Source organism: Sphingomonas sp. FG14 (genome assembly GCF_057809675.1).
The window spans coordinates 170,068-400,753 of record NZ_JBMDKK010000003.1 but is presented as its reverse complement, the minus strand read 5'-3'; the positions used below and the strand labels follow the sequence as shown (position 1 = coordinate 400,753).

General features: G+C 64.8%; 198 protein-coding genes (2 of these 198 running past the window's edge). 94 read left to right on the top strand and 104 right to left on the bottom strand.

All coding sequences use genetic code 11. The features are described from left to right. The 4 genes in view from ACODTA_RS14125 to ACODTA_RS14110 are tightly spaced (at most 34 nt apart) and all read right to left on the bottom strand, a layout consistent with a single transcriptional unit that may run on beyond the window. A protein-coding gene (locus ACODTA_RS14125; RefSeq protein ID WP_489066550.1) for a CoA transferase crosses the window boundary here: on the bottom strand, positions 1–87 show its start. It extends 1,134 nt beyond the left edge of the window; 87 of the gene's 1,221 nt are visible here — the first part of the coding sequence; the start codon lies at positions 85–87; its stop codon lies off the left edge, out of view. Then, positions 87–1,091, bottom strand: a complete 1,005-nt coding sequence (locus tag ACODTA_RS14120) for an NADP-dependent oxidoreductase (RefSeq protein WP_489066549.1) — start codon at positions 1,089–1,091, stop codon at positions 87–89. The genes ACODTA_RS14125 and ACODTA_RS14120 overlap by 1 nt, the downstream gene beginning before the upstream one ends. A gap of 34 nt (positions 1,092–1,125) precedes the next feature. Further along, positions 1,126–2,247 (bottom strand): acyl-CoA dehydrogenase family protein, encoded by a 1,122-nt coding sequence (locus ACODTA_RS14115; RefSeq protein ID WP_489066548.1) that lies wholly within the window; start codon positions 2,245–2,247, stop codon positions 1,126–1,128. Between the two features lie 11 nt (positions 2,248–2,258). After that, positions 2,259–3,440, bottom strand: a complete 1,182-nt coding sequence (locus ACODTA_RS14110) for an acyl-CoA dehydrogenase family protein (protein ID WP_489066547.1) — start codon at positions 3,438–3,440, stop codon at positions 2,259–2,261. A gap of 275 nt (positions 3,441–3,715) precedes the next feature. Here ACODTA_RS14110 and ACODTA_RS14105 point away from each other — a divergent pair, with 275 nt between their 5' ends. The 3 genes from ACODTA_RS14105 to ACODTA_RS14095 all read left to right on the top strand — a co-directional run bounded on the left by ACODTA_RS14105 (position 3,716) and on the right by ACODTA_RS14095 (position 5,981). Beyond that, positions 3,716–4,435 (top strand): TetR/AcrR family transcriptional regulator, encoded by a 720-nt coding sequence (locus ACODTA_RS14105; RefSeq protein WP_489066546.1) that lies wholly within the window; start codon positions 3,716–3,718, stop codon positions 4,433–4,435. Between the two features lie 106 nt (positions 4,436–4,541). Continuing rightward, positions 4,542–5,342, top strand: a complete 801-nt coding sequence (locus tag ACODTA_RS14100) for an enoyl-CoA hydratase/isomerase family protein (protein ID WP_489066545.1) — start codon at positions 4,542–4,544, stop codon at positions 5,340–5,342. 3 nt (positions 5,343–5,345) lie between these two features. Continuing rightward, positions 5,346–5,981: a flavin reductase family protein gene (locus ACODTA_RS14095; protein WP_489066544.1), complete on the top strand. Its 636-nt coding sequence runs from the start codon at positions 5,346–5,348 to the stop codon at positions 5,979–5,981. Between the two features lie 148 nt (positions 5,982–6,129). Here the strand turns inward: ACODTA_RS14095 and ACODTA_RS14090 are convergent, their stop codons facing one another. The 8 genes from ACODTA_RS14090 to ACODTA_RS14055 are packed head-to-tail and all read right to left on the bottom strand — an operon-like array spanning position 6,130 to position 17,263. Next, a complete protein-coding gene (locus tag ACODTA_RS14090; RefSeq protein ID WP_489066543.1) occupies positions 6,130–7,173 on the bottom strand; it encodes an SMP-30/gluconolactonase/LRE family protein in 1,044 nt (347 codons plus the stop codon). After that, positions 7,170–9,230, bottom strand: coding sequence for a 3-hydroxyacyl-CoA dehydrogenase NAD-binding domain-containing protein (locus ACODTA_RS14085; RefSeq protein WP_489066542.1), 2,061 nt, complete (start codon positions 9,228–9,230; stop codon positions 7,170–7,172). The genes ACODTA_RS14090 and ACODTA_RS14085 overlap by 4 nt, the downstream gene beginning before the upstream one ends. After that, entirely contained in the window at positions 9,227–11,326 is a 2,100-nt protein-coding gene (locus ACODTA_RS14080) for a PQQ-dependent dehydrogenase, methanol/ethanol family (RefSeq protein ID WP_489066541.1), read from the bottom strand. Before ACODTA_RS14080 ends, ACODTA_RS14085 begins: the two co-directional genes overlap by 4 nt. Continuing rightward, positions 11,323–12,870, bottom strand: a complete 1,548-nt coding sequence (locus tag ACODTA_RS14075) for an AMP-binding protein (RefSeq protein ID WP_489066540.1) — start codon at positions 12,868–12,870, stop codon at positions 11,323–11,325. Before ACODTA_RS14075 ends, ACODTA_RS14080 begins: the two co-directional genes overlap by 4 nt. Continuing rightward, positions 12,870–14,216: an MFS transporter gene (locus ACODTA_RS14070; RefSeq protein WP_489066539.1), complete on the bottom strand. Its 1,347-nt coding sequence runs from the start codon at positions 14,214–14,216 to the stop codon at positions 12,870–12,872. Before ACODTA_RS14070 ends, ACODTA_RS14075 begins: the two co-directional genes overlap by 1 nt. 23 nt (positions 14,217–14,239) lie before the next feature. After that, positions 14,240–15,466 carry an acyl-CoA dehydrogenase family protein gene (locus tag ACODTA_RS14065; RefSeq protein WP_489066538.1) on the bottom strand — a complete coding sequence of 409 codons (1,227 nt, stop codon included), beginning with the start codon at positions 15,464–15,466 and terminating at the stop codon, positions 14,240–14,242. A gap of 20 nt (positions 15,467–15,486) precedes the next feature. Beyond that, positions 15,487–16,221, bottom strand: coding sequence for an SDR family NAD(P)-dependent oxidoreductase (locus ACODTA_RS14060; protein WP_489066537.1), 735 nt, complete (start codon positions 16,219–16,221; stop codon positions 15,487–15,489). A gap of 19 nt (positions 16,222–16,240) precedes the next feature. Further along, a complete protein-coding gene (locus ACODTA_RS14055; protein WP_489066536.1) occupies positions 16,241–17,263 on the bottom strand; it encodes a phosphotransferase family protein in 1,023 nt (340 codons plus the stop codon). Between the two features lie 126 nt (positions 17,264–17,389). Here ACODTA_RS14055 and ACODTA_RS14050 point away from each other — a divergent pair, with 126 nt between their 5' ends. From ACODTA_RS14050 to npdG (ACODTA_RS14040), 3 genes are read left to right on the top strand one after another with little or no spacing between them, the layout of a single operon-like run. Continuing rightward, positions 17,390–18,016, top strand: coding sequence for a helix-turn-helix domain-containing protein (locus ACODTA_RS14050; protein ID WP_489066535.1), 627 nt, complete (start codon positions 17,390–17,392; stop codon positions 18,014–18,016). Position 18,017: 1 nt separating this feature from the next. After that, complete coding sequence (gene cofH, locus ACODTA_RS14045) at positions 18,018–20,420, top strand: 5-amino-6-(D-ribitylamino)uracil--L-tyrosine 4-hydroxyphenyl transferase CofH (RefSeq protein WP_489066534.1); 2,403 nt, start codon at positions 18,018–18,020, stop codon at positions 20,418–20,420. Continuing rightward, positions 20,410–21,081 (top strand): NADPH-dependent F420 reductase, encoded by a 672-nt coding sequence (gene npdG / locus ACODTA_RS14040; RefSeq protein WP_489066533.1) that lies wholly within the window; start codon positions 20,410–20,412, stop codon positions 21,079–21,081. The genes cofH (ACODTA_RS14045) and npdG (ACODTA_RS14040) overlap by 11 nt, the downstream gene beginning before the upstream one ends. Positions 21,082–21,396: 315 nt before the next feature. On the opposite strand, the gene ACODTA_RS14035 is transcribed toward npdG (ACODTA_RS14040), so the two are convergent. Next, positions 21,397–22,302, bottom strand: coding sequence for an LLM class F420-dependent oxidoreductase (locus tag ACODTA_RS14035; RefSeq protein WP_489066532.1), 906 nt, complete (start codon positions 22,300–22,302; stop codon positions 21,397–21,399). Positions 22,303–22,469: 167 nt separating this feature from the next. Here ACODTA_RS14035 and ACODTA_RS14030 point away from each other — a divergent pair, with 167 nt between their 5' ends. Continuing rightward, positions 22,470–23,642, top strand: coding sequence for an acetyl-CoA C-acetyltransferase (locus ACODTA_RS14030; RefSeq protein WP_489066531.1), 1,173 nt, complete (start codon positions 22,470–22,472; stop codon positions 23,640–23,642). A gap of 113 nt (positions 23,643–23,755) precedes the next feature. Here the strand turns inward: ACODTA_RS14030 and ACODTA_RS14025 are convergent, their stop codons facing one another. After that, complete coding sequence (locus ACODTA_RS14025) at positions 23,756–25,084, bottom strand: MFS transporter (protein WP_489066530.1); 1,329 nt, start codon at positions 25,082–25,084, stop codon at positions 23,756–23,758. Between the two features lie 210 nt (positions 25,085–25,294). Here ACODTA_RS14025 and cyoA point away from each other — a divergent pair, with 210 nt between their 5' ends. The 7 genes from cyoA (at position 25,295) to ACODTA_RS13990 (ending at position 32,018) form a co-directional block, all read left to right on the top strand. Further along, positions 25,295–26,425, top strand: coding sequence for a ubiquinol oxidase subunit II (cyoA, locus tag ACODTA_RS14020; RefSeq protein ID WP_489066529.1), 1,131 nt, complete (start codon positions 25,295–25,297; stop codon positions 26,423–26,425). Positions 26,426–26,441: 16 nt separating this feature from the next. Continuing rightward, positions 26,442–28,451, top strand: a complete 2,010-nt coding sequence (gene cyoB / locus ACODTA_RS14015) for a cytochrome o ubiquinol oxidase subunit I (RefSeq protein ID WP_489066528.1) — start codon at positions 26,442–26,444, stop codon at positions 28,449–28,451. 4 nt (positions 28,452–28,455) lie between these two features. Then, entirely contained in the window at positions 28,456–29,085 is a 630-nt protein-coding gene (gene cyoC / locus ACODTA_RS14010) for a cytochrome o ubiquinol oxidase subunit III (RefSeq protein ID WP_489066527.1), read from the top strand. After that, a complete protein-coding gene (gene cyoD, locus ACODTA_RS14005; protein WP_489066526.1) occupies positions 29,082–29,435 on the top strand; it encodes a cytochrome o ubiquinol oxidase subunit IV in 354 nt (117 codons plus the stop codon). The genes cyoC and cyoD overlap by 4 nt, the downstream gene beginning before the upstream one ends. Beyond that, on the top strand, positions 29,432–30,175 hold the full coding sequence (locus ACODTA_RS14000) for an SURF1 family protein (protein ID WP_489066525.1): 744 nt from the start codon (positions 29,432–29,434) through the stop codon (positions 30,173–30,175). Before cyoD ends, ACODTA_RS14000 begins: the two co-directional genes overlap by 4 nt. Before the next feature lie 65 nt (positions 30,176–30,240). After that, entirely contained in the window at positions 30,241–31,488 is a 1,248-nt protein-coding gene (locus ACODTA_RS13995) for an ATP-binding protein (RefSeq protein WP_489066781.1), read from the top strand. Beyond that, positions 31,485–32,018, top strand: coding sequence for a response regulator transcription factor (locus ACODTA_RS13990; protein WP_489066524.1), 534 nt, complete (start codon positions 31,485–31,487; stop codon positions 32,016–32,018). Before ACODTA_RS13995 ends, ACODTA_RS13990 begins: the two co-directional genes overlap by 4 nt. A gap of 12 nt (positions 32,019–32,030) precedes the next feature. Here ACODTA_RS13990 and ACODTA_RS13985 read toward each other — a convergent pair whose 3' ends face one another. The 4 genes from ACODTA_RS13985 to ACODTA_RS13970 are packed head-to-tail and all read right to left on the bottom strand — an operon-like array spanning position 32,031 to position 35,201. Next, positions 32,031–32,291 (bottom strand): hypothetical protein, encoded by a 261-nt coding sequence (locus ACODTA_RS13985; protein ID WP_489066780.1) that lies wholly within the window; start codon positions 32,289–32,291, stop codon positions 32,031–32,033. 7 nt (positions 32,292–32,298) lie between these two features. Then, a complete protein-coding gene (locus ACODTA_RS13980; RefSeq protein ID WP_489066523.1) occupies positions 32,299–33,414 on the bottom strand; it encodes a DNA alkylation repair protein in 1,116 nt (371 codons plus the stop codon). 53 nt (positions 33,415–33,467) lie between these two features. Further along, positions 33,468–34,352 carry a PhzF family phenazine biosynthesis protein gene (locus ACODTA_RS13975; RefSeq protein WP_489066522.1) on the bottom strand — a complete coding sequence of 295 codons (885 nt, stop codon included), beginning with the start codon at positions 34,350–34,352 and terminating at the stop codon, positions 33,468–33,470. A gap of 30 nt (positions 34,353–34,382) precedes the next feature. Continuing rightward, the gene (locus ACODTA_RS13970; RefSeq protein ID WP_489066521.1) at positions 34,383–35,201 is read right to left on the bottom strand and encodes a dienelactone hydrolase family protein; all 819 of its coding nucleotides are present in this window, start codon (positions 35,199–35,201) and stop codon (positions 34,383–34,385) included. Positions 35,202–35,291: 90 nt separating this feature from the next. On the opposite strand from ACODTA_RS13970, the gene ACODTA_RS13965 reads away from it, so the two are divergent. Both ACODTA_RS13965 and ACODTA_RS13960 read left to right on the top strand, forming a co-directional pair. Then, positions 35,292–36,263 carry a GlxA family transcriptional regulator gene (locus ACODTA_RS13965; protein WP_489066520.1) on the top strand — a complete coding sequence of 324 codons (972 nt, stop codon included), beginning with the start codon at positions 35,292–35,294 and terminating at the stop codon, positions 36,261–36,263. Continuing rightward, positions 36,260–37,114, top strand: coding sequence for an NAD(P)-dependent oxidoreductase (locus ACODTA_RS13960; protein ID WP_489066519.1), 855 nt, complete (start codon positions 36,260–36,262; stop codon positions 37,112–37,114). The genes ACODTA_RS13965 and ACODTA_RS13960 overlap by 4 nt, the downstream gene beginning before the upstream one ends. A gap of 21 nt (positions 37,115–37,135) precedes the next feature. On the opposite strand, the gene ACODTA_RS13955 is transcribed toward ACODTA_RS13960, so the two are convergent. From ACODTA_RS13955 to ACODTA_RS13920, 8 genes are all read right to left on the bottom strand, one after another. Then, the gene (locus ACODTA_RS13955; protein ID WP_489066518.1) at positions 37,136–38,923 is read right to left on the bottom strand and encodes a CocE/NonD family hydrolase; all 1,788 of its coding nucleotides are present in this window, start codon (positions 38,921–38,923) and stop codon (positions 37,136–37,138) included. Between the two features lie 121 nt (positions 38,924–39,044). Further along, positions 39,045–41,027, bottom strand: coding sequence for a CocE/NonD family hydrolase (locus tag ACODTA_RS13950; RefSeq protein ID WP_489066517.1), 1,983 nt, complete (start codon positions 41,025–41,027; stop codon positions 39,045–39,047). A gap of 54 nt (positions 41,028–41,081) precedes the next feature. Further along, complete coding sequence (locus tag ACODTA_RS13945; protein ID WP_489066516.1) at positions 41,082–42,545, bottom strand: N-acyl-D-amino-acid deacylase family protein; 1,464 nt, start codon at positions 42,543–42,545, stop codon at positions 41,082–41,084. Positions 42,546–42,668: 123 nt separating this feature from the next. Continuing rightward, entirely contained in the window at positions 42,669–44,633 is a 1,965-nt protein-coding gene (locus ACODTA_RS13940) for a S9 family peptidase (protein WP_489066515.1), read from the bottom strand. 122 nt (positions 44,634–44,755) lie between these two features. Next, positions 44,756–45,754, bottom strand: a complete 999-nt coding sequence (locus ACODTA_RS13935) for an alpha/beta hydrolase fold domain-containing protein (RefSeq protein ID WP_489066514.1) — start codon at positions 45,752–45,754, stop codon at positions 44,756–44,758. An 84-nt stretch (positions 45,755–45,838) separates the two neighbouring features. Further along, positions 45,839–47,992, bottom strand: coding sequence for a TonB-dependent siderophore receptor (locus tag ACODTA_RS13930; protein ID WP_489066513.1), 2,154 nt, complete (start codon positions 47,990–47,992; stop codon positions 45,839–45,841). A gap of 207 nt (positions 47,993–48,199) precedes the next feature. Beyond that, a complete protein-coding gene (locus ACODTA_RS13925; protein WP_489066512.1) occupies positions 48,200–49,294 on the bottom strand; it encodes a response regulator transcription factor in 1,095 nt (364 codons plus the stop codon). Positions 49,295–49,608: 314 nt separating this feature from the next. Then, positions 49,609–50,832 (bottom strand): alpha/beta hydrolase, encoded by a 1,224-nt coding sequence (locus tag ACODTA_RS13920; RefSeq protein ID WP_489066511.1) that lies wholly within the window; start codon positions 50,830–50,832, stop codon positions 49,609–49,611. 388 nt (positions 50,833–51,220) lie between these two features. Between ACODTA_RS13920 and ACODTA_RS13915 the strand changes: the two genes are divergently transcribed. The 3 genes from ACODTA_RS13915 to ACODTA_RS13905 all read left to right on the top strand — a co-directional run bounded on the left by ACODTA_RS13915 (position 51,221) and on the right by ACODTA_RS13905 (position 54,809). After that, entirely contained in the window at positions 51,221–52,279 is a 1,059-nt protein-coding gene (locus ACODTA_RS13915) for an N-acetyltransferase DgcN family protein (protein ID WP_489066509.1), read from the top strand. Beyond that, positions 52,276–53,259, top strand: a complete 984-nt coding sequence (gene dgcA / locus ACODTA_RS13910) for an N-acetyl-D-Glu racemase DgcA (RefSeq protein ID WP_489066507.1) — start codon at positions 52,276–52,278, stop codon at positions 53,257–53,259. The genes ACODTA_RS13915 and dgcA overlap by 4 nt, the downstream gene beginning before the upstream one ends. A 92-nt stretch (positions 53,260–53,351) precedes the next feature. Next, positions 53,352–54,809, top strand: a complete 1,458-nt coding sequence (locus ACODTA_RS13905) for a serine hydrolase domain-containing protein (protein WP_489066506.1) — start codon at positions 53,352–53,354, stop codon at positions 54,807–54,809. A 27-nt stretch (positions 54,810–54,836) separates the two neighbouring features. Here ACODTA_RS13905 and ACODTA_RS13900 read toward each other — a convergent pair whose 3' ends face one another. The 11 genes from ACODTA_RS13900 to ACODTA_RS13850 all read right to left on the bottom strand — a co-directional run bounded on the left by ACODTA_RS13900 (position 54,837) and on the right by ACODTA_RS13850 (position 68,413). Beyond that, on the bottom strand, positions 54,837–55,598 hold the full coding sequence (locus ACODTA_RS13900) for an AraC family transcriptional regulator (protein WP_489066505.1): 762 nt from the start codon (positions 55,596–55,598) through the stop codon (positions 54,837–54,839). A gap of 160 nt (positions 55,599–55,758) precedes the next feature. After that, the gene (locus ACODTA_RS13895; RefSeq protein ID WP_489066504.1) at positions 55,759–57,930 is read right to left on the bottom strand and encodes a xanthine dehydrogenase family protein molybdopterin-binding subunit; all 2,172 of its coding nucleotides are present in this window, start codon (positions 57,928–57,930) and stop codon (positions 55,759–55,761) included. Further along, positions 57,927–58,406 carry a (2Fe-2S)-binding protein gene (locus ACODTA_RS13890; protein ID WP_489066503.1) on the bottom strand — a complete coding sequence of 160 codons (480 nt, stop codon included), beginning with the start codon at positions 58,404–58,406 and terminating at the stop codon, positions 57,927–57,929. Before ACODTA_RS13890 ends, ACODTA_RS13895 begins: the two co-directional genes overlap by 4 nt. Positions 58,407–58,499: 93 nt before the next feature. After that, the gene (locus tag ACODTA_RS13885; protein WP_489066502.1) at positions 58,500–59,144 is read right to left on the bottom strand and encodes a nuclear transport factor 2 family protein; all 645 of its coding nucleotides are present in this window, start codon (positions 59,142–59,144) and stop codon (positions 58,500–58,502) included. A 2-nt stretch (positions 59,145–59,146) separates the two neighbouring features. Further along, a complete protein-coding gene (locus tag ACODTA_RS13880) occupies positions 59,147–60,253 on the bottom strand; it encodes a CaiB/BaiF CoA transferase family protein (RefSeq protein ID WP_489066501.1) in 1,107 nt (368 codons plus the stop codon). Next, positions 60,253–61,881: an acyl-CoA dehydrogenase family protein gene (locus tag ACODTA_RS13875; RefSeq protein WP_489066778.1), complete on the bottom strand. Its 1,629-nt coding sequence runs from the start codon at positions 61,879–61,881 to the stop codon at positions 60,253–60,255. The genes ACODTA_RS13880 and ACODTA_RS13875 overlap by 1 nt, the downstream gene beginning before the upstream one ends. Positions 61,882–61,943: 62 nt before the next feature. Then, on the bottom strand, positions 61,944–62,834 hold the full coding sequence (locus ACODTA_RS13870) for an enoyl-CoA hydratase (RefSeq protein WP_489066500.1): 891 nt from the start codon (positions 62,832–62,834) through the stop codon (positions 61,944–61,946). 94 nt (positions 62,835–62,928) lie between these two features. Continuing rightward, positions 62,929–63,711: an SDR family NAD(P)-dependent oxidoreductase gene (locus ACODTA_RS13865; protein ID WP_489066499.1), complete on the bottom strand. Its 783-nt coding sequence runs from the start codon at positions 63,709–63,711 to the stop codon at positions 62,929–62,931. 15 nt (positions 63,712–63,726) lie between these two features. Beyond that, on the bottom strand, positions 63,727–64,968 hold the full coding sequence (locus tag ACODTA_RS13860) for a CaiB/BaiF CoA transferase family protein (RefSeq protein ID WP_489066497.1): 1,242 nt from the start codon (positions 64,966–64,968) through the stop codon (positions 63,727–63,729). 176 nt (positions 64,969–65,144) lie between these two features. Further along, positions 65,145–65,447, bottom strand: coding sequence for a hypothetical protein (locus tag ACODTA_RS13855; RefSeq protein WP_489066496.1), 303 nt, complete (start codon positions 65,445–65,447; stop codon positions 65,145–65,147). A gap of 74 nt (positions 65,448–65,521) precedes the next feature. Beyond that, positions 65,522–68,413: a M16 family metallopeptidase gene (locus tag ACODTA_RS13850; protein WP_489066495.1), complete on the bottom strand. Its 2,892-nt coding sequence runs from the start codon at positions 68,411–68,413 to the stop codon at positions 65,522–65,524. A gap of 177 nt (positions 68,414–68,590) precedes the next feature. Between ACODTA_RS13850 and ACODTA_RS13845 the strand changes: the two genes are divergently transcribed. Further along, positions 68,591–70,246, top strand: coding sequence for a M28 family metallopeptidase (locus ACODTA_RS13845; RefSeq protein ID WP_489066494.1), 1,656 nt, complete (start codon positions 68,591–68,593; stop codon positions 70,244–70,246). A 189-nt stretch (positions 70,247–70,435) separates the two neighbouring features. Further along, the gene (clpB, locus tag ACODTA_RS13840; RefSeq protein ID WP_489066493.1) at positions 70,436–73,021 is read left to right on the top strand and encodes an ATP-dependent chaperone ClpB; all 2,586 of its coding nucleotides are present in this window, start codon (positions 70,436–70,438) and stop codon (positions 73,019–73,021) included. Here the strand turns inward: clpB and ACODTA_RS13835 are convergent, their stop codons facing one another. Together ACODTA_RS13835 and ACODTA_RS13830 are read right to left on the bottom strand one after the other, a co-directional pair. Further along, positions 73,022–74,506, bottom strand: a complete 1,485-nt coding sequence (locus ACODTA_RS13835) for a 2OG-Fe(II) oxygenase family protein (protein WP_489066492.1) — start codon at positions 74,504–74,506, stop codon at positions 73,022–73,024. It lies immediately after the preceding gene. A gap of 83 nt (positions 74,507–74,589) precedes the next feature. Then, positions 74,590–77,646: a TonB-dependent receptor plug domain-containing protein gene (locus tag ACODTA_RS13830; protein ID WP_489066491.1), complete on the bottom strand. Its 3,057-nt coding sequence runs from the start codon at positions 77,644–77,646 to the stop codon at positions 74,590–74,592. 364 nt (positions 77,647–78,010) lie between these two features. Between ACODTA_RS13830 and ACODTA_RS13825 the strand changes: the two genes are divergently transcribed. Next, positions 78,011–78,559 carry a hypothetical protein gene (locus tag ACODTA_RS13825; RefSeq protein ID WP_489066490.1) on the top strand — a complete coding sequence of 183 codons (549 nt, stop codon included), beginning with the start codon at positions 78,011–78,013 and terminating at the stop codon, positions 78,557–78,559. Between the two features lie 46 nt (positions 78,560–78,605). Continuing rightward, a complete protein-coding gene (locus ACODTA_RS13820) occupies positions 78,606–79,703 on the top strand; it encodes a membrane dipeptidase (RefSeq protein WP_489066489.1) in 1,098 nt (365 codons plus the stop codon). A 109-nt stretch (positions 79,704–79,812) separates the two neighbouring features. Here ACODTA_RS13820 and ACODTA_RS13815 read toward each other — a convergent pair whose 3' ends face one another. From ACODTA_RS13815 to xseA, 4 genes are all read right to left on the bottom strand, one after another. Then, complete coding sequence (locus ACODTA_RS13815; RefSeq protein WP_489066487.1) at positions 79,813–82,695, bottom strand: TonB-dependent receptor plug domain-containing protein; 2,883 nt, start codon at positions 82,693–82,695, stop codon at positions 79,813–79,815. Between the two features lie 349 nt (positions 82,696–83,044). After that, positions 83,045–83,968 (bottom strand): M23 family metallopeptidase, encoded by a 924-nt coding sequence (locus ACODTA_RS13810; protein WP_489066486.1) that lies wholly within the window; start codon positions 83,966–83,968, stop codon positions 83,045–83,047. After that, complete coding sequence (locus ACODTA_RS13805) at positions 83,965–84,165, bottom strand: DUF2093 domain-containing protein (protein ID WP_489066485.1); 201 nt, start codon at positions 84,163–84,165, stop codon at positions 83,965–83,967. The genes ACODTA_RS13810 and ACODTA_RS13805 overlap by 4 nt, the downstream gene beginning before the upstream one ends. 16 nt (positions 84,166–84,181) lie before the next feature. Next, complete coding sequence (gene xseA, locus ACODTA_RS13800) at positions 84,182–85,558, bottom strand: exodeoxyribonuclease VII large subunit (protein WP_489066484.1); 1,377 nt, start codon at positions 85,556–85,558, stop codon at positions 84,182–84,184. On the opposite strand from xseA, the gene purD reads away from it, so the two are divergent. After that, positions 85,557–86,840, top strand: coding sequence for a phosphoribosylamine--glycine ligase (purD, locus tag ACODTA_RS13795; protein WP_489066483.1), 1,284 nt, complete (start codon positions 85,557–85,559; stop codon positions 86,838–86,840). The genes xseA and purD overlap by 2 nt on opposite strands. 101 nt (positions 86,841–86,941) lie before the next feature. Beyond that, entirely contained in the window at positions 86,942–87,892 is a 951-nt protein-coding gene (locus ACODTA_RS13790; RefSeq protein WP_489066482.1) for a hypothetical protein, read from the top strand. A gap of 158 nt (positions 87,893–88,050) precedes the next feature. Here the strand turns inward: ACODTA_RS13790 and ACODTA_RS13785 are convergent, their stop codons facing one another. Then, entirely contained in the window at positions 88,051–89,364 is a 1,314-nt protein-coding gene (locus tag ACODTA_RS13785) for a hemolysin family protein (RefSeq protein ID WP_489066481.1), read from the bottom strand. Between the two features lie 171 nt (positions 89,365–89,535). Here ACODTA_RS13785 and ACODTA_RS13780 point away from each other — a divergent pair, with 171 nt between their 5' ends. Then, on the top strand, positions 89,536–90,207 hold the full coding sequence (locus ACODTA_RS13780; RefSeq protein WP_489066480.1) for a YiaD family glycine zipper/OmpA-like lipoprotein: 672 nt from the start codon (positions 89,536–89,538) through the stop codon (positions 90,205–90,207). Positions 90,208–90,325: 118 nt separating this feature from the next. Here ACODTA_RS13780 and ACODTA_RS13775 read toward each other — a convergent pair whose 3' ends face one another. The 11 genes from ACODTA_RS13775 to ACODTA_RS13725 form a co-directional block, all read right to left on the bottom strand. Next, positions 90,326–92,437, bottom strand: a complete 2,112-nt coding sequence (locus ACODTA_RS13775) for a prolyl oligopeptidase family serine peptidase (protein WP_489066479.1) — start codon at positions 92,435–92,437, stop codon at positions 90,326–90,328. 61 nt (positions 92,438–92,498) lie between these two features. Further along, complete coding sequence (locus ACODTA_RS13770; RefSeq protein WP_489066478.1) at positions 92,499–93,026, bottom strand: SRPBCC family protein; 528 nt, start codon at positions 93,024–93,026, stop codon at positions 92,499–92,501. Further along, on the bottom strand, positions 93,019–93,465 hold the full coding sequence (locus ACODTA_RS13765; protein WP_489066477.1) for an SRPBCC family protein: 447 nt from the start codon (positions 93,463–93,465) through the stop codon (positions 93,019–93,021). Before ACODTA_RS13765 ends, ACODTA_RS13770 begins: the two co-directional genes overlap by 8 nt. Continuing rightward, entirely contained in the window at positions 93,462–93,794 is a 333-nt protein-coding gene (locus ACODTA_RS13760) for an ArsR/SmtB family transcription factor (RefSeq protein ID WP_489066476.1), read from the bottom strand. The genes ACODTA_RS13765 and ACODTA_RS13760 overlap by 4 nt, the downstream gene beginning before the upstream one ends. A gap of 49 nt (positions 93,795–93,843) precedes the next feature. Continuing rightward, positions 93,844–94,152 (bottom strand): YciI-like protein, encoded by a 309-nt coding sequence (locus ACODTA_RS13755; RefSeq protein WP_489066475.1) that lies wholly within the window; start codon positions 94,150–94,152, stop codon positions 93,844–93,846. After that, on the bottom strand, positions 94,152–95,477 hold the full coding sequence (locus ACODTA_RS13750; RefSeq protein WP_489066474.1) for a dihydrolipoamide acetyltransferase family protein: 1,326 nt from the start codon (positions 95,475–95,477) through the stop codon (positions 94,152–94,154). Before ACODTA_RS13750 ends, ACODTA_RS13755 begins: the two co-directional genes overlap by 1 nt. A gap of 5 nt (positions 95,478–95,482) precedes the next feature. Then, a complete protein-coding gene (locus tag ACODTA_RS13745; RefSeq protein WP_489066776.1) occupies positions 95,483–96,487 on the bottom strand; it encodes an alpha-ketoacid dehydrogenase subunit beta in 1,005 nt (334 codons plus the stop codon). Positions 96,488–96,534: 47 nt separating this feature from the next. Next, positions 96,535–97,809, bottom strand: a complete 1,275-nt coding sequence (locus ACODTA_RS13740) for a 3-methyl-2-oxobutanoate dehydrogenase (2-methylpropanoyl-transferring) subunit alpha (RefSeq protein WP_489066473.1) — start codon at positions 97,807–97,809, stop codon at positions 96,535–96,537. A 102-nt stretch (positions 97,810–97,911) separates the two neighbouring features. Next, on the bottom strand, positions 97,912–99,117 hold the full coding sequence (locus tag ACODTA_RS13735; protein WP_489066472.1) for a CaiB/BaiF CoA transferase family protein: 1,206 nt from the start codon (positions 99,115–99,117) through the stop codon (positions 97,912–97,914). 143 nt (positions 99,118–99,260) lie between these two features. After that, positions 99,261–100,436: an acyl-CoA dehydrogenase gene (locus ACODTA_RS13730; protein ID WP_489066471.1), complete on the bottom strand. Its 1,176-nt coding sequence runs from the start codon at positions 100,434–100,436 to the stop codon at positions 99,261–99,263. A 200-nt stretch (positions 100,437–100,636) separates the two neighbouring features. Further along, positions 100,637–101,638, bottom strand: a complete 1,002-nt coding sequence (locus ACODTA_RS13725) for a fumarylacetoacetate hydrolase family protein (protein ID WP_489066470.1) — start codon at positions 101,636–101,638, stop codon at positions 100,637–100,639. A 175-nt stretch (positions 101,639–101,813) separates the two neighbouring features. Between ACODTA_RS13725 and ACODTA_RS13720 the strand changes: the two genes are divergently transcribed. The 3 genes from ACODTA_RS13720 (at position 101,814) to ACODTA_RS13710 (ending at position 106,235) form a co-directional block, all read left to right on the top strand. Then, positions 101,814–102,968: an acyl-CoA dehydrogenase family protein gene (locus tag ACODTA_RS13720; RefSeq protein ID WP_489066469.1), complete on the top strand. Its 1,155-nt coding sequence runs from the start codon at positions 101,814–101,816 to the stop codon at positions 102,966–102,968. A gap of 92 nt (positions 102,969–103,060) precedes the next feature. Further along, on the top strand, positions 103,061–103,657 hold the full coding sequence (locus tag ACODTA_RS13715; RefSeq protein ID WP_489066467.1) for a biliverdin-producing heme oxygenase: 597 nt from the start codon (positions 103,061–103,063) through the stop codon (positions 103,655–103,657). Next, positions 103,641–106,235 carry an HWE histidine kinase domain-containing protein gene (locus ACODTA_RS13710; protein ID WP_489066774.1) on the top strand — a complete coding sequence of 865 codons (2,595 nt, stop codon included), beginning with the start codon at positions 103,641–103,643 and terminating at the stop codon, positions 106,233–106,235. The genes ACODTA_RS13715 and ACODTA_RS13710 overlap by 17 nt, the downstream gene beginning before the upstream one ends. Here the strand turns inward: ACODTA_RS13710 and ACODTA_RS13705 are convergent. Further along, positions 106,208–107,248 (bottom strand): rod shape-determining protein, encoded by a 1,041-nt coding sequence (locus tag ACODTA_RS13705; RefSeq protein WP_489066466.1) that lies wholly within the window; start codon positions 107,246–107,248, stop codon positions 106,208–106,210. The two genes, ACODTA_RS13710 and ACODTA_RS13705, sit on opposite strands and share 28 nt — an antisense overlap. 241 nt (positions 107,249–107,489) lie before the next feature. On the opposite strand from ACODTA_RS13705, the gene ACODTA_RS13700 reads away from it, so the two are divergent. Further along, complete coding sequence (locus tag ACODTA_RS13700; RefSeq protein WP_489066465.1) at positions 107,490–107,921, top strand: ester cyclase; 432 nt, start codon at positions 107,490–107,492, stop codon at positions 107,919–107,921. After that, positions 107,918–108,502 carry a TetR/AcrR family transcriptional regulator gene (locus tag ACODTA_RS13695; RefSeq protein WP_489066464.1) on the top strand — a complete coding sequence of 195 codons (585 nt, stop codon included), beginning with the start codon at positions 107,918–107,920 and terminating at the stop codon, positions 108,500–108,502. The genes ACODTA_RS13700 and ACODTA_RS13695 overlap by 4 nt, the downstream gene beginning before the upstream one ends. Here the strand turns inward: ACODTA_RS13695 and ACODTA_RS13690 are convergent. Then, positions 108,499–109,164 carry a nitroreductase gene (locus ACODTA_RS13690; RefSeq protein WP_489066463.1) on the bottom strand — a complete coding sequence of 222 codons (666 nt, stop codon included), beginning with the start codon at positions 109,162–109,164 and terminating at the stop codon, positions 108,499–108,501. The two genes, ACODTA_RS13695 and ACODTA_RS13690, sit on opposite strands and share 4 nt — an antisense overlap. 102 nt (positions 109,165–109,266) lie before the next feature. Between ACODTA_RS13690 and ACODTA_RS13685 the strand changes: the two genes are divergently transcribed. The 3 genes from ACODTA_RS13685 to ACODTA_RS13675 all read left to right on the top strand — a co-directional run bounded on the left by ACODTA_RS13685 (position 109,267) and on the right by ACODTA_RS13675 (position 111,744). Beyond that, a complete protein-coding gene (locus ACODTA_RS13685) occupies positions 109,267–110,436 on the top strand; it encodes an acetyl-CoA C-acetyltransferase (RefSeq protein WP_489066462.1) in 1,170 nt (389 codons plus the stop codon). 82 nt (positions 110,437–110,518) lie between these two features. Next, positions 110,519–111,304 (top strand): SDR family NAD(P)-dependent oxidoreductase, encoded by a 786-nt coding sequence (locus ACODTA_RS13680; protein WP_489066461.1) that lies wholly within the window; start codon positions 110,519–110,521, stop codon positions 111,302–111,304. Then, positions 111,304–111,744, top strand: coding sequence for an acyl-CoA thioesterase (locus tag ACODTA_RS13675; protein ID WP_489066460.1), 441 nt, complete (start codon positions 111,304–111,306; stop codon positions 111,742–111,744). The genes ACODTA_RS13680 and ACODTA_RS13675 overlap by 1 nt, the downstream gene beginning before the upstream one ends. A gap of 67 nt (positions 111,745–111,811) precedes the next feature. Here ACODTA_RS13675 and ACODTA_RS13670 read toward each other — a convergent pair whose 3' ends face one another. Together ACODTA_RS13670 and ACODTA_RS13665 are read right to left on the bottom strand one after the other, a co-directional pair. Beyond that, positions 111,812–112,600: a crotonase/enoyl-CoA hydratase family protein gene (locus tag ACODTA_RS13670; RefSeq protein ID WP_489066459.1), complete on the bottom strand. Its 789-nt coding sequence runs from the start codon at positions 112,598–112,600 to the stop codon at positions 111,812–111,814. Between the two features lie 22 nt (positions 112,601–112,622). Then, positions 112,623–114,179 carry an acyl-CoA synthetase gene (locus ACODTA_RS13665; protein ID WP_489066458.1) on the bottom strand — a complete coding sequence of 519 codons (1,557 nt, stop codon included), beginning with the start codon at positions 114,177–114,179 and terminating at the stop codon, positions 112,623–112,625. Positions 114,180–114,318: 139 nt separating this feature from the next. Between ACODTA_RS13665 and ACODTA_RS13660 the strand changes: the two genes are divergently transcribed. Both ACODTA_RS13660 and ACODTA_RS13655 read left to right on the top strand, forming a co-directional pair. Then, on the top strand, positions 114,319–114,744 hold the full coding sequence (locus ACODTA_RS13660) for a PaaI family thioesterase (protein ID WP_489066457.1): 426 nt from the start codon (positions 114,319–114,321) through the stop codon (positions 114,742–114,744). Continuing rightward, on the top strand, positions 114,741–115,127 hold the full coding sequence (locus ACODTA_RS13655) for a PaaI family thioesterase (RefSeq protein WP_489066456.1): 387 nt from the start codon (positions 114,741–114,743) through the stop codon (positions 115,125–115,127). The genes ACODTA_RS13660 and ACODTA_RS13655 overlap by 4 nt, the downstream gene beginning before the upstream one ends. Positions 115,128–115,167: 40 nt before the next feature. Here ACODTA_RS13655 and ACODTA_RS13650 read toward each other — a convergent pair whose 3' ends face one another. The 4 genes from ACODTA_RS13650 to ACODTA_RS13635 all read right to left on the bottom strand — a co-directional run bounded on the left by ACODTA_RS13650 (position 115,168) and on the right by ACODTA_RS13635 (position 119,493). Beyond that, positions 115,168–115,956 (bottom strand): SDR family oxidoreductase, encoded by a 789-nt coding sequence (locus ACODTA_RS13650; protein WP_489066455.1) that lies wholly within the window; start codon positions 115,954–115,956, stop codon positions 115,168–115,170. A 16-nt stretch (positions 115,957–115,972) separates the two neighbouring features. Further along, positions 115,973–117,115 (bottom strand): acyl-CoA dehydrogenase family protein, encoded by a 1,143-nt coding sequence (locus tag ACODTA_RS13645; RefSeq protein WP_489066454.1) that lies wholly within the window; start codon positions 117,113–117,115, stop codon positions 115,973–115,975. A 13-nt stretch (positions 117,116–117,128) separates the two neighbouring features. Beyond that, on the bottom strand, positions 117,129–118,265 hold the full coding sequence (locus tag ACODTA_RS13640; RefSeq protein ID WP_489066453.1) for an acyl-CoA dehydrogenase family protein: 1,137 nt from the start codon (positions 118,263–118,265) through the stop codon (positions 117,129–117,131). Positions 118,266–118,335: 70 nt separating this feature from the next. Further along, entirely contained in the window at positions 118,336–119,493 is a 1,158-nt protein-coding gene (locus ACODTA_RS13635) for an acyl-CoA dehydrogenase family protein (RefSeq protein ID WP_489066452.1), read from the bottom strand. 165 nt (positions 119,494–119,658) lie between these two features. Here ACODTA_RS13635 and ACODTA_RS13630 point away from each other — a divergent pair, with 165 nt between their 5' ends. From ACODTA_RS13630 to ACODTA_RS13595, 8 genes are all read left to right on the top strand, one after another. Then, entirely contained in the window at positions 119,659–121,113 is a 1,455-nt protein-coding gene (locus ACODTA_RS13630) for an MFS transporter (RefSeq protein WP_489066451.1), read from the top strand. Between the two features lie 79 nt (positions 121,114–121,192). Continuing rightward, entirely contained in the window at positions 121,193–122,473 is a 1,281-nt protein-coding gene (locus tag ACODTA_RS13625; protein ID WP_489066450.1) for an acyl-CoA dehydrogenase family protein, read from the top strand. Further along, complete coding sequence (locus tag ACODTA_RS13620) at positions 122,473–123,558, top strand: Zn-dependent alcohol dehydrogenase (RefSeq protein WP_489066449.1); 1,086 nt, start codon at positions 122,473–122,475, stop codon at positions 123,556–123,558. Before ACODTA_RS13625 ends, ACODTA_RS13620 begins: the two co-directional genes overlap by 1 nt. Further along, positions 123,555–124,625, top strand: coding sequence for a phosphotransferase family protein (locus ACODTA_RS13615; RefSeq protein WP_489066448.1), 1,071 nt, complete (start codon positions 123,555–123,557; stop codon positions 124,623–124,625). Before ACODTA_RS13620 ends, ACODTA_RS13615 begins: the two co-directional genes overlap by 4 nt. A 10-nt stretch (positions 124,626–124,635) precedes the next feature. Beyond that, the gene (locus ACODTA_RS13610; RefSeq protein ID WP_489066447.1) at positions 124,636–125,439 is read left to right on the top strand and encodes an SDR family NAD(P)-dependent oxidoreductase; all 804 of its coding nucleotides are present in this window, start codon (positions 124,636–124,638) and stop codon (positions 125,437–125,439) included. Positions 125,440–125,451: 12 nt separating this feature from the next. After that, positions 125,452–126,399, top strand: a complete 948-nt coding sequence (locus tag ACODTA_RS13605; RefSeq protein ID WP_489066446.1) for an aldo/keto reductase family protein — start codon at positions 125,452–125,454, stop codon at positions 126,397–126,399. Beyond that, the gene (locus tag ACODTA_RS13600) at positions 126,396–127,616 is read left to right on the top strand and encodes a serine hydrolase domain-containing protein (protein ID WP_489066445.1); all 1,221 of its coding nucleotides are present in this window, start codon (positions 126,396–126,398) and stop codon (positions 127,614–127,616) included. The genes ACODTA_RS13605 and ACODTA_RS13600 overlap by 4 nt, the downstream gene beginning before the upstream one ends. A gap of 56 nt (positions 127,617–127,672) precedes the next feature. Further along, positions 127,673–129,694 (top strand): 3-hydroxyacyl-CoA dehydrogenase NAD-binding domain-containing protein, encoded by a 2,022-nt coding sequence (locus tag ACODTA_RS13595; protein WP_489066444.1) that lies wholly within the window; start codon positions 127,673–127,675, stop codon positions 129,692–129,694. Between the two features lie 137 nt (positions 129,695–129,831). Here the strand turns inward: ACODTA_RS13595 and ACODTA_RS13590 are convergent, their stop codons facing one another. Further along, on the bottom strand, positions 129,832–130,443 hold the full coding sequence (locus ACODTA_RS13590) for a TetR/AcrR family transcriptional regulator (protein WP_489066443.1): 612 nt from the start codon (positions 130,441–130,443) through the stop codon (positions 129,832–129,834). A gap of 295 nt (positions 130,444–130,738) precedes the next feature. Here ACODTA_RS13590 and ACODTA_RS13585 point away from each other — a divergent pair, with 295 nt between their 5' ends. From ACODTA_RS13585 to argE, 6 genes are all read left to right on the top strand, one after another. Then, complete coding sequence (locus tag ACODTA_RS13585) at positions 130,739–131,104, top strand: hypothetical protein (protein WP_489066442.1); 366 nt, start codon at positions 130,739–130,741, stop codon at positions 131,102–131,104. 11 nt (positions 131,105–131,115) lie between these two features. Continuing rightward, the gene (locus ACODTA_RS13580) at positions 131,116–132,423 is read left to right on the top strand and encodes an efflux RND transporter periplasmic adaptor subunit (protein ID WP_489066441.1); all 1,308 of its coding nucleotides are present in this window, start codon (positions 131,116–131,118) and stop codon (positions 132,421–132,423) included. Positions 132,424–132,569: 146 nt separating this feature from the next. After that, positions 132,570–135,737 carry an efflux RND transporter permease subunit gene (locus ACODTA_RS13575; RefSeq protein ID WP_489066440.1) on the top strand — a complete coding sequence of 1,056 codons (3,168 nt, stop codon included), beginning with the start codon at positions 132,570–132,572 and terminating at the stop codon, positions 135,735–135,737. Between the two features lie 14 nt (positions 135,738–135,751). Continuing rightward, positions 135,752–137,176: an efflux transporter outer membrane subunit gene (locus ACODTA_RS13570; RefSeq protein WP_489066439.1), complete on the top strand. Its 1,425-nt coding sequence runs from the start codon at positions 135,752–135,754 to the stop codon at positions 137,174–137,176. Between the two features lie 152 nt (positions 137,177–137,328). Continuing rightward, positions 137,329–138,858 (top strand): S10 family peptidase, encoded by a 1,530-nt coding sequence (locus ACODTA_RS13565; protein ID WP_489066438.1) that lies wholly within the window; start codon positions 137,329–137,331, stop codon positions 138,856–138,858. Beyond that, positions 138,855–140,003 carry an acetylornithine deacetylase gene (gene argE / locus ACODTA_RS13560; protein ID WP_489066437.1) on the top strand — a complete coding sequence of 383 codons (1,149 nt, stop codon included), beginning with the start codon at positions 138,855–138,857 and terminating at the stop codon, positions 140,001–140,003. The genes ACODTA_RS13565 and argE overlap by 4 nt, the downstream gene beginning before the upstream one ends. Before the next feature lie 11 nt (positions 140,004–140,014). On the opposite strand, the gene ACODTA_RS13555 is transcribed toward argE, so the two are convergent. After that, complete coding sequence (locus ACODTA_RS13555) at positions 140,015–141,583, bottom strand: S10 family peptidase (RefSeq protein WP_489066436.1); 1,569 nt, start codon at positions 141,581–141,583, stop codon at positions 140,015–140,017. A 188-nt stretch (positions 141,584–141,771) separates the two neighbouring features. Between ACODTA_RS13555 and ACODTA_RS13550 the strand changes: the two genes are divergently transcribed. Then, positions 141,772–144,690: a TonB-dependent receptor gene (locus ACODTA_RS13550; protein WP_489066435.1), complete on the top strand. Its 2,919-nt coding sequence runs from the start codon at positions 141,772–141,774 to the stop codon at positions 144,688–144,690. A 42-nt stretch (positions 144,691–144,732) separates the two neighbouring features. On the opposite strand, the gene ACODTA_RS13545 is transcribed toward ACODTA_RS13550, so the two are convergent. Continuing rightward, positions 144,733–145,233 carry a MarR family transcriptional regulator gene (locus tag ACODTA_RS13545; RefSeq protein WP_489066434.1) on the bottom strand — a complete coding sequence of 167 codons (501 nt, stop codon included), beginning with the start codon at positions 145,231–145,233 and terminating at the stop codon, positions 144,733–144,735. A gap of 147 nt (positions 145,234–145,380) precedes the next feature. Between ACODTA_RS13545 and ACODTA_RS13540 the strand changes: the two genes are divergently transcribed. After that, on the top strand, positions 145,381–146,547 hold the full coding sequence (locus ACODTA_RS13540) for a Rieske 2Fe-2S domain-containing protein (protein ID WP_489066433.1): 1,167 nt from the start codon (positions 145,381–145,383) through the stop codon (positions 146,545–146,547). Positions 146,548–146,554: 7 nt separating this feature from the next. Here the strand turns inward: ACODTA_RS13540 and ACODTA_RS13535 are convergent, their stop codons facing one another. Both ACODTA_RS13535 and ACODTA_RS13530 read right to left on the bottom strand, forming a co-directional pair. After that, positions 146,555–147,145 carry a hypothetical protein gene (locus tag ACODTA_RS13535; RefSeq protein WP_489066432.1) on the bottom strand — a complete coding sequence of 197 codons (591 nt, stop codon included), beginning with the start codon at positions 147,143–147,145 and terminating at the stop codon, positions 146,555–146,557. A gap of 7 nt (positions 147,146–147,152) precedes the next feature. After that, positions 147,153–147,542 (bottom strand): hypothetical protein, encoded by a 390-nt coding sequence (locus ACODTA_RS13530; protein WP_489066431.1) that lies wholly within the window; start codon positions 147,540–147,542, stop codon positions 147,153–147,155. Positions 147,543–147,560: 18 nt separating this feature from the next. Here ACODTA_RS13530 and lnt point away from each other — a divergent pair, with 18 nt between their 5' ends. From lnt to trmB, 4 genes are all read left to right on the top strand, one after another. Next, positions 147,561–149,096 (top strand): apolipoprotein N-acyltransferase, encoded by a 1,536-nt coding sequence (lnt, locus tag ACODTA_RS13525; protein ID WP_489066430.1) that lies wholly within the window; start codon positions 147,561–147,563, stop codon positions 149,094–149,096. Positions 149,097–149,144: 48 nt separating this feature from the next. Further along, positions 149,145–150,353, top strand: a complete 1,209-nt coding sequence (gene metK / locus ACODTA_RS13520) for a methionine adenosyltransferase (RefSeq protein ID WP_489066429.1) — start codon at positions 149,145–149,147, stop codon at positions 150,351–150,353. 83 nt (positions 150,354–150,436) lie between these two features. Continuing rightward, entirely contained in the window at positions 150,437–150,943 is a 507-nt protein-coding gene (locus tag ACODTA_RS13515) for a hypothetical protein (protein WP_489066428.1), read from the top strand. 58 nt (positions 150,944–151,001) lie between these two features. Then, positions 151,002–151,682, top strand: coding sequence for a tRNA (guanine(46)-N(7))-methyltransferase TrmB (trmB, locus tag ACODTA_RS13510; protein WP_489066427.1), 681 nt, complete (start codon positions 151,002–151,004; stop codon positions 151,680–151,682). A 74-nt stretch (positions 151,683–151,756) separates the two neighbouring features. Here the strand turns inward: trmB and ACODTA_RS13505 are convergent, their stop codons facing one another. The 3 genes from ACODTA_RS13505 to ACODTA_RS13495 form a co-directional block, all read right to left on the bottom strand. Beyond that, positions 151,757–153,241, bottom strand: a complete 1,485-nt coding sequence (locus tag ACODTA_RS13505) for an amidohydrolase family protein (RefSeq protein ID WP_489066426.1) — start codon at positions 153,239–153,241, stop codon at positions 151,757–151,759. A gap of 116 nt (positions 153,242–153,357) precedes the next feature. Beyond that, entirely contained in the window at positions 153,358–155,703 is a 2,346-nt protein-coding gene (locus ACODTA_RS13500; protein WP_489066425.1) for a penicillin acylase family protein, read from the bottom strand. Between the two features lie 75 nt (positions 155,704–155,778). Continuing rightward, on the bottom strand, positions 155,779–156,408 hold the full coding sequence (locus tag ACODTA_RS13495) for a TetR/AcrR family transcriptional regulator (protein ID WP_489066424.1): 630 nt from the start codon (positions 156,406–156,408) through the stop codon (positions 155,779–155,781). 183 nt (positions 156,409–156,591) lie between these two features. Here ACODTA_RS13495 and ACODTA_RS13490 point away from each other — a divergent pair, with 183 nt between their 5' ends. Both ACODTA_RS13490 and ACODTA_RS13485 read left to right on the top strand, forming a co-directional pair. Next, entirely contained in the window at positions 156,592–157,959 is a 1,368-nt protein-coding gene (locus tag ACODTA_RS13490; protein ID WP_489066423.1) for an MFS transporter, read from the top strand. Between the two features lie 2 nt (positions 157,960–157,961). Then, the gene (locus tag ACODTA_RS13485; RefSeq protein ID WP_489066422.1) at positions 157,962–158,411 is read left to right on the top strand and encodes an acyl-CoA thioesterase; all 450 of its coding nucleotides are present in this window, start codon (positions 157,962–157,964) and stop codon (positions 158,409–158,411) included. 17 nt (positions 158,412–158,428) lie between these two features. Here the strand turns inward: ACODTA_RS13485 and ACODTA_RS13480 are convergent, their stop codons facing one another. The 13 genes from ACODTA_RS13480 to ACODTA_RS13420 all read right to left on the bottom strand — a co-directional run bounded on the left by ACODTA_RS13480 (position 158,429) and on the right by ACODTA_RS13420 (position 172,934). After that, on the bottom strand, positions 158,429–158,875 hold the full coding sequence (locus ACODTA_RS13480) for a MaoC family dehydratase (protein WP_489066421.1): 447 nt from the start codon (positions 158,873–158,875) through the stop codon (positions 158,429–158,431). Next, a complete protein-coding gene (locus tag ACODTA_RS13475) occupies positions 158,875–160,050 on the bottom strand; it encodes an acetyl-CoA C-acyltransferase (RefSeq protein ID WP_489066420.1) in 1,176 nt (391 codons plus the stop codon). The genes ACODTA_RS13480 and ACODTA_RS13475 overlap by 1 nt, the downstream gene beginning before the upstream one ends. A gap of 19 nt (positions 160,051–160,069) precedes the next feature. Beyond that, positions 160,070–162,319 carry a TonB-dependent receptor gene (locus ACODTA_RS13470; RefSeq protein ID WP_489066419.1) on the bottom strand — a complete coding sequence of 750 codons (2,250 nt, stop codon included), beginning with the start codon at positions 162,317–162,319 and terminating at the stop codon, positions 160,070–160,072. Positions 162,320–162,352: 33 nt separating this feature from the next. Continuing rightward, the gene (locus ACODTA_RS13465; RefSeq protein WP_489066418.1) at positions 162,353–163,129 is read right to left on the bottom strand and encodes an enoyl-CoA hydratase/isomerase family protein; all 777 of its coding nucleotides are present in this window, start codon (positions 163,127–163,129) and stop codon (positions 162,353–162,355) included. Between the two features lie 4 nt (positions 163,130–163,133). Continuing rightward, positions 163,134–164,225, bottom strand: a complete 1,092-nt coding sequence (locus ACODTA_RS13460; RefSeq protein ID WP_489066417.1) for an LLM class flavin-dependent oxidoreductase — start codon at positions 164,223–164,225, stop codon at positions 163,134–163,136. Between the two features lie 133 nt (positions 164,226–164,358). Next, the gene (locus tag ACODTA_RS13455) at positions 164,359–165,306 is read right to left on the bottom strand and encodes an acyl-CoA dehydrogenase family protein (RefSeq protein WP_489066416.1); all 948 of its coding nucleotides are present in this window, start codon (positions 165,304–165,306) and stop codon (positions 164,359–164,361) included. 8 nt (positions 165,307–165,314) lie between these two features. Further along, a complete protein-coding gene (locus ACODTA_RS13450; protein WP_489066415.1) occupies positions 165,315–166,460 on the bottom strand; it encodes an acyl-CoA dehydrogenase family protein in 1,146 nt (381 codons plus the stop codon). After that, complete coding sequence (locus ACODTA_RS13445; protein WP_489066414.1) at positions 166,460–167,380, bottom strand: SDR family NAD(P)-dependent oxidoreductase; 921 nt, start codon at positions 167,378–167,380, stop codon at positions 166,460–166,462. Before ACODTA_RS13445 ends, ACODTA_RS13450 begins: the two co-directional genes overlap by 1 nt. Beyond that, a complete protein-coding gene (locus ACODTA_RS13440; protein WP_489066413.1) occupies positions 167,377–168,924 on the bottom strand; it encodes an AMP-binding protein in 1,548 nt (515 codons plus the stop codon). The genes ACODTA_RS13445 and ACODTA_RS13440 overlap by 4 nt, the downstream gene beginning before the upstream one ends. Beyond that, complete coding sequence (locus tag ACODTA_RS13435; RefSeq protein WP_489066412.1) at positions 168,921–169,433, bottom strand: VOC family protein; 513 nt, start codon at positions 169,431–169,433, stop codon at positions 168,921–168,923. The genes ACODTA_RS13440 and ACODTA_RS13435 overlap by 4 nt, the downstream gene beginning before the upstream one ends. Further along, complete coding sequence (locus tag ACODTA_RS13430) at positions 169,430–170,428, bottom strand: LLM class flavin-dependent oxidoreductase (RefSeq protein ID WP_489066411.1); 999 nt, start codon at positions 170,426–170,428, stop codon at positions 169,430–169,432. The genes ACODTA_RS13435 and ACODTA_RS13430 overlap by 4 nt, the downstream gene beginning before the upstream one ends. Beyond that, positions 170,425–171,408 carry an enoyl-CoA hydratase/isomerase family protein gene (locus tag ACODTA_RS13425; RefSeq protein ID WP_489066410.1) on the bottom strand — a complete coding sequence of 328 codons (984 nt, stop codon included), beginning with the start codon at positions 171,406–171,408 and terminating at the stop codon, positions 170,425–170,427. The genes ACODTA_RS13430 and ACODTA_RS13425 overlap by 4 nt, the downstream gene beginning before the upstream one ends. A 20-nt stretch (positions 171,409–171,428) precedes the next feature. Then, positions 171,429–172,934 carry a class I adenylate-forming enzyme family protein gene (locus tag ACODTA_RS13420; RefSeq protein WP_489066409.1) on the bottom strand — a complete coding sequence of 502 codons (1,506 nt, stop codon included), beginning with the start codon at positions 172,932–172,934 and terminating at the stop codon, positions 171,429–171,431. Between the two features lie 216 nt (positions 172,935–173,150). Between ACODTA_RS13420 and npdG (ACODTA_RS13415) the strand changes: the two genes are divergently transcribed. From npdG (ACODTA_RS13415) to cofH (ACODTA_RS13405), 3 genes are read left to right on the top strand one after another with little or no spacing between them, the layout of a single operon-like run. Further along, positions 173,151–173,807 (top strand): NADPH-dependent F420 reductase, encoded by a 657-nt coding sequence (gene npdG / locus ACODTA_RS13415; RefSeq protein ID WP_489066408.1) that lies wholly within the window; start codon positions 173,151–173,153, stop codon positions 173,805–173,807. Further along, on the top strand, positions 173,800–174,453 hold the full coding sequence (gene cofC / locus ACODTA_RS13410; RefSeq protein ID WP_489066407.1) for a 2-phospho-L-lactate guanylyltransferase: 654 nt from the start codon (positions 173,800–173,802) through the stop codon (positions 174,451–174,453). Before npdG (ACODTA_RS13415) ends, cofC begins: the two co-directional genes overlap by 8 nt. Beyond that, positions 174,450–176,804 (top strand): 5-amino-6-(D-ribitylamino)uracil--L-tyrosine 4-hydroxyphenyl transferase CofH, encoded by a 2,355-nt coding sequence (cofH, locus tag ACODTA_RS13405; RefSeq protein ID WP_489066406.1) that lies wholly within the window; start codon positions 174,450–174,452, stop codon positions 176,802–176,804. Before cofC ends, cofH (ACODTA_RS13405) begins: the two co-directional genes overlap by 4 nt. Positions 176,805–176,851: 47 nt before the next feature. Here cofH (ACODTA_RS13405) and ACODTA_RS13400 read toward each other — a convergent pair whose 3' ends face one another. After that, entirely contained in the window at positions 176,852–177,838 is a 987-nt protein-coding gene (locus tag ACODTA_RS13400) for an LLM class flavin-dependent oxidoreductase (RefSeq protein WP_489066405.1), read from the bottom strand. 95 nt (positions 177,839–177,933) lie between these two features. Beyond that, a complete protein-coding gene (locus tag ACODTA_RS13395) occupies positions 177,934–179,106 on the bottom strand; it encodes an MBL fold metallo-hydrolase (RefSeq protein ID WP_489066404.1) in 1,173 nt (390 codons plus the stop codon). Positions 179,107–179,272: 166 nt separating this feature from the next. Between ACODTA_RS13395 and ACODTA_RS13390 the strand changes: the two genes are divergently transcribed. After that, the gene (locus ACODTA_RS13390) at positions 179,273–179,632 is read left to right on the top strand and encodes an ArsR/SmtB family transcription factor (RefSeq protein ID WP_489066403.1); all 360 of its coding nucleotides are present in this window, start codon (positions 179,273–179,275) and stop codon (positions 179,630–179,632) included. A gap of 64 nt (positions 179,633–179,696) precedes the next feature. On the opposite strand, the gene ACODTA_RS13385 is transcribed toward ACODTA_RS13390, so the two are convergent. From ACODTA_RS13385 to ACODTA_RS13375, 3 genes are all read right to left on the bottom strand, one after another. Next, entirely contained in the window at positions 179,697–180,620 is a 924-nt protein-coding gene (locus ACODTA_RS13385; RefSeq protein ID WP_489066402.1) for a DMT family transporter, read from the bottom strand. A gap of 93 nt (positions 180,621–180,713) precedes the next feature. Beyond that, complete coding sequence (locus ACODTA_RS13380; protein ID WP_489066401.1) at positions 180,714–182,231, bottom strand: fumarate hydratase; 1,518 nt, start codon at positions 182,229–182,231, stop codon at positions 180,714–180,716. 67 nt (positions 182,232–182,298) lie between these two features. Then, positions 182,299–182,949, bottom strand: a complete 651-nt coding sequence (locus ACODTA_RS13375; RefSeq protein WP_489066400.1) for a glutathione S-transferase family protein — start codon at positions 182,947–182,949, stop codon at positions 182,299–182,301. 171 nt (positions 182,950–183,120) lie between these two features. On the opposite strand from ACODTA_RS13375, the gene ACODTA_RS13370 reads away from it, so the two are divergent. From ACODTA_RS13370 to ACODTA_RS13355, 4 genes are all read left to right on the top strand, one after another. Next, positions 183,121–183,360, top strand: coding sequence for a hypothetical protein (locus tag ACODTA_RS13370; RefSeq protein WP_489066399.1), 240 nt, complete (start codon positions 183,121–183,123; stop codon positions 183,358–183,360). A 101-nt stretch (positions 183,361–183,461) separates the two neighbouring features. Continuing rightward, positions 183,462–184,637, top strand: coding sequence for an alpha/beta fold hydrolase (locus ACODTA_RS13365; protein WP_489066398.1), 1,176 nt, complete (start codon positions 183,462–183,464; stop codon positions 184,635–184,637). Between the two features lie 451 nt (positions 184,638–185,088). Further along, positions 185,089–187,023 carry a ribonucleoside-diphosphate reductase subunit alpha gene (locus ACODTA_RS13360; protein ID WP_489066397.1) on the top strand — a complete coding sequence of 645 codons (1,935 nt, stop codon included), beginning with the start codon at positions 185,089–185,091 and terminating at the stop codon, positions 187,021–187,023. A gap of 167 nt (positions 187,024–187,190) precedes the next feature. Then, a complete protein-coding gene (locus ACODTA_RS13355) occupies positions 187,191–188,240 on the top strand; it encodes a ribonucleotide-diphosphate reductase subunit beta (protein WP_489066396.1) in 1,050 nt (349 codons plus the stop codon). Positions 188,241–188,367: 127 nt separating this feature from the next. Here ACODTA_RS13355 and ACODTA_RS13350 read toward each other — a convergent pair whose 3' ends face one another. Next, positions 188,368–188,694: a DUF1905 domain-containing protein gene (locus tag ACODTA_RS13350; protein WP_489066395.1), complete on the bottom strand. Its 327-nt coding sequence runs from the start codon at positions 188,692–188,694 to the stop codon at positions 188,368–188,370. A gap of 130 nt (positions 188,695–188,824) precedes the next feature. On the opposite strand from ACODTA_RS13350, the gene ACODTA_RS13345 reads away from it, so the two are divergent. From ACODTA_RS13345 to ACODTA_RS13330, 4 genes are all read left to right on the top strand, one after another. Beyond that, a complete protein-coding gene (locus tag ACODTA_RS13345) occupies positions 188,825–189,244 on the top strand; it encodes a globin domain-containing protein (RefSeq protein ID WP_489066394.1) in 420 nt (139 codons plus the stop codon). Positions 189,245–189,531: 287 nt separating this feature from the next. Then, positions 189,532–189,789 (top strand): YjhX family toxin, encoded by a 258-nt coding sequence (locus ACODTA_RS13340; protein ID WP_489066393.1) that lies wholly within the window; start codon positions 189,532–189,534, stop codon positions 189,787–189,789. A gap of 63 nt (positions 189,790–189,852) precedes the next feature. Continuing rightward, positions 189,853–190,359: a nuclear transport factor 2 family protein gene (locus ACODTA_RS13335; RefSeq protein WP_489066392.1), complete on the top strand. Its 507-nt coding sequence runs from the start codon at positions 189,853–189,855 to the stop codon at positions 190,357–190,359. A gap of 108 nt (positions 190,360–190,467) precedes the next feature. Then, a complete protein-coding gene (locus ACODTA_RS13330; protein WP_222989421.1) occupies positions 190,468–190,755 on the top strand; it encodes a hypothetical protein in 288 nt (95 codons plus the stop codon). A 260-nt stretch (positions 190,756–191,015) separates the two neighbouring features. Here ACODTA_RS13330 and ACODTA_RS13325 read toward each other — a convergent pair whose 3' ends face one another. After that, entirely contained in the window at positions 191,016–191,486 is a 471-nt protein-coding gene (locus tag ACODTA_RS13325) for a hypothetical protein (protein ID WP_489066391.1), read from the bottom strand. Between the two features lie 113 nt (positions 191,487–191,599). Between ACODTA_RS13325 and pip the strand changes: the two genes are divergently transcribed. After that, positions 191,600–192,544 (top strand): prolyl aminopeptidase, encoded by a 945-nt coding sequence (gene pip / locus ACODTA_RS13320; protein WP_489066772.1) that lies wholly within the window; start codon positions 191,600–191,602, stop codon positions 192,542–192,544. A 60-nt stretch (positions 192,545–192,604) separates the two neighbouring features. Here the strand turns inward: pip and uvrB are convergent, their stop codons facing one another. Further along, positions 192,605–194,791 (bottom strand): excinuclease ABC subunit UvrB, encoded by a 2,187-nt coding sequence (gene uvrB, locus ACODTA_RS13315; RefSeq protein WP_489066390.1) that lies wholly within the window; start codon positions 194,789–194,791, stop codon positions 192,605–192,607. An 81-nt stretch (positions 194,792–194,872) separates the two neighbouring features. Between uvrB and ACODTA_RS13310 the strand changes: the two genes are divergently transcribed. The 4 genes from ACODTA_RS13310 to ACODTA_RS13295 all read left to right on the top strand — a co-directional run bounded on the left by ACODTA_RS13310 (position 194,873) and on the right by ACODTA_RS13295 (position 197,741). Continuing rightward, positions 194,873–195,436 (top strand): DUF3617 domain-containing protein, encoded by a 564-nt coding sequence (locus ACODTA_RS13310; protein ID WP_489066389.1) that lies wholly within the window; start codon positions 194,873–194,875, stop codon positions 195,434–195,436. A 22-nt stretch (positions 195,437–195,458) separates the two neighbouring features. Next, complete coding sequence (locus ACODTA_RS13305; RefSeq protein WP_489066388.1) at positions 195,459–195,854, top strand: VOC family protein; 396 nt, start codon at positions 195,459–195,461, stop codon at positions 195,852–195,854. Then, the gene (locus tag ACODTA_RS13300) at positions 195,851–196,291 is read left to right on the top strand and encodes a DUF3617 domain-containing protein (protein ID WP_489066387.1); all 441 of its coding nucleotides are present in this window, start codon (positions 195,851–195,853) and stop codon (positions 196,289–196,291) included. Before ACODTA_RS13305 ends, ACODTA_RS13300 begins: the two co-directional genes overlap by 4 nt. A 118-nt stretch (positions 196,292–196,409) precedes the next feature. After that, positions 196,410–197,741: an amidohydrolase gene (locus tag ACODTA_RS13295; RefSeq protein WP_489066386.1), complete on the top strand. Its 1,332-nt coding sequence runs from the start codon at positions 196,410–196,412 to the stop codon at positions 197,739–197,741. A 183-nt stretch (positions 197,742–197,924) separates the two neighbouring features. Here the strand turns inward: ACODTA_RS13295 and ACODTA_RS13290 are convergent, their stop codons facing one another. Further along, a complete protein-coding gene (locus tag ACODTA_RS13290) occupies positions 197,925–199,115 on the bottom strand; it encodes a PQQ-dependent sugar dehydrogenase (protein WP_489066385.1) in 1,191 nt (396 codons plus the stop codon). 44 nt (positions 199,116–199,159) lie between these two features. Then, on the bottom strand, positions 199,160–199,450 hold the full coding sequence (locus tag ACODTA_RS13285; RefSeq protein ID WP_489066384.1) for a ribbon-helix-helix domain-containing protein: 291 nt from the start codon (positions 199,448–199,450) through the stop codon (positions 199,160–199,162). Between the two features lie 124 nt (positions 199,451–199,574). On the opposite strand from ACODTA_RS13285, the gene ACODTA_RS13280 reads away from it, so the two are divergent. Then, positions 199,575–200,099, top strand: coding sequence for a hypothetical protein (locus tag ACODTA_RS13280; protein WP_489066383.1), 525 nt, complete (start codon positions 199,575–199,577; stop codon positions 200,097–200,099). Between the two features lie 803 nt (positions 200,100–200,902). Here ACODTA_RS13280 and phbB read toward each other — a convergent pair. The 4 genes from phbB to ACODTA_RS13260 all read right to left on the bottom strand — a co-directional run bounded on the left by phbB (position 200,903) and on the right by ACODTA_RS13260 (position 207,000). After that, a complete protein-coding gene (phbB, locus tag ACODTA_RS13275) occupies positions 200,903–201,625 on the bottom strand; it encodes an acetoacetyl-CoA reductase (protein ID WP_222990883.1) in 723 nt (240 codons plus the stop codon). A gap of 33 nt (positions 201,626–201,658) precedes the next feature. Next, on the bottom strand, positions 201,659–202,657 hold the full coding sequence (gene hemH / locus ACODTA_RS13270) for a ferrochelatase (protein WP_489066382.1): 999 nt from the start codon (positions 202,655–202,657) through the stop codon (positions 201,659–201,661). 157 nt (positions 202,658–202,814) lie between these two features. Next, a complete protein-coding gene (locus tag ACODTA_RS13265; protein ID WP_489066381.1) occupies positions 202,815–205,043 on the bottom strand; it encodes a xanthine dehydrogenase family protein molybdopterin-binding subunit in 2,229 nt (742 codons plus the stop codon). A 259-nt stretch (positions 205,044–205,302) separates the two neighbouring features. After that, a complete protein-coding gene (locus ACODTA_RS13260) occupies positions 205,303–207,000 on the bottom strand; it encodes a class I adenylate-forming enzyme family protein (protein WP_489066380.1) in 1,698 nt (565 codons plus the stop codon). Positions 207,001–207,068: 68 nt separating this feature from the next. Between ACODTA_RS13260 and lgt the strand changes: the two genes are divergently transcribed. The 8 genes from lgt to ACODTA_RS13220 all read left to right on the top strand — a co-directional run bounded on the left by lgt (position 207,069) and on the right by ACODTA_RS13220 (position 214,697). Continuing rightward, positions 207,069–207,953: a prolipoprotein diacylglyceryl transferase gene (gene lgt, locus ACODTA_RS13255; RefSeq protein WP_489066379.1), complete on the top strand. Its 885-nt coding sequence runs from the start codon at positions 207,069–207,071 to the stop codon at positions 207,951–207,953. Continuing rightward, positions 207,950–208,996, top strand: a complete 1,047-nt coding sequence (locus tag ACODTA_RS13250; protein WP_489066378.1) for a class I SAM-dependent methyltransferase — start codon at positions 207,950–207,952, stop codon at positions 208,994–208,996. Before lgt ends, ACODTA_RS13250 begins: the two co-directional genes overlap by 4 nt. 116 nt (positions 208,997–209,112) lie before the next feature. Then, complete coding sequence (gene pgeF, locus ACODTA_RS13245) at positions 209,113–209,877, top strand: peptidoglycan editing factor PgeF (protein WP_489066377.1); 765 nt, start codon at positions 209,113–209,115, stop codon at positions 209,875–209,877. A 61-nt stretch (positions 209,878–209,938) separates the two neighbouring features. After that, positions 209,939–211,249 (top strand): cystathionine gamma-synthase family protein, encoded by a 1,311-nt coding sequence (locus tag ACODTA_RS13240; RefSeq protein WP_489066376.1) that lies wholly within the window; start codon positions 209,939–209,941, stop codon positions 211,247–211,249. Positions 211,250–211,370: 121 nt separating this feature from the next. After that, entirely contained in the window at positions 211,371–211,679 is a 309-nt protein-coding gene (locus tag ACODTA_RS13235; protein ID WP_489066375.1) for a hypothetical protein, read from the top strand. Between the two features lie 103 nt (positions 211,680–211,782). Next, positions 211,783–212,982, top strand: coding sequence for an ADP-forming succinate--CoA ligase subunit beta (gene sucC / locus ACODTA_RS13230; RefSeq protein ID WP_489066374.1), 1,200 nt, complete (start codon positions 211,783–211,785; stop codon positions 212,980–212,982). Between the two features lie 39 nt (positions 212,983–213,021). Continuing rightward, entirely contained in the window at positions 213,022–213,771 is a 750-nt protein-coding gene (locus tag ACODTA_RS13225; protein WP_489066373.1) for an electron transfer flavoprotein subunit beta/FixA family protein, read from the top strand. Beyond that, a complete protein-coding gene (locus ACODTA_RS13220; protein WP_489066372.1) occupies positions 213,768–214,697 on the top strand; it encodes an electron transfer flavoprotein subunit alpha/FixB family protein in 930 nt (309 codons plus the stop codon). Before ACODTA_RS13225 ends, ACODTA_RS13220 begins: the two co-directional genes overlap by 4 nt. A gap of 127 nt (positions 214,698–214,824) precedes the next feature. Here ACODTA_RS13220 and ACODTA_RS13215 read toward each other — a convergent pair whose 3' ends face one another. Continuing rightward, the gene (locus ACODTA_RS13215; protein WP_489066371.1) at positions 214,825–215,829 is read right to left on the bottom strand and encodes a histone deacetylase family protein; all 1,005 of its coding nucleotides are present in this window, start codon (positions 215,827–215,829) and stop codon (positions 214,825–214,827) included. Positions 215,830–216,018: 189 nt separating this feature from the next. Between ACODTA_RS13215 and ACODTA_RS13210 the strand changes: the two genes are divergently transcribed. Continuing rightward, on the top strand, positions 216,019–216,720 hold the full coding sequence (locus tag ACODTA_RS13210) for an esterase/lipase family protein (protein WP_489066370.1): 702 nt from the start codon (positions 216,019–216,021) through the stop codon (positions 216,718–216,720). Between the two features lie 55 nt (positions 216,721–216,775). Here the strand turns inward: ACODTA_RS13210 and ACODTA_RS13205 are convergent, their stop codons facing one another. From ACODTA_RS13205 to ACODTA_RS13195, 3 genes are read right to left on the bottom strand one after another with little or no spacing between them, the layout of a single operon-like run. Then, the gene (locus tag ACODTA_RS13205; RefSeq protein ID WP_489066369.1) at positions 216,776–217,072 is read right to left on the bottom strand and encodes a putative quinol monooxygenase; all 297 of its coding nucleotides are present in this window, start codon (positions 217,070–217,072) and stop codon (positions 216,776–216,778) included. Beyond that, on the bottom strand, positions 217,069–217,479 hold the full coding sequence (locus tag ACODTA_RS13200) for an acyl-CoA thioesterase (RefSeq protein ID WP_489066368.1): 411 nt from the start codon (positions 217,477–217,479) through the stop codon (positions 217,069–217,071). The genes ACODTA_RS13205 and ACODTA_RS13200 overlap by 4 nt, the downstream gene beginning before the upstream one ends. An 11-nt stretch (positions 217,480–217,490) precedes the next feature. Further along, entirely contained in the window at positions 217,491–219,548 is a 2,058-nt protein-coding gene (locus tag ACODTA_RS13195) for a S9 family peptidase (RefSeq protein WP_489066770.1), read from the bottom strand. A 155-nt stretch (positions 219,549–219,703) separates the two neighbouring features. Between ACODTA_RS13195 and ACODTA_RS13190 the strand changes: the two genes are divergently transcribed. Further along, positions 219,704–221,497 (top strand): aminopeptidase P family protein, encoded by a 1,794-nt coding sequence (locus tag ACODTA_RS13190; RefSeq protein WP_489066367.1) that lies wholly within the window; start codon positions 219,704–219,706, stop codon positions 221,495–221,497. Between the two features lie 167 nt (positions 221,498–221,664). Here ACODTA_RS13190 and ACODTA_RS13185 read toward each other — a convergent pair whose 3' ends face one another. Continuing rightward, a complete protein-coding gene (locus ACODTA_RS13185; RefSeq protein WP_489066366.1) occupies positions 221,665–222,525 on the bottom strand; it encodes a metal-dependent hydrolase in 861 nt (286 codons plus the stop codon). Between the two features lie 42 nt (positions 222,526–222,567). On the opposite strand from ACODTA_RS13185, the gene ACODTA_RS13180 reads away from it, so the two are divergent. From ACODTA_RS13180 to ACODTA_RS13160, 5 genes are all read left to right on the top strand, one after another. Beyond that, on the top strand, positions 222,568–223,152 hold the full coding sequence (locus ACODTA_RS13180) for a TetR/AcrR family transcriptional regulator (protein WP_489066365.1): 585 nt from the start codon (positions 222,568–222,570) through the stop codon (positions 223,150–223,152). Between the two features lie 127 nt (positions 223,153–223,279). Beyond that, complete coding sequence (gene obgE, locus ACODTA_RS13175) at positions 223,280–224,323, top strand: GTPase ObgE (protein ID WP_489066364.1); 1,044 nt, start codon at positions 223,280–223,282, stop codon at positions 224,321–224,323. Beyond that, positions 224,308–225,456, top strand: a complete 1,149-nt coding sequence (proB, locus tag ACODTA_RS13170) for a glutamate 5-kinase (RefSeq protein WP_489066363.1) — start codon at positions 224,308–224,310, stop codon at positions 225,454–225,456. The genes obgE and proB overlap by 16 nt, the downstream gene beginning before the upstream one ends. Further along, the gene (locus ACODTA_RS13165; protein ID WP_489066362.1) at positions 225,453–226,364 is read left to right on the top strand and encodes an NAD-dependent epimerase/dehydratase family protein; all 912 of its coding nucleotides are present in this window, start codon (positions 225,453–225,455) and stop codon (positions 226,362–226,364) included. The genes proB and ACODTA_RS13165 overlap by 4 nt, the downstream gene beginning before the upstream one ends. A gap of 156 nt (positions 226,365–226,520) precedes the next feature. After that, a complete protein-coding gene (locus tag ACODTA_RS13160; RefSeq protein WP_489066361.1) occupies positions 226,521–227,582 on the top strand; it encodes an endonuclease/exonuclease/phosphatase family protein in 1,062 nt (353 codons plus the stop codon). Here ACODTA_RS13160 and ACODTA_RS13155 read toward each other — a convergent pair. Continuing rightward, positions 227,579–228,124, bottom strand: a complete 546-nt coding sequence (locus tag ACODTA_RS13155) for a Pycsar system effector family protein (RefSeq protein ID WP_489066360.1) — start codon at positions 228,122–228,124, stop codon at positions 227,579–227,581. The two genes, ACODTA_RS13160 and ACODTA_RS13155, sit on opposite strands and share 4 nt — an antisense overlap. Positions 228,125–228,229: 105 nt before the next feature. Between ACODTA_RS13155 and ACODTA_RS13150 the strand changes: the two genes are divergently transcribed. The 3 genes from ACODTA_RS13150 to ACODTA_RS13140 all read left to right on the top strand — a co-directional run. Beyond that, positions 228,230–228,472, top strand: a complete 243-nt coding sequence (locus tag ACODTA_RS13150) for an acyl carrier protein (RefSeq protein ID WP_489066359.1) — start codon at positions 228,230–228,232, stop codon at positions 228,470–228,472. Positions 228,473–228,584: 112 nt separating this feature from the next. Next, complete coding sequence (gene spt, locus ACODTA_RS13145; protein WP_489066358.1) at positions 228,585–229,787, top strand: serine palmitoyltransferase; 1,203 nt, start codon at positions 228,585–228,587, stop codon at positions 229,785–229,787. Between the two features lie 54 nt (positions 229,788–229,841). After that, on the top strand, positions 229,842–230,686 hold the start of the coding sequence (locus tag ACODTA_RS13140) for an ATP-binding protein (protein ID WP_489066357.1). The gene runs 1,153 nt beyond the window's last position; 845 of the gene's 1,998 nt are visible here — the first part of the coding sequence; it begins with the start codon at positions 229,842–229,844; its stop codon lies off the right edge, out of view.

Sequence of the window (230,686 nt, the reverse complement as noted above, 5' to 3'; positions counted from 1 at the left end):
CATCTGCGCCAGATGCAGCCCGCAGGACGGACCGGCGATGAATGCCGCGCCCTCGACCACGCGCAAGCCATGCAGAAGATCGTACATCAGCCGAGTCTTACCAGCGTGCGCCCGAGATTCGCGCCCGAAAAAAGACCGAAAAAGCCGTCCAGCGCACGATCCACGCCTTCATAGACGGTTTCGGCCTGAGCGAGACTGCCCGCCTGATACCATGACGTCACGTCGCGCAGCAGCGCCGGTTCCAGATGATGATAGTCGAGCGCTATGAAGCCCTGCAGCCTCAGGCTCTTGACCACCGCCTGCATCAGGTTGCGCGGCGCGGCATTGGGCTCGGTCGCGTTATATTGCGAGATCATGCCGCACAGCGCGAAACGCGCTTTCGGATTGGCGATGGCAAGCGCGGCCTGGAGATGCTCGCCGCCGACATTCTCGAAATAGACGTCGACGCCCTCGGGCGCCGCGCGCGCGAGCGCCTTGGTCAGGCTGGGTTCGGCCTTGTAGTCGATGACCTCATCGACGCCGAGAACATCCTTGAGATAGGCGATCTTCTCCGCACCGCCCGCCGCGCCGATCACCTTGTGCCCGCGCAGCTTGGCGAACTGGCACACATTGGATCCGACGCCGCCCGATGCGGCGGACACGAATACCACGTCGCCTGGCTTCAGCGCCGCGACCTCGAACAGCCCGGCATAGGCGGTCAGCCCGGTCATGCCAGCGAAACCCAGATAAGCGCTTTGCGGGAGTATGCTGCAATCGCGCGACTTGAGCGCGCTCGCGGGCGCGTTGAATGCCTCACGCCAGCCCATCCGCGAAAAGACGATATCGCCCGGTGCGAAGGCGGGATCGTTCGACGCCACCACCTCGCCGATCGCCGGCCCCTCCATCGCGGCACCGAGCACGAAGGGCGGGATATAGGATCTGGCGTCGCTCATCCGCCCGCGCATCGCGGGATCGACGGCCATCCAGCGATTTCGGACCTGAACCTCGCCCGGCCCCGGATCGGGCAGATCGACCGAAGCCATTTCGAAATCGCCGGGCACGGGCGTGCCGACCGGACGGCTGACCAGCCGGACTTCGCGCGATATCGTCATCGAGTGGTTCCTGCCTTGATCATGCGCATCGCGGTCAATGGCCGGTAAGCACGGCGAAACGCTCGCGATGATAGGCGGCGCTGCCATAGCTCATGTCGGCCACGCGGGCGCGCTTGTAATAATAGCCCGCGTCATGCTCGTCGGTCATGCCGATCCCGCCATGGAGCTGGATCATTTCCGAGGAAACGAGGCGCAGCGTCTCCCCGGCGAGCACCTTGGCGATCGATGCCAGTTCCGCGACATCGGGTCCGTCACGATCGAGCGCGGCGAGCGCCGCCGCCACCGCCGAACGCGTCAGTTCGATCTCGCCGTAAAGCGCGGCAACGCGGTGCTGGAGTGCCTGGAAGGTGCCGATGATCTCGCCGAACTGGACGCGCGTGCGCAGATAGTCGAGCGTCGTCTCGAACGCCTCGCTGGCGGCGCCCAGCATTTCGGCCGCAGCACCGATCCGCGCGCGATCGAGGACGGCATCGAGCAAGAACGCGCCCTCTCCCACGGTTCCCAGCACAGCCGCCGCACTCACGGCCACACCCACGAATTCGATCGCGGCCGATCCGCGCGGTTCGATCTCGCTCAGCCCGATCCGCGAAACGCCCGCCATATCGGCTTCAACCAGGAACAGGGTGATGCCCTCAGCCGTCCGGGCGGACACGATCAGCAGATCCGCCGCCATGCCATGCAGCACCGGCTGCTTGCGCCCCGTCAACCGCCAGCCCGTGCCGTCCGCATCGGCATGCAATGCCGTGTGATGCGGATCATGGCGCGCGCCCTCGTCGACCGCGAGCGTCGCGATCGACGATCCGTCCGCGATCCGCGGCAGCCAATGCGCCTGCTGTTCGGGCGTTCCGCCGAGCCGTAGCGCACTGGCCCCGGCAAGCGCGGAACTGAGCAGCGGCGACGACACCAGGGTCCGGCCAAGTTGCTCCAGGACAAGGCCGAGGCTGGCATAGCCGAAATCCGCACCGCCAAATTCTTCGGGTATGATCACGCTCGCCCAGCCCATCTCGGCGATCTCGGCGTAGAGCGCGGGATCGAATCCTGTCGTCGCCGCGCCATTGGCGCGCAACCGGCGCAGCGCGCCGACTGGAGCGCGCTGTCGTACCCAGGATTCCGCTGCATCGCGGAGCATGATCTGTTCTTCAGTGAGCTGGTGCATGACGGGACCGTTCAGCGCGACGGAAGGCCAAGCACGCGCTTGGCCGTGATGTTGTTCTGGATCTCGAAGCTGCCGCCGTAGATCGAGAAGGCTCGGCTATGCAGCCAGGCGCGGGTCGCCTCCAGTTCCTCGGCCGAGAAGCCGTCTCCGTCCCAGCCCAGGCCCTGATTGCCGAGAATGTCGACGACGAGTTCGGCACGTTCCTGCGAGATCGCGGCGCCCAGATTCTTGAGCACCGACACCGCCGCGCTCACGCCGTTCTCGGCCTTGGCGGCGGCGGCCGAGCGATTGACATAATGGGTGTAGGCGCGGTTGCGGATCGCGTTGCCGACGATGCGCTGGCGCAGCACCGGATCGGCGATCCGGCCATGATCGTCGACACCCAGATAGCGTTTGGCAAATTCGGCGAGGCTCGGCGCATCGACGCGCCCGGTCGCCAGGCTGTCGCGCTCGAACTGCAGCAGGCGCTTGGCGATCCCCCAGCCCTGGTTGACGCCACCGATCATATTCTCTTTCGGCACCGCGACGTCGGTGAAGAAGACTTCGCAGAAATGGGTCGATCCGCTGATCAGTTCGATCGGCCGCGCATCGACGCCCGGCGAGCGCATGTCGATCAGCAGGAAGCTGATCCCACCCTGTTTGCGGCTGGTATCGGTGCGGACCAGCGCAAAGCACCAATCGGCATGATTGGCGCCCGACGTCCAGATCTTCTGCCCGTTGACCAGCCAGTGATCCCCCTTGTCCTCGCACCGCGTCTGCAACGACGCGAGATCGGATCCAGCGCCGGGTTCGGAAAAACCCTGGCACCAGCGCACTTCGCCGCGCGCGATCGGCGACACGAAGCGCTGCTTCTGGTCCTCATTGCCAAATTCCAGCAATGTCGGCCCGAGCATCATCTGGCCATAGGTGCGATTGGGCTGGAAGGCACCGACCCGTGCCATTTCCTCGGCAAGAATTCGCGCCTCGCCCTCGGAAAGGCCGCCGCCGCCATATTGGACCGGCCAGGTCGGCGCACCCCAGCCTCGATCGACGATATTGCGCAGCCAGAGGCCGAAATCGGGGTCCGCATCGGCATAGGCCGCGTCGGTCAGATAGGGTTGCGGGCTTTTGAACGCGAGCGAGCGTGGAAAATTCGCGTCGAGCCAGGCCGCAACATCAGCGCGGAACGACTCGCCCCCTCCCTGCCCATTCACGTCCACGCTCTCCACGTCCTTTCCAACGGCCTGCCATGCGCCAACCCTGCCCGCATGGCGGCTTCACCGCTTGCCGGATCGTCCCAAATCACTGGACCCGACCCAACCAAAACTGCATTGCCGTATACTTTTGTGGCACACTTCCCACGACAGGGCAAGGCCGTGTTGGCACCGATGACGGCGCAAACTTGCGTGACCGAGCAAGATTTCTATAGTGGCCGCCACTGGCCGGCGACGGCCGCACGCCCCGGAATCCCGCAGGACAACAAAGCGCAATGACGATCGAACTGGACCGGGGACTCGTTTATTCCAGCGCGGCGATCCACGAACGCCGGCGCCGCATTCTCGAGGAAACGCGCAAGATGATCGCCGAGCGCGGCCTCTCCGGCTTCAGCATGGACGAGATCTGCAAGCGCTCGGGCGTCGCCAAGCGCACGCTCTACAATGCGTTCCAGACCAAGGAACGCATGGTCGCGATCGCGATTCATGAATATTTCGAACGCTTCATCTCGCGCCTGCCCTATACCGGTCCGCAGGGCACGATGAAGCGCAACATCGAGCGAATGGTGTTCGTGATCGAGCGCAACCGCCAGATCCGCAATTATATCAGCGCGATCATGTCGCTCTATTTCGCGCCCAATGCCGATCCCGACATCTGGACGACGATGCATTCGATGGCGGTGAAGCCGAACTTGCAATGGATCCAGGCCCTGAAGGCGCGCCGCCAGCTTCAGCCCTGGATCGATGTCGACACGCTGGCCGACGATATCGTGCGCTGCGAATATGCGATCGTGAACGACTGGTGCCAGGGGCGGATCGAGGATGACGGCGTGACGCTCCACCTGGTTTCGAGCGTGCTGACAGTGATGGCGGGTGCGACGCGCGGCACCGCGCGGCGAGAGATCGAACAGGCGCTTCAGGATTATCAGCAATCGGGCCTGCCCGTTTTCGCGCAACCGGCCGCGCGTATCGAGGAAGCCGCCACGCAGGCCTGATCCTGCCAAATTCGGCCAACACCTGGAACGGGCTAGAATTTTAACCGGTAATGCAATATTGGAGCATGACTGCGACAATAGCGACCGGAGAGCGAGGCGTGGCGCGATGACGAAATCACCAGCATCGGACAATATGGCCGCACCGAAACTCGTGGCCGAACGCCGCGATGGCGACGTGGTTCTCGTCACCCTCGCCCGGCCCGAGGCGAAGAACGCGGTGTCGTTCGAGATGTGGCGCGCCTTTGCCGAACTGCTCGACTCGCTCGACCATGACACACCGGCGCGCGCGCTGGTAATCCACGGCGCGGACGGTTTCTTCTCGGTCGGCGGCGACCTGAGGATCCCGCCCGCGCAAGGCGCCGGCGCATTGGCGCTCGCGACGCGGCTCGAATGGGGGCAGCGGGTGATCGCCCGGCTACGTCGCCTGCCGATTCCGGTGATCGCCGCGGTCGAGGGCGGCGCCTATGGCGTGGGCTGGGGGCTGGTCCTGGCCTGCGACATGATCTTCGCATCGTCGAGCGCCAAGTTCGGTGCGCCTTTCGTCGATTTCGGGCTGGTGCCCGATGGCGGATCGGCATGGTTCCTTGCTCGCCAGCTCGGCCGGCACCGCGCGGCCGATCTGCTGTTCTCAGGTCGTTCGATCGATGCGGAGGAAGCGCAGGCGCTTGGGCTCGTCACCCGGCTGCACGATCCGGGCACCGTCACCGATGCGGCACTGGCCTTCGCCGCGACGATCGGCAAGGGCAATCGCCACGCCGTCGAACTCACCAAGAGACTGCTTCAAACGGCGGATGGCAGCGACCTGGATGCGGCGCATGCGCTTGAACTCGCCTATTGCGCGATCCTCCAGGACGGCGAGGAACTGGCGCGAGCACGCGAAGCCTTTGCCGCGCGCCGGAAAAGCTGAGGCATGGAACTCGACATGCGCAGCCTGCCGCTCGCGGCACGCTACAAGATCCTCAATTCGACGGTGACGCCGCGCCCGATCGCCTGGATCACGTCATTGTCCGAAAGCGGCGTGCTCAATGCGGCGCCGTACAGCTTCTTCAACGCGGTCGGCGACGATCCGCCGATGCTGGTGCACGGTCTGCTCAAGCACCATGTCCATAAGGGACTCAAGAACACGGCGTCGAACATCGTCGCTACGCACGAATATGTCGTGAACCTGGTGTGCGAGGACGATGCCGAACGCATGGTGTTGACCAGCGTCGATGCGCCCGACGAGGTGAGCGAGATCGACTATGCCGGCCTCGAGACCTTGCCGTCGACGGTGGTGAAGCCGCCGCGCATCGCAAGCAGCCCGGTCAGTTTCGAATGCCGGCTGGTGCAGGTGATCGACTTTCCCCGGCAATCGGTGGTGCTCGGCGAAATCCTCGTCACGCACATCAAGGACGAATTCGTGCTCGATCCCGCCAAACTCTATCTCGATACGCCTGCGATGAAGCTGATTGGGCGCACGCATGGCAGCGGCTGGTATGTTCGCAATTCGGACCGGATGCAGATCGATCGGCTGGATTATGATCCGGACTGGATGGCGAAGAGCTGAGGGCCGTCCCATCTTTCCCGTTTGCTTCGAGCGAAGGTTCGAGCTTGTCGAGAACCGTAGTCGAGAAGGGTTCAGTGCCGAGCTTCTCGACGGGCGCGTCTCGACTTCGCTCGACGCTGCTCGAAGCGAACGGAAAAGCGAGTGGGCATCACGCCCGCCAATGCGGCAATGCCAGACCCGGCGCCTCGACCTTCAACTTCCACAGCCGGCCGTTGCGCATCGACGCAATGTACAGCTCGCGCAGGTCAGCCCCGCCAAAGGCGAGCCCCGTCGGCATCTGGATCTTCGTCGATCCGGCATCGACGATGACGTCGATCACCTGCCCCCGGGGCGTGATCGCGACGATGCGGTTGGCGAAGGGGATCGTCGCCCAGAGATTGCCTGCGGCGTCGAAGGCGATGCCATCGGGATGGCCGAGCCGGACACGTTCGGCGGGCGGCATCGCAACGATCGTGCTTGCCTGGAGATTGTCGGGCGCTTCACCCAGTCGCGGGCCCCAAATGGCGGGATCGCCATAGCCCCCGTCACGCCGGCGCGAGAGGCGCACGATATTGCCGGCCGCAGTCTGTGCGACGTAGAGATGGCTGAAATCGGCGTCGAAACAACAGCCATTGGCGCCGCGAATGCCCTGATGGACCATCTCCACCTGGCCCGACGGATCGACGCGATAGACGAAGCCGGCGGGATTGGTCGTGCCAATATTGGTGGGGTCCGCCCAAGTGGAATGGGTGCAATAGACCGACCCATCCTCGCCGATCGCCGGGCCGTTTGAGGCCACCAAAGGACGACCGTCGATCTCGGCGGCGATCGTCTCGATCGCGCCGCTCTCCAGATCCAGCCGCTGGAGCGTGCCGGGCAAATTCTTGAGCAATCCGAAATTGGCGATGATCATCCGCCCCTGGCGGTCGAGCGCGATGCCGTTGGCTGCCGGCGCGACGCCGATCGGACGGCGCGCGCCACCCGGCCCGATCTCGATCACCGCGGCGGCGGACGAGGAGACATAGGCGCGCCCGTCCCGCGCAAGCGCAACGCTTTCGGGGCGCTCGATCCCGTCGGCCACCAGTTCCAGTGCGTCCAGCGACATTGGCCTTGGTGGCGCGCCATGCGCGAAGCCACCGCGCGCGCAACCGGCAAGCGATGCCATCGCGACCAGTGAACCGAGCATCGTCCGGCGCGGGATCGACACCGTCATGACGTCGAGAATCCCCTGCCCTCCGCCACCAGCCGCTCGAGCAGCGGCGCAGGGCGGAATTCCTCGCCATGTTCGGTATGGAGCGCGCGGAGCCGGTCGAGAATTTTCGGCAGCCCCTCCAGCTCTGCCCAGAACATCGGCCCGCCGCGATAGACCGGCCAGCCATAGCCGGTGATCCAGACGGCATCGATGTCGGACGCGCGCGCCGCGATCCCTTCGTCGAGGATCTTCGCGCCTTCGTTGACCATCGAATAGAGGCAGCGTTCGACGATTTCGCTGTCGGCAACCGGGCGTCGGGCGATGCCCTGCCGCGCCGCGAAATCGAGGATCAGCTTTTCCGCGACCGGAGACGGCGTGCCTTTGCGTTTCTCGTCATAATCATAATAGCCGGCGTTGGTCTTCTGGCCGCGGCGGCCCATTTCGTTGAGGATCTCGCGTACGGTCGAAGATGATGAGGTCTCGGGATTCCAGCCCACATCCATGCCCGCCATATCGCGCATCTGGAACGGCCCCATCGGAAAACCGAAATCGTGGAGCACGCGATCGACATCCCAAGGGAGCGCCCCTTCCAGGATCAGCTTCTCGGCCTCGCGCTGGCGCTGGGCGAGCATGCGATTGCCGACGAAACCGAAGCAATTGCCGACGACCACGCCAACCTTGCCGATCTTCCTGGCGACCTGCATCGCCGTCGCGATCACATCGGGCGCGGTATCGCGGCCACGCACGATCTCGAGCAGACGCATGACGTTCGCCGGCGAAAAGAAATGCAGGCCGACGACATCGGCCGGCCGCGCGGTCGCCGCCGCGATCGCGTCGATATCGAGATAGGATGTGTTCGTGGCCAAGATCGCGCCCGGCTTCGCGACCGCATCGAGCCGCGCGAACAGCGCGGTCTTGATGTCCATCTGTTCGAACACCGCCTCGATGATCAGGTCGCAATCGGCGAGATCCGCGAGATCGAGCGAGGGCGTCAACAAAGCCATGCGATGCTCGATATCCTCGGGCTTCAGCTTCCCCTTGCTGGCGCTGACATCATAGTTGCGGCGGATCACCCCCAGTCCACGATCGAGCGCGTCCTGCGCGGTCTCGACGATCCTCACCGGCAGGCCGGCATTGAGGAAGTTCATGGCGATGCCGCCGCCCATCGTGCCCGCGCCGATCACACCGACCCTGGCGACCGGCCGCACCGGCGTATCCGCATCGATGCCCGGCACCTTGGCGGCCTGTCGCTCGGCGAAGAAGACGTGACGCTGCGCGGCGGATTGCGATCCGGCAAGCAGCCCTTCGAACAACCGGCGCTCCTCGCGCTTGCCCGCGTCGAAATCCATGGCGACAGCCGCCTCGATACAGCGGATGATCGCCTCCGGCGCTTCGAAACCGCGGAACTTGCTCGCATTGGCCTTGCGGAAGGTCGCGAAGACCTCCGGATCGGCCGCCAGCGGCAGATCGCGAATCCGCCGCAGCGGCCGCGCTTCGGCAATCACGGTTCGCGCCAATGCGATCGCGCCGGCGCGCAACGCGCCTTCGTCTGCGAGCGCATCGATCAGGCCGGTTGCATGCGCCTCGCGCGCGGAGACCTGACGGCCACTGGTGATGATCTCCAGCGCCGCTTCGACGCCGACGATACGCGGCAGCCGCTGCGTGCCGCCCGCGCCCGGCAACAGGCCGAGTTTCACTTCGGGCAGGCCGACCTTCGCCGACGGCACCGCGATACGGTAATGCGCGACCAGCGCGAGTTCGAGCCCGCCGCCTAATGCCGTACCGTGGAGCGCGGCGACCACGGGTTTCGGCGCCGATTCGACGACCGCCTGCAACTCGACCAGCGTCGGGCTGATGGGCGGCTTACCGAATTCGGTGATATCGGCGCCCGCGAAGAAGGTGCGGCCTTCGCAGATCAGCACGATCGCGGTCACGTCCGGATCGGCGACCGCGCGCTCGACCCCGTCGCGGATACCGGTGCGCACCCTGGCCGAGAGCGCATTGACCGGCGGGGAATCGATGGTGACGACCGCAATGCCATCTTCGATTTCATAGTCGGTCACGTCGTTCAGTTTCATCGGATTCCCTCTGATGCTCCGGTGGGGACCGCCTGCGAGGCCGCCTTGCCGCTGAGCGCGGCACGCGCCTCGCTGCGGATGAAGTGGCGCATGGCATCCAGCTCGTCCGGCGAGAATTCGGCGAATCTGGGCATGCCGTTGGGGACCAGCGCACCTTCGCTGACGACCGCCGCGAAGCTGCCGGCATCGAGCGGCACCGGCGAATCGCGCAGATCGGGCGCAGCGCCGCCGGCCTTGAGCCCCGCGCCGTGGCACAGGCCGCAATGCGCGCCGACCAGCACCCGGCCGCGCTCGACCTTTGCGGGATCGAGCTTGAAAGCGGGATCGGCCTGGAACGGCAGGCGCGTCATGTCAGCGGCGGGCAGCTTGGCCTTGCCGCCCAGCGCGAAGGTCAGCACGCGGCGCTTCTGCTGGCGATAGTCCCAGCCGAGCCCCGGCCCCATTTCGGTGCTGGCCCGCCAGCTTGCGATGACGCTCACATATTGGACGCCATCGACTTCATAGCTGATCGGATGGGCGAGGATGCCGTTCTGCGCATCGAACGACCAAACCCTGCTGCCGGTCCTCGCATCATAAGCGACGAACTCGCCCTTCACATTGCCCTGGAAGACGAGATTGCCCGCGGTCGCCATCGTCCCGCCATTCTTGAAGCCGGGAAGCGGGATCGACCAGGCCGGCTTCTGCCTCACCGGATCCCAGGCGAGCAGGCTATTGGTGTTGCCGGGCTCGACCTTGCTGCCCGGCGGCGGCGCGCCGACGCCGTTGTTGATCACCTGGCCCGGCGCGAATTTCCACTGGGTGAGATCGCCGGGGGGATCGGCATAGATGCGCCCCTGTTCGATCGCGTTGATATAGACGAGGCCGGTATTGGGGCTGAACGCCATCGCCTCGACGCTGTGCGCACCCACGGGCGAGGGAAAGACGGTGAAGGGCTTGCCACCCGGATAGCGCGCGGCCGGATTCTCGACCGGACGACCGGTCTTGAGATCGATACGGTCTGCCCAGGTGACATTCTTCACGAATTTCTCGGCGGAGAGCAGCTTTCCGCTCTCGCGATCGATCACATAGAAAAAGCCGTTCTTGGGCGCGTGCAGGATCACCGGCCGCGTCTTGCCGTCGATCGGCAGGTCCGCCAGCGTGATGTCCATCGCGGCGTTGTAATCCCAGGTCTCGCCGGGATTGATCTGGTAATGCCAGACATATTTGCCGGTATCGGCGTCGAGCGCGACGATCGAGCAGACGAACAGATTGTCGCCGCCGCCGGGGCTGCGAATCTTCTGGTTCCACGGCGTGCCGTTGCCGGTGCCGATATAAATGCGGTTAAACTTGGGATCGAAGGTGATCGCGTTCCAGGCGGTGCCGCCGCCGCCATATTTCCACCATTCGCCCGTCCAGGTCTTGGCGGCCATCGCCTGGGTCTCGTCCTCGAAGCCTTTCGCCGGATCGCCGGGCACGGTGTAGAAGCGCCAGAGCTGCTTGCCGGTCTTGGCGTCGTACGCGGTCACATAACCTCGCACTGGCGCGAAATCGCCACCACCATGGCCGATGATCACCTTGCCGTTGAAGAAAGTCGGCGGGCCGGAGATGTAGCGGCCGTCATTCGCCTCGATCGTCATCGCCGACCAGAGCGGCTTGCCGCTCTTGGCATCGAGCGCGATCAGCCTGCCGTCGACGGTGCCCGTGTAGATCCGGCCCTCGCCATAGGCGATGCCGCGAATGCCCCAGGCCGAACGCAGTTTCTCGCCAGCCTTTTGCGGCGCTTCGGGATCGTAACGCCACAATTCCGTGCCGCTTTTCGCGTCAAGCGCATGGACGATGCTATGGCCGGCCGCGAAATAATAGACGCCGTCGACCGCGATCGGCGCGGTCTGCGCGCTCGGCATCACGTCGATATCGTGAAACCAGGCAAGGCCGAGCTGGCCGATATTGCCGGTATCGATCTGCGTCAGCGGGCTGAAATGGCGTTCAGTGTGATCGCCGCCATAGCCGGGCCAGTTCTTGCCATCGCCGCCATCGTCGGCGGAATATCCGCTGCATGCCGCGATCAGCATCAGGGCGCATAGAGCGGCCAGCCTGCGCAAAACCATCGCGGTCATCCTCCTATCATCCGGTCGCTCGGCCAGAAGCGCTGCTTGAGCGCGCGCTTGTTGACCTTGCCCATCGCGTTGCGGCCGATATCGTCGACGAATTCGTAGGAGCGCGGGCATTTATAGCCGGCGATCCGTTCGCGGCAGAAGGCGTTGAGCGCCTGCGCCGTCGGCGGGGACGCCGGGTCGGCGGGAATGACGAGCGCCTTGGCCTCCTCGCCCATTTCCGCATTGGGCGCGCCGATCACCGCGACGTCGGCGACGCCGGGATGCTGGAGCAGCACATGCTCGGCCTCGGCCGGATAGATATTCACTCCGCCCGACACGATCATGTCGGAGATGCGATCGGTGATGAAGACATAGCCCTCGTCATCGACATAGCCCATCTCGCCGAGCGTGAAGACTCCAGGCGCCACATGCGCCGCCGCCGTCTTCTCCGCGTCGTTATGATAGACGATGCCGCGCCCGGTGATGTCGCGGAAGAAGAGCTGGCCGACTTCGCCGGTGCCCAGCTCGCTGCCGTCCTCGCCCAGGATCACCGCCTCGAAGGGCGGAACCGCCTTGCCGACCGAACCCGGCTTCCGCAGCCATTCGGGCGAGGTGATCATCGTCGTCGTGCCGGATTCGGTGCCGCCATAAGCCTCGACCAGCACGGGGCCGAACCAGTCGATCATGCGCTGCTTCACATCACGCGGACAGGCCGCGCCGGTGTGCGCCAGGCGCTTCATCGACGAGAGGTCGTAGCGCGCGCGGATATCGTCGGGCAGCGACAGCAGCCGCTGGAAATGCGTCGGCACCATCACGCAACCGGCGATCCGCTCGCGTTCGATCGTGGCGAGCACAGTCTGGGGGTCGAAATGCTCCACCGTCACCAGCGGCGTGCCACCGATCACCGCGCGGACCGACGTCAGCGGGCCGGTGTGATAGAGCGGCCCGACCGCCATCGACGGCCCTTCGGGAAGCGATGCGGACCGTTCGCGCATGATCCGCGCATAATCGGCGACAGTCGTGGCCGGCGGAAAATAGCTGGGTGGCGTATCGGTGCCCTTGGGCTTGCCCGTGGTGCCCGACGTGTAATGGAGATGCGGTGCCGGCTGCATGTCGCTCGGCGGCTCGACATCCGACGCAGCGGCAAGCCAGTCATCCCAGCCGATCACGCCTTCGCGTGGCGGACAGCGCCACGCGATCACCGTCGAAATTCCCGCCTCGCGCGCAGCCTCGATCGCCTTGTCGATCGTTTCGGGGCCGCAAAACAACGCGCCGGCCTGAGAGTCCGACAGGATATAGGCAAGCTCGGCCGCAGTCAGATGGAAGCTTGCCGGCACGGTCGAAATCCCGGCGAGCAGGCCGGCGAGATAGGCGATCACGGGTTCGGCCGCATTGGGCGCGAAGACGGCGACGCGGCGGGCGCGATCGAAGGGCAATGCCAGCATCGCATTCACCGCGCGGTTCATCACCGCGTCCAGTTCCGCCCAGCTATGGCGTATGCGTTCATCGGCAAGTGCGAGCGTGTCGCGGCGCCCGGGCGCCATATCGGCGATCAGCAACGACATTAGTGACGGCCCTCCGCACGCTCGATTGCCGGTTTCAGATAGAGCAGCGCCATCCGCATCGTGATGAATGCGATCGCATAGCAGCCGACGACGACGATCATCATCGACGTGCCGATCCGCGCATCCGACGCGAAGACGAAGGTGGTCAGCGCGCCGACCAGCGCCGGCCCCGCGCCCAGCCCCAGCATGGTGAAGCAGAACAGGAAGCCCGCGATCAACTTGCCGCGCACCCGATTGGGCGCAAGCAGCGAAACCACCGACGATGCGTAGACCATGAACGGCACCGTCGCGAACTGCACGACGCAATAACAGGCGAGGAAGACATAGGGGCTGCCGGTAACGAACAGCATCAGCGCGGCCGGCGCGATGATGAGGAGCAACCAGGAATAGACGCGCAGATGCGCGTCCTGCATGCCGCGCTTCGCGAAGAAGTGATCGACCACCGCGCCGGTGACGAGCAGCGATGCGCCGCCGATCAGGTTCAATATGCTGACGGGAAGGCCATATTGCAGTGGCGTCCAGCCGAATGCACGCGTCAGATAGGTCGGCACCCAGTTGGTCAGCGTGTAGCCGCAGATGGCGAGCGACGAGAAGCTAAGCAGCATCAGCGCCATCAGCGCACGGTGAGTGCGGAGGAATTCGCCGAGCAGCGCCCAGTCGGACTGGGCCTGCATCTGCGCGGCGGTCGCGGGATTGCGGCGGGCGGGTTCGCGGAAGGTGAAAAGCAGCAGCGCGAGCACAAAGCCCGGCAGCCCGACCATTGCAAAGACGATCTGCCAGGGTTCGGCATAGCCGAGCAAAGGCAGGTTGGTGCCGTGCAACGTGGCGGCATAGGCGATGGCGATGCCGCCCAGCGCGAACGCCGCCGCGGACCCCGCCTTGCCACCACATTGGAAGGTCGAGGTGGCGAGCGTCAGCCGTTCGCGCGGGAATTCGTCGGCAAGCAGCGAATAGGCGGCGGGAAGCAATGCCGCTTCACCGATACCGACGCAGATCCGCGCGATCAGCAGATGCGCGAAGCTGTCCGCCAGGCCCGAGGCGACCGTCGCGGTGGCCCAGAGCAGCACGCCGCCCAGGACGATCCAGCGCCGCGTGAAGCGATCGACCGCCCAGCCGAGCGGCAGGCCGAACACCGAATAGGCGATGGCAAAGGCGGTTCCGGTGAGCAGCCCGATCTGGAAGTCGCTGACGCCCAGATCCGCCTTGATCGGGATCACCAGCATGCTGATGATCAGCCGGTCGAGCCAGGAAAAGACGTAGAGGGTGAACAGCACCGCGACCATCCACCAGCTGCGGAAGGGCACGGCGATGTTCGGGGCCGTCGCGGTCGGTTGCTCGGTCGCCATCAACTCTCTCCTCCCCCGCCCGATCAGCGTAGCGGCCGGCTCGAATATTCCGCGACCTTCATCTTGCCGAGCTGCGCCATGTGCACTTCCTCGGGTCCGTCGGTCAGGCGCACGAAACGATTGACCAGGAAAAGCTGGGCGATCGGCGTGTCGCCGCTGACCCCCATCGCGCCATGCGCCTGCAGCGCGCGGTCGCCCACGGTCTGCGCCATGGTCGGCGCGACGATCTTGATCGCGGCGATCAGATCCTTGGCGACCTTGTTGCCATGGCGGTCCATCGCGTCGGCAGCCTTCAGGGTCAGCAGCCGCGCCTGTTCGATTTCGCAGAAGGAGCGCGCGATATCCTGGCGGATGCTGCTCTGTTCGGAGAGCTTGCGGCCAAAGGCGACGCGACTCTCGACGCGGTGCGCCATATATTCGAGCATGCGCTGCGCCTGTCCGATCGAGCGCATGCAATGATGGATGCGGCCGGGCCCAAGCCGCCCTTGCGCGATCTCGAAGCCGCGGCCTTCGCCGAGCAGCAGATTCTCCCTGGGCACGCGGACGTCGTTGAAGCGCAGCTCCGCATGGCCGCCCGGCGAATGGACGGTGCCGAACACGCTCAGCGGCCGAACGACTTCGATGCCCGGCGTGTCGCGCGGAATCAGGATCTGCGAGAAGCGCTGGTGACGCGGCGCATCGTCCGAGGTCTTGCCCAGGAGGATCAGGATCTTGCAGCGCGGATCGAGCGCGCCGGAGATCCACCATTTGCGGCCGTTGATCACATAATCGTCGCCATCGGCGCGAATCGTGGTCTCGATATTTGTCGCGTCGGACGACGCCACCTGCGGCTCGGTCATAACATAGGCCGAGCGGATCTCACCGGCGAGCAGCGGCTTCAGCCAGCGCTCCTGCTGTTCGGGCGTGCCGTATTTCGCGAGCACTTCCATATTGCCGGTGTCGGGTGCGTTGCAGTTGAAGAATTCGGACGCCCAACTCACCCGGCCCATCGCCTCGGCAAGCGGCGCATATTCCAGATTGGTGAGGCCGGGGCTCCATGCGCCATATTCGTGCGGCAGGAACAGGTTCCACAGCCCTGCCTCGCGCGCCTTCTGCTTGATCGCTTCGGTGCCGGGCCAGACCTTCCACAGATTGTCCTGATCGTGGATGAAGGCGCTGCGCTCCGCCTCGATCGGATAGACATGCGCGTCCATGAAGGTTTCGACCTGAGCGAGCAGCGCCTTCACCTTGTCCGAATATTCGAAATTCATCGCGGGTCTCCGATTGGGCGCTAGAGCGTGAGGCCGCCATCGACGAGGATCGTCTGGCCGGTGACATAGGCGGCGAGCGGCGAGGCGAGGAACAGCGCGACACCCGCCATATCCTCCGAGGTTCCGAACCGGCCGAGCGGCATCTTGGCGAGCGCCTTTTCGCGGCGTTCGGGATGATCCATCGTCACCTTGGTGAGCTTGGTCTCGACCAGCGACGGTGCGAGCCCATTGACGCGGATGCCCTCAGGCGCCCAGGCCTGCGCGAGCGTGCGGGTGAGGTTGACCGCCCCCGCCTTCGACGCCGCATAGGCCGGATTGCCGAGCGTCGCACGGAAACCGGCGACCGAATTGACCACGACGATGCTCCCCTGCGCCGCAGCCAGCGCCGGTTTGAAGCGTTCGGAACAATGCATGACGCTGTCGAGATTGATCGCCATCACCTTGTCCCAGCCGGCGCGCTCGAATTCCTGGCGGCGATAAAGCACCGCGCCTTGCGAAAGGACGAGGATGTCGAGCCCGTCGAACGGCGCGGGCGCCGACGCGATCGCGTCGGGATCGGAGACGTCAACGCAATCATAGCCAAGGCCGGTCAGGTCCGATCCCTCGTCGGCTGAATAGTCGGCCGCACTCGCCCGTGTGCCCCAGACATGGACTTGCGCGCCGCGCGTACGGAATGCCTGGGCGATGCCGTTGCCGATGCCGCTCGACCCGCCGACGACCAGGACCGACTTTCCGGTGAAATCGAGTTCGTTCATTCTGCCCTTACCCCCAATGTCATGCGATGCGGCGCAATGCGCGTTCGAACAGGCGGACGGCGCGATCGTGGAGCTTGTCGCCGATCTCCTTCGGCGCCTTGCCAACGGCGGCGCGCGCATGGGTTCCTTCGAGGAGGATGCCGAGCTTGTAGCAGGCGAGCACCGCGTACCAGTCGATCGCCGAGAGATCGCGCGACGACCGCGCGGCATAGGCATCGACCAGTTCCTGTGCCGTCGGGAAGCCGATCCACGGCTTGACGCTGACCATCGGCACCGTCTCGACCGGATCGAGCCAGGTCGCGAGCAGCCAGCCCAGGTCGATCAGCGGATCGCCGATCGTCGCCAGTTCCCAGTCGACGATCGCGGCGAGTTCGCCCGAGTCCTCACGATACATCACGTTGGCGAGGTGATAATCGCCATGCATGATCCCCGGCGTGAACCGCTCCGGCCGATGCGCGTCGAGCCAGGCGCCTACACGATCGACGCCGGGCAGGCCGGCAGCACCAGACCAGCCGGCGAACTCGCCATAGCTTTCGAGCTGCGCCTTCCAGCGCGAGACCTGGCGCTCGAGATAATTGTCGGGCTTGCCGAAATCGGAGAGGCCGAGCGCGACATGATCGAGCGCGCCCAATGCCGCGACCCCCTCGACCAAAGCGATGCCCATGCGATGCTGCACTTCGGCCGATCCGGCATGGAGGTCCGGCAAGCCCGCCACCGGATTGAAGCCCTTGATCGGCTCCATCAGATAGAATGCCGCGCCCAGCACGCTTTCGTCGCCACAGGATGCGATCAGCCGGGGATGCGGCACCGCGGTGTCCGCGATCGCGGCGAGCAGGCGCGCCTCGCGCCGCATCGTCTCGTTGGAATTGCTGCGCAGATGCTGCGGCGGACGGCGCAACACATAGGGCCGGCCAGCGCGCTCGAAACGGATCAGGATGTTCTGGGTGCCGCCGGCCAGCGCCTCGACATTTTCGATGGCGCCGACACCGAGTCGTTCGGCGTCCATCCAGTCGGTCAGCGCGGAAACGTCGATCTGGTCCACCCTTTCCTCATCCTCTCGCCTGATCTAATTCATTTGGATAATGCGCTTGACGCGGAGGCTTGGCAATGAAATTCTGCACTCATGGTTAGATTGTCACCAAAACAGCCTGGGGCGGCGGCCGAACATATGAAGCGCGTGGCGCGCCGGCTGTTCGCCGAACGCGGCGTCGATGGCGTAACGGTGCGCGACATCGCCATGGCGGCGGGGCAGCGCAATCATGGCGCGGTCAGCTATCATTTCGGATCGAAGGAAACCTTGGTCCGCGAGATCATCCGCGACGGCGCGATCCTGATCGACGAGCGGCGCAACGCCACGCTCGACGCACTCGAAGCGAAGGGCGGACCATCGAGCATCTCCGAGGTCGTCGACGTGCTGCTCTACACCGCGACGGCGATGGACGAGTCGGCGGCGGGCGAGGACAGCTATATCCGCTTCGTCACCATGCTGGGCATGACCCACCGTGATCTGTTCCTGAGCGCGCTCGAAGGGCGATGGAATTCAGGCTATCTGCGCTGCCTCGATCATCTTCGCCGGCTGATGCCCGATATACCGCCGGCGATGAAGAATCAGCGCTTCGTGTTCATGGGCGCCTATCTGAGCAGCATCCTGTCGCTACGCGAGGCGGCGCTGACCGACACGAGCCGCGCGCATCCGATCTGGCAATCGGACACGACATTGCGGCATTTCGCGCGCACGCTGACAGCCTTGATCGAAACCCCCGACGGTCCGCCGTCGGATGCAGCGGGGTCATAGCATGCGGAAGGAGCCGACCGCAGCCGCCGACCTGAGCTTGCGCGAACGCCTGCTCGCTGCCGATCTCGCCGCGCTGATGGGTGAAGCGCGCGATCTGCGCGATGCCGGCCATGGCCGGCTGCAGAGCTGGTCGCCCAAGGTCTTCATCCCGCTGACCCAGCTCTGCCGCGACCTTTGCCATTATTGCACCTTCTCCCGCCCGCCCGAACGCGGCGCCAGGGCCTATCTGACGCGCGCCGAAGTCCTCGAAATCGCGCGCGCCGGCCAGCGTGCGGGATGCACCGAGGCGCTCTTCACATTGGGTGAAAAGCCCGAACTGCGCCACCGGCTGGCGCGCGAGGAACTCGATCGGCTGGGGCACGAAACCACGCTGTCCTACCTCGCCGAAATGTGTGCGGCGGTGATCGCGGAAACCGGACTGCTGCCGCACATCAATGCCGGCACTATGGACCGCGACGAGATGGCGATGCTGCGTCGCGTATCGGTGAGCCAGGGGCTGATGCTCGAATCGACCGCCGAACGGCTCTGCGCACCCGGCGGACCGCACTACCGATCGCCGGACAAGCTGCCCGCTGCGCGGCTGGAGACGATCCGGCTCGCGGGCGAGCTTGCCATTCCCTTCACCAGCGGCATCCTGATCGGCATCGGTGAGACGCGCGACGAACGGCTCGACGCCTTGTTCGCGCTCGCCGGGCTGCACCGGGACCATGGCCATATCCAGGAAATCATCGTCCAGAATTTCCGTGCGAAGGATCGGACGCCGATGGCGCACGCGCCCGAGCCCGATCTGGACGAATTGCTCTGGACGATCGCCGCCGCGCGGCTGATCTTCGGCCCGGCGATGAACCTTCAGGCGCCGCCCAATCTGAGCGCCGCCGATTTCCCGGCGCTGATGGCGGCGGGAATCAACGACTGGGGCGGCATTTCGCCGGTCACGCCCGATCATGTGAATCCCGAGGCACCCTGGCCCGAAGTCGAACGGCTGCGGCAGCGCACCGCGCAACATGGCCGCATGCTCGTTCGGCGACTGCCGGTGTATCCGGCCTATGCGCTGGACAATGCGCGCTGGCAGGACCCAGCGCTCGCCCCGCTGGTTCGTCGCGCGAGCGATGCCACGGGCTTTGCGCGGGACGACGACTGGGCGCCCGGCACCACGATCACCCCACGCATCGCGCCGGCATCGTCCGACCTTACCGTTGCCCCCGCCATTGCCGATGCGATCGATCGTGCGATGGCCGGCAAGCGACTGGACGAGAGCGAGATCGTCGCGCTGTTCGAGGCGCGCGACACCGATGTCGAGCATGTCTGCGCCGCCGCCGACCAGTTGCGGCGCGAGACCTGTGGCGACACCGTCACCTATGTTGTCAACCGCAACATCAATTATACCAATATCTGCAATTACCGCTGCGGCTTCTGCGCCTTCTCCAAGGGCAGCACGCACGAGGCACTGCGCGGCCGCCCCTATGACCTCGATCATGGCGAAGTCATCCGCCGTGCGGTGGAAGCCCAGGCACGCGGCGCGACCGAGCTTTGCCTGCAAGGCGGCATTCACCCGCATTATACTGGAGAAACCTATCTCGCGCTCTGCCGGGTGCTCAAATCAGCAACGCCTGAGTTGCATATCCATGCCTTCTCCCCGCTCGAAGTGGCACAGGGCGCCGCGACGCTCGGCCTGTCGGCGGAGGATTTCCTCCGTCGCCTCAAGGCAGCGGGGCTCAACACGCTGCCCGGCACGGCGGCCGAGATCCTCGACGACGAGGTCCGCGCGATCCTCTGCCCGGACAAGCTCGATACCGCCGGCTGGCTGCATGTGATCGAGGCGGCGCATCGCGTCGGTTTCCGCACCACCGCCACAATCATGTTCGGCCATGTCGATACGCCGCGTCACTGGGCACGGCACCTGCTCGCGATCCGCGACCTCCAGGCGCGCACCGGCGGTTTCACCGAATTCGTCCCCCTGCCCTTCGTCCATATGGAAGCGCCATTGGCGCTGAAGGGAGGAACACGGACCGGCCCGACCTTCCGCGAAGTGCGGCTGATGCACGCCGTCGCCCGGCTGGTGCTGCACGGCCAGATCGCCAACATCCAGGCAAGCTGGGTCAAGCTGGGTCCGGCGGGCGTGCGCATGGTGCTCGACGGCGGCGTCAACGACCTTGGCGGCACGCTGATGAACGAAAGCATCTCGCGCGCGGCCGGCACGCAACATGGCCAGGAAATGCCGCCCGAAGCGATGGAGGCGCTGATCCGTTCGGCGGGTCGCACGCCACGCCAGCGCACGACGCTCTACGGCCCGATCGACGACGCACAGCACAAGCGCGGACTGGGTGCCCCCGAACTCGCACCGGTCGTACAAACGCCACCGGCCAAGCGCAGACACAGAGAGGAACTGATCGATGCAGGATGAACGCCCCATAATCGCCGTGCTTGGCGGAACCGGCAAGGAAGGCAGCGGCCTGGCGCTGCGCTGGGCTCACGCCGGCTATCCGGTGGTGATCGGCAGCCGCTCCGCCGACAAGGCGATCGAGGCCGCCACCGAAATGAACGAGACGTTGGGCCGCGATGCCGTGCGCGGCTCGGGCAATGGAGACGCGGCGGCGGTGGCGCAGATCGTCGTGCTCGCCGTGCCCTATGCCGGGCAGCGTGCCACCGTCGAGGAAGTGCGCACGCATCTGGCCGGCAAGATCCTGATCGACGTGACCGTGCCGCTGGTGCCGCCCAAGGTCAACCGCGTGCAATTGCCCAATGGCGGCTCGGCGGTCGAGGCGATCCAGACCATGCTCGGCGAGGACGTGAAGGTGATCTCCGCCTTCCAGAACATCTCCGCGCACCACCTGAAGAAACTCGATGCGGAGATCGATTGCGACGTGATCGTCTGCGGCGACGATCGCGAGGCGACGGATCTGGTTGTCGGCCTCGCCCAGGCGATCGGGCTCGGCGCTTGGAATGGCGGCGTGCTCGCCAATTCGGTGGTGAGCGAGGGGCTGACCTCAGTGCTGATCGCCCTGAACCAGCGCTACAAGGTGCCGGGTGCCGGCATCCGGATCACGGGGATTCCGCGGGATTGATCAGGCTCGGGCCTGGTCCCTTCGGGATCAGGCCCACTCACCCTTTGTCATTCCCGCGCAGGCGGGAATCCATACCCTCGATCGTGAAAAACAAAGCAACGACTGTGTTTATGGATCCCCGCCTACGCGGGGATGACGGGTGCGAGAATGCAAACCAACACCCTCACCGTTTGTCCCGAGCGAAGTCGAGGGACGTTGGTCGCGGCGCAACGCGTCTCGACTTCGGCCTATAGGCCGAAGTTCATCCTGAGCGCCCGCCCCGGCGGGCAGTCGAAGGTCTCGACACGAACGGGCTTTTTGTCAGCCCGGCAAGCCTCAATCCCCCGCAGCGTAGAGCATCTCGCCCAGTCGCTCCAACGCCTCGAGATGCTCCGCCGCACTCGCACCCGGCAGGCTGAAATTGAGCGAACGGACACCGAAGTCGCGGCGGATGCGGATCTCATCAAGGATCTGCTGCTTGTCGAGCCCGGTGACGTTGAGCGTCATCTCCATCACGATATCGTCCGGATTGCGCCCGGCCTCGATCGCGGCGGCGTTGACCGTATCGACCGCCGCCTGCCCCTCTGCATCGGGCTTGAAGATCGGTAGCCAGCCATCCGCGAGCCGACCGACGCGACGCAACACCACATCGGGCGGGATCGGCGCGATCGTGCGGCCCATGCCGAAGAACAAGGGGATCGGCCGCTGGATCGGCCGGGGCGCCAGACTGACGTCAGCGAACTTGTGCCATTCGCCGTCATAGCTGACTTCGTTTTCGCTCCAGAGGCGACGCAGCACGTCCACCTGTTCCTCGAAACGCTTGCCGCGCGTCTTGAAGTCCATGCCCATCGCATCGAATTCGAGCGGATTATAGCCGACCGCGACGCCCAGGGTGAGCCGGCCGCCCGAAAGAATATCGACCTCCGCCGCCTGTTTGGCCACCAGCACCGTCTGGCGCTGCGGCAGGCCGAGAACACCGGTCACGAAATGGATGCGCGTCGTGATCGCCGACAGATAGGCCATCAGCGTGAAGACCTCGCGGATCGTGCTCTTGTCGGTATAGGGGGTCTGCGCGATGCCGCCATGGCGCTCGGCAACGATGCCGACGACATGGTCGAGCAGCCGGATGCGATCGAAACCGATCTCCTCCGAACGCGTCACGAAACGGATCAACGGTTCGAGTTCGGGCCCGAACCCGGGGAAGCGATACAGGTTCGTCCCGAACAGCATATCCGAAATCATGACATCCTCCGACGTATATGGTTTCGCGTCGTTTGATCGGAAAACCGGTCCCCACTTTTCCGAACGACGCGTCTAATTCATTTGGATAATGCGCTTGACGCGGTCGCTTGGCAATGAGATTTTGACCTATAGGGCAAAATTGGTGCCGTTGGACGAGGAGCCGCATTGTGGGTGAAGCCTATATCGCATCGATCGCACGCAGCGCAGGGGGCAAGCGCAACGGGCGGCTGGCCGGCATGCATCCCGCCGATCTTGCAGGCGCGATCGTCAAGGCGGCGATCGAGCGCGCGGGCGCCGATCCGGCGCTGATCGAGGACGTGATCATGGGTTGCGCCTGCCCCGGCGGACAGCAGGGCGCGAATATCGGGCGCAGTGCGGTGCTCGCCGCAGGGCTTCCGGAATCGATCCCCGGCACGACGGTCGACCGGCAATGCGGATCCTCGCAACAGGCGGTCCATTTCGCTGCCGCGACGGTGCAGGCCGGGCTGATGGACGTGGTCGTCGCCGCCGGCGTCGAAAGCATGACGCGGGTGCCGATGGGCCTGCCCTGGACGCTGCCGGCGCAACACGGCTTCGGCACCTATCGCAGCCCCGGCATCGATGCGCGCTATGGCGAGACGCCGTTCAGCCAGTTCAAGGGCGCGGAGATGATGGCGGAGAAATACGGCTTCGACCGCAATGCGCTCGATACCTATGCGCTCGAAAGCCATCGTCGCGCGGCGGCCGCGACCGAGGCGGGGCATTTCGGACGCGAGATCGTGCCGCTCGACGTTACCCCGGCCGATGGTCAAACCGTCCGCCACGATCGCGACGAAGGCATCCGCGCGGACGCCACGCTGGAAGGGATCGCCTCGGTCAAGCTCCTGCAGGAAGGCGGCCGTATCAGCGCCGCCAATGCCAGCCAGATCTGCGACGGCGCGGCCGCGCTGGTAATCGCCAGCGAAGCCGGACTGAAGGCGCTGGGCGCGGCGCCGCTGGCGCGGATCCATCACATGTCGGTACTCGGCCATGATCCGGTGATCATGCTGGAGGCACCGATCCCCGCGACCGAGCGCGCGCTCGGCCGCGCTGGCCTGTCGATCGGCGACATCGACCTGTATGAAGTCAACGAGGCTTTCGCGCCGGTTCCGCTTGCCTGGGCACAGGCCCTCGGCGCCGATCCGGCCCGGATGAACGTCCATGGCGGCGCGATCGCGCTCGGCCATCCGCTGGGCGGCAGCGGCGCGAAGCTGATGGCGACCTTGGTCGCGGCGCTCCACACCCATGGCGGGCGCTATGGCTTGCAGACGATGTGTGAAGCTGGCGGCATGGCGAATGTGACGATCATCGAGCGGGTTTAACCCCTGTCGCTCCAGCGAAAGCTGGAGCCCATCGGATCTTCGTGCCACGGTGTCGTCGGACGCATCGCATGGGCTCCAGCTTTCGCTGGAGCGACAGTGGAAAGGTCCGGAATTCAACCGCCGATGTTCCGGCCTAGCTCGCGGTTGAACGACAGAGCGACCAAGGTCCCGATCGCACCCGACAGCAGATAGGCGCCGGCCGCGAGCAGTCCGAACGCGCTCGACAGCCAGAGCGCCACCAGCGGTGCGAAGCCCGCGCCGAACAGCCAGGCGAGATCGGAGGTGAGCGCCGAGCCGGTGTAGCGGTGCTGCTGGCCGAAACTGGCCGACAGCGCCCCCGAGGACTGGCCGAACGACAGGCCGAGCAGCACGAAGCCGAGGAACATGAACGCCGCCTCGCCGAACTCGCCGGCGTCGAGCAATTGCGGCGCGAAGCCGCTGAATGCCGCGATCGCCGCCGCGGTCACGCCGAGCACGGCACGTCGCCCGAACCGGTCGGCCAGATAGCCGGAGGCGATGATCGCGACGATGCCGAGCGCAGCCGCCACCGCTTCTATCACCAGGAAGCGTACCGGCGTTTCCTCGGTGAAGAGGAACACCCAGGAGAGCGGGAACACCGTCACCATATGGAACATCGCGAAGCTGGCCAGCGGCGCGAAGGCGCCCGCTGCGATCACGCGCCATTCTGAGCGCACGGTTTCCGTGATCCGTGCGGGCTGCAATTCGCGATTCTCGAACAGCAGGGCGTATTCGGGCGTCACCACGATCCGCAGGCGCGCGAACAGCGCGACCACGTTGATCGCGAACGCGACGAAGAAAGGATAGCGCCAGCCCCAGGCCAGGAAATCCTCGGCCGGCAGCGATGAGATCAGGAACATGAACAGCAGGCTGGCGACGATCAGGCCGAGCGGTGCGCCAAGCTGGGGCACCATCGCATACCAACCGCGCTTGCCCTCCGGCGCGTTGAGCGCGAGCAAGGAGGCGAGCCCGTCCCATGACCCACCGAGCGCGACGCCCTGCCCCATGCGGAACAGCGCCAGCAACAGCGCGGAGCCGATACCGATGCTTTCATAGCCCGGCAGGAACGCGATCGCCGCGGTCGATCCGCCAAGAAGGAACAGCGCGATGGTGAGCTTGGCGCCCCGGCCATAAGCGCGGTCGATCGCGGTGAAGATCGCGGTGCCCACAGGCCGCGCCATGAAAGCGAGCGCGAAGATCGCGAAGGACCATAATGTGCCCTGGAGCGGATCCATGTGCGGAAAGACCAGCTTCGGGAACACCAGCACCGACGCGATCGCATAGACGAAGAAATCGAAGAATTCCGACGTCCGGCCGATGATCACGCCGATCGCGATCTCGCCGGGCGCGATCTTGTGGCCATCGGCGTTCAGCGCGCGGGCGTCGCGCTCGGCCTGGGTCACGGGAACTGTTTCGGCAGTCATCGGATCATCGTCCACATCTTCGCCGCACGCGGCATGAGTCGTCGCAAGGCATGGCGCCCCGTCATGAAACGCCCCTGCGCCAATCGGGGCAATCCGGGGATTGGACAAAATGTCCTATGTGCGGTGCAGCATGACACGCTTAACCGCACTGCCATGTCCGCTCACCTCGCCCGATTCAGGCCCGGCATGCGCCTGCTCCCGCTTCTGGCCATGCTGCCGCTGCTTGGCGGCTGCGACATGGTCGTGCTCGATCCGGCCGGCGACGTCGCGCGGCAGCAGGGCAATCTGATCGTCATCTCGACGGTGCTGATGCTGCTGATCATCGTACCCGTGATGGCGCTGACGGTGTTCTTCGCCTGGCACTATCGCGCCGCGAACAGCGACGCGACCTACAAGCCGGACTGGGACCATTCGACGCAACTCGAGCTGGTGATCTGGGCGGCGCCGCTGCTGATCATCATCTGTCTGGGCGCGCTCACCTGGGTCGCGACGCACCTGCTCGACCCCTATCGCCCGCTTGCCCGCACCGCCGCCGGCGTTCCGGTCGCCGCCGAAGTGAAGCCGCTCGAGGTCAACGTCGTCGCGCTCGACTGGAAATGGCTGTTCATCTACCCCGAACAGGGCATCGCCACCGTCAACGAGCTGGCCGTGCCCGTCGATCGCCCGATCATGTTCCGCATCTCCGCCTCGTCGGTGATGAACAGCTTCTACATTCCGGCTCTGGCGGGGCAGATCTACGCGATGCCCGGCATGGAGACGCGCCTGCACGGCGTGTTCAACCATGAAGGCGATTTCACCGGCTTTTCCGCCAATTATTCGGGCGCCGGCTTCTCCAACATGCGCTTCGCGGTGAAGAGCCTGTCCGCCGACGGGTTCGCGCGCTGGGCGGACGGCGCCAGGGGCACCGGCCAGTCGCTCGATCGGACCGCCTATCTGAAGCTCGAACGCCCGAGCGAGAAGGAACCGGTCCAGCGCTTCGACTCGGTCGATCCCGCGCTGTTCGACGCGGTCGTCAATCTCTGCGTCGAACCCGGCAAGATGTGCATGCACGACATGATGTCGATCGACGCCAAGGGCGGCCTGGGCATGGCCGGCGTGTATAATGTCCGAGACCTCGCTTACGACAAGTTCGCGGCGCGCGGCAGCACGGCAGCGACGCTCAAGCCCCGCTATGTCGCCGCGGCCTGCGCGGTGCCGATGGCGCCGAGCAAGGCCTCTCTCGACCGCCCCGTCGATCTGGCGCCGCTGACCGGAGCCGGCCTCTCGCGGCCGAGCAGGTCGCTCGCGCCCGAACGCACCGCCCGCAACGAGACGCCGATCCCCGGCCGTCCCCTGATCTGATCGTATCGAGATCGCCATGACCCCGCCTCCCCCGCCCGCAACCGACCCCATCTGGGGCCGCCTGTCGCTCGACGCGATTCCGCTGCACGAACCGATCCTGATCGCCACCTTCGGCGCGGTGGTGCTCGGCGGCCTCGCGCTGCTCGCGCTGATCACGAAATATCGCCTGTGGGGCTGGCTGTGGCGGGAATGGTTCACCACCGTCGACCACAAGAAGATCGGGATCATGTACATGATCCTGGGCCTGATCATGTTCCTGCGCGGATTCGCCGATGCGATCATGATGCGGCTGCAGCAAGCGATGGCCTTCGGCGGATCCGAAGGCTATCTGAACGCGCATCATTACGACCAGATCTTCACCGCCCACGGCGTGATCATGATCTTCTTCGTGGCGATGCCCTTCATCACCGGACTGATGAACTATATCGTCCCGCTGCAGATCGGCGCGCGCGACGTATCCTTCCCGTTCCTCAACAATTTCAGCTTCTGGATGACGACGGCGGGCGCGGTGCTCACCATGGTCTCGCTGTTCGTCGGCGAGTTCGCGCAGACCGGATGGCTCGCCTATCCGCCGCTGTCCGGCATCGCCTACAGCCCCAATGTCGGCGTCGACTATTATATCTGGGCGCTCCAGATAGCCGGCGTGGGTACGACATTATCGGGCATCAACCTGATCGTGACGATCCTGAAGCTGCGCGCGCCGGGCATGGGGCTGATGAAGATGCCCGTCTTCACCTGGACAAGCCTCTGCGCCAATATCCTGATCGTCGCCTCCTTCCCGGTCTTGACCGCCGTGCTCGCGCTGCTCGGGCTCGATCGCTATGCCGGCACCAACTTCTTCACCAATGACTTCGGCGGATCGCCGATGATGTACGTGAACCTGATCTGGATCTGGGGCCATCCGGAGGTCTACATCCTGATCCTGCCGCTGTTCGGCGTGTTCTCCGAAGTCACCTCCACCTTCTCCGGCAAGCGGCTCTTCGGCTACACCTCGATGGTCTATGCGACGGTGTGCATCACCATCCTGAGCTATCTCGTCTGGCTGCACCACTTCTTCACCATGGGATCGGGCGCCAGCGTCAACAGCTTCTTCGGCATCACCACCATGGTGATCTCGATCCCGACCGGGGCCAAGCTCTTCAACTGGCTTTTCACCATGTATCGCGGGCGCATCCGCTTCGACCTGCCGATGATGTGGACGATCGCCTTCATGCTCACTTTCGTGGTGGGCGGGATGACGGGCGTGCTGCTCGCGGTGCCACCCGCCGACTTCGTGCTGCACAATTCGCTATTCCTGATTGCGCATTTCCACAATGTGATCATCGGCGGCGTGCTGTTCGGCCTGTTCGCCGCGATCAATTACTGGTGGCCCAAGGCCTTCGGCTTCAAGCTCGACGTCTTCTGGGGCAAGATCAGCTTCTGGTGCTGGGTCGTCGGCTTCTGGCTCGCCTTCATGCCGCTCTATATCCTGGGCCTGATGGGCGTCACGCGGCGGATGCGCGTGTTCGACGATCCGTCGCTGCAGATCTGGTTCGTCATCGCCGGGATCGGTGCCGCGGTCATCGCGGTCGGCATCCTCGCCATGCTGATCCAGTTCGCGGTGAGCATCTGGAGGCGCGAGCAGCTTCGCGACACCAGCGGCGATCCGTGGAACGGCCGCACGCTCGAATGGGCGACCAGTTCGCCGCCACCCGACTATAATTTCGCCTTCACGCCGGTGATCCACGATCTCGACGCGTGGCACGACATGAAGCGCCGGGGCGCCGAACGGCCGCTCGCCGGATTCCGCGACATCCACATGCCCAGCAACACCGGCGCGGGCATCATCCTGGCGGGCATCAGCACCGTGCTCGGCTTCGCGCTGATCTGGCATATCTGGTGGCTGGTCGGGCTGAGCCTGATCTCGCTGATCGGCGGCGCGATCGTCCACAGCTTCAACTACAAGCGCGACTTCCACATCCCCGCCGCGACCGTGGCATCGGTGGAGGACGCACGCACCCGCCAGCTTGCCGCAGCCGGAGCCTGATCCGATGAGCACTGCCACACTGACCCAGGACGACGCACCGGTCCGCTTCTACGAACTGGACGAGCATCCGCATCCCGAAGGCCACAGCACCATGCTGGGCTTCTGGATCTATCTGATGAGCGATTGCCTCATCTTCGCGATCCTCTTCGCCTGCTACGCCGTGCTCGGCGGCAATTTCGCGGCGGGGCCCGGCCCCAAGGACCTGTTCGACCTGGAACTGATCGCGCTCAACACCGCGATGCTGCTCTTCTCGTCGATCACCTATGGCTTCGCGATGCTGTCGATGCAGCGGAACAGGCTCCGCCAGACGCAGGTCTGGCTGGGCGTGACCGGCCTGTTCGGCCTGGCCTTCCTCTCGATCGAACTCTACGAGTTCCAGCACCTGATCCATGTCGGCGCGACGCCGCAGCGCAGCGCCTTCCTCTCGGCCTTCTTCACCCTGGTCGGCACGCATGGTCTGCACGTCACCTTCGGCCTGGTCTGGCTGGTAACGCTGATCGTCCAGCTCGGCCGCCACGGCCTGATCGCGGCCAATCGCCGCCGCGTCGCATGCCTCAGCATGTTCTGGCACTTTCTCGACGTCGTCTGGATCGGCGTCTTCACCCTGGTCAATCTGATGGGAATGCTGCGATGAGCCACGATCATCCCGCCGCGGAGATCCCGCACGCATCGATGCGCGACTATGCGATCGGCTTCGTCCTGTCGGTCGTCCTGACCGCCATCCCCTTCTGGCTGGTGATGGAGAAACCCTTCGCCGCCGGCGTCACCGCCGCGATCATCATGGCTTTCGCGGTCGTGCAGATCGTCGTCCACATGATCTACTTCCTGCACATGACGCCCAGGGCGGAAGGCGGCTGGTCGATGACCGCACTGGTCTTCACCATCATCGTCGTCGCGATCATGCTGGCGGGGTCGCTCTGGGTGATGCACCATCTGAACACCAACATGATGCCGATGCCGCACGACGTAAGACAGATACCGTGACCAGCCAGGCACGCAGGCGCTCCAACCGCGCCCGTGCCATATTCGCGGGCGCGGCGCTGCTGTGCGCCGCCGCCTTCGTCGCGCTGGGCATCTGGCAGGTGGAGCGGCGCGCATGGAAGCACTCATTGATCGCGGCAGTCGAAGGCCGCATCCATGCCGCACCCGTTCCGGCCCCCGGCCCCTCCGCCTGGCCCGGCATATCGGCGGATGGCGACGCCTATCGCCATATCCGGGTGACCGGCCGTTTCCGCCACGATCGCGAAACACTGGTGCAGGCGGTGACCGATCTGGGGAGCGGCTATTGGGTGCTGACCCCGCTGGAGACACCGGATTTCACGCTGCTCGTCAATCGTGGCTTCGTGCCCCCCCATCGCAAGGATCGAACCACGCGCGCGGACGGCAATCCGTCCAGAGCGATCACCGTCTCGGGCCTGCTGCGCGTCTCCGAGCCCGGCGGCGGTTTCCTGCGCGCGAACGATCCTGACAATCACCGCTGGTATTCACGCGACGTCTCCGCCATCGCGGCCGCGCAGGGGCTCGGGCCGACAGCGCCCTATTTCATCGATGCGGACAGCACGGCCAATCCGGGCGGTTTTCCCGTCGGCGGGCTGACGGTGCTGCGTTTTGCCGACAATCACATGCAATATGCGCTGACCTGGTTCGCGCTCGCGCTCCTCTCGATCGCCGCCGCATGCTATGTGCTGCGTTCACCCGCCCCGCACAGGCCATTGCCCGCGTGACAGAGACCAGGATCAGCGCTCCTCTCGACCTCGCCCCGCCAGAGGCCGATGCCGGCCGCCGCAACATGCGGCTGCTGGTTCAGCTCCGCTGGCTCGCCGTCGGCGGGCAACTCGTCACCATCGCGGTGGTGCATGTGCTGATGGGCATCCGGTTGCCGCTGGCGCCGCTGTTCGTCGCCATCACGATGCTGGTCGCGATTAACCTGGCGAGCATGCCGCTGCTGCGTCGGCGCAAGGCGGTGACCAATGCGGAACTGACCTCGGCATTGCTGTTCGATGTCGCGACGCTCGGCTGGCAACTGCATTTCTCCGGCGGCCTCGCCAATCCCTTCGCCTCGCTCTTTCTGCTCCATGTCGTGCTGGGCGCGATCCTGCTGACGCCGCGCGCCGCCTGGGCGATCGTCTTCGCCAGCCTGGTCGCGCTGGTGGCGGTTTCGGTTAATCCGACGCCGCTCGCGCTGCATCCGCCCTATGACGGCGATCCGCTCGCACTCTACCTGAAGGGCAGCCTGGTCTGCTTCGTGTTGATCGCGGTGCTGCTGGTGGCGTTCGTGACGCGGATCGGCCGCAACCTGCGCGATCGCGACGCGGCGCTGGCGGCGATCCGGCAACGCGCCGCCGAAGAGGATCATATCGTCCGCATGGGCCTGCTCGCCTCGGGCGCCGCGCACGAACTGGGCACCCCCCTTTCCTCGCTGTCGGTACTGATCGGAGACTGGCGGCGGCTGCCGCGCCTGGCCGACGACCGGGAATTGCAGGACGATATCGAGGACATGGATGCCGCCATCCAGCGCTGCAAGGCGATCGTCAGCGGCATCCTGATGTCGGCCGGCGAAGCGCGCGGTATCGCGCCGAAGGTGACGTCGATGCGCGGGTTCCTCGACGACATCGTCACCGAATGGCGCGCCAGCCGGTTGCCCGACATACTCGATTATGACGATCGTTTCGGCGAGGACGTCACCATCGTTTCCGATCCCGCGCTGCGGCAGGTGATCGGCAACGTCATCGACAATGCGGCGGAAGCCTCGCCAAGCTGGATCGGGATGACCGCACGGCGCGAACAGGATACGCTGATCCTGGAGATCGCCGATCGCGGCCCCGGTTTTCCGCCTGAGATGATCGAGCGTTTCGGCCAACCCTATCGCTCCACCAAGGGCCGCACCGGCGGCGGGCTCGGCCTGTTCCTGCTCGTCAACGTGCTGCGCAAGATGGGCGGCACGGCATCGGTCGAGAACCGGCCAGGCGGCGGCGCCTGCGTCAGGATCCTCCTGCCGCTCGCTGCACTGGCCTATGAACGAAAGGCCCAATCATGAGTGAGGAACGCCTGCTCGTCATTGTCGAGGACGACGAGCCCTTCGCCCGCACATTGCGGCGTTCCTTCGAACGGCGCGGCTATACGGTGCTCTCCGCCGCGAACCATGACGGCCTGCTTGCGCTGCTGGCAGATCAGCGCCCCGGTTTCGCGGTGGTCGATTTGAAGCTCGGCGGCGCATCGGGCCTCGCCTGCGTCCAGACGCTGCGCGCGGGCGATCCCGACATGAAGATCGTCGTCCTGACCGGCTTCGCCAGCATCGCGACGGCGGTGGAGGCGATCAAGCTCGGCGCCTCGCATTACCTCGCCAAACCCTCCAACACCGACGACATCGAAGCCGCCTTCGCGCGCGACGACGGCGATCCCGATGCGCCGGTGGACGGCCGGCAATCGTCGATCAAGACGGTGGAATGGGAACATATCCACCAGACCCTGGTCGAAACCGACTTCAACATATCCGAAGCCGCGCGACGGCTGGGCATGCACAGGCGAACGCTGGCACGGAAGCTGGAGAAGCGTCAGCTCAGATAGGCTGTCGGCAGGTCATCCCGGCGTTCTGACCAGTGCGATGATATCGAAATCATGGCGTTTCCAGCCGCGATCGCCGACGGCTTCGGTCGCCGCGCGCCGCTTCTTCTTCGCCTCCGCCAGCGACTTGGTGTGGCCCCAGAAGACCTCGGTCTTTCCATTCTCCAGATAGGCGACGATCCGCCAATAATGGGTGAACTCGGTCGCCGTCGGGCCGATCGTCTTGACGTAACCGTCCGGCAGGTTGGCCGTCAGATAATATTTCTTCTTCGCCATGCCCGCCTCACCCCGCAGCATCGCCCAGCAGGTTGAAACCGGCCCGCGCGACCGTCTGGCCATTGACGATCAGTTCGACCTCATGCGTGCCGGGATGATGGCGGCGTGTGCTGAAGTCCTTGATCTGCTGACGGATCGCAAGTGCGGCACCGGTGCTGGCAGCAAGCTCGAAGGTCTTGAGCTTGAACACCTTCGCCGCGCTCTTGCCGCCGGCCCGGGCGTAATGGATGCGGTAATCGACCACCAGCCGCTGATCCTCATTGGCGGTGGACCGCAGATCGGCGGCGATCGCGATCGTGTCACCGAGACGAACCGTCGACGGCACGACCGAGAACCCCAGCACCTCGACATCCGCGCCGTGCCCGACACCGATCAGTGCCAGCGCACGCGGCTCGCCCTGCTTGATCAGCGTGCGCAGCGCATGGCGGACAATCCAGCCGGTACGCGGATCGTCGAGCGGCCAATCGCCGAGCCGGCCGAGCAGCCAGTCGGGTCGATCCTTGGCGATGTCATTCAGATGGTTGGCGACCGATTTGCGGACATACAGGCTCGGATCGGCCTTCAGCATCTCCAGGATCGGCGCGGCCAGTGTCGGATCAGCCTTGATCGCGGGCACGCGCGCAGCCCAGGGCAGTCGCGGGCGGCAGCCCTCGCTCGCCAACCGGCGGACATGCTCGTTCTCGTCGCTCGCCCAGAGCATCATCACCGCCAGCGTGCGTTCGACGTCCTCAGCCAGGAACGGCCGGATCGCGAATTCGGCGGTGCCGAAGCGGGTGAGATCGGCGAGTGCAGCCATCGACCGGTTGAAATCATGAAGACCGTGCCGCGCGACAAACTCGGTGATCGCGACCGCCTGAAAGCCATGGGTCAGATCGGGCGCCATCGCGCGCAGGATCGCGAGCGCATCCGCATAATCGGACGGCAGCGCGAGCTTCAGCGCATCGGCGATATGGCGGACCCGTTCCATGATCGAGAGCGCGTCGAGCCCGTTCGACGCCGCGGAGAGAAATGTGTCGCGATCGAAGCGCGACGATGCGCGCGCGCCAGCACCAGCGATGGTCTCCAGCGCCTGTGATCCCAGGATATCCTTGAGAAGCGCCGGCGTTGTCGTTTCGCTCGTCATCGCCTTGCATCGCTCCCGGTCGATATGCCCGCACGCACAGTCGCGCGGGACGATCAGAGCGCAATAGTGCCACTGAACATGCCGATACAATGGCCCCCGACACTGGCGCGCGCGCCGTCCCCGGCCCGCCAGGCGCGAAGCGACAAACGGCTTTCACGCCCCATCTCCACGCCCTGCACCGCTTCATAGGCCAGATTTTCAGCGCCCGAGAGCGACAGGCGAAGCGCCGCCAGCGTCGCGTTCGCGCTGCCGGTGGCTGGATCTTCCCAGGTTCCGGCGAGCGGCGCGAACATCCGCGCGCGAATGCCCGGTCCGTCCTGCGCATAGAGGAAGATCGACAGGCGCCCGCCCAGATCCGGGCGCGCGGCGGCAAGGCGGCGATAGGCGCTCAGATCTGGAACGGCGACCGCAAGCGCATCGCTTTCGACCGCAACCAGCACGAAATCCACACCGACGCTCGCGCGCGTCGGCGGATGCTCGGTCAGGACAAGCTGTCCGACCTCGAGCGACAGGCAATCGGCGATACCCTGGGCGGGCAATTCGCCGAGATGGCGGAGCGGCTGTGGCGCATCGATCTCCGCGCCGACGACACTGCCGTCCTCCTCCTTCAGCCGAACCTCGACGAGCCCCGCGACTTCCTCGAAACGCAGCGTGCTTCCTTGCGTTCGCCCAAGGCTGGCCAGAGCAAAGGCGGTGCCGACATTGGGGTGTCCGGCAAAGGGCATCTCCGCGGTCCGGTTGAAGATGCGGACCTGGGCAGTGTTGGCAGGGTCCCGGGGCGGCAGGACGAATGTCGTCTCGCTATAGTTCAGTTCGGCCGCCAGCGCCTGCATGGTCGTGGTGTCGAGCCCCGACGCATCGGGAAAGACCGCCAACGGATTGCCGCCGAACCGGCTGGTCGTGAACACATCGACGGTGAGATAGTCGTAACTGGCCATGCCGAACCCCATTATCATTGGCCGCGCGGATCACTCAGCCTTCAACCGCATGTGCAGGAAACGGATGATCTCGTCCCTCGCCGCGACCGTCGGCTGATCGGCCTCGTCGATCAAGTGCACGGTCACCACGCTGTGCGGCGTCGGGACATGTCGGGCGAAGAAGGACGGAACGTCCCGGTTTGCCGCTTCGTCGGGCAGCACATGGGCCACGAAGCGATCACCCAATGCCTCGGCATAAGCGGCAAAGCGCTCGGCGCGGCAAAACGCGTCCCCGGCAAAGCGATACGCCAATACGCTCAGGTCCTCGCGTTCGAGCCGCACACGTATCGCCGCGATCTCGTCTGGCGAGATCTCCAGGCCGGCGGGATTGTCGAGCGGCAGCGAGGGCTGGCAGAGGATCGGCGCACGCACCGATGAATCCAGCATCATCGTCAGCGCGAAATTGCCCGTGAAGCACATGCCGATCGCGCCGACACCGGGGCCTGCGCATTCGGCATGGGCAAGTTCAGCCAGCCCCATCAGCCAGCGCGTCACCGGGCTCGACGCGCCACCGCTCAACGCGCGGAACTCGGCGCTGATACAAGCGCGGCGGAACACCGCCGCCCCCTCCTCCGCATCGGCGACAGCGCCATCGCGCCCGAACAGCGACGGCAAATAGACGCAAAATCCGGCGTCGCGCACCCAGCGCGCGAACCGCGCGACATGGGGGCTGATCCCCGGCATCTCCGCCATCACGATCACGGCGGGTCCGTTTCCGGCGACGAACACCGGCCGCATCACGCCCTCGATCGTGGTCATGCGCCGCGTGAAATCCGCCAGCGCATCGTCGCTGTCCAATGATCGCTCCATCGTCGAACCGTTCCTTTCCGCGACACAGCTTGCGTTGCGGTCGGCTTTTCCGATAGTGTCCGATTCGACATTATTCAGGGATATTTCGCCATGATCATCGTCGAGCTTCTGGTGCTCAGGGGGGCGATGGCATCATGCGTTTCGATCAGCTTCGATGTGCTCGAAACGGCGAACCGGCTGCTGGCGGTTCAGGGGCGGCCGCCGGCATTCCGCATGACGCTGGCCGGTTCCGGCGCGGCGGACTGGCGCCGGCTCGCACCGGCCGCGCAACCGGCAACGGACGGACATCCCGACATCGTCGTCGTTCCGGGACTCGGCCTGACCAGCCAAACCGCCATCGACGAGGGGCTGCACACGAAGGGCGCGCTTCAGGCACGGCGACGTCTGATCCAGCATGCGGAGGCGGGTGCGGACATCGCCGCCGCATGTTCGGCGACCTTCCTGGTCGCATCGACGGGTTTGCTCGATGGCCGCCGGGCAACCACGACCTGGTGGCTCGCTCCCCTCTTTCGCGGCATGTTTCCAGCCATCCGGGTCGATCCGGACGCGGTGCTGGTCAGCGACGGCCCGTTCACCACCGCCGGGGCGGCGATGGCGCAGCTCGATCTGATGCTCTCGATCGTGGCGCGCTTCGCCGGGTCCGCGCTCGCCGATCTCTGCGCGCGATATCTTCTGCTCGACGGCCGCCGATCGCAGCTTCCCTATTCGACGGTCTCACTGCTTGCCGCCACCGACGAGCGCGTCGCCCGCGCCGAAGGCTGGGCGCGCGACCGGCTGGAGGAGGGCGTCGATGTCGAACAGCTCGCCGCCGCCGCCGGCCTCACCTCCCGCACCTTCGCCCGGCGCGTCGAGCGCGTCACCGGCTTGTCTCCGGTTCGCTTTCTCCAGCGCCTGCGGATCGAGCGCGCGACCGATCTGGCGGCGTCGACCCGGCTGTCGTTCGACGAGATCGCCCGGCGCGTCGGCTATGCCGAACCATCGACGCTGCGGCGGCTGATGCGGCGCGAGGGCCGCATGCAGAAAGTGGCGCGCCCCGCGCGATATGAAGGAGCATCGAAATGAGAACGGCATTTCTGGGCCTGGGTCGCATGGGCGAGCCGATGGCGACCAACCTCGCGCGCGCCGGTGTCGGATTGACGGTATGGAACCGCTCTCCGGCTGCGAGCGAGCGGTTGGAGGCGCTAGGCGCATGCGTCGCCGCAAGCGCGCGCGACGCGCTGCGGGCGGAGCCCATCGCGATCCTCATGCTCGCCAACGCGGAGGTGATCGACGCCGTTCTGGAACGCGGCAGCGAAGCCTTTGTCGGCAATGTCGCGGGCCGCATCATCGTCCATATGGGCACGACGGCGCCCGAATATTCGCAAGGACTGGAAGTTGACATCCAGGCCGCGGGCGGACGCTATGTCGAATGCCCGGTGTCAGGATCGCGCCGTCCCGCGGAAGAAGCCGCGCTGGTCGCGATGATCGCGGGCGATGCCGACACGGCGGAGCAGGTGGAAGCGCTGGTGAAGCCGATGTGCGCCGCGACCTTCCAATGCGGCCCCGTTCCCAACGCACTGGTCACCAAGCTCGCCGTCAACGTCTTCCTGATCACGATGGTGACCGGGCTTGCGGAGGCCGCCAGCTTCGCGCGGAAACAGGGGGTCGATCCGAACCTGTTCCGGACGATCCTGGACGCGGGCCCGATGGCGAGCGCAGTCTCGCGCGTAAAGCTGGACAAACTTGTGGCGGGCGACTTCTCGCCTCAGGCATCGATCGCGGATGTGCTCATGAACAGCCGGCTCATCACGGCGGCCGCGCGCGAAGCGGACATCGCGGCACCGCTCATGCAGGTCTGCGAATCCCTGCTTGAGCGGACATGCGCGCTCGGGTTCGAGCGGATCGACATGATCGGCGTCGTTGAGGCGTTCTGACAGTCCGTTTCCGCGCCGCCCTTATTCGGGTTGCGCGATCGGCAGATAGAGCGCGCTCGGATGCGCCTTGTCGTGCAGCAGCTTCACCGTCACGGGCCGCGCATCCCTCATCGTCTCGTCGGAAACCACACCACCCGAATTATAGTTCTTCTGCGTGTAGATCGAATTCATCGGACCGATGACAAGGCGCAGCCGGCTGCCCTTCGCGATCTGTCGCGAGACGAAGGTGAAGCTGTTGAAATCGTAGCGCAGCGCATCCCTTGTCGCGATCAGCTTCGACGCGCGAAGCCCCTCGCGATAGCGCGCGCGGATCACGTCGTTGGTGAGGAGGATGCTCCCACCCTTGCCGTCGATCTCATAGACCGAAGCCTGGAAATCCGTGTCGGGCTGGTCGATCGCGATCCAGGCCGCGAGCCGGAAGAAACCCGAAAGCTCGGTGGGCTTGTCGAACACCGGCGTGTGATAGACGAGTTGCTTGCCGTCGCCCGCCAGCACGAGTTGCTGGTCGGTGAGCGACGAGGGATCGATGCCCGCCTCCAGCGCGGCGCCCGAAACGTCGCGCGGATCATAGACATAGCTGTCGGGCGCCCCCTTGCCCGCTCCAGCGGGCGACAACCCGCCAGACGCCATGACCCGCGTCGCGTTGGCGGTTGAATCGAGATAATAGGCGCGCTGCTCGGCGGTGACCGCCTCGAGCGAGTCCGCGTAACGCCACTTCTCCGCACCCATCACATAATAGGCGACCGGCTTTTTGAGGAAGGCGGGCCTGGCACCGCCCGCCATCGTCCATGCATACCAGTCGAGATGGAGCTTCGGCAGGTCGAGCAGGCTTTCGGGGCCGAATTTGACACCGCCCACCTCGGGCTGCGGTGTGCGCGTGCCGGCATGATCCCAGGGGCCGATGATCAGGTAATGTTTCGCGCGCTGCGCGGGCGCCGCCAGCCGCATATGCGTCTTGTAGAAGGCGAGCGCGCCGGGCTGATCGCCGTCATAGCTGCCCGTGATCGTCAGGATCGGCATGTCGAGCGCACGGAACTGCTCGGGCGTCGGTGCATAGCTGTCGTACCAGGCGTCAACCTCGGGATGGGAGATCCATTCCTGGAGGATCTTCTGATCCCCGCCGAAGACTTTCGGCAACGTGCTGAACGCCTCGCCCTTCTCGAAACGCTCGCGCCACAGCGAGGACCAGAAGAAGGGATCGCCGAAGATGTTGGCCTGCGAGGTCTTGCCCGAGGTGAAGGTGAGCCACTGCATCAGATACGGCGCGGCCATGTTGTTGCGCGTCGGGAAATCATACCCCGGATAGGGCGAGGCGACGGGCACGATCGTCGCCAGGTGCGGCGGCGCTTCCTTGGCGGTCGCCCACTGGTTGTAGCCGGCATAGGAGCCGCCCCACATAGAGACCTTGCCGTTGCACCAGCTTTGCCTGGCCATCCATTCGACGACGTCATGGCCGTCCTTCGCCTCCTGGATGAGCGGACGGAACTCGCCGCCGGAATTGCCGCGCCCGCGCACGTCGACGGTCAGGAACGGCAGGCCATGCGCCGCGAAATAGACGCCGCGATCATGATAGCTCTGCCCGATATAGGGAGTGAGCGTGACGATGCAGGGCGCGGGTGCCGCTTGCCCCTTGGGCAGGTAGATCGTCGCGTTGAGTTCGACGCCGTCACGCAGCGGGATCTTCACGCCCCATCGCATCTCGATCTTCGCGGCATCGGGACCCGGCGGTGAGGATTGTGCCTGCGCCAGCGCAGGCAGCGATACCGCCAGCGCCAATGCCGTTCCGAACAGCCGCAATGGCTTCAACATGACACCCTCGATCCGGCCTTGCGGCCCGTTCATTCTTGTTTGACAGACTGTCGCGGCGATAGGTTGCGCCGCGCGTTTCGCCCCGCACCGGCGCAAGGCGCCGATGCGGGGCGTGCGACCCTCACGGGATCACGGGCAATTCGATGCGGCTCGGATATTTGGCCGAGCTGTAGATGCGCTGCGTCGCCTTCACATAATCCGACTTCTTCGCGGTGAAGATGTTGGGCACGAAAGTCTGGGGATTGCGATCATAGAGCGGGAACCAACTCGACTGGATCTGCACCATGATGCGGTGGCCCTTGAGGAATTTGTGGCTCACCTGCGGCAGCTTGAGCTGATATTCGACGACCTTGTTCGCGGGGATCGCCGTGGGCTTCGACGGATCGTCACGATAGCGGCCACGCATGATGTCCATCGAGATCGCCAGTTCATAGCCGCCCATTTCGGGGGCGGCGGGATATTCCGCCGGATAGACGTCGATCAGCTTGACCACCCAGTCGCTGTCGGTGCCGCTGGTCGAAGCGAAGAATTTGGCGATCGGCTGGCCGGCCAGGCGGACATCATCGGTCAGCACGTCGCTCACGAAGGTGACGACGTCCGGCCGCGCTTCCGCGAAGCGCTGATCGTCGACCAGCCATTGCCCCCAGCTCGTCTGCGGATTGTAGGTCGAGAGGATCGGCCGCTGGCGATAAGTGACCGGCCGCGCGGGATCGGAGATATATTCGGCGAACCCGCCGGCCCCGCCAGGCGCGTTCCAGCCCAGCCCGCCTTCGGCCGAAAAATAGATCGACCTAGACTGGGACGGACAACCGCTGGCGCACGACAGCGGCCAGCGATCATAGCGATGCCATTCGTTGGCGCCGGTCTCGAAAGCCGTCACCGGCGCGAGCTTCGCGTTCTTGCCGCCGTCCTTCAGATGCTGGTCGAAAAAGGGGATCAGCACCTTCTCGCGATACCAGGCGGACGTATTGCCGTCGAAATCGATCGCGCCCAGCTTCGATCCATCGAGGTTCATGTTCTGGCCATGGCGCCACGGGCCGATGATCATGAAATTCTCGTCATTGCCCTTGTCCTTGGGCTCCATCGCCTCGTAGACGGCCGGCGCGCCGTAGATATCCTCCTGGTCCCAAAGACTGTGGACATGGAGCGTCGGCACCTTGAGCGGCTCCTTCGCAAGGATCCTGTCGAGCGCCTGCTCTTTCCAATAATCGTCATAAGCGGGATGGGCGACCGCCTTCTGGAACACCGGCAGCTTGTCGACGCCGATCAGCTTCGCCATGTCGCTGACCGAACCGGCCTTCAGCCAGCTTTCATAGGTGTCCTGCCGATCGAACTGGAGCCCGTAACGCGACGATTTGTCGGCGCTCATCCGGTAGACCCAGTCGAGGAAGCTCTGGCGATAGGCGCCATTGTGGAACCAGTCGTCGCCGATCCATCCATCGACCAGCGGATTGATCGGCACCGCCGCCTTCAGCGCCGGATGCGGATTGACCAGACTCATCAGCGTGGTGAAGCCGCCATAGCTGACGCCGACCGTGCCGACCTTGCCGTTGGTTTCCGGCACATTCTTCACCAGCCAGTCGATGCTGTCATATGTGTCGGTGGAGTGGTCGTTCTTGGTGTCGTTGAGCGGGCCGATCAGCGGCTTGGCGATGATATAGTCGCCTTCGGACTTGTAACGGCCGCGCACATCCTGGACGACAATGATGTAGCCGGCAGCCGCAAGCTCCGCATAGGCCGTCGGCAGCGCCATCGAATAACGGTTGGACGGCAGGCCGGTGATCGCCTTGTCCGCCGAATAGGGGGTGCGTGAGAAGATGATCGGCGCATTCTTCGCGCCTTTCGGAATCACGATGTTCGCATGCAGCTTCACGCCGTCGCGCATCGGAATCTGGACCTCGCGGATCGTGAAGTCCTTCAGATCGTCCGACGGCTTGAAGCCCGGTGGGATGTCGCTGGTGACCTGGGTCTGCGCCATGGCGGGCACGGCGGCGGCAAGAGCGAGAGCGGACGAAAGCAGGGCCGTGGCGAAGCGGCGAACGATCATGGTGATTCCCCCGGGGATGGTGACGTGCCAGCTTACGCCGAATTCTCCGATCGGCAAATCTTCTCGCCAAATCAGACCTGATTGCGCCTGAACCGACATGATCAGGATCGCTCAGCCAACAGCACACCGGTTGAGCAGGGTTTTCCCGGGCAGGGCACCCGTCGCGCGCGCGCCGCGCCAGACCAGTTCGCCATTGACCCAGACACGGCTGATGCCCGTCGAAAGCGCGCGGGGCGTTTCGATCGAGGCATGATCGCGCACCATATCGGGATCGAAAAGAACCAGATCCGCCGCCTGCCCCGGAAGAACGCGGCCGCGATCCGCAAAGCCCATATGATCCGCCGCCAGGCCCGACATCTTGTGGACGGCCTGTGCAAGCGACAATATTCCGTCCTCGCGCACATATTTGCGCAGGATGCGGCTGAACGACCCGGCGCCACGCGGATGCCCGCCCCGCATCTCGCCGTCCGAACAGATATTCGCGTGCGGCCAGCGCATCATCGTCGCGATATCGGCCTCGCTCATGCTGGCGGCGATGATGCTTTCATGCTTGTCCGCTGCCTGGGCCGTGCGGATCAGTTCGAGATAGAGTTCGGCCGGATCGCGCCCGCGTTCCGCCGCCAGCGCGGCGAGCGTCTTGCCGGCGATCGTGGGATCGGCTTCATAGACGTTGAAGATCACGCGTTCCGGAACAACGAAATTGCGCAGGGCGAACCGCGTCGCTTCGATATCGTCGAAATTGCGATCGGGCAGCATCACCGTCATGGTGGATTGCCAATATTCATAGGGATAGATGTCGAGGGTCGCGTCGATGCCCTGCGCCCGGGCCGCGTCCAGCCGGTCGAGCAGCTTGCGCGACTGACCCCATAAGGACGCCATGGACAGTTTGGCATGCGAAAGCTGCACCGGCACCCGCGCCTCCCGGCCGACGCGGATCAGCTCGTCGATCGATGCCCAGAGATTGACGTTTTCGCTGCGGATATGGCTGATATAGCGCCCGCCATAGGGCGCGATCGCCTTGCAGAGCGCGATGACCTCGTCCGAAGCCGAATAGATGCCGGGATCATAGCCGAGACCGCTCGACAACCCGATCGCGCCGGCGCGCATGTCCGCGTCGAGCAACGCCTTCATCCGCTCGATTTCGCCGGTCGTGGCGACACGCCGGTAATCTTCGCCCATCACCTTCGCGCGCAGGCTGTTATGGCCGCTATAGGATGCGACGTTCACCGCCGCACCCGTCCTCGCCAGATCGTCCCATAGCGACCGCAACGGCAGTGCCGCCGAACCGTCCTGCCCGACGACGATCGTCGTCACACCCTGGCTCAGCAACGTCGCCGCGTCGGGCGCATCGAGCAATCCGCGATCATGATGGCTGTGCGTATCGATGAAGCCGGGCGCCAGCACCTGCCCCTGCCCGTCATGCACCGCCTCGCCGACACGCGGCGCGAGCGTGGCGCCGATCTCGACGATACGGCCGCCCGCGATCCGCACCGCCGCGCGCCGGGCCGCCGCGCCGGTGCCATCGATCAGGCGGATATTGGTGATGCATGTCCCCGCCCGGCTGGGGGAGCGCATGCGCGGCGGACGCCGCGACGATGGATCCCGCCAGCGCCTGTTTGAGGAACCGCCGGCGCGGCATCGCGCCGCCGTCTTCGATAACCGCCATGCCTTCTCTTCTCCGCTCGAACCGGGGGCGTGCTATTTCGACAGATATCGATCGTACCATTTGACGATGCGCTGCATCATGTCGCGCACGAAGCTCGGGCGATGGATCGAATGATGCTCGTCCGGATAGATCACCATCTGCGTCGGAACGCGCAGCGTCTTCAACGCCCGGTACATCTGCTCGCTGCCGCTGACCGGCACGTTGAAATCCTTTTCCCCATGCAGGAACAGGGTGGGCGTGACGATACGATCAGCCTGGAACAGCGGCCGGGACACGCGCAGCCATGTATCCCTGCCGCTCCAGAGCGTTCCGAATTCCAGTTCATTGCCATGCGCATAGAGATCGGTGCCGTAGAGCGATGTCTTCGTCCCCGATCCGGCGCCCGATATTGCGGCCTTGAAGCGCGTATCGCTGGCGATGATGAAATCGGTGAGAAAACCGCCATAGCTCCAGCCGCCGACGCCAAGCCGATCGGGGTCCGCGATGCCCTGGCGGACCAGATGGTCGATACCGGCCAGTGAATCGTTGACGTCGCGATTGCCCCAGTCGGCGAATATCCCGCGCCCGAATTCCGCGCCGCGGCCGCTGCTTCCACGATAATTGACCGCCAGCACGGCATAGCCGTTCGCCGCCAGCCATTGCGTGATCGGATCGAACTCGCGGGTATCCTGGCCATAGGGGCCGCCATGGAGCCAGAGGATCGTCGGATAGGATTTCCCCGCGACATAGCCGACGGGCTTCGCCAGCAGACCGGAAACGCGCGCGCCGTCACCGGCCGTGAACGACACATCCTCCCAACCCGCTACCGCGATCCCGTCAAGCACGGCGGCGTTATGGTGGGTGAGTGCGCGGGGTTTTCCGCCGTCCAGCGCGAAGATCTCTGCCGGATGCGCGCTCGACGCGGCCAGTATGGCTGTCTTGCCTGACGCGACCTGATAGTCGTGAAGCACCAGGGACGGCGGGGACATTCGGATCGCCTTGCCGTCCGCGACCGGAATCCTCGCCAGATAGCGCTCGCGGTCGTCGTCGACGAGAACGTGGATCTCACGACCATCCGCCGAAAAACTCGGACGGTTGATGTCGCGGTCGAGCGCCCGCCCGATCGGCCGGACTGCGCCGCCATCGGCCGGCACGATCGCCAGACCGGTTTGATTGTACATCCAGTATTTCGGATCGCTGCCCTGCAGGAACACAATCTGCCGCCCATCGGGGCTCCATGCCGGGCCATAGTCCGCGCCCGGAAAATCGGTCAGCCGCCGAGGCGTGCTGCCGGCGCGCGCCTCGGCGACATGGATGTCCCCATAGTCGCTGTGCTGCCAGTCGCGCTCGCGGCTGCTGACAAAGGCGATGCGCGTTCCGTCCGGAGACCAGGCCGGATCCGATTCCTCGAACTCACCGCCGGCCGTCAATGGCGCGAACGCCCCGGTTGCGGGTTCGAACAGATAGATGCGTGGCGATTTGATCCCGGAATGGAGATAGCCGGAGCCCGCGTCCGTCTTGAAGATGACACGATCGATCACCCAGGGGGACGGCGCCCCCGAAGCCTTGCCGTCGCGCGGCTCTTCCGTTCGCGCGGTGTGCACCAATGCCAGCCGTGTGCCGTCGGGCGACCAGGCGTAGCTGTCGATGCCACCGGCAATGTCGGTGACGCGCCGCTCCGCACCGTCCGCCCCATCATCGATCAACCAGAGCTGCGCGCCCCTCTCGCTGGCGCGCAGGAAGCTGATCCGGCGGCCATCATGGCTCCAGCCCGGCATATGGCCGATGCCGATCCGCACCGGCGCACCGCCGTTCACCGCGACTTTCCAGATGCTGGTGCGCGTTTCGTCGGCACCCACATCCTTCTCCGTCACGGTATAAACAACCTGGGTACCGTCGGGTGAGAGGCGCACGCCGGACACCGTCCGCAGCTTCTCCAGATCCGAGAGCTGCACCGCGCGCGGCGGCGCCGCGAAGGCATGTCCGTCGACCATGACCGCCGGCGACGAGACCAGCACCAGAACGCCATATCTCCGAAGAAACGATCGCAACGACCATCGCGCCGTTGCGGGCATGGATTGATCGGGCATGCTTGCGTCCCTCCATTTTTAGAAACCGGCTCCAGACCCCCGCCTTTTGCTCACCCGTCGAGCATGTCCTTCAGCCAGCGCGACGCCTCGTCGAAAGCGCGGTCGGCGATGCGAGCGACAGATACGGCCTCGAGGAAGCTGTGCGTCGCACCGGGATAGATCACCGTCTGCGCCTTGTTTCCGGCGACACGCAGCTTTTCGGCCATGACGCGCGCTTCGTCGAACATCACGTCGCATTCCGGGATCGCGTGGAATGACGGCGGCAGATCGTGGACGTCAGCGCGGATCGGGCAGGCGAGCGGATTGAGGGCATCGGCGGGATCGGCGAGATAATTCGCCCAGAACGCGGCCATCTCGCCCGAATCCCACATATAGCCGCCATTGCCGTAGCGATCGTAGGACGGCGTGTCGCAGGCGGCGTCATAGGCGCCGTAATTGAGCAGCATCGCCGACACGGCATCGCCGAGACCGGCATCGCGAAGCATCATGCACACGGCGAGCGTCATCGCGGCGCCGGCGGAATCGCCGCCGATCGCGATGCGGGCCGCGTCGATGCCATATCCGCCGCCATTGGCGCGCAGCCAATGCACCACCGCCAGCGTCTCCTCGATCGCGCGGGGAAAGCGCACCTCGGGCGAGAGCGAATAATCGACCGCCACCACGGTGATGCCCGCGCGGCCCGCATATTCACGCATCAGCCGATCATGGGTGTCGATGCTGAAGATCGTCCAGCCGCCGCCGTGAAGATAGACGAGCGCCGGCTGCGCGCTCGCCCCTTCCGGCTGCAATATCCGGATCCTCACGCTGCCTTCGTCCATCGGCACCTGGATTTCGGTGGTGCGCGCCATGCGCGGGCCACCTTCGGTCCAGACGCTGCGCACCTCTTCCGCGATCCTCCGCGCTTCCGGAATCTCGACCGACGCCAATGATGGATGCTGGCGCCAACGCTCGGACATTCCGCGCACGAACGCGCGAATTTCCGGATCGAGGCCGTCTTCGTCGGACTTCACTTCGGTCGAAACGCTGACCGGGGAAAGAGAGATGCTCATTCAGGACTCCAGGGGAAAGGAGGCGCCGGTCCGCGCTCGTCAGGACAAGCGATCGTCCTGCGCCTCCGAACAAGGGATCAGGTTTCAGTATTTTCCGCGAAGCGTGAACATGAAGTTCCGCGGATCACCGTAGAAATGATTGCCATCGGCACTGCTACCGACAGATCCGGCATAGTATTTCTTGTCGAATATGTTGTTGAGATTGACACCAGCCGTCCAGTTATCGGTTACTCTGTAAGTAACCCTCACATCTGCAACGATATATCCTTTCTTTTTCAGGAACACAGACCATTGATCGTCAAGGGGCCGACGAAGCTTGCTTTGCGCGACAATACCAAGCCCGACCGACATGCGTCCGTCATCGAACGGCAGGCGATACAAGGTCCACAGCTTGGCGAGATGTTTCGGCGTGAAGGTTGCGAAGGGCCTGCCCTGATCGACATCGGCTTTCACATATTTCGTCGTATTGTACGTATAGCCGAAGTTCATGCTCCAATCGCTCGTGATCTGGCCATTGAGCTGAAGCTCGATACCGTCGCTGCGCGTCTCGCCGCCCGCGATGAAAGGCGTTGCCCCGCCCTGGTTCGGCGGACCGGCCGTATCCGCGATCGCGCGATTGACCTCCTGCAAGCGGAAGAATGCGAGCGACGTCGTCAGCCTGCCGCCATAGAACGCGCCCTTTATCCCGACTTCGTAATTCGTCGCCTTCATCGGGCCGAGCAAATCGCCTGCACGATTCCTGGCGGTCTGGGGCGTCTGATAGTCGGTGAAGCTCGCATAGGCCGACCATGATTTGGAGAAGTCCCACACCAGCCCGACCAATGGCGTGAACAGCGAGTCGAGCTTGAGCTTGTCGCCCCAGTCATAGGCGTTGGTGCCCCAGATATAGCCGCAGGAATCGGTTTCCCACCAGCTCACGCGGCCGCCCAGCATGACCGTCAGACTGTCGAGCGGCTTGAGCGCGACCTGCCCGAATATGCCGGTCTGGGTGGTGGAGGCCGGAGAATAATATTCGGGAGTCCCCCAATCGGGCCGGGGCACGCTGGCGGGATCGAAATCGAAGATGTTGATCCGATTATCGTCGGGTGACGGATAGGCCCAGGTCGAGAAGGACCGCGTCGCCTGGTGATTGATGCCCAGCAGCACCCGATGCTCCCGCCCCCAGAAGCGCAGCGGTCCGCTGATCGCCAGATCATAGGCCTGTTGCTTTAGGCGGAACCTCGCCTGTTCGAAGAACAGTCCCATCCAGTCTGCCGCGCCGGCTTGGGTCGCGCGATCGATTCCGCCCCAATAATAGGCGTAGTTGTTCGAACTCTTGGTATCCAGATAGTTGAACATCCCCTTGATGCTCCAATCGGAGCCGAGTTCCTGGTTCAATTCGACGAAGGCGTTCTTCGTATTGTAGCGGAACCGGCTCCAGGCCGGGCTCAGCATGGTCGAGCGCGGCAAGCCGATCGAGCCGCCGTCGGTATAGAACGGCACGCCGGGCGTGTTCGGATGCGCATCCGTGTTCTGCCAGTGCGACGCGACGCGCAACGTCGTCGTCTCCGTCAGATCGGCTTCCAGGGTGCCGAACAGCAGCACCTCCTTGAAGTCGGCATAGGGATAGAAATATTGCTTGGTATCGTAGGACGCGACGACGCGGCCCCGCACCTTGCCATCCTTGTCGAGCGGACCGGTGACATCGGCGTCGATATGGTAGCGATCCCAATTGCCGGCCGCCACGCCACCGTTGAACTGGAACGAGTCGAGCGCACGCTTGCGACGCAGATTGATCGAGCCGAACCCGTTGACGCCATTCAGCAAGCCGTTCGAACCGAGCAGGACCTCGACCGCTTCGTACATGGCCATGTTCGGACTGGCGATCTGCTCGGCGGCGGTTTCGGTCGTCATGCCGTCATATTGCGTCGACTGGATCACATGACCGCGCGCGTAATAGGTGTTCTCGATGCTGCTGTCCGCGCCCAGGACCACGCCCGGTGTCTGCAGCAGCACATCGTCGAGGCTGCGAAGATTCTGGTCCTCGATGCGCCCGGCATCCATCACGACCACCGACATCGGCGTTTCGCGGATCGAAAGCGGCGTCCGGCCGATGGTGAGATCGCGCGCGGCCGCATTGCCGACGACGACGATGGCATCCTGGATTTCCTTCGAATCCTTCTCCTCATCGGCATTGGCCTGGGCCATGGCGGGCACGGCATGGAGCAGCGCGAGCGCGAGCGGCACCTGCGCGGCCATCGACAGAGAGGCCCGCTTGAATGAGCTCCGAGAGATACCGCGGCTGAATGAATGGTTGGACATGACTTCTCCCCGTTTTTTTGCGTTTGATCGTTCACGCGCCATCCCGAGGCGCGATGATCGCAAGGCGAGCGAGGCCGACGCGCGAAAGCGCGGCCATCGATCGAATTTTTCAAATTCGGTTTTTCTTTACGGGCGCGAACGACCTTAGGCGGACATCAGACGCACCAGTTGAACGCGATTGGAAATATTGAGTTTTCTGAATATGGACGCGACTTGGAACTCGATCGTTCTTCGAGAACGCACCAGCTTTTGCGCGATCTCGGCATTTCTCAGCCCCTGACTGATCAGTATCGCCACATGCCTCTCCCGCGGCGACAATGACTGCAAGGCACTGATCGACTGATCCACCTTGTCCGGCAGATGCTTTTTATCTTCGGCATACGTGTCGTCATTTTCGACGAAGGTTACGACATAGCATGGGCTCGACCGGATACTGGGCGTTCCCCAACTCACGCCGACCCGAATCCAGAAATTCTCGAGGCCAGGATGCCGGATCTGGCCCACCCATGCAGGGTCATCGCCGGATCGCCGATCCTCGATCATGCCGTTAAGCGAGGCCGGCAGGGGCTCCGATGTCCTCGGCAGCGCGGCGTTCCAGCGCGCATTGGCCGCGCGGGCGCGGGCGTTGCAGAACAGCAATTCGCCATCACCATCGATCAGCATCACCGGGATCGGCATGTCGAGCATCACCTGCTCGAGAGCGCCATATTTCAGCCGTTCATGATCGAGCATGCGCAGGCGGCGAAGCGCCGTCTCGACATCGAAATACAACCCCCTCAGCAGATCCATCGCGCGTTCGGGCAAGGTCTTGTCGAGACTGTCCCAGCCGATGCTGATGACGGCTTCCAGTTCACCATCGCGCCAGAAGGCGGATTGCACGAAGTCCTTCCATTCGTGCGATTTCTTCTTCTGCTCGTCGCGGCGCTGCGGCGCCTCCGGATCGGTGCGCGCGATCTGGGAATAGCTGTACAGCTTCTCGCGCGGATTTCTCTGCAGATAGGGTGCCGCGATGCTCAGGCTGACGGGCGGCCGATATCCGGAATGCCCGGCCTTGCGGGAATGATACAAGGCCCGGCGCGGCTGGAAGCCATCGAAATCGAAGAAGAGCTCGCAGGCTTCATAGGGAATCGCTGTGTCGATGATCTCCACGAAGGAATCCCAGAACGAATTCAGATCGAACGCGGATTTCAGCTTCGAGGGCGAATGGGGCCTGTTTTGCAATCGCTCGATCTTGGACATCTGCATCATGGGATTTCCTCCCTGGCGAGTCCCCCGGCTCTGCGGCCGTTCGTGAAACCCGTGTGACGATTCCGATGCACAAAGGTTACGCAGGAATCGCGACACCAGATAGCGGCCGCAGGTCTGATGTCTTTGCGAGTGGGCCAGCCATGCCGATTGGGGTGAAAGAGCCCAACCCGGCAGCCCATTACCCCATTAATCCGGGCATTCTTTGCGGATGGCGGCACGTCCGATCGGCCTGTTGGCCATGCAATGCCCACCGACGAGCCAGCACTTTACACCTATGCCGAACAGGACTCGCGGTGGGCGGGCGATCAATTGGAAGCCGGGGCGGATGGCGCTTTCGCCTGATCGCGCAATTTGCGGATACGGACGGCGTCGCTCCAGACATCGTTATATTCGCCCGGGTCGTTGATGGCGGCCTCGTAATGGGGCAGCGCCTCGGCATGGCGGCCCATTTCGGTCAGCACCTTGCCCAGCCCTTCCTGAAAGTCCGAATATTCGGGGAACAGCGCCGCATTGCGCCGCGCGCTGGCCAGCGCCTCGTCGAGCCGCTTGCGCTTGATCAGCCATCTGACCAGCGTGTCGGCCTCCACCGGCTGGAGCGGCACGTCATAGCCGAAACGCCGCGATCGCGCGGCCTGATGCGCGGCGAGCAGCGCGGGGAAGTCCTTCTCCGCTATATAGTCGGGATCCTCGGCATCGTGCATGTTGGTATCGGGCAGCCAGCCCTCATACAGCGCCGAAAGCCCATCATAGAGCGTACGGTGCGGCGTCGTGCCGTGATCTTCGCCGGGATAATGGCGGGCCTTCCAGGTTAGGCCCGCCAGGGGATGGGCGGTCATCCAGTCGACCAGCTTCTGGCTGGACTCGCTGATCGTCTTCTCCTTGTCGCCCCAGCTCATGAACAGGAAATGCGGCTGCTTGAGCGTGCCGAGTTTCTGCTCGGCCAGCGTCACATAGGCCTGCTTGTCCCACCATAGCGACGGGCTGACCGCGATATGCGCCTGAAAGGCATCGGGCCGATCGAACAGCGCGATGAAGTTGAACAGCCCGCCCAGAGAATGACCCATCAGCACGCGATACGGCGCGGTGCGATAATGCGAATCCACCCATGGCATCACCTCGTCCGCCAGGAAGTTCGCGAATGCGGCGCCACCGCCCACAGGAATGTCCTTATAGCCCTCGCGTGCCTTCTCGTCGTTGACGAGCGGCGCGGTCAGGTCGCGCGCACGGCGCTGCATCGTCGGCACCGCGATCACGATCATCTCGGGAATGCGGCCGCCGGCGCTCAGGAAATCGACGACGCCAGATGCGTGCAGAAAATGATTCCCGCCATCGAGTACGATCAGCACCGGATAATGCTGCTTCGCCCGGTCATAATATGCGGGCAGCCGCACCAGTATCTCGCGATCTTCCTTCAGCAGCTTCGAACGGATCACGAAGCGCTGGCCGAGTGGGATCGGCCCAGGCTTCGCCGCCACCCCACTCCCCTTTGCCGCCAGCGCCGGCTGCAACGGCGCTACGGATGCCAGCAAGGCTGCAATGCACGTAAATCGCAAGGTTCGCAAAAATCCGCGACGAACAAGAATATCTTCAAGACGGCAAGTCATCATATGAATGATCCATCCTTAAGTATTTTTGCTTAAACCGGTTTTTTGATACGTCTACCAACTTTATCCGCGCTAACAGATTATATAATCTTCGACAAACTTCACTTCATATTCGCGCCATACGAGTCCAACATTGACTCGATGTCGCAATATTTTACGCATCCGCGTGGCCCGAATGCCGCTACCCGATGCACAGGCTCAAAATACCGGAAAAGTGGAAGAAGATTGAGAATCAAGCATTTATACGGATGCGGCACATATTTCTTCACGGCTAAGGCGGTGGCGACCTTCCGCAAGCAAGGCCCGACCTTCCATGAACGTACAGACAATCGCGACGTCCGCCACTCCAGCCTCGGCCGGCGTTACATACAGGCTCCGCAAACCCTATCTTCTCTTCATCGGCGATGCCGCTTCGTCTGGCCATGCCAAGACGGCTTTTGGCATTCGAGACTGGGCGCCCGATGACGTTTTGGCGCAATGGCGCCTTCCGGGCTGCCGCACGGATTTGAACCTGCCTGAAATGGATGCCGCGACGGCCGTCGCCAGCGGCGCCGCTTCGCTGGTGATTGGTATCGCCCCGGCCGGCGGCCGGATTCCGGCGCACTGGATCGATTGCCTGGTCGCAGCCGCCGATGCGGGCCTGGATATCGTCGCCGGCCTGCACAGCCGACTGAACGATATTCCCGAACTCGTCGCGGCGGCGCGACGCAACGGGGTCGCGTTGATCGACGTGCGTGAGCCGCCGAAAGGCATCGCCGTCGCCACCGGGAACAAGCGCAGCGGAAAGCGCCTGCTGACCGTCGGCAGCGACTGTGCGCTCGGCAAGAAATACACCGCACTCTCGCTGGCAAAGGCCATGCGCCAGGCCGGCATCGATGCCGATTTCCGGGCTACCGGACAAACCGGTATCCTTATCGCCGGCCAGGGCCTTCCGATGGACGCGGTGGTCGTCGACTTCGCCGCCGGTGCGGCGGAGGTGCTTTCACCCGATGCCGCCCCCGATCACTGGGATATCATCGAAGGCCAGGGCTCGCTAATCCACCCCGCTTATGCGGGCGTCACCCTTGCCCTGATCCACGGGTCCCAGCCCGATGCGCTCGTGCTCTGCCACGAAGCCGGCCGCGCCCATATCAACGATCAGCCGGCCATCCGGATTCCGCCGCTCGATCAGCTCGCGGAGATGAATCTGCAAGCCGCGCGGTTGACCAATCCCGGCGTGCGGCTGGTCGGTGCCAGCCTGAACACCTCGCGCCTCGACGACAGCGCCAGCGAACGGGCGCTGGACGAAGCGGAGTATCTGCTTCAGGTTCCGAGCTTCGATCCACTTCGCACCTCTCCGGATGCGATCATCAGCAAATTGCAGGCGCCATGACACGAAAACTGGACGTTCAACCGATCTCCTGGCCCCTGAAGGAGCCCTTCGCCATTTCTCGCGGTGTGCAGACCACATCCGAAGTCGTCGTGGTTCGCCTTCACGAACAGGGTGTTCTTGCCCTGGGCGAAGCCGCCGGCGTGGATTATCACGGCGAGACGCCCGAAAGCATGCAAGCGCAGATCGAAGCCGTTCGCGGCGAGATCGAAGCGGGCGCCGACCGCGAGGATCTGCTGGCATTGTTGCCCCCGGGCGGCGCACGCAATGCGCTGGACGGCGCCTTGTGGGATCTGGAAGCCAAGCTTGGCGGCGTGCGCGCCTGGGAAAAGGCCGCCGTTGGCAGGGGCGGCCCGATCACCACCGCGATCACCATCGGCATCCGCGATATCGCCGGCTATGAGGCGCGCGCGCGGGAATTGCACCGCTATCCCTGGATCAAGATCAAGGTCGCGGCCGACGATCCGATCGCCTGTATCGAAGCCGTGCATCGCGGCGCGCCTTCGTCGCGGCTGGTCGTCGATCCGAACCAGGCATGGAGCGTGGAGCAACTGAAGGCATTCGCTCCGCATCTGGCGGGATTGGGCGTCGCGCTGCTGGAACAGCCCGTGCCCGTCGACGGAGACGACGGACTGATCGACTTCGTCAGCCCCGTGCCGATCTGCGCCGATGAGGCGATCGACACCGTCGCCGACCTGCCACACCTGAAAGGCCGGTACGACTTCGTCAACATCAAGCTCGACAAGACAGGCGGACTGACAGCCGCGCTCGAACTCGCAAGGGCCGCGCAGGATGAGGGCTTCAAGTTGATGGTCGGGTGCATGGTCGGTGGCTCGGTCGCGATGGCCCCGGCGATGATCCTGGGGCAGATCTGCGAAATCCGCGATCTGGACGGACCGCTGCTGCAAAGCCGGGATTGGGACAATGGCATCGTCTATGAAGACGGCGTCATGACACCGCCCTGGCCGGACTTCTGGGGCTGACGACAGCCTCGCCCACCGCTTCCGCCGCCCGGTTTCACAAAGGCAGACGCCCGTGAGGGCGCTCAGCCTTCGCAGCGAGAATGGACGATCCGATGACGAGACTTGGCTTCTGTGTCGCCTTGAGCCTTTGCCTGACCGGAACCGCGCATGCCGAGCCGGGGAAAGACGCGGTGGACGCGATCTTCGCACCGTGGGCGAGCAGCACAAGCCCGGGCTGCGCCGTCGGGGTGACCCGGGACGGCAAATCCGTCTTCCAGGCAGGCTATGGCATGGCTGACCTGGAACAGGGCGTGGCGAACCGGCCGGATACGGTCTTCAACATCGCGTCACTGTCCAAGCATTTCACCACCACCGCCGTCGAGCTTCTCGCGCAGCAGGGTAAATTGTCCTGGGACGACGATATCCGCAAATATGTGCCGGAGATTCCCGAATATGGCCGCCCGATCACCCTGCGCCATCTGGCCAATCACACCAGCGGCATCCGCGATTTCCTGACATTGCTGGAATTTTCGGGCTGGAACTGGCTCGACGCGGTCACGGAAGAGCGAATCCTCGGCCTCATCGCCCGTCAGAAGCAACTCAACTTCCCGACCGGAACGGCCTATACCTACAGCAATTCGGGCTATGTCCTGCTGGGGATCGTGGTCAAGCGCGTCTCCGGCCAGCCGCTCGGCGAATTTCTCGGTCGCAACGTGTTCGAACCGATGGGCATGCTGCACACCCGCGTCTACGACGACCGCCAGATGATCATGAAGAACCGCGCGCCAGGCCATTACATGCGCGACGACGGCAAGGGCTTCGCGATCTGGCGCCCCACCTATGATCAGATCCAGGGCGACGGCGCGGTGCTGACCTCCGTCCAGGACATGGCGATCTGGTCGAACAATTTCCTTCATCCGTCACTCGGCCCGAATCCCCAGGGGCTGGTGGATGCGCTCCGGACGCCCGGCACCTTCAACGATGGCAAGCCGGCCAAAGCGAACGACGAAGGTTCGGCCGTCTACGCGCTCGGCCTCACGGTCGGAAACTATCGCGGTCTGCCCGTGGTCAGCCATTCCGGCGGCATTCCGGGTTATGCGACCAACATGCTGCTTTTCCCCGGGCAAAAGCTTGCCGTCACCGTCTTGTGCAACCTTGGCGGTGCGCCCGCGACCAATCTGAGCCGCGCGGTGGCGGACCTGTATCTGCCTAAGGATCTGCTGAAGGGCGCACCGACCGAACTCCCCAAGCCGCGCTATCGCCAGCCAGACGATCGGGCTGTGAAATCCCCGCCCTATACGCTGGAGAAACCCTATTCGCTGCGCGACTATGCCGGGCGTTATGCGAGCGACGAACTCGACGCCGATCATATCCTGTCGGCTACGGGCAACGGCCTCGATCTGCGCGTCGGCTTTCTTCCGGCGACGCACTTCGTGCCCCAGGGCAAGGACATATTCTTCGGCGATGGCGTCACGCTGACCTTCGCCCGCGACAGGAGCCGCAAAGTCACCGGCTATACGCTCAAGGCCGGGCGGGCACAGGGGCTTGTTCTTGTCCGCACACGCCAGTGATCGGGTAACCCTGCAAAGGTCAGACCTTCACGAGCGCCCCGCATAGAGGCTGGGTGACCGCCCAAAGGTCCGCGTGAACATGGCGGTGAAGGCGCTCGGGCTCTCATAGCCGACGTCGAAAGCGACCGAGGCCACCGAATGACCAGCCTCCAGAAGCGAGATCGCTTCCAGCAGCCGCACCTGCTGGCGCCAGAGCGCGAAGCCCATGCCCAGTTCCTCGCGGAACAGACGGGTGAAGCTGCGCCGGCTCATGCCCACCAGCGACGCCCAATCGTCGATCACCCGAGCATCCGCCGGATTGTCGAGGATCGCGCGGCACACGCGCGCCAGCCGCCGATCCGTGGGAATGGTGACGTGATAGGAGATGGTGGACATCCGCCTGATCTCCTCGAGCAGCACGCCGACGAGACGCCCTTCCCGGCTGTCGACATCATAGTCGCACGAAAATCCCACCGCCTCGACGATCAGTGCCCGCAACAGGTTAGAGACTTCGAGCACGCGGCATTTCGACGGCTCGAGGTCATAGACATTGTCGATATACAAAGTGCGCAGCGACGCCGATCCGCGATAGCGCACCTCATGCCTGCAATCGGCGGGAATCCACATGGCGCGGTTCGTCGGGATGATGAAGCTGCAGCGTTCGGTGGTCACTTCCATGACGCCGGATATGGCGTAGAGAAGCTGCGCCTTGGGGTGGCTGTGCATCGGATCGACGAAGCCCGAGATATATTCGTTGCCAAGTCCCACGACCGGCAATTCATCGCTGATGACATCTTCGCTTCGAATCATGCGACTCAGCCCGCCAACATGGATTGTGCAGTGCACATTGCACCCGAAACGACCGGGCTGAGCAAGCCCTTCGGCATATATCGAACGGGCGAATGCCGCCGGATTCGCCCGGTCAGGCGCTGCCGTTGGAGTCTATCGGAAATGCGCCCCTGACCGGCCTTCAGGCCTTCACCAGCGGCAGCGCCGTCGTCGGCTTGCCGGTGAGCGCCAGCAGCGCGTTGGCGACCGCGGGGCCGATCACCGGCGTGCCCGGTTCGCCGGCGCCCGCCGGGTTGCGGGTGGAAGGCAGGATATGGACTTCGACGACCGGCGCCTCCTCCAGGCGGAGCACGCGATAGCCGTCGAAATTCCGGTTCTGGACGATGCCGTCCTCGATCTTCACGTCGCCGAACAGCGTGTAGGACAGGCCATACATGATGCCGCCTTCCATCTGCGCGCGAACCTGATCGGGGGCGACCGCGATACCGCAATCGATCGCGACCACCACGCGGCGGACGCGCGGCTCGCCATTCACAAGACTGACCTCGGCGATATTGGCGACAGTCGATCCAAAACATTCGTGCACCGCGACGCCGCGTGCCCAGCCCTTCTCGATCGGCTTGCCCCAGCCCGCCTTCTCGGCGGCGACATCGAGCACCGCGAGGTGCGATTCCGCCTTCGCCTTCGCATAGAGGGTCCGGCGATACGCGACCGGATCGACCTTCGCGCGATGCGCGAGCTGGTCGATCACATGCTCCATCATCATCGCGGTGTGCGTGGCGCCCACCGAGCGCAGCCACATCACCGGAACCTTGGTCTCCGGATGGAAGGCCCTGGCATCCACCACCGGCGTCGCCTTGAGATAGGGCGAGCCCTGCACGCCCTCCACGCCGGTGCTGTCGACGCCGTCCTTGATGACCATCTCGAACGGCGTGCCGCGCATCAAAGACGCGGTGACGATACGATGCTCCCACGCTGCGGGATAGCCGGCCGCATCGACCGCGACGCGCGCGCGATGATGTGTGAGCGGACGATAATAGCCGCCCCCCATATCGTCCTCGCGCGTCCAGACGAGCTTGACCGGACGCCCCTTCATCCGCCGCGCGACCTCCACGGCTTCCTTCTGGTAATCCGCCGTCGCAACCGATCGCCGTCCAAAGCTGCCGCCCGCGGGCAAGGTCTCGATCTCGATATCGGACGGATCGCAGCCGAGCAGGGCGGCGATGACATTCTGGTCCATCGTCTGGCTCTGGCAGCCGAAGGTCAGCTTCGCGCCTTTCTCCTTCACCAGCGCCACGCAGTTCATCGGCTCCATCGAGGCATGGGCGAGGAAGGGCTGCGTCATGTCGATGTCCAGCGTGCGCGCGGGATCGTCGAACGCCTTGGCGGCATCGCCGCGCTGATCGAACGGCGCCCATGGCACGGCTTCGGTGCCATGCGCCATTGCGCGATATTGCTCGGCGATCGCGCCCGACGACCGCTTCTCCGCCTTGTCGTCGTTCCACTGGACCACCAGGGCATCGCGGCCGGCGATCGCGGCATGGGTGTTGCTCGCGACCACCGCGACGCCGCTGGGGATCTGGACGACATCGACGACGCCCGCGACCTTGCGGGCAGCCTTGTCGTCGAACGACGCGACCGTTCCCCCAAAGCGCGGCGAATGCGCGACGACGGCGATCAGCATGTCAGGCGACTGCACGTCCTGCGTGAAGCGCGCCGTGCCCGTCGATTTGGCGCGCGCATCGAGCCGGGTGACGCGATTGGTGCCGATCAGCTTGTACGCGCTCGCCGGCTTGAGCTTGGGCTGGGCGGGCGGCGGCACCTTCGCCGCCGCCGCGACCAGCCGGCCGAAACCGCTGCGCTTGCCGCTTCCCGCATGGCTGACGATGCCGTTCTCGACCGTGATCTCCGTCGCCGGCACGCCCCATTCGGTGGCGGCGGCGGAAACGAACATCGCGCGCGCCGCGGCACCCGCCTTGCGGAGCTGGTCCCAACTGTCGGTGATACTGCCCGACCCGCCGGTCAACTGGATGCCGAAGCCGCCGCGCGCATAGAGCTTCACATTGGCGGCGGCATTCTCGACCGAGACCTTGGACCAGTCGGCATCGAGTTCCTCGGCCACCAGCGCGGCCAGGCCGCTCTGCGCGCCCTGGCCAAGCTCAGAGAATTTGGCGATCACGGTGACGCTGTCATCGGGCGCGATGCGGACAAAGGGCCCGAACGCAACGAAATCGGCCTCCTCGGAGACCGCCGCCAGCGCGGGCGTGCCGCCGACCACCAGGGTGCCGCCGACGAGCAAGGCGCCGATCAGCAGTTCGCGGCGCGAGGCGCCGATGCGTTCACGCCCGCTCATGCCGCCACTCCCGCCGCATCCTTGATCGCCGCAACGATGCGATTGTAGCAGCCGCAGCGGCAGATATTGCCGTTCATCGCCTCGACGATCTCGGTGTCGTTCGGCTTGGGCTTGGCCGCGAGCAGCGCCGCCGCGCTCATGATCTGGCCGGACTGGCAATAGCCGCATTGCGGCACATTATGGCGCTCCCACGCGGCCTGGAGCGGATGCTTCGCCTCCAGCCCCTCGATCGTGGTGATGCGCATGCCCTGCGCCATCTCGACCGTGGTGACACAGGATCGGATCGCCTCGCCATCGGCATGGACGGTGCAGGCGCCGCATTGCGCAATGCCGCAGCCGAACTTGGTGCCAGTCAGCCCCATCTCGTCGCGCAGCACCCAAAGCAGGGGCGTATCCGCCGCCGCGCTGATCTCGCGATCCTTGCCGTTGATGTTGAGTTTCGTCACCTGTCCGGCCCTCATTTCGGATTCAGTCATCGTTCCGAGTCGCCGGCTGTCCCTCCCGCGCTGGAATGATCCATCTTATGTCACACGAAAGCGGGAATGACATAGAGCCGGTTTGAGATCGGTCTAACGCCCGGCTTCGAACTCGGCGAGCATCGTGTAATAGGGATCGTCGGGCTTGCGCTGGCTGAGATGTTCCTTTGGCGCATTGGCCATCGAGACATCGGCGCGCGGCTCCACCCGCTCCCAATCGGTGAGACCACGCCGCTGTGCGATCTTCCACACGCCCTGCCGCCGTTCAAACCGGTCGAGATACCGGCCGCTGACGAAGAAATCCTCCTCGTCGGTCTTGGCGGTGTTCAATCTGCGGTGATGCGCCGCGAAATAGCATTCGGTAAAAGCGCGATCACCCTTCAGCCGGATCGCCACATTGCTGATCGCGTGCGTCGTCATGATCACGCCGCCGACGATCTTCACCGCGAAGCCGATGAAATCCTGCGACAAGCCCTTGAAGCGTCCATGCTGGTGCCGCGAATCCGGCCAGAAACAGGATCGCAGCAACGCCTCATCCAGCCGGTCGTTGCCGCGCGCATAGTCGAACAGGACGTCAGTGATCTGCTGGCGCGCCACCAGATCGGCGAGCATGTCTCCCGGATTTCCGTGCATCTTGGCGCCCTTCTCCTTCGCAGCCGCCGGCTCGACCAGCAGCCCGGCCGCAAGCGGCGCCGCGAGCATCGCCTTCAAAGCGCCGCGCCTTTCGGTCCTATCCATCATCACTCTCCCAACTTATCGGGCACACCGACGCCCCAATCGCGCAGCACCTCATCGGTATGCGCGCCGACGATCGGCGGCGGCCCCTGGACAGCGCCGGGCGTTTCCGAAAAGCGCGGAACCGGACCCGGCTGGACGATGCCCTCGACCTCGACGAACAGCCCGCGCGCGACATTGTGCGAATAAGCGGGCGCCTCCTCGATACCGAGCACCGGCGCGAAACAGGCGTCGGTGCCTTCGAGCAAAGCGCACCATTCGTCGCTCGTCCTCAGCGCCACGATCTCCGCCAGCCTGTCGGTGAGTTCGGGCCAGCGGTCGCGATCCATCTGCGGCAGGAAGGTTTCGTCGAGCCCGGCCTTTTCGACGAGCAGCGCGTAGAATTGCGGCTCGATCGAACCCAGCGCGATCCAGCCGCCATCAGCGCAGCGATAGCTGTTGTAGAAATGCGCACCGCCATCGAGCAGGTTGGCCCCGCGCCGGTCCTTCCAGCGGCCGACGCCATTGAAGCCGTAGAACATAGACATCAACGACGCCGCGCCCTCCGCGATCGCGCAATCGACCACCTGGCCCTTGCCGGTCGCGCGCGCGTTGATCACGCCCGCCAACAGCCCCATCGCCAGATAAAGCGATCCACCGCCGAAATCGCCGACGACGTTGAGCGGCGGCACCGGCTTGTCCGCGGTACCAATCGCGTGGAGCGCGCCCGAGATCGCGATATAGTTGATGTCGTGGCCCGCCGCCTGGGCCAACGGTCCGGTCTGGCCCCAGCCGGTCATCCGCCCGTAGACGAGCTTCGGATTGCGCGCGAGCGCGGCATCGGGGCCAAGCCCCAGCCGCTCCATCACGCCGGGGCGGAAGCCCTCGAACAGCGCATCGGCCTTTTCGATCAAGTCGAGACAGGTGGCGATCGATGCCGGATCCTTGAGGTCGAACGCCAGCGAACGACGACCGCGCGCTGTGACGTTGCCGACGCCGCCGCCATCGGCGCCCAGCCGATCGATGCGGATCACATCGGCGCCCAGGTCGGACAGCAGCATGCCGCAAAACGGCCCCGGCCCGATCCCGGCGAATTCGACGATGCGTACGCCCGAAAGCGGCCCCTGCCCCATCAGTTCTTGTCCTCAAGCAAGCGGCGCGCGATCACCTGCGCCTGGATCTCGCCCGCGCCCTCGAAGATGTTGAGGATGCGGGCATCGGCGAGCAGCCGGCTCGCGACATATTCCTCGGCAAAGCCGTTGCCGCCATGGATCTGCAGCGCATTGTCCGCCGCCGCCCAGGCGACGCGCGCGGCGATCAGCTTCGCCATGCCCGCTTCCAGATCGCAGCGCTTGCCTTCATCCTTCTGGCGCGCCGCGAAATAGGTGAGCTGGCGCACGCCCATGATCTCCGCCGCCATCATCGCCAGCTTGTTGGCGACCCGCGGAAATTCGAAGATCGGGCGCCCGAACTGCCGACGCGCCAGGGCATAGGCGAGGCCGGTATCGAGCGCAGCCTGCGCGACGCCGACCGCACGCGCGGCGGTCTGGATGCGCGCACTTTCGAACGTGGCCATCAGTTGCTTGAAGCCCTGCCCCTCGATCCCGCCGAGCAGGTTGGCGCGATCAACGCGAAACCCGTCGAAACCGATCTCATACTCCTTCATCCCGCGGTAACCGATCACGCCGATCTCGCCGCCGCTCATGCCCTTGACCGGGAACGGATCCTCGACCGTCCCGCGCGGCTTGGGCGCGAGCAGCATGGAGAGGCCGCGATGGTCCCGGGTCTCCGGATCGGTGCGCACCAGCAGCGTCATCATGTCGGCGCGGGCGGCATGGGTGATCCATGTCTTCGCGCCGGAGACCTCATAGTGATCGCCCGCGATCGACGCGCGCGTACGCAGCGCGCCCAGGTCCGACCCGGTATCGGGCTCGGTGAACACCGCCGTCGGCAGGATCTCCGCGCTGGCGATCAGCGGCAGCCAGTGGCGCTTCTGCGCCTCCGTCCCACCCGAAAGGATCAGTTCGCCCGCGATCTCGGACCGGGTGGCAAGCGAGCCGACCCCGATCCATCCGCGCGACAATTCCTCCGACACGACGCACATGGCGGTCTTGCCCATGCCATGGCCGCCATAATCCTCGTCGATGGTCAGGCCGAACACGCCCATCGCGCCCAATTCCTCGACCAGCGGCAGAGGAATCAGCTCGTCATCGAGATGCCATTGCTGCGCATGCGGTGTCACCTTCTCCTGCGCGAAGGCATAGAATTGGTCGCGCACCATTTCGAGCATGTCGTCGAGCCCGGTGCGCTCCACCGTGGCATGCCCCAACGCCGACGCGACCCGCGCGGCGACCGCGCTCTTGACCGACCGGGTCGTCCCCTCGTGCGCCAGCCGCGCGAGCGATGACGCCTCCAGATGCCGCAATGATGCCGGATCGTCGGTAAGATCTTGGGGGCGGACGATCTCGCCCTGGTTCATCGGGATGCCGCCGGCCAATTGCCGTGCATATTCTCCGAACAGAAGCTGAGACAGCAGCGCCTCGGTCTCGCCGAAATGGCCGTCGGCCTTTAACCGTTCGGCCCAACCGGCTACCTGGTTCAGCAATTCGGCATAAGCGGCGTACCAGCCGAAGCCGTGCACGACATGCTGTTCCTCGTCTGCGCTTACCCGATCGATCCGTCCACCGATCGAAACGCGCGCGGCGACCGCCGGACGGGCGGCCGTCACAAAGTCCTGCGCGGCGCCCGCTGCCTCGCGCATCAAGCCGACAAGCGTCTGTCCGCCCAGCGCCAGCGCTTCACCCGGCTCGGTCGCCGCCATATTCAACCTTCGCTCCGCTCGCCGGCACCCGCCTTGTTGGCGCGCGACATCTCCTTAGCACCCATCCCGCCGGTCAGCGTGCCGGTGGTAAGCTGGTTATGCGCATGCGCCAGGTGATGCATGTGGAACAGCGCATCCATCGACACGCGCTTGCCGCGCAGATCCTCGATGAAGTTCATCGATTGCTTGCTGAGCGTCAGGCCAAAGCGGGGCCGCGTCGCGATCTCGTCAGCGATCGCTGTCACCTCCGCCTCCAACTGGTCACGCGGGACGACGCGGTTGATCATGCCCAGATCATAGGCGCGTTGCGCAGGCATGCGAGCGCCCAGATACAGGAATTCGCGCGCGATGCGCGGCGGCAATTCCCAGAGATGCGCGCTATATTCGACGCCTGGCACGCCCATGCGCACCACCGGATCCTGGAAAAAGGCATCGTCGGACGCGACGATCATGTCGCACACCATCGCCAGCATCATCCCGCCCGCGATGCATGCCCCCTGCACCATCGCGATCGTCGGCTTGGGCATGTCCTGCCAGCGGCGACACAGGCCGAGATAGGCATCCTGTTCGAGCGTATATTGTCGCTCGGCACCATCCTTGGTCGTGTGATCGTCCCACAGCAGCACACGCTCGCGCGGCAGATGCGTATCCTTGGCGGGCGTGCCGAGATCATGACCGGCGGAGAAATGCTTGCCCTGCCCGCCAAGCACCAGGACGCGGACATCATCGTCATCGACCGCCCGACGGAAACAGGCATCGAGCTGCCCGAGCAGGCGATAATTCTGCGCGTTGTTCACATCGGGGCGCGCCAGCCACACCCAGGCGACATTGCCGCGCACTTCGTAATGAACGAACGATTCTTCACCTTCCGGGCCGGGAGCGGCGCTGGCCATGGATCGATCCTCTTCCTGCACGGCGCGTCAGCGCCCGAATGAATTTGCACCATAGTGCAAAATTGAGGCGCCGCCAACCCAATCTTGCCGGCCCTTATCTTGGCTGCATGCGGATGGCGCCGTCCAGCCGCACATTCTCTCCGTTGAAATAGCCGGTCTCGATCATGGTCAGCGCCAGCGCCGCATATTCCTGCGGTCGGCCGAGGCGCTTGGGGAAAGGCACGCTGGCGGCCAGCCCGGCGCGAACCGCCTCGGGGGCGCGCGCCAGCAATGGCGTATCGAAGATGCCCGGCAGGATGCAGTTGCAGCGGATGCCGTCGCCCATCAGATCGCGCGCGACGGTAAGGGTAAGCGAAGTGATGCCCCCCTTCGACGCGGCATAGGCGGCCTGCCCCATCTGCCCATCCTGCGCCGCGACACTGGCGGTGTTGATGATCACCCCACGCTCGCCATCCTCGAGCGGATCGAGATCGAGCATACCGGCGGCCGAGCGCGCGATGCACCGGAACGTGCCGACCAGGTTGATCTGGAGGATCATGTCGAACGCGTCGCTCGGGAAATATTTGGCCTCACCCGTCGTCTTGTCGCGGCTCGCCGTCTTCATCGCATTGCCGCGCCCCGCGCAATTGACGAGAATCCGTTCCTGCCCATGCGCCGCGCGCGCGGTTTCGAACCCGGCCGCGACCGAAGCCTCGTCGGTCACGTCGACAGCGCAGAAGGTTCCGCCGATTTCGGCCGCCACCTGTGCGCCACGCTCGGCATTCATGTCGAAAAGCGCCACCTTGACGCCCTTCGCCGCAAGCGCCCGCGCCGTCGCCTCGCCGAGCCCGGAGGCTCCGCCCGTCACGATCGCCGCAATGCCGTTCTCAAGCTTCATCTCTGCTCTCCTTGTTCAATCCAGCCGCTGCTCGACGACGCCCGCGTCGCGCAGCCGCGCAAGCTCGCCTTCGTCCAGCGCGAGCCAGTCGCTCAAAATCTCGGTGCTATGTTCGCCCAGCCGCGGCGGCGGCCGATCGAATCGCGCCGGCGTTTCGCCAAGCTTGCCGGGGAAAGCGACAGATGGCACCTCCACGCCCTCACGCTCGAAGCGGTGGACGGTGCCGCGCGCCTCAACGAACGGATCCTCGAAGATATCCTTGATCGTGTTGACCGGACCGGCGGGCACGCCGCGCGCGACCAGCCGGTCGATCAATACCCCGCCCGCGAAGGCGCGAACGAGATCCTGGACGATCCGCTCGATCTCGTCCCGGTTGACGAGGCGGGCGCGGCTGTTGGCGAAACGGGGATCGACGATCAGGTCGGGCACGCCCAGTTCGCGGCACAGTTGTGCGAACTGGCCGTCATTGCCGACCGCGATGATGATCGTGCCGTCAGCCACCTCGAATGTCTTGTAGGGCACCACTGTCGGATGGCGATTGCCCAGCCGTCCCGGCACGACGCCGCCGACCAGCCAGTTCATCGACTGGTTGGCGAGCATCGCGATCTGCGTGTCGAGCAGCGAGATATCGATCTGCTGGCCCTGGCCAGTACGTTCGGCATGGCGCAGCGCCATCAGGATACTGACCGTGGCATACATGCCGGTGGAAAGATCGGCGGTGGCGACGCCCGCGCGCAGCGGCTCGCCGCCCTCCTCTCCGGTGATGCTCATGAAACCGCCCATGCCCTGCGCCACGAAGTCGTAGCCGCCGCGATCTGTATAGGGCCCAGTCTGGCCGAAGCCGGTGATCGAACAATAGACAAGTCGGGGATTGACCGCCGCCAGGCTGGCATAGTCGAGCCCGTATTTGGCGAGACCGCCGAGCTTGAAATTCTCGACGACGATATCGGCCTTCGCGGCGAGCGCGCGGATCAGCGCGGCGCCGGCGGGATCCGCCAGATTGATGGCGGCCGAACGCTTGTTGCGATTGCACGAGAGATAATAGGCGCTTTCGCCCAGCGCTTCATGGCCATCGGCATCGCGCAGATTGGGCGGCCCCCAGGCGCGGGTGTCGTCGCCCTTGCCCGGCAATTCGATCTTGATCACATCGGCGCCGAAATCGGCGAGGATTTGCGTGCTCCACGGCCCGGCCAGCACGCGCGAAAGATCGAGCACCTTCACGCCATCCAGTGCCCCCGCCGCCTGCCGTTCCGCCATGCCTCACTCCTCTCCAGCGTCGCGGCCGTTATGAAGAGATTGTCGGGGGAGGCAACATATTTTGCACCACAGGTTACTTTTCGTGAGCCTGTGGCGGTGATCGGAGGTCCATGGCAAACGTGCCGAACCGCCGAATCGGGCATCGGAGCCGCGCTATGACGCGGCTCCGTAGGTTCTCAGCCCTGCCGCTTGCCGGTGAGCGGAAAACTGCCGAATGCACCAGCCCCGGCGCTACCGGTCAGCGAATCGCCGTCCACCGTCGCCTCGCAATCGAGCGTCATCGGCATCGGCACCTTGATGTTCATCTTCCACTTCAGCGTGTCGCCATCGACCACGCCATCCTCGACATCGAGCGAGCCGAGCGCTCCGGACATGCTGCCGGTGAAGCTGCTCCCGTCGCTCTGCACGGTCAGCACCGCGCTCTGGTCACCCAGCGGCGACTTGATCGTGCAATCCCAGGCGCCATCGACATTGGCCATTCGGTCGTCTCCCACAAATCGCTCCGGCAACGGCCGGAGCCTGAGTCTTCCTTATCGCCTTCCGGAGGCGGCGGCTATTGCGCCGCCACCACTTCGACCGGCAATCCCAGCGTATCGAGCTGCGGCTTCACCTTCGCCGCGTCGCCAACAACGATCCAGGTCAACTGATCGGGTTTGATCGCGGCACGCGCGGCCTTGTCCAGATCCGCGGCGGTCAGCGCGCGGTAACGATCGGCGAGCGTGTCGTAATAATCGTCCGAACGCTGGAACAGATCGTTGCGCTGCATGCCACCCAGCACGTCGGCTGCGGTTTCGTAGCTGCCCGGTAGCTCGCGGATGCTGCCGTTCTTGGTGCGCTCAAGCTCCTCCGCCGTGACGCCCTTCGTCCCCAGGAACGCCTGATACTGCTCGCGCAGCGCCGCGATTGCCGGGCCGGTCTTGTCGGCCTGAACCGGCGCGAAGATCATATAGGGCATGTCGTTGGCGAAACGGCTGATCTGTGCGCCGACACCATAGGACCAACCCTTGGTTTCGCGCAGATCCATGTTGATGCGCGACAGGAAACTGCCGCCAAGTATGTCGTTCGCCGCCAGCAGGTCGGTGATCTCGGCATTGCCCTTGAGCGGCAGGATTTCGCCGGCCAGGATCAGCGATTGCGGAGAATCCTTGCGGTCGATCAAAACGATGCGAGGCTTGGCGGCGGGAATCGCGGCATCGAAATTCTTGGTGCCGGCCACCCCGTCGCTCGCCCATTTGCCGAAGCGCGCCTCCAGCAGGGACCGGATCTTCGCCAGCGGCTGATCGCTGACCACGAAGATCTTCGCCTTTTCCGGGCGGAACCAGGCGCGATGGAAGGCGAGCAGATCGTCGCGTGTCACCTGCGCCACCGCCGCCGGATCGCCGGTGCCGGTCGCGGGGACGCCATAAGGGTGCGCCTTGCCGAACAGCAAAGGCGGCAATTGGCGCAACGCGATGCTTTGCGGCTGCGTCATCTCCTGCGCGATCCGCGCAAGCTGCTGACCGCGCAGCCGCTCGACTTCCGACGGATCGAAAGCCGGATGCTGGACGACATCGGCGAACAGGTCGAGCGAGGGCGCCAGATTGTCCGACAGCGCGAACAGCGTCACGGTCGTGCGATCCATCGAGGAGCCGGCGTTGATGCCCGCGCCCAGCCGCTCCTGACGCTCGGCGATCTGCACCGAATTGAGGCTGGTGGTGCCTTCTTCGAGCAGCGCCAGCATCAGCGACTGGGTACCGAGCTTCGCCTTGGGATCGGCGGCATTGCCCGCGTCGAACGACAAAGCGATCTGGGTGATCGGCACCGCGGCACGATTGGCATAGATCAGCTCGACACCGTTGGAGAGCTTCGCGCGCGTCACCTGCGGGAAATCGAGATCGGCGATCGGGCCGACCTCGGGCAGTTTCGAACGATCGACCACGGTCAGCGGCGCGGCGCCACTCGCCGACGCATCCTCGGGTGCGATCTTCGACGGCGCGGCCATCGGCTTCTCACCCGCGCGCGGCGCACGATAATAGGATGGCGCGAAGGTCGCGCCGCCGCTGGGCGTGCCCTTGGCTTCGTCATAGGCAGCGCGCTCGCCGGGGATCACGGTCAGCGCATAGACCGGGCGGCTCAGCCACTTGCCCATCGCGGCGCGCACCTCGGCGGGCGTCACCTTGGCATAGGCGGCGAGTTGCTTCTTGTAGAATTGCGGATCGTTCGAATAGAGCGCGCCCTCGGCCAGCGCGACCGCCTTGCCGCCGAAACCGCCGACCGATTCCAGCCCCGCGATCCGCCCCGCCACAGCGCGGGTGGCGACGCGCTCGACTTCGTCCGCCGTCGGCCCGGCCTTCACGAAATCGGAGATGATCGTGTCCAGGCGCTTCGATACCGCCTCCGCATCGACGCCGGGCTTGACGTCGACCTGGACCTCGAACTGGCTGATATTCGCGAATTCCTGGAGATTGGCGGAAACCCGCACCGCGCTCTTTTCCTGGCGGACCAGGATATTGTCGAGCCGCGAGCTCGACAGGCCACCCAGCACCGTCGCGCCGACCGCGAGCGGTACCGTATCCTTGTCGTTGAGGCCGGGCACGATCCAGGTGCGATAGATCCGCGTCTGCGCGACGCGATCCTTCATCACCTCGTCCTTGCGCTCGGCGAGCGTCGGCACCGGCGCGACCACCGGCGCGGTCTGCGGCCCACGTGCGATGTCGCCGAAATATTTCTCCATCAGCGGCCGCGCGGTCTTCGCATCAATGTCGCCGGCGAGCACGATGATCGCATTGTTCGGCCCATAATGGCTGCGGAACCAGTTCTTCACGTCCTCCAGGCTGGCGGCGTCCAGATCCGCCATCGAACCGATCGTCGAATGGCCATAGGGATGATCGGGCGAGAAGAGCGCCGCGATCTGCGCATATTCAACCAGGCCATAGGGCTGGTTGTCGCCCTGACGCTTCTCGTTCTGGACGACGCCGCGCTGGTTATCGAGCTTGTCCTGCGTCACCGCGCCGAGCAGGTGCCCCATGCGATCGGATTCGAGGAACAGCGCGCGCTCCAGCGCCGGCGTCGGGACCGTCTCGAAATAATTGGTGCGATCGAACCAGGTCGTGCCGTTGAAATCGGTCGCACCGACCTGCTGGAGCGGTTCGAAGAAATCGCCCGGCGCATTTTCCGATCCGTTGAACATCAGATGTTCGAACAGATGGGCGAAACCGGTCTTGCCCTTGGGTTCATGTTTCGACCCGACATCGTACCAGACCGAGACCGCGACGATCGGCGCCTTGCGATCGGTATGGACGAATACGCGCAGGCCGTTGGCGAGCGTGAACGCCTTGTAGGGGATATCGACTTTCTTGACGAGCGCCGCGACCGGAGCCGGCCTTGATCCGGATTGCGCGGAAGCGGGAAGCACGGTGAGCACAAGAAAGGGCACGGCGGCAAGGCCGGTAATCAGGCGACGCATCAAGAAAAGATCCTTGTTCAAAACGTAATCGAACAATAGCAGCCACCAGACAAGTCGCAAGCCAACTGGAACGCTTGGCCACCAACGTACGACACAGTTCGGCGAACGACATTGACCAGGACAAGATTTGCGATATCGCCGCGCGCTTCTTCTTATTGAGACTGGGACAATCCAACTATGCGCGTCGCATCGCTTCTTGCAGGAATCGGCCTGCTTTCCCTTTCGGCCGCAGCGATCGCGCAACAGGCGGAACCGGTGTTCACCCCCGAAGCCGTGCGTGCACATGTCGAATTCCTGTCCGACGACCTGCTCGAAGGGCGCGACACCGGCAGCAAGGGTTACGAGATCGCGGCGCGCTATGTCGCCACGCGGTTCGAGGCATTGGGCCTGAAGCCCGCCGGCGAGAATGGCGGCTGGTACCAGCAGGTCGGCCTGCAGCAGACCGATCCCGGCGCCAATCCCGGCACGGTGACGGTGAGCGGTCCAGCGGGCGAAAAGAGCTGGGCGCACGCCACCGACGTGCTGGTCGGCCTCAGCGCGCGCGAGCCGAAGCTCGACGTATCGGCGCCTCTGGTGTTCGTCGGTTACGGCATCGAGAATGCCCGGCTCGGCCTCGACGACTATCGCGGACTCGACGTGAAGGGGAAGATCGTCGTCACGCTGCAAGGCTATCCAAAGGGTCTGCCGAGCGAGGAAGGCGCGCATGTCAGCGCCACCAAGGCCGAAGCCGCCGAGCGGCATGGCGCGATCGGCATGGTCAGCATCGCGACGCTGCAATCGGCGAAGGCGCGCCCCTGGGAGAAGATCGTCCATTTCGCGGATGAGCCCGGCTTCGCCTGGGTCTCGCCCGACGGCAAGCCCAACAGTTCGGCGCCCGGCATTCGCACCAGCGCCATGCTCAACGCGCCGGCGGCGGAGGCGGTGTTCGCTGGAGCATCGCGCACGCTGGCCCAGATCCGCGCGGAGGCTGACAAGGCCGGCGGCAAGCCCAAGGGTTTCGCGCTCAAGACCAGCATCCGCATCCAGGGTGAGAGCGTGACCAAGCGTGTCACCAGCCCTAATGTCGCGGCGATCCTGCCGGGATCGGACCCCAAGCTCGCCGCCGAATATGTCGTGCTCTCCGCGCATCTCGACCATATCGGCCTGGCCAGCGCCAAGCCCGGCGATACGGCGGAGACCGACCGGATCAACAATGGCGCGCTCGACAACGCCGCCGGCATCGCGACGATGCTCGAAGTCGCGCGCGCCGCGGCGGAATCGCCGAACAAGCCGCGGCGCTCGATCATCTTCCTGGCTTCAACGGGCGAGGAAAAGGGCCTGATCGGCGCCGACTATTTCGCGCGCCACCCCACCGTGCCGGCCGACAAGATCGTCGGCAATGTCGATCTGGACATGCCGCTGCTGCTCTACCCCTTCACCGACGTCATCGCCTTCGGCGCCGATCACAGCTCGCTCGGTTCGCTCGTGGCGAACGCCGTCGCGCCGATGGGCGTCAGGCTTTCACCCGATCCGATGCCGCAGGAAGGCATCTTCACGCGTTCGGACCATTATATGTTCGTGCGCCAGGGCGTGCCCGCCGTGTTCCTGGCGACGGGCTTCGCAAATGGCGGCGAAAAGGCCTGGGGTGAATTCCTGTCGGGCAATTATCATCACCCGGGCGACGACATGATGCAGAAGATCGACTGGCAGGCCGGCGCCCGCTTCGCCGAGGCCAATTACCGCATCACCCGCGCCATGGCCGACGCTGACACGCCGCCGCTGTGGATCGAAGGCGATTTCTTCGGCGACACTTTCGCGGCGGGCAAGCCGCGTGCACCGAAGGCAGGCAAATAAGGAGGCCTCCTCTCGACGGCAGCGGCCGCCCTGAATAGTCTCGTCGGAACCCGCGAACGCATAAGGGTTTTTGCGAATAGGGGGATCGGCCCCGGCAATGCATGTCGGCAGTGACGAATATGCATCGCCCGGGCCTTGTGTTGCATTAAAGCAACACCATATCGGCGCCGACCTGACAAAGGGGACGACATGAACCTCGAGAAATTCACCGACCGCGCCAAGGGTTTCCTGCAATCGGCGCAAACCGTCGCGATCCGGATGAGCCATCAGCGGATCAGCCCGGAACATCTGTTGAAGGCCCTGCTCGAAGACGAGCAGGGCATGGCGTCCGGCCTGATCAAGGCAGCGGGCGGCAATGCGCCCGTGGCGCTCGCCGAAACCGACAAGGCGCTCGCCAAGCTGCCCGCCGTCTCCGGCGGTGGCGCACAGCAATCGCCTGGACTCGACAACGACCTGGTCCGCATCCTCGATCAGGCGGAGCAGATCGCCAGCAAGGCCGGCGATTCCTACGTGACCGTCGAACGCATGCTGCTGGCGCTGGCGCTGGTGCTCGCCACCACGACGACAGCCGGCAAGGCGCTGGCTGCCGCCGGGGTGACCGCCGAGGGACTGAACACCGCGATCGAACAGCTTCGCGGCGGGCGCACCGCCGACACGGCAGGCGCCGAAGATCGCTATGATGCGCTCAAGAAATTCGCGCGCGACCTGACCGACGCCGCACGCGACGGCAAGCTCGATCCCGTGATCGGGCGCGACGAGGAAATCCGCCGAACGATTCAGATCCTGGCGCGCCGCACCAAGAACAATCCGGTGCTGATCGGCGAACCCGGCGTCGGCAAGACCGCGATCGCCGAAGGGCTGGCGCTGCGCATCGCCAATGGCGACGTACCCGACTCGCTGAAGGATCGTCGGCTGATGGCGCTCGATATGGGCAGCCTGATCGCGGGCGCGAAATATCGCGGCGAATTCGAGGAACGGCTGAAAGGCGTGCTTGATGAAGTGCGCGGCGCCGAAGGCGACATCATCCTGTTCATCGACGAGATGCACACGCTGATCGGCGCCGGCAAGGGCGAAGGCGCAATGGATGCGTCCAACCTGCTGAAGCCCGCGTTGGCGCGCGGCGAGCTTCACTGCATCGGCGCGACCACGCTCGACGAATATCAGAAATATGTCGAGAAGGATCCCGCGCTTCAGCGGCGCTTCCAGCCGGTGTTCGTGGGCGAACCGACCGTCGAGGACACGATCTCGATCCTGCGCGGCCTCAAGGAGAAATATGAGCTGCACCACGGCGTGCGCATCACCGACGGCGCGATCGTGTCGGCGGCGACGCTCTCGAACCGCTATATCACCGACCGGTTCCTGCCCGACAAGGCGATCGACCTGATGGATGAGGCGGCGTCCCGCCTGCGCATGGAAGTTGAATCCAAGCCCGAGGAGATCGAGACGCTCGACCGGCGGATCATCCAGCTCAAGATCGAGCGCGAGGCGCTAAAGAAGGAAAGCGACGCCGCGTCGAAGGACCGGCTCGCGACGCTTGAAAGCGAACTCGCCAATCTCGAGCAGCAGTCCGCCGAGTTGACCGGCCGCTGGCAGGCGGAAAAGGAGAAGATCGCGGGCGAGGCGAAGATCAAGGAACAGCTCGACGCCGCGCGGCTGCAACTGGAGCAGGCGCAGCGGTCCGGCGACCTCGCGAAGGCGGGCGAGCTCAGCTACGGTACGATCCCACAGCTCGAAAAGCAGCTTTCCGAAGCCGAAAGCGCGGCGGCCGGCGCGATGCTGCGCGAGGAAGTGACGAGCGAGGACATCGCCTCGGTCGTCAGCCGCTGGACAGGCATTCCGGTCGACAAGATGCTGGAGGGCGAGCGCGAGAAGCTGCTCCAGATGGAAGACGCCATCGGCAAGCGCGTGATCGGGCAGGAAGCGGCGGTGAAAGCGGTTTCGACCGCGGTGCGCCGCAGCCGCGCCGGGCTACAAGATCCAAATCGCCCGCTCGGTTCGTTCCTGTTCCTCGGCCCGACGGGCGTGGGCAAGACCGAACTGACCAAGGCGCTCGCCGGATTCCTGTTCGACGACGACAACGCGATGGTGCGCATCGACATGAGCGAATTCATGGAGAAGCACAGCGTCGCCCGTCTGATCGGCGCCCCTCCGGGCTATGTTGGTTATGAGGAAGGCGGCGTTTTAACCGAATCAGTTCGCCGTCGCCCCTATCAGGTGATCCTGTTTGACGAGGTCGAGAAGGCGCATTCGGATGTGTTCAACATCCTGCTGCAAGTGCTCGACGATGGACGCCTGACCGACGGCCAGGGCCGCACGGTCGATTTCTCGAACACGCTGATCATCCTGACCTCGAACCTGGGCAGCCAGTATCTCGCGGGCATGGCCGACGACCAGAAGGTGGCGGATGTCGAACCGCAGGTGATGGAGATCGTCCGCGCGCATTTCCGCCCGGAATTCCTGAACCGGCTGGACGAGATCATCCTGTTCCACCGGCTGGGACAGGCGCATATGGGCCCGATCGTCGAGATCCAGGTCGCCCGCGTGCAGAAGCTGCTCAAGGACCGCAAGGTGACGCTCGACCTGACCGAGGGCGCGCGCAACTGGCTGGGCCGTGTCGGCTATGATCCCGTCTATGGCGCGCGACCGTTGAAGCGCGCGGTGCAGAAATATCTGCAGGATCCGCTCGCCGACATGATCCTGCGCGGTCAGGTGCCCGACGGATCGACCGTCAAGGTCGATGAAGGCGACGGCGCGCTGGTGCTGAGCGCAAGCTGATCAACCAATCGCCGCGACGTCGAACGCCACGGTCAGGCGTTCGCCGCCGGCGATCGGCATGGTGCCGTGCCACATGGTCGATGGGAACAGGACGAGCCGGCCGGGCCTGGGCTCGATATGGCGCAGCGGCGCCATGTCGAGCGACAATTCGGCTGGCGGACTGCCGAACCCCAGCCATCCCGCCGGTGCTGCCCCCATCTCTTCCTGGGGCGGCACCGCCACATAAAAGGCGGAACTGAGCCAGCCCTGCGGATGGATATGATTGCTGTGATGGCCCGCACCGGTCAGCCGCACCGACCATGATCCCGCGAAACGGAAACGCTTCCCGACATGGCGCAAAGTCGGATGCCGGGGATCGCGCGCACCCATTGTCGTGACGTGTCGCTCGACGGCCTCGACAATGCGTGCCCGGAGCACCTGGATCTCGGTGGCTTCGTGCGCGAACAGCGGTCCATCGGTTTGGGTGCCGCCGCGCACCGACTGGCCGAGCGGATCGCGTTTGGCGAGATGCAATGTCCTTAGCTTCATCGCGAGCCCATCCAGATCGATATCCGCGAGATCATAGATGCCGATCAACGCCGGATCGCCATCGAGCCAGGCACTTCGCGGATCGCCGACACGTCGCCATGCCAATGACACGAAGGGCCAGAGCCGTTCGCCCTCGGGCCGCACCAGCCACGGCTCAGCGAGGCTCGCGGCCTGATCCGCCCGACCGGTTCGGAGCAGATGGCGCATATGCCGCTCGACGAGCGTCACATCGGCTTGCGGCGCCAATTGCGCGAACAGCGCATCGGCGCGCGCATCCTCCCCAAGTTCGGAGGCGCAGATCGCCTCCGCCGGCATCAATAGGGCATGGGCGCCGATCGCCTGGCGCGCCGAAGCCAGGACTTCAGCCGCCCGACCGTAACGCTCGGCATGGAGCAAGGTGTTAAGCAACTCGATCCAGAGCCCCCCATGGCCGGGCATGCCCGCCAGAGCGCGTTCATACCCCTGGGTGAAGCCGTCGGCATCGCCCATCATCCAACGGATCCGCGCCAATGTCGTCTGGCCGTCGCCCCATGCCGGATTGGCGCGCACGATCGTATCGAGAAAGGTGATCGCTTCAGCGCCCCGCCCTTCCCCGATCAATGCCGCCGCGCGACCGATCAGCAAGGAGCCGTCCGCCGGCGCCAGCGCGCAGGCGCGATCGAACAGCGCCACCGCTGGCCGCCCGGCCTCCAGGCTCGCCTGCGCCACGCCATAGGCCGCCTTCAGGTCTCCGGGCGCCAGCTTCGAGGCTTCGGTGAAGGCTGCGATCGCTGCCGCCGATTGCTCGATCGCGCGATGAACCACGCCCAGTGTCTGCCAGAGCCGGGGGTTTCGCGGATGCCGGCCAAGGGCCTCACGGAGCAGCCCGATCGCCTCCGCGCCACGGCCCGCATCGCGCAGGTCGATCGCCATGTTGATGGCGCGTTCGGGATCGGATCCCCCATGGACAATGCTCATAGGCTTTTCTGCGATTCCACGTTCCAAAAGAAAAGGGGGCGGACACACGGCCCGCCCCCAAGTTTCCCGAATGTCTTCGACGATCAGAACTTCAGACGAGCACCGACCGTGAAGGTGCGCCCGAGCACATCATAAGTGCTCGGGAACGTGTTGGCGTTGTTGAACGCCGTACCGCCGATGGTCGCGCCAACGACCGGAGGCTTCTTGTCGAACAGATTGTCGACGGTCAGCGTCATGCTGAGATTCTCGCTGACATCCGCCGACACACCCAGATCGAAATAGTCATAGGCTGGGATCGCTTCATAGGCGTCGAAGATCGTCGCCGGGTTCGGACCTGCGGTCTGCGGCACATCGATCGGCGGACGGCTCGCTGCCGGCAAGGCAGCAGGCTCAAGCTTGACCGCCGAGATATGCGACCAGTTGAGCGAGAAGTCGAACGGCCCCGTCGAATAGGTCAGGCGGGCATTCCACTTCCATTCCGCGCGCGGATTGGTGCAGCTCGTGCTGTAATAGCCGGTGCAATCGCGATTGATCGACCTCGGGGTCGCCTGGAAGTGATAATAATCCAGCCAGGTGCCGTTGAAGGCGAAGCGCAGCGAACCCGGATCGCCGCCCAGGCCCAGATCGGCAAGATCGAGACGATAGGTGACGCCAAGGTCGATACCCGCCGTTTCGATCCGGCCGAGGTTCGAGCCCGACAGGATCACGCCCGGCGTTTCGCCCGCACCGTTGAGCGAGCCGTTGAGCGGGCTGCGGCGGATAAGGTCGCAGAAGGCGCTCGGGGTCGTCGGCGTCGCGGCACCAGCCGCACCATAGCAGCCGACCAGGATGTCATTCGCCGCCGGGTTGCTGATCGCGTCCTTGATCACGATGTTGAAATAATCGACCGTAATCGCGAGCCGGGGAATGAAGCTCGGCTGCAGAACGGCGCCCAGCGTATAGGTGGTCGCCTTTTCAACATCGAGATTCGGGTTGCCCGAGGTGGTCGCGTTGATCTGCCCGGACGTCGGCGAGGGGATCTGGCCGATCGTGCTCGACGGCGCGCCCGTATAGACGCAGAGCGCCGCCAGAGCCGGGTTCGCAGCGGCCGAAGGCAACTGGCTCGCCTGGCAGGGATCCGGATTCAGGTTGTTCAGGCCTGTCACCGGCGACTGGAACAGTTCCTGGATGTTCGGTGATCGCACCGCGACCTGATACATGCCGCGGAACTTGAAGCCGTCGATCGGCTCGTAGCTGCCGCCCGCCTTCCACGTCGTCGATGCGCCCGTCGTGGTATAGTCGGAATAACGGATGCCACCTTCGGCCGTCAGGCTCTTGAAGAAGGGCTTGTCCTGCACGATCGGAATGATGATTTCGCCGAAAACCTCGTTGACCGCGATACGACCGAAATCGGGCGGCGTGCGCGCGCCGGTACCCAGCACCTCGCTCTGGATCTGCGACGGCGCGTCCGGCGAGCTGCGTGCCGAAAGCACGCGGCGCTCGGCGCCGATCGAGAAAGCGATCGCGCCATCGGCGAACGGGCTCTTCAGGCCGAACAGATCGCCCGAGATGTTGCCGCCGATCACGCTCTGCTTCACGACGCGGCGGATCTGCGCGTCGAGATCGATGAAGGCGAGCTGGTCAGCGGTGATGCTGCCGAGCGGACCGAACAGGTTGATCGGAACGCAGCCATTGGTGGTGTCGTAACAGACCGCCTGGCCGGCCGCGTTGCGATACGAACGCAGCGCTTGTTGCAGCTTGGTGTACGAGCCCCAGTTCTCGCGGGTCTGGTTCTGGTTGGTTTCGCCATATTGCGCGAACAAATCGTACTTCAGATTGTCGAAGATCGTTCCCCGGAAGCCGAAGTTGAGCTGGAACTGCGTCGAATCGACCTGGTTGCCACGCGCGCCGAACTCGACGATGCGGCGGCCCGGCGAGGCGGCGATCTCACGATAGTTGGGATCGGTCCGCGAGGTCGCGGCAGCGGCGGCCGTACATTGAGCGGCAGTGAGCGGCTGGATGCCCGCCGTCGTCGGGTCGGTGTCGAACGCGTTGCAAAGCTGATTGCGCGCAGCCACCGGCAGATAGGCGTTGCTCAGCGGAATCGAGAACGGATTGCTGAACGTGCCGGTCGAGGCGAGCTGGATACGCGCCGAGTTGCGGGTGAACATGCCCGAGCTATAGGCCTCGATCCAGTCGGCGATCTCGTAGCGCGCCGCCGCATAGACGTTGAAGCGCTCGAGCGGCGCCTGAACATACTGGAATTCGTTGGTGTTGTAGGTGTCCGACTGCAAGGCGGTGCGGAACGCGCCAAGCGTGGGATCATATGCCGCGCCGAAATCGCTGGGCCCCAGGCCAAGCGCCGCGTTGGACGGCGAGCCCTGCAGGATGGTCGGAACCGCCGCGGTCGCGCCCTGGAAATTGCCGTTGGCGATCGAACGCGGGAAGCGGCCGACGGAACGGCTGGTCGAGAAGAGCGGCGCGCGATCGGTATAGCCCATCGACAGCACGACATTGCCCCGGCCATCGTCGAAGCCCGCGCCCATGGTTATATCGCCGCGGAACTGGCGCGCATCGCCGCGTTCACTGATGCGATAGCTGCCCGAGAAATCGATTCCCCGGAAATCCTGCTTGAGCACGAAGTTGACGACGCCCGCGACGGCGTCGGCGCCGTACACCGTCGATGCGCCGCCCGTGACGACATCCACGCGCTCGACGAGGGCGACGGGAATGTTGTTGAGATCGACGAAGCCATCAAGGCCGAACGGAACGACACGGCGACCGTCGAGCAGCACGAGAGTGCGCTGCGAGGTATTGGTGCCGGCCTGGTTGAGGCCGCGAAGATCGACCTGGGCCGAACCGTCGCCACCATTGTTCACCGCCGGGCCAAGCGCCGGACGCACCGACGGCAGGTCGCGCAACAGGTCTTCAGCGGTGTTCGGCTGCTTGAACTGGATATCCTCGGCGCCGATCACATTGACCGGGCTGGAGATCTCGAGATCCGGCCGCTGAATGCGCGTACCGGTGACGATGATCGCCTCTTCGGTATCGGCTGTCGCTTCAGCGGTCTGAGCGTAGAGCGGTGTGGAGAGAAAAGCTGCGCCGATAATGGCATGCGCAGCGGTAGCGCGCAAAAGCGCGTTCGTAGAGAGTTTAGTCACAATCCAGCCCCTTAATCTGGGTTGTGGCGAGCGGTCCCGCCTGTTTGTCGCCAGTATGTGAAAATGCGCGTTTTGGACGACGCCCCCAAATTCACATACCGCTATCGTTATAGTGTGAGGACGCAGAATCACTGTAAAGCAGGACCCACCGACGGGGCCTGCTTTTGTCGACGGCTGTATCAATTTTGCAACAAGACATTCAAAGAGTTGCCGAATAGGCGCGTTTGCCGCGCATCCCGTGCTTCTGATCAGTAAAATCCGGAATCTGCGCAATGGAGCGGGAATGGCGGGCGGCTTGCGCCCTGCCATCGCACTCTTCATGATGAAGCCATCCGATCGGATGCGAGCAAGGGGGAAGCAGACGATGAGACAGGCGAAATCGACGAAATTCAGGCTGGCCGGTCGAATGCTGGCGGTCACGACGATCATCGCCGCCACACCCGCCCTGGCTGCGCCAGCGGCACAGCGGCCGGAGATCTTCAACAAGCTGCTCGACTGCCGCGCGATCACTGACAGCGCTCAACGCCTTGCCTGTTACGATCAGCAGGTTGCCGCGATGGACGCGGCCGCGCAACGCGACGAGGTCGTCGTTCTCGATAAGGAAGGATTGAAAAAGACGCGCCGGTCGCTCTTCGGCTTCACCTTCCCGAAACTGCCCTTCCTGGGCGGCGACAATGACGAGATGAAACCCGAATTCGCGACAATCGAGGCGAAGATCACATCGGTGCGCGAGATAGGCTATGGCAAATGGTCGTTCCATCTTGAGGACGGCGCCGAATGGCAGACCGTCGAACCCATCAAGAACCGCGCCCCGCGCAGCGGCATGACGATCGAGATCAAGCGCGGCGCCCTCGGCAGCTATGTCGGCAAGGTCGGCAACTGGCCCGCCTTCCGCATGAAACGCGTCGGCTGACACCCACCAATCCCTGCCCTGAAAGATTCGAATGACCGCCACCATGATGACCCGCCGATCGCTGCTGGCCGCGAGCGCCGCCACCGCGCTCGGCGCCTGCACAACCACATTGTCCAGTCGCGGCGGCACGCCTCCCATGATCGATGGGCTGAGCTTCCTGCCCGAGGATCTGGCCGAAATCCGGGCGTCCGGGCTCACCGGCATGATCTGCGACGTATCGGAGGTGCAGGAGGTCAAGGACGCGCAGGGCATCCCCCGCTATCTGCGGACGTTCGAGGTCAACGACGCCGCGCTCGATAAGGCGGTGGAGCGACTGCGATCGAGCGAGTACGGCTTTGTCGCGCTCAAGGGCAGCGAGATCGGCAGCCGGCCGGGATGCGCGGCCTTTCTCCAATTCCAGTCCTGTGAACCGGTGGGCACCGACCTGTTACGGATCGCACGCTTCCATGGCAAGGGACTGCGAATCCTGCAGTTCACGCATCACAACAACAATCTCTTCGCCGGGGGCGCTCTCGAACGCGTGCAGACCGGCCTGACCGCGCTGGGCCGCGAAGGCCTGGACGAGATGAATCGCCTCCGCATACTGCCCGACGTATCGCACGGATCGGAGCCGACGATGCTGGAGGCGGCCCGCGCGAGCCGGACGCCGATCGTGATCTCACACGGCGCCTGCAAGGCGATCGTGGATCACCCGCGTTGCGCATCCGACGCGGCGATCCGCGCGGTGGCCGATCGCGGGGGCATGATGGGCATCTTCATGATGAGCTTCTGGCTGACCCGCGATCCGGTGCCGACGGTCGATCATCTGATCGCCAATATCCGCAACGTCATCCGCGTCGGCGGTATCGACGCCGTCGGGATCTCCAACGATTTCCCGATGGCCGGGCAGACCAACCTGCTCAAGTTGAACAATGATAATCGCGCGGGCGTGAAGGAATATCTGCCCTGGTGGATCGCGATGCGCGATTCCGGCATTCCCGGTTTCGCGGCGATCCCCGAACATGTCGTGATCCCCGAGCTCAACAGCATCGATCGCATGACCCGCATCCGTCGCGCGCTGGAGCGCAGCCGTTTCACGAGCGGCGAGATCGATCGGATCATGGGCGGCAACTGGGCACGCGTGCTGACCGACGTGCTTGGCTGACGGCCACGAAGCGGGTCCAGACGCAAAAAAGGGCGGGGCCTTGCGGCTCCGCCCTTTTTTGCGTCACCGGCGGAAGCGCATGACGCCTCCGCCTATGACTTGTCGGTTTCTAGAACTTCACGTCCACGCCCGCGTAGAACATACGGCCGTAGAGGTCGTAGGTGTTCGCCGAGGTCTGCGCGCCCGGGAAGGTGACCGGGTTGGTGTCACCGAACACCGGCGGCTTCTTGTCGAAGATGTTGTTGACGCCGATGTAGAAGTCGAACGCGCTCTTTTCGCCCGCCGACATGCGCAGCTGCGCATCATGATACATGAACGCGCCCGTGCGGATGGCGTCCGGATCGGTCACATCGTCAACCACCGAGCTGTACCAGTTGGTGCGCCAGTTCAACGAGAAGCTCTCGTACTTCAGCGTGGCCGAAGCACTCACCTTATCCTTGAAGCCGGTGCCCAGGCGACCGCACGAATAGCAGTCGAGCTGACCCAGTTCGTCCTGCTTCGGACCACCCGGGAACGAAACCTGGTTCTGCGCCAGCAGGTGGTTCCAGTAAGCCGACAGGTCGAGGCTGGCATTGCCGCCCAGATCGGTGCGGTAACGGACCTGCGTATCGATACCCTCGACCGTGAACGAACCGGTGTTCAGGTTGATCGCATTGACGGTCGCGACATGGCCCGTGCCGTCACGAATGATGTTGTCGCAGAAGATCGCGTCGCCGCCACCGGTCAAGCACTCGTCGAGCGAGGTCTGCTGGCCGATGATGCCGATCGCGTCCTTCACCTTGATGCGGTAATAATCAACCGTCAGGCTGAAGTTGCGCAGGAAGGTCGGCGTGAACACGCCGCCGATCGTGAGCGTCTTCGCCGTTTCCTGCTTCAGGTTCGGGTTGCCGCCCAGGAAGCCGTTGATCGTCTGGATCTGCGCCGTCGAGTAGACGAAGCCACCAGCCGTGTTCGAAGCGGCAGCGATCGCCGGATTGGCAAGGCAGGCTGCGGGCAGGCTGGCGCGCGGGATGATGATGGGCGCGCCATCACCCTCGCCGCCGCGCTGGTCGCACGGATCGGTGACCGCCGGGAAGGTCTCGCTCTGCGCGGAGAACAGCTCGGAGATGTTCGGCGCGCGGGTCGCTTCCGCGTAAGCGGCACGGAGCTTGATATCCGGGGTCGGCGCATAGGTGCCGCCCACCTTCCAGCTCCACACGCCACCGACCGTCGAATAGTCGGCGTAACGCGCAGCGCCCTCAAGGCCCAGATAGTGGAAGCCGGGACGCTCCGTGATGATCGGGGCGACGACTTCGACGAAGCCTTCCTTGACGTTGTACTTGCCGCGCGTGTCGGACAGGAAGTTGCCGAGCGTCAGACCCAGGTTGGTCGCCTCGTCGAAATCCTCGGTGCTCGACTCGCGACGATATTCGAAGCCGGTGGCGAAGCTGAGCGCACCGCCGGGAAGCTCGAACACGTCACCCGAGATCGATGCCGAGAACACGTCCTGCTTGACCTTCGCATTGTAGGTCGAGAGCTGGCCGTTGTTGGTGACATAGGCGGCCGCGCGCGGATCGACGGTGTTGAAACCGAAGATGTTGATCGGCACGCAGTTCGGGTCGTTGTTGCTCGGGTTGGCATCGACATTGATCGAGCAAACCGGGCCATTGGCACCCTGAACGGCGTTCAGCGCGTTCACATAGTTAGGACCAAGGATCGTCTCGGACCGCGTATAGTCCTTGGTTTCACCGTGGGTGTAATAGACATCCCAGTTGAACTTCGAACCGATGTCGCCGCGAAGGCCGGCGACGACGCGCCAGGTTTCACGATCGTTGCGATTGCTGCGATCGAAGATGTCGTTCGAACGACGACGGAACGGCAGCGAGGTGACGCCAGCGGCGACCATCGCGTTGCGGATCGCGGTCGGGATGAACGGATTGGTGATCGGGATACCGGCATAGCCGGTGCCGTCCGCATTTGTCAGGTCGGTGTTGGCGACAGCCTGCGGCTCGAGGCGCGAACGCGACTTGCTCTTGACGTAAGAGCCCTCGACATAGGCGGTGACGCCCTCGGCGATCTCATAGTCGGCGAGCAGGTTGCCCATGTAACGCTCGACCGGTACGCCCAGATAACGATCGGCGTTACGATTGTAGCCGTCGATGTTGGCGCCCTGATAAGCCTTCAGGTTGTTGAGGCCGTCATAGGTGAAGGTCGCGGCACCGGTTCCGAAGCTACCGGTGGGGCTGAACAGACCCTGCGCCGCGAACGAGCTGCGGTTGGGAATGTCGGTCGCCGAGAAAGCGCGGTTGCGCGAACGCAGGCCCTGATCGCGATCGTACTGGCCGTACAGCGTGACGTGGCCGCGGCCGTCGGCGAAGGAGTGGCCGAAGGTGCCCGAAACATACTGGCGGCCCGCGTCACCCTTGTCGGTGATCGAGCCCTGGCCGCGGAAGCGGAAACCCTCGAAACGGTCGTCAAGGATGAAGTTGACGACGCCGGCGATGGCTTCCGAACCGTAGACGGCGGATGCACCGCCGGTGACGACGTCGATGCGCTTGATCAGGTCGGTCGGAATGGTGTTGAGGTCGACGATCGACGTACCGGGAATGCCGGCGACGAAACGGCGGCCATTGACCAGCACCAGCGTGCGGGCCGAACCCAGGTTACGCAGGTTGACCGTCGCGACACCGTTACCGGTGGTCGAGAAGTTCGACGAGGTACGGCTGATGTTCTGGCCGACCGACGGCAGGTCCGCAAGCGCGTCCTGGATGTTGCCGGTGCCCGATTCCTGGATCAGTTCCTCTGAAACGGTCGCGAGCGGCACGGAGGCCGCGAGGTCCGGACGCACGATGCGCGAACCGGTGACGATGATGGCGGCTTCTTCGCCGGCGGCCTCGTCGGCAGCCTGAGGCGCCGTATCCTGCGCAAAGCTCGGCGCGGAGAGCAGCGCCAAACCAAGCACGAACGGTGCCGCGCTGGCGCGCAGCCCGCGGGTCTTGCTGATTTTTATCACGGTTTCAGTCCCTTCACTGATGTTACAGGCCCCCAATAGAGGCAAAGTCCAATCGGCGGGGGAACACAGCCAACTCCAGCGGAGAAGAGCGACAGCGTCCCAGCCCCCCCCATTTTCCGATTAAGCGGCGAATTGCCTCATCCGATCACCGCCGTAAAGCGGCGGTTCATCCATATTGGATGGTTGCGGGCTGACAGTCACAATTTTGCAACAGTTTGTTACAGTGTGAATCGCTATCCGATTGAAAAGAAAAGTGGCGCGATCGCAACGCGTTCATCGCGCGAAAGATTTCCATTGGCCCGGGGATATCTTTGCGCGCCCGTCCGTTATGGGACGCCCGCAACACCTGCTATTGAGCGGCGCCCGTCATCGGGCCGGCCAGCAACAGCGGATCGATGCGCTGATCCCTCCACTTCATGCTCCAGTGCATATGCGGCCCGGTCGCGCGGCCCGTCGCTCCGATCGCACCAAGTGGCTGGCCACGACGGACATGATCGCCGGCCTTCACATCGATACGGGAGAGATGGAGAAAGGCGCTGTTGAGGCCCATGCCGTGATCGATCATCAGCAAATTGCCCTCAAGCGTGAAAGGATGATCGGCCGCCAGCACGACAACGCCGTCAGCAGGCGCCAAAAGGATCGTGCCCGCTGGTTTCGCGACATCGACGCCCGAATGATAAGCGCCCGGTTCACCGCGATAGACGCGCTGCGCACCGAACAGGCCACTGATCCGCCCCGTCACCGGCCATTGGAAACGCTGGCGCCAGCCCTGGCTATCAGTTGTCATGTTGCGTGCCGCCTCGATCGCCGCCAGTTCTGGCGCGCGCAGCCGCTCGAACTCGGCGCTCGGGCGCGAGAAGCGCGCCAGCGTGTTGAGATTCTCGATCCGCCAGGCGCGCGGCGCGATCGTCAAAGCCTCACGGACTTCCGAGCCATTCGCCAGTCGCGCGACCAACGTCGCGGCCGGGCCGGCATCGCGGCCGAATCCGATCAGGAAGCGTCCGTCCGGCGCGAGATCGACGGGCCGGCCATCGAGCGTGAGTGAAACCGTTCCCGAGGGCGCGGATCCCAGCACCACGCCACCCTGGCTCATCGCACCTTCGAATCCGAAGCTGCGGCGTTCGGGTGGAGCGCTGGCGCGATTGGGAATCGGCTGCGCCGATCCAGTGGCGGGCGGCGCGGCGGATGCGAGCGCGGCCCTTGGAACCGGCGCGCAGGTGCCCAGAACGATGCCGGCCAAGGCGGCCGTCACCAGCCCGGGACTCGGCCTCATCCGTTCAGCTCTGCTCGCACCGCGATTTCCGCGCTGGCATAGGGCTCCTGCCGCGCCACATTCCAATAGCGCAATGAATCGAGCGGAATGCGCTCGCCGGTCACCGCGCAAACCACATGATCGCCGGGCACGAGCACGCGAAAGGCGTTCGCCATATAGTGGAGTTTCGCGGCGCGTCCGGCATGCGACATCAGCATTGGGATGTTCTGGCTCCTAAAACAGCTCTGGCTGCTCGTTCTCCGGCTTAACATAGGGCTTGCCGCCCGGTCGCTCAACCCGCGCATCCACCGCGCCATCAGCGAAGCGAAGCGTCAGCGCGCCGGCCGCTCGAGCGGCTGCCGCGCTCGTCACCACCTCGCCACCGCGCTGTTCGACCATCGCATAGCCGCGCTGGAGCAGATTGGTGGGATTGAGCGATGTCGCCAGCCGCCAGGTCCGCTCCAGCCGGTCGCGGTCGCGCGCCAGCCGCTGCGTCAGCACAGCCGGCCGCAATGCGCCGCCCGCCCGCGCGAGTTCTCCGCGCGCATCGGACAACCGGCGACCGAGCCCGCGACGCAACCGTTCCGCATTGTCGTCGACGCGCTGCCGCTGCGGATCGAGCAGTTGTGCAGGCCTGGGTAGCAGACGCGTCAGGGCCTGCAACCGCTCGCCCGCTCGCTCGCGATAGCGATTCGCACAACGCTGCATGCGCAGCCCCTGTTCACGCAGGTGAGCCAGCAGGTCAGCGCGGACGGGCACCGCGATCTCGGCGGCGGCGGTGGGCGTCGGCGCGCGGATATCGGCGGCATAATCGCACAGGGTCGTGTCGGTCTCATGCCCCACCGCCGAAATGATCGGGATGGTGCAGTCGGCGACCGCGCGCACCACCACTTCCTCGTTGAAGGACCAGAGATCCTCGATCGACCCGCCGCCGCGCGCGACGATGACGAGATCGGGGCGCGGCACCGGTCCGCCGGGCGCGATCCCGCTGAACCCGCGAACCGCCGCCGCGATCTGGTCGGCCGCACCCTGGCCCTGCACCAGAACCGGCCAGACGATCACGCGCGTCGGGCAGCGGTCCTCCAATCGATGCAGGATATCCCGAATCACCGCTCCCGTCGGTGAGGTGACGACGCCGATCACCTGCGGCAGATAGGGCAGCCGCACCTTGCGGCCCTGGTCGAACAGCCCCTCGGCGCCAAGCTTGGCCTTGAGCTTTTCGAGCAGCAGCATCAGCGCGCCCTCGCCCGCCAGTTCGAGGCGGTCGATCACGATCTGGTATTTGGAGCGTCCAGGATAGGTGGTGAGCCGGCCGGTTGCGATCACCTCGATCCCGTCTTCGGGCCGGAACGGGATCTGCGCGGCCTGCCCCTTCCAGATCACCGCGTCGATCGCCGCGCGTTCGTCCTTGAGCGTCAGATAGACGTGACCAGACGCCGCGCGCTTATAACCCGATATCTCGCCGCGCAGGCGAACATGGGAAAAGCTCTCCTCCACCATCCGCTTGAGTGCGCCGGAAAGCTCGGTGACCGATAAAGCTGGTGCGTTGTCCCCCGCCCGCTCCTCCGCTAACAGCCGGGCTCCATCGTCGGTGAAGGAAAAGTCGTTCATGAATGTCCTGCTGCTCGGCTCCGGTGGCCGCGAACATGCGCTCGCCTGGAAGCTGGCGCAATCGCCCGGCCTCACCGCATTGTTCGCCGCACCCGGCAATCCCGGAATTGCCGCTCATGCCGAACTGGTCAAGCTTGATGCGACCGATCACGCCGCAGTGATCGATTTCTGTGTCGAGCGCATGATCGGGCTGGTCGTGGTCGGGCCGGAAGCGCCGCTGGTCGATGGCCTGGCGGACAGCCTGCGCGCCGCCGACATTCCGGTGTTCGGCCCGGGCCGGAACGCCGCTCAGCTTGAAGGCTCGAAGGGCTTCACCAAGGATCTCTGCGCGCGCGCCGGCATTCCCACCGCCGGCTATGTGCGGACGACCGGCTCCGACGAAGCGATCGCCGCGCTCGACGATTTCGGCCTTCCCGTGGTGATCAAGGCCGATGGGCTGGCGGCAGGCAAGGGCGTGATTATCGCCGAGACCCGCGCCGAGGCCGAAGCGGCGATCGCGGACATGTTCGCGGGCAGCTTCGGCGCGGCGGGCGCCGAGGTGGTGATCGAGGAGTTCATGACGGGCGAGGAAGCGAGCTTCTTCGCCCTGTGCGACGGCCGCACCGTCCTGTCCTTCGGCTCCGCGCAGGACCACAAGCGCGTCGGTGACGGCGATGTCGGGCCAAACACCGGCGGCATGGGCGCATACAGCCCCGCCTCCGTGCTCACGGCCGAACTCGAGGCGCAGGTGATGGAGCGGATTGTCCGGCCAACCGCCGAAACGCTGGCGGCGGAAGACATGCCCTATATCGGCGTGCTTTATGCCGGCCTGATGCTGACGGCCGAAGGCCCCAAGCTCATCGAATATAATGCACGTTTCGGCGATCCTGAATGCCAGGTGCTGATGATGCGGCTGGACGAGGATCTGCTCGCCCTGCTCCATGCCACCGCGACAGGCGATCTCGCGAGCCGCGCCACACCGGCCATGACGCCGGATTATGCGCTGACGGTGGTGGTGGCCGCCAAGGGTTATCCCGGCACCCCCGAAAAGGGCGGCGCGATCGGCGGGATCGCGGCGGCCGAGGCTGACGGCGCGAAGATCTTCCATGCAGGCACCGCATCGGCGGACGGAGCGATCGTGGCCAATGGCGGCCGGGTGCTCAACGTCACCGCGCTCGGCGCGAACGTGACCGAAGCGCAGGCCAAGGCCTATGCCGCGGTCGACGCGATCGACTTTCCGACGGGCTTCTGCCGGCGCGATATCGGCTGGCGCGAAGTCGAGCGGGAGAGCCGGGCCGACTAGCTCATCCGGCGAAACGACGACACGGGGTTGGACAGTCCGAAACGAGTTGATAGGTTCGCGGCAGATGGCGAGCGGGGCTCGCCGACAGGGGAGTCGCCGTAATGGACCTCAACATCGTCTTGCTGATCGTTCTCGCCGTGGTGGCGGTCGGACTGTTGATCTGGCTGCTCGGACGCAGGACGGGCGACGAACCGGCCCGCCCCGCCGCACCGCCGCCCGCCGAAAAATCCGCCTTGCCCGAGGCAGCGCCCGCACCGACGCTGCCCGAAACCGCCGCCGCGCCCGTCGGGCTGGTCGCGGACGGGCCCCCGGTCGAGGCGCCCCCCGCACCCAAGCCGGTCGAGAAAGCCCCGGAGCCGGTAGCGAAGGCGCCCGAACCCGAGGCAAAGGCGGCGAAACCCGCGCCCACCCCCGCTCCGACCGCCAAGGCGCCAACGGCCAAGGCCCCTGCGGCACCCAAGGCCGCTCCAAAGAAGGCAGCAGCGCCCGCCACCAAGGCGCCCGCGGAAAAGAAGCCGGCGGCAGCGAAGAAAGCCGCCACGCCGGCGACCAAAGCCCCAGCCAAGGCTGCGGCGCCAGCCGCGAAGGCAGCACCCGCGCCCAAGCCATCGGCGGCACCCAAGACCGCAACGACGCCGAAGACCGCCGCCAAGGCATCGGCCAAGGCCGCAGCGCCTGCGCCGAAGGTTGAAACGCCCGCACCCAAGGCGCCCGCCAAGAAACCGGCCACTCCCGCCGCCAAGGCACCGGCGGAGAAGAAGCCGGCGGCCGCCAAGCCGAAGCCCGCACCCGCATCGACGGGACCGGACAATCTGCTGCAACTGAAGGGCGTCGGCCCCAAGCTGGTGACCTTGCTGACCGGCCTCGGCATCACGCGCTTCGACCAGATCGCGGGCTGGAGCGACGACGACGTCGCCCGGATCGATCCGCAGCTCGGCACCTTCAAGGGCCGCATCGGCCGCGACAAGTGGATCGAACAGGCGGGCTATCTCGCCAAGGGCGACATAGCGGCGTTCGAAGCGAAGTTCGGCAAGCTCGACAGCGAGAACTGAGGCTCGATATCAGGAGAACATTCCGTTCGGGCTGAGCCTGTCGAAGACCTGCCTTTCTTCGGGTTTCGAAGTAGAAGGACAGGGCTTCGACAGGCTCAGCCCGAACGAAGTTGTTAGCAGTGCAGTCCGGACGGCAATCCGGCTGCGCCGATCGCGGCTCAATCCTGCTCGTCGATCTCGCTCACCAGCAGCTTGTCGATCTTGCGGCCGTCCATGTCGACGATCTCGAAACGCCAGCCCTGTTCGTCGAAATGCTCACCCACCCTGGGCAGGTGCCGCAGCACGGCCAGGACGAGACCGGCGGCGGTCGCATAGTCGCGATCCTCGGGCAGATCGATGCCGAGCTTCTCGGCGAGCTGGTCGGCAGGCATCGAGCCCGACACGAGGTAGGACCCGTCCTCACGCTCGACGAGCGCCGGATCGGTGCCGATATCGCTGTCCGAGCGGAATTCGCCCGCGATCGCGATCAGCAGGTCAGCCGGGGTGACCAGGCCCTCGAAATGGCCATATTCGTCATGAACCAGCGCCATCGGCACCTCGGCCTGGCGCAGCGCCTCCAGTGCGTTCATCGCATCGATCTGATCGGGCAGGAACGGCGGCTTGCGCATGAGTTGGCGCAGGTCGAGCGTCTCGCGGCGGATCATCGCCGCGACGATATCGCGCGACTGGACGATGCCGACGATCTGGTCGACCGATCCTTCCGCCACAGGCAGCCGCGTATGCGGCGTTTCGAGCAGGCGCGCGCGAATGGCGTCACCGTCGCTGTCGGCATCTATCCAGTCAACATCGGTGCGCGGCGTCATCACTTCGCGGACGGGCCGGTCGGCCAACCGCACCACGCCGGAAATGATCGCGCGCTCGCTTTCCTCGATCACGCCTGACTTGCTCGCTTCCGCGACGATCAGGTGCAATTCCTCGGCGGTGACGTGATCCTCCGATTCGCGGTTCATGCCGAGCAGGCGGAAGACCAGCCCGCTCGTCGTATCGAGCAGCCAGACGAGTGGCGCGGTGATCCGCGCGAGCCACAGCATCGGCAGCGCAACGATCGCGGCGATCGGCTCCGGCTTCCGCAGCGCGAATTGCTTGGGCACCAACTCGCCGATGATCAGCGACGCATAGGTGGTGAGCCCGATGACAATCATGAAGCCGAGCGTTTCGGCCAGTTCGTGATCGATCCCGAGCCGTTCGAGCCGCGCCGCCGTCGGTTCGCCAAGGCTGGCGCCCGAATAGGCGCCGGCGATGATGCCGATCAGCGTGATGCCGATCTGGACCGTCGACAGGAACTTGCCCGGATCGGATGCGAGGGTGATCGCCGTGCGCGCGCCGGAGCGCCCCTTCTTCTCCATCGCCTGCAAACGCGGCTTACGCGCCGATACGATCGCGAGCTCCGACATCGCGAAGACGCCGTTGAGCGCGACCAATGCGAGGATGATCAGGACATCGGACCAGGGAAAGGGGGTAAGCGGCGGCATGGCGTGCAACACCCCTATAAGCGGAATCCTTTCAATCCCACAACATCGCCGTCACAGATCGTTCAGTGCGCATCCGGAACAAGCGCTGCTTCGAGCGGTTCTATCCAACAGGAAACCGCACGATCCGGAGCCTGAACCGCGCTCCGGCCAAGCAAGGGAAAGGGATTCATCATGAGGCTATCCGCGAAGATCATCACCGCTGCAGCGCTCTCCGCCATCACGCTGACCGCCGCCTGCACAACCGATCCGAACACCGGTGAGCGCCGCATCTCCAAGGCCGCGATCGGCGGGATCGGCGGCGCGCTGGGCGGTTATCTGCTCGGCGATCTGGTCGGCGGACGGCGCGACCGGACGGAAAAGATCGTGGGCGCCGGCATTGGTGCGCTCGCGGGCGCGGGCGTCGGCTATTATATGGACGAGCAGGAGCGCAAGCTCCGCCAGCAGACCGCGGGCACCGACGTGGAAGTGATCCGCCAGGGCGACGAACTGATCCTCAACATGCCCGCCGGCGTCACCTTCGACACCAACAGCTATACGGTGAAACCCGAATTCCGGGGCACGCTCGATCAGGTCGCGTCGACGCTGCGCGAATATAACAAAACATTCGTCGATGTGTACGGCCACACCGATTCGACGGGCAACGACACGATCAACGTGCCGCTCTCGCAGAATCGCGCACGCGCGGTCGCCGATTATCTGACGATGCGGGGCGTGCAGTCCGCGCGGATCGGTACCCAGGGCTTTGCCGCCAGCCGCCCGATCGCCAGCAACGCGACGCCCGAAGGCCGCCAGGCGAATCGCCGCGTCGAGATCAAGCTGGTGCCGGTGACCAACGGCGCCTGATTTATCCCAAACCGTTTGGGCTGAGCCTGTCGAAGCCCCTGCCCTTTCCATGCTCAATCGCTGAAGAAGGACAGGTTTCGACAAGCTCAACCCGAACGGGATTGGTGTCGCATTCAATCTACTTCGCCGGCCCCAGCAGCTTCTCGGCGAAATAGGTCATCTGCAACGCCTGCAGGCGGGCGCCCTGTTCGATATCCGCATCGCCCGAATGGCCGCCCGCCGTATCCTCATAGAAAAGATAGGGCAGGCCATATTCCTTCAGCCGCGCGGCGAATTTGCGCGCATGCTGGGGCCCGACGCGATCGTCCTTGGTCGTCGTCCAGATATAAGGTTCGGGATAGGGGACGCCCTTGCGAATGTTCGCATAGGGCGAGATCTTCTCCAGAAACGCCTTTTCGGCGGGCACCGAGACGCTGCCATATTCATCGACCCATGACGCGCCGGCGGCGATTTGTTCGTAGCGGATCATGTCGAGCAAAGGCACCTGGATCGCGACCGCATTCCACAGATCGGGATGCTGGTTGAACTCGACGCCCATCAGCAGCCCGCCGTTCGAGCCGCCATAGATGCCGAATTTCCTGGGCGAGGAGAGTTTGCGCGCGAAGATGTCCTTCGCGACCGCGGCGAAATCGTCATAGATGATCTGCCGCTTGGTCTTGAGCCCCGCCTGGTGCCAGGCCGGGCCGAATTCGCCGCCACCACGGATGTTGGCGAGCACATAGCTGCCACCGCGTTCCAGCCAGAGCTTGCCGGTGATCGCGCCATAAGCGGGCGTGTTCGCAACCTCGAACCCGCCATAAGCGGTCATGAGCGTTGGCGTGGAACCGTCGCGTGCGATGTCCTTCCGATGGACGATGAAATAGGGGATCTTCGTGCCATCGGTCGAGATCGCCTCGAACTGTTCGACGACATGGTTCGAGGCATCGAACTTGGCGGGCAACGCCTTGACCTGCCTAGGGGCCGGATTGGCCGCATCCACCGACCACAGCGTAGTCGGATCGAGGAACCCCGTCACGTTGACATAAGCGAGGTCGCTCTTGTCGGTCGCTGCGACGACCCCGATCGAGGCGTTGTCGGGCAGCTTGAGCGGCGTCGACGTCCATCCCTTCGCGCCGGGCGTGAAGACCAGCGCACGCCCACGCACATTATCGTTGATCGCGACGATCACGCGCGTCCTAGTCGCGGTGACGCCATCGACCGACTGGCGGGCATTGGGCGCGAACAGGATCGTCGGCGTCAGCGCGCCGCCATCCTCCAAATCCTTGAGTGTCACCATCGCCACCGCGCCGGCGGGAACGGTCACGCCGCCCGTTTCCCAGGTCTCGCTCGTCTGGATCAGCACATGGCCGTCGACCATGCCCTGGATGTTCGACTTGGCGGGCAAGGGCAGCTTCTTCGCCCCCCGCGGCGTGATCAGGAACGTCTCGTTGGTGAAGAAGGTCGTGCCGCGCCGGACAAAGGCCGCGCGATTGCCCTGGCCGTCACTGAGGATGAAGGGCCAAACGCCGACCTGATCGCCGGCTTCGCCGCGATAGACTTCCTGCGCGGCCGAAAGCGGCTGCCCCCGCTTCAGCGTCTTGAGCACGAAGGAATAGCCCGATGTCGTCATGGTGCCGGCGCCCCAGTCGCGGGCGATCAGCAGCGTGTCCTTGTCGAGCCAGGCCTCGTTCTGCTTCGACGTCGGCAGTGCGAAGCCACCCTCAACGAAACGGCCGGTCTGCAGATCGAATTCACGTAGCGTCACCGCATCCTCGCCGCCATCGGACAGGCGAAGCAGGCAAAGCCGCTCGTCGGGATCGAGGCAGGATGCGCCCTTCCACACCCATTTCTTGCCCTCGGCCTTCGACAGCGCGTCGAGATCGAGGATCGTCGTCCATTCGGGCTCGGCGGCGGCATAGCCGGCGGTGTCGGTATAGCGCCAGATGCCCTGAGGATGCGCCGCGTCGCGCCACAGGTTGAAGATGCGGCCGTTCAGCAAGGCGGGATAGGGAATGCGATCCTTCGCCGCCGCGATCGTCAGCGCCTCGTCATAATAGGTCTTGTACCGCGGATCGGCCTGGAGACGCTGCAGCGTCCGCGCATTCTCCGCCTCAATCCAGGCCATGGCCTTTGGGCCGGTCCAATCCTCCAGCCAGACATAGGGATCGTCGACCGGGGCGGAGCTTTGAGCATAAGCGGGCATGGCGGGTTGCATAATCGCCACGGCAAGCGCGGCAAGGGCGATTCTCATCGAGCGTCTCCTTAGAAGCGCCGACTATCGAATGCCGCCCCGCCCCACGCAAGCGGCCCTGTCAGGCCGAAGCGATCGCGCGCGCCACCGCCGCCTCGGTCTCGGCGTGCATCGCCCAGAAATTGCGCACCGGATCGCCATTGAGGCGCCCCACGAGCACCGCGAGATGCGCGTACCAGCCACCGCCGAAACTGGCCATCGGGCCGGCGCCGGTGATGCCGCTATGGGTCAGCACCAATCGGGTGCGCGCGCCTTCATCGAACAGTTCGAAGGTCGCGACGCCTTCCTTGCCCTCGTCCCAGGTGAAGGCCAGCAGGCGTGGCGGATCGATCTTCACCACCCGCTCATGCCCGACCGCGCACTTCCACTTGGCGTACTCCTCGGGATAGGGAATGTCTTCGGTCGAGAGATTATCGTGATCGAAGATCAGTTCGACCGATCCGCCTTCGCGCTGCTCCAATTCGCCCGCCGCGAACCATTGTTTGCGCAGATCGGACTCCACCAGATAGCGCCACACGGTCTCGACCGATGCGTCGAGCACGCGCTCCAGGCGCAGCGTATCCGGGGCGATCCGTTCGATATCAGTCATGTTTCGTCTCCATCATACGGCCCAGGCTGTCGAGGATCATCGTCCAGCCGCTACGGGTCTGCGCTTCATAAGCAGCCCATTGCGGGTCCATTTCGTGGGTGAGCGTCAGCGTGCAGCCCAATCCGGTAGGCACGATCGCGACGGTGACGCACGTCCATTCGCCTTCCTCCGCCGGGTCCGCGGAGAACAGGAAGACGAGGCGCGTGGGTCGCTCGATCGCTTCGTATTTGAGCCGGTGATGCGCGTCCCCGCCAGGGCGACGCTCGACGATCAGGGCGCGTCCGCCGACCCGGGCATCGATCTCGCACCGGATCATTTCTCCATTGGGCGTCGCAAACAGGAAATGCGGCACGATCGCGGGATCGAGCCAGGCGTCGAACACGCATTCGGGCGATGCCTCATAAGCGTGGCTGACGGTGAGGATGACGGCACCACTCATTTCGCCTCTCCTTTCGACGCGTCGCGCAGCAGATCTTCCAGCCGGTCAAGCCGCAGCGTCCAGAACCGTTCCCATTGACGCAGCCATTTATCGGCCTCGGCCAGCGGCGCCGCGCGCAAGGTGCAGAGTTGCGCACGGCCGACCTTGCGGCGCGCGACGAGGCCGGCGCTTTCGAGCACCTTCACATGCTTGGCGGCGCCGGCGAAGCTCATCGCATAGGGTTCTGCGAGTTCGCCGATCGATTTCTCGCCAAGCGCCAGGCTGGCCAGCATGCCCCGGCGCGTCGGATCGGCGAGAGCGTGGAATGTCGCATCGAGTCGTTCAACCATTTGGTTGAATTATGACAACCAGCCCAAAAGGTCAACCAATTGGTTTAATTTAGTCGTCCGGATGCACCGGATTCACCGCCGCATCTCCAACAACAGTCGCCCAAGGAAGCACCCGCCAACTGGTCACCAGTCCATTCCCGACATAGGGATCGGCGCGCGCGAAGGCCTCCGCCACGGCGGCGCTTTCACCCTGAAACAGCAGCATGGCCCCTTCCGCCGGATCACCGAGCGCTCCCGCCAGAACCAGCTCGCCGCGCTCGACCGCTTCCCAGGCCAGCGCCAGATGCGGTGCACGAAAAAGCGGCCGGCGCTCGAGATAATCGGGCGCCAGCTCATAGCTCAGTACAAAATGCCGCATCAGTCCGCGAACAGCAGGACCGGTGTCTCCAGCAGCTTACGGATCGCCTGGACATAGCTCGCCGCATCCCAGCCATCGACGACGCGGTGATCGCACGAGATGGAGAGATTCATGAGCTTCGCCACCGCGATCTCGCCATTGCGGATCACCGGACGCTCGATCACGCGGTTGGGACCGATGATCGCGACTTCCGGACGGTTGATCACCGGCGTCGTCGCGATGCCGCCAAGCGGCCCCAGCGATGTGATCGTCAAGGTCGAACCCGAAAGCTCCTCCGACTTCGCCTTGCCGCTGCGCGCGGCTTCGGCCAGTCGCGTGATCTCGCTTGCGAGCTGCCAGACATTCTTGGCCTGCGCATCGCGGATCACCGGTACCATCAGCCCGGCATCGGTCTGCGTCGCCATGCCGAGATGCACGGCGCCGTGGCGCGTCACCACGCCCGCTTCATCGTCATAACGCGCATTGATCATCGGGAATTCGGGCAATGCCCGGCAGATCGCGACGATCATCAGCGGCAGCATCGTCAGCTTGGGACGGTTGCCGCGATTGGCGTTGAGGTCCGCGCGCATCGCCTCCAGATCGGTGACGTCGATTTCCTCCACGTACGTGAAGTGCGGGATGTTGCGCTTCGACGCCGCCATATTCTCGGCAATGCGGCGGCGCATGCCGATCACCTTGATCGCCTCGTCGGCGCGCGCGGCGCCCGCCGGGCGGAAGCCCTGGCCAGCATTATAGGTGAGATAGGCGTCGAGATCGGCGTGACGGACACGGTCGCCCGACACCTTCACTTCGGCCAGATCGATGCCCAGCGCGCGGGCGCGCTCGCGAACGGCAGGCGACGCCAGAACATGGCGACCAGGTGTCGCCACCCCACCGTTCGGGCTGAGCTTGTCGAAGCCCTGCCCTTCCTTTGCCGCCGGAGCTGAGGAAGAGGACGGTCCTTCGACAGGCTCAGGACGAGCGGGTTGCGGTTGCGGAGCCTCATCCTTCTGCTCGACTACCGCTTCCACCACCGCGACGGTCGTCGCATCGGGCGTCTCGGCGTCGATGCGCGCCTCGACGGCCTCCTCCTCCGCGGCTTCGCCTTCGGTCTCGATCACCACCAGCGCGGAGCCGATCGCGATCACGTCGCCGACCTCGCCGCCGATCTCGACGACGGTTCCGGCGACTGGAGATTCCATCTCCACCGTCGCCTTGTCGGTCATCATGTCCGCGATCTGCTGGTCCTCGGCGACGACATCGCCGACCTTGACGTGCCAGGCGACGATCTCGGCCTCGGAAATGCCCTCGCCGATGTCGGGAAGCTTGAACGTGAAACGTGCCATGCCGATCAGTCCTTCAGGATCTTCTTGAGTGCCTCTGTGATACGGACGGGACCAGGGAAATAGGCCCATTCGAGGCTGTGTGGATAGGGGGTGTCGAAACCGGTCACGCGTTCGATCGGTGCTTCGAGGTGATAGAAGCAGCGTTCCTGCACCAGCGCGGACAGTTCGGCGCCGAAGCCGGAGGTGCGCGTCGCCTCATGGACGATCAGGCAGCGGCCCGTCTTCTTAACCGACGCCTCGATCGTTTCGATGTCGAGCGGCACCAGCGTACGCAGATCGACGATCTCGGCATCGATGCCGAGGCCTTCGATCGTCGCTTCGACGACATGAACCATCGTGCCGTAGCACAGCACGGTCAGCGCCTCGCCTTCGCGGACGATGTTCGCCTTGCCCAGCGGGATGCGATAATAGCCCTCGGGCACCTCGCCGGCGGGATGCGCCGCCCAGTTGCGCGCCGGCTTGTCGTAACGGCCGTCGAACGGACCGTTATAGATCCGCTTCGGTTCGAAGAAGATCACCGGATCATTATCCTCGATCGCCGCGATCAGCAGGCCCTTGGCGTCATAGGGCGTCGAGGGGATCACCGTCTTCACGCCGGAAACATGGGTGAAGATGCCCTCCGGCGACTGGCTGTGCGTCTGGCCACCGAAGATGCCGCCGCCAAAGGGCGAACGCACGGTCATCGGTGCGGTGAATTCGCCGCCCGAACGGTAGCGCAGGCGCGCCGCCTCGGAAACGAGCTGGTCGAGCGCCGGATAGATATAGTCGGCGAACTGGATCTCCGGCACCGGGCGAAGGCCATAGGCCCCCATGCCCACCGCGACACCGATGATGCCGCATTCGGTGATCGGCGTATCAAACACGCGCGTCTTACCGTATTTCTTCTGCAACCCGGCGGTTGCACGAAAGACGCCGCCGAAAAAGCCGACATCCTCGCCCATCACGATCACATTGGGATCGCGCTCCATCATCACGTCCATGGCGGAATTGATCGCCTGGATCATGTTCATGCGGGTGCCCGTCGCCTCTTCGGCAACGGCAAGATCTCTCTCGTCGCTCACAGTCCGGCCGCCTTCTGCTCGTCGAGCATCTGCGCGCATTGCTCGCGCAGGTGCCAGGGCATTTCCTCGAACACATCCTCGAACATCGATTCGAACGGGTGGTTGTTGAGACCATGCCCGAGAATGCCGTTCTTTTCCGATTCCTTCGCCGCGGCCTTGACGGTTTCCGCAAGCTCCAGGTCCATCGCGGCGTGGCGCTCTTCATCCCATTCGCCCAGCGCGATCAGATGCTGCTTCAGCCGCGCGATCGGATCGCCCAGCGGCCATTCGCTGCTTTCGTCCGCCGAACGATATTGGCTGGGGTCGTCGGAGGTCGAATGCCCTTCGGCGCGATAGGTGAAATGCTCGATCAAGGTCGGCCCCTGATTGGTCCGCGCACGCTCGGCCGCCCATTCGGTCGCGGCATAGACCGCCAATATGTCGTTGCCGTCGACGCGGAGCCCGGCAATGCCGTAGCCCACCGCGCGCGCGGCGAAGGTCGTCGATTCAGCGCCGGCAAAACCCGAGAACGAGCTGATCGCCCACTGGTTGTTGACGACGTTCAGGATCACCGGCGCACGATAGACGCTGGCGAAGGTGCAGGCGGAATGGAAATCGCCCTCGGCGGTCGAACCCTCGCCGCACCAGGTGGCGGCGATGCGCGTGTCGCCCTTGGCGGCGCTCGCCATCGCCCAGCCCACGGCCTGGGGATATTGCGTGGTCAGGTTGCCGGAGATCGAGAAGAAACCCGCATCCTTGACCGAATACATGATGGGCAGCTGCTTGCCCTTCAGCCGGTCGCCCTTGTTCGAGTAGATCTGGTTCATCATGTCGACCAGGCTCCACCCGCGCGAGATCAGCAGACCCTGCTGGCGATAGGCGGGGAAACACATGTCGTCGCGATCAAGCGCATAGGCAGCGGCGACCGCCACCGCTTCCTCGCCCGTACACTTCATGTAGAAGCTGGTCTTACCCTGGCGCTGTGCGCGGAACATGCGCTCGTCGAACGCGCGGGTCAGCGCCATGTTGCGCAGCATTTCGCGCAGCGTATCGGGCGACAGCCGCGGCGCCCAGGGGCCGACGGCATTGCCATTCTCGTCGAGCACGCGGACGAGCGAATAGGCGAGTTCATGAAAACTGTCCGGCCGCGCATCGATATCCGGGCGCGGCGCCGATCCCGCGGGCGGAATCACCAGGTCGCTGTAATCGACCGAATCGCCGGGCCGGAATTTCGGCTCGGGCACGTGCAATTCAAGCGACCGCAAATTGCGGCGCCCCTCGTTTTGAGCCATCGCAGACGTTCCTCTCAGGACCCAAAAATGGGTCAGCAATGCTTGCCAATTCTTGTTATTATATTTCAACGCACATTGCGAGAGGGAAGTTGCGATCCGGCGTCAGATTACCCTGGATTTGGCCAGATTATCGAGCTCGAATTCACCTAACCCCAACAGATCTGACAATATTTCCCGGCTGTGCTCACCAAGCATCGGTGGTGGTGCGGGAGCAGGACCGGGGGTGGCCGACAATCGATGCGGACTACGCACGCCGGGAATCGGTCCGTACGGGCTCGGCATAGAAAGCCGTAGTCCGCGATGCTCGGCCTGGGGATCGGAGAAGGTCGCATCAAGCGAATTGATCGGCCCGCACGGCACCGCGCAACGCGATAGCGCCGCCATCCATTCGGCGGTGGTGCGCCCCGCGAGCACGCCTTCCAGGATCGGTTCGAGCGCGCGGCGATTGATCGTGCGCAGCGCATTGGTCGCGAACCGGTCGTCTCGCGCCAGCGCGGCCATGCCCGCTTCCTCGACGAATCGCGCGAACTGCCCGTCATTGCCGATCGCCAGGATGATGTACCCGTCCCTGGTCGGAAAGGTCTGATACGGCGTGATCGAGGGATGCTCGTTGCCAATCCGCCCCGGCGCCTCGCCCGAGACGAGATAGCCCGTCGCCTGATTCGCCATGGAGGCGACGGCGACGTCAAACAACGCCATGTCGATCTGCTGCCCCTCCCCCGTCGCCTCGGCATGGCGCAACGCCGCGAGGATCGCGATCGTGGCATTGAGCCCGGTGAGTATATCGACCAGCGCCACGCCGACGCGATAAGGTTCGCCGCCGATCGGGCCGGTGACGCTCATCAGGCCGCTCATGCCCTGGATCATGAAATCATAGCCCGCTTCGTGCGCGCGGGGACCATCCTGGCCGAAACCGGTGATCGAGCAATAAACCAGCGCCGGATTGACCGCCTTGAGTGAAGGCCAGTCGAGCCCATAGGTGGCAAGCCCGCCCTGTTTGAAATTCTCGACGACGATATGCGATTTCGCCGCGATCGCCCGCACCAGTGCCTGCCCTTGCGGATTGGAAAGATCGATCGCGACTGATTTCTTGTTGCGATTGGGTGCGAGATAATAGCTGCTCGTCACCCGCTCGCCGGTCTCGTCCTCGAACCAGGGCGGCCCCCAGGATCGCGTATCGTCACCGGCGCCGGGCCGCTCGACCTTGATGACCTCAGCGCCGAGATCGGCAAGCTGCATCGTCGCCCAAGGCCCCGCGAGAACGCGGGAAAGATCAAGGACGCGGACGCCGTTCAGGGGGCCAGCCATAACGACCTAGACCGTTGGGTTCGAGCAGGGGTCGAGCGCAGTCGAGAGCCCGTGTCGAGAACAACCGCGCCGGCCTTCTCGATACGCCGTCTCGACAGGCTCGACGGCTACTCGAAGCAAACGGTTGGGAGAATCGCCAAACATCACGAAAACGCCTGAATCCCCGTGATCGCCCGCCCCAGGATCAGCGCGTGGATGTCGTGCGTGCCTTCATAGGTGTTCACGGTTTCCAGGTTCACGACATGGCGAATGACATGGAATTCGTCGGCGATGCCGTTGCCGCCATGCATGTCGCGCGCAACCCGCGCGATATCGAGCGCCTTGCCGCAATTGTTGCGCTTGATCAGGCTCACCATTTCCGGCGCCCAGGTGCCCGCGTCGATGTTGCGGCCAACCGCGAGCGCGGCGGACAGGCCCAGCGCGATCTCGGTCTCCATGTTCGCCAGCTTCAATTGCGGGATCTGGTTGGCGGCGAGCGGCCGGCCGAACTGCTTGCGATCGAGCACATATTGGCGCGCACGATGGAAACAATCCTCCGCCGCTCCCATCGATCCCCAAGCGATGCCGTAACGCGCCTTGTTCAGACAACCGAACGGACCGCCGAGGCCGCGCGCGTTGGGCAGCAGATTATCCTCGGGCACGAACACCTCGTCCATCACGATCTCGCCGGTGATCGAGGCACGCAGGCTCATCTTGCCCTCGATCTTGGGGGTCGAGAAGCCGTCCATGCCGCGTTCGAGGATGAAACCGCGGATGACGCCGTCGAGCTTGGCCCAGACCACCGCGACATCGGCGATCGGCGAGTTGGTGATCCACATCTTTGTGCCGGTCAGGCGATAGCCGCCATCGACGGCGATCGCGCGCGTCTTCATGCTGCCGGGGTCCGATCCGGCATCGGGTTCGGTCAGGCCGAAACAGCCGACGATCTCACCGCTCGCGAGGCGCGGGAGATATTTTTCGCGCTGCGCTTCCGAGCCATAGGCATGGATCGGGTGCATGACGAGCGAGGACTGGACGCTCATCGCCGACCGATAGCCCGAATCGACGCGCTCCACCGCACGCGCGACCAGGCCATAGGCGACATGGCTGACGCCCGCGCAGCCATAGCCATCGATCGTCGCGCCGAGCAGGCCGAGTTCACCCAGCTCGCTCATGATCTCACGGTCGAACCGCTCCTCACGCGTGGCCGAAAGCACGCGCGGAAGCAGCTTTTCCTGCGCATAAGTTTCCGCGGTGTCGCGGATCATGCGCTCGTCGTCGGTGAGCTGCGCGTCGAGCAGCAGGGGATCGTCCCAGCGAAAGGGCGTGAAAGCGGCCATGGGTGGCTCCCGTCAGTCGAAATACCGGCCCAGCCTATGCCGGAGCCCGACGGGATCGCCAAGTATCACAAATCAACCCGCTCGCTTCGAGCAGCGTCGAGCCTGTCGAGACGCGCCCGTCGAGAAGCGCTGTGCCGGGCCTTCTCGACTGCGGTTCTCGGCAAGCTCGAACCTGCGCTCGAAGCAAACGGTAGAAAAAACTAGCCGACCGTCTGTTCGATCACCCCGAAGATCGGATGATGACGCTCATCCTCCATCCAGATGCGGACGCTGTCGCCGGACTTCAGGAACGGCGTTTCGGCCTTGCCCGACTGGATGGTCTCGACGGTCCGCACCTCCGCGATGCAGCTATAGCCAAGGCCGCCCTGATCGACCGGCTTGCCGGGGCCGCCCGCCGCATCGCGGTTGGAAACGGTGCCCGATCCGATGATCGTGCCGGCGCCCAGCGCGCGCGTCTTTGCGGCATGGGCGACAAGCGTGCCGAAATCGAAGGTCATGTCCACGCCGGCATCGGCGCGACCGAACGGCTTGCCATTGAGATCGACCATCAGCGCACCATGAAGCTTGCCGTCCTTCCAACGCTCGCCAAGCGCTTCGGGCGTCACGAACACCGGAGACATGGCGCTGGCCGGCTTGGACTGGAAGAAGCCGAACCCCTTGGCGAGTTCGCCGGGAATAAGATTGCGGAGGGAAACATCGTTGGTCAGCCCGACCAGGCGGATCGCCGCAAGCGCCTGTTCACGGCTCGCGCCCAACGGCACATCGCCGGTGACGACCACCACTTCGGCCTCCATGTCGCAGCCCCAGCTTTCATCGGCCAGCGGGATGGAATCGCGCGGCCCCAGGAAACCATCGGATCCGCCCTGATACATCAGCGGATCGTGCCAGAAGCTTTCGGGCATCTCGGCATTGCGTGCCCGCCGCACCAGCGCGACATGGTTCACATAGGCGGAGCCATCAGCCCATTGATAGGCACGCGGCAGCGGCGAAGCCGCATCGCGCTCGTGGAAACGCTCGCGCGGAATCACTTCATGCTCCAGATCGGTGGCAAGATTTTCCAGGTCACCGGACACACGGTCCCAATCATCGAGCGCGGCCTGCAACGTCGGCGCGATATGGGCGGCGTCGGCATACCAGGCGAGATCGTTGGATACGACGACAAGCTTTCCGTCGCGTCCGGATTTCAGGCTGGCAAGCTTCATGGCGATCCTTTCAAAAATGCACCGCGAGAGGGGGTCTGGCGGCATCTAGTATCAAATGAAACCAAATCTGTCCACGGGCCGGCAGTTTGACGAATACGGAAAGTCACTTGACCATAACGTCAACTTGGGCTTCGTATGCCACTATCAAGACAAATCCCCGGAGAGGAAAGAGCCCATGTCCCTCGACGCCCTTGCGCGCACCGCATATTCCGAAGATCACGAAGCCTTTCGCCAGACCGTGCGCCGCTTCATGCAGGAAGAGGTCGCGCCCAACGCGGCGAAATGGGACGAGGCCGGGATCGTCGACAAGGCGATCTGGACCAAGGCGGGCGAACTCGGCCTGCTGTGCCCCACCGTTCCCGAGGAATATGGCGGGCTCGGCCTCGATTTCGGCTATAATGCGATCGTCGACGAGGAAGGCGCCTATCATGGCGGGGTGTCGCTCGGTTTTTCGCTCCAGTCCGATATCGTCGTGAACTATATCGTCTCCTATGGATCCGAGGAGCAGAAGAAGCAGTGGCTGCCCAAGCTGGTTTCGGGCGAGGTCGTCACCGCGATCGCGATGACCGAGCCGGGCACGGGATCGGACCTTCAGGGCATCCGCACCACGGCGCGCAAGGATGGCAATCACTATGTCATCAACGGCTCCAAGACTTATATCACCAACGGCCAGAATGCCGATCTGATCCTGGTCTGCGCCAAGACCGACACCGAAGTGCAGCCGGCATGGAAAGGTGTGTCGATCATCCTGGTCGAGGCCGAGCGCGAAGGCTTCAAGCGCGGCCGCAATCTCGACAAGATCGGCCAGGACGCCGCCGACACATCGGAGCTGTTCTTCGAGGACGTTCGCGTGCCGATGACCAATTGCCTGGGTGAGGAAGGCAAGGGCTTCATCTATCTGATGAGCGAGCTGCCGCAGGAACGGCTGTCGATCGCGGTCTCCGCACAGGCATCCGCGCAACGCGCCTATGACGAGACCGTCGCCTTCACCAAGGACCGCAAGGCATTCGGCAAGCCGGTGTTCGATTTCCAGAACACCCGCTTCACCCTGGCGGATCTCAAGAGCAAGCTACAGGTCGGCTGGGCGCATCTCGACTGGGCGCTGGCGCGGCACATGAAGCGCGAACTGACCCCGGAGGAAGGCGCCGCCGCCAAGCTTTGGCACACCGAACTGCAATGGGAGATCATGGACAAGTGCCTCCAGCTCCACGGGGGAGCGGGTTACATGAACGAATATCCGATCGCCCGCGCCTGGCGCGGCGCGCGCGTCACCCGCATCTTCGGCGGCACCAACGAGATCATGAAGGAACTGATCGGCCGCAAGCTCTGATCCGCGACGACCCGCCGGTTCGGCGTGGCGGCTTGCTCTGGATCAATCTGTGCGCCGTTTACAGCCCGCCCCCGCCTCCCTAGGGTCTGGCGATGCATGCTGGTGTCGACGATCTGGGACGGCAAGGCCGTCCGTCGGCCCCGCATCCCGACGCCATACCCTTTCATCGGCGGCTTCGCGACGCGACGCGCGATGATCATGAGGCGGTGGATCACGCCTTCGGATCGCTGGGGCTGGACAGCCGGGCGCATTATGCACGCTTCCTGCGCGCGCATGCGCGGATCCTGCCGGCGGTCGAGCAAAGCATCGATCCGGCGGGACTGCTCCCCGGCTGGCGCGGCCGGACCGCCGATCTCGCCGCGGATCTCGCCGCACTCGATATCGCAATGCCCGAAAGCCTGCCCTTCCCCGATGCAACTGCCGAAGCCGCGCGCTGGGGCGCGATCTATGTAATCGAAGGGTCGCGGCTGGGCGGTGCCATGCTGTCTCGCGGCGTCCCCGCCGACCTGCCCAAAGCCTATCTTTCCGCGACGCATGGCCCGGGCGGCTGGCGCCGCATCCAGGCAATGATCGACACGGCGGCCGACGATGCCGACGCCCTGTGGCACGCGGATGCGATCGCCGCCGCGCGCGCGACCTTCGCCGCTTATCGCACGGCCGCGACGATCGAGGATTCTGCCCGTGGCTGACGACAATCCCGCCAGCTTCGCGGTCGACCTCACCAATTGCGATCGCGAACCGATCCATGTGCTCGGCCAGATCCAGCCTTTCGGATTTCTGATCGCGCTCGGCAACGACTGGCTGGTCGCGCGCGTCTCCGACAATATCGCGACATTCACGGGCCGGACGCCCCACGAGCTGCTCGGCCGACCGATCACCGGACTGGTGAGCGACAAGGCCTTGCACGCGATCCGCAACCGGCTGGCGATGCTGCGCGGCCCTGACGCGGTCGAACGCCTGTTCGCCCAGCCGCTGATCGACGGACACCCGCCCTTCGACGTCGCTGTCCATATGAGCGGCGACACCATCATCATCGAAGCGGAACCAGCGATCGAGGAGGATCTGGAAGCCGCCGCCGTCGTGCGCGCCATGGTCACGCGCCTGGGCCAGAGCGACACCATGGCGACCTTCCTGCGCGAAGGCGCGCGGCAGGTGCGCGCGATCACCGGTTTCGACCGGGTGATGGTCTATCGCTTCGACGAGCAGGGATCGGGCGAAGTCGTCGCCGAAGCGCTCCAGCCTGGCGTCGACAGCTTCCTCGGGCTGCATTATCCCGCCAGCGACATCCCGGCACAGGCGCGCACGCTCTATATGCGCAGCGTGTTCCGCATCATCGCCGATGTCGGCGCACAGCCGGTGCCGATCCTGCCGATGCTCGATCCGCGCGGCGCAGCGCTCGACCAGTCGCTCTCGGTGCTCCGCGCGGTCTCGCCCATCCATATCGAATATCTCAAGAATATGGGCGTCGCCGCCTCGCTTTCGATCTCGATCATCGTTGGGGGCAAGCTCTGGGGCCTGTTCGCCTGCCATCATTATGCGCCGCGCCTGCCGAGCTTCGCCAACCGCACGGCGGCCGAGCTGCTCGGCCAGATGTTCTCGCTGATGCTCGAAAGCCGCGAACGGCGCGAGGCCGCCGAATACGAGACGCGCGCGCGCAACGTCGCGGACCGGATGATGGCAACGGTCGCGCAGGACGGCGATCTGCTGAGCAACGCACCTTGGATCGGCGACATGATCGTTGACACCATTCCGGCGGACGGCGTGGGCGTCTATCTGAACGGCGCGATCTCGCTGAGCGGACTGGCGCCCAACAATGCCGAGTTCGAGGCGATCATCGCCATGCTGAACCGCATCGCCGACAATGAGGTGTTCGCGCTCGATTCGATCCAGAGCGTGCTGCCGGACGCGGCACGCTATGCCGATCGCGCGGCCGGGCTGATCGCCATTCCGCTTTCGCGCAAACCCCGCGACTATGTCGTGCTGTTCCGCAGCGAAAGACTGCGCTCGGTGCGCTGGGCAGGCAATCCGGAAAAAGCGGTGGAATACGGGCCAAGCGGCGCACGGCTGACGCCGCGCAAGAGCTTCGAGGCATGGTCGGAACTGGTCAAGGGCAGCAGCGTGCCCTTCAGCGCGGCCGAACGCCGCGTCGCCAATACGTTGAAGACCGGCATGCTCGAAGTGCTCGTGCGCCTGTCCGACACGGCGGGCGAGGAACGGCAGCGTGCGAACGAACGGCAGGAACTGCTGATCGCCGAGCTCAATCATCGCGTGCGCAATATCCTGTCGCTCATTCGCGGGCTGATCTCGCAGACGCGGGACAGCACCGAATCGGTCGAAGGGTTCATCGGCACGCTGGAACATCGCATCCAGGCGCTGGCGCGCGCGCATGATCAGGTCACCTCGGATCGCTGGGGCCCGGCCCGGCTGTTCGACCTGATCGAGATCGAGACCGGCGCCTATGCCGGCCTGCAGCGCGATCGCGTGCGGATCGACGGCCCCAATGTGCTGCTCCACCCCGTCGCGTTCACCACGCTGGCGCTGGTCTTACATGAGCTGATGACCAACGCGGCCAAATATGGCGCACTCTCCGACAGTGGCGACGTGCTGATCCACTGGACGATCGACCCGGACGGCAGCCTGCTGCTCGACTGGACGGAGAGCGGCGGACCGGCGGTGACCGCGCCCACGCGGCGCGGCTTCGGCAGCACGATCATCGAACGCTCGATTCCCTATGATCTGGGCGGCACCGCCCAACTCAATTATCGCCTGGCCGGGCTGAAGGCACATTTCTGCGTCCCGTCCCGCCACGTCGCCGGCGTCAGCGAGGCGCGGTTGGTGGCGCGATCGAACGAGGAACCGGCCCATGCCAGGCCCTTGAACGCATGTGTGGTGCTGCTGGTCGAGGACAGCATGATCATCGCGCTCGACGGCGAGGATGCATTGCGCGCGCTGGGAGCCATCCATGTGGTGACGACGGGCACCGTCGCCCGCGCATTGGCCGCAATCGAACAGACCGATTTCGATTTCGCGCTGCTGGATTTCAATCTGGGCAACGAGACCAGCGCGCCCGTCGCCGATGCGCTGGCGCTGCGCGGCATCCCCTTCGCCTTCGCCACCGGCTATGGCGAGGCAATCGGCGATATCGGCCGCCACCAGTCGGTCATCACGATCAGCAAGCCCTATGGGCCCAAGCAGCTCGCCGCCGCCGCGGCGCACGCGATCGCCCACAGGGCCGAACATCAGGCCGGCGTCAGCACCCCGCGATAGGCCGAATCCTCAAGCGCGCGGCCCGCGCCCTTGGCGACGCACATCAGCGCCTCTTCCGCGACCGCGACCGGCAGGCCCGTCGCGGTCGCCATCGCCTCATCGATGCGCCGCAGCAGCGCGCCGCCGCCCGTCATCACGATCCCGCGATCGACGATGTCGGCGGCAAGCTCGGGCGGCGTGTTCTCCAGAGCGGCGCGGACGGCGCCGATGATCTGGCTGACGGGCTCCGCGATCGCCTCGGCGATTTCGGCTTCGGTGACGTGGATCTCCTTGGGAACGCCCGCGACGAGATCGCGCCCCTTGACGCTGATCGTCAGACCGTCCCCCTGCGGCATCATCGCGCTGCCGATCTCATGCTTGATCCGCTCCGATGTCGCCTCGCCCACCATCAGATTGTGCTTGCGGCGGATCGAGGCGGAAATCGCCTCATCCATCTTGTCGCCGCCGACACGCACCGAATTGCTGTAGGCGAGACCGCGCAGCGACAGCACCGCGACCTCGGTGGTGCCGCCGCCGATATCGACCACCATGACGCCGACAGGCTCGATCACCGGCAGATCGGCGCCGATCGCGGCCGCCATCGGCTCCTCGATCAGGAAGACCTGGCTCGCCCCCGCATTGGTCGCGGCGTCTCGGATCGCCCGGCGCTCGACCGTGGTCGATCCCGATGGCACGCAGATCGCGATCTCCGGCCGGCGCGGCAGGCGCGATGCCCCGCCATGTGCCTTGTCGATGAAATGCTTGATCATCTGTTCGGCGACGTCGATGTCGGCGATCACCCCGTCGCGCAATGGCCGGATCGCCTCGATATTGGCGGGGGTCTTGCCCATCATCAGCTTCGCATCGGCGCCGACGGCGCGCACCTTGCGCACGCCGTCACGCGTTTCGAGCGCGACCACCGAAGGTTCGTTGAGCACGATGCCATGGTCACGAACATAAACGACCGTGTTCACGGTGCCGAGGTCGATGGCCATGTCGTGCGAGGCCAGTTTGAAGAAACGCGATAAGAACATGGAATGAACGCTACCCTGAACCGTCGCCTGGCGACTGGGCGGCGCGGGAAACGCCCCCCGTGCCGTCACACCGGCTTGAGAGGCCCGGGATACCGCGTCAATCGCGCCCTGCGCCCGGGCGGGCGGTTCTTGCGGCGGAATGTCCCATCCCGACGACAATACCCATCATATTGGTGAGATTAAAGTATTGAAATGAGATTTCAGTCTCATTAAGAGCCCGATTAAGCGAATGGAGGGTACAATGGCGCTGACGCACGAACAGATGGACCGAAAGCTCGATGAGCATTTCGGTTTTGAAGCCAATGACGATGTCGAAGGCGTGCTCGGTACGCTGACCGCCGATGTCGAACACGACATTGTCGGGGCGCCGACCGGACCCACTCATGGGCCGGAAGGCGCGCGCGGTTTCTATGAAGCGCTTTTCGCCGACCTCTCGGACGGCACATTCGAAACACGGCGACGGCTCTACGGCGAAAATTTCCTGGTCGACGATTCGCTGTGGCGCGGTCGCGCGCCGGGCAGGCCGTTCGGGATCGACGGACGGGACAGGCCGCTTGCATTCCGCCTGCTTCATGTCCTCGAATTCGCCGACAGCGGCGAGATCAGGCGCGAGAATGTCTGGATCGATCTGGCCGCGATCCTCCAGCAGCTTTCACCCGCACCCACCGCATGAGCCGAAGCAACCAGCGACGGCGCACCCGCAAGGATCTGTTGCAGGCGGCCGCCCGGCTGATGAAGACGGGCCGAACCCCGACGCTGGAGGAGATCGCCGAGGAAGCGCTCGTCTCCCGCGCGACCGCCTATCGTTATTTCCCCGGGCTCGACGCGTTGTTCCTTGAAGCGTCGCTGGATGTCGCGGTTCCGGGGCCGGACGAGATCTTCGCGGATAACATGAGCGGCGACGTGGCCGATCGGCTGCTGCGCGTCGATAGCGCGCTGCACACGATGATCGCCGCGAACGAGACGGCATTGCGCGCGATGCTCGCCCATTCGCTGCAACGGGCCGCGCAAGAAGGTGATGTTCCCGCCCGCCAGAATCGACGCACGCCATCGATCGAGGCGGCGCTTGCCCCGCTCCGCGACAGGCTCGATCCCCGCACAGCCACTATGCTCGCGCATGCGGTCGCGCTTGTCGTCGGAATCGAAGCGGTGGTGGTATTCAAGGACGTACTGCAACTCGACGATGATCAGGCGCGGGAAGTTCGGACCTGGGCGATCAGGGCGCTCTCCGCCGCTGCACTAGGCCATCATTAATCTAGGAAACGCGCCCATTCCTCCAGCGGCGCGCGGGCACTCCAAAGCTGGTTCGCTGGCTGATCCGGATCCTCATGGCCGATCGCGACGCCGCAAAACAAAATGCGTTCCGCTGGTGTGCCGAGGAACCCCGTCACCGTCTCCGGATAGACCGCCCAGCATTCCTGCGGGCACGTCGCGAGGCCCGCCTCGACCGCGAGCAGCATGAAGCTTTGCAGGAACATGCCGAGATCGGACCATTGCGGCGGCCCCATCTGCCGATCGACGGTGCAGAAAACCGCGGCGGGGGCGCCGAAGAACTGGAAATTGCGCGCGAACCATTGCCGCCGCGCCGCCTTGTCCTCGCGCGGGATGCCGATATGCGCGTACATCGCCTCACCGATCGCGAAGCGCCGATCGCGATAGGGCGCGGTCAGATTGGGCGGATAGATGTCGTAGGCATGCTGCTCGCTCGCATCAGACGCGAGTCGCTCGCGCATCAACGCCTTCAGCCGCTCCATGGCATCGCCCGTCACCACATCGACATGCCAGGGCTGGAGATTGCCGCCGCTCGGCGCGCGCGCGGCTTTTTCCAGCAATGTACGGATCAGCGATGGATCGACCGGCATATCGAGAAATCCGCGGACGGAGCGCCTTGCGGCCATGGCTTCACTGACATTCACCGCTTTCACTCCCACTGCGTTGATGATGCTCCCCCTTGCCAACGTTAACGTAAACGGCAAGAGCGTTTCGAGACCCTATCCGAGTCCGACAGGAGAGCCATGATGTCCACAGCCTATATCGTCGACGCCGTTCGTACCGCCGGGGGCCGCCGCGGCGGCAAGCTCGCGGGATGGCATCCGGCCGACATGGCGGGCCAGGTGCTCAACGCCATCGTCGACCGGTCCGGGATCGATCCGCGCGCGATCGACGATGTGATCATGGGCTGCGTGAGCCAGGGCGGCGAGCAAAGCTTCCAGATCGGGCGCGGCGCGGTGCTTGCATCGAAGCTGCCCGAAAGCGTGCCGGCGGTGACGATCGATCGCCAGTGCGGATCCTCGCAACAAGCGATGCAGTTCGCCGCGCAGGCGGTCATGAGCGGCACGCAGGACGTGGTGATCGCCGCCGGTGTCGAGAGCATGACGCGCGTTCCGATGGGCGCCACCGGCGCGCTTTTCGCGCAGGCGGGCCTGGGCAGTTCGAAGAGCCCCGGCCAGGAAGCACGCTATCCCGGCATCCAGTTCAGCCAGTTCATGGGCGCCGAGATGATCGCGAAGAAATACGGCTTCGACCGCAACCAACTCGACACCTATGCGCTGGAAAGCCACAAGCGCGCGATCGCCGCGACCGAGGCCGGCGCTTTCGCCAACGAGATCGTCGCGCTGAACGTCGAGACGCCCGAAGGCACGATCAGCCATGATCGCGACGAAGGCATCCGTTTCGACGCGACACTCGAAAGCATCGGATCGGTCAAGCTTCTCCAGGAAGGCGGCGTGATCTCGGCCGCCAATGCCAGCCAGATCTGCGACGGCTCCTCCGCGGTACTGATCGTCTCCGAACAGGCGCTCAAGGAGCACGGCCTGACGCCCATCGGCCGGATCCATCACCTGACCGTCACCGGCGGCGATCCCGTCGTGATGCTCGAAGAACCGCTGTTCGCCACCGAAAAGGCACTGAAGCGCGCCGGCATGTCGATCAACGATATCGACCTCTACGAAGTCAACGAGGCGTTCGCGCCCGTGCCGCTCGCCTGGCTCCAGCATGTCGGCGGCGATCCCGCGAAGATCAACGTCCATGGCGGCGCGATCGCGCTCGGCCATCCGCTGGGCGCCAGCGGCACCAAGCTGATGGCCACGCTGATCAACGCGCTGAAGCGCCATGGCGGCAAATACGGCCTGCAGACGATGTGCGAAGGCGGCGGCCTCGCCAACGTCACCATCGTCGAGCGTTTCTGAAGCCTATTCGAGGAAGCCGGTACCACCAGAAAGCGCTCTTCCGCGCTTTCCCAAACCAACATCAGAACAGGGAAATAGACTCATGATCATCGAAAACGGCATTGCCGCCGTCGTGACCGGCGGCGCGTCCGGCCTGGGCGCCGCGACCGCGCGGGCGCTGGCCGCCAAGGGCGCGAAGGTCGCGATCTTCGATCTCAACGCCGAGAAGGGCGAGGCCATCGCGGCCGAGATCGGCGGCATCTTCTGCGCGGTCGACGTCAGCTCGGAAGACAGCGTCGATGCGGGCTTCGCCAAGGCGCGCGCGGCGCACGGCCAGGAACGGATCCTCGTCAATTGCGCGGGCATCGGAAACGGCATCAAGACCGCGAGCCGATCGAAGGAAGATGGCAGCATCAAGCATTTCCCGCTCGATGCCTTCGAAAGGGTCATCCAGATCAACCTGCTCGGCACCTTCCGCTGCATCGCCAAGTCGGCCGCCGGCATGATGACGCTGGAGCCGATCGACGAATTCGGCGAGCGCGGCGCGATCGTGAACACCGCCAGCGTCGCGGCGCAGGACGGCCAGATCGGCCAGGCCGCCTATTCAGCATCCAAGGCGGGCGTGCTCGGCATGACGCTGCCGATCGCGCGCGACCTGATGGGCGAAGGCATCCGCGTCAACACCATCCTGCCCGGCATCTTCGAAACGCCGCTGCTCGCCAGCCTGCCCGATAATGTGCAGCAGTCGCTGGCAGCCTCGGTCCCCTTCCCCAAGCGGCTCGGCCGCCCGCCCGAATATGCCCAGCTCGCGCTCACCATGATCGAGTGCGGCTATTTCAACGGCGAATATGTGCGTCTGGACGGCGCGATCCGGATGGCGCCGCGCTGATGGCGCGGCCCGAGGGCTGGCGGCTCGATCGGGCCGCCTACCCCTTCAGCTTCGTGACCGAGACCCGCTTCCAGGACCTCGACATACTCGGCCATATCAACAATGTCGCGATGGCGGCCTTGTTCGAGAATGGCCGGGTTCGCTTCAACCGTTCGCTCGGCCTGTTCGATCGCCGACGCGCGGGCGAACGCTGGCTGATCGCCGCGATCTCGATCAACTATCTCGCCGAGGCGCATTTCCCCGACGATATCGAGATTGCGTCGGGCGTCGGCCATATCGGCACGCGCAGTTGGCGGATCGACGCCGCCGCCTTCCAGAACGGCGCCTGTGTCGCGACCTGTGAAACCACGGTGGTGCTCACCGGCCCCGAAGGATCAGAACCGCTGCCCGACGATATGCTAGCGGCGCTGACCCGGCATATGGTGAAGCAGCCGGGCTGAAGCTCAGTTCCCCGACTCCCCGCGTCGCTCTGGCGAAAGCTGGAGCGACGCGTTGAAATAGAGATCCTCAATCGTTGAATCGCGGCGCGCGCTTCTCGAAATTGGCGGTCACCGCCTCCACCTGATTGGGCGTGCGGATCACCTTCAATTGCTCCTCGCTCTCCGCGAGCAGGACGGACGCGGCATCGCCATCGGCCGCGATGTTGAAAAGCCGCTTGGCGCCACGGATCGCGTCGGGATTGCGGCCTGCGATCTTGCTTGCGAGCACGGTGGCGATCGCGTGCGGATTCTCGGCCGTCCGGGTCACGAAACCCAGTCCCACCGCTTCCTCGCCCGAAAATTCTCGATTGGTGTAGGTCAGTTCACGCAGCACATCGTCGCGCACCAGCGTCCGCCACAGCGCGACCCCCGCCATATCGGGCACCAGCCCCCATTTCATCTCCATGATCGACAGGCGCGTTTCCGGATGCGCGATGCGGATATCGGCGCCCGACATGATCTGGAACCCGCCGCCGAACGCCACACCATGCACCGCCGCGATGACGGGCACGGGCAGCGTCCGCCAGCCCCAGGCGACATGCTGGTAGAGATTGGCCAGGCCATGGCTGCGCGCCATCAGGTCGAAATCCTTGTCGCCCACGCCCGCCGCCATGCTCGCCATGTCGAGGCCGGCGCAAAAGCCCCGCCCCTCGCCTGAAAGCACCACCGCGCGCAGTCCTGGCGTCGCGCCGAGCGTGTCGATCGCCGCCGCGATCCCCTGCAGCATGGCGGGATCGAGCGCGTTCATCTTGTCGGCGCGGGTCAGGCGGACATCGGCGACGCCCTGATCGATGGTTATGGAAACGCGGTCGTTCATTCTCGGCTCCGGATAGACATGTTCAGACGATGCGGCTGCCCGCCTGCCCCCAATATTGATCGCGTAACAGGCGCTTGTAGAGCTTGCCCGTGGGATGACGCGGCAATTCCGCCAGGAAATCGATCTGGCGCGGGATCTTGGGGCCGGACAGGCTTTCGCGGCACCAGGCGACGAGTTCGGCGGCCAGCTCTTCCCCAGCCTCCGCCATGTCCAGCGGCTGGACGATCGCGATCACGCGCTCGCCCATATCCGGGCACGGCGCACCGATCACCGCGACATCGGCGACGCGGGGATGGGTGACGAGGTGATTCTCGATCTCTTGCGGATAGACGTTCACCCCGCCCGAGATGATCATGAAGCTCTTGCGGTCGGTCAGATAGAGGTAGCCATCCTCGTCGAGCCAGCCGATATCGCCCACCGTCCGCCAACCGTGCCGGTTCGCCGCCTCGGCGGTCTTGGCTGGATCATTATGGTAGCTGAATTCAGATCCCTCGCCGAAATAGACCAGCCCTTCGGTACGCGGCGGCAATTCGTTGCCATCCTCGTCGCAGATATGCGCGACGCCATAGACTGCGCGGCCCACCGATCCCTTGTGCGCCAACCAGTCGGCCGAGCGGATCGCCGTCATGCCGATCGCTTCAGATGCGGCATAATATTCGTCGATCACCGGGCCCCACCAGTCGATCATCGCCTGTTTGATCGGGATCGGGCACGGCGCCGCCGCATGAATGGCCGAGCGCAGCGACGAAAGATCGTGACGGGTGCGCTCCGCCTCCGGCAATTTGAGCATGCGGATGAAGTGGGTCGGCACCCATTGGCTGACGGTGACCCGATGGCGTTCGATCAGTTCCAGCGCCTGCACCGGATCGAAATGCGCCATCATCACGACCGTTCCGCCAAGCCGGTGGACGACCATGCTCCAGCGCAACGGCGCAGCATGGTAGAGCGGCGCCGGCGAGAGATAGATGCTGTCGGCATCGAAACCGAAGACATGCTGCGCGATCATCGTCAGCGCATTAGGCGTGTCGATCGCTCCGCCCGGCGGCAAGCCCTGGCGAACCCCCTTGGGCCGGCCGGTGGTGCCCGAGGAATAGAGCATATCGGTACCGGCGCCCTCGTCCGCGATCGGAGTCTCGGGTTCCACATCCATCTCGGCGATCCAGTCGCGCCAGCCCGGCATGGGCGCGCCGATCATGAAGCGTGGCAGATCGGCGAAAAGATCGGGCAGCGCCGCAAGGGCTTCCCCAACCCCCTCGGACGCGACCAGCAGCTTCGCGCCACTGTCGCGAACGATATAAGCGATTTCGGGCGGCGTCAGCCGCGCGGAGACGCAGGCATAATAGAGACCAGACCGCTGCGCCGCCCAGGCCAGTTCGAAGAAACGAATATGATTGTCGAAGAGGAAAGCGACGGTGTCGCCCTGCTCCAACCCCACCCGCCGAAACAGATGCGCACCCTGGTTGGATCGCGCATCGAGCGTGCGATAATCGATCGTTTCGCCGGTATCGCCGAAAATCACCGCCGGTTTGTGTGGGGTGGTGCGGGCATGATGGCTGGGATGGGTCAATCGGCTCTCCATTCCGGCAGGCAGGTCGCTTGGCCTGCCCTTTCCGTAAACGTCATCCTAGCGAGACTCCCCGCATTGTCACCTGCTATCGCCGAAAATTCGATCGGCGGTCCGCGTTGCGGAGCCGCGCACTCAAGGCTAGGCGAATCCAATGGAGTTCGATCCCGCACGTTTTCTCAAGCTGATCCGGCGACATGGTCATAATGCCGTGCTCGGCATCGAATACAGGGCGCATGGCGATGACTGGGCGGAACTCGCCTTGCCCTATTCGCCGCAACTCATCGGAGATCCGGACACGGGCGTGCTCGCATCGGGGCCGATCGTCTCGTTGATGGACATGGCGACAAGCATCTCGATCTGGGTGAAGACCGGCAATTTCCAGCCTCAGGCCACGCTCGACCTGCGTGTCGACTATCTGCGCCCCGCCATACCGGGCAAGACAGTGGTCGGCCGCGGCCAATGCTATCGCGTTACCCGCAACATCGCATTCATCCGCGGCCAGGCGCATGACGGCGATCCCGACGATCCACTCGCGCATGTCGCTGGCACCTATATGTTCACGGGATCGCTGAAATGAGTTGGCTGCCGCCCTATGCCGAACTGCTCGGCCTCTCGACGGACGGATATCAGGACGGCGCGCCCGTGCTGACCATGTCGTTCCGCCACGACGTGATGGGCCGGCCGGGTTTCCTGCATGGCGGCGCGATCGCCGGCATGCTCGAAATGGCTGCGATCGGCGCACTCCACGCCCAGTTCGAGGGCGAGGCCAAGCCCCGCTTCAAGCCGATCAACATCACCGTCGACTATATGCGCGGTGGCCGGGAGAAGGACACGCGCGCCGTGGGCATCGTCACCCGCGTCGGCACGCGCATCGCCAATGTCGAGGCCTTCGCCTGGCAGGATGAGCGCGACAAGGTGATCGCCGCCGCGCGGATGAATATCCTGATCGTGCGGGATTGATCGACGGACCGTTCGCGCTCAGCCCGAACCTAACTCCACCTCAGGGATCAATGCTTCCACCCGCCTGCGCGTTGACGATGCCGCCATCGACCGCGATCGTCTCACCCACCACATAATCGCCCGCACGGCTGGCCAGGAACACCGCCGTCGCGGCCAGATCGTCGGGCACGCCGATGCGCCCCGAAGGGATGCGACGGGCGACCGAATCGCCATGGTCGCGCGCGGCCTTGTTCATGTCCGACGCGAAGGCGCCCGGCGCGATCGAGGTGACGTTGATGTGATCGCTCACCAGCCGCGCGGCGATACGCTTGGTGAGATAGATCAGCCCCGCCTTCGACGCGTGGTAGCTATAGGTTTCCCAGGGATTAAGGCGGAGTCCGTCGATCGAGGTGATATTGATCACCTTGGAAGGCCGATCGGGTGAGGCCGCTGCCTTGAGCGCGCCGTGCAGCGCCTGGGTCAGGAAGAAGGGCGATTTGAGGTTGAGGTCCATCACCTTGTCCCAGCCCGACTCGGGAAACACCTCGAACGGCTCGCCCCAGGCGGCGCCCGCATTGTTGACGAGGATGTCGAGCTTCGGCTCCCGCTCGGTCAGCGCGGCGGCCAGCGCCTTGCAGCCCTCGACGGTCGAGACGTCCTGCGGAAGCGCGATGCAATTGGGTCCCAGTTCCTCGGCCGCCTCCGCGCAGGCATCGGCCTTGCGCGACGAGATATAGACCTTCGCGCCCTGTGCGATGAAGCCCTCGGCGATCCATTTGCCGATATTGCGCGATCCGCCGGTGACAAGCGCGACCTTGCCTTCCAGGCTGAAGAGATTGGCGATGTTCATGACGGTGTGATCTCCCTTATCCGCCGCGCCTGATAGTCTCGCGGGCGATGACGATCTGCTGGATCTGGCTGGTGCCTTCATAGATGCGGAACAGGCGAACGTCGCGATAGAGGCGCTCGATCCCATAATCGGAAATATAGCCCGCACCGCCGAAGATCTGGACGGTGCGATCCGCGACGCGACCGACCATTTCGGAGGCGAACAGCTTGACCGCCGCCGCTTCCATCGTCGTATTCTCGCCCGCGTCCTTCTTCGCCGCGACGTCAAGCACGAAGGCGCGCGCAGCAAGCGCCTCGGTCTTGGAATCGGCGATCATCGCCTGGATCAGTTGATGCTCGGCGATCGGCTTGCCGAACTGGCGCCGTTCGGTTGCATAGGCGACGCTGTCCGCGATCAGCCGCTCCGCCACGCCGACACAGACGGCGGCGATATGCAGCCGCCCGCGATCGAGCACGCGCATCGCGACCTTGAACCCCTCTCCTTCGGCGCCCAGCATGTTGGCGGCGGGCACGGGTACATCGTCGAAGATCACGTCGCAGACATGGGCACCCTGCTGCCCCATCTTTCTTTCCGGGCTGCCGATCGACAGGCCGGGTAGATCGGCTGGCACCAGGAACGCCGATACGCCGTGCGCCCCTTCTCCGCCCGTACGCGCCATCACCGTAAAAAGCGAAGCCTTGTCCGCATTGGTGATGAAGCGCTTCGTGCCGGTCAGGCGATAAATATCACCATCGCGCACGGCGCGCGTCTTCACCGCCGCGCTGTCGGATCCGACATCGGGCTCGGTCAGGGCAAAGCTCGTCACGATCTCGCCCGTCGCGATGCGCGGCAGCCATTCGGCCTTTTGCGCATCGGTGCCCGCCATCACCAGGCCCTGGCTGCCGATCCCGACATTGGTGCCAAAGGCGGAGCGCATCGCGGGGCTGGTACGTCCAAGCTCGAAAGCGACCTTCAGTTCCTCGAGCATCGACAGGCCAAGGCCGCCATAAGCCTCCGGGATCGACATGCCGAACAGGCCGAGTGCCTTCATCTCCTCGATCAGATCGTCCGGGATCTCGTCGCGCTCCGCCACCTCCGCCTCGCGCGGGCGCAGCCGCTCGGCGACGAAGCGGCGCACCGCGTCGATCAGGGCGTCGAAGGTCTCGGGATCCAGCGCCATCGACCTTACCCCATCAATAACCGTGCGCGCGCGCGACCTGGTCGGTGTGGAAATTGACGTCGCCCATGAATTCCTGGAGCGCGCGATCGCGCTTCATATAGAGGCCGATGTCATATTCATCGGTCATGCCGATGCCGCCATGCATCTGCACGCCTTCGCGCACCGCAAGGCCGGTGGCCTGCCCGACCTTGGCCTTGGCGACAGAAACCATCAGGTCGGCATTATCGCTGCCCTCGTCGAGCAATTGTTGCGCCTTGAGCACGGCGGCGCGCGCCACTTCCATTTCCGAATAGAGATGCGCCGCGCGATGCTGCAGCGCCTGGAATTCGCCGATCAGTCGGCCGAACTGCTTGCGCTGCTTGAGATAGTCGACCGTCATGTCCATCGCGGCGGACCCAACGCCAACCATCTCCGATGCAGCGCCGGTCCGCCCGGCGCGCAGCACCTGCGCAAGCACCGTCCAGCCCTGATCGACCTCGCCGATCACGGCGTCGGCATCCACCTCGACACCGTCGAACACGACATGCGCGCCCATCGAACTGTCGACCAGCCGCGCGGCCTCCATCGAGAGATTGGCGGCATCCTTGTCGACCGCGAACAGGGTCAGCCCATCCTGCTCACCCGCACTGCCCGCCGTGCGCGCAGCGACGATCAGCATGTCTGCGGATGCGCCCTGGATCACGAATTGCTTGCGGCCGGTGAGTTTGAAGCCGTTGCCCGCCCGCTCCGCCTTCATCGCGATCGCGGCGGGGTTGTGCTTCGCGCCCTCGTCGATCGCCAGGCCCAGCACGGTCTCGCCCGAGAGGATGCCGGGGAACCAGCGCTCGCGCAGCGCCGCGTCGGCGGCCTTCAGCGCCTCGACGCCGACGACCGAGGTGGTCAGGAACGGCGAGGGCGAAAGATTGCGGCCGATTTCCTCAAGCACGATTCCCGCCTCGACATGGCCGAGCCCGAGCCCGCCCTGATCCTCCGGCACCAGGATGCCGGTGAAGCCGAGTTCGCCGAATTGCTTCCACAGGCCGTGCGAGAAGCCGTCCTTGCAATTCATGTCGCGGAACTTGCGGAAATGGGTGGTCGGTGCTTCGGTCTGCATGAAGGACGCGGCTGTGTCCTTGAGCATCGCCTGATCTTCGGTGTGGTAAAGCGGCATGGTCTGATCCTTCGATCCGCGCGACCGCGCGGTATTTGGAATGGGGAATAGGCGCGTCGTCCTCTGTGAATCAGGCGCCCGGCAGGTCCAGGATGCGCTTGGCGACGACATTGAGCATCACCTCGCTGGTGCCGCCCTCGATCGAATTAGCCTTGGTGCGCAGCCACGCGCGCGCCTTGGCACCACCGGTCGATGCCTCGCTTTCCCATTCCAGCGCATCCGATCCGCCCGCCGCCATCGCCAGTTCGTTGCGCCGCTTGTTCAACTCGGTGCCGAAATATTTCATCATGTTGGGCTGGGCGGGATGCGCCTTGCCCGCCTTCATCTCGTCGATGAACTTCTCGCCCATCGCGCGGAACGCCAGCGTGTCGATATCGAGCCGCGCCATATCGCCGCGCAGGATCGGGTCGGCCGCCATCAGATCCTTGTGCATCGCCCCCAGCGACCCGACCGGCGCATTGCCTGCACCCGAGATCATCTCGCGTTCGTGGCCGAGCAGGTATTTGGCGACATCCCAGCCGCGATTCAGTTCGCCGACGATCTGGTCCTTGGGGACCACGACATTGTCGAAGAAGGTTTCGCAGAAGGGCGAATTGCCCGAGATCAGCTTGATCGGCTTGGTCGAGACGCCGGGCGTCTGCATGTCGAACAGCAGGAAGCTGATGCCCTTGTACTTGTCATCCTTGTCGGTGCGGACGAGGCAGAAAATCCAGTCCGCCTTGTCGGCATAGCTCGTCCAGATCTTCTGGCCGTTGACGACCCAGTGATCGGTCTTGTCCTCGCCGAAGGTCTGGAGCGAAACCAGGTCCGAACCGGATCCCGGCTCGGAATAGCCCTGGCACCAGCGGATCTCGCCCTTGGCGATCTGGTTGAGATAATGGACCTTCTGCTCCTCGGTCCCGAATTTGAGCAGGGCGGGGCCAAGCATCCAGATTCCGAACGAGGACAGCGGCACCCGGCAGCCGAGCGAGGCCATTTCCTGACGCAGGATCTTGGTTTCGGCGGGCGACAAACCGGCACCGCCATAGGGCTTGGGCCAGTCTGGCACCGTCCAGCCCTTTTCGGCCATCCGGTCCATCCAAAGCTTCTGCGCCGGGCTCTTGTAAGTGGGATTGCGGCCACCCCAGCAAAAGTCGGTCTCGTCCTTCGCCGGCACGCGCATCTCGGGCGGGCAATTCGCCTCCAGCCAGGCGCGCGTTTCGGCGCGGAAAGTCTCCAGATCGCTCATTGTCAGCTCCTCTCCGAGCGTGGATTTCAGGGGCAAGACTATGGCTGCAAAATCCTGCAAGCAAGGGATTCTGCGGGAATCGCGGGTGCCGTAGCGTCAGCGGCACATGCATTGACCGCGCCCGTGCCGCCGCCCATGCTCGTGGCGCAAGAGAGAGGATCGCGCTTGGGATTCGAGCCCCAATCCACGCCCCGTCACGTGCCGCTGGCGACCAAGCTGACCTACGGCTTCGGCGCGGTCGCCTATGGCATCAAGGACAACGGCTTTTCCGTCTTCCTGCTGCTTTTCTACAATCAAGTGGTCGGCCTGCCCGCGCACCAGGTCGGGCTGGCGATCATGATCGCGCTGCTCGTCGATGCCTGTATCGATCCGATGGTCGGCCATCTTTCGGACCAGACCCATTCGCGCTGGGGCCGGCGCCATCCCTGGCTGTATCTGTCTGCCGTGCCGATCGCGCTGGTCTGGATCCTGTTGTGGAATCCACCAGATGCCGCGCCAGGCGTGCAGTTCGCCTATCTGATCGGCATCGCGATCCTCGTGCGCGCGGTCGTCTCCTGCTACGAAGTGCCCTCGCTCGCGCTCGCGCCGGAAATCACGCGCGATTATCACGAACGCACCGCCGTCCTGCGCTATCGCTATCTGTTCGGCTGGGCGGGTGGCCTCGCGATGCTGATGCTGGCCTTCGGACTATTGCTGGTGCCGGAACCCGGCTATCCGGTCGGCCAGCTCAACCCCAACGGCTATCATCGTTTCGCGCTGGTCGGCGCGGGCATCATGCTCGTCGCCGTGCTCGTCTCCGCGATCGGCACGCACCGCAACTATGCGCGCCGTTCGCCGACAGCCCCGGAGCGACTGCCGCTCGGCCCCACGCTGCGGGCGATCGCCTCGACCCTGCGCAACCGGCCCTTCCTGATCCTGATGGCGGCGGCGCTCTTCGCCTTCGCCAATCAGGGCCTCACCTTCGCGCTCAGCAACTATCTTCTGCTGTTCGTCTGGGAATTTCCGCAGGCCGCCTTCATCACCTACGCCCTGGCGCTCTTCGCCGGTGTCGTGCTCGCCTTTCTCGGCGTGGCCACCATTTCGCGCCGGCTGGGCAAGAAGGATGCCGCAGCCATGCTCGCGCTCGTCAGCATCGCGCTTTCCACCCTGCCCTATTGGCTGCGACTGGCTGGCCTGTTCCCCGGCAATCAGTCGCCGCTGATGATGCCGATCTTCCTGACGCTGATGGCGCTCTCGACGGCGGCAGGCATCGGCGTGATGATCCTCACCGCATCGATGGTGGCCGACGTCACCGAAGCGTCCGAGGCGGAGACCGGAAAACGCGCCGAAGGCCTGTTCTTCGCCGGCTTCTTCTTCACGCAGAAATGCGTGACCGGAGTCGGCATCTTCCTGTCGGGCGCGCTGCTCGGCGCGATCGGCTTTCCGGCAGAGGCCCGGCCCACCGCGATCGACTCAACGATCATCACCCGGCTGATGATGGCCTATGCCGTCCTCACCGTCTTCATCGGGTTGTGTGCGGCATGGATCTTCACGAAATTCCCGTTCGGCCGCGCCGAACATGAAGCGAGACTGCGCCAGCTTGCCGTAGCGGAAGGCGGCAAGGATGCGGCCGATGGCTGAAATTCGGGGTTCACAAGCTGGCCGGAATCGGCTTTCGGCTGTCGGGCACGATCGAAAATCTTGAGGCAGGAGAGACGCGATGGACTTCACCCTGACCGAGCGGCAAGCCTATTGGCGCGACCGCGTCCGCGACTTCATCGAGGCGCATGTCCGCCCGCGCGACCATGACTATCATGCGCAGCAGGCGGAGGGCGGACGCTGGAAGGTCTTGCCGGTGATCGAGGAGGAAAAGGCGCGCGCCAAGGCCGCCGGCATCTGGAACCTGTTCATGCCGCCGGCATCGGGTCGCCCCCATGTCGACGACAGTTTCGAATTCGACGGCCCCGGCCTCACCAACCTCGAATACGCCCTGTGCGCCGAGGAAATGGGCCGCATCGGCTGGGCATCGGAAGTGTTCAACTGCTCCGCCCCCGATACCGGCAATATGGAAGTCTTCCACCGCTATGGCACGCGTGACCAGAAGGATCGCTGGCTGAAGCCGCTGATGGACGGCGAGATCCGTTCGGCCTTCCTGATGACCGAGCCGGCGGTGGCGTCGTCGGACGCGACCAATATCGAGACGCGAATCACGCGCGACGGCGACAATTATGTGATCAACGGCCGCAAATGGTGGTCTTCGGGCGCAGGTGATCCGCGCTGCACGATCTCGATCCTGATGGGCAAGACCGATTTCGAGGCGCAGCGCCATGCGCAGCAATCGATGATCCTGATGCCGCTCGACGCACCGGGCGTGAAGATCCTGCGCCACCTGCCCGTCTTCGGCTATGACGATGCGCCGCACGGCCATATGGAGATCGAGCTCGAAGACGTCCGCGTGCCCGCCGAGAACATCCTGCTCGGCGAAGGGCGCGGCTTCGAGATCGCGCAAGGGCGCCTCGGGCCGGGCCGCATCCATCACTGCATGCGCACGATCGGCGTGGCGGAGGAAGCGATCGAGAAGATGGCGAAGCGGCTGCTGTCGCGCGTGGCCTTCGGCAAGGCGGTGGCCGAACACAGCGTGTGGGAACAGCGCATCGCCGAAGCGCGCATCGATATCGAGATGTGCCGCCTGCTCTGCCTGAAGGCCGCCGACATGATGGACAAGGCGGGCAACAAGGCCGCGCAGGCCGAGATCGCGATGATCAAGGTGGCGGCGCCGCGCATGGCGCTGCGGATCATCGACGATGCGATCCAGGCGCATGGCGGCGCCGGCGTGTCGGAGGATTTCGGACTGGCCAGGGCCTATGCCGGCATCCGCACGCTGCGGCTGGCGGACGGCCCGGACGAAGTGCACAACCGCGCCATCGCCCGGCTCGAATTCGGCAAGCATGGCGGGCGCGACGCGATCGCCGCCGCCAAGGCCGCGGCGGGAGCGCGCTGATGAAGGCCGCCGTCCTCCACGAGGCGAAGACGCCGCTCACGATTGAGGAGATCACGGTCGACAAGCCCGGTCCCCGCGAAGTGCTGATCCGCACCGTCGCGTGCGGCGTCTGCCGATCCGACCTGCATTTCGTCGACGGCGCTTATCCACATCCGCTGCCGGCGATCCCCGGCCATGAAGCGGCCGGAATCGTCGAGATGGTCGGCGAAGGGGTGACGACGGTGAAGGTCGGCGACGCGGTCGTCACCTGCCTGTCCGCCTTTTGCGGTCATTGCGAATTCTGCGTCACCGGGCGGATGTCGCTCTGCATGGGCGGAGACACCCGCCGCAAGAAGGGCGAACCGCCCCGGTTGAGCATGGGCGGCACGCCGATCAACCAGATGCTCAACCTGTCGGCCTATGCCGAACTGATGCTCGTCCACGAACATGCCTGTGTCGCGATCGACCCGGACATGCCGCTCGACCGCGCCAGCGTGCTCGGCTGCGCGGTCACCACCGGCGCCGGCGCGGTGTTCAACGTGGCCCGGCTGATGCCAGGCGAAACCGTCGCTGTCGTCGGCTGCGGCGGTGTCGGGCTCGCGGCGGTCAATGCCGCGCGCATCGCGGGTGCGGGGCGGATCATCGCGGTCGATCCGGTGCCCGAGAAACGCGCGCTCGCCGAAAAGCTGGGCGCGACCGACACGATCGATGCATCGGCGGAGGGCGCGGTCGGGGAAATCGTCGCGCTCACCAAGGGCGGCGTCGATCACGCGATCGAAGCGGTCGGCAGGCCGGCATCGGGCGACATGGCGGTGAAGCTGCTGCGTCGCGGTGGCACCGCGACGGTGCTCGGCATGATGCCGCTCGACCACAAGACCGGGCTCAGCGCGATGGACCTGCTGTCGGGCAAGAAGCTGCAGGGCGCATTCATGGGCGGCAACCGCTTCCCGGTCGATATCCCGCGTCTCGTCGATTTCTACATGCGCGGCCTGCTCGATCTCGACACGATCATCGCGGAGCGTGTGCCGCTGGACCGGATCAACCACGCGTTCGACGAACTTCGCAAGGGCGACTCGGCCCGCACCGTGATCGTGTTCGACGCATGACCGGCGATGCCCAGGCGAGCATGACCGGCACCATCGAGGTGCCCGAGAAGGACCGACTCGACGAAGCCGCGCTGACGGCATGGATGGCGGCGAATGTGGCAGGGTTCGAAGGGCCGATCCGGCTGACCAAGTTCAAGGGTGGCCAGTCCAACCCCACCTATCGCATCGATGCGGCAAGCGGCGCCTATGTACTGCGCCGCAAGCCCTTCGGCCCGCTGCTGCCCTCCGCCCATGCGGTCGATCGCGAATACAGGTTGATCGCCGCGCTTCATCCAACCGGCTTTCCGGTGGCGCGGCCCTATGGCCTGTGCGCCGACGATGGCGTGATCGGATCGATGTTCTATGTGATGGGCCTGGTCGAGGGCCGCAACCTGTGGGACGGATCGCTGCCCGGCATGGCGCCCGACGAGCGGCGCGGCCTCTACAACGCGATGATCGATACGCTCGCCGCACTCCACACCATCGATCACGAAGCGGTGGGCCTTGGCGACTATGGCAAGCCCGGCAACTATTTCGAGCGTCAGGTCGGACGCTGGACGAAGCAATATCGCGCGTCGGAGACCGAGCATATGCCAGAGGTCGAACGGCTGATCGAATGGCTGCCGAAAACGGTGCCGGCGCAGGATCGCGTGTCGATCGTCCATGGCGACTATCGCATCGACAACATGATCTTCGATGCAGCCGAACCACGCGTGCTGGCGGTGCTCGACTGGGAACTCTCGACCCTCGGCGATCCGCTGGCGGACTTCTCCTATCTGCTGATGAACTGGGTGACCGAGCCTGAGGGCCGTTCGGGCATCAGGGGTCTCGACCTGCCCGCGCTCGGCATCCCGACGATCGAGGAAACGGTGGAGCGCTATTGCGTCGCGACCGGGCGTTCGGGCGTTCCCGATCTCAACTGGTATTTCAGCTACAACCTCTTCCGGCTCACCGGAATCGTCCAGGGCATCAGGAAGCGCATCCTCGAAGGTACGGCGTCGAGCGCGCAGGCAGAGGCGACCGCCGCGCGCGCGCCCTCGCTTGCCAGGGCGGCCTGGAGCTTCGCGGTGAAGGCGGGAGCGGAATAGGAGACACGATATGGTCGGACGGTTGCAGGGCAAGAGCGCGGTCATCACTGGCGCGGGATCGGGGATCGGCCGCGCGACCGCGCTGCTTTTCGCGCGCAACGGCGCGCGCCTCGTGATCGGCGACAAGGCCGACAGCGTGCACGAGACCGCGAAGCTGATCCGCGACGAAGGCGGAGAGGTCAACGCGATCCAGATGAACGCGGGCAAGGAGGAGGATGTGAAGAACCTCGTCCAAACCGCTCGGCTGTCCTATGGCGGGCTCGACATCGCCTATGCCAATGCCGGCATTTCCGGCGGGCTGACCGGCCTGTTCGAACACAGTGTCGAGGATTGGCAACAGATCCTGCAGGTCAATCTGGTCGGCCCCTTCCTGCTGGTGAAGCACGCCGCGCAGGAGATCATGAAAAAAGGGTCCGGCTCGATCATCTGCACCGCCAGCGTCGCCGGCATCCGATCGGGCGCGGGCTGCCCGGCCTATTCCGCGTCGAAGGCGGGCGTGATCAATCTGGTGCAGACGGCGGCGCAGCAGCTTTCGGGCACAGGCGTGCGCGTCAACGCGATCTGCCCGGGCCTCATCGAAACGGGCATGACCGAGCGCGCCTTCGTCTATGCGCGCGAAAAGGGCGTCGAGGAAAAGATCGGCCGGCTCAACCCGCTGCGCCGCGCGGGGCAGCCCGAAGAGATCGCGTTCACGGCGCTGTTCCTCGCATCCGACGAATCCAGCTATGTGAACGGACAGGCGATCGCGGTCGATGGCGGGCTTTCGAGCTCGCATCCCGTGACCCGCCAGGAAACCGGCAAGACCGCGGCATAAGGACGACTATCGGTGAAATATCGCAGGCTCGGCGACAGCGACCTCCAGGTTTCGGAGATTTCGCTCGGATCATGGCTCACCTTCGGCGTCGGCGTGGAGGCGGACAAGGCACGCGCCTGTCTCGACCGCGCGCTCGATATCGGCATCAACTTCATCGACACCGCCAATATCTATGGACGCGGCGCCGCCGAGACCTTCCTTGGCGAAGCGCTCGCCGGCCGGCAGCGCGACAGCTATGTGCTGGCGACGAAGCTGTTCTTCCCGATGACCGAAAGCGATCGCGGCCTCTCGCGCGCGCAGGTCCTCAAACAGGTCGATGCGTCGCTGACGCGGCTCAAGACCGATTATATCGATCTCTACCAATGCCACCGCTACGACGACGAGACGCCGATCGAGGAAACGATGGAGGCGCTGAGCGAGGTCGTTCGCGCGGGCAAGGCGCGCCATATTGGCTTTTCCGAATGGACGCCGCAGAATATCCGCGACGCGCTCGCCGTGCCGGGCACGGTGAAGTTCGTTTCGAGCCAGCCGCAATATTCGCTGCTGTGGCGTGCGCCCGAAGCCGAGGTCATCCCGCTTTCCGCCGCGAACGGGATCTCTCAGATCGTCTGGTCGCCGCTGGCGCAAGGCGTGCTCACCGGCAAATACCGGCCGGGCGCGGCCCCGCCCCCCGATAGTCGCGCAACCAGCGGTCAGATGGGCGGCTTCATCGATCGCTTCATGAACGACACGGTGCTCGGCGCGGTCGATCGGCTCCGGCCGCTCGCCGCCGAGGCGGGATGCACGCTGGCGCAGTTCGCGCTCGCCTGGGTGCTTCGCGAACCCAATGTCGCATCGGCGATCATCGGCGCAAGCCGGCCCGAACAGGTGGACGACAATGCCGCCGCCAGCGGTCTCTCGATCGATCCCGCGCTCTTCGAAAAGGCAGAGGCGATCGCCGCCTCGATCGTCCGCGCATGATCACCGTGTCCGATCCCGCCGAGCTCGGCTTCGACGCCGAGCGTCTCGCCCGCATCCCCGCGCATCTCAAAGCCAAATATCTGGATACCGGCCGGCTGCCGCACACCGCCCTGCTCGTCGGGCGCGGCGACGAGATCGCGCATCTCTCGGTCCAGGGCGAAGCGCGCGACGGCGAAGCATTGAAGGACGACGCGATCTTCCGCATCGCCTCCATGACCAAGCCGATCACCTCGATCGCGTTCATGCAGCTTGTCGAGGAAGGCAAGCTGGCGCTCGCCGATCCCGTCCACCGGGTGATCCCCGAATGGAAAGATCTGGGCGTCTTCGTGGCCGGTGGCGGCAACCAGCCCTTCACGTCGCGTCCGGCGACGGCGCCGATGCGGATGATCGACCTGCTGCGCCATACCTCGGGCCTCACCTATGGTTTCCAGGAGCGCACGCCGATCGACGCCGCCTATCGCGCGGCCAGGCTCGAAGCCTTTTCAGGTCCGGATCTGGAAGAGCTGATCAAGCTGCTCGCGGGCATTCCGCTCCAGTTCGATCCGGGCAGTTCATGGAATTATTCGGTGGCGACCGATATCCTCGGTGCGATCATCCAGCGCGTCGACGACCGACCGCTCGACGAGGCGATCGCGGCACGGGTCACCGGCCCGCTCGGCATGGACGACACGCATTTCCAGGTGCCCGAGGCGAAGCAACATCGCCTGCCCGACTGCTATGTCTTCAATGCCGCCGAAACCAAGAAGATGTACGACACCGGCGCCAAGAGCGCCTGGGCGCGCAAGCCCAACCAGCTTTCGGGCGGCGGCGGCATGGCATCGACCCTGGCCGACTATCACCGCTTCTGCCGGATGCTGCTGGGTGAAGGCGAGCTGGACGGCGCGCGGATCATCGGCCGCAAGACGCTGGGGCTGATGACCGCCAATCACCTGCCCGGCGGCGGCGACCTCACCCAGCATTCCAAGGCGCTGTTCAGCGAGGCCGAGAATGCCGGCACCGGCTTCGGCCTGGGCTTCGCCACCACTATCGATCCGGCGGCGACGATGGTCCCCGGATCGAAGGGCGACTTTTTCTGGGGCGGGATGTTCTCGACCGCCTTTTTCGTCGACCCGCAGGAAGATGTCATCATGGTGTTCATGACGCAGCTCATGCCGTCGAACACCTATCCGGTACGGCGCGAGATCAAGACCATGATCTACGCCGCACTGGCCGACTGAGATTTGCCACAAAAATCGGGATCATGACCCGAGAATAAGAGAGACTGGAGGAAACAATGTCCGTCGTCACCACCGAACGCCATGGCGATGTGCTCGTCATCATTTCGAACAACCCGCCGGTCAACGCGCTGGGCGCCGCCGTGCGCGGCGGGCTCAAGGCCGGGGTCGAGGAAGCGCTGGCCGATGACAGCATCAAGGCGGTGGTCATCCGCTGCGACGGCCGCACCTTCTTCGCGGGCGCCGACATCACCGAATTCACCAAGGCGCCGGTCCCGCCCAGCTTCCCGGAAATGATCGAGACGATCGAGAACAGCCCCAAGCCGGTGATCGCCGCGATCCATGGCACCGCGCTCGGCGGCGGGCTGGAGACCGCACTTTCCTGTCATTATCGCGTCGCGGTTCCCTCCGCCCAGCTCGGCGTGCCCGAAGTGAAGCTCGGCCTGCTGCCGGGTGCCGGCGGCACCCAGCGCCTGCCGCGCGTCGCCGGGATCGAGGCGGCCGTCGAGATGTGCGCGACCGGCAATCCGGTGAGCGCGGCCAAGGCGGAAAGCCTGGGTCTCGTCGACCTGGTCGCCGAGGAGGGCAAGCTCGCCGAAACCGCGATCGCCTTCGCGCGTGAATGCGTCGCCAAGGGTCCCCGCAAGTCGAGCGAAATGCCGGTCAAGGGCGACCCCGCCTATATCGAGAGCTTCGCCAAGGCGAATGCGAAGAAGTTCCGTGGCTTCGACGCGCCAGCCGCCAACATCGCCTGTGTCGAGGCCGCCACGCGCCTGCCGTTCGAGGAAGGCATCGCCTTCGAGCGCCAGGAATTCATGAAGCTGATGATGGGCAGCCAGTCGGCCGCGCAGCGCCATATCTTCTTCTCGGAGCGCAAGGCATCGAGGATCGACGACGTGCCGGAAGACACAAAGCTGCGCGATATCCGCAAGGTGGGCATGATCGGCGCCGGCACGATGGGCGGCGGCATATCGATGAACTTCCTGAGCGCCGGCATTCCGGTGACGATCCTGGAGATGAAGCAGGACGCGCTCGATCGCGGCGTCGGCGTGATCCGCAAGAATTACGAGGCCACCGCCGCCAAGGGCCGGATGAAGCCCGAGCAGGTCGAAGCGGCGATGGGCATTCTCACCCCGACGCTGGACATGGCCGATCTCGCCGATTGCGACCTGATCATCGAAGCCGTGTTCGAGAATATGGACGTCAAGAAGGAGGTGTTCGGCAAGCTGGACGCAATCGCCAAGCCCGGCGCGATCCTGGCGTCGAACACCAGCTATCTCGACGTGAACGAGATCGCGGCGGCGACCAGCCGGCCGCAGGATGTGCTGGGCCTGCATTTCTTTTCGCCCGCCAATGTCATGAAGCTGCTGGAAGTCGTGCGCGGCGCCAAGACCGCGCCCGACGTGCTCGCGACGGCGATGGCGGTGGCCAAGAAGATCAAGAAGGTCGCCGTCGTCGCGGGCGTCTGCGATGGCTTCATCGGCAATCGCATGCTCAAGCCCCGCCAGATCGAAGCGATGAAGCTGCTGATGGAAGGCGCCACGCCGCAGCAGATCGACAAGGTGCATGTCGATTTCGGCATGCCGATGGGGCCGTTCCAGATGAGCGACCTCGCCGGCGTCGATATCGGCTGGCATCGCGACCCTGCCCGCATCGAGAATGTCCGCGACGCATTGTGCGCCGTCGGCCGCTGGGGCCAGAAGACCGGCAAGGGCTTCTACGACTATGATGAGAAGCGCAATCCGACTCCCAGCGCGGAAGTGCAGGCGATCATCGACGATTTCTCAGCCAAGTCGGGCGCGGTGAAGCGCGAGATCAGCGACGAGGAGATCATCGAGCGCACGCTCTATCCGATGGTCAACGAAGGTGCACTGATCCTCGAGGAGAAGATGGCGCAACGCGCATCGGACATCGATGTCGTCTGGGTCTATGGCTATGGCTGGCCGGTCTATCGCGGTGGCCCGATGTTCTGGGCAGATCTGGAAGGCGCCGACAAGATCAAGGCCGGGCTGGAAAAGCACGGCTTCGAAATCGCGCCGCTGCTGGCGGAGAAAGCCGCAAGCAAGGGTCGCTTCAACTAACACTCCCATTGTCATTCCCGCGAACGCGGGGATCCAGCTTCTCCTTTTTGATATTTCGTGGAAAAGCCGGATCCCCGCGTTCGCGGGAATGACAAATGAGGGGGTGTAGGGGTTCAGTCAGGCAGAACCCGACAACCTCAGCGCGCGCTATACGCCCCGATCAGCGCATCCGCCGCGCGGACCAATGCGAGCGCCGGCCCCTGGCTACCGAAGATATGGTGCGTGCTGTATGCGCCCTCGACGAGCATCAGCAATCCGTCCGCCAATGCTTCGGGTTCGCGCACGTCCATGCGCCGGGTGATCTCGACCAGCCGGCTGCGGAAGGCGACCTTGCAATCCTCGACCACCGGCCGGCCGGGGTGCCCCGGCTCGGGAAATTCGACCGCGGTGTTGGACATCGGGCAACCGCGAAAATCCGGGCTCGTCATCTGGATCGCATAATGCGCGACGATGGCACGGAGCTGATCGCGGGGATTGTCGCCCGCCGCTTCGATCGCGGCATCGATCTCCGCGCAGCTTTCCTCGACATAGGATTCGAGGCAGGCAGCGACCAGCGCATCCTTCGATTCATAATTGCGGTACAGGCTCGGCTTGGTCACGCCCGCCTGACAGACGATCTCGTCCACGCCCACCGCGCGAATGCCGCGCTTGTAGAAAAGCTCGCGTGCGGTTTCGAAAATGCGCAGGCCCGCGCCCTTGCGGGGTTCGCAGGCGCAATCGGCATCAAGGTCGGCGGTCTTGGTCTTCATTCAAAGAGCGTCCGTGCGGTTTAAAAAGATGTAACAGAACGGTACCTAAAGTGCAAATCGTGCACCTATGATGAACGGCGGTGCCGGTCGGTAACCCGGATATGGCCATAACGTATTGATTATACGTTCATATACAAGCACCCTTTCAGCCGCTTAAGCTTTTCTATCATCGCCCATCTCGCAGACGCAGCAGAAAAGCGCTTGCCATGTTACCGATCGGTACCTATTAGAGCGTTACCGATCGGTAACATCCCGATTCGGACTTAGAGACAGATCAGAACAGGGAGTTGCTCCGATGGCATATCGTGCCTTCGACGGGTGGCCTTTTGGCGTCGCCGCTCAACGGGCGGACGAGGCGGAAACGCCCGCGCCCGCAACAAAGCCAGTCTTCAGCGCGCTCGAAATGCGCGTCGTCGCGCTTGCCGCGCGCGATACGGCATGGAGCATCCGCCCGCGGACCCGCTTCGTCCGGATCGTCGAAGCACTGTTCGGTATCCGCCGCTCCAATCCGCTCGCCGATCCCAGGCTCGAAGCGCTGCGGCGCTTTACCGTGATCGTCCGCAACCTGCGCGGTCGCCTGCCGGCCGCCGAGCTCGAAGCCTTTCTCGCCGCCGGCTTCTCCCCCCGCGCGGCAACCGCTCTTTCCTCCCTCCCCCGCTGAGAGGCGTACCCATGTACAAGTCATTCCCCGATCGCGACCGCGAACCCGTCGACAACCAGCCTGAAGAACAGCCCGCCGGCGGCGATGCGCCGGCGGGGCAGAAGCGCTTGCCCTGGGGCGTGACGCGCAAGACGCAGACCGGCATCGTCGCCGTGCTCATCGCCGCAGCCGCCTTTGCCGGCGTCAAGGGTTTCGGCGGCGGCGAGGCGCAGGCCGACGCACCGCCGCCGCCCAACGTCACCGTCAGCCAGCCGCTGCAGCGCGCCATCACCGAATGGGACGATTACACCGGCCGGTTCGAGGCGAGCCAAGCAGTCGAGATCCGTCCGCGCGTCTCGGGCCAGCTCACCGCCGTCCATTTCAGGGATGGCGACATCGTCCAGAGGGGCCAGCTGCTCTTCACCATCGACCAGCGCCCCTTCGCGGCGGCACTGGCGGAAGCGCGCGCGCGCGCAGCATCGGCGCAGACCCAGCTCGCACTCGCGCGTAGCGAATATGCACGCGCCGCGCGGCTGATCAGCGACGAAGCCGTGAGCCAGGAGGAAGTGGATTCGCTCCGCGCCGCGATGCGCTCGGGCGAAGCCGGTGTCGCCGCCGCGCAGGCGCTGGTCCGCAGCCGCCAGCTCGATCTGGAATTCACCCAGATTCGCTCGCCGGTTACCGGCCGCATCTCCGATCGCCGCGTCGATGTCGGCAACCTTGTCGGTGCCAATGAATCGATGCTCACGACGGTGCTTGCGCTCGATCCGATCTATTTCACCTTCGACGGATCGGAAGCTTTGTACCTGAAGGGGCTTCGCGACAAGCATAAGGGTGGCGGCGACGCGCAGCAGGTACAGATCAAGCTGCAGGACGAAGCCGATTATAGCTGGTCGGGCAAGGTCGACTTCACCGACAATGCCATCGATCCGAAGTCGGGCACGATGCGCGGCCGCGCGGTGATCGCCAATCCCGATTACTTCATCGCACCCGGCATGTTCGGAAACATGCGGCTGACCGATGGCGGATCCGCCCCGGCGCTGCTGGTTCCCGACGCTGCCGTGCGGACCGATCAGGCCCGCCGGGTCGTGTTCGTGGTCGCCAAGGACGGCACGGTCGCGACGCGCGAAGTCGTCCCCGGGCCGCTGGTCGGCGGGCTGCGCAGCATCCGTTCGGGGCTGAAGGCGGACGATCGCGTCGTCATCCAGGGCCTGCAGTTCGCGATGCCGGGCAGCAAGGTGAATGCGCGCGTCGGCAAGATCGATCCGCCGGCATCGTTCAAGCCGTCGGCGAACCCGGTTCAGACGCCATCGGCGTCACAAGCGACGCTGGCGCGATAGTCATTCCCCCGCGCCGTTCGGGCTGAGCCTGTCGAAGTCCCTGCCTTTCCCTTCGGCATCGAAGCCGAAGAAGGACAAGGCTTCGACAGGCTCAGCCCGAACGGATCGGAAGATCAGGCACAGGCACAAAAACAAAGGCAAAAGCCATGGGCATCAGTCATTTCTTCATTCGCCGTCCGATCTTCGCGGGCGTGATCGCGATCATCATCTCGATCGTCGGCGCCGCCGCTTATTTCGGGCTGCCGGTCTCGCAATATCCCGACGTGGTGCCGCCGACGGTCACCGTCTCCGCCAATTATCCCGGCGCCTCCGCCGAGACGGTGGCGGACACCGTCGCCGCGCCGCTCGAACAACAGATCAACGGCGTCGACAACATGCTCTACATGTCGTCGCAATCCACCGGTGACGGCCGGCTGACGGTCACCGCCACCTTCAAGATCGGCACCAATCTCGATACCGCGCAGGTGCTGGTGCAGAACCGCGTCGCGCTGGCCGAACCGAGCCTGCCCGAGGAAGTTCGCCGCCAGGGCGTGGTCGTCCGCAAGACGTCCCCGTCATGGCTGATGGCGGTGAATGTCCTGTCGCCCGACGGTTCGCTCGATCGCGGCTATGTCTCCAACTACGCATTGACCCAGCTCAAGGACCGGCTGACCCGCGTCGACGGTATCGGCGACGTCCAGGTGTTCGGCGCGCGCGACTATGCGATGCGTGTCTGGATCGATCCGGGCCGCGCCTCCGCGCTCGGCCTGACGGCAGGCGACATAGTCACCGCGCTGCGTTCGCAGAACGTCCAGGTCGCGGCCGGCACCGTCGGCCAGCCGCCGTTCGACACCGGCGCCGCGCAGCAGATCAACGTCGAGACCCAGGGCCGGTTCAAGACCGCCGACGAATTCGCCAATATCATCGTGCGCACCGACGAAACCGGGGCGATCACACGGCTGCGCGACGTCGCGCGCGTCGAGCTGGGCGCCGAGGATTACGGCGTGAACGCCTATCTCTCAGGCCAGGACTCGATCATCCTGGGCATCACCCAGCGCCCCGGTACCAATGCGCTTGCCGCAGCCATGGGCATCAAGTCCGAACTGGCCGATGCCGCCAAGACCTTCCCCAAGGGACTCGAATACCGGATCATCTGGAACCCGACCGAGTTCATCGGCGAATCGATCACAGCCGTGCAGAAGACATTGTTCGAAGCGGTGCTGCTCGTCGTGCTCGTCATCATCGTGTTCCTGCAGAGCTGGCGCGCGGCGATCGTGCCCGTGCTCGCCATTCCGGTCTCGCTGATCGGCACCTTCGCGGTGCTCGCGGGCTTCGGATATTCGCTCAACACCCTCTCGCTGTTCGGCCTGGTGCTCGCGATCGGCATCGTCGTCGACGACGCGATCGTCGTCGTCGAGAATGTCGAGCGCAATATCGAGCATGGCATGAGCCCGCGCGAAGCCGCGCACCGATCGATGGACGAGGTTTCGGCGGCGCTGATCGCGATCGTGCTCGTCATGTGCGCCGTGTTCATACCGACCACATTCCTCACCGGTATCTCGGGCGAATTCTATCGCCAGTTCGCGGTGACGATTGCGACCGCCACGATCATCTCGCTGATCCTGTCGCTCACCCTCTCCCCCGCGCTCGCCGCCCGGCTGCTCAAGCCCAAGGCGACCGAGGCGCCGGCCGGCGGCTGGCGGCGGATCGCCTTTCGCGCGGGTGAGCGCTTCAACACCAGCTTCGACCAGCTGAGCAACTGGTATGGCGGTTTCACGCAGCGCGTGGCCGGTGCGCCCAAGAAGATGCTCGTCACCTATGCGGGGCTCGTCGTCGCGACGGTCGGCCTGTTCTGGGCGACCCCGGCGGGCTTCGTGCCCGCGCAGGATCAGGGCTATGCGCTCGCCGCGATCCAGCTTCCCCCGGGCAGCTCGGTCGAGCAGACCGACCGCGTGCTCAAGAAGGCCGTGAAGAAGCTGCTGGAGGTGCCCGGCACCCAGGCGGCGGTGATGTTCGCCGGTTTCGACGGCGCATCGGGCACCCAGGCGCCCAATGCCGCGGCCGCCTATATCACCTTCAAACCCTTCTCCGAACGTGCGGGCACCGACCGTACCGAGGCGAATATCGAGAACGACATGCGCGCGGCGCTTGCCGACATGGACGAGGCGATGGCCTTTGTCCTGCCGCCCCCGGTGATCCAGGGCATCGGCAATGGCGGCGGCTGGCGGATGATGGTGCAGGATCGCAATGGCGAGGGCTATCAGGCGCTCGAACAGGCGGCCGGCGGGGTGATCGGCGGCGCCCATCAGGAAAAAGGCCTGATGAACGTCTTCACGCTCTACAACACCGCCACCCCGCGCATCTATGCGGACATCGATCGCGCCAAGGCCGACATGCTCGGCGTACCGGCAAGCCGCGTGTTCGAGGCGCTGCAGGTCTATCTGGGCTCGGCCTATGTCAACGACTTCAACCTGCTCGGCCGCACCTTCCGCGTGACCGCCCAGGCCGACGCGCCGTTCCGCGACGATCCGTCGGACATCGCGCAGTTGAAGACGCGCTCCAATTCCGGCGGCATGGTGCCGATCGGTGCGGTCGCGACCTTCGAGAACAAGACCGGCCCGTATCGCGTGACCCGCTACAATCTCTTCCCCGCAGTCGAGATCGATGGCGAAACCGCGCGCGGCTTCTCCACCGGCCAGTCGATCGCGACGATGGAAGTGATGGCGAAGAGCCTGCCCTCCGGCTTCCGCAGCGAGTGGACGGGCATCGCCTTCGAGCAGAAGGCCGCCGGCAACGTCGCCGCGATCGTCTTCGCCATGGCGGTGATCTTCGTCTTCCTCGTGCTCGCCGCGCAGTTCGAGAGCCTGGTCCTGCCGCTCGCGATCATCCTGATCGTGCCGATGACGCTGTTGGCCGCGATGGCGGGCGTGAACCTCAGGGGGATGGACAACAACATCCTGACGCAGATCGGCCTGATCGTGCTCATCGCGCTCGCCGCCAAGAACGCGATCCTGATCGTCGAGTTCGCCAAGCAGGCCGAGGAACGCGGCGCCACCGCGCTCGAGGCGGCGGTCGAAGCGGCGCGCGCGCGGCTTCGTCCGATCCTGATGACCAGCTTCGCCTTCATCCTAGGCGTGCTGCCGCTGGTCACCGCGTCGGGCCCGGGCTGGGAGCTTCGCCAGGCGCTCGGCACCGCCGTCTTCTTCGGCATGATCGGCGTCACCTTCTTCGGGCTGGTCTTCACCCCGGTCTTCTACGTCGCCCTTCGCACCATGCGCGGCTGGATGCCGCGCCGCGAACGGCCGTCGGAGCCCGCGCTCCAGCCCGCCGAATAAGGGAGAACAGAATAATGACCCGCTTTCGCAACCTCGCGCTGTCCTTTGCCAGCGTCCTCACCCTCGCCGCTTGCGCGGTCGGCCCGAACCATGTCGCGCCGACGCCCAAGGCGGCGGCCGCCGGCGCCTTCGTCGCCGCGGCCAATCCCGCCTTCACCGCCGCCGAACCCGCGGGCGAATGGTGGCGGCTCTACCAGGATCCGGTGCTCGACACGCTGGTTGCGGACGCGCTCGTCCACAACACCGATCTGCGCGTCGCCACCGCCAACCTATCTCGCGCAAGAGCCCAGCTGCGCGAGACCCGCGCCGGCCGCCTACCCCAAGCAACGGTCGGCGCGGGAGCAACCTATGGCCGGATTCCCGCGGTTCAGGCTCCCCCAGGGATCGACCGTACCGATTCAAGCTTCGATGTGGGCCTCGACATTTCCTATGAGGTCGATCTGTTCGGACGGGTGAGCCGTTCGATCGAGGCGGCGCGCGGCGATGCCGAGGCAGTCGAAGCCGCGCGCGATGCGGTGCGGGTCGCGGTCGCCGCGGAAACGGCGCGCGCCTATGCAGATGCCAGCGCCGCCGCCGAGCGGCTGGGCGTCGCCGAACGCACGGTCGCACTGATCGACCAGACCCTGAACGTCACCACCAAACGCTTCGAAGCGGGTCGCGGCACGCGACTCGACGTTGCCCGCGTCGCATCCCTCCGCGACCAGCAACGCGCCGCGCTGCCGCCGCTTCGTGCCGAGCGTGACGGGGCATTGTTCCGCCTCGCCACGCTCACCGGTCGCGCGCCTGCCGAGCTCCCGCAAGAGGCGGGCGCGCGCCGGACGATCCTGCGGCTCGATCAGGCGATCCCCGTCGGCGACGGCCGCGCGCTGATCGCGCGCCGCCCCGACGTGCGCCAGGCGGAACGACGGCTGGCGGCGGAGACCGCGCGCATCGGCGTCGCCACCGCCGATCTCTATCCGCGCATCAGCTTCGGTGCATCGATCGGCGCGACAGGGCCGTCGATCGGCGATCTCTTCACCGGCGGCCCCTTCCGCTGGCTGCTCGGCCCGCTGCTCAACTGGTCCTTCCCCAACCAGGAAGCGAACCGGGCTCGGATCGAACAGGCGGAAGCATCATCGGCGGCGGCACTCGCCGGCTTCGACGGCACCGTGCTCAATGCATTGCGCGAGACCGAGACCGCGCTGTCGGCCTATGCCCATGAACTCGACCGGAGGATCGCGCTCAACGATGCCCGCAGCCAGGCGGAAACCGCCGCGCGACTGGCCCGCATCCAGTTGCGCGAAGGCAAGATCGATTCGCTCGCGGTGCTCGACGCCGAACGCTCGCTGGCCCAGGCCCAGGCCGATCTCGCCTTGTCCGATGCCCGCGTCGCCACCACCCAGGTCGACCTGTTCCGCGCGCTCGGCGGCGGCTGGCAGATGCAGACGACGGGCGGCTGAACCGAAGCGGCTGCATAGCTGTGTAAACATCAAATCAAACTGGACCCGGCTCAGATCGAGCCAGGTTCTTTTTTGCATATCCGGGTAGCTCTTGCCATTCGCCCCCTCTCATTATAAAACATGTTAAATAATTATTCGCCGAGAGGGGTGATATGAGGAAGTGCGTCATTTCCGTCGCTATCGTTGCGGCGCTGGTGTCGGGCACGGCATCGGCGGAGCAGGCAGCTCCAGCGGAAACCAGTGCCGACCGCGCCTTCAACGAGGATCGCGATATCGGCGCCTACGCTCCGTCCGTCACCAGGCATGCCGGCACCTTCCACGGACAGAAGATCCGCTACACCACGACGGCGGGCCGCATTCCGATCACCGGGCCCGACGGATCGACCGACGCGCAGATCTTCTATGTCGCTTATACCAAAGACGGCGTTCCGCCGGGGCAGCGCCCGATCATCTTCCTGTCCAATGGGGGGCCGGGCGCGGCGACGGCCTGGATGCATATGGGCGGCGTCGGCCCCCGCAAGATCCTGCTCAATGCCGATGGTTCGGTGCCGCCGCCGCCCGCGCGGCTCGTCGATAATCCGGAGAGCGCGCTCGACCGCGCCGATCTGGTGTTCATCGACGCGCCGGGAACCGGGTTCAGCCGCGTGGCGAACGATCAGACCAAAGCCAGGCTCTATACGCGCGACGGCGATCTTCAGGCCTATGCGGCCTTCATCCAGACTTATCTGCGTTCGAACAACCGCTTCGGATCGCCGCTCTACCTGTGGGGCGAAAGCTATGGCTCGTTCCGCGTGGCTGGCCTGTCCGATGTGCTCGTGCGGCAGGGCATTCCCCTGAAGGGCGTGATTCTGCTCTCCTCCGCGCTCGACTTCCACGTCACCGAACCCGGCATGACCAACGACCTGCCCTATCAGCTCCTGCTGCCCTCCTATGCCAGCGTCGCAGCCTTCCACGGGCTGCTGCCGGGGCTCAAGGACGACGACGCGATGCGGCGCGAGGTCGAGGACTGGTCGTTCAACATCTATGGCCCCGCCCTCGCCAAGGGCAGCAAGCTGACCGGCGAGGACCGCGCGAAGATCGTCGCCGGGCTGGCGCGCTATACCGGGCTAGAAGCTTCGGTGATCGAAATGCACAATCTGCGCATCGAGGTTCCCGAATTCATGAAATATCTCAATGCGTCGCGGAAGCTGGTGACCGGCCGCGTCGACGGGCGACTGCTCGGCCCGGCGCCGGAGGCACGGGTCGAGGAGCCTTTCTACGATCCGGCGATGGGCGCGCTGACTCCCGCCTTTTCCTCCGCGACAAGCCAGTATCTGCTGGAGGAACTCCGGGTCGATATCCCGATCCCCTATCGCATGTATTCACGCGACGTGGCGGTACGCTTCGCCCTGGCCGGCCCCGCCCGCTACGGGCAGCTCGGCTATCCGGAAACGCTGAGCGCGCTCCAGTCGACCTTCGTCAAGGACAGGAATTTCCGGATCCTCTCGATGCAGGGCCTGTACGATCTGGCCACCCCCTTCGCGTCGATGGAGTTTTCGCTCGATCACATGCCTGTCCCGCAAGATTATCTTTCGAACATCGTCCATGTCCGTCTGCCGGCCGGGCACATGGCCTATGACGACGCCGCGGCACTCAAACAGATGAACCAGGCCGTGATCTCCTTCCTCGATTCGGCGAAATGATCGAAAGCGAAGCGGTCGGCCTGCTCAGGACGCTGGTCGGCTTCCCGACCGTCAGCAGCGAAAGCAATCTGGACCTGATCCGCTGGATCGCCGCCTATCTCGACCGCCACGGGATCGAATCCCGGCTGAGCTTCGACGAAACCGGGCGCAAGGCGAATCTGTTCGCGACGGTGGCACGGGGGAACGACGCGGTCATCCTGTCGGGCCATACCGACGTGGTTCCCGTCGCCGGGCAGTCATGGGCCAGCGATCCCTTCGCGATCGCCGAACGCGACGGTCGCCTCTACGGGCGCGGAACCTGCGACATGAAGGGATTCATCGCGGTCGCGCTCGCGCTGGTTCCGCGCATCGGCCAGACGCATGGCCGTGGCGTCCACCTGGCCTTCTCCTATGACGAGGAGATCGGGTGCCTGGGCGTCCGCAGGCTGCTCGATACCTTGCCCGTCGACCGCACCTTGCTGGCCGGCTGCATCATCGGCGAGCCCACCAACATGCGTGCCATCATCGGCCACAAGGGCGCGGGCATGTACGCGTTCACGGTGACCGGCCTAGCCGCCCATTCCTCACTCGCTCCCCGCGGGGTGAACGCCATCCACTATGCGAGCCGGCTGATCGCCCATCTCGGCGAGATCGCGCGCGATCTCGAGCGAACCGAGAAGCGGCACCAGGGCTATGACGTCCCCTTCTCGACCATTCAGGTCAATCGCATCAGCGGCGGGACGGTCGGCAATATCGTCGCGGACCGTTGTGAATTCGTGGCCGATATCCGGTCACTGCCCCATACCAGCCATCGGCGGTTGCTGGACGCGGTCGAGGATTACATCGAGCGTGAACTTCTGCCCGAAATGCGCACGATCTTCCCCGACGCCTCGATCGGCTGGCGCCAGGTGGGAGATGTGCCGGGTTTCTCGATCGACGAGGATTCGCGTTTCGTGCGCGATGTGAAACGCGCGCTCAGCAGCAACGAACCGGGCGGCCATGTCGCATTCGGAACCGAGGCAGGATTGTTCGAACGCGCGGGCATCCCGACCTTGGTCTGTGGTCCCGGTTCGATCGAGCAGGCGCACAAGCCGGACGAGTTCGTCGAGATCGCACAGCTCGACCGATGCGAACGCATGCTTTCGGCGCTGCTGCTGCGCCGCTGACCGGCGCCCGTTCAGCGGGCGTCTTGCAGCACCTCGTCATAGAATGCGCCGATATCGCTGCGCAGTTCCGGCATCACCGCATCGTCAAGATAGATCATGTGGCCGGAGCGATAATAGCGAAGCGTGACGCGGTCGCGGCTGGCCGCGCCCAGACCGAGCCGCGCCAGATCGAATTCGGCGCCGTGAAAAGGCGTCATCAGATCGTAATAGCCGTTGAGCGCGAGGATCTTGAGACCAGGCATGCGGCGCATCGCAACCGCGAGATCGGGCACGCTGTTCGCCAGGCTGTTCTGCCGCTCGCCCTCCGGCGGCCGGTGCGACCAGTCCCAAGCCCCCATGATCATGCGGCTGTCGCCCAGCACATAGTCGAGATCCGACCGGTAGTTGAGCGTGCCGCGCACATAGCCGTCGAAGACCGACGCGAACGCCCCTTTGACCTGCGCATCGCTGGGATCGTAGGTCGCCTGCGCACCGGCCATCTCGGTTTCCCGGCCGGCATAGCGCGTATCCATCGCGCCGACGCTCATCGACCGGTCGAGCAGCAACTGGCGACGGAACGTGTCGAGCCCGATCCGCAGCCCGCTGCGCTCGATGTAATCGGCTGGCAGGCCGATCAGCCGACTCATCTCAACGGCGACCGCCGTTCGTTCCGCCGGGTCGATCAGGTCACCCTTCGCCAGCGCCGCCGCATAGGGGTCCCGCGCAAAGGTCCGCGCGCGATCGAGCAGCGCCGGCAGACCCCCATCACCATGCGCGATCCGGCCGTGATATTGAGCGGTGGCGGCATAGGTCGGCAGAAGATCGATCGCGGCCTGATCGAGACCGGGCGCGAAATGACCGAAATTCAGGATCGTCGACATCAGGATGATGCCGCTGAGATCGATGCCCCGCTCGTGAAGGCGCGGCGCGAGATTGGCCGCGCGCATCGTGCCATAGGATTCACCGAACAGGAATTTCGGCGCGTTCCAGCGGCCGGTGGCGGTCAGATAGCGGGCGATCGCCTGGGCGAAGCTGTCGGCGTCCTGGTCGTTGCCCCAGAACAGCCGATTGCCCGCGGAGTCGGCGGCGCGCGAAAAGCCCGTGCCGACCGCGTCGAGAAAGACGAGATCGCTCTTGTCGAGCAGTGAGAAGCGGTTGTCGGTCAGGGCAAAGGGCGGCGCCAGTCCATTGCCGGATTGGGCATCGCCGGGTTGGGGCGCCCGCAGCCTTACGGGCGCGAACGCCCCCATATGCAGCCAGATCGTCGAGGATCCGGGGCCGCCGTTGAAGAAGAAGGTGACCGGCCTTGGCGGCGATCCGGCCGGTTGCGGCATGCTATAGGCAACGAAGAACATCCGGCCACGCTCGATATCGCGATCGTCGCGCAGCCCGATCGTGCCGGCAGTGCTTTCGTAGCGAACCCGCCTGCCGCCGATCGTTCCGGCATGCGTGGCGCGGGTCCACGCATCGGCGCCCGCATTCGCCCCTTCCCCGCCGCTTGTCTCAGTCGCCGGGGTCGCGTGGCCAGGCCCCACGATCGCGATGCAAAGCAGTGTCGAGAGAATAGCCACACGGCGCAGTTTCGAGAATATCTTTAACATTGCATCTATCCAATTTTCATAAATATCATTTCATATCAATGATATAATTAAGATCATATTCCCTATTGCATCATGATTATATAACACGTTAAATTAATTCAAGCGACTCGATGGTTGGGTTGCGACCGGCGGCGCAGACCCCGATCAACGAACCGGGCAGCCGCAAGAAACTAAAAGGGGACGGGAGTATGGGAATCGAGTTCACACGGACCGGATTTCGCGCGGCGCTGCTTGCCGGATGCGCCATGGCGGCCCTGCCGACGGCGGCGCATGGCCAGGAAGCCGAGGCCCCCGAAGCCGGACAGCCGACGGAAACAGAGATCGTCGTCACCGGCTCGCGCATCGCGCGAAAGGATTATACGTCCAACAGCCCGATCGTCTCGATCGGCGCGGAACAGCTCAAGGCCACCAATTCGGTCACGATGGACGATGTCCTGTTCCGCCTTCCCGAAGTGACGCCGGCCTTCGGTCAGGGATCGAACGACACGACGACGAGCGGCGTCACAACGATCGGCCTCAGGGGCCTGGGCGCGCCGCGCACGCTGGTCCTGCTCGACGGCCGCCGCCTGACCGCCGCGACCTATACCGGCGCGGTCGACCTCAACATCATTCCCAAGAGCCTGATCGAAAGCGTCGAGGTCATTACCGGCGGCGCCTCGGCGGCCTATGGCTCCGACGCGGTCGCCGGCGTCGTGAACTTCCGCCTCAAGAAGAATTTCACCGGCATCCAGGTCAGCGCCCAGACCGGCATCACCGAACGCGGTGACGGCGCCACACAGGAAGTGTCGTTCACGGCAGGCGGCGGCTTCGCCGACGGCCGGGGCAATGCGGTACTGACGCTCGAATGGATGAACCGTGACGGCGTCAACAATCGCGACCGCGCCTTTTCGGCGGTCAGCCGCCCCTCCTCATCGCTGCCCTTCGGCGCGTTCAATCCCAATGCCGCCAACCTGCCGAGCCAGAGCGCGGTCGATGCGGTGTTCAGCCGCTACGGTATCGCATCGGGTTCGGTCCGTGCGACCGGCAACCTCGCCTTCAACACCAACGGCACGCTGTTCGCACCGACCGGATCGTTCAACTATCTGGGCGGCGCACAGGACATGCTGTCGATCGGCGGCAACAGCTTCTACAATTCAAGCGGCGTCAACGGCCTGACCATTCCCTTCGAACGCTATGGCGTGTTCGGCAAGGTCGATTACGAAGTGCGTGACGGCCTGACCGTCTATGCGCATGCCGGATATCAGCACGTCACCTCGGGCACGGTCTTCGCACCGGGCTTCGCCACCGTCACCGTGCCCATCGGCAATCCGTTCATTCCCGCCGACCTTCGCCAGATCCTCGCTTCGCGGCCAAACCCGAATGCGAGCTTCACCGTCACCAAGCGTTTCGCCGATGTCGGCGCGCGTACCGCGAGTTCGACGACCAACGGCTATACGCTGATGGCCGGCGTGAAGGGCGACCTCGCCTTTATCGACGGCGGGTTCGACATCTATGTCTCGCGCGGCCAGCAGACCGCCGACCAGCATGACGAGAATGGCGTCAGCCTCTCCGCGCTGAACAGTCTGATCAACGCCGCCGATGGCGGCGCGGCGGCGTGCGGCGGCTACAACATCTTCGGGAACCAGCCGAGCGGCCGCTGCGCGGCCTATATCCGCCGCAATACGCTGCGCGTGACCGAGGCGAGCCAGGACATGGTCGAAGCCTCCATCCAGGGCCGGCTGTTCAAGCTGCCCGCCGGCGACGTCCGCTTCGCCCTGGGCGCCGATTATCGCAAGGACAGCTTCGATTTCACTCCCGATTCCGGCCTGGCTTCGGGCGATGTGGTGAGCTTCGCGACCGGCGCTATCCCGGCGGTCAGCGGATCGACCAACGTCAAGGAGGTCTTCGGCGAAATCCTGGTGCCGGTGCTGCGCGGCCTGCCCTTGATCCAGGAACTGAACCTGAGCGCCGGCTATCGCTATTCGGACTACAATACCTCGGGCGGCATCAGCACCTATCGCTTCGAGGGTGACTGGCGCATGACCGACTGGCTGCGCCTGCGCGGCGGCTATGCGCGCGCCGCGCGCGCGCCGAATGTCTACGAACTCTATTCGCCCCAGACCCCGACCGCCCCGGTGGTCGGCGCGCCCGGTATCGTCGGCCAGGGCGATCCCTGCGACATCCGGGGCGCCTATCGCACCGGCGCCAGCGCTTCGCAGGTCCGGTCACTCTGCCTTGCCCAGGGCGTTCCCGCGAACATCGTCGACAGCTATATCTTCACCAACACGCAGTTGACCGATGGCGCGCTGACGGGCGGCAATCCCAATCTGACCCCGGAAAAGGCGGACACCTATACGATCGGCGCCGTATTGCAGCCGAAACTGGCTGGCGGACCGATCTCGCGCCTGTCCTTCTCGGTCGATTATTATCATATCTCGCTGAAGGACGCGATCGGCACGCTGGACGGCGCCAATGCGCTGCGCCGCTGCTACAATATCGGCGGCTACAATCCTCAATATGCGACCGACAATCCCTATTGCTCGCTGTTCCGCCGCGATCCGGCGACCGGCCAGATCAACGGCGTCTCGACCTTCAACCTCAATCTCGGCCGCATCGTCACCTCGGGCATCGATGCGACGCTCCAGACCCGGTTCGATATCGGCGAGGACAAGCTGGACCTGACGGCGACGCTCAACTGGACCGAACAATATACGACCACCAACCTGCCCGGCGATACGCCCACGAACCTGGCCGGATCGATCGGCAGTTCAGCCGGCAGCAGCGCGGGCGTCTCGGCCGCCTTCCCCAAATGGAAAGGCGTCGTGAACCTCAGCTATTCGACGGGCGCGTTCCAGTTCGGCGGGCAATGGCGCTATCTGTCGAAGATGCGCGACGTCTCGGCGATCGGCGTCGCCAACTCCACGGCGATCGGCACGCCCGCCTACCACTATTTCGACCTGAACGCCGAGTGGCGGGTGAACAAGAGCTTCGCGATGCGCCTGGGCGTGGTGAACCTGACCGACAAGCAACCGCCGGTCTATACCAGCTTCTACCAGTCCAACACCTATCCCGGCGTCTACGATGTGCTCGGCCGGAGCTTCTTCGTCGGTGCCACGGCGAACTTCTAAACGGGCATGCGGGTCTCGGCGGATCGCGTCGAGGCCCGCACCCTATTCCTCGTTATCCTTGATGGCTGCGTCGAGGTTCTCCAGCAACATGTCGAGCAGCGCGCCGAGCTGAGCGACATCGCCTTGGTCCATCCGCCGTGCGAGCGACTGGTAGAATGGATCGAAGCGGGGAATGATCTCGTCGATGATCCTGAGCCCCTCGGGCGTGATCGAATGGAGGCTGCGGCGCGCATCGAGCCGGCTGCTGCGGCGGGTGACCAGCCCGCGCTGATCCAGATCGCGCAGGATCCGCGTCAGGCTGGGACCAAGCAGGATCGCGCGTTCGGCGAGCGCCGCGGTATCGATCTCGTCCACCGTGCTCAGCACACGCAGCACCCGCCATTGCGGATCGGTCAGGTCGACTTCCTGGAACGCGCCACGGAACAGCGCCATGAATGCTTCGCGCACGCGGATGATCTTGACCGGCAGTTCGCGGCATTCGGCGCGGTGGCTGGCCGAGCCCGCATATTTGCGGCCGTAGAGAAGAGCGGTTTGCTGGTTCATTCGGAAAACCCGGCTTTGATGAACATGTGAAATTTTGTTCCGATTCCCATGGATCGTAGCGAAAGCCAATGCAGTTTCTGCTTGCCCGAAGCGAGTCGATAATAGATAACGCGTTAAATAATTCGACGCTGATACGAGAGGGCCGCGATGTTGAGCGCCTATGATCTGCCGCAGGGCAGTTTTGAATCCGAACTGACGCTGGTCGCCAAGGGCACGCCGATGGGCGAACTGCTCAGGCGTTATTGGCACCCCGTCGGCCTGGCGGAAGACGCGACCGCGCGTCCGAAGCTGATCCGGGCGCTTGGCGAGGATCTGATCCTGTTCCGCGACGGCGCCGGCCGGCCGGGGCTGCTGCATCCGCGCTGCGCGCACCGCGGCGCCTCGCTCCTCTACGGGCGGACCGAGGAGAAGGGGATACGCTGCTGCTATCATGGCTGGCTGTTCGATGTGGACGGGCGCTGCGTCGAGCAACCCTGCGAACCCAATGGTGGCGCGCGCACGGCCGCCAATGTGCGGCAGCCCGGCTATCCCGTCGAAGAACGCTACGGCCTGATCTTTGCTTATATGGGCCCGCCCGAGCAGCGCCCGCTGCTGCCGCGATACGATGTCCTCGAGGAGATCGAAGACGGCGAATGGATCGAAGCCGACGACAGCAGCATCGGCAGCGGCGGCCCGGTGATCGTGCCGTGCAACTGGCTCCAGCATTTCGAGAATGTGATGGACCCGTTCCACGTGCCGATCCTGCACGGCACGTTCAGCGGCACCCAGTTCGTCGAGCAGATGAACGTGATGCCCAATGTGAAGTTCGAAGCCACCGAGCGCGGCATCCGCAGCACCCAGTTGCGTGACCTCGGCGAAGGCCGGGTGCACCGGCGCCAGACCGAAGCGGTGCTGCCGACGATCCGGGCCGTCGCCAATCCCCGCGCCCCCAAGGACGGCCCCTGCAGCTTGCTGGGCTGGGTCCTGCCGATCGACGATACGTCGTTCCGCATCTATTCGGCCGGCCGCGTGACCGAGAGCGGCGCATTGAAGCAGATCCGTTCACGCATGAACGGCAAGCTGTGGCACGAACTGACCGAGGAAGAGCACCAGATCTATCCGGGCGATTACGAAGCACAGGTGAGCCAGGGCGACATCACGCTCCATTCCGACGAGCATCTCGTGACCTCGGATCGCGGCATCGGCATGTTGCGGCGGCTCTACCGCCAGCAGATCGCCGCGATGGAGGCGGGCACCCCACCCATGGGCACGCGCTTCGCCGGCGACGACGATCTCGTCCGTCTGGATGCGGGAACCGAGATCCTGAACGCTTGAGCGCGGCTCAGGGTCTGGCGAGCGCGAAACAGGCGGAATAGTCGAGCCCGGCCGAAACTCCGTCCGCTACGCGCGCCTTGACGTCTGCCGCGACGCTCTCGCGCGCGACGGTCATCGCCGCATCGGTCTCCGGTCCCGATTTACCCTCGCCCCGCAAGGCCTCTCGCGCCTTGTGGTCGAGGATCGACGCGATCGTCGCCAGCCGCTTCGCATCCTCGGACAGGCCGTAGCGGCCATGTTCCTCGTCATAGGCGAGCTTCAGCATCGCGGCGCATTGCGGCAACCCTGGCGGCGGTGGCGGCGGCGCTTCCTTGCGCATCAGGGCCAGGCAGGCCTCCACATCCTCGTCGGGCAAGGCCTTCGCCTTCTGGCGCTCGGCGACGGCCGCCACGATCGCATCGCGCACCTGTTCGCGCGTACGGCCGGATTGCTTCATCACGCGTTCGCCCACGATCTGCGCCAGGCGGGCGCCGTCCTCCCCCACCGGCGGCCAGCGGGTTTCGCCGCGCTGTTGCTCATAGGCGACGACGGCGAGTGTCGCGACGCAGCCGATATCGCGCTGCTGCGCCGCGTCGAGCGGTGCCGCGGCAAGCAACATGACCAGCTCAAGCACCGATCGGTCCGAGCGCCTTCACGCGATAACAGGGTTTGAGATCGAAGTTTTCAGGTGGTTCGCGCACCGCGCGGCGCTCGGCCGCGATCAGCGCATCGGCCGCCGCCGCAGGATCGGCAGCCGCACGCTGCTCCGCCACCACGATCGCGCGCAGCGCCGCGGTGTCCTGGGCAAAAGCGGCGGTCATCGCGGGATCGCCGCTCTTCTGCTTCAACTGATCGAGCGTGATCGCGAACAAGGCGGCGCAGCGCGCCGCACTCGGCAAGGCCGACGTGGCGGGGGGCGCTTCCTGCCCGAAAGCAAGCAACAGCAATACGGCGGAGAGCCAGGATGTCATGGCGACTGATTGCCACGCCACGTCGCGCTTGAAAACCGCGGACATGATCGCGACAAGCGGGCCGTGCCGCGCTTCACCCCGATTCTCGCGCTCCTCGCCGGGCTCGCCTCCGCCACGGGCTTCGCGCCGCTGGGCCTGTGGCCCGTAACGCTCGCCTGTTTCGCATTGCTGCTCAACCTTGTCCGCGAAGCGCCCACGCTCCGGCGCGGGCTGCTGATCGGCTGGCTGTTCGGCGTCGGGCATTTCACCGTCGGGCTCAACTGGATCGCCCATGCCTTCACCTTCCAGGACGCGATGCCGCACTGGTACGGATATGGCGCGGTCGTGCTGCTGTCGCTCTATCTCGCCGTCTATCCGGCGATGACGGCGGGTCTCGCCTGGCGCTGGGGCCGCGATCACGGGCCGGCCTATGTGCTGATCTATGCCGCCGCCTGGATCGTCACCGAATGGCTGCGCGCGACGATGTTCACGGGTTTCGCCTGGAATCCATTGGGCGCGATCGCCTATGACCAGCCGACCGCGCTGCTTGCCCGATGGACGGGCACCTATGGCCTGTCGGGTCTGCTCATGGCACTTTTCGGCGCCTGGATGCTGGCATTTCGCCGCTTCGCCCTGCCGATCACCTCGCCGAAAGCGCTTGTCTTCGCCGCCGGCCTCGTTGCGTTTCCGCTGGTCGTCTTCGCAAGCCTGCCCGCCTGGCGCGCGCCGCTTCCCGCAAAGGGTGCGCTGATCCGTATCGTCCAGCCCAATATCGGCCAGGAAACCAAGTACGACCCGGCCCAGGACGCCGCCAATTTCCGGAAACTCGCCACGCTTTCGGGCCAGCCGGGCGCAGCGCCGCGACTGCTGCTCTGGCCCGAAGCGGCGGTGCCCGAATATCTCGACGAGGATGTCTTCGCGCGCGCCCGTGTCGCGGCATTGCTCGGTCCGCGCGATATCCTGCTGCTCGGCGCCACCAAGCGTTACCGGGAAAACAAGTTCGTCGGCGACTATGTCGAGGAACGCACGATCGGCGGACGCAATTCGATGTATGCGATGGATTCGGCAGGCCGCCTGCTACATCGCTACGACAAGGCGCATCTCGTTCCCTATGGCGAATATCTGCCAATGCGCCCGATCCTGTCGGTGATCGGCCTGTCGCGGCTGGTGCCAGGCGATGTCGATTTCTGGCCCGGCCCTGGCCCGCAAAGCTATGCGCTGCCGGGCTTCGGCAAGACGGGCGTGCAGATCTGTTATGAGATCATCTTTTCGGGCCAGGTGATCGATCGCGCCGATCGCCCCGATTTCCTGTTCAATCCGTCCAACGATGCCTGGTTCGGCAGTTGGGGCCCGCCGCAGCACCTCGCCCAGGCGCGGCTACGCGCGGCGGAGGAAGGCATTCCGGTGATCCGTTCGACGCCGACGGGGATTTCGGCGGTGGTCGATGCCGATGGCCGCCTGCTCGCCAGCGTGCCGCATCTGCGCGCGGGCTTCATCGAAACCCGCCTGCCCGCCCCCCATGCGCCGACGCTGTTCGCGCGGCTGGGAAACATCCTGCCACTGGTGCTCGCAGTTTTTCTTGGCGCTCTCGGCGTTGCCTTGCGCCGCCGTCGCGGCTAAGGCGATTTCCGCATTTAAAGCTTTCCTTATATCTGCGGGTTTTCAGCGATGCGTAGCAACTATCTCTTCACGTCCGAGTCCGTTTCCGAAGGCCATCCCGACAAGGTTTCCGACCAGATCTCGGACGCCATCGTCGATCTGTTCCTGTCCAAGGATCCGGAAGCGCGCGTCGCGTGCGAAACGCTGACCACCACGCAAAAGGTCGTGCTGGCCGGCGAGATCCGCGGCAAGGGCATCATGGACGAGGCCGGCAACTGGGCGCCTGGCGTGCCCGAGGAAATCGAAAAGGCTGTCCGGGAGACCGTGAAGCGCATCGGCTATGCGCAGGACGGCTTCCACTGGCAGACCCTCGATTTCTCGAACAATCTCCACCCGCAGTCCGCCCATATCGCGCAGGGCGTTGATGCATCGGGCAACAAGGACGAAGGCGCCGGCGATCAGGGCATCATGTTCGGTTTCGCCTGTAACGAGACGCCCGACCTGATGCCGGCGACGCTCTATTACAGCCACAAGATCCTCGAGCGCATGGCCGCCGACCGCCATTCGGGCGCGGCACCTTTCCTGGAGCCCGACGCCAAGAGCCAGGTCACGCTGCGCTTCGAGAATGGCGAGCCGGCCGCCGCGACCGCGATCGTCGTCTCCACCCAGCACGCCAAGGGTTATGACGAAGGCGCCAACGAAGCCGAGCTTCACGCCTATGTGAAGAGCGTGGTGGCGGACATCCTGCCCGCCAAGCTGCTGTCGGACGCGACCGAATATCACATCAATCCCACCGGCAGCTTCGAGATCGGCGGGCCGGATGGCGATGCGGGCCTGACCGGCCGCAAGATCATCGTCGACACCTATGGCGGCGCCGCGCCGCATGGCGGCGGCGCCTTTTCGGGCAAGGATCCGACAAAGGTCGATCGTTCGGCTGCCTATATCACCCGCTATCTGGCGAAGAACATCGTCGCGGCCGGCCTCGCCAAGCGCTGCACGATCCAGCTCGCCTATGCGATCGGCGTCTCCAAGCCGCTGTCGCTCTATGTCGATACGCACGGTACCGGCACCGTCGGTGACGACAGGATCGAACAGGCGATCATGGCGATCGAGGATCTGGGCGGCCTGACCCCGCGCGCGATCCGCACGCATCTGGGCCTTAACAAGCCGATCTATCAGAAGACCGCGGCCTATGGCCATTTTGGCCGCACGCCCGAGGGTGATTTCTTCCCCTGGGAGCGCACCGATCTGGTCGAGAAGCTCAAGGCCGCCGTCTGAGCCGGCACGCGCAAGCGTTCATATCATGCTAGTTTCCCCGCCGACTCGTTCGGTGGGGAAATGGCATGCGAACTCTTCTACCCATGGTTTTCGTCGCGGCATCGATTGCCGCCACTTCGGCCTCGGCCGCCTATCCCACCGATGGCTGGACGCTGCCGATGAAGGCGGCGAAGCTGACGCCAGTCCAGAAGGACGCGATCATGCGCGCGGCGGGTTTCGCCAAGGCCGGCGGCCAGTGGAAGGGCTGCGACGGCATGTCCGACGCGTCGATCACCGATGACGGCGTTGCCGGCGCCGCGATCCGCGATCTCAACGGCGACGGCCGCCCCGAAGTGATCGTGATGGACGAGGGCATCGCCTGCTACGGCAATACCGGCTTCCACTTCACCATCGTCACGCCGACACCGACCGGCTGGAAACGATGGTACGACGAAACCGGCATCCCGAATTTCCTGGCCACGAAGGGCGCGGGCGGCTGGGCCGATATCGAAGTCGGCGGCCCCGGCTTCTGCTTTCCGGTAAAGCGCTGGAACGGGCGGCAATATGTGCTGGTGCGCCAGCAATATGAGGGCAAGCCCTGCCGGCGGTGATGCCGATCGGGCAGACATGCCGTTGCCCGCTGGACGGTGCTCGTCTAGGGGGCACGCCATGAACGATCCAGCCAGCATCCGCCGCCTCTATGGCCGCGCCAAGGGCCATAAACTGCGTCAGGGCCAGGCGCAGCTCGTCGAGGAACTGCTGCCCGCGCTGAGCGTACCTGAAACCGGCGACGTCACCGCCACGGGGCTGTTCGGCGATGATCGCCCGCTGCATTTCGAGATCGGCTTCGGATCGGGCGAGCATCTCGCCTATCGCGCGGACCTGCTGCCCGATCACGGCTTCATCGGCTGCGAACCCTTCCTGAACGGCGTCGTCGGCGCGCTGATGCATATCCGTGACGGTCATCTCCCCAATGTCCGCCTGCACATGGGCGATGCGCTCGACGTGCTGGAACGCGTGCCCGACGGATCGCTGCGCTTCGTCTATCTGCTCCATCCCGATCCCTGGCCCAAGGCGCGCCACGCCAAGCGCCGGATGATGAATCACGGCCCGCTCGATCTGATCGCATCGAAGCTCCAGCCCGGCGGTGAGTTCCGGCTGGGCACCGACGACCCGACCTATTGCCGCTGGTCGATGATGGTGATGAACCAGCGCAGCGACTTCGAATGGCTGGCGAAGGAGGCGAAGGATTTCCTCGTCCGCCCCGGCGGCTGGCCCGAAACCCGTTACGAAGCCAAGGCTCGCCGCAAGGGCCACGAGGTGTGGTACTTCAGGTACAAACGGCTCTGACGCTTATGGGCGATCCCGGAGCTTCTGCCGCATCCGGGATCGATCCGCTTATACCAAGATGCGATAAGTTCCGCTCACCGAGAGCCGGGGTCAGGCTTCAGCTTCGTCGAGCCCCAGAATCCCTCGGGAAAAGCGGTCAGGCCTTCCAGGCCGGCGCGGCGGATCGCGAGATCGGCTTCGCGTTGCGCCGTCAGCAGCGCCTGTTCCTCGTCGACGGTCAGCAGCTTGCGGTCGCGCATCAATATGCGGCCATCGACCAGCACCGTCGCGACATCGGCGCCATTGGCGAAATAGACCACGCGATGGACGGGCATGTTCATCGGCACGAGATGCGGCTTGAACCAGTCGATCAGGATGATGTCCGCCTTCTTGCCGGGTTCCAGCGAACCGATCTCATTCTCTAGCCCCAGCGCGCGCGCCGCATCGACCGTCGCCATTTCCAGCACCTTGCCCGCCGGCAGCACGTTGGAATCATGGAAATAAAAGCGGTGATAGCGCGTCGCCTGGAACATGTGGCGGAACATGTCGTAGCTGCGATCCGGCGCCACGCCGTCCGACCCGAGCATGACGGTGGCGCCCGCGTCGATCAGTTCGGTCGTCGGATTGCGCCCGTACATCGAGAAGATCGCGCTGGGATTGTGCGAGATGCGCGTTCCCGTCGACGCGATCAGCCCGATCTCCTCTTCGGTCAGGCTGGTCGCGTGCGAGAAGATGGCATCCGGACCGAGCAGCCCGAGCACGTCATTGGCGAACTTGACGGTGCCGCGCGTATGGCCGTCCTGCAGGAAAAATACGTGATGACGCCTGGACATGTCGCGCGCCGTCCGCGCCTCGCGCTTCACCGCTTCGAGCGCCGCGCCCTCCAGCTTGGCGTCCGGGCTGATCGTCGGATAAGCGACCGCCATGTTCACCCGGCCGGCGGCAGCCCCGTTCCATTTGCGGATCAACGTGTCAGCAACCGCGATCTGCTGGTCGAAGGATCGCTCGACATCCTTGCGGGCCTCTCCGTTCCATTCGGTGAACTTGCTGGGATAAGGCCCGCGGCGCGGCCCTACGCCCAGGAACCAGCGGACGCCGATCGCCTCGATCGCGTCCAGATAGGCGTCGCCATATTTGGGATCGTCGACACGATAAACGTCGGATCCGCCCCCGAAAACGTTGACCGAAGTGGTGACACCCGACTTCAGGCGTTCCATCCCGGCAAGCAGCGCGTCCGCTTTCCAGAAATCGACCGTCGAACCGTGAGCGTACATCCGCTCGACCGCCTCGTTCCACTGGTCGCTGTCGGCGCCCAGCGATTTGAACATCGCATGACCGGCATGGCCATGGCCGTCGATCAGCCCCGGCATCACCACCTTCCGGCGTGCATCGATCACCGTGCGCGGACGGAAACGCGCGCGCAGTTCCGTCGTGGTTCCGACGGCAACGATGCGGTTTCCGACAATCGCCACGGCGCCATCCTCGATCACACGGCGAGCGGGATCCATGGTGATGACGGTGCCGTCGGCGATCAGGATATCGGCGGTCTCCCGAGCCGCCGCATGCGCATGCGCCTGCATGAGCACGGCGCACGCCAAGGCAGTGATCGTCAGAGCAATCCTGCGCACAGCGGATCCGGGCCGAGATGTCGCGATGTCTCGCCCGATGCCCATCATTATGCCCCCTTTCCCAATCCCTATTCGGTCAGTGTCGTCCGGGCGACGATGTCACGCCGGATTTCCTGTTCGGTGAACGGCGCGCGGTGCCACGCCTTTCGCGCATAGGCGCGCGTATAGTCGCGATACCAGGGCGAGGCGGGATCGGTGGACTGTGACGGCACTTCCAGCGTGTAAGGCACCACCCCCTTGTCGTCGAAGCCGACGACCTGGATATAGCTGTTGCCATGGCCGCCGATCACCGGCCCCTCCTCCGTGATCTGCGTGCAGGCGATCGCGAAATAGCCCAGCGGACCGCAACCGCCGGCGATCGGGATCTTCGTGCCGTCGGCATCGGTCAGATATTGATAGACGGAACGCGGCGCATCCAGCGCGACACCGCTGCGCTCGATCACACGCACGGCAGCCGCGAACGCCTGTTCGATGGCGGGAAGTTCGGCGTGCAGCCCACGTGGCGTCTCAAGCGGATGCGCCGGGTCGAACGGCACGCTGTAGCGCGTCTCGGACGGGATGGCCTTCATCTCTTCCCAGAAGCGATCCCAGATATGCGCGCCCACGGAGTCGGCATTGCCGCGTCGATCCCATTTCGCGAGAACACCGCAGGCCTTGGACAGATCGACATCGACCGCAGGCTCGGTCAGCCGCACCGCCCCCTTGCGGCACGGTCCTTCCAGCACCGCATCCAGGAACAGTTCGGCGCTCAGCACGCGATTGTTGAGCGTGATGTCGCGCAACAACTCGCTGGTGATGCCGCGTCCCGCAAGACCATCGGCACCGGCGAAACGATCCTGCACCAGGCGATGCCCCATGCGCGTCCGCAAAGACTGTTCGTAATCGACCGCGCCGATGATCGTCGGGTAGCCGGTCAGCGGCGCCTTGGGATTGGCCAGCCAATAGCTGTCATTCATGTTCGCCACATAGTCGCGACGCTCGATCGACGGCAGTTTCGAAACGCCGAGCGCGCCGGGCTGGGGCGTATCGGCATCATTGTCCCACTCGCAATCCGATCGCGAACCGTCGAGCGTCGACTTGCCGACGCCGCAGGCGGCACGCTTGGCATCGCTGACATTGGGCACGGTGCCGATATCGGCATACCAGGCGCGATCGTCGTTGCGCCCCACCGCGACGGTGTTGACCCAGGGAATCGCGACTTCCTCGCGCTGGATGCGGATGAAATCGTCGAGGTTCTTCGCCTGATCCAGGCGCAGCCAATTGCGGTAGAGACGGAAATTCTCGGCATTGACGTCACGGATCGTGAGCGCCTCGGTGCCCGTCCAGCCCGTCGCCAGCATCGATCCGTAATGCGAACGATACAGCGTGCGCGTAACGGTGCGGAGGTTGCCGTCCTCATTCTTCACCTGCACGGTGACCGGCCGTGACGTCATCCGCCGCACCTTGCCGTCGTAAAGATACGCGGTGGGGTCACCGTCGGCGAGCTTGAGCTTGTACAGGGTGAAGCGCGCGGCCGTGGAGACCGTGTGGCTCCAGGCGACATCGCGGTTGAAGCCGACCTGCACCACCGGCACGCCGACGATCGACACACCCTGCACGTCGATCTTGCCGGGTATCTTCAGATGGACCTGCTGGAAGCGATCGACGCTTTTCCAGTACCAGTGCGGATTACCGAGCAGCAGCCCGTGTTTCCCGCCCGTCGCATCGCTGCCGAAGCCGAACATGTTGCTGCCGAAATCGGGATCGCGTTCTGACGGCAGCGTCCAGGCGAGCTGCTGCGCCTTGCCCGGCCGCAGCCCCGCCGATCCCCTGGCGGGCGGCTGCGCGCTGCCGATCGCCTCGATGAAGTTGATCGAACTTGCAGTCAGGGAAAGTGCATAGAGACGGCGATAGACGTCCTCCGCGGTCGCGGCGGTCAGCCAGTCGGCATTGCGGCAATCGGCATGGCGGCCGGCATGCCCGCCACCGCGCACCTCGCCGGCATAGCGGCTGTAGCCCGCAGCATAGCCGGCGATCAGCGCATCGAGATCGGCCGGCTGCGCGCCACGGAAACGCGCGATCTGCGCATCATCCGCCACCTGCCGAAAGAAGAAATCGGATTCGAGATTGACCGCCGTTCCCAGCGTGCCGCCCTTGGGCCGGCGCCCATCGCCGCCGAAATAGCGGGAGCGCTCACCCCGAAAGGTGACGAAGGCGTCGGCGAGGATGCAGAGATTGTCCTCCGCCGCGACATAACCGTACCCATAGCCCAGCCCGCGCCAGTCGCGCGCGGTGATGTGCGGAATACCGAAGCTTGTCCGAACGATGGAAACGCTCGGCTGGCGAGCAAGCGCTGACTGGGAAACCATCGCTGCCGCAATCGCGGATAGCGTGGCGAGCGAACGGCGGATGGCCGATGGCTTACGGCGATGCATTCGCCGGGTAGATCAGACGATGCGGTGCTTGTAAATCGGCAACAATACCGAAAACGGCGCCTTGCGATGCTGCGTTCAGCCCTTCGGTGTCGTCACCCCGGTCAGCGCCAGTTCGGAGAATATCCGCGCCACCTGATCCAGGTCGAGCCGGCCGCTCGGCGAATACCATTGGTAGGACCAGGCGCACATGCCGATGATGCCCAGACCGGTGATCGCGACATCCATGTCGGCCCGGAACTCGCCGGCATCGATGCCGCGCTGGATCAGCTTGCGGAACACATCCTCCAGATCATTGCGCTGCCGACGGACATTCTCGAACTTCGGCCCGGAGAGATAGCGGCGCTCCTGGAAGAAGATCGTCACATTCTCGTGATATTTCTCGAGCGCGTGAAGGATGGCGCCGATCATGCGGCGCAATTGATCGGTCGGTGTCGCTTCCTGCGCCAGCACTTCCTCGATCACGCCAAGCTGATATTCGAGATAGTCGTTGTGGATGAGGAGGAGCAGATCCTCCTTCGAATCGAAATGATGATAAAACGCGCCCTTGGTGACGCCGGCCTCGTCGGCGATATCCTTGACGGCGGTTCCCGAAAAGCCGTCTCGCTTGAACAGTTTCAGGCCCGCCGCGATGATCGATGCACGCGTCTGGACCGGATCATAGGATCGGGCACGCCCCGTCCCGCTCCTGTTCGCTGCATTGGCCATATGTCGCACCCTCATGATTGCCGCCCTCTCAAAGGGTTAGAGCGCGGGGCCGGCGCTTGCAATACCGGCCGGTTGGCTTGACGTCGCTCCCAACGGCAGGATCGGCTTGTATGCCCATTGACCTTTGGCGAACAGGGCTTAACAATTTATTCCGACCGGATGGAATTATGTGAGAGACACATCGTGCAGGTGACCGGAAGTTCGAACCAACTCCCGACGGATCGGGATACGGCGCCCACCGGAACCGAAGCGGACGGCTGGCCCAACCCCGGCCGGGCCTGGTGGCATGTCGTGGTGCTCACGATCGCTTATGTCATCTCATTCGTCGATCGCACGATCATCAGCCTGCTGGTCGAACCGATCAAGGCTGATCTCGGCATCGGCGATACCGAAGTCGCGCTGCTTCAGGGCGTGGCGTTCGGCCTGTGCTACGCGATCATGGGCTTCCCGCTCGGCTGGCTGGCGGATCGGCGATCTCGTCGCGGACTGATCGCGGCGGGTTCGACCTTATGGGGCGTCGCCACCGCCTTTTGCGGAACGGCGGGAAATTTCGTCCAGCTCTTCATCGCCCGCGTCGGCGTGGGCATCGGCGAGGCGAGCCTGTCCCCTGCGGCACTGTCAACGATCAGCGACCTGTTTCCCCGCGACAAGAGAGGCTTGCCGATCGGGCTCTATACCATGGCGGTTTCGCTGGGATCCGGCCTCGCGCTCATCCTGGGCGGCGCGGTGCTCGCCTGGATCGCGACGCTCCCGCCCGTCCGTTTGCCGCTGCTCGGCGCGCTCGCGCCCTGGCAACTGGCCTTCGTCTCGGTCGGCCTGGGTGGAGCGATCCTGATGCTGGTGTTGCTCGCCACCGTCAGCGAGCCGACACGGCGCATGCCGGCCAACCCGGATAGCGCGGCCCCGCAGGGCAGCATCATCGGTTACATGCGCAGCCATTGGCGGTTCTTCAGCCGTCATTATGCCGGGGTCGCGCTCTATTCGATCCTGGTGAGCGGCGTATTGTCGTGGGCGCCGACGCTGTTCATCCGCAAGTTCGGCTGGAGCGCGGGCGATGTCGGGCTGCGCTACGGCCTGTTGTTCCTGATCTTCGGCGGGCTAGGCACGCTGCTCGGCGGCGCGCTCTCAAGTCACCTCCAACGCCGTGGCGTGAAGGGGGCGCCGGTCTGGGTCGCGGGCTGGGGCGTCGCGCTGGTAGCGCCGTTCATGGTGGCGGCAGGATTGGTCGATGACGGCTGGTTCGCACTCGCCTGTTTCGCCCCCGCACTCATGTTCTTCACCTCGCCCGGCGCCACGGCCGTCCAGGCGATCCAGGATGCGACCCCCGGCCATCTGCGCGGTCGCGCTTCCGCCGTCTATTCGTTCGCGGTCACGCTGATCGGCATGAGCGTCGGGCCGCTGGCGGTCGCCTTCTTCACGGAGACGGTGTTCGGCGATCCACAAGCGATCGGTGAAGCGCTCGCGCTCACCGCGGCGATCGCCGCCCCCCTTTCCGGACTGCTGATCCTTTCCGGTGTCCGTCATTTCGAACGCACGAGCGAAGGACTGTAAGCATGACCATGGATGCGCCGATCCGGATCGACAGCCGTGTCCGCTTCGGCGACTGCGATCCCGCCGGCATCGTCTTCACACCGCGCTATGGCGGTTTCGTCTTCGATGCGGCCGAGGTGTGGCTGGAACAGGTGATGGGGCTTTCGATCCACCAGCAGCTCAACGAGGGCGAGATCGGCACGCCGGTGCGTTCACTGACCACCGATTTGCACAAGTCTCTGCGCCCCGGCGAGCATTTCTCGAGCACCGTCTATGTCGAGGCAATCGGGCGAACGAGCTTCCGTCTATTGGTGATCGGTCGGCGTGGGGACGATGCACTGTCGTTCGTCGGACGAATGACCTGCGTCACCACCGATGCGTCGCACCGGTCAGCGATTCCGCTCAGCGATCATTATCAGGAGCGGTTGAGCGGTTATCGCGCGGCCTGCGGCGAGCTTCCGCCGATCGCCTGACCAGTCGCGCCGCGACTTCAGGCGAAGATGATGCCGATCATGTCGACGACACAGGCGGGCTTGGCCTGACCATCGATTTCAATCGAAACCGACGTCGTGACCCGCGCCCCCGCGCCATGCGGCTCGATCGCCGTCAGGCTGCAATGCGCGCGGATACGGTCACCAGCGCGCACCGGCGAGACAAAACGCAACCGATCGGATCCGTAATTCACGCCGGCCCTGGCCTGGAGCCAGGGCGCATCGGCGACCATCGCGGGAATCAGCGACAGGATCAGCAGGCCATGCGCCACCGTCTCGCCAAACGGGCCCTCGGTGCGTGCGCGATCGACATCGACATGGATCCACTGGCGATCGCCGGAAAGATCGGCATAGGCCTGGATCATCGGCTGATCGATCGTCAGCCACGCACTAGGCCCCCAGTTCTCGCCGATCCGGGCGCCAAGGCGTTCGACGATGCCGTTCATCACAGGATCTCGAACAGGCCCGCCGCCCCCATGCCACCGCCGACGCACATGGTGACGACGCCCCATTTCGCATTGCGGCGGCGGCCCTCGATCAGCACGTGGCCGGCCATGCGCGCGCCCGACATGCCGAAGGGATGACCGAGCGCGATCGCACCGCCATTCACGTTGAGCTTCGCGGGGTCGATACCGAGCCGATCCTGGCAATACAGAACCTGGACGGCGAAAGCCTCGTTCAACTCCCACAAATCGATATCGTCGACAGTGAGCCCGTGCCGCGCGAGCAGCTTTGGCACCGCGAAGACCGGCCCGATCCCCATCTCGTCCGGCTCGCAGCCGGCAACGGCGAAACCGCGGAACAGGCCGAGTGGCGCGAGGCCACGCCGGGCGGCCTCGTCGGCGCGCATCAGCACCAGCGCCGCGGCGCCATCGGACAATTGGCTCGCATTGCCGGCGGTCACCGTGCCGTCGGTCATGACGGGCTGGAGCGCGGCGAGCTGATCGGCCCCGGTCGGTCTCGGGCCTTCGTCGCTGGCCAAGGTCACCTGCTCATGCCGGGTTTCACCGGTTTGCCGATCGGTGACGAGCCTGGTCGCCGCGATCGGCACGATCTCGTCGTCGAACGCGCCTGCCGCCTGAGCGGCGGCAGTGCGCCGCTGACTTTCGAGACCGAAGGCATCGCAGCGATCGCGCCCGATCGCATAACGGCGCGACACCACCTCGGCGGTTTCGATCATCGGCATGAACAGGCCGGGATGCGTCCGCGTGAGTTCCTCGTCAGCCAGACGATGCTGGTTGATATGCTGCAGGGTCAGGCTGACGGTTTCCAGGCCGCCAGCGACCGCGACATTCAACCCCTCGAAACCGATCTGGTGCGCGGCGGTCGCGACCGCCTGCAACCCCGAGGAGCAGAAGCGATTGACCGTCTGCCCGGGCACCGACACCGGCAGCCCCGCCTTCAGCAACGACATACGGGCGATGTTCATGCCCTGCGCGCCTTCAGGGCTGCCATTGCCGATCACGACATCCTCGACCTCCGCCGGATCGACGCCGGCACGCGCCACGGCATGGCGAATGGCGTGCGCGCCGAGCGCCGCGCCATGCGTATCGTTGAGCGCGCCCCGAAACGCCTTTCCAATCGGGGTCCGCGCGACCGAGACAATGGCTACTTCATGCATGAGGATGCCCGTCTTTCCTTCAGTAATTGACGCGCAACCGCACGCCGTAGGTGCGCGGAGCGCCATAGGTGACGAAGCGATCGCCCAGGAACGGGATGTTGCTGGTGCGGTACAGCTTGTCGGTCAGGTTCTTGCCCCAAAGCTCGGCGGTGATGCGCCCGTCGGCGAAACGCGCGCCGACCGCGCCGCTCAACAGCCCATAGCCCTGCTGGGTATTCACCGCGTCGTTCGCCGGATCGAAGAAGAACTTGTCCTGCCAACGATATTCGGCGCGCGCGAACGCGGACGCGGTGTCGCTGACGGGCAGTTCGACCTCGCCGCCGATATTATAGGTGTTCTTGGGCGCATAGACCATGTCGTTGCCCGAGCGATCCTTGCCGGTATTATCGGTCAGCCGCACATATTTGGCGTCCAGATAGCCATAGCTGCCCCACAGGGTGAGCCATGATGTCGGCTTCGCGTTCAGATCGAGCTCGATGCCGCGCGCGCGCGCCGCGCCCGCATTGGTGATGCGGATGATCGGCAACGGATCTTCCGGGCGCTGCGCGTTCTGGCGAACCTGGAGATCGTCATAATCGGTGTGGTGCGCGGAAAGCGCGAAGGTCAGCTTGTTGCCGAACAGCCGTCCCTTGATACCGATCTCGTAGCTCCTGGCGTGTTCCGGATCGAACGGGATCGACGCGGCGAGACCGGTCGGCGCCTGCCCCTGGAAACCGCCGGATTTGAAGCCCTGCGCATAGCTGGCATAGAGGTTGAGCGCGGGGCTCAACTCATAGGTCAGCGCGACGCGCGGGGTGAAACCACCCCAGCTTCCCTTCGCCGCGATGTCATATTCCTCGGTCGGCGGGGCCGCGATGATGCTGTCGGTATCGGCGATCGAACGGACCTGGGTTTCGATGTCCTTGGTCTCGTGCGTATAGCGGATGCCGGCGGTCAGACCCAGCCGTTCGGTGATCTTGACGGTGGTCGATGCGAAGGCGCCCAGGCTCTCCGTGGTCGCGAGCTGGTAGGAACCGCTGATCCCGGTCAGCCCGCCCAGCGAGGGCACGCGTGATCCGATCACCGAGATGAGATCGGCGATCTCGGTGCGGTCGACATTCTCGTGCAGATAATAGAGGCCGACAATCGCGGTCACGCGATCGTTCAGGAACGGATCGGTGGCGAAGCGGACTTCCTGGCTGAACTGCTTGGCGCTTTCCTGCTCGATGTTGAGCGTGTCGAGCACCGGATAGGGCGGCGAACCGATGCCGGTGAAGGCATCGCCCAGATTGACCTTGCTGGTGCGATAGGCGGTGAGCGAGGTGAGCGTGCCGAGTTCGTTGCGCCAGTCGATGCGACCCAGCGTGCCGAAGATCCGGCGCTTCTGATAAGTCACGCGCGGCGATTCCGATTCACGCGGATCATCCGACGTCTGGACGGCGGTGACGCTGCCGAAGGGCGGCGTCGTGAACGGCCCTTCGCCCTTGCGCGACTGGCCATTGTCCGAATGATTGCTGTAATCGGCGGCGATCAGCACATCGATGTCGGGCGTCGGCGTCCACAGGACCTGTCCGCGCACCGCGACGAGATCGAGATCCTCGAGATCGCGGTTCAGGCGGATATTGCGCGCGAAGCCGTCGCGCGAACGGCGGACGCCCGAAAAGGATACGGCGAGATTATCGCTGACCGGGCCGGTCACATAACCGCGCAGATCGAGCGCATTATAGTTGCCGTATGAAATCTCGGCCGCGGCATCCATGCTGCGCGACGGGCGCCGGCTGATGACGTTGATCAGGCCGCCGACGACATTCTTTCCGTACAATGTGCCCTGGGGACCACGCAGCACCTCGATCCGATCGACATCGAGAAATTCGAAGGCCTGCCCCGACCCGCGCGCGATATAGACGTCGTCCATGAACACGGCGACACTGTTGTCCTGCGCCGCGCCGTCATCAGTGGATCCGCTGCCGCGAATGAACAGGCGCGGCTGCGCGACGTTGAAGGCGGTCATGGTGAAACCGGGGGTGCGCCCCGCAATTTCGTCCACACCGCGAATGGCGCCGTCCTGGATCGACTGGCTGGTGAGCGCGGTGATCGAGATCGGCACGTCCTGAAGCGATTCCGCGCGGCGCTGCGCCGTCACGACGATTTCGGCGACGCCGACATCCGAGGACTGGGCTTCAGCATCCTGCGGCGCTTCCGCGCTCTGCGCGGACGCCATTTGCGGCAGGGCGGCCGCCCATAGCAGCGCTCCAGCCGCGACGCCGAGTTTCAGACGCGAAGACATCATCCTGATTTCCTTACCTTCCATGATCCTTCCCCTCTATTTGCTTTTATTTTCTGTCCTCATCCGCGCGATCAGCGCCTGCGCGGCCGGCGATCTCAATGCGGCGACGGCGCCATCGACCGTCAGCGCCTGGCGTTCGTCGGGCGGCGCCCGGTCGAGGCGCCGCAGCAATGTCTTGGTTTCGGCAACAGCGCCCTCGGGCATGCCAGCAAGGCGCGCGGCAAGCGCCCGTCCGGCTTCCGGCAACTCCGGCGCGGGCACCACGGCCCGCACCAGCCCGGCCCGATATGCGGCGTCGGCGTCACGACGATCAGCCAGCGCAAGCCAGTCGAATGCAGCGCGCGGTCCCAGGACGCGCAGCATATCCTGCGCAACGACGGCGGGAACCAGTCCGATCGCGGCCTCGGGCAAGTGGAACGTGGCATCGGCGGCGGCGATGGCGAAATCACAATTGGCGACGAGCGACATGCCGAATCCGGCAACCGGCCCGTTGGCGAGCGCGATGGTGGGCAGAGCGGCATCGCGCAGCCGCGTCAGAGCGCGCGCATTGGCGTCGAACATTGCCGCGAGCGACGCTTCGTCGATCGCCCCCATCGCCAGAATATCGTCCAGATCCCATCCCGCGCAGAAACTCGCGCCCGCGCCTGTCAGGATCAAAGCCTGGATCGTTTCATCCGCCTCAGCACGATCGATCGCCGCGACCAGCGCGGCGACCAGCGCCCGATCCGCGGCGTTGCGCCGCTCGGGCCGGTCGAGCGTGAGCACGACCACCCGGCCTTCGACCTGATAACGGATCGGGGAAGCGTCCGGCATCGCGTCAGACCCGCGCGGTCGCCGCCTGCTTCACCGGTTCCTGCGCATCGCGGAACACCGGCGCCACCTCTTCCGCGAACCGGTGCATGGCATCCAGCGCCGCGCCGCGCTCCAGAGTCGGGATGCGGAACCAGCAGATATAGTGCGTGACCCCCAGCTCCTCCTGGAGCACCGCCAGCGTATCGATCACCTGCTGGGTGGAGCCGAAATTGCCACCATGGGTCAGCGTCTGCTCGACGCTCAGCAGGTCGATCCCCTGCTTCACCTTCTCATAATAGGCCTGTTCCTTGGCATCGACGGGAACCAGGCCCTTTTGCTGGCCGGGAATGACGTTGCCGACCATCCGGTAATAGCGCAGCGCCGCCTCGGCCGCCTCGCGCTTGCCGGCTTCGGTCGGGCCCGCCCATACCTGCTGCATATAAGGGCGCTCGAACGCCGATGGGTCATGGCCGCCTTCGAGCAACCCCTTGGTGTAGAGATCGAAGTTGCGCTTCATCAGCGACAATGGCGTGAAGTTCGGGCTGGTGATGATCCGCTCACCCAGCCGGCCCCATTTTTCGAAGGATTCAGGCGACACCGACGCATGCAGGATCGGCAGTTCGCCGTTCAACGGCTTCGGATGGACGGTCATATCCGCATATTGGAAATGCTTGCCGGCGTACGACCAATTGTCCTCAGTCCAGGCCTTGCGCAGGATATCGACGGTTTCCGCATAGATTTCGCCCGAATCCTTGGGATCGATATGGAAACCGGCGAATTCACGCGGCTGATAGCCACGGCCGCAACCCATCATGAAGCGACCGCCCGACAGCAGATCGAGAAGCGCCGCATCCTCGGCAAGGCGAAGCGGGTTGTAGAAAGGGATCACCATCACGGCGGTGCCGATCGTGATCCGCTTGGTCGCCATCGCGACCGCCGTACCGAACTGAAGCGGATTGCCCAGGATTCCGTAGCCGGAGAAATGATGCTCGGCGAACCAGAAGGAGTCGTATCCGAGCCGATCCGCCAGGATCGCCTCCTCCATCGTCTCGTCGATCACGTCCCGCTCGCTTTGTCCTTCCGTCAGCGGGAAGAGATTCATGATTCCGAACTTCATGGGCTGTCCCTGATTTCTAAATCCGACCGGTTGGTATTAACTCGTCGATCGCAGCGTTGCAATACATTCCGACCGGTTTGATTCTCGTTTTTCGATTAAATTCCGGTAGCCTCGAACCACCGGACGCGACACATCAGCCGGCGAGCAACGCTGCGCCGATCCTGCGATTGAGTTCAGCCGCCCGTCCCCAACTCGCGTCGATGGAAAAGGCGCGCTTCAGATAAAGATGCGGATCGGCTTCGCGCGTGATCCCCATGCCGCCATGCGTCTGCACGCATGCCTCGCAAGCGAAGATCGCGGCGTCGCCAGCCGCCGCCTTCGCCATGTGCGCGGACCGCACCGCGAGTTCAGGCGCATCGCCCAGCGCCCATGCAGCATGCAGCGTCAGCGACCAGGCGGCCTCGATATCGGCGGTGGCCTGGGCGAGCCGGTGGCCGATCGCCTGATAGGATCCAATCGGCTTGCCGAACTGCTCGCGCGTGCGGGCATAGTCGCTGGCAAGGCGGATCGCGCCCCTGCCCACTCCGCAAGCCTCCGCCGCGAGCAATACCTGGATGCGCGAAAGGCCGTGGCGCGAGTCGATTCCTTCGGCGATCACCGCGCCCCGCATCGCCCGCCCGGCGCGGCGGGCGGGATCGAGCGCACGCACCGGAGTCCACTCCGCGACTTCCGAAAGGATCCAGCGATCGCCACCATATTCCACCATCAGCGCGGCGGAGCGGTCGGGCCCGACGCCCGTCGCATCGACCAGGGCGGCGGTCCGCCCATCGCCAAGCAACTCACCCGCCAGCCCGGCGCCGAGCAGGGCGTGAACCGCGTGGAAATGGCCGGGAAAGGCGCCGGGTTCAGCCCCTTCCCCGAGCGCGTGGACGAGCAGTGCGGCCTCGACCGCACTTCCGCCCGCACCACCTTCGGCTTCGGGCACGCCTAGCCCACTCCAGCCCGCGATCAGTTCGGCAGTCGGGCCATCGACCGTTTCGGCGCCGTCGAGCAGCGCGCGCGAACGCGTCAGTCCGCCCTTCGCCAATCGCGCAGCGGTTTCCGCGACGAGTTCCTGATCCTGTGTCAGCAAAGCCTGCATGAATGCCTCTATCGCGAGCGCGGAAGGCCGAGCACACGCTCGGCGATGATGGATTTCTGCACCTCGTCGGTGCCGCCTTCGATCGAATGCGCCCGCGCGCGCAGGTAGCGATCGGTCCACCAGCCGCCCTCGAGGCCGAGATCGTCGAGCGAACCCGCCAGCCCTTCCTGGATGGCAAGCCGGGTGATGTCCTGGATCACGCGCGCCCAGACGAGCTTGACCGACGAACTCTCCGCGCCGGGTTCGCGCTCGGCGGCCAGCGCCGACATGATCCGCACGCCCGAGACGCGCAGCGATTCGACATCGCTCGCCAGCTTGCCGAGCCTGGCGCGGAGCAATTCGTCATCGGCGCGGCCGCTGTCGCGGATTGCCACGACCAGACGATCGAGCACCTGCTGCGCCATCACCTGGAGCATCAGCGCGGCGCCCGAGCGTTCGAAGGTCAGCACCGTCGTCGCGACCAGCCAGCCACCATTGACCGCGCCCAGACGCGCATGATCGGGAACAAGGACATCCTCGATCCGCATCTCGTTGAATTCACTGTCGCCGTTGATCATCGTGATCGGGCTGATCTCGAAATTCGCCGTATCGGCCAGAAGGCAGGTGATGCCGCGATGCTTGGGTGCCTGGGTATCGGTGCGCGTCAGCAGGATGCATTTCTGCGCACGGTGCGCCCAGGAGGTCCAGATCTTGCGCCCGTTGACACGCCAGCCGTCCCCTTCCGGCACCGCGCGGGTTGCGAGTCCGGCAAGATCCGATCCCGCACCCGGCTCCGAAAAGCCCTGGCACCAGACTTCCTCGCCCGACAGGATGCGCGGCAGATAGCGCTCTTTTTGCGCGTCCGTGCCGTGGACCATGATCGTGGGGCCGACCAGATTGACGCCGATCACGTTGATCGGGATCGGCGCGTCGCGCTTCACCGCTTCCTCGTTGAAGATCGCGTCGTGCACATGGCCGAGTCCGCGCCCGCCATAGGCCTCGGGCCAGGAAATGCCGGCCCAGCCATCGGCATGCAATTTCGCCTGCCAGGCGATGCTCTGCTCTTCGCGAGCCTTGCCATCGGCGGCATGGGCGAACCCGCGCAGCGCCTCGTCGAGCCACACGGCGGCCTCGGCGCGGAAGCGCGCCTGTTCGGGCGTATCGCGGAAATCCATTATTGCTTCCCTTCGCGTCCGCTCAGTGCGGCGAGCATCACTTCGAGTTCGTCGGCGCCGCTCTTCGGAACGATGAATCCGTCAAGATCGAGGATGCGGCCCATCTGTTCGCCGATCTCCTCCGGGCTCGCCACGCCGTCGCCGGGCTTCGTCCAGCCGGGCGTCAGTCCCAGAAAAACGCTGGCATAGCGCCCGCCGCCCGCCGAGAAGATCTGGTTGCCCGCGGTGCAGGCGGGCGAGCACAGCCATGTCACCAGCGGCGCGACATGCGCGGGATCGAGCTTATCGGCCAGCGGCCCCAGCAGATCCTCGGTCATCCGCGTCCGGGCGCTGGGCGCCACGGTGTTGACCAGAATGCCCGCGCGTTCGCCCTCGGCGGAAAGCACGCGCATCAGCCCCACCAGCCCCATCTTCGCGGCGGCATAGTTGCTCTGCCCGAAGGTGCCGAACAGGCCCGACGACGATGCGGTGAGCACGATGCGCCCATAGCCGGCCTGGCGCATCTGCGTCACCGCCGGAATCAGCGTCCAGAACGCCGCCTTCAGATGCACGTCAAGCACGGCCTCGACATCGTCGGACGCCAGCTTGACGAGAGTCCGGTCGCGAAGAATGCCGGCATTGTGCACGACGACCTCGAGACGACCGCTATGCGACAGCGCGGCATCGATCATCGCCCCTGCCTGATCGGGATCGGTGATGTCATGGGTGGAGGGCTGGGCCGAACCACCCGCCGCCACGATTTCCGCCACCACCTGGTCGGCGGGGCCAGCCGCCGCGCCGCTGCCATCGGTGGCGGCACCGATATCGTTCACCACGACATGCGCGCCACGCTCGGCCAGCAGCATGGCATGGGCGCGGCCAAGCCCCCGCCCCGCCCCGGTCACCAGCGCGACCTGGCCATCGAGTCTGACCGCCGTCACAGCGCACGCTCCAGCGCTGCCCAATAAGTGTCTCGCAGCGCCTTTTTCTGAAGCTTGCCGTTGGGATCGCGCGGCAGGCTTTCGACGAAATCCACCGAACGCGGCACGCTGATGCGCGACAAGCCGTCGCGGCAATGCGCGATCAGCGCATCGGCCATCGCCTGATCCGCCGACCAGCCGGGATTGAGCATCACCACCGCCTTCACTTCCTCGCCGAATTCCGCATTGGGCGCGCCGACGACGCCGCAATCACCCACCGCCGGATGGTTGAGCAGACAGGCCTCGATCGCCGCCGGATAGATGTTGACGCCGCCCGAGATGATGATTTCCGCGTCGCGGCCCGAAAGGAACAGATAGCCGTCCTCATCGACGTAGCCATGATCGCCGACATGGATGAACCGACCCCGCGTGTTCTTCGCGGTCTTTTCCGGATCCTTGTAGTAGGAGAAATCCTGATCGCCCTGGCGCATCCAGATGTGGCCAACCTGATTGGGGGCGAGTTCATTGCCGTCGTCGTCGAGGATCTTCAGTTCCGAGATCGAGAAGGGTTTCCCGACCGTTCCGGGTTTCTTCAACCATTCCTTCGACGAGACCGCGGTACCGCCGACTTCGGACGATCCGTAATATTCGTCGATCACCGGTCCCCACCATTCGATCATCCGCCGCTTCTCGTCCACCGGCGTCGGCACCGCGCCGTGGAGGACATGGGTGAGCGACGAGACGTCGGCCGCCGCGCGCACCGCGTCGGGCAATTGCAGCAACCGGTGGAAATGCGTGGCGACCATATGGCTGCTCGTCACACGGTCGCGCGCGATCCGTTCCAGGCAGGCCTCGGGCGTCCAGCGCTCCATCATCTCGACCGACTGGCCGAGATGGAGCGCCGCCGTGGAAACCGAATGCACCGCCGAATGATACATGGGAGAGGTGACGAGATGGACGCCGACCCCCGGCTCCATGCCGAAATTGCGCAGCAGCCAGCTCATCGCGCCGATCAGTTCGTCGGCGCCGCGCTTTTCGAGCGGCCGGCGCACCCCCTTGGGCCGCCCGGTGGTGCCGGACGTATATTGCATCACCTGCCCGGCGGGATGGCCGAGCGGACGATCGCCCGATACGCCAGCACGCAGCGCGTCCATGGTCTCGAACCCCTCCGCCCGGCCGACGGAGAAGCGCATGTCCTTCGGGAATCCCTTGTCGTCGAGCGCGGCGGTCGCGACCGCGGCGAATTCGGGATCGACAAAGACCGCCTTCGCTTCGGAATTCTCGACGATATAGCCGATATCGTCGGCGGTGCCGTGATGATTGATCGGCACGTAATACCAGCCGCAATTGAGCGCGGCGAGGAACAGCTCGATACATTCGGACCGGTTGCGCAGCACCGTGGCGACCGCGTCGCCCGGCTTCAGGCCGCGCACCAGCAGCGCGTTCGCGGTACGGTGCGCGCGGTCCGCGAGTTCACCGAAACCGACCTTCCGCCCGTCGACCTCGCCAACCGCGATCCGATCCGGCTCATGCTTCGCCCAGTCCCAGAAATTGACGTGGCTCACAGGCTCGCCCTCGGATTGGCCGCACGGAAAGCCGCGATCTCTTCCTTGGTCGGCAAGGCGACCAGTTCGACGAGCACACCGTCCGGATCGATGAAGATCGCGACACGGATCGTGCCGTAATTCTCCAGCACCGCATCGGCGGGTTCGGCCTGGACCGGCGTGCCGGCTGCTACGCCCCGCTCCCAGATCTCGTCGAGTTCGTCGCGGCTCACCTCGAAGGAAAGCAGGAAGACGCCGGGATCGCCGGGCCGCTTCGGCCCGGTGTCGGTGCGCCCATGACCACGCCATTCGATGAGTTCCAGCTGACCGATCTTGGTCGGCCCCTGGAAATAGACGCTATGCCCGGTCGCCCCTTCGGGCAACCCCATCACCCGGATCGTGCGAGGATCCCGGATCGGCATCTCCAGCGTCCGCCTGAGCCCCATGACGCCACCGTAAAAGGCTTCGGACGCCTTCATGTCGCGCACGGTGAGCGCGATGTGGTGGATCTCGCGTGCGGCGGCGCTCATGCGTCCACCGTTTCGAGCTGCGGCCGCACCTTCTCCGCGAACAGCGTCAGGCAGCGCTGCGCCTCCGAGAACGGCATTCCGCCCCAGAAGGAGCGGAAGACGAAATGGTTGAAGCCATGCGCGGCGATGCCACGGATCTTGGCGACGATCTCGTCCGGGCTACCCACGAGCAGCGAATTGTCGATCAGTTCCTGCCAGCGCGAATTGAACCAGTCGAGCGCTTCATATTGGCCATAGGCGGCATATTCGCGGCGCAGATATTCAACCGCCAGTTCACGGGCGCGATCGCCGTCCTCGTCGATGAACATCTCTTTCAGGATCGGCCGTTCGATGCCGTCGACCGGCTTGCCGGCGGCGACAAGCGCGTCGTTGTAGATGCCGACATGCTTGGGCAGATAATCGGGGCTCGGCGAATTGCCAGGCGTCAGCCACGCGTCGCCCAGGCGCGCCGCGCGCGCGACGGGCACGCGCGCGCCCGCGCCCACCCAGATCTTCGGGCCGCCCGGCTGAACGGGCGCGACGCCGATCCGCTTGTTCTCGATCGCGAAATGCTCGCCCGAATAGCTCACCGCCTCGTCGGTCCACAGCGCACGGATCAGTTCGATCCCCTCGCGCAGCCGGCCGCCGCGATCATCCATCGAAATACCGAAGCTGTCGAATTCCTCCTGGCGATAGCCTGCGCCGACACCGAGCACGATCCGCCCGCCCGAAAGCTGGTCGAGCGTCGCGAATTCCTCGGCGATATGGACCGGATGGTAAAGGGGCAGGATCAGGATCCCCGATCCCAGCATCATGTCGCCCGAATGATCGATCAGCCGCGCCATCATCGAGATCGTCTGGGGCGTCTGGAGATTGCCCAGGAAGTGATTGATCGCGAACACCGAATCATAACCCAAGTCGCGCGCGCCCTGGACATATTCGATCAGCTCGCCGATCGAACGCCCGAGATCGGCGTCGCGCGGGAACTGATGCGAGGCGAGGATGCCGAATTTCATGTGCTGGACTCCGATTTCTTGCCGCGCCCACCCATACGGAAAAAGGGCGCCACTGCCGCATCGCGATCGCGCAACGCCTGGCCAAGCCCCTTGTCGCGGCGTTCCTTCAGGAAATTCCAGTCATTCTCGTCAAGGCCGAGATTGGTGGCCCAGCCATGCGCGACCCAGGCGCCGATCTCGCCGACGGACGCGCCGCGCGCATTCAGCGCGAGCTGCATCATCGACTTGCCGATCATGATGCCGTCGAGCGGCATGAACGAGATCGCCTCCGCGTAATCGGCCACCCATTGATCGAGCTCGTCGCGCGGCACCACCTTGTTGACGAAACCGCATTTCTCGCCTTCGTCGGCCAGCAGTGGCCGCATGGTCAGCATGATCTCCTTGGCCTTCTTGACCCCGAGATTCTCGATCCACTGCACCACATCCTGCGGCCCCGCGCCCAGATAGCGGAATGCGGGATGGGTGAAGGTCGCCTCCGGCGAACAGATGACGATGTCGGCGGCGAGCGCGATCTGCATATGGCCGCCATAGCAATAGCCGTGGACCTGGCAGATCGTCGCCTTCAGGCAATTGGAAATGCGGCTGTTGAACGCGCCGAACAACAGGTTGCGATCGGGCAGCATCCGCGTGCGCTGCGGCGGGCGGCGACGCCCTTCCTTGCCCTCTCCCGAACCATAGCCGATATAGAATCCAAGCTCGTCACCGTCCGCGCCGGTTCCGAAACAGGGGCCTTCGCCCTTGAAGACGATCACCTTCACCCGGTCGTCGGCCTCGGCCTCCTTCACCAGATCGCCGACCACCTCGAATGCAGCGACCGGAATCGCGTTGAGCTTGTCCGGGCGATCGAAGATGATGGTGGCGACGCGTCGCTCGGCATCGACCTCGTAGCGGACGAAGCTTTCGAGCGTCGCGCGATCTGTGGTCATGCGTTCCGCCGTCCAGTGCTCCTGGAGCAGGTCGACCTCGGTTTTCTTGGGCATCGAATCAGGGCTCCTTCAATTCAACGGGCCGCCAGCGCGGCGCGATCGATCTTTCCGGTGGGCGTGCGCGGCAAGGCCGCGACGAATTCGACGGCGCGTATCGCCTTGTAATGGGCCAGCCGCTCGCGAACATGCGCGATCAGCATCGCGCGCTCGACCTCGCCGACGGCATCCAGGCCGGCGCGCGGCACCACGATCGCCTTGGGAATCTGGCCAAGCCGGGGGTCATCGGCACCGACTACCGCGACGTCCGCGACGATCGGGCTGGTGCGCAGCGCATCCTCGACCTCGGCCGGGAAGACCTGAAAGCCGCCGCATTTGATCAGTTCGCGTTTGCGGCCCGAAAGATAGAGGACGCCGTCCGCATCGATACGGCCCAGATCGCCCGACAGCACCCAGCCATCGACATGGATCGCATCGCCCGACGATTCATCACCGGCATAACCCTTGGTCAGATCGGTGCGCACGCAGATCTCGCCGACGTCGCCGGATGCGACCGGTCGGCCATCATCACCGCGCACCTCGACCTCGACACCCGCATAGACGCGGCCGACCGAACCCGGCCGCCATCGCCCCTCGCGAACGTCACGCGCGGTCCAGCCCGCGACATGGCCCACCTCGGTCGATCCGTAATTGCTGAGCAATGGAATATTGAAGCGCCGCTCGAACGCGGCTCGGGTTTCGGGATCGACCGCGCCGCCAGCGACCAGCACCGAGCGAACCGGGCTCAAATCCACCGTCGCGGCGGCATAGGCCAGATCATAGACCATCGTCGGCAGCAGGAACAGATTGTCGATCGCGTGCGCGGCGACGGCTGCGTGCACCGCTTCGGGCGAAAAACGCTCAACCAGCGCGACCGATCGGCCGACATGAAAGGAGAAAAGCAGCGCCTGCTGGCCACCGCTGTGGAACAGCGGCAGCAAGACCAGATTGGGCGAAACCGCATCCGGCGCGATCTCATAGGGTGGCGGCCGGTTCTTGGAGGCAGCCGCGAGCTTGCCCATCGTCGCGAGCGTGCCGCCATGTGTGGCGATCACCGCCTTGGGCGTGCCCGTGGTTCCGCCAGTGAACAGGATCGACGATTCATGGTCCACCGGCAGATCGACCGGTTCGATCGGCGCCCCGTCGTGAGAGGCACCATCCAGCGCGCTCAGCATGATCATGGCGATCGCACGGCCATCGACGGCGGCGCGTGCATCGGAGAGATCGTCGCCGACGATCGCCAGGCGGGGCGCGGTCTTGTCGAGCGCGCCGACCAGATCATCGGGGCCATAGAGCGGACTGACCAGCACGGGCACAGCCCCGATCGCCCAGCACGCATAAAGCGCGATCACGCTTTCGGATCGATTTTTCAGCACCAGCGCGACGCGATCGCCCGCGCGGATTCCGTTCTCCGCGATCGCACCGGCCCAGGCAGAGATCGCCGCGCCCAAAGCGGCATAGCTCCAGCGCCGATCCTCGAACGCCAACGCCTGGCGCCCGGGGGCTTCGCGCATCCGCCGGAACAGATCGTCCGCCAGGTTCATTGCCTCTCCCACTATGCTCGTCGCCACCGGCAAAGTTAATACCGGTCGGTCGGAACTTTCTGGCGCGTCGTCTGCGATGGGTCAAGAGGGTGACGGAAAAAAGCGCCACTACGGTTCCGGATGTGCCGATTTCCGGCGCCTGGAAGAAACAGATTGCATGCACCGCCGCCACTGACTAGCCATACATTCATTCCGGTCGGAATGAAGGAGGGATTGATGACGCAGAAGCGAATCGCGGTGCTGGGCGGAACCGGCGCGCTTGGATCTGGTCTGGCTCGCCGTCTCGCGATCGCGGGCTGGCATGTGATCATCGGATCACGCGATTCGACCCGCGCGCAGGAAGCGGCGGCTTCATTGGCCCCGCTCGGTTCTGTCGAGGGCATGACGCATGCGGACGCGGCGAAGGCCGCCGAGCTCGCGATCCTCACCGTACCCTTTTCGAACCAGACCGAGGTGATCCGTGACGTCGCGCCGCATCTTTCGGGCAAGATCCTGATCGACGCGACGGTTCCGCTTCAGCCACCCAAGGTGTCGATGGTGCAATTGCCCGCCGAAGGATCCGCGGCCGCACGTGCCGCCACCGCCGCCGGGCCTGACGTCCGGCTGGTCTCCGCCTTCCAGAATGTCGGCGCGCAATGGCTCCAGCAGGACGGAGATATCGACTGCGACGTGCTCGTCACCGGCGACGACGCCGATGCGAGAGAAGCCGCGATCGGCATCGCGCGGGATTGCGGGCTGCGCGCCTGGCATGCCGGCCCGCTCGCCAATTCGGTCGCGGCGGAAGCGCTGACCTCATTGCTCATCTTCATGAACCGCACCTACAAGTCCGGGCATGCCGGCCTTCGCATCACGGGAATCGACACGCATGGCTGAGACGGATCGGGTGTCGATCGTGATCCTCTGCAAGCCTCTCGCGCTTGCCAAACAGCGCCTTGCTCCGCGCTTCGCGCCGGTTGAACGCGCGGCGTTGGCGGAAGCCATGCTGCGAGACGTGGTCACGGCCGCTGTCGATGCGCGGTCGGCCGCTGAAGTGACCGTGCAAAGCAGCGATCGCGAAGTCGGTCGGATCGCGCGCGAGATGGGTGCGGATTGGCGACCTGAAGCGGCTGATCAGGGACTCAACACCGCCGCCGCTTACGCATTGGAACATGCACGCCAACACGGCGATCGCCGGCTGATACTGCTCCCCGCCGATCTGCCGTACGCGCGTGGGACGGACATCGACCGGCTGGCCCGGCTCGGACCCGCCGCCGGGGTTCGCGCCCGTGACGGCGGCACCAACGCGCTGCTGCTCGCCCCCTCGAAACCCTTCGATTTCCATTATGGGCCGGGTAGCTTCGCGGATCATATGGCGGAGGCCATGCGGAACGGATCGCCATTGCGCTGCCTGTTCGGCAGCCGCCTGATCGACGATATCGACACGCCAGCGGCCGTCGGACGCCTGGTCCACGCTCGACCGGGCATGGCAACCGCCGCTTTCCTTGCCGGCCGAACGATTTTGACGGAGCGCGTGGCATGACCCAGCCCCCTCAGTTTCCACTCGACGATCTCGACGCGTTGACAGCCGCGGCCAGCGCCAGGCGCGATGCGGTGCGCGGGCGGCTGGTCACCTATTCGCGCAAGGTCTTCATTCCGTTGACCAGCCTGTGCCGCGACGTCTGCCATTATTGCACATTCGCCAAGGCACCGCGCGACATCGCCTCCCCCTATCTGTCGCTCGACGATGTGAAGGCGATCGCGCGTGCAGGCGCGCAAGCCGGGTGCAAGGAAGCGTTGTTCACGCTCGGCGACAAGCCCGAACTCCGCTACCGCGCGGCGCGCGAGGCGCTCGACGCGCTGGGGTACGCGACCACCGCCGAATATCTGGCGATGGCGGCACGGGCGGTACTCGAAGAGACCGGGCTGCTTCCGCATCTGAATCCCGGCATCCTCGACCGTGACGAACTCGCGGCGCTTCGCACGGTCTCCGCGTCGATGGGGATCATGATCGAGTCGACGTCACGGCGATTGCTGGAACGCGGCGGGCCACATTTCGGATCGCCCGACAAGGATCCCGATGTGCGGCTGCGCATGATCGACGCGGCCGGATCGCTTGGCATTCCCTTCACCACCGGGCTGTTGATCGGCATCGGCGAAACCCGAGCCGAACGTATCGAGACGATCGAGGCGATCGCGGGCATGCATGCCCGTCACGGCCATATCCAGGAGGTGATCGTCCAGAATTTTCGCGCCAAGCCGGGAACGCGGATGGCGGACGCGGCGGAACCCGATATCGACGAGTTGCGCTGGACGATCGCGGCCGCCCGCCTGATGCTGCCCGACGACATCTCCATCCAGGCGCCGCCCAATCTGTCGCCGGGGCAACTGTCCGTGATCGTCGATGCCGGCATCGACGATTGGGGCGGCGTTTCCCCGGTCACGCCCGATCACGTCAATCCGGAAGCCGCATGGCCCGAACTGGCGCGGCTGGAACGGGAGACCGCGGATGCGGGCAAGCTGCTGGTCGAGCGCCTGACCATCTATCCGCGCTTCGCCCAAGTGCTCGATCGCTGGGCCGATCCCGCGCTGGCGCCCAGGATCCGTGAACTTGCCGACGGATCCGGGCTCGCGCGCGACGATCATGGCTGGCGCACGGGCGTCAGCCCGTCTCCGCCCGCGCCCAGGCTTTCGCCGTCGGGCATCGGCAGCGCGGTCTCCGCGATCCTGCGCCGCGCCGAAGCACAGACGCCGCTCACCGCGGACGAGATCGCCACCCTGTTCGCCGCGCGCGGCGGCGCGGTGGACGAGATTTGCGCGGCGGCCGATCGGATGCGGACGCTGCAGTCCGGCACCACGGTCAGCTACGTCGTCACGCGCAACATCAACTATACCAATATCTGCAGCCATGCCTGCGCCTTCTGCGCCTTTTCGAAAGGGCGCGGCGCGGATTCGCTGCGCGGCAAACCCTATGATCTCGATCTTGCCGAAGTGGCGCGGCGCGTGCGCGAAGCGCGAGATCGCGGCGCGGTCGAGGTCTGCATGCAGGGTGGCATCCATCCCGCCTATGACGGGTCCACCTATCTCTCGCTGTTGCGCACCGCGAAGGACGCGGCACCCGACATTCACGTCCACGCCTTTTCTCCACTCGAAGTGGCGCACGGCGCGACGACTCTGGGCCTGACGCTCGATCGATTCCTGGGCCAGTTGCGCGACAGCGGGCTGGGCAGCCTGCCGGGCACGGCGGCCGAGGTGCTCGACGAGGAAGTCCGCGCGATCCTGTGTCCTGACAAGGTTTCGACCGACGAGTGGATCGACGTGATGACGCAGGCGCATCGCCTGGGCGTCCGCACCACCGCGACCATCATGTTCGGCCATGTCGACACCTATCGCCACTGGGCGCGTCACCTGATCGCGGTGCGCGACCTGCAGATGCGAACGGGCGGTTTCACCGAATTCGTGCCGCTGCCCTTCGTCGCCGAACAGGCGCCGATCTATCGCCAGGGCAAGGCGCGTCCGGGGCCGACCTGGCGGGAAGCATTGTTGATGCACGCAGTCGCGCGTCTCACGCTCGGACCTTGGATCCCCAATATCCAGGCATCCTGGGTCAAGCTGGGCGCCGAGGGCGCGCGGCGATGCCTGGATGCCGGCGTCAACGATCTCGGCGGCACGCTGATGAACGAGAGCATCACACGCGCCGCCGGTGCATCGCACGGTGAGGAAATGAGCCCCGAACGCATGGAGACGATGATCGCCGCCGCTGGCCGCCCTCATCGCCAGCGCACGACGCTTTACGCCGATGCGCCGCGTGACCGGACCGAATTGTCGCGATCGGCGCGCGCACTCGCCGATGCCATCCTGACGCCACCGAAGCGCAAACACGCGCGCGTCTGAAACGGGGCTCGGCCGGTTTGTCCCGGCCGGCGCCCCGTCACGGCGCGCTATGCCTTGAGCGCCGGAATCACCTCTTCACCCATCAGGCGGATCGCGGCCGTCGCATCCTCATGCGGCATACCCGCCCATTGGACGCGGGCGAGCAGGTGGGTGAGGCCCAGCCGCTCGGTCAGGCTACGCATCTTCGCCGTCACGCGTTCCGGATCACCGACGATCGCGAACCGATCGAGCAGATCGTCGATCGAGGCGTCCTGCGCCGCCTGCCATTGCTTATATTGCTGATATTGGCGCGCCATGTGCTCGCGCGCGATTTCCCGCGCACGTTCGTTGGTCGATGCCACGACGACTTCACGCATCAAGGGATAGGCGCGATCGACGCTCTTGCCGGCCTCGGCGAGAAATGCCCGATATTGATCGAAGCGGGCGGCTTGCTCATCCTCGTCGCCGTCGGGCGGGGCGAGCCACGAACAGTCGAGCCGCGCGGCGCGCTTGAGGCCGATCTCACCGAACGCACCCATCCAGATATCGGGCGATTGCCCGACGGGCCGGCCGCGCAGATGCACCTTCGCCCGGTCGAGCGTGCCGAAGGGAAATTCCCCGCCGACCTCCTCCCCCGCCAGCAATCGCCGGAGGATCGACGTGTTGAGCTCGAGACGCTTGAAGCGATCGGCATAAGGCACGCCCAGCGCATCATATTCGCGCGCGCGATAACCGCTGCCGACGCCGATGATCAGCCGCCCGCCCGATAGTGCGTCGATCGTCGCCAAATCCTCGGCGAGGGCAAGCGGATTTGCGAGCGGCGCGAGATGGACGCCCAGCCCCAGCTCGACCCGGCTCGTCTGCGCGGCAAGGTAGCCGAGCAACGGTAGCGGCTGCATGAACGCCGAATGCGCCAGATAATGATGTCCCAGGAACAGAGCGTCGAAACCGTAACGCTCGGCATCCCGCGCCTGCGCGGCGACATGCTCCACCCCCTGACGAATGTCGCTCGCAGGATCGAATTGCGCCGTCAGGAAGAGACCGAGCTTCACCATCGCAACCTCGCTTCACCAGAAAATACCGTCCGGTCGGTATTAACGATCATCCCGCATAATTCAAGCAGCCAGCGTATCGATCGGCATGCCGTCCGCTATCGAAGCGCGCGAAGCGCCGCCGAACCCTCGATACAGTCGCGACCATCGGCACCGCTGCGCACGGGCGCCCGATACGGCGGTACGCTGACCGCCACGCCGATCCGACGCGGCCGGAAGATATCAGGTCCATAGCCCGCGCAACGGGCGAACAGATCGAGCATCTGTGGCGGCGTGTCATAGGCTTCGTAAGAGAGGCGGAAAGTGCCCCAATGGATGGGCAGGCCGAACGACGCGCCCAGTGCGGAAAACACATCCACCGCCTCGCGCGGGCCGATATGGCTGCCCGTCTTCATCTGGCCGGGTTCGAAACGGAAAGCGCCGATCGGCAGGATCGCGAAGCGAACCGGGCCGAGCTTCGCCGCCTCGCCCGGCCATTTCATGTCACCCGGCCCGGTATCGCCGGCGAAGAAGACATTGCCGCCCGGCAAGGTGACGGTGAAGCTGGACCAGAGCGCACGATTGCGATCGGTGCCCCAGCGGCTGCCCCAATGATGGTTGCGCGTCACCACGACATCGATGCCGGGCTTCAATGTCAACCGCCCGCCCCAGTCGAGCGCGGTCGCCTCGGCGCCGGCGCCGCGGATCAGCGTGTCGTTGCCCAGGCTCGTCACGATCCTCGGCCGGTCGCGGTCCCAGAGCCGCTTCAGCGTCGAGAGGTCCATATGATCGTAATGATTGTGGCTGACGACGATCAGGTCGATCTTCGGCAGATCCTGAAAGCGGATGCCGGGCTGCGCGATACGCCTTGGGCCGATCCGGTCGAACGGCCCCGCGACATCGGCCCAGATCGGATCGGTCAGGATGTTGAGCCCCTGCGTCTGGACAAGCACCGTGGCATGGCCCACCCAGGTCGCGACCATCGCGTCGCCCTCCACTCGCGCCGCCGGCTTCGTCTGCGCCACCGCGATTCCGAGCGGCCAGGCGGGGCGATCGTCGTTCCCGAACACCCAGCGGAACAGGAAACCGCTGCGGCCACCGCCCGTGGGCGGACGGACGGTGTCCTCGCCATCGGGATTGAGGAAGCGTGCGCCGTCGAAATGATCGCTCACCGGCCCGCGATAATAGACGCGATCGAGGAAAGGCGGCGCGATCGTAATCACGAGACACGCCGCGATGGCGGCGAACCATAGGATCGTGACCAACGCCTTGAGCAGCCTCACGCTTCGCATAATGTCTCCGGATGCCGTGCCGGCTGACGCATAGAGCGGTTCCGGGACGGATGGAATCACCCGCCGGCTCGGAAATCATGGCAAACAGCAGCCTGAGCCCAACGGCATCGAACCGCAGCCACTTCAATCGGTTGACAGGCAACCATATGGTTGCCTAACTGCATCGATGACCGATATTTTCCGTGCGTTGGCCGACGAAAGCCGGCGCGAGCTTCTCGATCGACTCTTCGCCCATAATGGCCAGACGCTCAGTGCTCTCTACACCGATCTGACGATGTCGCGCCAGGCGGTTTCGAAACATCTTGCCGTGCTGGAAGCGGCCAACCTCGTCGCGGTCCGTCGGCGCGGGCGCGAGAAGCTCCATTACCTCAACCCGGTGCCGCTCGCGCAGATCGTCCGGCGCTGGATCGGCAAGTTCGGCGACGTCCGGCTGCAGACGCTGCTGGATGTCGCGCAAGAGCAAAAGCCGGAACGACGGCGCAAACATGCAGTTCAGTCCGACAGCAGCAGCCCTGGTAACCCATAGGGCGCGGATGAATCCTCGGGCCAACCAGCCCGGCCGAAATCGGTGATCGCCATCCGCGGCATCGTCACAGCATCGATCCGCCAAGCGCCAGCATCACGCCCAGCACCACCAGCGCGAGCCCGGCGACTTCGCTGGCGCGCAGCCGCTCGCGCAGATAGAAATGCGCGAACCCCAAGGTGAAGACCATCTCCACCTGGCCGACGATCCGGACGAGCGCGACCGGCGCGGTGGCGAACCCCGTGAACCAGCACGCGGATCCGATCGCGGACAGCAGGCCGACCTGCCCGGAGACCCGCCAGCTCGAAAACACCGCGCGCACCTGGCTGCGTTCGCGCCAGAACAGCCAGCCGCCCTGCATGAGCGTCTGAAGCGTGATCGTCACGGCCAGCGCCAGCAACGCGGACCTGACGGGATCGGCGGTCCCGATCTCCACGGTCGAGCGGCGCACCGCGACGGCGGTGAGCGCGAAGAACAGGCCGGAGGCGATGCCATAGCGCGCGGCGGGCTGGCCGAGCGCACGCAGCAGTTCGCCCGGCGCCATCCTTTTGCCCCCGGTGGAGAGGATCATCACCCCGATCACGCCCGAGACGATCCCGGCCCAGGCGAGCAAGCTCAGGCGCTCGCCGAGCAGAACCAGCGACAGCAACGCCCCCTGTACCGCCTCGGTCTTCGAATAGGCTGTGCCGACGATGAAATTGCGCTGTTCGAACGCCATCAACAGCAAGTTGGTCGCCACGATCTGCGCCAGCCCCGCCGCCGCGCAGAGCGGCAGGAACATCGCCCCGATGTCGGGCAAGGCAGCGGGTGCGACGACGAACTGATAGGCCGCCCACAAGGCCAGCGCGAAAGGCAGGCCGTAAAGATAGCGGACGAGCCCGGCGGCGTTCACCGACAGGGACTGGCTCACGCGGCGCTGCACCGCCGTCCGCCAGGCCTGGAGCACGCCGCCGATCAATGTGGCGGGCAGCCAGATCGGGGATGTGATCATGCTTTACGCAACGGCGGCATCGCATTTCCCCTCCACCACCAAGCCTCTGGCTGGCGGTTCCCCTCCCCATCACCAGATGGGGAGGAGAAAGCCCTACACGCCCTCGAGCAGCTTTTCCTTGCGGATCTTGTCCTGCCAGACGAGCGGCGCGAGGTGGTGGACGCTCTGGCCCTCGGCATCGACGGCCACCGTCACCGGCATGTCCTGCACCTCGAACTCGTAGATCGCCTCCATGCCGAGATCGTGGAAACCGACGACCTTCGAGCCCTTGATCGCCTTGGCGACCAAATAGGCCGCGCCGCCGACCGCCATCAGATACGCGGATTTGTGTTCGCGGATCGCGTCGATCGCCATGGGGCCGCGTTCGGCCTTGCCGACCATCGCGAGCAGCCCCTGTTCCAGCATCATGCGCGTGAACTTGTCCATGCGTGTCGCGGTCGTCGGGCCGGCGGGGCCCACAATCTCCTCACCGACCGGATCGACGGGGCCGACATAATAGATGACACGCCCGGCGAATTCGACCGGCAACGGTTCGCCCTTGGCCAGCATGTCCTGGATGCGCTTGTGCGCGGCATCGCGGCCGGTGAGCATCTTGCCGTTGAGCAGCAGCCGGTCGCCATGCTTCCAGCTCTGCACGACCTCGGGGGTAAGCGCATCGAGATCGACGCGGATCGCTTCCTTGCTCGGCGCCCAGTTGACGTCGGGCCATTCGGACAGCTTGGGCGGCTCGAGATAGGCCGGGCCCGATCCGTCGAGCGTGAAATGCGCGTGGCGGGTCGCCGCGCAATTGGGGATCATCGCGATCGGCTTGGACGCGGCATGCGTCGGCCAGTCCATGATCTTGACGTCGAGGATCGTCGAAAGCCCGCCCAGCCCCTGCGCACCGATGCCGAGCGCATTGACCTTGTCGTAGATCTCGATGCGCAGTTCCTCGATCCTGTTCTGCGGCCCACGCGCCTTGAGCTGGCTCATGTCGATCCCGCCCATCAGCGATTCCTTGGCGAGCAACGCCGCCTTTTCGGCGGTGCCGCCGATGCCGATGCCAAGCATGCCCGGCGGGCACCAGCCCGCACCCATCTGCGGCACCATCTCCAGCACCCAGTCGACGATCGAGTCGGAGGGGTTGAGCATCTTGAACTTGGACTTGTTCTCGCTGCCACCGCCCTTGGCCGCGACATCGACCGAGATCTTGCCGCCCGGCACCATTTCGACATGGAGCACGGAGGGCGTGTTGTCCTTGGTGTTCACGCGGCTGAAAGCGGGATCGGCGAGGATCGAGGCGCGCAGCGGATTTTCCGGGTTGCGATAGGCGCGACGTACGCCTTCATCGATCACCTCCTGGAGCGACTTGTCCGATTCCAGCCGGCAATCCTGGCCCCATTTGACGAACACCGTGACGATGCCGGTATCCTGGCAGATCGGGCGATGCCCCTCTGCGCACATGCGGCTGTTGGTCAGGATCTGCGCGATCGCGTCCTTCGCCGCAGGCGACACCTCCGCCTCATAGGCGGCGCCGAGTGCGCGGATATAATCCATCGGGTGGTAATAGGAGATGAACTGGAGCGCGTCGGCCACGCTCTCGATCAGGTCGGCTTCCTTGATGACGGTCATTCGGTCTTTCCCTACGGGCGGAGTCGCGTCCCCTTATCGCGCTCCGCGGCAGGTGGGAATGGCCGGTCTAATCGCGGTCGGGCGCGCCCAGCGGAAAATAGGACCGATAGGGCCGCCCCTCGTCTATGGCGCGCGCGAAGCTCGGCCGTTCGATCAACCGCTGGCGATAGGCATGGACGTTCGCGAATTCCGCGGGAATCGCATGGGTCCAGTCGGCATAGAAGAGTTGCGGCGCCGCCGCGCAGTCCGCCAGACTGAAATCGCCCGCCGCCCATTCGCGACCGTCCATATAGCCGTCCAGCCAGCGATAGGCCTTGTCCAGCAGCGACTGGGCCTCCGTCACGCCGTGCGCATCGCGGGCCGCCTCGTCACGCAGTGAGTTGAAGACGATCCTCTGCTGAGGGCTGGCGATGTAATTGTCGAAGAAGCGATCCATCATGCGCACGGCGATCGCGGCGTCGCGATCCTCGGGGATCAGCCGCACCGGACCGGCATGATGGACGTCGAGATATTCGATGATCATCGTCGCTTCCGGCACCACGCGATCACCCTCGCGCAGCACGGGAAAGCGGCCAAGCGGCCAGATTCGCGCCAGTTCCTCACCCACGCCTTCATCCTCGAGCATGCGGTAGGTGAAAGGCGTGTCGTTCTCGAACAACGCGATCAGCGCCTTCTGGCAATAGGAAGAGAAGGGGTGCGAGAAGAGTTCGAGAGCCATGACGCCACCTGCCTTTTCGTGCTCGTGCCGCAAGGCGGTTAGATCAACCGATTGCAATCTGCAAGCAGATAGCCCCGACGCCGGGCTGGATCGCGATTTATTTTCGCGCCCTTGAAAGAAGGCGACGCGGCCGCGTGACTAACAGGCAGATAACCGTTCGGGAGGACGCCAATGATCAGAAACGCTCGCCTGCGCCATGGCCTCATCATCGCCGCCGGCACCATCGTCATATCCGCCTGGGTCGCGGTCGCCGCGACGATATGGCTGCTCGAGCCGAGCGTCGCGCTGCGGACCGGGATCGTGCTGGCGGCGGCGCTGCTCACCGAAGCGATATTCTGGCTGGGCGCGGCCTATCTGGGGGTCACGCTGTTCGATCGGCTCCGTATCTGGCGTCGAAAACCGCGCGGGTAACGGAACTGAGGTTTCTGGATCTCCGATCTGCTTTGCCGCTTTACACCTGTCTCCGTCGGGATATAATTTTCTGATTAGAGAATAATGGCAGGGATGGATAAATGGGGAAGCTGAAGCGCGTTCTGGCCCTGGGAGCACGCTATGTGCTTCTGCCCCTGCTGGCGGTGCTCATTGTCACGATCGCGACATCGCTCCTCATCCGCTCCATCGCGCGCGAGAATAATTATGCGGGCGGCATCATCATGTCCCCCCGGGGCGTGGACCAGAAGCTCTATGTCCGGTTGAACGGCGCGCGCCAATGGGTGACGATCCGGGGCCAGGACCGCAACAATCCCGTGCTGCTCTACCTCCATGGCGGCCCAGGCGGCACGATCAGCGGCGTCTCCTATTCGTTCCAGCGCCCCTGGGAGGAATATTTTACCGTGGTCCAATGGGACCAGCGCGGCTTTGGTCGTTCGGCGATCGACGGCGAAGCGCTACGCGGCACCGTCACGCGCACCCAGCTCGTCGACGACGCCATCGCGCTGATCGAACATCTGCGCCGCAAATTCCATCAGCGCCGGATCATCCTGGTCGGTCATAGCTGGGGCTCGCTGCTGGGCGCGGAAGTCGCCCGCCGGCGCCCCGACCTGCTCCATGCCTATGTCGGCTTCGGCCAGGTGACGGGATGGGAGACCAATTTCGTCGCGACACGCGATGCGGTCGGGCGCATCGCGAAGCGGCGCGGCGATTCGGCGCTGGCGGCGGAAGTCGCGGCGATGGGCGATCCGCCGCCGGGCCGGGACGTCGAAGCATTCAGCGCCTGGATGGCCAAGGTCCAGCATCCGGTCCTGCCGCTCAGGGGCGCGATCTATAATGCGCGCGGAGGCGGCGACATCGCGCGATGGACGTTGCTGACCGCACTGGCATCGCCGGATCTAGATCTCGGCGATATCTTCGGCATGCTGGGCGGTTCGGATGAATGGCGGACCCCGCTGCTGCGTTCGGCGGCGGGCTGGGATTTCCGCCGGACGCTCGGCACGCGTTTCGATGTGCCGGTGATCTTCGTCTCGGGCCGCTACGACCTGCAGGCACCGACCGAGGCCGCCGCTGCGCTCTCCGCCGAGATCTGTTCGCCCTATACCGAGATGGTGGTGATCGACGATGCCGCCCATTATCTGGTGAACGAACAGCCCGGTCGGCTGCTGGGCGCCTTGCGCGACAAGGCGCTGCCCTTCGCGCAGGGTCGGGTGCCCACCGGCGGGCGCCGCTGCGACGACGCCCCGACCACACCATGACCGATCGGTGACGGATCGATGACCAACCGGCGACCGATCGATGACCCCCATGGGTCGGATCGATCCGATCCGGCCCGATCGTAGCAAAATATTTTTGTTCCTCGTCCGTTCCCTTGCCTTTTCAGGAGGCGAGGAAACTCCGCGCGTCGCGCGCCGACCTCGTTTCGCCGCTGCCACGAACCGAGTCATACGAGCGACGAACCGAGTCTCCGAACCGTCATTTACCGTCTTGCATCGCCGGCCGGATACGGCACTATTGATGGTGTGAATCCAGGGGGCTGGGCACAACTACTGGTAGAACCGCCAACGCGACACCATATCGCGACACGCGGTTTCGCCATGTCGAGAACGACGGAATCGAGCGAAATTCACGTGCCCGAGCCCTTGGAAAGATGCTATTCTGGGGGCTTGCCCCCGAGTCGAACGGATCGGGAACGGGAGCGCGTAAATCATGGACTTCAGAGATACCCGGGAAGAGAGCAGCAGCGACGTGTCAGCAACCGTAACCGAAGCACCGACCAAGCCCGCCAGCAAGGCGGAGGAAAAGGCCGTCGACGGCAAGAGCGCCGCGATCGACAGCAAGACGGTGCTGCCGCTGCCCTTCCCTGTCGATGTCGATCACGCGCGTGACGCGCTGCTGACCGATTTCGGCAAGGAGACGCTGCGCGACCGCTATCTGCTCCCCGGCGAAAGCTATCAGGATCTCTTCGTCCGCGTCGCATCGGCCTATGCCGACGATGCCGCGCACGCGCAGCGCGTCTACGACTATATCTCGCGCCTCTGGTTCATGCCCGCAACGCCGGTGCTTTCCAACGGCGGTACCGGGCGCGGCCTGCCCATCTCCTGCTATCTCAATTCGGTGGACGACAGCCTGAACGGCATCGTCAACACCTGGAACGAGAATGTGTGGCTGGCCAGCCGTGGCGGCGGCATCGGCACCTATTGGGGCAGCGTGCGCGGCATTGGCGAGCCCGTCGGCCTCAACGGCAAGACCAGCGGCATCATCCCCTTCGTCCGCGTGATGGATTCGCTGACGCTCGCCATCTCGCAAGGCTCGCTCCGCCGTGGATCGGCGGCGGTCTATCTCGACATCTCGCACCCCGAGATCGAGGAATTCCTGGAGATTCGGAAGCCCTCGGGCGATTTCAACCGCAAGGCGCTGAACCTCCATCACGGCGTGCTGCTGACCGACGATTTCATGGAAGCCGTGCGCGACGGCGCCGAATGGGTGCTGCGCAGCCCCAAGGACCAGTCGGAGCGCGCCCGCGTCGATGCCCGCGCGCTGTTCCAGAAGCTGGTCGAAACCCGGCTGGCGACCGGCGAGCCCTATATCGTGTTCGGCGACACGGTGAACCGCACCATGCCCAAGCATCACCGCGATCTGGGCCTCAAGGTCTCGACCTCGAATCTCTGCTCCGAGATCACGCTGCCCACCGGCACCGACCATCTCGGCAATGACCGCACCGCGGTCTGCTGCCTCTCAAGCCTCAACCTCGAGACCTGGGACCAGTGGAACGGCGACAAGCAGTTCATTGAGGACGTGATGCGCTTCCTCGACAATGTGCTGTCCGACTATATCGCCCGCGCGCCCGACGAGATGGCGCGCGCCAAGTACAGCGCCGAGCGCGAGCGCTCGGTTGGCCTGGGCGTGATGGGTTTCCACAGCTTCCTCCAGGCGCGCGGCCTGCCCTTCGAGGGGGCGATGGCCAAGAGCTGGAACCTGAAGATGTTCAAGCACATCAGCGCGCAGGTGAACGAAGCGTCGATGAACCTGGCGGTCGAGCGCGGCCCCTGCCCCGACGCCGCCGACATGGGCGTGATGGAGCGTTTCTCGTGCAAGATGGCGATCGCGCCGACCGCGTCGATCAGCATCATCTGCGGCGGCACCTCCGCCTGCATCGAGCCGATCCCGGCCAACATCTATACGCACAAGACGCTGTCCGGCAGCTTCTCGATCCGCAATCCTTATCTGGAAAAGCTGCTCAGCGAGAAATCGAAGAACAGCGAAGCGGTGTGGAACACTATCCTGGAGCGGGGCGGCTCGGTCCAGCATCTCGACTTCCTCTCGCAGGAGGAGAAGGACACCTACAAGACCAGCTTCGAGATCGACCAGCGCTGGCTGATCGAGCTGGCGGCGGATCGCACCCCCTATATCGACCAGTCGGCCTCGCTGAACCTGTTCATCCCCGCCGATGTCGAGAAATGGGATCTGCTGATGCTCCATTTCCGCGCCTGGGAACTGGGCATCAAGTCGCTCTATTATCTTCGTTCGAAGAGCGTGCAGCGCGCGGGCTTCGCGGGCGGCGTCGAAGCGGACAACACCATCGACCTCAAGCAGATCGAGGTCGAGGTGAAGGATTATGACGAGTGCCTGGCGTGCCAATGACCCCGTCATTGGCCGCTCTGAACGATTGATTGTCACCCCGGCGAAAGGATCTCCTGAGCGAGGTCGAAGGGCTGGGGCCCATACCGAATATCACCAAGCACTGCGGACAACGGAGATCGCTTGGATTCCAGCTTTTGCTGGAATGACAGGATAAGGAAGAACGCGAAATGCCACTCCTTCAAGCGTCCAAACAGTACAAGCCCTTCGAATATCCCTGGGCGTTCGAGTTCTGGAAGCGCCAGCAGCAGATCCACTGGATGCCGGAGGAAGTGCCGCTGGGCGAGGATTGCCGCGACTGGGCGCAGAAGCTGACCGATCACGAGCGCAACCTGCTCACCCAGATCTTCCGCTTCTTCACCCAGGCCGATGTCGAGGTGCAGGATTGCTACCACGACAAGTACGGCCGCGTGTTCAAGCCGACCGAGATCAAGATGATGCTGACCGCGTTCAGCAACATGGAGACGGTGCACATCGCGGCATACAGCCACCTGCTCGACACGATCGGCATGCCCGAGAGCGAGTACGGCATGTTCCTTCAGTACAAGGAAATGAAGGACAAGCACGACTATCTCGCGACCTTCGGCGTCGATACCGACGAGGATATCGCGCGCACGCTCGCCATGTTTGGCGGCTTCACCGAGGGGCTCCAGCTCTTCGCCAGCTTCGCGATGCTGATGAACTTCCCGCGCTTCAACAAGATGAAGGGCATGGGCCAGATCGTCACCTGGTCGATCCGCGACGAGAGCCTGCACTGCGAAGGCATCACCAAGCTGTTCCACGCCTTCACGCGCGAGCGCGACTGCCTGACCGCGGCTGTGAAGAGCGATATCCGCGACGTCTGCCACACCACGGTGGGGCTGGAGGACGCGTTCATCGACCTGGCGTTCGAGCAGGGCCCGGTGCCCGGCATGAGCCCCAAGGAGATCAAGAAATATATCCGCTACATCGCGGACTGGCGCCTGGGCCAGCTCGGCCTGAAGCCGATGTTCATGATCGACGAACACCCGCTGCCCTGGCTCGCCCCGCTGCTCAACGGCGTCGAACACGCCAATTTCTTCGAGACGCGCGCCACCGAATATTCCAAGGCCGCGACGCGCGGCAACTGGAACGAGGTGTGGGATAGCTTCGACCGTCGCAAAAAGGCGCGCGCCAACGATGTGGCCGTCGAGGCGGGCGAGGATGATATGTTCGCGAAAGCAGGAATCGCGGCGGAGTAAGGCGCGCCGGCCGACGGATTGGCGCAAGCCAATCCAAGGCGAACAAGGCGCGCCCGGCCGGCGGCGCGAAAAGCGCCGATCGACGACGCGGGATTCACTCCCGCGTCGCGCGCACGATCCCGACGCCTCACAACCGAAGCGTCACCTTCACCTCATCCCCTTCCCCGATATCCTCGCGCCGCCGCACCTCGGCCTTGATCGGCAGCAGATAGCCGTCGCTTTCCTTGTGCGGGAACAGTGAGGTCGTGAAGTCGCTGCTCCCGATCCTCGCGCGCACCGGGACAGATCCGAAACCACGCGACTGGCCGGCGGCGCGGCGCTCGAACGACCGCATCCGCACCATATCGGCGCCGTCGCCGGTCAAGGTCACGAAATACCAGCTCGCCTTGGCCGGCGGCTGCGGGGTCCAGCGCCACAGCAACGCCTCGAAAACCAGTGTCTCGCCATCGCTCACGGAGATCAGCGATCCCAGAAACGGGGCGAGCGCGCAAGCGGCCGGCAGAATCGTTCCGGACCGCCGATTTGACGCGGATCAAATCCAGCCGGCCACCATCATGCCATGCCGCACCGTCACGGAGCAGAACATGGCAGACCCCGCCCCCATCCTTCCCTATGACGCGATCGGCGGCGCGCCGGCGGTGTCGGCGATCGTCGCGCGCTTCTATGCGCTGATGGATGACGAACCCGACTATGCGCCGCTGCGCGCGATGCACGCGGCCGATCTCGGGCCGGTGGCGGTGGGGCTGGAGCAGTTCCTGACCGCCTGGCTGGGCGGACCGAGCCAGGCCTGGATGGCGCGCAATGCCTGTGTCATGTCGCTCCATCGCGGCCTCGCCGTTTCGCCTTCGATCGCCGGCCAATGGGTGCAGGCGATGGCGCGCGCGGTCGCGGCGCAACCGGGGATCGATCCCGGGCTGGGCGAAGCCATGGTCGCGCGGCTCGCGCAAATGGCGCATGCGATGATCAGCCGCCCGGCTTCACAGCCCGCGCCGGATATGCTTTAGCGCCCGTCCGCACTTTCTGAGTGGTTCATGTCTGAGATTGTCGCCCGCTGATCGACGGGGCCGGGTTCGCACCCGGCAGCGCCGTCGGGCCGCGTGAATGCAATGGCGAGGCTTCGCGCCTCCGCCAGCGCGCGTTTGCGCACTATCACCGGATTCCGCCCCGACCGCTCGTCCTGAGCCTGTCGAAGGACTGTCCTTCTTCCTGCGCAAAAAGGAAAGAACAGGGCTTCGACAAGCTCAGCCCGAACGGATTTATGGTGCGATGTCCGAAGACGGGCACGATTTTCATGAATATCTCGAAATACGAACAGCGCGTGCTGCACGCGCTGGCGCAGGGTGGCCGCATCGCGCATCGCCGCGACGAGGACGGCCGCATCGTCGCGGTGGAATGTTTCACGCGCGATGGCTGGCTGCTCTCGGACTGCAATCTCGGCGTCTTCCGCCGGCTGAAACGCCGGCGGCTGATCGCCAGCATGGACGGCCAACCCTATCGCATCACGCGGCTTGGACTGGGCGCGGTGCGCGCGCAGCTCGACAATCGCTGACCGCGAATTGACCGCAAGGACTCCATGTGTATTATTTTACTAATACACATGGAGTCCTGACCGATGCCGTTTCGCCCCCTGCCCCTGTCGGGTCTTCTCGCCGCCGCCTTGCTGTCGGCGGGCCACGCTCAGGCTGCGACGCCCGATCCGGCGCTCCGCACCGAGATCGCGGCGCACGACGCCGAATTCTTCCGGATCTTCTTCGAAGGCTGCGATCCGCAGGCCGTTGCCGGCATGCTGACCGAGGATCTGGAATTCTATCATGACAAGCAGGGCGTGGTGACGCGATCGGCGGCACCATTTGTCGCGCAATATGCCGAGACCTGCGAAAAGCGGAAGGCGCCCGATGCCTGGCGATCGCGGCGGGAACTGGTCGCGGATACGCTTAGGGTCGATCCCGTGCCCGGCTATGGCGCGATCGAGGATGGCGACCATGTCTTCTACGAACGCAAGGGCGACGGACCCGAAAAACTGGTCGGCCGGGCGCATTTCACACAGCTCTGGAAAAAGGACGGCGATCGCTGGAAACTCGCCAGAATCCTGAGCTACGCGCACGAGGCGGTCAAATGATCGCGGCACCTGTCCGCCCGATGAACGCCACGTAGTTTCCGGTTCACGCAACATCGCTCATGCTGGGTCGTTCCTAAAGTCTGGAACGCGTAAAGAAGGAGCAGGATCATGCGTACTCTGATCATTGCAGCCAGCCTGGCCGCCATCGGCCTGTCCGTACCCGCCAGCGCCGAAGCCCAGTCATGGCGCGACCGCCGCGAATATCGCGAGGACGTTCGTGACGCCTATCGCGACTATCATCGCGACATGCGCCGTGCCGACAGCCGCCGCGACGTGCGGGAGGCGCGCCGCGACCTCCGTCGCGATCTTCGCGAGGCTCGTCGCGACTATCGCCGCGATAGCCGTGGCCGCTATTATTACTGGCAGAATGGCCGCCGCCACTATCGCGGCTGGTGAAGCAGACGCCCCGGCGCCCATGGTGCCGGGGCGTTTCACCTTCCATATCGTCCCCGCCGCGATTTGACGCGGATCAAATATCTCCCCACCGCCATGCCGCATCCTTCCTTCATCACATGAAGGAGCGAGACATGATCGGATTTATCGGCAATCACATCCCCATGCTGTTCGGCGCGATGATCGTGCTGTTCGCGACCGTTCTCATCACATTGAGTGTCGAGGATGCGCTGGGGCATCGCTGAGCCGCCAGAGGCGGACCATCATCGCGGCGAGTCGGCGGTTTCCGCCAGCGTCGCGCTCGCGCCCGTCAGCCTGAAGGCGATCGGCACCGACACCGGCGCCGGATCGCCCCCGCGCTCCGCCGCTGCCACCGCCATATCGGCGTCGAACCGCGCATCCTCCGCATAACCGCGCCGCAACAGGGCTTCGTTGCGCGCCATCTCCGCCTCGATCTGCTGATCCCGCGCCATCGCCCGGCGCTCCTGAAGGCTCGGGCCGCATCCTTCGCAGACGGTCGGAATGATCGGCGGGGGGCCGGTATAGGCGGTTTCCGCCCGATCTGCGATCAGCGCCTCGGGGCGGCCAAGCAGTTGGTCACCGTCGTCGCGCTCCACGATCTGAAGAGGAACGCCGCCCGCCGCGAAACTGCCCAGGCCAACACCGGCCAGCCCGCCGACGATCGTCACCGCACACGCGACGATCAGGATGCGTCCAGCGGTTTCCCCTTTCACGATCGGTTCCCTTTTCCTTTCCGACTCGGGCCATCAACCAAGACCGGGGGTCGTCGGTTCCCGATACGCTTGCACAGGCTGGCGGCCTGCGCCAGTGAAGGCGCATGATCACGCTGCGCACGCTTTATCCGCCCATCGACGCCTATGCCGCCGGCCATCTGGATGTGGGTGGGGGCCACAGCATCTATTGGGAGCGCAGCGGCACGCCGGGCGCCAAGCCGGCGGTGTTCCTGCATGGCGGGCCGGGCGGCGGATTCGCGCCATCGCATCGCCAGCTTTTCGATCCGGCGCGCTACGACGTGCTGCTGTTCGACCAGCGAGGCTGCGGCCGATCCACGCCACATGCGGGCCTGGACGCCAATACGACCTGGGATCTCGTCGCCGATATCGAACGGCTGCGCGAGATGGCGGGGGTCGACACCTGGCAGGTGTTCGGCGGATCCTGGGGATCGACACTGGCGCTCGCCTATGCCGAAACGCACCCCGACCGCGTGTCCGAACTCGTGTTGCGCGGTATCTTCACGCTCACCAGGGCGGAGATCGACTGGTATTACCAGCACGGCGCCTCGCTGATCCACCCCGAGAAATGGGAGCGTTTCCAGGCGCCGATCCCGGAAGCCGAACGCGGTGACATGGTGGCGGCCTATCGCAGGCGGCTGACCGGCGACGATGCCGCGACGCGGATCGCGGCGGCCAAGGCATGGAGCCTGTGGGAAGGCCAGACGGTGACCTTGTTGCCCGATCCCGATCTCTCCGATTCCTTCGAGGCCGACGAATTCGCGCTCGCCTTCGCACGGATCGAGAATCATTTCTTCTCGCATCTGGGCTGGCTGGAGGACGACCAGCTCATCCGCGACGCCGGCAAGCTCAAGGGCATTCCGGGCGTGATCGTCCATGGCCGCTACGACATGGCCTGCCCCGCGGAAACCGCCTGGCGGCTGCACAAGGCCTGGCCGGAAGCGGAGTTCCACCTGATCGAAGGCGCCGGCCATGCGTTCAACGAGCCGGGGATTCTCGATCGGCTGATCCGGGCGACGGACGGGTTCGCGGAAGGCTGAGATTCTTCCATCCGATCCCCTCCCGCAAGCGGGAGGGGAGAGAGCGCCTTCCAACCCTGACTACCGCTTGCCGCCGAACTTGCGCTGCGTCTTGCCAAAGCGCGTCTTGCGCGTGCCAGGTTTGCCTTCGTTGCTGCGGCCCATGATCGGCGCCTTGTGCTCGCCTTCGGGAAGGCCCAGCTCCTCGCGTTCGAGCGCGCGGATCTCGTCGCGGAGACGGCCGGCCTCCTCGAACTCCAGGTCCGCCGCGGCCTTGCGCATCTTGCCTTCGAGTTCCTCGATATAGGCACGGAGATTGTGGCCGACCATGTGCGGCCGATCCTCGTCGATCTCCACCGTCACCTGATCGCGGTTGGAGACATGGGCGATGATATCGCCGATATTCTTGCGCACCGATGCGGGGGTGATGCCGTGTTCGGTGTTGTACGCCATCTGCTTCTCGCGGCGGCGCGTGGTTTCGTTGAGCGCGCGTTCCATCGATCCGGTCATGCGATCGGCATAGAGGATCACGCGGCCGTCGATGTTGCGCGCGGCGCGGCCGATCGTCTGGATCAGCGAGGTTTCCGACCGCAGGAACCCTTCCTTGTCCGCGTCGAGGATCGCGACCAGCCCGCATTCGGGAATGTCGAGCCCCTCGCGCAGCAGGTTGATGCCGACGAGCACGTCATAGACGCCCAGGCGAAGATCGCGGATCAGCTCGATCCGTTCCAGCGTCTCGGTGTCCGAATGCATGTAGCGGACCTTGAGCCCCGCCTCGTGCATATATTCGGTCAGATCCTCCGCCATGCGCTTGGTCAGCGTGGTAACGAGCGTGCGATAACCCTTCGCCGCGGTCTGCCGGCATTCGTTGATCAGGTCGTCCACCTGATCCTCGACCGGGCGGATCTCCACCGGCGGATCGATCAGACCGGTGGGGCGGATCACCTGTTCGCTGAACACGCCACCGGTCTGCTCCATCTCCCACCCGCCCGGCGTCGCCGAGACATAGACTGTCTGGGGGCGCATCACGTCCCATTCGTTGAAACGCAGCGGGCGGTTGTCGATCGCGGAGGGCAGACGAAAACCATATTCGGCGAGCGTGAGTTTGCGTCGATGGTCGCCGCGCGACATGCCGTTGACCTGGCCGATCGTCTGGTGGCTCTCATCGACGAACAGCAGCGCATTTTCAGGCAGATACTCGAACAGGGTCGGCGGCGGCTCGCCCGGCATGCGGCCGGTGAGGAAGCGGCTGTAATTCTCGATGCCCGCGCAGCTTCCCGTCGCTGCGATCATCTCCAGGTCGAAATTGGTGCGCTGCTCCAGCCGCTGCGCCTCGAGCAGCCGGCCTTCGGCGACCAGTTCCTTCAGCCGCTCAGTCAATTCGAAGCGGATCGCCTCCATCGCCTGTTTAAGCGTCGGCCCTGGCGTCACATAGTGGCTGTTGGCATAGACGCGGACATAGTCGAGGCTCGCCACCTTCTTGCCGGTCAGCGGATCGAACTCGACGATCTCCTCGATCTCATCGCCGAAAAAGGCGACGCGCCACGCCGTATCCTCATAGTGCGACGGGAAAATCTCCAGACTGTCGCCGCGCACGCGGAAATTGCCGCGCGCGAAGGCGGCGTCGTTACGCTTGTACTGGAGCGCCACCAGCTTGCGGATGATCTCGCGCTGATCGACGGTCTGGCCCTTTTTCAGGTCGAAGATCATCGCCGAATAGGTTTCGACCGATCCGATGCCGTACAGGCACGAGACCGAGGCGACGATCAGCACATCGTCACGTTCGAGCAGCGATCGGGTGGCCGAATGGCGCATCCGGTCGATCGCCTCGTTCACCGAGCTTTCCTTCTCGATGTAGGTGTCAGATCGGGGCACATAGGCCTCGGGCTGGTAATAATCATAATAGCTGACGAAATATTCGACCGCATTGTCGGGAAAGAAGCTCTTGAACTCGCCATAGAGCTGGGCTGCCAGGATCTTGTTGGGGGCAAGCACCAGCGCGGGGCGCTGCAGCGTTTCCACCACCTTGGCCATGGTGAAGGTCTTGCCCGATCCGGTGACGCCCAGAAGCACCTGATCGCGCTCCCCCGCAAGCGCCTGTTCGGTCAGTTCGGCGATCGCGGTCGGCTGGTCGCCCGCCGGCTCGTAATCGGAGACGATGCGGAATTTCTTGCCGCCTTCGGCCTTGGGCGGCCGCTCCGGCCGGTGCGGAATGAATGACTGACCCGTTTCCGGCTCGTCGAGCGTGGTGCGGATTTGGATTGCCATGGCAGAGGGATATGGGTGATGGTCGCGGCTGGCGCAACACGGGACGACCAATCTTCACCCTTCCCTGCCGAAAGGATTTCCATGAAACATCTGATGCTCCTCGTTCTTCCCGCGCTGGCGCTCGCCGCCTGCGGAAAATCGAACGACGGCGGCGCCAACGGCCAGGCCAATGCCGCGGAGGCCGGCAAGCCCAAGTCGATCGAACAGGTCGCGGAAGAGATGAAGAGTGCCCCAAGGATGAAGCCGGGCGAATGGGAAACCAACGTGCAGATCGTGAAGTTCGAGATGCCCGATGCGCCGCCCCAGGTGAAGGAAGCGCTGCAACAGTCGATGGCGCAGGCCAACAACAGCAGCAAGTCCTGCGTGACGCCGGAGGAAGCGGAGCGCGACCCGAGCGAATTCATCAAGAAAGGCCAGGGCGGCGAGTGCACCTATGAACGCTTCAGCTTCGCGGGCGGCAAGATCGACGGCAAGATGACCTGCAAGCGCGGACAGCAGGGCACGCTGGAGGCGACGATGACCGGCACCATCAACCCCGAATTGCTCGACATGACGATGACCAGCGCGACGAGCGGCGGCGGCATGCCCGGCAAGGTCGAGATGACGATGCACATGACGTCCAAGCGGGTCGGCAACTGCAAATAACAACGGACAAGGGAGAGAGACGATGATCGGATATACGCTGGTCGGCACCAACGACCTGGCCAAGGCGCATGCCTTTTACGACGCGCTGTTCGCCGAAGTCGGTATCGGCCGGCTGATGGATTTCCCCAATGGCGGCGCGGCATGGGGATCGGAGTGGGGACGGCCGATGTTCGGCGTCGGTCCGACCTATGACGGCGAACCCGCGACCGTCGGCAATGGCGTGATGATCGCCGTGGCCATGGACGAGCGCGCCAAGGTCGATGCGCTCCATGCCAGGGCCCTGGCATTGGGCGGCAGTTGCGAAGGTGGCCCGGGCCTGCGCGGCGACGAAGGCGATCAGGCCTTTTACGCCGCCTATTTCCGTGACCTGGATGGCAACAAGCTCTGCGCCTTCCGCGTCGGCCCGGCCGTTGCATGAGGATTCCCGTCGCGGCGCTGCTGATGTTGATGCTCGGCGGCGCCGCGCCCGGCCCAGTCCAGCCGGGCGGATGGACGCACAGCATGACGATCCACAGCGCGACCATTCCGGGCATTCCCGGCTTTCTGATCCCGAAGGGACGCCCGAAACATTATCGCACCTGTCTGTCGCCGCGCGATGCGGCGGACAATCCGGGCATGGTGCTGCGCGGCGAGGATATGGAATGCACCCCGCGCCGGCTGAGCATGGCCAATGGCCAGATCGCGAGCGTCGCCACCTGCACCGACAAGAAGCTGGGCGTGCCGATGACGGTGACGAGCACCGGCAGTTTCACCGCGACCAGCTATGAACTGCGCAGCGTGAGCACGGGCGCGCGCAACGGGAAGCCGATGCGGATCGAGACCACCAGCAGCGGCAAGCTTACGCACCGCTGCTAGGCGCTGCTAAGCGCCTCTCCAGCCGAAAATCGGTTCTCGACCCCCAATCCGGGCTTCCCTCCGTCGCATTCGCTGCTTTAAGCTTCAACCTTCATCCGAAACGGGGGTCTTCTCACTCATGCGCTTCATCCTGTCTGCCGCCGCGCTTTCGCTGCTTGCCACGCCGGCCCTGGCCGAACCCGATTATGCCGCGGCCGTTCGCCAGGATTATCAGGCCTCGCTCGGCGCACTGTGGGACAATTTCCACCGCAATCCGGAACTGAGCTTCAAGGAAACCAAGACCGCGGCGCGCATGGCCAAGGAATTGAAGGCCATTTCCGGCATGGTGGTGACGGAGAATGTCGGCGGCACTGGCGTGGTCGCCGTGCTCAAGAATGGCGACGGTCCGGTGGTGATGGTGCGCGCCGATATGGACGGCCTGCCGGTCGAGGAGAAATCGGGCCTGCCCAACGCCTCCAAGGTACGCCAGGTCGGCATCGACGGCGTCGAAGCGCCGGTGATGCACGCCTGCGGGCATGACGTGCACATCACCTCGCTGGTCGGCACCGCGCGGCGGCTCGCCGCGATGAAGGATCGCTGGAAAGGCACGGTCGTGTTCATCGTCCAGCCCGCCGAGGAGCGCGTGGGCGGTGCGCGCGCCATGCTGCAGGATGGGCTCTACACCCGTTTCCCCAAGCCCGACTATGCCGTGGGCTTCCACGTCTCCTCGGCGCTCGCGGCCGGCAAGGTCAGCGCGTCCGAAGGCATTCAATACTCCTCTGCCGACAGCGTCGACATCACGGTGCGCGGAGTCGGCGCACACGGTGCTTCGCCGCATGCGGGCAAGGACCCCGTCTATATCGGTTCGCAGATCGTGGTGGCGCTGCAAGGCATCATCAGCCGCGAGCGGCAGCCACTGGCGCCCGGCCTGATCACCGTTGGGGCCTTCCATGCCGGCACCAAGCACAACATCATCTCCGACCGGGCCGACCTGCAACTGACGGTGCGCGCCAATGACGAGGAGACGCGCGCCTTCCTGCTCAAGGCGATCGAGCGCGTCGCGATCGGCGTGGCGCGGACCAACGGCGTGCCAGAAGACAAGCTGCCCATCGTCAAGGCAAGCGAAGGCACACCAACGACGATCAACGACGGTCCGCTCGCCAAGCGGATGAACGCGGTGATGGTCAGCACCTTCGGCGCGCAGAATCTCGCGCCGTTCGAGCAGATGGGCATGGGCGCCGAAGATTTCGCCTTCTACGTCCAGCCCGATCTGAAGGTGCCCGGCTATTTCTTCGCGGTGGGCGGCACGCCCCAGGCCGATCTCGACGCGGCCAAGGCCGGCGGCCCTCCCGTGCCCTCGCACCACTCGCCGCTGTTCAAGATCACGCCCGAACCGGCGGTGATCACCGGCACGATCGCGACGACGGCGGCGGTGCTGGACCTGCTGAAGCCCGGCGCGGGCGCGGACTAAGACCGATCGCATCGCTTTTGCGGAAAACCGGTTCCCACTTTTCCGCGCGATGCTCTGAGCGCCGAACCAATCCACCCCACACACGTCATGCCGGCGAAGGCCGGCATCTCCCAGCCACTGGTTGGCAGGCCCCAGCTTCCGCTGGGGTGACGTTCTGGCCCGACCGGCTGAATCCTTGGAGAATTACCCCTTCGGCGTCAGCTTCAGCAGCCGCCCGGTTGCACCATTCTCGCCATCTTCCAGCAGCCACAGCGCGCCATCCGGCCCCTGCTCCACTTCGCGGATACGTGCGCCCATCTCGAAGCGCTCGGCCTCGCGCGCGGTGCTGCCCGAGGTGACGACGCGAACGAGCGATTGCGACGACAGGCCGGGAATGAAGGCGCTGCCCTTCCATTGCGGGAACATGTCGCCCGAATAGAAGATCAGGTTGCCGGGCGAGACCACCGGCGTCCACCACAAGGCCGGCCGCGAGAATTCGGGCCGGGTGTCGTGATCCGGGATATCCGCCCCGCCATAGTGATTGCCATTGGAGACGGTGGGATAGCCATAGTTCGCGCCACGCATGACGCGATTGAGTTCGTCACCACCCTCCGGTCCCATTTCCATGTCCCAGAGCTGCCCCTTGGCATCGAAGGCGATGCCCAGCGGGTTGCGGTGCCCCAGCGACCAGATCTGCGCGGTCACGCCGCCCTGGTCGGCGAAGGGATTATCCTTCGGCACCGATCCATCGTCGTTCAGCCGCAGGATCTTGCCGAGGTTGGCGCTCATATCCTGCGCGGGGGTGAATTTCTGCCGCTCGCCCGACGAGATGAAGAGATGGCCGTCGGGCGCGAACAGGATGCGATGACCATAATGACCGCGCCCGGAAACCTTGGGCGACTGACGCCAGATCACCTGCATATTCTCCAGCCGGGCGCCGCTATCGGCGACCACCAGCTTGCCGCGCGCCACCGCCGCGCCGCGCGTGTCCCCCTCGCCCGCCTCGGCATAGCTCAGATAGACGAGGCCGTTGCGCGCGAAATCGGGATGGAGCACGACATCGCCCAGTCCGCCCTGCCCGCCATAGGCGACCGCCGGCACCCCCGCGACGTCGATCGAAGCGGCGCCATCGATGGTGAGCAGTTTGAGCACGCCCTTCTTCTCGGTGACCAGCGCCTGCTTGCCACCGGGCAGGAAGACCATTGCCCAAGGCTCGACAAAGGTCGCGACAGGCGTCGCGACGAAGGGCGCGGATGCGGGCGCGGCGCGCGCGGCGGTGCTCGCGTCGGTCGCGGTGCCCTCCTTGCCCGGCACGGTCTGCGCATTTCCGCCACCGCCGGCCGAGCAGGCGGCGGCAAGGGCGAGAGCAGGAAGCAGGATGGTTCTGGAGTGCATGATACGCCTTCGAAACGGATGAATGGGTTGCAGGGATAACGGCATCAACGCGCGGGCGCATCCCCCGGCCGCACATCCCCATCGCCAGCTAGACTGGCGCATGCCCGTGCGAACAGCCACAACCGGATCGCGCTCGCCAGGTTGGGCGGCTCCTCCGCCGCGATCCTCTGCACATCGATCCGGGCGACCAGCGCGTTGAGCGGCAACCCGAGCGCGGCGGCGGCCTGCTCCAGCGCGGCCCAGAAAGCGGGTTCCAGGCTGATCGATGTCTGGTGCCCCGCGATCGTCACCGATCGCTTTACTGGGCCGAGATAAAGCGGGGCGGCAGGCGGCATGGTAACCAGGATAGCCCAGCCAGCACCCACTGGACAGCACACAGACAGATTTCGCTTGTTGCAATGTAGGATTTCAGATGTTCTCTATTTGTTCCGATCAATCACCGAGTCGAAAGGTTGAAACATGCCACACCATAAATCCCTGGCCGGACTTCAACGTGCCCGCGATGCTCTGGCAAGCGGAAATCTTTCCAAATCTGATACAGCTAGGGTAAAAGGTGTACTTGAAACATATGGTGAAGAGGGTAGACGAAATGGCATTGGAGTTACATTCCTCCCCAGAGACACCATCCGCAAAGAATCAAGTGGCTCCGGATTTACAAAATACTATAAAGATTTAAAGGTATCGGTTGTATACCTTCCAGATAATTTCTCCAAATTTGGAGAAAAATTTAAATCAAATAGAATGTCTACGGGAGCAACTGCAGATCAATTGAAAGGATTTTCTGCTCGTGATGAGCGATCAAATACAGTTCTCCATGAAGGCCAACACGCCCGCGACCAGCACAAGCTCGATCGAAATTTAACAAAAATGGAACAGCATCCATCAGCATACATAACTGGCGAATCTATCAATCGCGCCTTTGGAAGCCGTTCAATTCGACAAATTACCAACGCGATAACCGGAAGCACTAGCCATGATTACTAGTAAACTTTATAAATCCATCTACACAATAATTTCAACATGCACAATCTCTGCCATTTTGACAAACTGCCAAGGTGAACAGAACGCGTGCAAGACACCTAAACACTGGCTTTCCGAAAGCAGCCCCCCCATCGAACTTTCACCCAGATCTCGATTGACGATAAACGGAACAAACAATCTAAAATTAAATAATAAATCTATTGACATGGAATCATTAAAAAAAATACTTGTTCAAATGAAAGATTTTGAACAATCAGAACTTCTGGATATATCTATCAATAATAATATCAAATGCAATGAACTATACCCCATAATGAAAGAAATAGATGAATCTGCCGATTGCAAAAACTCCACATATTGCAGAGCATTTTTCACAAATTAATGAAATTATGGTTACAGCACGCTAGGAATTGCGATGAATTACGGTTACACTGCACTAAATTGATATCCGATACGTTGTGCGGGAGAGTACGGCATGGCCAGACTCTCCCGCATCGTCCTTCCCGGCATCCCCCGCCATGTGACCCAGCGCGGCAACCGGCGAGAGAAGAGCTTCTTCGAGAAGAAAACTTTCGAACTGCTCTGCAATACATAAAGTTGTCATCCAGGCCGGAAACAATAGCACGGCACCGCCCCCTATCCGGCAGCCGCGCTGCACTGAATTCGGTTATTTCAATGCGGGATGACAACCAGGCGGCGGCAAAGCCGCCGCCGTCGGTCAGGTCGGGGGCGTAGAGCCCCCGCCTGCCGGCCGTGCCGGGCGATGCGCCTTCCGCACCGCTTGCTTCGCGAGCGTGCTTCGCCCGTCAGTACATATGCTGCCCGCCATTGATCGACAGCGTCGATCCGGTCACGAAACCCGCCTCGTCCGAACAGAGGAACGCCACGCCGCGCGCGATCTCACCGGCTTCGCCCAGTCGGCCGACGGGAATCTTGGCGACGATCTTCTCCAGCACGGCGGGCGGGACCGCTGCCACCATGTCGGTATCGATATAGCCGGGCGCGATCGCGTTGACGGTGATGCCCGTCTTCGCCCCTTCCTGCGCCAGCGCCTTGGTGAAGCCGTGGATGCCCGATTTGGCAGCGGCGTAATTCACCTGGCCGTATTGGCCGGCTTGGCCATTGATCGAGCCGATATTGACGATACGGCCCCAGCCGCGCTCGCGCATGCCCGGAAAACAGGCCTTGGCCATGTTGAAACAGCCGCCCAGATTGATGCGCATCACATCGTTCCAGTCGTCGAAACTCATCTTCGCGAGCACGCCGTCGCGCGTGATGCCGGCATTGTTGACGACGACATCGACCGGGCCGAGCTCCGCCGCAACCTGCGCGCACCCTTGCTGGCAGGCGTCATAATCCCCCACGTCCCAACGATAGGCCTTGATCCCGGTGCGATCGGTGAAGGCCTTCGCCTTCTCGTCATTGCCGGCGTAATTCGCCGCCACCGTCATCCCCATATCCTTGAGTGCAAGGCTGATCGCTTCTCCGATACCGCGGGTTCCGCCGGTGACGATCGCTACTCTGGTCATGGGATTCGTTCTCCTGTCAAAGGAGAGGAGAGGCTATGCGGGAGTGAGCCAGCCTTCAAGCTCCCGAAACAAAATGCTGCGCAGCATTGTCATGCTGGCCACATCGTCGTTGAGGCAGGGGAGATAGGCGAAGTGCGTGCCGCCCGCCGCCACGAAGCTTTCACGCCCGCGGATCGCCAGTTCCTCAAGTGTTTCCAGGCAATCGGCGGAGAATCCGGGCGCGACGATCGCCACGCGCTTCACGCCCTTCGCCGGCAAGGCGGCCAGCGTCGCGTCGGTCGCCGGTTCCAGCCATTTGGCCCGGCCGAAGCGCGACTGGAAAGCGACGATGAGTTCGCGGCCCAGCGCCTCACCAAGCAGCCGCGCGGTCTTGCGGCATTGGCAATGATAGGGATCGCCCAGGTCCAGCGTGCGCTGAGGCATGCCGTGGAAACTCGCGACGATCGCGTCCGGCGCGAAATCCAGCGCCGCCAGCCCTTGCTCGATCGAGGCCTTGAGCGCCGCGATATAGGCGGGATCGTCGAAATAGGGCGGTAATGTTCGGATCGCAGGTTGCCAGCGCATCTTCGCGAGCGCGGCGAAAGCGGCATCGTTGGCGGTCGCGGTCGTCGCCGCGCAATATTGCGGATAGAGCGGCGCGATCAGGATGCGCTCGCATCCAGCCGCCTTCAACGCGTCCAGTCGCTCAGCGATGGCCGGCCGCCCATAACGCATTGCATGGTCGACGATCACCCCGGGTCCGAACGCATCCGCCAGCGCCGATGCCTGGGCGCGCGTGATCGCGGCGAGCGGCGACCCGTCCTCACGCCAGACCTGCCGATAGGCATGCGCCGAATGGCGCGGCCGCGTGCGCAGGATGATCCCGCGAAGGATCGGCTGCCAGACGAGCGGGGGGATCTCCACGACACGGCGATCGGACAGGAATTCTGCCAGATAACGACGAACCGCCGGCGCATCGGGCGCATCGGGCGTACCGAGATTGACGAGCAGAACGCCGATCTTGGGCGCGGGGATGGTCGGATGATCGGTCATGCGAAGATTCCCGACGCGCCAGTCCATGCCGACTTCCATCTGCGTTCGGGCTGAGCCTGTCGAAGCCCCTGCCCTTCCTCACCTCGGTCGTCACAGGAGAAGAGCAGGGCTTCGACAGGCTCAGCCCGAACGGATTTTTTAAATTGCGGCCCCGCCATCACGCCTGATCCAGCGAAAGCGGCAAGGTTCGCAGTCGGCGCCCGCTGGCTGCGGCGATCGCATTCGCGACGGCAGGCGCGGTCGGTGGCACCGCGATCTCGCTGGCGCCGCCCGCGGGCTCGGCGCTGCGGATCAGCTCGATGCGGATCTCCGGCGCGGTGGCGAGGCGGGGCACCTCCAGTTGCTCGAAATTGCGCGGCACCGCCTGGCCGCGCTCGATCGTGATCGGCGCGCCGGTCGCGGCGGCGATGCCGAACAGGATGCCGCCCTCGATCTGCTGGCGAACGAGATCGGGGTTGATAACCCGGCCGCAATCGGCGACCGCGATCACCCGATCGACGATCACCTTCTGCGTCGCATCGACATGCGCCTCCGCCAGCAACGCGATATGGCTCCCCGCCATCGAATGACAGGCGATCCCCTGGCCCGAACCACCACCGCCACCTTCCCAGCCCCCCTTGGCTGCGACGGTCGAGAGGCAGCGCGCCAGCCGGGGATTGGCGCCCAGCATCTGCATGCGAAAACCGAGCGGATCGAGCCCCGCTTCCTGCGCCAGTTCGTCGATGAAGCATTCGGTGAAGAATGCGGTGTAGCTGTGCGCGCCCGATCGCCAATGGCCGGTGGGAACCGCGATCTCCACCGGATGATGATCGACGGCAAAGGCGGGAAAGCCATAGGGCGGCACCGCGCCCGCCACCGCAACACGGTCTGCGCCGTCGGCATCGGGGATCAGTCCGCGCAACCCTGGATTGCCCGCGAACATGCGGTGCGATTGTTCGAGCGCGGTGGCCGGAGCCGCGATCTTCGCCAGCCAGCCCTGCACCAGCCCGCCGGGGCCGAGCTGGGCGCTCATCCGCGCGAATGCGGGCGGACGATACAGATCATGCGCGATATCCTCGGCGCGCGACCAGACGAGCTGGACCGGACGCCGCATCTTCGCCGCCAGGATCGCGGCCTGGCCCGCTGCCTCATTCTCCAGCAACCGACCGAACGAGCCGCCGACCAGCATGGGGTGGACGGTGACGTTCGCTTCCGAAATCTCGAGCGCGCGCGCGGCGGCGGCGCGCGCCAGGCCGGGCGCCTGGGTCGGGATCCACAGTTCCAGCCGGTCGCCGCGCAGATGCGCTGTCGCGCAGAGCGTTTCCAGCGGCGCATGGACGGCCAGGCCCACACTATAATCGGCGGTATGCACGGTCTTGCCGCGATAGGCGGCTGAAAGATCGCCCGCGCTGGCGAAACGGACGCCGTCGCCGTCGATCGCACCGCGCAGGCTGTCGGCGATCGCGCCGCTATCTACCGGCTCAGCCGGCATGGCGAAGCGCGGGCGCATGGCATCCAGCGCGCGATTGGCCGCCCACCAATTGGTCGCGACCGCCGCCACCCAGCTTGGCGTATCGACAACCGCGAGCACGCCGGACACCGCGTCAGCGGCCTTCCGGTCATAACCCTTCAAACCCCGATGCCCGATCGGGCCCTGGCGGATGGCGGCATAGACGAGATCGGGCAGGCGGATGTCCGCCGCGAACATCGCCGATCCGTCGAGCTTCGCAGGCACGTCGAGCCGGGGCAGCGACTTGCCGGTCAACCGGTTCTCCAATCCGCCGCGCAGCGGGATCGGATCGGGAACCTTGAATTCCACGGCCTCCGCTGCGAGCGCGCCGAAACGAAGCTTCTCGTCACCACGCACCACGAACCCCTCGGCGGTATCGCAGGCGAGCCAGTCCGCATCCCAGCGCCGCGCCGCCGCCTTGCACAACAGCGCACGCGCCGCTGCGCCCGCTTCGCGCAACGGCCATTCGAACGCGCGAACCGAACTCGATCCGCCTGTGATCATCAACGCGTCGCGCGTCGCGATTTCCTGCGCCGCCCAGCGGATCGGCGCGGACAGGAAATCGGGGCCATGGCCATCGACACCCTCGCCGGCCAGCAGCCGGTTGGCATAGATGGGATTGATCGGCGCCGCTTCCACCGCGATCGTCCGCCAGTCGGCGCCCAGTTCGTCGGCCAGGATCTGCGGCAGGGCGGTATAGACGCCCTGCCCGGTCTCCGCCTGCGGCACCACGACGGTGACGACGCCGCTTTCGGCGATCTTCAGGAAGCCGTTGACGATCGTTTCGCCAGTGCTGGCGATCAGATTCGGCGCATAGCTGCGTGGCCAGATGCTCCAGGCGATCAGCAGCCCGGCGCCGATGCCCCCGCCCACCAGGATCTGCCGTCGGCTCGGCATGCGGCGCGTTCCGCCCATTCGATCCCCTAGCGCCATCACAGCCTGATAGGGGGGCGTTGCGGGAAGAGCAATCGGGGGAGGTGAATGGTTAGTTTGCGGAGCATGATCGGCAAGTCGGCCACTCCTTTCGCTTCAACGCCGCACACCCCGTTCGGGCTGAGCCTGTCGAAACCCTGCCCTTCCTGGACACAGAGGCGAATAAGAGAACAGGACTTCGACGGGCTCAGTCCAAGCGCATTCTATGCCATAACATCAGCCCTCAGCCCGCCACCATCACCCGATATTTCGCGCGCAGCCCCACCTTGTCGATCTTCTCGGTACCCAGGCGGGGCAATGCCTCTGCCGAGAACCAGATGCGGGCGGGCAGCTTGAACGCCGCGAGACGCGGACGGAGGAAAGCAAGCAGTCCCTCCGCGTCGAGCGTGGCCCCGCCCCGGAGATGAACCACCGCGCCCGGCACTTCGCCGAAGCGATCGTCGGCCAGGCCGAACACCGCCGCCTCGGCCACCGCCTCATGCTCGTAGAGCGCGGCTTCCACTTCCTGGCACGAGATGTTCTCGCCGCCACGGATGATGATGTCCTTCTTGCGGTCGACAATGAAGACATAGCCGTCCTCGTCGAGATAGCCGATATCGCCGCTGCGGAAATAACCATCCGGGGTGACGGCGGCGCGTGTCGCCTCCTCATTGTTCCAATAGCCCAGGAAATTGCAGATGCTGCGGATCGATATCTCGCCGCGCTCGCCCTGAGGCAGCGCATTGCCGTCATCGTCGAGAATGGCGAGATCCACCAGCGGCGGCGATGCCGGGCCGGTGCTTGCGGGTTTGGAGAGATAATTCTCGCCGATATTGCCGCAACCCACCGCGTTGGTCTCGGTGAGACCGTAGCCGAGCAGAGGATGCCCGCCGCCCATCTCGTCCTCCAGCCGCCGCACATGCTCGGGCGGCCGCGCCGCGCCGCCGGCGGCATAGGCCTGTACGGTGGAAAGATCGTATTTGCCGCGATTGGGATGCGTCATGATCTCATAGCTCATCAGCGGCACACCGACGAAATAGGTGCATTTCTCGTCCTGCATCAGCCGCATCGCCTCTTCGGCATCCCATTTGGGCATCAGCACCAGCTTGCGCCCCATGGCGAAGCTCTGCAGCATCAGCGGGATCTCAGCGGTCACATGGAACAACGGCACGTTTAGCAATGCCGCCGGTTGAAGCGTCGACTGGACGCCGTCCTGCGTCTGGATGTCGAGCATCGCGAGCGCATTGACGAGATAGTTGAACACCCCCTGCACTACGCCGCGATGATCGGAAAAGGCGCCCTTGGACAGGCCGGTCGATCCGGAGGTGAAGAGAATCGTCGCCAGATCGTCGCCCGTCAGCTCGGGCAAGGCGGTTTCCGCGCCACCGCCCCGCGCCAGCAGGGGCGCAACAGCATCATCGACGGGCGCCGACATATCCAGCGTCACCAGTTCGGCACCATGCCCGCCACATTCGGCAATACGCAGCGCGCGAGGTTCGTCCGCGATGACCAGCGACGTGCCGGTATCGGCGATGCCGTCGCACAGCTCGTTGCCCTGCCACCAGCCGTTGAGCAGGGTCGCGACGCCGCCAGCCATCAGCACACCCATATAGGTGACGATCCAGGCGGGGGCATTGCGCATCGCGATACCCACCCGGTCGCCGCGCCTGACGCCATGGCCCTCGACGAGCCCGGCCGCCACCTTGCGCGCGGCGGCATAGGTCTGGGCGAAGCTCAACCGTTCGTCGCCCGCGACCAGGAATGGGGTGTCGCCATGCTGGGCGCAGAAATAAGCGAAATAATGCGCCAGCGTCGGCGGCGCCGCCGCGATCACCGGCAGGGTGCGGCCGAAACGCTCTATCCCGGTCAGCGCGAAGGGCGCACCATCTGACACCAGCCTGTCCAAGGCTGCCCTGATGCGCAGATCGAGCGCAGACGGCATCAACTCTCTCCTCTTGGTCTTGTGTCTTGCCGCCTATATGAAGGCGCAAATCATCGGGGGTAAAGAGTTTGTTCCTCGCGCTTTCGGCTGCCGCTACGTCATACGTGACTTTCGAGTCGCTCGGCCTCCATCCGGTGGCCCTCGATCTGGGATTTTTCCAGATTCGCTGGTACTCGCTCGCCTATCTGGCGGGAATCATCATCGGCTGGTGGTACCTGCTGAAGCTGATCGCGCAGCCCGGTTCGCCGATGGCGCGGCGCCATGCCGACGACCTCGTCTTCTACGCGACATTGGGCATCATCCTGGGCGGAAGGGCTGCCTATATCGCCTTTTACCAGCCATCCATCCTCGCGCATCCGCTGGACATCTTCAAATTATGGGAAGGCGGCATGTCGTTCCATGGTGGTGCGCTCGGCGTTTCGCTCGGCATCATCCTGATGGCGCGCAAGGAGAAGCTGCAATGGCTGCGCGTCCATGATTTCGTCGCCTGCTGCGTGCCGTTCGGCCTGTTTTTCGGGCGGCTCGCCAATTTCGTGAACGGCGAATTGTGGGGCCGCGAAACCGATGTGCCCTGGGCCATCCGCTTTCCCGAAATGGTCAACGGCATCCTCGTCACCGGCGAACCCCGCCATCCCAGTCAGCTCTATGAAGCGGGGCTGGAGGGCGTGGTGCTCGGCCTGGTGCTGTGGTTCTTCTTCTGGAAGACCAAGGCGCGCTACGATCCCGGCAAGCTCGTCGGCATCTTCCTGCTCGGCTACGGCCTGTCGCGCTTCTTCGTCGAGTTCTTCCGCGAGCCCGATCGCCAGCTCATGCAGTTCGCGCAGGAAACCGGCATGAGCATGGGCCAGTGGCTGACGGTGCCGATGATCGTGGGCGGCATCTATCTGATCGCGACCGCCAAGCGCCGTCGCCTGCGGGTGGAGGCGACGGCGGGCACCCAGAGCGTCGCGTGACGTCTCCCCTCGCCGCCAAGCTCGTCCGCGAGATCGAGCGGGCCGGGCCGATCCCCGTCGCGCAGTTCATGGCGGAAGCGAACGCGCATTATTACGCCACGCGTGACCCGTTTGGCACGGCGGGCGATTTCGTCACCGCGCCCGAGATCAGCCAGATGTTCGGCGAGCTGATCGGTCTGTGGCTTGCCGATCTCTGGATGCGCGCGGGATCGCCGGGCGATGTCCATTATGTCGAGCTGGGGCCGGGCCGCGGCACCCTGGCGGCCGACGCGTTGCGCGCGATGCGATCGGTCGGGCTGGAGCCGCCTGTCCATTTCGTCGAAACCAGCCCGGTGCTCCGCGAGGCTCAGGCGACGCGCGTGCCGCAGGCGAAATGGCACGACAGTGTCGCGACGCTGCCGGGCGATGGCCCGCTGTTCGTCGTCGCCAACGAGTTTTTCGATGCCCTGCCCGTTCGCCAGCTCGTCGCGAGCGGCACCGGCTGGCGCGAGCGCACGGTTGCGTTCGCCGATGGTGCATTCGCGCCCGCCCTTGGCGACGCGGTGCCGGATTCGCTGCTACCCGAAACGCTGGTCGGCGCCGCCATGGACACGATCGTCGAAAGCTGCCCGGCCGCCCGCGCGATCTGCGCCGAACTTTCGGCACGGATCGCAGATCAGGGCGGTGCCGCGATCGTCATCGATTACGGCCATCAGGGGCCGGCCGCCGGCGATACGCTGCAGGCGGTGCACCGTCATGACCATGCCGACCCCTTCGCCGATCCCGGCGAACGCGATCTGACCGCGCATGTCGATTTCACCGCGCTGGCGCGTGAAGGGCGCGCAACCGGATTGAAAGTGACTGGCCCGGCCGGGCAAGGCGAATGGCTCGAACGGCTCGGCCTCTCCGCCCGCGCCTCGGCGCTTGCGGCCGCGCAACCGGCCAGCGCGGCCGAGATCGCGCTGGCGAAGGATCGGCTGGCCGGACCGGACCAGATGGGAACCCTGTTCAAGGTGCTGGCGCTGGTCGCGCCCGACTGGCCGGATCCGGAAGGATTCAGCTGAACCTTGCTCATCCTCGCCGCTGCGGCGCACGCTGGAGTTCATGCGACGCCGGCTGCCGCGTTGCAGTGGACAAGATTGTTTGGGCTTCAGCTTTCGCTGGAGCGACAGGAGTGAATGTGACCGAAGTCGAAGTCATCCGAGCCGCCAGCATTTCCGTCCCCCATGGCTTTCTCGGCCGGCGCGGCGGTGTGTCGACGGGCATCCATGCCGGGCTCAATGTCGGCCTCGGCAGCGACGACGATCGAGAGGCCATCGCCGAGAATCGCCGACGCGCGGTGGCCGCTGTCATGCCGGGCGCGGCGCTGGCGACGCTGCATCAGATCCACAGCGCGATCGCCCTGCCCGTCACAGCGCCCTATCCCGACGACGCCCGGCCCCAGGCCGATGCGCTGGTCACCGACCGCCCCGGCCTGCTGCTCGGCATCCTGACGGCGGACTGCACGCCGGTGCTGTTCGCGGACACCCAGGCGGGCGTGGTCGGCGCGGCGCATGCGGGCTGGAAGGGCGCCCTCGGCGGGGTGACCGACGCGACGCTCGACGCGATGGAGGCACTGGGCGCCGATCGCGGCCGGATCGCCGCGGCGATCGGCCCGTGCATCGCGCGCGCGTCCTATGAAGTGAGCGAGGATTTCGGGCGGACATTCGAGGCCGCCGATCCCGACAACGAGCGCTTCTTCTCCGCCGGCCGGCCCGGTCATCTCCAGTTCGATATGGAAGCCTATGTCACCGCCCGGCTGGCGGCGACGGGGGTACGCCGCATCGAGGCGCTGGGGCTCGATACCTATGCCGACGAGGATCGCTTCTTCAGCTATCGGCGGGCCTGTCATCGCGGCGAACCGGGCTATGGGCGCGAGATTTCATTGATCGGCCTGCCGGGCTGAATGCTACTATCGGGGCAAGTTTCGCGTTAGGCTGGTACATCGATCAGCAAAGGCGCTCGACATGCCCAGAAAGCCCGACGAATCCGATCTGACCGGCACCACCCCGCGCCGGCGGCCAAAGCCCGGCGTGCTCGCCATCGGCAACCGCAAGCTCAAGCCCTCCACCTTGATGATGGGGCATGGCTTCGATCCGGCGCTCTCCGAAGGCTCGCTCAAGCCGCCGATCTTCCTGACCTCGACCTTCGTGTTCGAAAGCGCGGCGGCGGGCAAGTGCCATTTCGAGGGAGTCACCGGCAAGCGGCCGGGGGGCGCCGAAGGGCTGGTCTATTCGCGCTTCAACGGCCCCAACCAGGAGATCGCCGAGGATCGGCTGGGCGTGTGGGAGGATGCGGAGGACGCGCTCCTCTTCTCATCCGGCATGTCGGCGATCGCGACGGTGCTGCTCACCTTCGTCCAGCCGGGCGACGTTATCGTCCATTCGGCGCCGCTCTATGCCGCGACCGAGACACTGATCGGTCGTATTCTCGGAAAGTTCGGCGTCACCTGGCTCGATTTTCCGGCGGGCGCCACCGAGGCCGAAATCGCAGCCGTGGTCGAACAGGCCGGGACGCAGGGCCGCGTCGCGATGATCTATCTCGAAAGCCCGGCCAATCCCACCAATGTGCTGGTCGACGTCCAGGCGGTAGCCAGCGTGCGAGACAGGCTGCTCGGCGAGGAAAAGCCGCCGATCGTGATCGACAACACTTTCCTGGGCCCGCTCTGGCACCACCCGCTCGGCCATGGCGCCGATATCGTCGTCTATTCGCTGACCAAATATGCCGGCGGGCACAGCGATCTCGTCGCGGGCGGCGCGCTCGGTTCGCTGGCGCAGATGAATCAGGTGCGCATGATGCGGAACACGATCGGAACCATCCTCGATCCCAACAGCGCCTGGATGCTGCTGCGCAGCCTGGAGACGCTGGAATTGCGGATGAGCCGCGCGGGCGAGAATGCCGAGAAGATCTGCACCTGGTTGCGCGACCAGCCCAAGGTGGAGAAGGTAGTCTATCTCGGCTTTCCTGAAACCGAGCGTCAGGCCGACATCTACAAGCGCCATTGCACCGGCGCGGGATCGACCTTCTCGCTCTACCTGAAGGGCGGAGAGGCAGAGGCTTTCCGCTTCCTAGACGCCCTGAAGATCGCGAAGCTGGCGGTCAGCCTGGGCGGGACGGAGACGCTCGCCAGCCATCCCGCCGCGATGACGCATCTTTCGGTGCCCGACGAACGCAAACGCGCACTGGGTATCGGCGACAATATGGTGCGCATATCGATCGGCGTGGAGGATGCCGACGATCTGATCGCCGATTTCGATCAGGCGCTGGCGGCGATATAGGCGCCAGCCTTGAATGCGGCCGGGACCTCTCATCTTGATGGGTGACTGCCAGCCGTACCTCCGCCAATGCGAGCCCCGGGCGAATTGATCTCGTCCATGCGCACCATCAGATGGACCACCGATGACGAAATATCTGATCCTCCTTCCCCTGTTGACGCTTGCCGGCTGCGCGACTCCGGAGATCCGGTTGCGCACCGGATTGATGGATGCCGGCCTTTCGGAGCGGATGGCGGGGTGCATGGCGGATCGCATGATCAACGAACTCTCGATCGTGCAGCTTCGCCGCCTGCAATCGCTCGGCAGCCTGCAGGGCGCGCAGGCGCGCGAGCTTTCCGTAGCGGATTTCCTCCACAAGGTGCGCGCGTTGCGCGATCCCGAAATCCTGTCGGAGACCAGCAAGGCGGCTGGCGCCTGCGCACTCGGGCTATGACGGTGCGAACAGCATGCCAAACTGGGGTGGCAATCGCCGCCGATCCATGCTTAAGGCCGCTGCGACTCCCCATTTTGCACTGCGGAAAGGCACGAGCGCCCTCATGAACATCCACGAATATCAGGCCAAGGAACTGCTGGCGAAGTTTGGCGTGCCCGTTCCCGCCGGCCACGCCGCCCTCACCGTCGAAGAAGCCGTCGCAGCCGCCGGCAAGCTGCCCGGCCCCCTCTATGTCGTGAAGGCGCAGATCCATGCGGGCGGTCGCGGCAAGGGCAAGTTCAAGGAACTTGGCCCCGATGCCAAGGGCGGTGTCCGCCTGGCCAAGACGCTCGACGAAGTGAAGGCGCATGCCGCCGACATGCTCGGCAACACGCTGGTGACGATCCAGACCGGCGAAGCCGGCAAGCAGGTCAACCGCCTGTACGTGACCGACGGCGTCGACATCGAGAAGGAATTCTACCTCGCGCTGCTCGTCGATCGCGCGACCGGCCGCGTGGCTTTCGTCGTTTCGACCGAAGGCGGCATGGACATCGAAACCGTCGCCCATGATACGCCCGAGAAGATCCACACCTTCGCCGTGGATCCCGCGACCGGCTTCATGCCGCATCACGGCCGCGCCGTCGCCAAGGCGCTCGAACTGTCGGGCGACCTCGCCAAGCAGGCGCAGAATGTCGCGGCGAAGCTGTATGACGCGTTCCTCGGCACCGACGCTTCGCAGATCGAGATCAATCCGCTCGCAATCACCGGCGACAACAAGCTGATGGTCCTCGACGCCAAGGTCGGCTTCGATTCGAACGCGATGTTCCGCCACAAGGATCTGCTGGAACTCCGCGACGAGACCGAAGAAGATCCGATGGAGCTGGAAGCGTCGAAGTACGACCTCGCCTATATCAAGCTCGACGGCGATATCGGCTGCATGGTCAACGGCGCCGGCCTGGCCATGGCGACGATGGACATCATCAAGCTCAACGGCATGTTCCCGGCCAACTTCCTCGATGTCGGCGGCGGCGCCAACAAGGAGAAGGTGACCGCGGCGTTCAAGATCATCCTGAGCGATCCGGCGGTGAAGGGCATTCTCGTCAACATCTTCGGCGGCATCATGCGCTGCGACATCATCGCGGACGGCATCGTCGCCGCGGCGAAGGAAGTGAATCTCGGCGTGCCGCTCGTCGTGCGGCTCGAGGGCACGAATGTGGAAGAAGGCAAGAAGATCCTGGCCGAATCGGGCCTGCCGATCGTGCCCGCCAACGATCTTGGCGACGCCGCGAAGAAGATCGTCGCGCAGGTGAAGGAAGCCGCCTGAGCGCCCTCCCCAGGGAAGGTGCGGTAATAGGAGGAAAGAATGAAGGTTCTGGTCCCGGTCAAGCGCGTGCTTGACTATAACGTAAAGCCCCGCGTGAAGGCGGACGGCACGGGTGTCGACCTGGCGAACGTCAAGATGTCGATGAACCCGTTCGACGAGATCGCGGTCGAGGAAGCGATCCGCCTGAAGGAAAAGGGCGCGGTCACGGAAATCGTGGCGGTCTCGATCGGCGAGGCGAAGGCGCAGGAAACGCTGCGCACCGCGCTGGCGATGGGCGCCGACCGCGCGATCCTGATCACCGCCGAGGGCGAGGTGGAGCCGCTCGGCGTCGCCAAGCTGCTCAAGGCCGTGGCCGACGAGGAACAGCCGGGCCTGGTGATCCTGGGCAAGCAGGCGATCGATGACGACAGCAACCAGACCGGCCAGATGCTGGCGGCCTTGCTGGGCTGGGGCCAGGGCACCTTCGCGTCGAAGGTCGAGGTTTCGGGCGACAGCGTCGCCGTCACCCGCGAAGTCGATGGCGGTCTCGAGACCGTGTCGCTCAAGGTGCCGGCGATCGTCACCACCGATCTTCGCCTCAACGAGCCGCGCTATGCTTCGCTGCCCAATATCATGAAGGCGAAGTCCAAGCCGCTCGCGCAGAAGACGCCCGCCGATTACGGCGTCGATGTCAGCCCGCGTCTCAAGACGATGAAGGTTTCCGAGCCGCCGGTGCGCAGCGCCGGCATCAAGGTTGCCGATGTCGATGAACTGGTGGCGAAGCTGAAGGCGATGGGAGTGGCGGCATGAGCGTTCTCGTTTGGGTCGAACACGACAACAAGGAACTGAAGGACGCGACGCTCGCGGCCGTCACCGCCGGTGCGAAGCTCGGCGATGTCGTGGCGCTCGTCGCCGGCAAGGGCGCGCAGGGCGTCGCCGATGCCGCCGCGAAGATCGCGGGCGTCTCCAAGGTGCTGCTGGCCGACGATGCGGCCTATGAGCATGCGCTGGCCGAGAATGTCGCGCCGCTGGTCGTCGAACTGATGGCTGGCCATGACGCGTTCGTCGCCCCCGCCACCTCGTCGGCGAAGAACATCGCGCCGCGCGTCGCCGCGCTGCTCGACGTCGCGCAGATCTCGGAGATCCTGTCGGTCGAGAGCGCCGACACCTTCACCCGCCCGATCTATGCGGGCAACGCGATCGCGACCGTCCAGTCGTCGGACGCGAAGAAGGTGATCACCGTGCGCGGCACCGCATTCGAGAAAGCCGCCAAGGACGGCGGCTCGGCTTCGGTCGAGGCCGTCTCCGGCAAGGGCGATGCAGGCCTGTCGAGCTTCGTCGGTGCCGAGATCGCGAAGAGCGAGCGTCCGGAACTGACCAGCGCGAAGATCATCGTCTCCGGCGGTCGCGCGCTCCAGAACAGCGAGAACTTCCACACGATCATCGAACCCCTGGCCGACAAGCTGGGTGCGGGCGTCGGCGCGAGCCGCGCCGCGGTCGATGCAGGCTATGTGCCCAACGATTATCAGGTCGGCCAGACCGGCAAGATCGTGGCGCCGGAAGTCTATATCGCGATCGGCATCTCGGGCGCGATCCAGCACCTGGCCGGCATGAAGGACTCCAAGACGATCATCGCGATCAACAAGGACGAGGACGCCCCCATCTTCCAGGTGGCGGACATCGGCCTGGTCGGCGACCTGTTCAAGGTCGTCCCGGAACTGACGTCGAAGCTGTAACGATCATAAAGCCCCTCCCTTTCAAGGGAGGGGTTCGGGGTGGGTGCGCTGCCGTCAGGCAGCGCTCGCGAAGCGAAAGACTCCCCCACCCCCAAACCCCTCCCCTAAAGGGGAGGGGCTTTTTGTATCAAAACCCGCTGAGGAAACTCGCGACATTGCGCCCGAGCGCATCGGTGGCGTAGCCGCCCTCCATCACCACCACCAGGGGCAGTCCGGACGCGGCGATGCGCCGTGCGAGCGCCGGATAATCCTCGGTCTTCAGCTTGAACTGAGAGATCGGATCCTCCTCGAAAGTATCCGCACCGAACGAGACCAGCAGCAGATCGGGGCCGAACGCCGCGATCGCTTCCATCGCGGTCTCCAGCGCAGGCTCATATTCCGCCAGCGTCGTGCCGCGCGGCAGCGGCAGGTTGAGCGTCGCGCCCTCCCCCGCCCCTTCGCCGCGCTCGTCGGCATGGCCCCAGTAGAACGGATAATCGGTCACCGGATCGGCATGGATCGAAATGAACAGCACATCGCCGCGATCGTAGAAGATGTCCTGGGTGCCATTGCCGTGATGATAGTCGATGTCGAGGATCGCCACCTTCGCGACGCCCGCATCGCGTGCCGCCTGCGCGGCGACCGCCACATTGTTGATATAGCAATAGCCGCCCAGATAGTCGGCGCCGGCATGGTGCCCCGGCGGTCGGCACAGCGCAAAGGCGATCGATGCGCCGTCCAGTACCTCATGCGTCGCCGCCAGTGCCGACTGCGCGCCCCAATAGACGCTGTCCCAGGTATCGGCGGTGATCGGGGTGGACGCATCGAAGCTGAACAGACCGAGCTGCGCGTCGATCCGTTCCAGATTCAACGGGCGTCGGCGCGCGATCGGCCAAGTATAGCCCACCGCGTCGCCGTTACGCCCCGCCGCGATCCAGCGCGCATGGGCGTTCTTCAGGAAATCGATATAGGCGGCGTCGTGCACGCGCAGGATCGGCGCCTCGCCACGATCCGCCGGCGCCACGGTGCCGGCCAGCGCGCCCAGCATGTCGCGGGCGCGGCCCGGATGCTCGGCATAGGGAACGAAGCCGCCATTGTGCAGCTCCTGCTCGGGCGCGTGATCGAGTTCGCGCGGATCGAAGAACAGTTTCATGCCCCCATCCTAGAATAACCTGTCGAAAGGATGGAACCGGTTTTCCGACGGATTGGCCCGATCGCGGCGATCAACGGCCCGGCGCAGCGGCGCCAGCATCGGCCGGCGGCAGCTTCGTCACAGATTGATTTCCTTCATGTGACGGAACCGTGACTCGATTTGGAAAGTTTTTTCGGTCATAAAACTGTCATGGATGGACTTTCGCCCTCTCTTGCGGCTTCGCCGCCGCCCTTCGCCAAGCTGCTTGGCGAAATGCGCGTGCTGAACGAGATCCGCCGCGGCTGGCGCTACGGCCCGGCGATGGCGACCGACCACGACGGCGATGGCCGCCCGGTGATGGTGATCCCAGGCTTCCTGGCCGCCGATGGATCGACGGTGATGTTGCGCCGGACGCTGAAGGCCGCGAATTTCAGGACCTATGGCTGGGGCGAAGGCCGCAATTTCGGCGTGAAGGCCGATATCCTCGAACGGCTCGACCGCCGGCTCGACTATATCCAGCGCGAATGCGGTGGACCCGTGGCCCTGATCGGCTGGAGCCTGGGCGGCCTGATCGCACGCGAATATGCCAAGCACGCGCCCGACCGCATCGATCGGGTGATCACGATGGGAAGCCCTTTTTCGGGGGATCTGCGCGCCAACCACGCCTGGCGGCTCTACGAACTGATCAACCGGCATCCGGTCGATCAGGGGCCGCTCGCCGTTAATCTCACCGAGAAACCGCCGGTGCCGACCTATGCCTTATGGTCGGAGAATGATGGCATTGTATCGCCGCTGTGCAGCCGCGGGCTGCCGCACGAAAGCGATCGCGCTTGGCAGGTGGAATGCGGCCATCTGGGCTTCACGACCTCGCCGGATTCGATCAACGCGATTTTCGAGGCGCTGGACGCCTGAATGCCTGGCACCGCGTCATTCCGGCTTTCGCCGGACTGACATTACTTCGCGAGCCTCAAAACAGTACAGTCTCCGCCCGATGGATCACGATCTCAGGCGGCTCCGACGCATTGGCGCGGGCATAGGCCGCGAAGGCGCGCGATTCGGGAACCTGGAAATGCGCGCGAAGCGCCGCTTCGTCGTCCCAGAACTCGACGAACACCAGCCGGCACGGATCCTCGCAATCGACATGGACATTGTGGGCGATGCAGCCCGGCTCGGACCGGGAACGCCGGCAATGTTCGAGGCAGGCGGCAAGCATGGGCCCATGCGTTGCAGCCTGGGTGTGGATGGCGCCGGTGACGATGATCATGGCTTCTCCTCCTCTCCCCCCTCGATGAAATTGGCGGCGACATCGCGCGGAACGCGGCCGATCCGGCCCGTCGCCTTGTCGATCATGGCCCAGGTCGTCTTCGCGCGGACCTTGGCCTTGCCATCGGGCCCGGTGAACTCGATCATCCGATCGAAGCGCGCGCCGCGCGGCCATTCCGGCACCCAGGTTCGCGCAGTGACCGTCTCGCCCGACACGACATTGCCAATATAGTCGATTTCGTGGCGCACGACGACCCAGACATACGCGTCGACATGCTCGTCGGCCGCCGCATAACGCCAATGCGCGGTCGCGATGTCCTGGATCCAGCGGACCCAGACCGCATTGTTGACATGGCCTAGCTCGTCGATGTCGTCGGCGGAGGCGGTGACCGACCACGAAAACCCCATGGCTGCGCTCCCTATTCCACGTCGCCGAGTTGCCAGAGCACGAAGGCATAGGTCTCCGCATCCTCACGGAGACTGTCGAACCGGCCGGACTTGCCGCCATGGCCCGCACCCATATTGGTCTTGAGCAGCAGCACGTTCTTGTCGGTCTTGGTTGCGCGCAGCCTCGCCGTCCATTTCGCGGGTTCCCAATAGGTCACGCGCGGATCGTTGAGCCCGCCCGTGATCAGCAGCGGTGGATAGGCTTTGGCGGTGACATTGTCGTAGGGGCTGTAGCTGCGGATCAGCTCGAACGCCTTTCTGTCGGTGATCGGATTGCCCCATTCGGGCCATTCGCCGGGGGTCAGCGGCAGGCTGTCGTCGAGCATGGTGCTGAGCACGTCGACGAAAGGCACGTCCGCCACCACCGCCCCCCACAGATCGGGATCGGTATTGGCGACGACGCCCATCAGCTCGCCGCCCGCCGATCCGCCATTGATAGCGATATTGCCCGCCTTGGTGAAATCGGCGGCAATTAGCCCCTTCGCCACATCGACGAAATCGTGGAAGGTGTTCCAGCGCGCCTCCGCCTTGCCCTGAAGATACCAGTTATAGCCGAGATCGTCGCCGCCACGGATATGCGCGATAGCGAAGGCATAGCCACGATCAAGCAACGAGAGCCGGCCGGTCGAGAAGCTGGGCGGGATGGCATAGCCGTACGCGCCATAAGCATAGAGGAAGAGCTTGCCGTTGCCGTCCTTGCGGAAGCCCTTCTTGTAGACGACCGAGACCGGCACCCTGGCGCCGTCGCGCGCGGTCACCATCAACCGTTCGGTCTCGTACTGGCTGGGATCATAGCCCGACGGGATTTCCTGCACCTTCAGCGTCGTGAGCCCGCCGGTCGCGGGATCATATTCATAGGTGGTGCGCGGCGTCACCATCGAGGAATAGGACAGGCGATAGACGTCGGGATCATATTCGGGATTGCTCGACAGCCCCGCCGAATAGCTCGCCTCCTTGAACGGAACCCGGCTTTCCTTGCCGTCATAGGTCCTGAGCACTACCTGATCGAGCCCGTCGACCCGCTCGGAAATGACGAGATGCTTCGCGAAGGATGCGAAACCGGTCAGATAGACGCGGTCCGATCCAGCGATCACCGTCTTCCAATTGCCCGGATCCTTGGGATCGGCCTCCGCCAGGCGGAAATTCACATGGTCATCATTGGTCAGGATCCACAGCTTGCCATGCGCCGAATCCACCGAATATTCGTGCTTCACCTTGCGCGGCGAAACCAGGATTGCTTCGGCGAGCGGGTTCGACGCGGGCAGCAGCCGCACTTCGCTGGTCTGGTTGTCACCGGTCGCGAGAACGATCCATTGGCGGTCCTGCGTCTCGTCGATGCCGACCTGGAAGCCAATATCCTGTTCCTCGTAAAGGACCGTGTCGGTCTTCGGATCGGCGCCGAGCACATGATGCAATGCCTTATAGGCGCGCCACTGCTCGTTGACCTCGGTATAGACCAGGCTCTTCGAATCCGCTGCCCAGGCGACGTCGCCATTCACCTGCGTGCTGATCGTCTCCAGCTCGCGTCCGGTCGCGATCTCGCGGATGCGCAGCGTGTAGCGTTCGGATCCGTTGTCGTCGGCGCCATAGGCCATCAGCCGGCCGTCCGGGCTCACTTCAAGGATGCCAAGGCGGAAATACTCCTTGCCCTCGGCTTCCCTGGGTTCGTCGAACAATATCTCGTCCGCGCCGCCGGCGACCGGCCGGCGATAATGGACAGGGTATTGCGCGCCGGTCTGGTAGGCGAGCCAATAGAGCCAGTCGCCGTCCTTCTGCGGAACCGACGAATCATCCTCCTTGATGCGCCCCTTCATCTCCTGGAAGATCGTCTCGACCAGTGCCGCGCGCGGCTTCATCTGTTCTTCGAAATAGGCGTTCTCCGCCTTCACATAGTCGAGCACGTCGGCGTCGTTCACTTCGGGATAGCCCGGATCCTTCAGCCAGAAATAAGGATCCTGAATGGTGACGCCGTGACGGGTGTAGCTGTGCGGCCGCTGCTCGGCGACGGGGGGCTTGATCGGATCGGTCATGATATCTTTCTGGGCTTGAACGGGTGCGGCGAGCGCGATCGACAGAGTGGCGGCGAATGCCAGGCGCATGGTCGGTATTTCCCGTTGCGGCGGGTGGCAAGGCGGTCGCCAGCGCCCTATGTTGAGGCCCATCACTAGAAATCAAGGATCACCGCATGTCCACCCACGAAGCACGTCTTCAGGCGCTGCGCGAGCAATTGAAGCGCGACCGGCTCGACGGCTTCGTCGTTCCCATCTCCGACGAACATATGAGCGAATATGTCGGCGATTATGCGCAGCGCCTCGCCTGGCTGACGGGTTTCCAGGGATCGGCCGGATCGGCCGTAGTGCTGCCGGAGGAGGCCGCGATCTTCGTCGACGGCCGCTATACGCTGCAGGTGCGCGAGCAGGTCGACGGCAATCACTGGCAATATGTCGGCGTGCCGCAAACCAGCGTCGCCCAGTGGCTGGGCGAACATGCCGCCAAGGGCGCGCGGATCGGTTACGACGCCTGGCTGCACACCCGCGCCTGGGCCGAACACGCCGCCGCCGCACTCGCCGAAAAGGGCGCGACCCTGGTGCCGGTCGATACCAACCCCGTCGACGCGGTGTGGCCGGACCGGCCGGAACCCAGCCAAGCCAGGCTGATCGTCCACCCACAGGACCTGACGGGCAAGGGCGCCGGCGAAAAACGCCAGGAAATCGCGGACTGGCTGCATGCGCACAAGGCCGACGCCGTCATCCTGTCGGCGCTCGATTCGATCGCCTGGACCTTCAACATCCGCGGCAAGGATGTGAGCCGTACGCCCGTCGCACTCGCCTATGCGGTCGTGCACGGCGACGCGACCGCCGATCTCTACGTCGCGCCCGAGAAAATGGCCGATGATGTCGCCCAGCATCTGGGCAATGCGGTGCGCGTGCACCACCGCGAGGCGTTCGCCAGCGATTTCGCGACGCTTGCCGGCAAGAAAGTGGTGGTCGATCCCGAACGTGCCGTCGCCGCGATCTTCACCGGCCTCGATCGCGCCGGCGCCGACATCGTCGCGCTGCGCGAACCGACCGTGCTGGCGAAGGCGATCAAGAACGAGGTCGAAATCGCCGGCCAGCGCGCCGCGCAGGCGCGCGACGGCGCTGCGCTCAGCCGCTTCCTCCACTGGATCTCAGTGGAAGCGCCCAAGGGCGGGCTGACCGAATTGTCTGCATCCGACAGGCTGGAAGCATTCCGCCAGGAGACCGGCAAACTGGAGGATCTTTCCTTCGACACGATTTCGGGCGCCGGCCCCAACGGCGCGGTCGTCCATTACCGGGTGAGCGAGGAAACCAACCGCCCCATCGAAATCGACTCGCTCTATCTGGTCGATTCAGGCGCCCAGTATCGTGACGGCACCACGGATGTGACGCGCACCATCGCGATCGGCACGCCGACCGCCGAGATGCGCGACCGTTTCACGCGCGTGCTCAAGGGACATATCGCGCTGGCGACGGCGGTCTTTCCGCAGGGCACGCGCGGCGGTCAGCTCGACACGCTGGCGCGACAATATCTCTGGGCGGCAGGGCTCGATTACGCGCACGGCACCGGCCATGGCGTCGGCAGCTTCCTGGGCGTGCATGAAGGGCCGCAGCGCATCGCCATGTCGGCAGGCGGCCAGGCCGGAACCGACGAGCCGCTGCGCGCGGGCATGATCCTGTCCAACGAGCCCGGCTATTACAAGACCGGCGAATACGGCATTCGTATCGAAAATCTGGTGCTGGTCGAGAATCGCGACGTACCCGGCGCCGAAAAGCCGGTGCTCGGGTTCGAGACGCTGACCTTCGCGCCGATCGAACGGCGGCTGATCGATGTCGAAATGCTCTCGCCCGCCGAACGGCAATGGGTGGATGACTATCATGCCAAGGTGCTGGCCGTGGTCGGCCCGCAGCTCGACGGTGAAGCAAAGGCCTGGCTGGAGGCGCAATGCGCGCCGCTTTGAGGGGAATGGCAAGAAGAGCCCCTACAACGCCACTCATCCTGAGTAGCCGTTGAGCGAAGCCGAAACGGCGTATCGAAGGACGCACCATGTATCGTGCGTCCTTCGATACGAGCCTTCGCCAAGCTCAGTCTCTACTCAGGATGAGCGGGTTTGGGTTCGCCTGCTGATCAGGCAGCCGCAGCGCCCTTGGGGATCACCGCATCGGGATAGTCGCTGTCCGCGAGTGCGATCAGCGAACGATCGTCATGGTTCCAGGGGTGGAAACCCGGCAGGAAGAATGCCGACCAGGACGGGACCAGCTTGCGGACGACGCCGGGGCTGCCGAACCACAGCCAGAGGATGCGCATCGCGGCGCGCGGTCCCTCGATGCCGTCCTGCTTGAGCAGGTAAAGCATGCCCTGGAAGCGCTTCTTCCAGAATTCCTTGCTGACCAGCAGCATCATGATGGTCTTGACCTTCCAGCGCTTCCAGCGCGACCAGTCGCGCGTGGCATGCAGCCAGGTGTCATAGGCGACGCCCTTGTGCTCGATCTCCTCGATCGCGTGCCATTTCCACATCGCGACCAGTTCGGGATCCGCGCCCTCCCAATAGCCGGGCTCCTTGAGCATCTTCTGCGCCATGATCGCGGTATAATGTTCAAGCGCCATGGTGACCGCGAGATTCAGGATCTGCGGCCGATCCTTGGTGAGTTCCAGCGACTGGGCGACGACATCCTCGAGATGCGCGATATCATAGCCGGCATCGACGACACGCTTGTTGAACGACACATGCTCGCGGCTGTGCATCACCTCCTGCTTGATGAAGGCGTTGATCTCACGCTCCAGCTTGGGGGGCACGCCGTCGCGAAAGGCGCGCACGCTCTCGACGAAAAACGCCTCGCCGCGCGGAAAGGTGACCGAAAGCGCGTTGTAGAAAGCCGTTGCAATCGGATCGCCGCGCATCCACCACCGTTGCTGCGTCATGCCGCGTCCAAAACGGCGGTCGCGCGGTGTGATCGTCAGGTCCGGGGGCGTCTTGTCGCGGGTCATGGCAAAGCTCCTTGGACATCGAACTGGACATTACTGACACAAATGTCAATAGTGAAGAAGAGACTGAGCCCAGAGCATAGTCGCGCCGCCGCGCTCAACGCCGCGCGTGACCTGCTGATAGAGGCGGGACCTCAAGCGGTTACGCTGAAAGCCGTGGCCGGCCGGATCGGGCGGACGCACGCCAATCTGCTCCATCATTTCGGCTCGGCGGCGGGCCTGCAAAAGGCGCTGATCGAATCGCTGGCCGAATCGGTGACCGCCGAAATCGGCGCCGCGGTGTTCCGCGCACGTGCCGGAGACCATGATCCGCGCGAAGTGGTCGACATGACCTTCGACGCTTTCGACCGCAATGGCGCGGGAGCGCTCGCGAGCTGGATGATCCTGACCGGCAACGAGGATGCGCTCAATCCCATTCTCGACGCGATCCAGCGGCTGGTCGACAAGATTTCCAGCGATCACGCGCACAAGGATCAGTCATTGCAGGAAGAAACGCTGCACCTGGTATTGATGGCGCTGGGCGACGCGCTGCTCGGCGCGCCCATGGCCAAGGCGCTGGGCCTGCCGCGCGGCGCGGCGCGCGATCTGGCGACGCGCGCATTGCTGGCCGCACATCTGCACGAGGACTGACGAACCTCTTCTGGAAAGCGCGGAAGAGCGTTTTCCGGCACCGCCAACCTGCCTCTCCCGAACGAACTCCAGGCGCGATGCGCAGTAAATAGTGCAAAATGCGTGCGTGTTGTCTAACAGGCGCGCCATGCATTTTCTCGATCAAGCCAAGATTTTCATTCGTTCCGGCACGGGCGGTCCAGGCGCCGTCAGTTTCCGGCGCGAGAAATATATCGAATATGGCGGTCCCGACGGCGGTGACGGCGGCAAGGGTGGCGATATCATGTTCGAAGCCGTACCCGGCCTCAACACGCTCATCGACTTCCGCTATACCCAGCATTTCCGGGCACCGCGCGGCAAGGGTGGCGCGGGCTCCAACCGCACCGGCGGCGGCGGCAAGGATCTCGTCATCCGCGTGCCCATCGGCACCCAGGTCCTGTCCGAGGACAAGGAGGAAGTGCTTGCCGACTTCACCAAGGCTGGCGAACAGGTCGTATTCCTGCGCGGTGGAGATGGCGGGCGCGGCAATGCCAGCTACAAGACCTCGACCAATCGTGCACCGCGCCAGCACGGTACGGGCTGGCCCGGCGAGGAAATGTGGGTATGGCTGCGGCTGAAGCTGCTTGCCGATGCTGGGCTGGTTGGGTTGCCCAATGCCGGCAAATCGACCTTCATCAACGCCGTCACCAACACCAAGGCCAAGGTCGGCGACTATCCCTTCACCACCACGCGCCCGCAACTGGGCGTGGTCCGGCATCGGGACCGTGAATTCGTCGTCGCCGATATTCCTGGGCTGATCGAGGGCGCGGCCGAAGGCGCCGGGATCGGTGATCGCTTCCTCGGTCATATCGAGCGCTGCCAGGTGCTGCTCCATCTCGTCGATGCCAACGGGCCGGATCCGGCCGCCGCCTATCGCACGGTGCGTGACGAACTGGAGAATTACGGTGCGGGCCTGATCGACAAGACCGAGATCATCGCGCTCAACAAGGTCGATACGCTCGACGATGAGTTGACCGAAGCACTTGCCGCAGAACTGGCGGAGGAAAGCGGCGCGGAGGTCTTGCCGATGTCCGGCGCGAGCGGACAAGGACTGGATGCGGTGCTCGACCGGCTGATCGCGGCGATCAATCCGCCCGAAGCGGCGGCGCATGACGAGGATGACGGGGGAGACGGGGAATGGTCGCCGGTCTGAACGTCGGTCGCGAAGACAATCCCCTTTCCCCCGCCGCCTGCCCCCGCCTGGTCGTCAAGGTCGGCTCGGCGCTGCTTGTCGCACCGGACGGAACCATCCGGCGCGATTGGCTGGCGACGCTCGTCGCCGACATCGCCGCCGCGCATGCGGCGGGCCAGCAGATTGCCATCGTCTCGTCGGGCGCGATCGCGCTTGGCGCGCGTCGGCTGAAGCTGCCCAAGGGTGGCCGCGCCAGCCTGGAGGATGCACAGGCCGCCGCTGCGACCGGGCAGATCGCACTATCCCAGGCCTGGTCCGACCTGCTGGCAAGCCACGATCTGGTCGCCGCGCAGATGCTACTGACCCTAGACGATCTCGAAGACCGACGCCGCTATCTCAATGCCAGCGCCACGCTCGACCGGCTGCTGAGCCTGCGCGTCGTTCCCGTCATCAACGAAAATGATTCGGTCGCGACCGCCGAGATCCGCTTTGGCGACAATGACAGGCTCGCCGCGCGCGTTGGGCAAGCCGCCAGCGCGCAAGGCGTGCTGCTGCTGTCCGACATCGACGGCCTCTACACCGCCAATCCCCAGCGTGACCCTGAGGCCCGCTTCGTCGAACGCGTCGAGCGGATCGACGTCACCATCTTCGCGATGGCCGATGGCGGCACCGCTTCGGGCATGGGATCCGGCGGCATGATCTCGAAGCTGCAGGCGGCGCAGATCGCCAATTCGGCGGGCACCACCCTCGCCATCGCCTCCGGCCATCACGACCATGCGCTGTCGCGTTTCGTCGAGACCGGGCATGGCACCGTCTTCCTGCCCGAGCGCGCGAAGCGTGCGCGCAAGGCCTGGCTGGCCGGGCGGCTGCGCGTGACGGGCAATGTCCAGGTGGATGCCGGCGCCGCCGCCGCGCTCGCCAAGGGCAAGAGCCTGTTGCCTGCCGGCGCCACGGGCGTTTCGGGCGCGTTCCAGCGCGGCGACGTGATCGACGTGCTGGGGCCGGACGGACGGGCGCTGGCGCGCGGTCTCGCGGAATATGACGCGGCGGACGCCGCGCGCATCGTCGGCCAGCGTTCGGACCGGCTCGCCGCGATCCTGGGCTATGCACCCCGCGCGGCACTGATCCATTGCGATCACATGGTGCTGCTGTGACGGTGCTCGCCATCACCGGCGCGACCGGCTTCGTCGGCAAGACCCTGCTCCGCCTCGCGCTCGATCAGGGTCATCAGGTGCGCGCGCTGGTCCGCAAGCCTCAGGATCCCCGGACCGGCGTGACCTGGATCGACGGCGCGCTCGACGATCCCGCCGCGCTCGGCAGCCTGGTCAACGGCGCCGATGCGGTGATCCATGTCGCCGGCATGGTGAACGGCGCCAACCGCGCGGCGTTCGAGGCGTGCAATGTCGGCGGCACGCTGGCGGTGGCGAATGCCGCAAAGGCGGCGGGCGTCCGGCGCTTCATCCATGTCTCGTCGCTCGCCGCGCGCGAACCGCAGCTCTCCGACTATGGCTGGTCCAAGGCGCGCGCCGAGGATGCGCTGGCCGCCAGCGGACTCGACTGGACCATGGTACGTCCGCCGGCGATCTATGGGCCGGGCGATACCGAGATGCTCGATTTGTTCCGCATGGCGCGGCGCGGGCTGATGCTGCTGCCGCCCGGCGGGAAGCTCTCGGTGATCGAAGTGAGCGATCTTGCGCGGCTGCTGCTGGCGCTGGTCACGGATCGCGGATCGATCGCCGAGATCTACGAAGCCGATGACGGCGCGCCCGACGGTTGGACGCATGAGGGCTTCGCCCGCGCGATCGGCTGGGCGGTCGACAAGCGCGTCACCACCTTCGCCACGCCCAAGTCGCTGCTCAAGACGGCTGCGCGGCTGGACAAGCTCTTCCGCCGGTCACGCGCAAAGCTGACGCCCGACCGGGTCGATTATTTCTGCCATCCAGACTGGACGGTCGATTCGTCCAAACGCCCGCCTGCCACACTCTGGGAACCGCATGTCAACACGCGCGGCGGCCTGAAGACGACCGCCGCCTGGTATCGCCGCGCCGGCTGGCTCGGCTGAGATCACGCCGGATCGGATGCATCGGCGCTGGACGGCGCAAGTCATGGCGCTATGAGTCCGGCGGGAAGCTGACCGTCTTCCTGACCACGGCGAGGTTCGACCATGCCGCAATACAGCCTGCTCAAGACCCGCATTGCCGCCGCCGACAGAAAGCGGATGGTTGCGCATCTCCGGCGACTGATCGCCCAGCTCGACCGCGACATTCCGGACAAGGACAGCGAGCGCAACCTGCTGCTGGCGACCTGGAATATCCGCGACCTCGGCAAGGTCGATGGCTGGGGCCATGGCAAAAGGCTACCCGAAAGCTTCTTCTACATCGCCGAGATCATCTCGCGCTTCGATTTCGTCGCGGTGCAGGAAGTCAACGAGCTCGACGACTGGTACCGGATCATGGACATCCTGGGCCCAAACTGGGATTTCATCGCCACCGACGTCACCCATGCCAAGCTCGGCGGCAATGGCGAACGGCTGCTCTACGCGTTCGACAAGCGCAAGGTATGGTTTCAGAAGATCGCTGGCGAGATCGTGCTGCCCAGCAACATGCTGGTGACGGGTGCGACCGCCGGCAGCGAAGAGGCGCTGTTCAAAGGTAAGCAGTTCCGCCGCACGCCATTCATGGCGCGCTTTCAATCGGGCTGGTTCAAATTCGATATCTGCACGGTCCATATCTATTATGGCGAAACGTCCGGCTCCGCGCTGCGGGAGCGCATCCAGGAGATCGACCGGATCGCCAAATATCTGGCGGATCTGGCGAAGCTGAATGCGAAGAAGGGCGGCCGGGCGATGATCCTGCTCGGCGATTTCAACATCGTCCATCCCGAGCACGAGACGATGCAGGCGTTGAAGGCGCACGGCTTCAGGACACCGCGCAAGCTGGATGCCCCCAGCAATCTCGACCGCACCAAATATTACGATCAGATCGCCTTTCTCGCCGATCCTTCGGTGATCGACTATATTGACGGCGGCGGCGCGAGTGCGCGCAACGCCGGCATATTCGAGATTTACGAGAGCATCTTCAGGCCCCAGGATTTCGGCGACTACAAGGATCACGCGGCCGCCACCAAGGCGGGCCGCGGGGTGGAGACAGACGAGCTGCCGACCTATTATGCGGACGAATGGCGGACCTGGCAGATTTCCGACCACAAGCCGCTCTGGGTGCGGCTGAAGGCGAACGAGGCTGAGAATTATCTGAAGGCGCTGGCCGAAATCCCTGATTAAATCGGCTTCCAGCCGAGATAGACGACCAGGATGAAACTCAGGAAGGTCACCGTCAGCCCCACCAGGAATGTCCGATAGGCAAGGCCAAGATAGCGATATTTCTTGGCCTGCAGCACCTGGCCGTTCTGATGGATATCCCGCAGCATCAGCCGATAGATTTTCTCGTCATCATCCAGCGCATCGATCACGCGATCAGCGAATTCATCCTCGTCAAGCTGAGTGAAGACCCCGAAGAACAGGATATTCGCCTTGCCCTTGGGCTTGCCGGATACCGACGGCAGCACCGCGAACACCGCGAGCATCGCGGAGACGAAGGAAAAAAAAGCCAGCAGCATCAGGGGAATCGAGAAAGTGCCGCTGCGCGCCTGTCCCACAGAGATGGTGAAGACCACGAAGGTCGCGCCCATCAGGATCGATGCCTTCTGATCGGCCATCTGGCTCAGTTGCAGTGTCAGTTGCTGGGCGGTGCGGATCAGGTGGATCGCATTGGGCGAGAAGGTTCGCCTGGCCTCCGGTTTCTGCTCTGCGCCCATATTCCCCATGGGCTGAACTATGGCATGGCCGCTTTGCCCTTTACAAGCGACGGAAATGCCGCCTTTCCGCCGCAATCCATTGGCATTCGGGCCAGGCGCGATTAAGGATTCCAGATGAGCGACAGACAGCAGATTTTCGACATCGTCGCGGCGCAGATCGCGCCCTTCAACAAGAAGGGCATCGACCTGACCGAGGCCACCACCTTTGCCGGCGACCTTGAGTGGGACAGCCTGACCGTGATGGATTTCGTCGCGGCGGTGGAGGACGAATTCGATATCGTCATCACCATGAACATGCAGGCAGAGATCGAGAATGTCGGCCAGCTCGTCGATGCGGTGGGCAAGCTGAAGGCCTGATCGCCCGCGTTGCCCCGATGGCGCGCACCGGTTTCGAGCCGGCCGCCGCCGGGGCATCGATTCATGATGTTAAGCGACTCCGGCTTCTTGCCGGCATGACGGGATTCAAGAGATGACCGACCTCTTCTCCAAATTTGATCCGCTGATCCAGCAGCGCGAAGCCCTGCTCGCGACCGGCGTGAAGGATCCGTTCAGTCTCGTCATGGAGGAAGTGAAGTCGCCGACCGTCGCGATCTGCAACGGCCGCGAGACCATCCTGCTCGGCACCTACAATTACATGGGCATGACGTTCGACGACGATGTCATCGCCGCAGGCAAGAAGGCGCTGGAGGAATTCGGTTCGGGCACCACCGGCAGCCGTGTGCTCAACGGCACCTATCAGGGGCATCGCGAAGTCGAGCAGGCGCTCAAGGATTTCTACGCGATGGACCATGCCATGGTCTTTTCGACCGGCTACCAGGCCAATCTCGGGATCATCTCCACCATCGCCGGCAAGGGCGACTATGTCATCCTCGATATCGACAGCCACGCCTCGATCTATGATGGATGCAAGATGGGCGATGCCGAGATCGTCGCCTTTCGCCACAATGACATCGAGGCGCTGGAAAAGCGCCTGAAGCGGTTACCGCCCGAAGCCGGCAAGCTCGTCGTGCTCGAGGGTGTCTATTCGATGCTGGGCGATATCGCGCCGCTCAAGGAGATGATCCGCGTTTCCAAGGAAGCGGGCGCGATGGTGCTGGTCGACGAAGCGCATTCGATGGGCTTCATCGGCCCCAACGGTCGCGGCGTCGCCGAGGACCAGGGCGTGCTCGACCAGGTCGATTTCGTCATCGGCACATTCTCCAAGAGCGTCGGCACGGTCGGCGGCTTCTGCGTCTCCAACCATCCCAAGTTCGAGATATTGCGGCTGGTCTGCCGCCCCTATGTCTTCACCGCCTCGCTGCCGCCCAGCGTGGTCGCGACCGCCGCCACCTCGATCCGCAAGCTGATGCATGGATCGAACAAGCGCGCGCACCTTTGGGAGAACAGCCGCAAGCTGCATGGCGGGCTCAAGGCGCTGGGCTTCACGCTCGGCACGGACGAACCGCAATCGGCGATCATCGCGGTGATCATGCCCGATCTGGAGCGGGGTGCCACGATGTGGGAAGCGCTGCTGACTGAGGGCCTTTACGTCAATCTCGCCCGCCCGCCCGCGACGCCGGCGAACATGACGCTGCTGCGCTGCTCGCTCTGCGCGGAACACAGCAGCGAACAGGTCGACCAGATTCTCGGCATGTTCGCGGCCGCCGGACGCAAGGTCGGGATCATCGACTGACGCGCGTCAGCACGCGCCTTTCGCGATTCCGGCAGTTTTGCTAGACTGATTGATATGGCGGCGGCGGAAGACTTCGAGCCCGGCAACGAGGACGCACCGCGCTCCGGCTGGCAGCGATGGCTGGGCTGGATCGCGGCGGCGATCGTCGTCGCGAGCCTGGCCGGCCTGATCGCGATGCTCGGCGTGTCCAGCACGCAGCGCGATACCGCGCTCGCGCAGCAGGAACACAGCTTCGAAGTGATGATCGCCGTGCGCGGCATCGAAGGTCAGATGACAAACGCCGAGGCCGTGCTCGGCCGTGCCGTCATCGCCAGCGACAAACGCATCGCGCGCCAATTCTATGACGAATGGCGCCGAACCGGCGTGATGATCGACCGATTGGCGCGGCTCGCACGTGACAATCCGGACCAAGCGGCACTCGTAAATGCCTTGCGATCGCTCTATCGCACGCGCAGCGAGGAGCTGGAAGCTGCGGCGCTCCACCTCAATTACGACCAGAAGGTCCAGGCGCTCTCCGCCTATTTCGCGGCGGGCAAGACGGACAGCATCGCCCGGACCAAGGCGATCTTCCGCGAAATCGTCCGCAACGAGGAAGCATTGCTCGCGACACGCGCCGGCGATGCCCAGGGCTTCCTGCAACAGGCGAACCGGCTGGCGGCGACGCTGGCGGTGCTCGGCCTCCTGCTCGTCGCCGCACTTATCGCACTCGGCTGGATCACGATCGAGGTGATCGGCCAGCGCCGCCGCGCGCGCCGGCATGCCGACGCCGAATCGTTGCGCGCCGAAGTGCTCGAAGCCGCCGTCGCGGAGCGGACCGCCGAGCTTCGCCTCGCCAACCAGCATCTGCTGACCGAGGCGGCCGAGCGCGCCCAGGCCGAAGCGCAACTCCGCCAGATCCA

Coding starts and splice junctions, on each gene's coding strand:
- ACODTA_RS14120 (WP_489066549.1), bottom strand. CDS start 1,091: ATGACGATATCGCGCGAAGTCCGGCTGGTCAGCCGTCCGGTCGGCACG.
- ACODTA_RS14115 (WP_489066548.1), bottom strand. CDS start 2,247: ATGCACCAGCTCACTGAAGAACAGATCATGCTCCGCGATGCAGCGGAA.
- ACODTA_RS14105 (WP_489066546.1), top strand. CDS start 3,716: ATGACGATCGAACTGGACCGGGGACTCGTTTATTCCAGCGCGGCGATC.
- ACODTA_RS14100 (WP_489066545.1), top strand. CDS start 4,542: ATGACGAAATCACCAGCATCGGACAATATGGCCGCACCGAAACTCGTG.
- ACODTA_RS14095 (WP_489066544.1), top strand. CDS start 5,346: ATGGAACTCGACATGCGCAGCCTGCCGCTCGCGGCACGCTACAAGATC.
- ACODTA_RS14090 (WP_489066543.1), bottom strand. CDS start 7,173: ATGACGGTGTCGATCCCGCGCCGGACGATGCTCGGTTCACTGGTCGCG.
- ACODTA_RS14085 (WP_489066542.1), bottom strand. CDS start 9,230: ATGAAACTGAACGACGTGACCGACTATGAAATCGAAGATGGCATTGCG.
- ACODTA_RS14080 (WP_489066541.1), bottom strand. CDS start 11,326: ATGACCGCGATGGTTTTGCGCAGGCTGGCCGCTCTATGCGCCCTGATG.
- ACODTA_RS14075 (WP_489066540.1), bottom strand. CDS start 12,870: ATGTCGTTGCTGATCGCCGATATGGCGCCCGGGCGCCGCGACACGCTC.
- ACODTA_RS14070 (WP_489066539.1), bottom strand. CDS start 14,216: ATGGCGACCGAGCAACCGACCGCGACGGCCCCGAACATCGCCGTGCCC.
- ACODTA_RS14065 (WP_489066538.1), bottom strand. CDS start 15,466: ATGAATTTCGAATATTCGGACAAGGTGAAGGCGCTGCTCGCTCAGGTC.
- ACODTA_RS14060 (WP_489066537.1), bottom strand. CDS start 16,221: ATGAACGAACTCGATTTCACCGGAAAGTCGGTCCTGGTCGTCGGCGGG.
- ACODTA_RS14050 (WP_489066535.1), top strand. CDS start 17,390: ATGAAGCGCGTGGCGCGCCGGCTGTTCGCCGAACGCGGCGTCGATGGC.
- cofH (WP_489066534.1), top strand. CDS start 18,018: ATGCGGAAGGAGCCGACCGCAGCCGCCGACCTGAGCTTGCGCGAACGC.
- npdG (WP_489066533.1), top strand. CDS start 20,410: ATGCAGGATGAACGCCCCATAATCGCCGTGCTTGGCGGAACCGGCAAG.
- ACODTA_RS14035 (WP_489066532.1), bottom strand. CDS start 22,302: ATGATTTCGGATATGCTGTTCGGGACGAACCTGTATCGCTTCCCCGGG.
- ACODTA_RS14025 (WP_489066530.1), bottom strand. CDS start 25,084: ATGACTGCCGAAACAGTTCCCGTGACCCAGGCCGAGCGCGACGCCCGC.
- cyoA (WP_489066529.1), top strand. CDS start 25,295: ATGCTGCCGCTGCTTGGCGGCTGCGACATGGTCGTGCTCGATCCGGCC.
- cyoB (WP_489066528.1), top strand. CDS start 26,442: ATGACCCCGCCTCCCCCGCCCGCAACCGACCCCATCTGGGGCCGCCTG.
- cyoC (WP_489066527.1), top strand. CDS start 28,456: ATGAGCACTGCCACACTGACCCAGGACGACGCACCGGTCCGCTTCTAC.
- cyoD (WP_489066526.1), top strand. CDS start 29,082: ATGAGCCACGATCATCCCGCCGCGGAGATCCCGCACGCATCGATGCGC.
- ACODTA_RS13995 (WP_489066781.1), top strand. CDS start 30,241: ATGCGGCTGCTGGTTCAGCTCCGCTGGCTCGCCGTCGGCGGGCAACTC.
- ACODTA_RS13990 (WP_489066524.1), top strand. CDS start 31,485: ATGAGTGAGGAACGCCTGCTCGTCATTGTCGAGGACGACGAGCCCTTC.
- ACODTA_RS13985 (WP_489066780.1), bottom strand. CDS start 32,291: ATGGCGAAGAAGAAATATTATCTGACGGCCAACCTGCCGGACGGTTAC.
- ACODTA_RS13980 (WP_489066523.1), bottom strand. CDS start 33,414: ATGACGAGCGAAACGACAACGCCGGCGCTTCTCAAGGATATCCTGGGA.
- ACODTA_RS13975 (WP_489066522.1), bottom strand. CDS start 34,352: ATGGCCAGTTACGACTATCTCACCGTCGATGTGTTCACGACCAGCCGG.
- ACODTA_RS13970 (WP_489066521.1), bottom strand. CDS start 35,201: ATGGAGCGATCATTGGACAGCGACGATGCGCTGGCGGATTTCACGCGG.
- ACODTA_RS13965 (WP_489066520.1), top strand. CDS start 35,292: ATGATCATCGTCGAGCTTCTGGTGCTCAGGGGGGCGATGGCATCATGC.
- ACODTA_RS13960 (WP_489066519.1), top strand. CDS start 36,260: ATGAGAACGGCATTTCTGGGCCTGGGTCGCATGGGCGAGCCGATGGCG.
- ACODTA_RS13955 (WP_489066518.1), bottom strand. CDS start 38,923: ATGTTGAAGCCATTGCGGCTGTTCGGAACGGCATTGGCGCTGGCGGTA.
- ACODTA_RS13945 (WP_489066516.1), bottom strand. CDS start 42,545: ATGCGCTCCCCCAGCCGGGCGGGGACATGCATCACCAATATCCGCCTG.
- ACODTA_RS13935 (WP_489066514.1), bottom strand. CDS start 45,754: ATGAGCATCTCTCTTTCCCCGGTCAGCGTTTCGACCGAAGTGAAGTCC.
- ACODTA_RS13930 (WP_489066513.1), bottom strand. CDS start 47,992: ATGGCCGCGCAGGTGCCGCTCGCGCTCGCGCTGCTCCATGCCGTGCCC.
- ACODTA_RS13925 (WP_489066512.1), bottom strand. CDS start 49,294: ATGTCCAAGATCGAGCGATTGCAAAACAGGCCCCATTCGCCCTCGAAG.
- ACODTA_RS13915 (WP_489066509.1), top strand. CDS start 51,221: ATGAACGTACAGACAATCGCGACGTCCGCCACTCCAGCCTCGGCCGGC.
- dgcA (WP_489066507.1), top strand. CDS start 52,276: ATGACACGAAAACTGGACGTTCAACCGATCTCCTGGCCCCTGAAGGAG.
- ACODTA_RS13905 (WP_489066506.1), top strand. CDS start 53,352: ATGACGAGACTTGGCTTCTGTGTCGCCTTGAGCCTTTGCCTGACCGGA.
- ACODTA_RS13900 (WP_489066505.1), bottom strand. CDS start 55,598: ATGATTCGAAGCGAAGATGTCATCAGCGATGAATTGCCGGTCGTGGGA.
- ACODTA_RS13895 (WP_489066504.1), bottom strand. CDS start 57,930: ATGAGCGGGCGTGAACGCATCGGCGCCTCGCGCCGCGAACTGCTGATC.
- ACODTA_RS13890 (WP_489066503.1), bottom strand. CDS start 58,406: ATGACTGAATCCGAAATGAGGGCCGGACAGGTGACGAAACTCAACATC.
- ACODTA_RS13885 (WP_489066502.1), bottom strand. CDS start 59,144: ATGGATAGGACCGAAAGGCGCGGCGCTTTGAAGGCGATGCTCGCGGCG.
- ACODTA_RS13880 (WP_489066501.1), bottom strand. CDS start 60,253: ATGGGGCAGGGGCCGCTTTCGGGCGTACGCATCGTCGAATTCGCCGGG.
- ACODTA_RS13875 (WP_489066778.1), bottom strand. CDS start 61,881: ATGCGCGAGGCAGCGGGCGCCGCGCAGGACTTTGTGACGGCCGCCCGT.
- ACODTA_RS13870 (WP_489066500.1), bottom strand. CDS start 62,834: ATGGCCAGCGCCGCTCCCGGCCCGGAAGGTGAAGAATCGTTCGTTCAT.
- ACODTA_RS13865 (WP_489066499.1), bottom strand. CDS start 63,711: ATGAAGCTTGAGAACGGCATTGCGGCGATCGTGACGGGCGGAGCCTCC.
- ACODTA_RS13860 (WP_489066497.1), bottom strand. CDS start 64,968: ATGGCGGAACGGCAGGCGGCGGGGGCACTGGATGGCGTGAAGGTGCTC.
- ACODTA_RS13855 (WP_489066496.1), bottom strand. CDS start 65,447: ATGGCCAATGTCGATGGCGCCTGGGATTGCACGATCAAGTCGCCGCTG.
- ACODTA_RS13850 (WP_489066495.1), bottom strand. CDS start 68,413: ATGCGTCGCCTGATTACCGGCCTTGCCGCCGTGCCCTTTCTTGTGCTC.
- ACODTA_RS13845 (WP_489066494.1), top strand. CDS start 68,591: ATGCGCGTCGCATCGCTTCTTGCAGGAATCGGCCTGCTTTCCCTTTCG.
- clpB (WP_489066493.1), top strand. CDS start 70,436: ATGAACCTCGAGAAATTCACCGACCGCGCCAAGGGTTTCCTGCAATCG.
- ACODTA_RS13835 (WP_489066492.1), bottom strand. CDS start 74,506: ATGAGCATTGTCCATGGGGGATCCGATCCCGAACGCGCCATCAACATG.
- ACODTA_RS13825 (WP_489066490.1), top strand. CDS start 78,011: ATGAGACAGGCGAAATCGACGAAATTCAGGCTGGCCGGTCGAATGCTG.
- ACODTA_RS13820 (WP_489066489.1), top strand. CDS start 78,606: ATGACCCGCCGATCGCTGCTGGCCGCGAGCGCCGCCACCGCGCTCGGC.
- ACODTA_RS13810 (WP_489066486.1), bottom strand. CDS start 83,968: ATGAGGCCGAGTCCCGGGCTGGTGACGGCCGCCTTGGCCGGCATCGTT.
- ACODTA_RS13805 (WP_489066485.1), bottom strand. CDS start 84,165: ATGCTGATGTCGCATGCCGGACGCGCCGCGAAACTCCACTATATGGCG.
- purD (WP_489066483.1), top strand. CDS start 85,557: ATGAATGTCCTGCTGCTCGGCTCCGGTGGCCGCGAACATGCGCTCGCC.
- xseA (WP_489066484.1), bottom strand. CDS start 85,558: ATGAACGACTTTTCCTTCACCGACGATGGAGCCCGGCTGTTAGCGGAG.
- ACODTA_RS13790 (WP_489066482.1), top strand. CDS start 86,942: ATGGACCTCAACATCGTCTTGCTGATCGTTCTCGCCGTGGTGGCGGTC.
- ACODTA_RS13785 (WP_489066481.1), bottom strand. CDS start 89,364: ATGCCGCCGCTTACCCCCTTTCCCTGGTCCGATGTCCTGATCATCCTC.
- ACODTA_RS13780 (WP_489066480.1), top strand. CDS start 89,536: ATGAGGCTATCCGCGAAGATCATCACCGCTGCAGCGCTCTCCGCCATC.
- ACODTA_RS13775 (WP_489066479.1), bottom strand. CDS start 92,437: ATGAGAATCGCCCTTGCCGCGCTTGCCGTGGCGATTATGCAACCCGCC.
- ACODTA_RS13770 (WP_489066478.1), bottom strand. CDS start 93,026: ATGACTGATATCGAACGGATCGCCCCGGATACGCTGCGCCTGGAGCGC.
- ACODTA_RS13765 (WP_489066477.1), bottom strand. CDS start 93,465: ATGAGTGGTGCCGTCATCCTCACCGTCAGCCACGCTTATGAGGCATCG.
- ACODTA_RS13760 (WP_489066476.1), bottom strand. CDS start 93,794: ATGGTTGAACGACTCGATGCGACATTCCACGCTCTCGCCGATCCGACG.
- ACODTA_RS13755 (WP_489066475.1), bottom strand. CDS start 94,152: ATGCGGCATTTTGTACTGAGCTATGAGCTGGCGCCCGATTATCTCGAG.
- ACODTA_RS13750 (WP_489066474.1), bottom strand. CDS start 95,477: ATGGCACGTTTCACGTTCAAGCTTCCCGACATCGGCGAGGGCATTTCC.
- ACODTA_RS13745 (WP_489066776.1), bottom strand. CDS start 96,487: ATGAACATGATCCAGGCGATCAATTCCGCCATGGACGTGATGATGGAG.
- ACODTA_RS13740 (WP_489066473.1), bottom strand. CDS start 97,809: ATGGCTCAAAACGAGGGGCGCCGCAATTTGCGGTCGCTTGAATTGCAC.
- ACODTA_RS13735 (WP_489066472.1), bottom strand. CDS start 99,117: ATGGCTGGCCCCCTGAACGGCGTCCGCGTCCTTGATCTTTCCCGCGTT.
- ACODTA_RS13730 (WP_489066471.1), bottom strand. CDS start 100,436: ATGGCCGCTTTCACGCCCTTTCGCTGGGACGATCCCCTGCTGCTCGAC.
- ACODTA_RS13725 (WP_489066470.1), bottom strand. CDS start 101,638: ATGAAGCTTGCCAGCCTGAAATCCGGACGCGACGGAAAGCTTGTCGTC.
- ACODTA_RS13720 (WP_489066469.1), top strand. CDS start 101,814: ATGTCCCTCGACGCCCTTGCGCGCACCGCATATTCCGAAGATCACGAA.
- ACODTA_RS13715 (WP_489066467.1), top strand. CDS start 103,061: ATGCATGCTGGTGTCGACGATCTGGGACGGCAAGGCCGTCCGTCGGCC.
- ACODTA_RS13705 (WP_489066466.1), bottom strand. CDS start 107,248: ATGTTCTTATCGCGTTTCTTCAAACTGGCCTCGCACGACATGGCCATC.
- ACODTA_RS13700 (WP_489066465.1), top strand. CDS start 107,490: ATGGCGCTGACGCACGAACAGATGGACCGAAAGCTCGATGAGCATTTC.
- ACODTA_RS13695 (WP_489066464.1), top strand. CDS start 107,918: ATGAGCCGAAGCAACCAGCGACGGCGCACCCGCAAGGATCTGTTGCAG.
- ACODTA_RS13685 (WP_489066462.1), top strand. CDS start 109,267: ATGTCCACAGCCTATATCGTCGACGCCGTTCGTACCGCCGGGGGCCGC.
- ACODTA_RS13680 (WP_489066461.1), top strand. CDS start 110,519: ATGATCATCGAAAACGGCATTGCCGCCGTCGTGACCGGCGGCGCGTCC.
- ACODTA_RS13675 (WP_489066460.1), top strand. CDS start 111,304: ATGGCGCGGCCCGAGGGCTGGCGGCTCGATCGGGCCGCCTACCCCTTC.
- ACODTA_RS13670 (WP_489066459.1), bottom strand. CDS start 112,600: ATGAACGACCGCGTTTCCATAACCATCGATCAGGGCGTCGCCGATGTC.
- ACODTA_RS13665 (WP_489066458.1), bottom strand. CDS start 114,179: ATGGAGAGCCGATTGACCCATCCCAGCCATCATGCCCGCACCACCCCA.
- ACODTA_RS13660 (WP_489066457.1), top strand. CDS start 114,319: ATGGAGTTCGATCCCGCACGTTTTCTCAAGCTGATCCGGCGACATGGT.
- ACODTA_RS13655 (WP_489066456.1), top strand. CDS start 114,741: ATGAGTTGGCTGCCGCCCTATGCCGAACTGCTCGGCCTCTCGACGGAC.
- ACODTA_RS13650 (WP_489066455.1), bottom strand. CDS start 115,956: ATGAACATCGCCAATCTCTTCAGCCTGGAAGGCAAGGTCGCGCTTGTC.
- ACODTA_RS13645 (WP_489066454.1), bottom strand. CDS start 117,115: ATGGCGCTGGATCCCGAGACCTTCGACGCCCTGATCGACGCGGTGCGC.
- ACODTA_RS13640 (WP_489066453.1), bottom strand. CDS start 118,265: ATGCCGCTTTACCACACCGAAGATCAGGCGATGCTCAAGGACACAGCC.
- ACODTA_RS13635 (WP_489066452.1), bottom strand. CDS start 119,493: ATGAGCGATCTGGAGACTTTCCGCGCCGAAACGCGCGCCTGGCTGGAG.
- ACODTA_RS13625 (WP_489066450.1), top strand. CDS start 121,193: ATGGACTTCACCCTGACCGAGCGGCAAGCCTATTGGCGCGACCGCGTC.
- ACODTA_RS13620 (WP_489066449.1), top strand. CDS start 122,473: ATGAAGGCCGCCGTCCTCCACGAGGCGAAGACGCCGCTCACGATTGAG.
- ACODTA_RS13615 (WP_489066448.1), top strand. CDS start 123,555: ATGACCGGCGATGCCCAGGCGAGCATGACCGGCACCATCGAGGTGCCC.
- ACODTA_RS13610 (WP_489066447.1), top strand. CDS start 124,636: ATGGTCGGACGGTTGCAGGGCAAGAGCGCGGTCATCACTGGCGCGGGA.
- ACODTA_RS13600 (WP_489066445.1), top strand. CDS start 126,396: ATGATCACCGTGTCCGATCCCGCCGAGCTCGGCTTCGACGCCGAGCGT.
- ACODTA_RS13595 (WP_489066444.1), top strand. CDS start 127,673: ATGTCCGTCGTCACCACCGAACGCCATGGCGATGTGCTCGTCATCATT.
- ACODTA_RS13590 (WP_489066443.1), bottom strand. CDS start 130,443: ATGAAGACCAAGACCGCCGACCTTGATGCCGATTGCGCCTGCGAACCC.
- ACODTA_RS13585 (WP_489066442.1), top strand. CDS start 130,739: ATGGCATATCGTGCCTTCGACGGGTGGCCTTTTGGCGTCGCCGCTCAA.
- ACODTA_RS13580 (WP_489066441.1), top strand. CDS start 131,116: ATGTACAAGTCATTCCCCGATCGCGACCGCGAACCCGTCGACAACCAG.
- ACODTA_RS13575 (WP_489066440.1), top strand. CDS start 132,570: ATGGGCATCAGTCATTTCTTCATTCGCCGTCCGATCTTCGCGGGCGTG.
- ACODTA_RS13570 (WP_489066439.1), top strand. CDS start 135,752: ATGACCCGCTTTCGCAACCTCGCGCTGTCCTTTGCCAGCGTCCTCACC.
- ACODTA_RS13565 (WP_489066438.1), top strand. CDS start 137,329: ATGAGGAAGTGCGTCATTTCCGTCGCTATCGTTGCGGCGCTGGTGTCG.
- argE (WP_489066437.1), top strand. CDS start 138,855: ATGATCGAAAGCGAAGCGGTCGGCCTGCTCAGGACGCTGGTCGGCTTC.
- ACODTA_RS13555 (WP_489066436.1), bottom strand. CDS start 141,583: ATGTTAAAGATATTCTCGAAACTGCGCCGTGTGGCTATTCTCTCGACA.
- ACODTA_RS13550 (WP_489066435.1), top strand. CDS start 141,772: ATGGGAATCGAGTTCACACGGACCGGATTTCGCGCGGCGCTGCTTGCC.
- ACODTA_RS13545 (WP_489066434.1), bottom strand. CDS start 145,233: ATGAACCAGCAAACCGCTCTTCTCTACGGCCGCAAATATGCGGGCTCG.
- ACODTA_RS13540 (WP_489066433.1), top strand. CDS start 145,381: ATGTTGAGCGCCTATGATCTGCCGCAGGGCAGTTTTGAATCCGAACTG.
- ACODTA_RS13535 (WP_489066432.1), bottom strand. CDS start 147,145: ATGTTGCTTGCCGCGGCACCGCTCGACGCGGCGCAGCAGCGCGATATC.
- ACODTA_RS13530 (WP_489066431.1), bottom strand. CDS start 147,542: ATGTCCGCGGTTTTCAAGCGCGACGTGGCGTGGCAATCAGTCGCCATG.
- metK (WP_489066429.1), top strand. CDS start 149,145: ATGCGTAGCAACTATCTCTTCACGTCCGAGTCCGTTTCCGAAGGCCAT.
- ACODTA_RS13515 (WP_489066428.1), top strand. CDS start 150,437: ATGGTTTTCGTCGCGGCATCGATTGCCGCCACTTCGGCCTCGGCCGCC.
- trmB (WP_489066427.1), top strand. CDS start 151,002: ATGAACGATCCAGCCAGCATCCGCCGCCTCTATGGCCGCGCCAAGGGC.
- ACODTA_RS13505 (WP_489066426.1), bottom strand. CDS start 153,241: ATGCAGGCGCATGCGCATGCGGCGGCTCGGGAGACCGCCGATATCCTG.
- ACODTA_RS13500 (WP_489066425.1), bottom strand. CDS start 155,703: ATGCATCGCCGTAAGCCATCGGCCATCCGCCGTTCGCTCGCCACGCTA.
- ACODTA_RS13495 (WP_489066424.1), bottom strand. CDS start 156,408: ATGGCCAATGCAGCGAACAGGAGCGGGACGGGGCGTGCCCGATCCTAT.
- ACODTA_RS13485 (WP_489066422.1), top strand. CDS start 157,962: ATGACCATGGATGCGCCGATCCGGATCGACAGCCGTGTCCGCTTCGGC.
- ACODTA_RS13480 (WP_489066421.1), bottom strand. CDS start 158,875: ATGAACGGCATCGTCGAACGCCTTGGCGCCCGGATCGGCGAGAACTGG.
- ACODTA_RS13475 (WP_489066420.1), bottom strand. CDS start 160,050: ATGCATGAAGTAGCCATTGTCTCGGTCGCGCGGACCCCGATTGGAAAG.
- ACODTA_RS13470 (WP_489066419.1), bottom strand. CDS start 162,319: ATGATGTCTTCGCGTCTGAAACTCGGCGTCGCGGCTGGAGCGCTGCTA.
- ACODTA_RS13465 (WP_489066418.1), bottom strand. CDS start 163,129: ATGCCGGACGCTTCCCCGATCCGTTATCAGGTCGAAGGCCGGGTGGTC.
- ACODTA_RS13460 (WP_489066417.1), bottom strand. CDS start 164,225: ATGAAGTTCGGAATCATGAATCTCTTCCCGCTGACGGAAGGACAAAGC.
- ACODTA_RS13455 (WP_489066416.1), bottom strand. CDS start 165,306: ATGCAGGCTTTGCTGACACAGGATCAGGAACTCGTCGCGGAAACCGCT.
- ACODTA_RS13450 (WP_489066415.1), bottom strand. CDS start 166,460: ATGGATTTCCGCGATACGCCCGAACAGGCGCGCTTCCGCGCCGAGGCC.
- ACODTA_RS13435 (WP_489066412.1), bottom strand. CDS start 169,433: ATGAGCGCCGCCGCACGCGAGATCCACCACATCGCGCTCACCGTGCGC.
- ACODTA_RS13430 (WP_489066411.1), bottom strand. CDS start 170,428: ATGAAATTCGGCATCCTCGCCTCGCATCAGTTCCCGCGCGACGCCGAT.
- ACODTA_RS13425 (WP_489066410.1), bottom strand. CDS start 171,408: ATGCCCAAGAAAACCGAGGTCGACCTGCTCCAGGAGCACTGGACGGCG.
- ACODTA_RS13420 (WP_489066409.1), bottom strand. CDS start 172,934: ATGAACCTGGCGGACGATCTGTTCCGGCGGATGCGCGAAGCCCCCGGG.
- npdG (WP_489066408.1), top strand. CDS start 173,151: ATGACGCAGAAGCGAATCGCGGTGCTGGGCGGAACCGGCGCGCTTGGA.
- cofC (WP_489066407.1), top strand. CDS start 173,800: ATGGCTGAGACGGATCGGGTGTCGATCGTGATCCTCTGCAAGCCTCTC.
- cofH (WP_489066406.1), top strand. CDS start 174,450: ATGACCCAGCCCCCTCAGTTTCCACTCGACGATCTCGACGCGTTGACA.
- ACODTA_RS13400 (WP_489066405.1), bottom strand. CDS start 177,838: ATGGTGAAGCTCGGTCTCTTCCTGACGGCGCAATTCGATCCTGCGAGC.
- ACODTA_RS13395 (WP_489066404.1), bottom strand. CDS start 179,106: ATGCGAAGCGTGAGGCTGCTCAAGGCGTTGGTCACGATCCTATGGTTC.
- ACODTA_RS13390 (WP_489066403.1), top strand. CDS start 179,273: ATGACCGATATTTTCCGTGCGTTGGCCGACGAAAGCCGGCGCGAGCTT.
- ACODTA_RS13385 (WP_489066402.1), bottom strand. CDS start 180,620: ATGATCACATCCCCGATCTGGCTGCCCGCCACATTGATCGGCGGCGTG.
- ACODTA_RS13380 (WP_489066401.1), bottom strand. CDS start 182,231: ATGACCGTCATCAAGGAAGCCGACCTGATCGAGAGCGTGGCCGACGCG.
- ACODTA_RS13375 (WP_489066400.1), bottom strand. CDS start 182,949: ATGGCTCTCGAACTCTTCTCGCACCCCTTCTCTTCCTATTGCCAGAAG.
- ACODTA_RS13370 (WP_489066399.1), top strand. CDS start 183,121: ATGATCAGAAACGCTCGCCTGCGCCATGGCCTCATCATCGCCGCCGGC.
- ACODTA_RS13365 (WP_489066398.1), top strand. CDS start 183,462: ATGGGGAAGCTGAAGCGCGTTCTGGCCCTGGGAGCACGCTATGTGCTT.
- ACODTA_RS13360 (WP_489066397.1), top strand. CDS start 185,089: ATGGACTTCAGAGATACCCGGGAAGAGAGCAGCAGCGACGTGTCAGCA.
- ACODTA_RS13355 (WP_489066396.1), top strand. CDS start 187,191: ATGCCACTCCTTCAAGCGTCCAAACAGTACAAGCCCTTCGAATATCCC.
- ACODTA_RS13345 (WP_489066394.1), top strand. CDS start 188,825: ATGGCAGACCCCGCCCCCATCCTTCCCTATGACGCGATCGGCGGCGCG.
- ACODTA_RS13340 (WP_489066393.1), top strand. CDS start 189,532: ATGAATATCTCGAAATACGAACAGCGCGTGCTGCACGCGCTGGCGCAG.
- ACODTA_RS13335 (WP_489066392.1), top strand. CDS start 189,853: ATGCCGTTTCGCCCCCTGCCCCTGTCGGGTCTTCTCGCCGCCGCCTTG.
- ACODTA_RS13330 (WP_222989421.1), top strand. CDS start 190,468: ATGCGTACTCTGATCATTGCAGCCAGCCTGGCCGCCATCGGCCTGTCC.
- uvrB (WP_489066390.1), bottom strand. CDS start 194,791: ATGGCAATCCAAATCCGCACCACGCTCGACGAGCCGGAAACGGGTCAG.
- ACODTA_RS13310 (WP_489066389.1), top strand. CDS start 194,873: ATGAAACATCTGATGCTCCTCGTTCTTCCCGCGCTGGCGCTCGCCGCC.
- ACODTA_RS13305 (WP_489066388.1), top strand. CDS start 195,459: ATGATCGGATATACGCTGGTCGGCACCAACGACCTGGCCAAGGCGCAT.
- ACODTA_RS13300 (WP_489066387.1), top strand. CDS start 195,851: ATGAGGATTCCCGTCGCGGCGCTGCTGATGTTGATGCTCGGCGGCGCC.
- ACODTA_RS13295 (WP_489066386.1), top strand. CDS start 196,410: ATGCGCTTCATCCTGTCTGCCGCCGCGCTTTCGCTGCTTGCCACGCCG.
- ACODTA_RS13290 (WP_489066385.1), bottom strand. CDS start 199,115: ATGCACTCCAGAACCATCCTGCTTCCTGCTCTCGCCCTTGCCGCCGCC.
- ACODTA_RS13285 (WP_489066384.1), bottom strand. CDS start 199,450: ATGCCGCCTGCCGCCCCGCTTTATCTCGGCCCAGTAAAGCGATCGGTG.
- ACODTA_RS13280 (WP_489066383.1), top strand. CDS start 199,575: ATGCCACACCATAAATCCCTGGCCGGACTTCAACGTGCCCGCGATGCT.
- phbB (WP_222990883.1), bottom strand. CDS start 201,625: ATGACCAGAGTAGCGATCGTCACCGGCGGAACCCGCGGTATCGGAGAA.
- hemH (WP_489066382.1), bottom strand. CDS start 202,657: ATGACCGATCATCCGACCATCCCCGCGCCCAAGATCGGCGTTCTGCTC.
- ACODTA_RS13265 (WP_489066381.1), bottom strand. CDS start 205,043: ATGCCGAGCCGACGGCAGATCCTGGTGGGCGGGGGCATCGGCGCCGGG.
- ACODTA_RS13260 (WP_489066380.1), bottom strand. CDS start 207,000: ATGCCGTCTGCGCTCGATCTGCGCATCAGGGCAGCCTTGGACAGGCTG.
- ACODTA_RS13240 (WP_489066376.1), top strand. CDS start 209,939: ATGCCCAGAAAGCCCGACGAATCCGATCTGACCGGCACCACCCCGCGC.
- ACODTA_RS13235 (WP_489066375.1), top strand. CDS start 211,371: ATGACGAAATATCTGATCCTCCTTCCCCTGTTGACGCTTGCCGGCTGC.
- sucC (WP_489066374.1), top strand. CDS start 211,783: ATGAACATCCACGAATATCAGGCCAAGGAACTGCTGGCGAAGTTTGGC.
- ACODTA_RS13225 (WP_489066373.1), top strand. CDS start 213,022: ATGAAGGTTCTGGTCCCGGTCAAGCGCGTGCTTGACTATAACGTAAAG.
- ACODTA_RS13220 (WP_489066372.1), top strand. CDS start 213,768: ATGAGCGTTCTCGTTTGGGTCGAACACGACAACAAGGAACTGAAGGAC.
- ACODTA_RS13215 (WP_489066371.1), bottom strand. CDS start 215,829: ATGAAACTGTTCTTCGATCCGCGCGAACTCGATCACGCGCCCGAGCAG.
- ACODTA_RS13210 (WP_489066370.1), top strand. CDS start 216,019: ATGGATGGACTTTCGCCCTCTCTTGCGGCTTCGCCGCCGCCCTTCGCC.
- ACODTA_RS13205 (WP_489066369.1), bottom strand. CDS start 217,072: ATGATCATCGTCACCGGCGCCATCCACACCCAGGCTGCAACGCATGGG.
- ACODTA_RS13200 (WP_489066368.1), bottom strand. CDS start 217,479: ATGGGGTTTTCGTGGTCGGTCACCGCCTCCGCCGACGACATCGACGAG.
- ACODTA_RS13195 (WP_489066770.1), bottom strand. CDS start 219,548: ATGACCGATCCGATCAAGCCCCCCGTCGCCGAGCAGCGGCCGCACAGC.
- ACODTA_RS13190 (WP_489066367.1), top strand. CDS start 219,704: ATGTCCACCCACGAAGCACGTCTTCAGGCGCTGCGCGAGCAATTGAAG.
- ACODTA_RS13185 (WP_489066366.1), bottom strand. CDS start 222,525: ATGACCCGCGACAAGACGCCCCCGGACCTGACGATCACACCGCGCGAC.
- ACODTA_RS13180 (WP_489066365.1), top strand. CDS start 222,568: ATGTCAATAGTGAAGAAGAGACTGAGCCCAGAGCATAGTCGCGCCGCC.
- obgE (WP_489066364.1), top strand. CDS start 223,280: ATGCATTTTCTCGATCAAGCCAAGATTTTCATTCGTTCCGGCACGGGC.
- proB (WP_489066363.1), top strand. CDS start 224,308: ATGGTCGCCGGTCTGAACGTCGGTCGCGAAGACAATCCCCTTTCCCCC.
- ACODTA_RS13160 (WP_489066361.1), top strand. CDS start 226,521: ATGGTTGCGCATCTCCGGCGACTGATCGCCCAGCTCGACCGCGACATT.
- ACODTA_RS13155 (WP_489066360.1), bottom strand. CDS start 228,124: ATGGGGAATATGGGCGCAGAGCAGAAACCGGAGGCCAGGCGAACCTTC.
- ACODTA_RS13150 (WP_489066359.1), top strand. CDS start 228,230: ATGAGCGACAGACAGCAGATTTTCGACATCGTCGCGGCGCAGATCGCG.
- spt (WP_489066358.1), top strand. CDS start 228,585: ATGACCGACCTCTTCTCCAAATTTGATCCGCTGATCCAGCAGCGCGAA.